Origin of the sequence: Aeromonas sp. FDAARGOS 1408, from assembly GCF_019048665.1 — a bacterium.
Lineage (GTDB): Bacteria > Pseudomonadota > Gammaproteobacteria > Enterobacterales > Aeromonadaceae > Aeromonas > Aeromonas dhakensis.
Genome location: NZ_CP077394.1, coordinates 1,648,934 through 1,879,619, shown reverse-complemented (window position 1 = coordinate 1,879,619; position 230,686 = coordinate 1,648,934). Strand labels below are relative to the sequence as shown.

Here is a 230,686-nt window from a genome sequence, read left to right as displayed (position 1 = left end):
CACCTACCAGTACAAGCTGGGGGACCACGACGTGCTGCGAGCCCTGGCCCGCCTCAAAGAGGTGGGGGCGCTTGCCGCCGTCCACCCCGAGAACGATGCCGCCATCGCGGCGCGCCGGGCTGCCCTGTTGGCCGCTGGCCACTGTGAGCCATGGTATCACCCGCAAAGCCGCCCGCTGGAGTGCGAGGCGGAGGCCATCGCCCGGATGATCAATCTGGCGGGGCTCGCGGGCAATGCCCCGCTCTATATCGTCCACCTCTCCAACGGCTTGGGGCTGGAGTATCTGAAACTGGCGCGCCGCCAGGGCCAGCCGGTCTGGGTGGAGACCTGCCCGCAATATCTGCTGCTCGATGAGCAGTGTTATTACCAGGAGAACGGGGTCGACTACTTGCTCAGCCCGCCGCTGCGCTCGCGCAGCGAGCAGGACAAGCTGTGGGTCGGCATCGCTGCTGGCGACATCGACGTGGTGGCGACCGATCACTGCAACTTCTCCCACGTCCAGCGCATGACCCTCTCCGGCGGCGATTTCAGCCGCTGCCCCAACGGCTTGCCTGGGGTCGAAAACCGGATGCTGCTGCTGTTTGCCCACGGAGTGCTCGGCGGGCGCATCTCGCCGTCGCGCTTCGTGGCCCTCACCAGCGCCAACCCGGCGCGCCTGTTTGGCCTCTGGCCGCGCAAGGGCAACCTGCAACTGGGGTCTGACGCCGATCTGGTGCTGATGGATCCCCGTGGCGAGACACTGATCCGTCACGCCGCGCTACACGACAACGGTGACTACAGCCCCTACGAGGGGATGCGCTGCCAGGGCCGGATCAGGCTGACCCTGAGCCGCGGCGAGATAGTGGCCCGCGACGGCGAGTTTCTGGGGCGACGTGGCCATGGCCGCTTTTTGGCCAGATCGCCCTTTGACCCTGCGTTGGCGCCGGATCGGCACTGGCCTTGCCCCACAGTGGCCGGTTGACAATCAGTTCGCATCCCGCAAAACCACGAGGTTTTTTGAACAACGAAAGGTAGGCCGGTATCGCGCCGGCTTGTCCCCTCACTGGAGATAACAAGATGAAACAGCGAATCGTACTGGCCCTTGGCGGCAATGCGCTGGGCAACAACCTGCCCGAGCAGATGAAGGCGGTGCAGAGCACGGCGGGCACCATTGCCGACCTGATTGCCCAGGGGCACGAGGTGGTGGTGACCCACGGCAACGGGCCGCAGGTGGGGATGATCCAGCAGGCGTTCGAGGTGGCGGCCCGCTACGATCCCAAGGCGCCCCATCTGCCCATGTCGGTCTGCGTAGCCCTGAGTCAGGGCTACATCGGTTATGACCTGCAAAATGCCCTGCGCGAGGCCCTGCTGGTGCGCGGTATTCACAAGCCGGTGGCCACCCTGGTGACCCAGGTGGAGGTGGATAAAAGCGATCCCGCCTTCCTCGATCCGAGCAAGCCCATCGGCGGCTTCTTCAGCAAGGAGGAGGCCGAGGCGCTGATGGCCAAGGGCGAGCGGCTCAAAGAGGACGCCGGCCGCGGCTATCGCCGGGTGGTGGCGTCCCCCAAACCCGTCGATATCATCGAGAAGGAGACCGTCTCTGCCATGCTGGCCGCCGGTCAGGTGGTGATCACCGTCGGTGGCGGCGGCATTCCGGTGCTGCGCGAGGGCAACCACCTGCGCGGTGCCAGCGCGGTGATCGACAAGGATTGGGCCAGTGCCAGGCTGGCGGAGCTCATCGATGCCGACATGCTGATCATCCTCACTGCAGTGGAGAAGGTCGCCATCAACTTCGGCAAGCCCGATGTGCAGTGGCTCGATCAGCTGAGCGTCGCCGATGCCAACAGCTTTATTGCACAGGGGCAGTTTGCCAAGGGATCCATGCTGCCCAAGGTGGAGGCGGCGCTCTCGTTTGCCACCTCCCTGCCGGGGCGCAAATCCCTGATCACCTTGCTGGAGAAGGCCGCCGACGGCATTGCCGGCAAGACGGGAACCCTTATCAGCCGCTAGACGTTCCAGCTCGGGTTGAGTGTGATTGCGGGGGCCGTCGGCCCCCTTGTTCATTTCGGGGCCCATGGTCAGCAGAGGATGGGCGGCGTAAGATGGCCGCCTTCAAGCGCGGGCAAGACGCCGAGAGCAGACCCGGCGCAATGAGTGACAAGAGGTGAGTAACAAGCAAATGAGCGGAAAGATCAATATGGCGGCGCTGGTGGGATTGATCCTGCTCACCGCCATCTGGAGTTACAGCTGGATCGTGATGAAGCAGGTGATGCTCTACGCGGGGGCGTTCGAGTTCACCGCCCTGCGCTGCTTGTGCGGCTCTTTGGTGTTGCTGCTGGTGCAATGCCTGCGTGGCCGCAAATACCTTAAACCCACTCCGTTTCGCTACACCCTGGCCATCGGGTTGTTCCAGACCTGCGGCATGGTGGGGCTGGCCCAGTGGGCCCTGATCAGCGGCGGGGCGGGTAAGGTGGCGATCCTGAGCTACACCATGCCGTTCTGGGTGGTGATCTTCGCGGCGCTCTTTCTGGGTGAACGGATGCGCAAGCTCCACTATCTGGCGGTCGGGGTGGCGGCCTGCGGCCTGCTGTTGGTGATCGAGCCCTGGCAGTTGCACCTGGATTCCATGAAGAGCGCGCTGCTGGGAATGGCCTCCGGCATCTGCTGGGGGATCAGCGCCATCATCGCCAAGCGGATGTATGCCCGCCACCCTGCGGTGGATCTCATGTCCCTCACCACCTGGCAGATGATCTACGCCACCCTGGTGATGGCATTGGTGGCGGCCCTGGTGCCGGAGCGACCCATCGACTGGCAGCCCTACGTGTTCGGTGCGCTCGCCTACAGCGCCATCTTCGCCACGGCGCTGGCCTGGAGCCTCTGGCTGTTCGTGCTGAAAAAGCTGCCGGCGGGGATCGCCAGCCTCAGTACCCTGGCGGTGCCGGTGAGCGGCGTGCTGCTCTCCTGGTGGTTGCTCGGTGAAAACCCGGGGCCGGTGGAGGGGAGCGGCATCGCCCTGATCGTGCTGGCGCTTATCGTCATCAGCCGCAAGGGCAAACGGTCCCTGGTGTCAGTGGCGGGGGAGACCCGCATCAAGCACGGCTAAGCCGATTAGAGGAACGAAAATGGAAAAGGGCCCGCCATCATGGTGGGCCCTTCTGGTTTTAAGAACACTCTCTTATCTGCGCTGGGCCAGATGCATCATGGCCTCCAGCACGGCGCCGCCGATCGCCCGCGCCTTGTCAGAGACGGTAGTGGGATCGGCCCGCTCGCCTCTGGGGTCGATGTCACCGATCTTGAAGCCGACGGTCACCTCGATGCCATCGCTGAGCAGCCCCCGCACCATGCCGGAGAGCGGCGCGATAATGGGGGCGTCCCCCACGTGGGCGATCACGTCCCCCTCCTGCACCAGATCGCCGAGCTTGATAATGCTCTTCATCACCCCGGCGACAGGGGCGCGCACCACCCGGCGGGCGGAGTGCCCCTCGATCACCCCGGGAATGCCGGTATTGGGCTGGGCGGGGCCCTGATAGATGACCCGGCCCAGATGGTGGCCACGGTTGGTCTCGATGACCGCATCGCAGTCGCGCCCCGCCTCAAAGCCCGGGCCAAGGGCCACCGTGATGGGGGCCATCTCCCTGTGGGTGCCGAGGTTCTGCTTGGCGAGGATGGCATCCACCAGATAGCGGGGCTTGAGTTCGGCAAGGGTGGCGCAGTCGGGGTCAACCAGTAGCGGAATGATGCCCCGATCCAGCTGCTCGAACGCCTGTTCGACACTCTCGGCCCGCTTGGCACGCACTCCCTCGACACTGGTTTCGCCGTCGAACATCCCCTGGGCGAAGGCGACGGTGCGGCGGATCACCGTTGGCTTGTCGAGATCCAGCATCACTACCTTGAAGCCGGCATGGTAGAGGCGCAGCGCCACCCCGGTGGCGATATCGCCGGAGCCGCGCATCACCACCAGCTGATCCCGCTTGAGGCGCACATCATCCTGCATCAGGCCGCCCGATTTACCGTTTTTCACCTGCAACAGCTCGGCGAGGATGCTGATGGCGATCTCCTCGGGGGTTTCGGCACCTATGTTGTAGCCGATGGGGGCGTGCAGCCGCTGCAGTTGCTCCTGGCTCACCCCTTGCTGGCGCAGGGCCTGGGTGAAGGTCTGCACCTTGCGCTTGCTGGCGAGCAGCCCCAGGTAGGCGAGGGGACGGCTGATGAGCCGCTCCAGCGCCTCCTTGTCCTGGTGGTTGGTGGCGATGATGACGAAGTTGGCGGACTCGATGGCAAGCGCCTCGATAACCGCGCTGATGGTGTCGGCCTGCTGCAGGTGGGTGCCGGCCGGAAAGCGATCTGGGCTGAGGCTCCCCTCGAAGCAATCCCCCACGTGGATGTCAAAGCCGAGCGGTGCCGCGGCATGGGCCAGTGCCCGGTTGACGTGGCCGGCGCCGATCAGTACCAGACGGGGGCGCAGGCCGTAGACGTCGATATAGACCGACATGGCGCCGCCGCAATCCGAGCCCACCGCATGTTCGCCGTTGCGGGTCATCCGGCCGTGGAAGATGCGCGGCTTGCGCTCGGCAATGGCGGCCACGGCTTCTTCGATCACCAGCCGCTCTATCATGCCGCCGCCGATGGTGCCGAGGATCCGGCCATCGGCCATCACCAGCATCTGGGCCTGATGGCGCGGGGTGGAGCCCCGGCTCTCGATGATCTGGGCCATGGCAAAGGGGGTGTTCTCCTGCTCCAGTCGGGCAGCGTGTGCAAACAGATTCATAAGGTACCTCGTATCATCCTTAACGGGTCAGCGACTGCGTGGCTTCGGGGGCAGGCCGACAGCAAACATGGTGGATGGCGCCGGGTTCACGCACGGCCCCCTGCCAGATGGCGTGGAGCTCGGGGTGGTGTTGCAGCAGGTTTATCAGGGCGGGCAGCCACTGCTGCTCATTTTGATAATCTCCATTGATAAACCAGACCCGGCGCGCCCCGGGCGGGGTGCCCTTGAACGCCCCCTCGGGGTGGGCGATGAGCCGGTCAAACAGGGCCCAGTCGAGCCGTTCACCGGCCGCAATCTCGCACAGGGCCTGGAACTCGGCCCAGCGGTGGATCTGCGCCGGGTCGGCGCTGGCGCCCACCATGGCGCCGCCCACCAGGGCGATCACCCAATCACTGTGCTGAGGAATGCAAGGTTCGTGCAAAGCGGGCGCTTTCAATAACTTGTGATGGGCGCCGTCCGCCTCCACCAGGATGATGTCGAAGCGTTGCTGTCCCTTGAGCAGATCAATCTGCTGGGGGCTCGGCCCCACCGCCTTGCCGCTGGCCCGATCGAGGTGGCTGAACAGCACCAGCTGCATCGGTTCATCGGGCAGCGCCTGACAGCGGGTCAGCTGCCGGATGGGGTCGGCCTCGATCAGCAGGGTGCGCCGAGAGGAGGGGGCGGGCAGAAACATCCGGGTGCTGGTGGTGAGCAGCACCTTCTTGCCCTGTTGATGGAAATAGTCGGCCAGCCAGAAGAGGGTGCTGGTTTTCCCCCCGGCGCCGCAAAGACTAATTAAAGTGGTACGCCCATCAATATTTTCGGTGAGCGGGTTTAATACACTCTCGATATTTGGCGAGGTGAGCAGAATGGGTGGTGAAATAGCCATGGCAACGACCGATGAAAATAGAGGCGCGGTCAGTGAGAAGCACTGGCATTCGCGCGAGCGGTGCGAATGCCTAATTACGGCGGCCGGGCTCTCATCACGAATGGGCGCGTGGAAATTGATGCTACCGTATCGCCAGAGCACGATTCTTGATGAGAGTCTCAAAAATGCCCTGGTGCTGTGTGACCGGGTCATTCTGGTGGTGGGGCATCGCGCCGATGAGCTGATCAGCCGCTACGCCAATCACCCCCGTATCCGGCTGGTACACAACCATGATTATGCACAAGGGCTTGGCAGCTCCATCCGCGCGGGGCTCGCCGCCTGTAGCAGCGATCACCTCTTTATAAGCCACGGCGATCTGCCCTGCATCCCCCCCGAGGTGTACCGCACGCTCTGGCAGGCGCGGGGGAACGAGACCCTCTTTCCCTCCTATCAGGGGGAGGCGGGCCACCCCGTGCTGTTGCCCAGAGCCCTTGCCACGGCGCTGGCGGCTGCGCCGGCACAGGGTTCGGTGCGCCGCTGGCTGCTGGCGCACCCCCATCGTTTCATCGAGGTGAAGAGCGCCACCATCCTGCAGGATGTGGACACCCCGGAGCGCTATCAGGCGCTGTTGGCAAATGAAGCATTCGAGCGCTGAACGGGTCGGCTGGCAGGGGCTTGCCCGGCCTTGCTTTGCATATTTATCCCCTTGTCTAACCCGTTATCAGGGGCAGACAGCGGCCGTTATCATCCTGGCCGGCCTGATAATGGCGCTGGCCTCGCTCTTTATCAAACTGATAGCGCGCCGCGCCAAAGTGAGATCACTTTTAGCCGTGAGGGCGGCGTTTCCATTATTTAAATTCGGTGTTGATAGCCACTCTCATTGTCGAAACTGGTATCGGCTTTCGATGTTTTATTAATTGGAGGTGCCTCACGTTTTTATAGCTGAAAAATAAAAAGATCCGGCGCTGGCCTGATTGTTGCTCTTGTCAGTTTCAAGGGGCTTTTTATGTGTGGTTGTGGATGGGCCCCATTTATTCATCCTGTCAATGAGCAGTGCCGCTGCAAGGAGATCAACATGGGCGATATTATGCGACCCGTTCCCTTCAAGAACCTTCTGGTCCGTATCTTCTCGGAATATAAAGTGAGTCAATCCATCTTCGGCATTCCCGCCGCGCAATTTTATCGCAAGCAGGACGAGCGCAAGATCAAGGTGTTCGGTGAAACCTGCGAGACTCCCATCGGCCCGGCAGCCGGCCCCCATACCCAGTTGGCCCAGAACATCGTCACCTCCTGGCTGACTGGCGGGCGCTTTATCGAGCTCAAGACGGTGCAGATCCTGGACCGTCTCGAACTGGAAAAGCCCTGCATCGATGCCGAGGATGAGTGCTTCAACACCGAGTGGTCTACAGAGTTCACCCTGCCCAAGGCGTTTGACGAGTATCTGAAAGCCTGGTTTGCCCTCTACCTGCTGGAGGAGGTGTTCGACCCGCGCCTCGACGGAGAGGCCAAGTCCTTCATCTTCAACATGAGCGTGGGTTACAACCTCGATGGCATCAAACAGCCGCCGATGCAGCAGTTCATCCACAGCCTGATGGATGCCAGCAGCAGTCCGAAATTTGCCGAGTACCAGCAGGTGGTACGTGACCTCGTGGCCGACGAGCAGTTTATCGCCGAGCTGGGACTGGGGGCGCGGCGCGCTCGCTTGCAACAGCTGGTGGATCGTATCCCGGCCAATCTGGTGCACGGCGTCACCCTCTCCACCATGCACGGCTGCCCGCCCAACGAGATTGAGGCCATCTGCCGCTACATGCTGGAAGAGAAGGGGCTCAACACCTTCGTCAAACTGAACCCGACCCTGCTGGGCTACCCGCGGGTGCGCGAGATCCTCGATACCTGCGGCTTTGATTACATTGGTCTGAGCGAAGAGTCATTCGATCACGACCTCAAGCTGGATCAGGCCAAGGCTATGCTGACTCGCTTGATGGCGCTGGGGGCCGAGAAGGGGCTCACCTTCGGGGTGAAACTCACCAATACCCTTGGCACCATCAACCGCAAAGGGGCACTGCCCGGCGATGAGATGTATATGTCCGGCCGTGCGCTGTTCCCGCTCTCCATCAACGTGGCCGCCGTGCTGTCCCGTGCCTTCGATGGCAAGCTGCCCATCTCCTACTCGGGCGGTGCCAGCAAGTTCAACATCGCCGAGATTTTCGAGACTGGTATTCGTCCCATCACCATGGCCACCGACCTGCTCAAACCGGGTGGCTATCTGCGCCAGATCGAGTGCCTCAAAGAGATAGATGCGTCGGACAGCTGGGGCATGAGTCAGTTGGATGTGGCCAAGCTGGAGGCGCTTGCCGCCAAGGCGCTCACCATGGATTACACCCAGAAGGAGTGGAAGTCCGAGGACCGCATCGAAGTGGGTGGTGGCCTGCCGCTGACCGACTGCTACGTGGCGCCCTGCGTCACCGCCTGCGCCGTGCATCAGGATATCCCCGAGTACATTCGTCTGATGGGCGAGGGAGAGTATGTGGCAGCCCTTGAGCTGATTTATCAGCGCAACGCCTTGCCCGCCATCACCAGCCATATCTGCGATCACCAGTGCCAGTACAACTGCACCCGTCTCGATTACGACAGTGCGCTCAATATCCGCGAGCTGAAAAAGGTGGCGCTGGAGCGCGGCTGGGAAGGGTACAAGGCCCGCTGGCACAAACCGGCTGGCAGCGGTGACAAGCATCCGGTTGCAGTTATTGGCGCCGGCCCAGCTGGTCTCTCCGCCGGTTACTTCCTGGCCCGTTCCGGTCACCCGGTCACCGTGTTCGAGCGCGAAGCGGATGCCGGTGGCGTGGTCAAGCACATCATCCCCGAGTTCCGCATTCCGGCTGAGCTTATCCAGCATGACATCGACTTTGTCGCCGCCCACGGGGTCAAGTTCGAGTTTGGCTGCGATCCGGCGCTCACCGTCGACAAGCTGCACGCCCAGGGCTTTAGCTATGTCTTCGTCGGCATCGGCGCTGACAAGAATGGCGGCATGCGCCTCGAAGGGGGACACGAGCGGATTTACAAATCCTTCCATTTCCTGCGTAGCTTCAATCAGGGCAAACCGCTGCCGCTGGGCCGCTATGTGGCGGTGATCGGTGCCGGCAACACCGCCATGGACTGTGCCCGCGCCGCCCTCAAGGTGCCCGGTGTCAGCGATGTAACCGTTATCTACCGCCGCAGCGAAAAAGAGATGCCCGCCTATCGCGAGGAGGTTCTGGAAGCGGTGGAGGATGGGGTGCGTTTCTGCTTCCTCACCAATCCGGAGCGCTTTGACAAAGATGGCAAGCTCACTGTGCGGATGATGGCGCTGGGGGATCCTGACGAGCAGGGCCGCCGCCGTCCGGTGCCTACCGAGCAGACCGAAGTGATGCAGATGGATGCCCTGATCACCGCCATCGGCGAGCAGCCTGACTGCGAGGTATTGAAAGCGATGGGCATTCCCCTTGGCAGCGATGGCTGGCCCGAGGTGGATGGCCAGACCGGCGAAACCAGCCGTCGCAACGTCTTCCTCATCGGTGACGTGCAGAGCGGCCCGTCCTCCATCGTCGGTGCCATCGGTGGTGCCCGCCGCGCCGCGGATCTGGTGCTCTCTCGCGAGCATATCGCCAGCCAGCAGAGTGAAGTGACCATCCAGCCGTCGGGCAAGGATGAGATCTACCGCCGCAAGGGGAGCATCGCCGTCACCCTGGTTGACAAGAGCGAACGCGATGCCTTCGTGGCGCAAGAGGCGCACCGCTGCCTCGAGTGCAACTACCTCTGCAGCAAGTGTGTGGATGTCTGCCCCAACCGGGCCAACGTCGCCATCGCGGTGCCGGGCTTCAAGGATCAGTTCCAGACCCTGCACCTGGATGCCTACTGCAACGAGTGCGGCAACTGCGCCCAGTTCTGCCCCTGGCAGGGCAAGCCCTATCAGGACAAGGTCACCATCTTCAGCCTGCCCGAGGACTTCGACAACAGCCGCACCCCAGGTTTCTATCTGGCCCAAACCGGCGAAGGGTGTGGTGAGCTGCGGGTGCGTCAGGGCGGCGAGACCTATCGCCTGACCATAGACGCCCAGAGCCGCATCAAGGAGGCGCCAGCGGCCCTTGGCGACATGTGCCGCATCATCAGCCATGTCCATGCCCATCACCACTACCTGCTGGGGGCCGTCGAGGCCTGAGCGAACCACGAATAAGCGAAGGAGCCAACCATGTTTATTCTGAAGAACGTCACCGCTGTCCAGCTGGAGCCGACCCTGGTGCTGGAAGGGGTGGATATCGCCATCGAAGGATCGCTTATCAAAGCGGTGGGGCCCAATCTGCGGGCCCTCTACCCACAGGCCACCTATCGGGAGATGGGCGGCAAGCTGGTGATGCCGGGCATCGTCTGTGCCCACAACCACTTCTACTCCGGCCTGTCGCGGGGGATCATGGCCAACATCGCCCCTTGCCCGGACTTTATCTCCACCCTGAAAAACCTCTGGTGGCGGCTCGATCGGGCGCTCGATGAGGAGTCCCTCTACTACAGCGGCCTCATCTGCTCGCTTGAGGCGATCAAGAGCGGCTGCAGCGCGGTGATCGACCACCACGCCTCACCCAACTTCATCAAGGGCTCCCTGAACGTGCTGCGCAAAGGGTTTATGGAGGCGGGTCTGCGCGGCATGACCTGCTTCGAGACCACGGATCGCAACAGCGGCCTCGCCGAGCTGCAGGCCGGGGTGGAGGAGAACATATTGTTCGCCCAACAGATCGATGCGGCCAAGGCCAAGGGGAACGAACCCTATCTGGTGGAAGCGCACATCGGTGCCCATGCCCCCTTCACGGTACCGGACGAGGGGCTCGCCATGCTGCGCGAAGCGGTGCAGGTCACCGGTCGCGGTCTGCATATCCATGTGGCGGAAGACCGCTACGACATGGCCCACGGCCACCACCACCATGGCAAGGAGCCCATCGCCCGGCTGGACGAGTTTGGCCTTGTCGACAGCAAGACCCTGATCGCCCACGGCATTTACCTGAGCCCGGCCGACATCGAGCTGCTCAACAGCCGCGATGCCTTCCTGGTGCACAACGCCCGCTCCAACATGAACAACCACGTGGGCTACAACCTGCACCTGCCACAGTTTCGCAATCTGGCGCTTGGCACCGACGGCATCGGCTCCGACATGTTCGAAGAGCTCAAGTTTGCCTACTTCAAACACAAGGATGCCGGCGGAGCACTCTGGCCCGACAGCTTTGCCCGCTTCCTCTGGAACGGCAACACCTTGCTGGAGCGCAACTTCGGCGCCAAATTTGGCCGCCTAGAGCCGGGTTACAAGGCTGACCTCACCATCTGTGATTACGCCGCACCGACCCCGCTGGCGCCGCGCAACCTCGGCGGCCATCTCGCCTTCGGCATGGGCTCATCCTCGGTCAACAGCGTGATGGTGGAGGGGCGCATGGTCTATCAGGATCGCGAGTTCGCCTTTGACGTCGAGCCCCTTTATGAGCAGGCCAGCAAGGTGGCGAGCCGCCTGTGGCAACGAATGGACGCGCTGGCCTAAGGCCACCCTCCGCACGTTTGGACTGGATTGCCCGCCCTGTGGATTTTCCCGGCGGCGGGCAGCAAGAGTAAGGACGACACATGATTGAGCAATTCTTCCGACCCGAGCAACTGGGTCAGGCTTTGGAACTCAAGGCCCGCTTTGGCAACGACGCCGTCTACATGGGGGGCGGCAGCAAGCTCAACGCCGCGCCGACCCGCACCGACAAGAAGGTCGCCATCTCGCTGGACAAGCTCGGACTTGGCCAGATTGAGCAGCAGCACGGTCAACTTCACATCGGCGCCAGCGTCACCCTGCAAACCCTCAAAGATGACCCCCGTACCCCGGCCGCCCTGTGCGAGGCGCTGGGGTTTGTCTACTCCCGCCATCTGCGCAATCAGGCCACCATTGGCGGCGAGCTTGCCTGCCAGCAGCAGGACTCCCCGCTGCTGCCGGTACTGCTGGTGTTCGAAGCCGTGGTGGTGCTGGAGAACAATCAGTTGCAACCCATCGATGCCTACCTGGCCGGCCAGCGCAAGGAGCTGGTGCTGGGGGTGGTGCTGCCGGAGCCCGAGCTGCGCTGCGCCACTCGCCGCATCAGCCGTAACGCCGATGGTCTGGCGGTGATGACTGCCGCCGTGGCCCTCGACGCCCTTGGCGAGATGCGGGTCGCCCTGGCGGGTGTCACGCCGCAACCGATGCGTCTGCGGGATGTGGAGCGTCATGAGCTGCGGGATGCGGCGCTCGAAGCGGCCGTGAGCGCGCTGATTGCGCCGCGCGCGGATCTCGGTGGCAGTGTGGCCTACAAGCGCTATATCAGCGGCGTGGTAGTGGCGGATCTGCTGGTGGAGTGCCAGCAGCAGGAGGTACAGGCATGATGGAACTCAACTTCACACTAAACGGTGCCCTGCGCACCGTCATCACCCCGGCTGGCGAGAATGCCCAGCGGGTGCTGTTCAACCAGTGCCGGATGCACTCGGTGCGTAACAGCGACGACGGCTTCGGCTTTGCCGGCTCCGACGCCATCCTGTTCAACGGCAAGGTGATCAACGCCTCCCTGCTGATCGCCGCCCAACTGGAGGGCGCGCAGGTGCGCACCGCAGAGTCGCTCGGCAGCTGGAACCAGCTCAGTCTGGTGCAGCAGGCCATGGTGGACGTGGGTGTGGTGCAGTCCGGCTACAACGATCCGGCTGCGGCGCTCATCGTCACCGACCTGCTTGATCGCCACCCCGAGCCCAGCCGTGATCAAATCGACGACGCCCTCTCGGGCCTCTTTCACCGGGACGGCGGCTACCAGCAGTTCTATCAGGCCATCGAGCTTGCCAGCTCGCGCCTCAAGGATCCCGATTACCTGTGCCAGATTGCCCCCGAGTTTCGTGACGACCTGCGCCACATCGGCAAGAGCTGCCCGAAAGTGGACGCCGCCAAGATGGTGCAGGCCAAGCCCTGCTACGTGGAGGACAGGGTCAGCGAGGATGCGCTGGTCATCAAGATGCTGCGAAGCCCTCATCCCCATGCGGTGATCACCAAACTCGACGTGAGCCGCGCCGAAGCCATGGCGGGGGTGGTGCACGTCATCACTCACCTCAACTGCCCGGATGTCTACTACACCCCGGGTGGCCAGAGCGCCCCCGAGCCGTCACCGCTCGATCGCCGCATGTTTGGCCGCAAGCTGCGCCACGTCGGTGATCGTGTTGCTGCCGTGGTGGCCGAGAGCGAAGCCATCGCATTGGCGGCGCTCAAGCTCATCGAAGTTGAGTATCAGGTGCTGCCGGCGGTCATGAACATAGACGAGGCGATGGCCCCTAATGCGCCGCTGGTGCACGACGAGCCCATCGTCTACATGGCCGGGGCGCCGGCGGATCTGGAGCAGCAGAACGCCTGCTCGGTGCGTCGCGGCGACGAGCACATGATCATCAACTTCCCCATCGGTTCCCGCCCGCATGAGAACCTGGCCGCCAGCGTCCATGGCCAGATTGGCGATGTGGCCAAGGGCTTTGCCGAGGCGGATGTGGTGCTGGAGCGCACCTACGAATCCACCCAGGCCCAGCAGTGCCCGACCGAGCCGCACATCTGCTTCACCTACATGGATGGTGATCGGCTGGTCATTCACGCCTCTACTCAGGTGCCGTGGCACGTGCGCCGTCAGGTGGCGCGCATCGTCGGCATGAAGCAGCACCAGGTGCACGTGATCAAGGAGCGGGTAGGGGGCGGCTTTGGCTCCAAGCAGGACATCCTGCTGGAAGAGGTGTGCGCCTGGGCGACCAGGGTCACCGGCCGTCCGGTCACCTTCCGTTACACCCGTGAAGAGGAGTTCATCAGCAACACCTCCCGCCATGTGGCCAAGGTGAAGGTGAAAGTGGGGGCCAAGAAAGATGGCACCATCACCGCCATCGAGATGGATTTTCGCGCCAACACCGGCCCTTACGGCAACCACTCATTGACGGTGCCGAGCAACGGCCCGGCGCTCTCCCTGCCGCTCTATCCGTGCGAGAACGTGCGCTTTACCGTCAACACCTACTACAGCAACATCTGCCCGACCGGCGCCTATCAGGGTTATGGCGCGCCCAAGGGCAACTTCGCGCTGACCATGGCGATTGCCGAACTGGCCGAGAAACTCGGCATCGATCAGCTCGACATGGTGGAGCACAACCGGGTGCATGAAGGGGACATCCTCAAGGTGCTGGGAGCCATCGGCGAGGGCAAGATGCCCACCTCGGTGCCCCATGCGGCCAGTTGCGCCCTCGAACCCATCCTCAAGCAGGGTCGTGAGCTGATTGCCTGGGATAGCACCAAACCCTCCGACGGGGATTGGCGTATCGGTCGTGGCGTCGCCATCATCATGCAAAAATCGGGGATCCCGGATATCGATCAGGCCAACTGCATGGTCAAGCTGGAATCGGACGGCACCTTTATCGTCCACTCCGGTGGCGCCGATATCGGCACCGGCCTCGATACCGTGGTGGCCAAGCTGACCGCCGAGGTGCTGCACTGCCCGCTCGGGGATGTGCACGTCATCTCGGGCGACACCGACCACGCCCTGTTCGACAAGGGGGCCTACGCCTCGTCTGGCACCTGCTTCTCCGGCAACGCGGCCAAGAAGGCGGCCGAGAACCTCAAGGAGAAGATCCTGCTGCACGGCGCCGCCATGCTGGGCGAGCCGGTAGCCGATGTTGAGCTGGCGTTCCCGGGCCTGGTGCGCGGCAAGCTGGGGGAGGTGAGCCTCGCCAAGCTGGCCCACAAGGCCGAGACGGGTACCGGCTTCGGCATCCTGGTGGGCACTGCCAGCTACATCACGTCGGAGCTGGCCTTCCCGTACGGCGCCAACTTCGCCGAGGTGGCGGTCAACGTCAGAACCGGCGAGATCCGGCTCGACAAGTTCTACGCCCTGCTCGACTGCGGCACCCCCATCAACCCGGAGCTGGCCCTCGGCCAGATCTACGGGGCGACCATGCGGGCCATCGGCCACTCCTTGACCGAGGAGATCTGCTACGACGGCAAGGGCATTCCGCTCACCCGGGATCTGAAGAGCTATGGCGCGCCCAAGATCGGCGACATTCCGCGCGATTTTCGGGCCTTCCTGGTACCGAGTGACGACAAGGTCGGCCCTTACGGCGCCAAGTCCATCTCGGAGATCGGGGTCAACGGCGCGGCGCCCGCCATCGCCACCGCCATCCACGACGCCTGCGGTGTCTGGCTGCGCAAGTGGCACTTCACACCGGAGCAGATCCTGCGGGGGCTCGGCAAGCTGGAGCAACAAGTGTCGGCATAACAAAAGAAAAGGTGAGGGGCGGGCGCAGGCTCGCCCCCAGCACCTGACAGCGGAATGAGTACTCCGCCCATATTCTGTGTGATGGGACAACCAAGATGTCTAAAACAACACGCAAGCACTCGGACCTGATTTACGCGCTCGAAGACAAACCTCCCTTTTACCAAACCCTGATGGGGGCCGTGACCCACCTGCTGGCCATCTTCGTGCCCATGGTGACGCCGGCCCTCATCGTGGGCGGGGCCCTTGGCCTCTCCACCGAGACTACCGCCTACCTGGTCTCCATGGCGATGATCGCCTCCGGCATCGGGACCTGGCTGCAGGTGAACCGCTACGGCCCCATCGGCTCGGGGCTGCTCTCCATCCAGTCGGTCAACTTCTCCTTCGTCACCGTGATGATTGCGCTGGGCAGCGCCATGAAAAAAGATGGCCTGCACGAGGAGCTGATCGTCTCGACCCTGCTCGGGGTCTCCTTCGTCGGGGCCTTCCTGGTGATGGGCTCCTCCTTCGTGCTCCCCTATCTCAAGCGGGTGATCACCCCCACCGTGAGCGGGGTAGTGGTGCTGATGATTGGCCTGAGCCTCATCAAGGTGGGGATCATCGACTTTGGCGGCGGTTTCTCCGCCATGAGCAGCGGCACCTTCGGCAAATACGAGAACATCGGCCTGGGGCTGCTGGTGCTCTGCGTCATCGTCGCCTTCAACTGCAGCAAGAGCCCTTTGCTGCGCATGAGCGGCATCGCCATCGGCCTGCTGGTGGGCTATGCGGTGGCCCTGATGCTCGGCATGGTGGATTTCTCCGCCCTTGAGAACCTGCCGCTCATCACTGTGCCCATCCCGTTCAAGTACGGTTTTTCTTTCGATCTGCACGCCTTCGTGCTGGCCGGCACCATCTATCTGTTGAGCGTGCTGGAGGCGGTGGGGGATATCACCGCCACCGCCATGGTCTCCCACCGGGATATTCAGGGCCACGAGTTCCAAAAGAGGCTCTCCGGCGGCGTGCTGGCGGACGGTCTGGTGTCGGTGATCGCCTCGGCGCTCGGCTCCCTGCCGCTCACCACCTTTGCCCAGAACAACGGCGTCATCCAGATGACTGGGGTGGCCTCGCGCCACGTGGGCAAGTTCATCGCCGTCATCCTGGTGCTGCTCGGCCTCTTCCCGGTGGTAGGGCGCTTCTTTACCACCATACCGTCGCCGGTGATGGGGGGCGCGATGGTCATCATGTTCTCCATGATCGCCATTGCCGGCGGACGCATCATCATCAGTCACGGCTTCGATCGGCGCGAGACCCTGATCGTCGCCACCTCGCTCGGGCTGGGGCTCGGGGTCTCCTACGACCCGAACGTGTTCAAGGTGCTGCCGGCGGGGATCTACATGCTGGTGGAGAACCCCATCTGCGCCGGCGGCATCACCGCCATCATCATGAACCTGGTGCTGCCGCAAAGCCGCAGACGCCAAGCGGCCGCCAATGCCGCCGAGGCGGTGGAGCTGATCCAGCTGAGCGACAAACCCGACACCCGTTTTGCCACCCGGCCCGCCTCGTCGGCCACCGCCCGCCAACAGGGGCTGGCGACGGACGAGACCCAGGTGCGCGCCCCGCAAGTGGATCGCGGCTAACGAACAACAAGAGGGAATTGAGAGATGAAAAACGACAACTCCGTCAAGGCGGTGCGCGGCAGCTTCTTTGACATCACCCGGGTGGTGGGCCAGCCCGAGGAGATAGAACCCAATGCCCGCCTCATCGAAGATGGCCTGCTGATCATCCGCAACGGCTGCATCGACTGGTTCGGCCAGTGGGAGGAGGGCCGTGATCGTATTCCGGCCCAGGTACGGGTGCGGGATTATCGCGGCAAGATGATAGTGCCGGGCTTTGTCGACACCCACATCCACTATCCGCAAAGCGAGATGGTGGGGGCCTATGGCGAGCAGCTGCTGGAGTGGCTCAACCGCCACACCTTCCCGGCCGAGCGGCGCTACAACGATCTCGAGTACGCCCGCGAGATGTCCACCTTCTTCATCAAGCAGCTGCTGCGAAACGGCACCACCACGGCGCTGGTGTTTGGCACCGTCCACCCCGAATCGGTGGATGCCCTGTTCGAGGCGGCCAGCCGCATCAACATGCGGATGATCGCCGGCAAGGTGATGATGGATCGCAATGCCCCAGATTATCTGCTCGATACTGCCGAGAGCAGCTATGCGCAGAGCAAGGCGCTCATCGAGCGCTGGCACGGCAACGGTCGCTTGCTCTACGCCATCACGCCGCGCTTCGCCCCCACCTCGACCCCGGCGCAGCTGGCGATGGCGAGACGACTGCGCGAAGAGTACCCGACCACCTATCTGCACACCCACCTGTGCGAGAACAAGGACGAGATAGCCTGGGTAAAATCCCTCTTCCCAGAGCATCAGGGCTATCTCGACGTCTATCACCAGCACGGGCTGACCGGCCACAACTGCGTGTTTGCCCACTGCGTCCATCTGGAAGAACAGGAGTGGGATTGCCTGAAAGAGACCGGCTCCACCATCGCGTTTTGTCCCACCTCCAATCTGTATCTCGGCAGTGGCCTCTTCAAGCTGCACAAGGCGTGGCACAAGCAGGTGAAGGTGGGGATGGGCACCGACATCGGCGCCGGCACCACCTTCAACATGCTGCAGACCCTCAACGAGGCCTACAAGGTGATGCAGTTGCAGGGCGAGCGCCTCTCGGCCTATCAGGCCTTCTACCTGGCGACCCTGGGCGGCGCCCATGCGCTGGGGCTGGACGAGCAGATCGGCAGCTTCGCGGTGGGCAAAGAGGCGGACTTCGTGGTGCTCGACCCGGTCGCCACCCCGCTGCAGCAGCTGCGCTACGACAACTCCACCACCTTGCGCGACAAGCTGTTCGTGCTGCTGACCCTGGGGGATGACAGATCCATCTACCGCACCTATGTGGATGGTCAGCTGGTGCACGAACGGGGCTGATCCGGTTTTCAAAGGAGTGGGGCGGGCATGCTCGCCCCGGGAACACGGCAGCAGGGGCCAGCGTGGTGCCTGCGCCGCACGACAGGCGAGGCGCTTGCCCCGCCACAGCAGGTGAAATGGCCCGGTTTTTTTTAGACGGCAAGTTAAACGTTTGCCTTGTCTGCCAACCCCATGATGCCGGCGACCGTGGCAGCAGAGATCCACGGCACCGACCGCCATTTCGACACGACACATTCAGGGATGCAGGAAGGAGTCGGCCATGAGCCAGACAAACAGGATAAACGAGATGGACGGGGCAGTTGCGGACAAGGGGGCGGCGGCGGGACGACAGCCCGCCGGCGGCGCACTAGATCGCTACTTCATGATCAGCGAGCGAGGCAGCAACGTGCGCCAGGAGGTGCTGGCGGGGCTCACCACCTTCCTCGCCATGGTCTATTCGGTGATCGTGGTGCCCAGCATGCTCGGCAAGGCGGGCTTTCCCCCCGGCGCCGTGTTCGTGGCCACCTGTCTGGTAGCGGGTTTTGGTTCGCTGCTGATGGGGCTCTGGGCCAAGCTGCCGATGGCCATCGGCTGCGCCATCTCGCTCACCGCCTTTACCGCCTTCAGCCTGGTGCTGGGGCAGCAGATCTCCATCCCGGTGGCGCTCGGCGCCGTCTTTCTGATGGGGGTGCTGTTTACCGCCATCTCGGTGACCGGGGTGCGCAGCTGGATCCTCGACAACCTGCCGATGGGGATCGCCCACGGCACCGGTATCGGCATCGGGCTCTTCCTGCTGCTGATCGCCGCCAACGGGGTGGGGCTGGTGATCAAGAACCCGCTGGAGGGGCTGCCGGTGGCGCTGGGGGCCTTTACCTCTATGCCGGTCATCATGTCTCTCATCGGGCTGGCGGTCATCGTCGGGCTGGAGAAGCTTAAAGTTCCGGGCGGGATCCTGCTGGTGATCATCGCCATCTCCATTTTCGGCCTCATCTTCGATCCGGCGGTCAAGTACCAGGGGCTGTTCGCCATGCCGAGCCTCGCCGACGAGCAGGGCAAGTCCCTCATCTTCAGCCTGGACATCATGGGGGCGCTCTCGCCGCTGGTGCTGCCAAGTGTGCTGGCGCTGGTGATGACGGCGGTGTTTGATGCCACCGGCACCATTCGCGCCGTGGCGGGGCAGGCCAACCTGCTGGACAAGGACGGCCACATCATCAACAGCGGCAAGGCGCTCAGCGCCGACTCCATCAGCAGCATCTTCTCCGGTCTGGTGGGGGCCGCGCCGGCCGCCGTCTACATCGAATCGGCGGCGGGCACGGCGGCAGGGGGCAAGACCGGCCTCACCGCCACCGTGGTGGGGGTCTTGTTCCTGCTGATGTTGTTCCTCTCGCCGCTCTCCTACCTGGTGCCGGCCTATGCCACCGCACCGGCGCTGATGTACGTGGGGCTGCTGATGCTGAGCAACGTCGCCAGACTCGACTTCGATGACTTTGTCGGGGCCATGTCCGGCCTGCTGTGCGCGGTCTTTATCGTGCTCACCTGCAACATCGTCACCGGCATCATGCTGGGCTTCAGCGCCCTGGTGATCGGCCGCATCTGCTCGAAGGAGTGGCGCAAGCTCAACGTCGGCACCGTCATCATCGCCCTGGCGCTGGTGCTCTTCTACGCCGGCGGCTGGGCCATCTAGTCCGCATCGCGTCCTTCTTTATCGCGGGGCCAGCCTCTCTTGGCCGGCCCCGCCCTGCAAATCGAACTCATACCATTTTGATAACGGGGCTTACCAGATTGATAACGCCGCCCGGCAATTGCGCTGCCGAGCCCTCCATGGACTGCTGCTGCGGGACTGGCCACGGCCATGACGGAGAGCCTGATGGGCGCCGGATGGGATCTTCTTCACACTTCTTCCCTTTGCTCGCCGCCTTTGCCCCCCGGTTGGCCCGAGGTGCCGGAAACGGGCGCATATCTTGCTGTTTTTTATACCGGTTCTGATTTTTCTGCCTGACAAAGGACTTGCATATGTCCATAGGATTACCGCTCAAGCGGGTGGATGCCGAGGCCAAGGTGACCGGTAGCGCCCGTTACACCGACGACAACATCATGCTCGGCATGCGCCACGCCAAATACGTGCGAAGCAACATCGCCCACGGCAAGGTGCTCACCATCGACGCCAGCGAGGCGCTGGCCCTGCACGGGGTCGAAGCCGTGTTCACCCATGAGGATGTGCCCACCACCTGTTTTCGCACCGCCGGTCACGCCTGGTCCCTCGATGAGACCAAGCGGGACGTGAAAGACCGGCGTCTGCTCACCGACCATGTACGTCACTTCGGCGATGGCGTCGCCATCGTGGTGGCCCGCGATCCGCTGGTCGCCGAGAAGGCCGCCGCCCTGGTCAAGGTGACCTACGAGCCGCTGCCGGTGATGACGGATGCGGCCAGTGCCCTGGCCGAGGGGGCTTATCCCATCCACCCGACCGGCAACCTGCTGCGCCAGAGCCAGATCCGGGCGGGTGAGCCGGAGCAGGCCATCGCCGCGGCCGACTTGCAGTTCAAGGGGCACTACCAGACGCCGGTGGTGCAGCACTGTCATCTGGAGACGGTGACCTGCTACGCCTACATGGATCAGCCGGACCACATCATCGTCGTCACCAGCACCCAGATCCCCCAGATTGTGCGCAGCCGGGTAGCCAAGTCCCTCGGCCTGCCCTGGTCGAGCGTGCGGGTGATCAAGCCCTACATGGGCGGCGGTTTTGGCAACAAGCAGGATGTGCTGGAAGAGCCGATGGCGGCGTTTCTGAGCTACCAGCTCGGCGGCGTGCCGGTCAAGGTGACCTTGAGCCGGGAGGAGTGTTTCTTTGCTTCTCGTACCCGCCATGGCTTTGCCATCGACGGCACCCTTGGCATCAGCCGGGATGGCACCCTCAAGGGGTATCAACTGGACGTGCTCTCCAACACCGGCGGCTATGCCTCCCACGGCCACTCCATCGCCAGCGCCGGCGCCAACAAGATAAGCTACCTCTATCCGCGCAGCGCCTTTGGCTATGACGCCAAAACCTTCTACAGCAACCTGCCCACCGCCGGTGCCATGCGCGGTTACGGCGCGCCACAGGTGGTGTTTGCCCTCGAATGCATGCTGGACGATGCCTGCGCCGAGCTGGGTCTGGATCCGCTTGCGGTGCGCATCGCCAACGTGGCCCGCGAGGGGGATGTCAATCAGGTCAACCAGAAGACCATCTACAGTGCGGGTTTGCCCGAGTGTCTGCGTCGGGGTGGCGAGCAGTTCCAGTGGGAACGGCTCAAGGCCGAGTGTCTGGCGCAGGATCCGGCGAGTCGGGTACGGCGCGGTATCGGGGTGGCCTGTTTCAGTTATGGATCCAACACCTATCCGGTGGGGGTCGAAATTGCCGGCGCCCGCATGCTGCTCAATCAGGATGGCACCGTCAATCTGCAGATCGGCGCCACCGAGATAGGGCAGGGATCGGACACCGTCTTTGCCCAGATGGCGGCCCAGACCTTAGGCATTCCGTTTGAGCAGATCCGGGTCATTTCGACCCAGGATACCGACATCACCGCCTACGATCCGGGCTCGTTCGCCTCGCGCCAGAGCTATGTGGCGGCCCCCGCCATCCATCAGGCTGCGCTGCAGCTGCGGGCCCGTATCCTTTCGCTGGCGGCCCAGCTCTGCCATCAGGATGTGGGATCGCTCACCCTGATCGACGGTTACGTGGTGCTGGCCGGCGCGCCGGACAAGGTGCTCATCAGCGTCGCCGAGGTGTCGGTCAACGCCTACTACCACCTCACCATCGGCGGCCAGATCACTTCCGAGGTTTCCCACAAGACCACTACCAACCCGCCGAGCTTTGGCTGCACCTTCGTCGATCTCAGCGTCGACATCGATCTCTGCAAGGTGACCATCAACCGCATCCTCAACCTGCACGATGCGGGCAAGATCCTCAACCCGCAGCTGGCACAGGGGCAGGTGCACGGCGGCATGGGGATGGGGATCGGCTGGTCCCTGTTCGAAGAGATGATCATCGACACCAAAACCGGCGTGGTGCGCAACCCCAACCTGCTCGACTACAAGTTCCCCACCATGCTGGACTTGCCCGATCTCGAATGCGATTTCGTGCAGACCTACGAGCCCCAGTCGGTCTATGGTCACAAATCCCTAGGGGAACCGCCCATCATCTCGCCGGGCCCGGCGATCCGTAACGCCATCCGCATGGCGACCGGGGTCGCCATCAACGAGCTGCCCATCACCCCCAAGACCCTGTTCCGGGAGTTTGTCGCGGCGGGTTTGATTGGCGAGGGATCAGGGGAGGAGCAACGCCATGTTTGATATTGCCCGTTACTACAAGGCCCACAGCGTGGCCGAGGCGGTCGCTCTGCGCCAGGCCGACCCCGAAGCGCGTCTCTTGGCCGGTGGCACCGATGTGATGATCCAGCTCCATCACCTCAACGCCGCCTATCGTCATATCGTCGATATTCACGACTTGCCGGAACTCAAGGGGGTGAGCGAGCTGGCCGACGGCGCTATTCGCATCGGCTCTGGCACCACCTTTACCGAGCTCATCGAAAACGAGCTGGTGCAGCGCCGCCTGCCGATGCTGGCGGAAGCGGCCGCCACCATTGCGGGTCCGCAGATCCGCAACGTCGCCACCTATGGCGGCAACATCTGCAACGGCGCCACCAGTGCCGACTCGGCGGCGCCCACCGTGGCGCTGGAAGCAGAGCTGGAGATCGCCGGCCCCGATGGCACGCGCCGCATCCCCATCGCCGGTTTTCACACCGGCCCGGGCAAGGTGGCGCTGCAACCGGCGGAAGTCCTGGTAGCGTTTCACTTTACCCCGGACGCGCACCCCCAGGTGGGCTCCCACTACTTCAAGTACGCCATGCGGGGCGCCATGGACATCGCCACCATAGGCTGCGCCGCCTACTGCCAGATTGAGGATGGTCACTTCAAGCGCCTGCGGCTGGCCTACGGGGTGGCGGCCCCGACGCCGGTGCGCACGCCCCACGCCGAAGCGGCGGCCGAGGGGCAACCGCTGACCCGGGCGACGCTGGCGGCCATTGCCGAGGCGGTGGTGGCCGATGTGGCGCCGCGCTCCTCCTGGCGGGCAGAAAAAGAGTTTCGCCTGCACCTGATCAAAACCCTGGCGCAGCGGGTGATCGCCTGCGCCGTCGAACGTGCCGGAGGCAAGATCCTATGATGCAACCGCAAAGCTGTCCCACTGTTGCGATCCAGTGTGAGATCAACGGCAAGCCTTACTCCTATGCTGTGCCGCCCACCATGTCGCTGCTTCACTTCCTGCGCGGGCAGGGGCTGATCAGCGTGAAAGAGGGGTGCAGCGTCGGCGAGTGCGGCGCCTGTACCGTGCGGGTGGATGGCACGGCTATCGATAGCTGCCTCTATCTGGCGGTGTGGGCCGATGGCAAATCCATTCGCACCGTGGAGGGGGAGCGGCAGGGCAATGAGCTCTCCGACGTGCAGCAGGCCTTTATCGACGAGGGGGCGGTGCAGTGCGGTTTTTGCACCCCGGGCCTCGTGATGGCAAGCGCCGCCCTGCTCGACAAGACAGATCGCCGACCCTTAACTGATGCGGAGATCCGCCGCGGCCTGTCGGGGAATCTGTGCCGCTGCACCGGTTACCAGAACGTGGTGCGGGCGGTGAAGAAGTGCTGCAAGGGGTGATGGGGTCGCCCCTCGATTAGCCTCGCAAACCGTCGTTCGGTGCTGATATGACAGCGCCTGAAATATGCCGGGAGGGTTATTTTCACCCCGCCGGTCAAACACGCATCCCGTTATTTCGGGCGGGCACTGGGGAACAAGCATACTGCACTGCCGGGCTGTCAGTACAAATAATAAGCAGCCTGGTCCGCGCAGCGGTCTGGAAATGGCAAGCGACTGTTTTTACGCACTATGTCAACTTGTGTCGCCATCTTGTGCGCCTCTTTTGCATATTGGCGGCAGCAAATACCGGTGGGCGGGAAATAACGGAAAATAACGGCAAGGGGGCTGAAAAAAAGCCCCTTTTTCGTCACGTGACCGCAACATTTTTCTGTAATTGTTAGCCAGCTCGCGGCGGCCCTGCGCCGAAACGGGCAGAGTAGGCGCCGTGGTTGGCCGAGGCCGCCATGATGCGCAATCAGAATCGTAACAAGGTGCTGCGGCCCGCCTGGCGGGGCGCAAAACATAACGTCAAAAAGAAAAGGAAACTGGCATGTCAGGAAGACACTCTCTGGTAGCGCTGGCCGTCGGGCTGGCGCTGGCGGGACCGGCACAGGCACAGCTGCTCATCAGCGAATACCTGGAAGGCTCGGGCAACAACAAGGCGGTGGAGCTGAGCAACCTCGGCAGCGACGCCGTCGATCTCTCCCAATACCGGTTGGCGCTCTACGCCAACGGCAAACCCATCAGCGAATCCCCCACCAACAGCCTGGCGCTGCAAGGCACCCTGGCCCCGGGGGCCACTTTGGTGCTGGCCAACCCCTCCGCCAGCAGCGAGATCCTGGCCAAGGCCAACCGCACCAGCGGCAACCTGGTGTTCAACGGTGACGATGCCTTGGTGCTCTACCGAGGCAGCGAGATAATCGACAGTTTCGGCCAGGTGGGGGTGGATCCGGGTACGGCCTGGGTGTCGGGCAACGTCTCGACCCTGGACATGACCCTGCGCCGCAAGGCCACCGTCACCACCGGCCGGACTGATGCAACCGCCCCCTTCGATCCGGCGCTCGAATACGTGGCCGCCCCGAAAGATGACGCCAGTGGCCTGGGTTGCAGCGGCGATGGTCCCTGCGATGGCTCCCAGCCGCCCGCCTTCGTCTGCCCGGTGGACAGCCTGGTGCCGGTGCCCGCCATTCAGGGCCCCGGCAACAGCAGCCCCCTGGTGCCGGCCGGCAAGTTTGAATCGGAGCAGGCCTATGCCACCCGCGGCGTGGTGACTCAGGTGGTGAGCGGCCTCTACAAGGGCTTCTTCATCCAGGATGAGCAGGGGGACGGCGATCCGGCCACCTCCGACGGCCTCTTCGTCTACAGCACTAAGGCCAACGCCGCCATCGTGCCGGGGGCCGAGGTGTGCGTCTCGGGCAAGGTGAAAGAGTATTTCAACCAGACCCAGATCAACGCCGACGAGCTGGTGGTGACTCGGCCGCAAGGGACTGTGCCGGCTGCGGTGGATCTGCTGCCGGTGGCGGGGGAGAGCCTGAACCAGCTGCTGGAGCGTCACGAGGGGATGCAGGTGCGGCTGGTGCCGGAATCCAGCCTGGTGGTGACCCGCAACTTCAGCTTCGATTACGACGGCAAGCGCAACAACCTGGTGCTCTCTTATGGCGCGCCGCTTATCAAGTCGACCCAGAAGTTTGCCGCCATGAGCGAGGAGGCGAGCAACTGGGCCCTTCGCAACCAGCAGAACCAGCTGGTGGTGGAGACCGACGCCAAGGCGCCGGACGGTGTGCTGCCCTGGTTCCCCGGCTTCAACGCCGAGGATGGTTACCTGCGCATCGGCGACAAGCTCAACGGGCTGGAGGGTGCGCTTGGCTACTCCTACAACCTGTTCAGGTTGGTGGCCAGCAACCGCATCGATGCAAGCCAGATAGATCACAGCGGCTGGGATCGGGTGGAAACCCCTGAGCTTGCCGAGGCGGGGGATCTGCGGGTCGCCAGCTTCAACGTGCTCAACTTCTTCACCACGGTCGTGGGGGGCGATGCCAACCCCACCGGCAGCAACCGGGGCGCCTTGACGGTGGCGGAATTCGAGTTGCAGCGCACCAAGATCGTCAGCGCCATCACCCGTCTCAACGCCGACGTGGTGGGGCTGATGGAGATAGAGAACAACGGCTACGGCGACAACTCCGCCATCGCCAACCTGGTGGCGGCCCTCAACGCGGCCCTGCCGGACGAGGCGGATCACTACCGCTGGATTGCCTCGCCGGATGGCAAGCCCATCGGCACCGATGCCATCACGGTGGGGCTTATCTACCGGCCCGCCAAGGTGACCCCGGAGGGGGCCGCCAGCCTTATCGCGCTGCCGGTGCAGCAGGCCGAGGCGGTGGACGCCAGCGGCAAGCCGGTGACCATCAATCAGGGGATGCGCGAGTCGCTGGTGCAGCGCTTCAGCTCGCCCAAGGGGGATGCGCCGCTGACCCTGGTGGTCAACCACCTCAAGTCCAAGGGCTCCGCCTGTTTCGAGGATTACCCCGACTACGCCACTGCCGATCCCCTCGATGGCCAGGGCCACTGCAACGCGCTGCGGGTCTCTGCCGCCAAGGTGCTGGGAGAGAGCCTCAAGGATCTGGCCGGGGATCTGCTGCTGATCGGCGACATGAACGCCTACGGCATGGAGGATCCCATCCGGGTGCTGACCGACTATGATCCGGCCGCCCAATCGCGCCAGATCATGAGCGCCTCCTTCACCACCTTGGCGGGCCAGCCCTTCGAGGAGAGCGGCAGCGCCCTTGGCAAGGGGTATGGCCTGGTGAACCTCAACACCCGCTTCCACGGCACCGACACCTACTCCTACAGCTACGAAGGGGAGCTCGGCAACCTGGATCACGCCCTAGCAAACCCGAGCCTCGCTGCCAAGGTGATCGGCATCGAGGATTGGCACATCAACTCCGCCGAGAGCAACTTCTTCGAGTACGGCAGCAAGTACAGCGGCCAGCTGGCGAAATCCGAAGGGCCCTTCAGCGCCTCGGATCACGATCCCGTGCTGGTGGCCATCCAGTATCCGCTGCCGCCCGCCGGGGTATTGAGCCTCGAGAGCGCTGCTGCGAACGTGGAGGAGGGCAACACCCTGACCCTGAGCGTGGCGCGCCGCGACGGCAGCTATGGGGAGGCCAGCGTGAGTTATCGCATTGCCTACGGCAGCGCGGACGCAAGCGACGTGGCGCCGCTCACCGGCACCCTGCACTGGGCCGCCGGGCAGAGCGACAGCCAGACCATCAGCATCCCGGTGAAGAGCGACACCCTGCACGAGGGGGACGAGACCTTTACCCTGGAGCTGTTTGATGCGAGCGGCGCGACCTTGGGCGATCAGCACCAGACCCTGGTGACCATCAAGGACAAGCTGGCGCCGTCCACCATCTCGCTGGCGCGTGCCAGCCTGACGGTGAACGAGGGGCAGTGGTTTGCCGAGATCCCGCTGGTGCGCAGCGGCGATCTGAGCAAGCCGGCCCGGGCCCGGGTGGCCCTTGACGGGGTCACGGCGCGCTGGGGGCTGGATTTCCTGCCCTGGTTCAGCCAGACCGTGAGCTGGGCCGCGGGCGAGGGGGGCAGCAAGTCGGTCAAGGTGCTGATCATCGATGACTGGTTTGTCGAGCCGACCGAGCAGTTCAAGGTGAGCCTGGCGGCGCTGCAGGGTGGCCAACCGGGCAACCTGCAGGAGACCCGGGTCGACATTCTGGACAACGACAAGTCCTGGTGGCCCTTCGGTCGCCACTGAGGATGATTGAGCAATAAGAAAGGGGCCTGCGGGCCCCTTTTTTTGTTTCTGTTGTCGGCCAAGAGCGGCAAAAACAGCGAGGCCCATCACCAGGATGGGCCTCTGAGCGGGACCAGCTGACGGGATCAGCTGCCGCTCTGGGGGCCGTCGATCACCAGCTTGCCATCCTTTACCGGGATGGTGGCGCCGGGGGCCTTGTTCATGCGGATCACCCCTTCCTGACCGGCGAGGCGGTAGGTGACGTCATAGCCCAGGGTGCGGGAGCTGCTCTCCTGCACCGTCTTGCAGCGCTGCTCTGTGGTGGTGTAAGTATCACCGGCCTGCATGTTGCCCTGCACCTGGTTGCCGGCATAACCGCCTGCCACGGCACCTGCGGCGGTCGCCACCTTCTTGCCGTTGCCGCCACCGAACTGGTTGCCGAGCACGCCGCCCAGCGCCGCGCCGACCACGGTACCCAGGATCTTGTGCTCGTCCTGCACCGGTTTGCGGTGGGTCACGGTGACGTTGCGACACTCCTGACGGGGGGTCTTGATGGTCTCGGTCACCGCTTTGCTGGCCAGCACTTCGGCGAACTGAGGCTGTGATGAAAACAGGGATCCGCTGGCGGCGGCTGACAAGGCCAGCGCAGAGGCCACACCGATCCCGACTCCTGCCAACATGGATTTGTTCATTTTCTCTTCTCCTCAAATGCATCACGGGATGCGTCTCTTGCTTGCGCTCATCTTGGCACAAGGGCAAGGAGGCACAAGGCAAAGCCCGTGCGGGCACGACAGCCCCTGACTGCACCGAAAAGTGCCTCGCCAAAAAGGTGTCGGGCTTTGGCGACAAAGGGCGAATGAAGGGAGAAAAAGCGATCTGCGAGTAGCATTTTGCGATTCAGCTGGGCCTATTTTCCCATTTTGCGTCAAGCTCCTGCCACCAGCCGGCTGGCGCAGTGGCAAACAAGGGGGGCCTTGCCGCCAACAAGGACCGGTCAGGGGGCGCCAATCGCTTGATAAATCACTGTTGCCGGGAGGATTGGCGGCCGATAACAGATCACGGCAAGCATTATGCTTGCTCTGTTGGCAGAGAGGATCAATCGCGTGTCTCTGGCGGCTCGCAGCAATGTGAGCCGGCAGGTCGCCACCCGCAGTCAGGCCAGATTCGGCTGCGGTCATCCGGTCAGCAAGGGGGTTCATATGTCGATGCTGCCAAGATGGATACAACCGGCCGTGCAGGCCGGCATCATCACCCGGGAACAAGCCCAGCGGCTGCTGGACTCCCTCTATCAACCCCTCTGTGAGACGGCGCAGGAGCTGCCCGCCGACATAGCCGACATCAGCCTCAAGCTCTTCTGTTTTCGCCAGCAGCACAGGGTGCGCCACTAGTTCCCCCAGATCTGCACCCTGGATAAGGCATGACCCCCGCCTAGGCGGGGGCCATGTGCCCTAGATTAGCATCACCTGCGCCACCAGCATCAGGGCGCCGAAGCCCAGCACGAAGCCCACCATGGGCAGCACGAACCTGACCCATTGGTTGAACTGGATGCCGAGCATCTGCAGGGTGACCAGCACCAGCCCGGTGGGGGCCAGGAACAGCATGGCGTATTGCCCCCAGTTGTAGGCCGACACCACTATGTAGCGCGGGATCATCACGGTATCCGCCAGCGGCGCCATGATGGGCATGGAGAGTACCGCCAGCCCCGAGGAGGAGGGCACCACCAACCCCAGCAGGGTGAACACCAGCATCTGGGCCACCGCAAACACGGCGCCGTGCATGCCGGCCACCAGACTGGAGGCATAGGCCAAAATGGTGTCCGAGATCATCCCCTGATCCAGCACCAGGTTGACCCCCCGCGCCAGCCCGATGATGAGCGACACTGCCACCAGCTCGGACGCCCCCTGGGTGAAGGCCTCGACAGCCTCTTTCTCCTTGAGGCCGGAGATAAGGATGATGACGATGGCGACGGCCAGGAAGGAGGCCGCCATCTGCGGGAACCACCAGCCAGCCATGGAAACGCCCCACACCATCAGGGGGAAGGCGAGGATGAACAGGGTCAGGATGATCTTGCGGCGCAGGGTGAAGGGGACCCCTTCATCGAGGGAGCCCTCTTTCAGGAAGCGGGCCCGAAAGCTCTCTCTGTCCTCATAGGTGTAGGAGAAGGCCGGGTTGGCCTTGATCTTCTTGCAATACCAGTAGAGATAACCGATCACCACCAGGGTGCCCACCAGACAGCCGGCGGCGCGAAAGCTCAGCCCCTCGGTAAAGGGGATGCCAGCGGCGTTGGAGGCGATCACCACCGAGAAGGGGTTGATGGTGGAGAAGGTGGTGCCCATGGAGGCGGCGAGGAAGATGGCCCCCACGCAGACGATGGCGTCATAGCCGAGCGCCAGAAAGATGGGCACCAGGATGGGATAGAAGGCGACGGCCTCCTCCTCCAGTCCGCAGGTGGTGCCCCCCAGCGCCATCACAAAGCAGACCAGCGCCACAAACAGGAACTCGTTGCCGCGGGTCTTGCGCGACAGCGCCACCAGTCCGGCATTGAAGGCGCCGGTCTTGTTGATGACGCCGATAAGGCCCCCCAGCACCAGGATGAAGACGATGATGTCGGCCCCCTCTATGGTGCCCTTGACCATGCTCACCGCCACGTCGGAGAGTCCCTTCGGCGCCTGGGCCAGCCGCTCATAGGTACCGGGGATGGCGATGGGTTTGCGGATGGTGCCGTTGACGAACTGCTCCACCCCGATATTGATATCGAGTCTGGTCAGCTCATCCTGAGTGGCGGGCACTCGCCGGGTTTCCCCTTGTGGCGTGTTGATGGTCAGCATATGGCTGGCGGCATTATAAGAGAGCTTGGCATAGGCGCCTGCCGGAATTATCCAGGTGAGGGCGATGGCCAACAACATGATCAAAAACAAGATGGTAAACGCGGTGGGAAATTGTCTGCTGGTCTGGGTATTCGGCTCGGCACACATAAAATGCTCCTCGATAAAGCAGGTTCGGGCTCGGCGGAATATCGGGTCGATAGGGTTCCTTCGTCATGCAGCGGGAGTGCGTAAACTCACTGGTTGTGGCGCATCGTATGGCGAGAAATCTGGCCTGATATTGAACATCCGGTAGATTGTTTCACCGAGAAACCATAACCCGCCGAGGGGAAGCATGAACAGCGCTGCGGGCCTGCTTTATGGAAGCCGTCACAAAATATATTTCATGAGAAGTTTGCCATTAATTTGTTGGCAATAAACCGATACGCTTGCTTATGCCATAAATATCCAGCTGGCATTGTTTGTAAATATATCGATATCGGCAAGCCTGCAACCAGCTATGGCCAGCTTGCATGCCAACATCAGCATATTCATTATTTGCCGGGTTTTATGCCGAGGATATTGGCCGTCGAGATTTGTCACTGAAAAAACAGGCACCGACATGCTGCTCGGTCAGATTGGCGTCGCCAGCACCGCGCCTCTAAGACGTTTTGCTAATACCTGTGGCCATCACCTCGCGCTAGGCTGTGATCCCCGATACGAGCACCCTCTGGCAGGACGCCAGAGGATGGTTGCCGGCGCTCCCGGGAGCGCACCGCTTTTGCTACCTGCGAGGAAGGAACCCGATGACAGAGCAGAACATCTATCAGCGCGATCTGGAAAAAAATCCCGCCAATTATGAGGCGCTGACCCCCATCAGCTTTCTGGGGCGGGCCGCCCGGGTCTACCCCGACTATCCGGCGCTGATCCACGGCCCCCTGCGCCAGAGCTGGGCCCAGACCGAGCGACGCTGCCGCCAGCTAGCCTCGGCCCTTCGTTTGCATGGCATCGGCGAGGGGGATACCGTCTCCATCGTTGCCCCCAATACCCCGGCCATGTTCGAGGCTCATTTCGGGGTGCCCATGAGCGGCGCCGTGCTCAACACCATCAACACCCGGCTCGATGCCGAGTCGATGGCCTTTATCTTCCAGCATGCCCAGAGCAAGGTGGTGCTGGTGGACCGGGAGTTTGGCGCCCTGGTGCAAAAGGCGTTGGCACTTGTCGAGAACCAGCCGCTGCTGATAGCCATCGACGATCCCCTCTATCAGCAAGGGGAGATGATAAGCGAGCTCACCTATGAGGGGTTTCTTGCCAAGGGCAATGGGGATGAGCCCGGCTGGCTGCCGCAAGATGAGTGGCAGGCGATTTCGCTTAACTACACCTCCGGCACTACCGGCAACCCCAAGGGGGTGGTCTATCACCACCGCGGCGCCCACCTCAATGCGGTCAACAACGTGCTCTCCTGGGAGCTGCCCAAGCACAGCGTCTATCTCTGGACTCTGCCGATGTTTCACTGCAACGGCTGGTGCTTCCCCTGGACCCTGGCGGCGACGGCCGGGGTGAGCGTCTGCCTGCGCCATGTGCAGGCGGCGGCCATCTATGAGGCGCTGCACGAGCACAAGGTGACTCATTTTTGCGCCGCCCCCATCGTACTCAACATGCTGAACAACGCCGATCCGGCCCTCAAACGCGGGCTAGACCACCCCATCAAGGCGATGACGGCAGGGGCGGCGCCCCCCGCCACCGTGATCGCCGGCATGGAGGCGATGGGGATCGCCGTGACCCACGTCTACGGTCTGACCGAAACCTATGGTCCCTGCGTGCTGTGCGAGCCGCAAAGAAGCTGGCAGGGGCAGGATGCCACCACACTGTCGCGTCTGAAAGCACGCCAGGGGGTAGCCTCACCGCTGCAGGGAGAGATGCGGGTCATCAATCCGGTCAGCGGCGAGCCGGTCCCCCAGGATGGCAAGACCATGGGCGAAATCGTGCTGCGCGGCAATGTGGTGATGAAGGGCTATCTCAAGAACCCCTCCGCCAGCGCCGAGGCGATGGCGGAGGGGTGGTTTCGCAGCGGCGATCTGGCGGTGTGGCACCCGGACGGTTATGTGGAGATCAAGGACAGATCCAAGGACATCATCATCTCCGGCGGGGAGAACATCTCCAGCCTGGAGGTGGAGGACGTGCTCTATCGCCATCCCGATGTAGACGAGGTGGCGGTGATCGCCATGCCGGACGAGAAGTGGGGGGAGGTGCCTTGCGCCTTCGTCAAGCTCAAGGAGGGGCGCGAACTCAGCCAGGCCGAGCTGATTGCGTTTTGCCGCGAGCAGATGGCCCATTTCAAGGCCCCCAAGCGCATCATCTTTACCCCGCTGCCGAAAACCTCCACCGGCAAGGTGCAGAAATTTATGCTGCGCCAGCAGCTGGGGTAGGAGCTAGCTACTCTTATCCCAAGTTTTAAGTTGGTGCCATTCTGCCTGGAGCAATATGGCGCCAAACTTCTATGTCCATCAAACTCTTTCGAGGCTCACTCTGGTAATATCCTGCTCAATATCGAGGCAGGGAAATATTATGACGCGTGCAGAATTTAATTGGGAAAACTCCATTGCATGGAGTGGCCCGGGTACCATTGAAGGAGTGCAGGATACTCTCGCAGGAGATCGACTGGATCGCGCTCGCTATGCCGAATTTCTGACCAATTATCTGGCGACAGAGGGCAAACAGCGCAACTATGTGTTGAACCTCAATGCCGAATGGGGGGCAGGCAAAACCTGGTTTATCAAGCGCTGGTATATGGAGCTGAAGCAGCACTATCCCACCGTCTATATCGATGCCTGGCAGCAGGACTTTTCTGATGACCCCTTGCTGACGGTGATCTCATCGATTATCGAACAACTGAGAGATGCTGCGGGAGATAAGCTTGCCGTACCTGATGGCATTAAATCAAAGCTTTTAGGATTGTTAAAAATTGGTGGGAAATTAGTACTCAAGTCAGCCATTAAAAAAGCTGGACTGGAAGATGGTGACTTTTCTATGGAAGGAGAAGACGCAGACAAGCTGGTTGATACGCTTTGCAGCAATCACAAGGAGCGTTATGAATCTATTCAGTATCTCAAAACAGAGATACGACAATGGGTCGAGGGGGCTGTGGGTTTAAGTGAGAAGAAACTCGATTATCCCGCATTTATCTTGATTGATGAGCTTGACCGTTGTCGCCCTTCCTATGCGGTAGAAATGCTGGAAACGATCAAGCATATATTCGAGATCCCTGGGGTGGTGTTTGTCCTAGCAACGGATACCGAGCAACTACAACATGCAGTGAAGTCTATCTATGGAGAAGGGTTTGACGGAAAGAAATACTTTGAACGATTTTTTGATAGCCAGAAAACCTTAAAAAGAAGTCCAAGAGAGCAAATGGCAAGCTCAAGGCTTGCTCTGTACGGAGATGATATTTGGCTGCCAACTGAGAGTGTTCTATATCCAAGACTCTCAAAAGAACAGATCGCCAAAATAATTGCTGAAATTTCGAGTGCTTTTGGAATGTCAGTAAGAGACATGAATAGAATGATATCCAATTTAGTTGCTATCATTTCTAACCTGAAGAAGAGTATTGATATTGTATTTTTGATTGTAATGTACTGTCTTTATATAAGAAAGAAGGATGTGTATAATTTAGCATTCATGGATGCTGAGTTAGTTCGGAATTCATTACCCCAGAGTAATAGTGCAAGTTTTTCTTGGTCAACATGGGTTAATGACTTTGATGTTGCTTTTCTGAAAAAAATACAAGTTACTTTGAATCTTTCTTTTTTAGACCAAAGGTGTCAAAGTATTGAGTCTTCAATTGATGTTTTTGATTATTTTGTGTGGGTCTATTCTACAGTGCTAAACGATAATCAAAATGCTGTTTTTCTTAGTGGTCAGCTTGAGTCTGAAGTAATGTTTCACGAAGCATCATATAATCTACAAAGAGCAGTAATCAAATTGGTTAATAAAACATCTTGCTGTGATTTGGCAGAGTATCATGATTTACTCACCTTGGGGATGAATGAATAAACGGGCTATCAGCCCGTTTATTTTTTTTGCTTATTTGTTGTGGCGCTCATAAAGCCGCTGTACCACATCCTTCAACGCCAGCCCTTCGTTTTGCAGCAAGACTGTCAGGTGGTAGAGCAGATCGGCGGATTCGTTGATAAGTTCCTCCCGATCCTTGGCCATGGCGGCCAGCGCCACTTCGACACCCTCTTCACCCACCTTCTGGGCGATGCGCTTGGTGCCCTTGCCATAGAGGCTGGCGGTGTAGCTGGTGGCCGGATCCGCGCCTTTGCGTGCTGCCAGGATCTGCTCGAGCTCGGCCAGGAAGCCAAGCGGCGGCACGGGGTGGCCGTCGAAGCAGGAGGGGTTGCCCAGATGGCAGGTGGGACCGACGGGGTTGGCGGCGATCAGCAGGGAGTCCTGATCGCAGTCGGTGGTGATGGCGACCAGCTGAAGCACATGGCCCGAGCTCTCCCCCTTGGTCCAGAGGCGCTGCTTGCTGCGGCTGAAGAAGGTGACCTGGCCGGTCGCCAGGGTTTTATCCAGGGCTTCCCGGGTCATAAAACCCTGCATCAGCACTTCGCCGCTGGCGGCATGCTGGACGATGGCGGGGATCATGCCGTCACATTTCGCCCAGTCCAGGCGCTCAGCCAGCGATACGTCGTTGTTTACAGCTTGATTATTCACGGATGGCGACTCCTTCGGTTTTCAGCCAGCGTTTCAGTTCGGGAATGGGGATAAGGCCTTTGTGGAACACGGAGGCGGCCAGCGCCCCGTCCACGTCGGCGAGGGTGAAGGCATCACGAAAGTGCTCCATGGCACCGGCGCCGCCGGAGGCAATCAGCGGCACCTTGCAGACGGCACGCACCAGCTTGAGCTGCTCGAGATCATAGCCCTGGCGCATGCCGTCCTGGTTCATCACGTTCAGCACGATTTCACCGGCGCCACGCTTTTGTGCCTCCTGCACCCAATCCAGGGTATGCCAGGCGGTGGTGCGGGTGCGGCTCTCGTCGCCGGTAAACTGCTTGACCTGATAGTGACCGCTCTGCGCATCAAAATAGGAGTCGATGCCCACCACCACGCACTGCACGCCGAAGCGCTCGGCCAGGCGGGTGATGAGGGTGGGATCGGCCAGTGCCGGCGAGTTGATGGAGACCTTGTCGGCCCCGAATTCCAGGATCTGGCGGGCATCCTCGACGCTCTTGATGCCACCGGCGACGCAGAAGGGGATATCGATGACCTCGGCAACCCGGCTCACCCAGCTCTTGTCCACCACCCGCTCATCGCTCGAGGCGGTGATGTCGTAAAACACCAGCTCGTCGGCCCCCTCGCTGGCGTAGCGGCGGGCCAGCTCGACGATGCCGCCCATCACCTCGTGATTACGAAACTGCACTCCCTTGACCACCACGCCATCTTTGACGTCGAGGCAGGGGATAATACGCTTTGACAACATGCTCGTTGCTCCATGTAAAGCACTGTTAAAACTAACGTTGTTGCCAACGGGCCTTGGGGCACGGTGGCGAGTGAAAAAATGTCAATGGCATGCTTTAACAGCGGGTTCCTGTACGGGAGAAAAGACCGGATCCGGACGGTGTTTTCACGCGGGGGAACACCACTATATGCACGACTTTATTCAGTGATTCAACCCTTTATCCGCCCTGTTGGCCCCCTGGGATCCCTTGCTGCCATCGGGCTGGCGTGCCAGGGGTTCCCCATGAGCATCATCCGTTGCCAGCAGTGCCCGCAGAGTGAGCAGAGCCCCATCAAAGTCGAACACCTTGAGCTGGCGTGCCAGCGTCTCGCCTTGGGCGCCCAGCGTGAGCATCAGGGGGGCGGCATACTGCTCGAACAGCGGCAGCACAGCGGTGTCGCTTTGCAGCAGCAAATCTTCCATCTGACGCAGCAGCGGTTGTTGCCACTGGCCGCCAAGGGGGGCCGAGGTGGCGGGGATCAGGCGCTCCTCCTCTCCCAGCAGGTTGAGCAATTCCGAGAGGTGGCGCTCGATGGGCATCATCAGCTCGGCCGGGGCCGGATTCCCTTTGGCAAGGGCCTGCTCCAGCTGCTGACAGAGCGCGGCCAGCTCGACCAGCCCCAGGGTGCTGGCCACCCCGCGCAGGGTGTGAACCAGCCGGGTGGCGGCGGGCTTGTCACCGGTTTGCAGCTGAGCGGCCAGCTGTTGCATGTCCAGACTGTGTTCGCTGGCGAAGTGGCGCAGCAGGGTCACGTACTTGTTCTGGTTGCCCTGCAACACCGCCAGCCCTTGCTGCAGGTCGAGCCCGGGCACCCCTTGCAGGCGGGCGAGGGGGCCGATCAGCAGATCGTTGGCCCGGCGTTGATAACCAGGTTTGGCGGCTGAGCTGTTGGGCAGCCACTGTTGCAGCGCCGCAAACAGGCGGGTCGGGGTGACCGGTTTGGCGATGAAGTCGTTCATGCCGGCGGACTCGCAGGCCCTTCTGTCCTCTTCGAAGGCGCTGGCGGTGAGCGCCAGAATGGGCACCTTATCCCAGCCCGGCAGCGCCCGGATGGCGCGGGTGGCGCTGTAGCCATCCATCAGCGGCATCTGTATGTCCATCAGGATGAGATCGAAGGGGTGCTGACTGACGCGTGCCAGCGCCTCCTGGCCGTTCACCGCCGTCTCTATGACCAGGCCGCTGTTGCCGAGCAGCTCCAGCACCACCTCGCGGTTGATGGCGTTGTCCTCCACCAGCAGCACCCTGGCATGGTTGGCGAAAAAGAGCGCCTGCTGCACCGTCTGCTCCAGCCGGGCGGGCTGTTGCGGCTCGCCCACTCCTGCCGAAAGGCGGGCGGTAAACCAGAAGCAGCTGCCCTTGCCAAGGGTGCTGCTGACCCCCACATCCCCGCCCATCAGGGTGGCAAGCCGGCTGGTGATGGCGAGCCCCAGCCCGGTGCCGCCATATTTGCGGGTGGTGGAGACGTCCGCCTGCTCGAAGGCCTGGAACAGCTTCTCGGCCTGTTCCGGACTGATGCCGATGCCGGTGTCTTCCACCTCGAAGCGCAGCAGATAGTCGCTGCCAAGCTGGCGCTCCGGTCGTACCCGCAGGGTGACCGAGCCCTGCTCGGTGAACTTGATGGCGTTGGCCGTGTAGTTGAGCAGCGCCTGACGCAGGCGGGTGATGTCGCCGTGCACCCAGGCCGGGGTGTCGCCGATGTCGACTATGATGGTGAGTCCCTTGGCGCGGGCCTGCTCGCTCATCAGGGCGCTGACGTTGTCCAGCATGGCGGTGAGGGAGAAGTCGCTTTGCTCCAGCGCCATCTTGCCGGCATCGATTTTGGAGAGATCCAGAATGTCGTTGATGATGGTGAGCAGGTGCTGGGCGGCGTTGTCGATCTTCTCCAGCCGCTCCTGCTGGGTGTGATCCGGCGTGTCGCGCTTGAGCAGATAGGTGAGTCCCAGAATGGCGTTCATGGGGGTGCGGATCTCGTGGCTCATGTTGGCCAGAAACGCACTCTTGGCGCGGTTGGCGCTCTCCGCCCGCTGATGGGCCTGGGCCAGTTGCAGGGTGCGCTCGTCAACCATCTCCTCCAGGTGATAGCGGTATTGATCCAGCTCCTCGCCGAGCTGCTTCTTCTCGGTGATGTCGGCCTGTACCGTCACGTAGTGGGTCACGATCCCATTCTCCTGGCGGATGGGGGAGACGGTGGCCAGCACATGATAGTGGGAGCCGTCCTTGCGTTTGTTGATGAACTCGCCGTGCCAGCGCTGGCCGTGCTTGATGGCGTCCCACAGGGCGATATAGGTGGCCCTGGGGGTGAGGCCGGAGCGCAGCAGGGTCGGGGTCTGGCCGATCACTTCGCTCTGCTGGTAGCCGCTGTTGGTCAGGAAGGCGACGTTGACATACTCGATGCGGGCCTGGGTATCGGTGATGAAGACGCCGTCCGGACTCTGCTCCAGCGCGAGCGACAGCTGGCGCAGCTGCTGCTCGGCCAGTTTGCGCTCTGTGATGTCCAGATGGATGCCGAGCAGGCGCAGCGGGCGCTGCTGGGCATCCCGATAGACGCTGCCCTTGCTGCTGAGCCAGCGCACCTCGCCATTGGGCAGCAGGATCCGGAACTCGAGTTCGACCGGCTTGCCGCCGGCGGGGAGGTCTGCCAGCAGCTTGTCGATGCGTGGCTTGTCGTCCGGGTGCAGGCAGCGCTGCCAGGTGTGGATCTCGCCGAGCTGCTCGGCGCTGCGGCCATAGAGGCGGGCGCACTCGGGGGAGAAGTAGAGGCGACCACTCTGGATGTTCCACTCCCAGATCCCGATGTGCGCCCCCTCCTGGGCCAGCAGCAACCGTTGTTCACTCTCGCGCAGGGCGCTGCTGGTGGTCTCGGCGCGGATGCGGGCGCTGATGGCGTCATCCATCAGATTGAGCGCCGCCAGTCGGGCGCGGCGCTGGGTATCGAGCGCTATCTGCTGGTTGTGCAGCAACTGCTGCTCTGCCAGTTTGCGCTCCGTGATGTCCTGTACCGTGCCATAAAGCTCGACTATGGTCCCCTCGCTGTCTCGAAGCGCCGCCCCCCGGGCGATGATCCAGGCTGGCTCACCCTGATCGTGGATCACCTCGGCGTCGCACTCGTAGGGTTGACCATCCTGCAGGCAACGTTCGACCGACTGGGCAATGGTTCGCCACCCCTCCTGGGTGAAATACTTCTTCACTTCGGGGTAGATGGCAGGGGGCAGGGAGGGATCGCGGCCATAAATGCGGTAGATCTCCGGCGACCAGAAGTGGCTGTCATCGGCGATGTGCCAGCGCCAGTTGCCGATCTTGGCCAGGTGCTGGGATTCACGCAGGATCCCCTCGTTGCGGCGCAGGGCCTCCTCCGCCTCCTTGCGCTGCTGGTTGTCCTCGATCACCGAGATGAAGTAGTCGGGCTCCCCCTTGAGGTTTTTGACCAGCGCCACCGTCAGGGTGATCCAGAGGATCTCTCCCCCCTTGCGCAGGTAGCGCTTCTCCAGGGTGTACTGCTGGCGTTCGCCGGCCAGCATCTGGGTCACATAGGTCTGGTCGATGAAGAGATCGTCCGGGTGGGTGATCTGCTGAAAGGTCATTCCCATCAGCTCGTCGGCCTGATAGCCCACCATGTCGCACAGCCGCTGGTTGACCCGCAGCCACTTGCCGTCGGGGGCGACCAGGGCAATGCCGACCGCCGCCTGTTCGAAGGTGGCCTGGAAGCGGGTTTCGCTCTGTTGCAGACGGGACTGGATGCTTGCCAGCTCTTGCCAACGCTGGGTCTCCCGGCTGCGGGAGTGGTGCACCGCGGCGCTCAGCAGGCTGATGAGGATGCCGTTGACCTCCAGAATGCCCCACTGCACCAGATCCTGGCCGGAGCCGATGCGCAGCTCGTGGACCGGGAGCAACACGAAGTAGGCCGTGAGCAGGCCGCTCATCAGGGTGCAGAGCAGACCGGGCAGCAGGCCCCCCAGCAGGGCACAGACGATGATGGGCAGCATGAACAGCACCAGCAGGGGGCGCTCGCCAAAGGCGATGGGCAGCTGGACCCGGATCTGCAGCATCAGGACGGGCAGCAGCAGTGCCAGCAGGCAGACGCCCCAGCGCTGTTTGGTGGGGCGAAGATGCCACAGCGAAGACCAGTTCATCATAGGGACTCTTCCGGCGGAGTGGGGGCCTGCGGATAGGGGGGCTGCTCTCCGAGCTGGAGCGACAACTCATTGATCTTGTGCTTGAGGGCCAGCATGGCGAGCTCCCTGTCCACCATCACCTTGTTGAACCGCTCCAGCTCGTTGTTTTGCTGGCGCAGTTCGCTCGCCTGACGGGTCAGGGCCTGTTCGACCTGCTCCCGCTCCGTGATGTCCAGCAAGAGGCCGAGCACGGCGGGCTGGCCACGGTAGTCGACACGCCGGCCGTACAGCTCCATCTCGATGTTCTGGTGATCGTGATGCAGGGCGGTGAAGCGGGTGTGGATCTCGCTGTCTTCCTGCTCGCAGCGCTGAAGCTGTTCGGCCACTCTGGCGCTGTCCTTGGCACTGGCCAGGGCTGGCAGGGAGCCAATCTTCAGCAGCGCCGCGGTCGAGCCGTAGCCGAACAGGCGGGCAAAACCTGGGTTGATGTAGCAGAGCTGACCCTGCTGAATGATGTAGATGCCGGCCAGGGATTGCTCCACCAGGGCGCGGAACAGCCCTTCACGTTCGCGCAGGCCCGCTTCGGCCCGCTTGAAATCCGTGATGTCGCGGGAGATGCCAAAGATACCGATCACCTCGCCATCGCTGCCCTGCAGCGGCCCCTTGGTGGCGAGAAACACCCGCTCGCCGCCTGGCAGGGTCAGAAACTCCTCCTGGGTCTGCACCCGGTTGCTGGCAATCACCTGGCGGCCAATCTCCATCAGCATGCGCGCCTGATCGGGGGGAAAGATGGCAGTGTCATCCTGGCCCAGCATCTCGCTGGCCGACTTGCCGACGAACTGGCTGGCTGCGCGGTTGAACAGGATGTACTTGCCCTCCAGATCCTTGGCGAAGATGGCGTCTTCCGAGCTGTCGGCGATGGCGGAGAGCAGTTGCAGCGCCTGCAGCCGGCCAGCCTGGGACTGGCGAACCTGCTCGGCCATCTGCAGTCGGGTGTGCTGGCGCAGCAGCACTATGCCCGCATTGGTAATAAAGAGGGCAAGCAGGCCGATGAGCCCGATCCAGATGCTCTCTTTCAATACCGCGCGGTTGAGCTCCGCCTCGTCTATCTTGGCCAGCAGATACCAGTCGGTGCCCAGCACCGGACGGGCGGTGCCAAACACCGGCACGTTGCGATAGTCCCGGCCAAAGAAGATCGCTTTGTCCTGGGCGTCGTGATCATGGCGCAGGTACTGGGCCGCCAGCAGCTCCTTGCTGCTGGCCGGCAACTGCAGGGTGAGGGCCGAGTCCGGACGATAGCGAACGTCATTGATGAACTGGATCTGCTCGCCGTTGCGGCGAAACAGCAGGGCCTCGCCGCTGCTGTCCGGTACCGGCCAGGTCTTGAGAATGCTGTTGAGGGGATCGCTGCTGCTGATCTGCAGCACGATCAGGGGGGGCTTGCCGTCGGTCACCGGCAGGGGGGCGATGAAATCGAGCCGGGCATGCCCTTGCTCGTCCAGGTAGGGGCCCACCCGGGTGATACGCCCGGCGCTGACACTGGTCAGGACATTGCGCAGCGCGCGGTTGAGGCCGCTGGCCCCCTGCGTCTGCCACAGCACCTCGCCACTCGGCGCCAGCACGGTGGCGGCGCTGAAACGGCGGATGGAGAGAAACTCATCGAGCCTGGCCATCAGGTCGGCCTGGCCGGCATGGCTGGTCTGGGCTTCGCGATAGAGGGCGCCATAGAGCGGGTTTTCCAGCAGGATATGGGCGTCGAATTCGCGGGAGTTGAGCCACTCGGTGATGCGCTTGCCTTTGAGGTCGGCGATGGTCTCGAGCCGGGTCGCCTCCTTGTCCTGGGTCAGATTGATGTTCTGGGCGATGGCCATGGCGGTCAGGGCGATGATGAGGCCATTGAACAGCACAAAGGGAAGCAGTTGGCGCCTCGATGGCGTGCTGCTGACGGTGGGCTGATCGATGCGCCGGCGCAGCATGGCGTAGAGCAGGGTGGCGGTGATGACAATGAACAGCCACCCCTTGATGGTACTGGCCAGTGCAAATTGCGCCGGGGTGCTGAACAGCCACTCCACCGCCTTGTCGGAGAGCAGGATCCACAGGCTCGCCACGGCGGCATAGGTGAGCACCACATTGAGTACATGGGCCCGGGTCAAGGGCGGCCGTTCAGCCATGAGGGACCTCGTTGTCGTCCTTGTAACGCTCGGCGATGGCGATGAACTCGTCGAAGTGGCTGTCAAAGGCGGTCACCACGTCCGGGTCGAAATGCTGGCCGCTGCCGGAGAGGATCAGGGCGCGCGCCTCGTCATAGGGCATGGCCGCCTTGTAGACCCGCACGTTGATGAGGGCGTCGAACACATCCGCCAATGCCATCAAGCGGGCCGAGAGTGGAATGGCGTCTCCCTTCAGACCGTCCGGATAGCCGCTGCCGTCCCACTTCTCGTGGTGCCAGTGGGCGATCTCCTTGGCCAGGGTGAGAAATACCAGTGGCTGATCGATGTCCCGTTCTGCCTCCTCGATGGCATCGCTGCCGAGCTTGGCGTGGGTGCGCATGATCTGCCACTCCTCGGGCGTCAGCTTGCCCGGTTTTAGCAGGATCTGATCCGGTATGCCCACCTTGCCGATGTCGTGCAGCGGGGCCGAGCGGCTCAGCAGGTCGATGTAGCGGGGGGTCAGGGTCTCGGCAAAGCGGGGATGGGTCGACAGCTCGCTGGCCAGTTGTTTGACATAGCCCTGGGTGCGCAGGATGTGATTGCCGGTTTCGGGATCGCGGATCTCCGCCAGATGGGCGAGGGCGCGGATGGAGACCTGCTGGGTCAGATCATTTTCCGCCATGCGCCGTGCCACTTCGGCTTCCAGCGCGGCATTCTGGTTCTGCAGACCGTCGCGGGCCTGCTTGGCCTCCAGCTGGGTGCGTACCCTGGCCTGGACGATGGCGGGTTTGATGGGTTTGGTGATGTAGTCGGCGGCTCCCAGCGACAGGCCGTACTCTTCGCTCTGGGGATCGGCGAGGGCGGTGAGCAGCACGACCGGGATGCGGCTGGTTTGCCCGTTGAGACGCAACTGCTTGAGCACCTCGTAGCCGTCCATGCCAGGCATCATCACATCCAGCAGGATGAGGTCCGGTGTGATCTTGCCGGTGGCGATGCGCAGGCACTTCTCTCCGCTCTGGGCCGCGAGCACCCGGTAGGTGGAGGAGAGCAGGTCGGTCAGCACCATCAGATTCTCGGGGGAATCGTCGACAATCAGGATGGTGGCGGAGTGAGATGTAAACATGGATCCTCCGTGACGTTGTCTCAGTGAGTTCGAGTATAGAGTCAATTGTTACCAAGTAATAAGGACTTACCCCGATTTACCCCTTGCTGGAGAGAGGCCCGCAGGCGGGCCTTCACCAGTCAACGTCAGGAGGTTGTCTGCTGTGGCGGGATCAGCCGGCGTTGCCGTGACTGCCCCAGCAGGCGATGGCGTCCCCCACCGAGAACTTGCCCTCCAGCAGGGCGCGACCGAGGATGATCCCCTTGACCCCGGAGCCCTTGAGCGCCTCGATATCCTCAATGCCGCCAATGCCGCCGGAGGCCTGGAAACCGACGCTCGGGTAGCGGGCGCAGAGATCCCGGTAGAGCTCGACGTTGGTGCCGGCCAGGGTACCGTCACGGCTGATGTCGGTGCAGAGCACGTGCTTGAGCCCAGCGGGCAGGAAGCGTTCGATCAACGCCTCTATGGTTACTCCGCTGTTCTCCTGCCAGCCGGCCACCGCGATATGGCGATTGCCCTGGGCGTCGATATTGACGTCCAGCGCCAACACGATGCGCTCGGGGCCGTATTTCTCCATCCAGCTGGCCACCAGATCCGGCGATTTGACGGCGGTGGAGCCGATCACCACCCGACTGGCGCCGGCGGCCAGCAGATCCGCCACATCCTGTTCGCTGCGCACGCCGCCCCCCACCTGCACCGGCGCCTCGGTCGCCGACAGCAGCTGGGCGATGAGGGGAAGCTGGCGCGCCTTGGCATCCTTGGCACCGTCCAGATCCACCAGGTGCAGCTGCACTGCCCCCTGGGAGACATATTCATCGAAGCGGGCCTGCGGGCTGTCGCTGTAGGCGGTCTTCTGGCCGTAGTCGCCCTGATAGAGCCTCACGACTTGGCCGTTAATCAGATCAATGGCTGGGATAATCATCCTTGTTAAAGCTCCAGAAAGTTTTGCAGTAGGCGGGCTCCGGCCGCGCCGGAGCGCTCCGGGTGGAATTGGGCGCCGAAGAAGTTGTCACGACCGACGATGGCGGTAAACGGCTGGCCGTAGTCGCAGGTGGCGATGGTGGCGTCGGTCACCTCCAGGGCGTAGGAGTGGACGAAGTAGAAGTAGCTGCCGCTTGGAATGCCCTTGAGCAGCGGGTGGCTCTCGTCGTGCTCCACCTGATTCCAGCCCATGTGAGGCAGGCGCAGGTTGCCCACCTCCATCAGCCGGATCTTGCCAGGGACTATGCCGAGGCAGTCGATCAGCCCGCCCTTGTCTTCGCCCTCACTCATGATCTCTTCGGAGTCCTCCGCCAGCATCTGCATGCCGAGGCAAAAGCCCAGCAGCGGCTGTTTGGCGGCGCGAATGAGCGGCACCAGATTGCGCTCGTTGAGGTTCTTCATGGCGGCCACGGCGGTGCCGACGCCGGGCAGGATCAGCTTGTCAGCCGCTTCGATGTCGGCCGCCTCGCGGGAGACCCGAGGCGCCGCGCCGAGGCGCTCGAATGCCATGCGCACCGAGGCCAGATTGGCACACCCCGTATCGATGATGACCAGCTTCTGTTTGTTCACTTCCATCACAGCACCCCCTTGCTGGAGGGGAGTTCGCTCCCTTCCACCCTAATGGCCTGGCGCAGGGCGCGGCCAAAGCCCTTGAACAGCGCCTCCACCTGGTGGTGGGTGTTGCCGCTGCCCACCTTCATCTGCAATGTGATGGCCATGGCATCAGAAAGTGAGCGGAAGAAGTGGGGCACCATCTCGGTGGCCATCTCGCCCACGCTGTCGCGGCCAAAACCGCTCGGGCAGTCGAACACGAAGTAGGGGCGACCGCTCAAATCCAGCGCGGTGGCCACCTCCTGCTCGGTGAGCGGGGTCTCTTCATCCGCACGCGGGCGGCCATCGATCACCGCCTGCACCTCGTCCATCGCCAGCACGAAGCCGAAACGGCCGATGCCGCGCTTGTTGCCAAGGGCCTGGCGCAGGGCTTGACCTAGCGCGAGGCCGACATCTTCCACCGTGTGGTGATCATCGATGTGCAGATCGCCGCTGACTTTGAGCTTGAGCCTGAAACCGGCGTGGGTCGCTATCTGATCCAGCATGTGATCAAAAAAGCCGATGCCGGTTTCAATCTGGTTGCCGCCGCTCTTGTCTAAATCAACCGCCACCTGGATGCGGGTCTCCTTGGTATAGCGCTCCACCTCGGCAACTCGTCCTTTGGAGAGCAGCTGATCACGGATGGCGAGCCAGTCGTGATCCTGCGGGTGGTAGCGAATACCGCTGATGCCCATGTTCTCGGCAAGCTGCAGATCGGTCTGTCTGTCACCAATCACGAAGGAGTTGGCAAAGTCGATGCGACCCGAGGCGAGATACTCCTTCACCAGGCCAAGGTAGGGCTTGCGACAACTGCAGCCGTCGGTGGGGAAGTGCGGGCAGATCAGCACCTTTTCCCAGCTCACTCCTTGCGATTCGAACAGGTGCATCATCAGATCGTGGGGCGGCTGGAAGTTCTCCAGCGGCAGGCTGGCGGTGCCCAGCCCATCCTGGTTGGTCACCATCACCAGCACGTAACCGGCGGCCTGCAGCTCGCGCAGTACCGGGATCACCATGGGTTCGAAGCGCAGCTTGGCGAGGCTGTCCACCTGCTTGTCGGTCACCGGCTCTTCAATCAGGGTGCCGTCGCGGTCGATAAACAAAAACGGGGTCTTCATCGCTACATCCTTGTCTTACAAAGTGGGAGAGGGCAGGTCACGCAACACTGCCAGCACGGCGTCCATCTCGCCCTGATAGCCGATGGTGACGCGAATGCTGTTATCAAGGCCTGGCTTGGTCGAGAAGTCCCGCAAGATGATGCCGGCGGCCTTCATGGCGGCAAACACGCTGGCGCCATCCACAAAGCGCACCAGCACAAAGTTGCCCTTGTCCTCGAACACTTCCTTCACGCAGGCAAACTTTGCCAGCTCTGCCTTGAAGGCGGCCTTTTGCTTGTTGAGCTCCACCACTCGCTCGCACATCAGCTCGAGCCCCATGGGGGAGAGGGCCTGCGCCGCTATTTGGGCGATGGGCTCGGGAATGGGATAGGGGGCGATCACCTTGGCCAGCATGGCGATCACCTCGGGGGTTGCCAGCGTAAAGCCGCAGCGGATCCCCGCCAGGGCGAAGGCCTTGGAGAGGGTGCGGGTCACCACCAGATTGGGGAAGCGAGCCAGCAGGTCCACCACGGAAGCCTCGGGGCAGAACTCGATATAGGCCTCGTCCACCACCACGATGGCGCGATCCTGCGCCTTCTCCAGCAGGGCGATGAGCCCGTCGCGACCCACCAGATCCCCGGTGGGGTTGTTGGGGGAGCAGAGGAACACCAGCTTCACGTCGCCGAGGCGATCGGCGATGGCGGGCCAGTCCGGCTGGCGGCTGGTGGTAAGCGGTTGCTCGACGATACCGACACCACAGGTCTCGGCGCTGATGGCGTACATACCGTAGGTGGGGGGGCAGATGAGGATCTGATCCTGTCCCGCCTCGCAGAAGGTGCGGATCAAGAGCTCGATGGCCTCGTCGGCACCGCGGCTCACCAGCACCTGATCGGGATTGACCCCAGCGTAGGCGGCATAACCGTTCACCACCTCGGCCGGCTGGCACTCGGGGTAGCGGTTGAGGCGGCTCCCCTCGATGGTGAAGGGATAGGCCAGCGGGGCCTCGTTGGCGTTGAGCCAGACGTGGCCCTTGCCGCCGATGCGGCGGGCGGATTGATAGGGGGTGAGGGCCCGCACCACGCGGCGCGCCAGATTGGCAATGCTCATGACAAATCCTTCTGCTGTGCTGTTTGTTGGGGCGCGGCGGCCAGGGCGTTCAACCTCAGGGTGACGGCATTCTTGTGACCATCAAGCCCCTCGGCCTGGGCGATGCGCTCGACGATGGGGCCAAGGCCCTGAATGCCGCGCTCGCTCAGCTCCTGCACCGTGTAGCGGCGCTGATAATCGGCGAGGCCAAGGCTCGAGCAGGTGCGGGCATAGCCGTAGGTGGGCAGAGTGTGGTTGGTGCCGCTGGCGTAATCGCCGACCGATTCCGGTGTCCATGCCCCGAGGAAGATGGAGCCGGCATTCTCAAGCCGGTCCAGCAGCTCGCGCGGGGCGCGGGTCTGCACGATCAGGTGCTCCGGCGCGTAGGCGTTGGAGATGGCGCACGCCTCGGCCAGATCGTCACAGAGGATCACCAGGCTTGAACCCAGCGCCTTGGCAGCGATGTCGCGCCGAGTCAGTTTGGCCAGCTGGCGCTTGATCTCGCCGTTGATGGCGTCGGCCAGCAGCGGCGAGGTGGTGACCAGCACCACCTGGCTGTCGGGGCCGTGCTCGGCCTGGGAGAGCAGATCCGCCGCCACGAAGGCCGGGTTGGCGCTCTCGTCGGCGATCACCAGCACCTCGGAGGGGCCGGCCGGCATGTCGATGGCGGCGCCGCGCCAGTCGCGCGACACCTGGCCCTTGGCTTCGGTCACATAGGCATTGCCCGGGCCGAAGATCTTGTCCACCTTGGGAATGCTTTCGGTGCCGTAAGCCATGGCCGCGATGGCCTGGGCACCGCCGATGGCGAACACCTTCTCGACCCCGCAGGCACGGGCGGCAAACAGGATCTCGTCGCTGGCCGGGGACGGGGTGCAGAGCACCACTTCACGGCAACCGGCGATCGCTGCCGGAATGGCCAGCATCATCACGGTGGAGGGGAGCGGGGCGCTGCCCCCCGGCACGTAGAGGCCGACCCGGCTGATGGGCTGGGTGCGCAGCTCGCACACCACCCCGGGCTGGGTTTCCACCCGCACCACGGGTTGCGCTTGCGCGGCGTGGAAGGTGCGAATGTTGGCGATGGCCGCCTCGATGGCGCCCTTGATCTCGTCATCGAGGCGCTCGCAGGCGGCCTCGATTTCGGCATTGCTTACCTGCAGTTGCTGGCGCGGGGCACGTTCGAAGCGCTGGCTCAGCTCGCGCAGGGCCTCATCACCCCGGCTGCGTACCGAGCCGATGATCTCCCGTACCACGGCGCCGATGTCGGCTTCGTCACTCAGGGCTGGCCGGGTCAGCACGTCGGCCTGCTGGGCGGGGGAGAGGGTCTTCCAGATCAGGGTCTGCATGATATCCCTTCCTTATTCCATCATCTTCTCGATGGGCAGCACCAGAATGGAGCTGGCACCCAGCGCCTTGAGCTGCTCCATGGTCTCCCAGAACAGGGTCTCGCTGGAGACGACGTGCAGCGCCACCTGATTGGTTTCGCCCGCCAGCTGCATGATGGTGGGACGTTCGGCGCCCGGCAGCAGATCGGTGATGGCGTCGAGCTTGTCCTTGGGGGCGTGCAGCATGATGTACTTGCTCTCGCGCGCCTGCTGCATCCCCTGAATGCGGGGCAGCAGGGTATCGATGATCTTCTGCTTGGCATCGGACAAGGGGTTGGGTGCCTGCACCAGTACCGCCTTGGAGCGGTAGATAACCTCCACCTCTTTGAGGCCGTTGGCCTCCAGGGTGGCACCGGTGGAGACCAGATCGCAGATAGCGTCGGCCAGGCCCGCGCGCGGCGCCACTTCCACCGACCCGCCCAGCATCACGCTCTTGAAGTCGAGCCCCTTCTCGTCGAAGAAGCGCTTGAGCAGGCCTGGGTAGGAGGTGGCGATGCGTTTGCCGGCGAGGCTCTCTGGCCCGGTGTAGTTGACGTCGTCCGGCACCGCCAGCGAGAGGCGGCAGCCGCCGAAGTCGAGCTGTTTGAGGGTCTTGACCGCAAAGGGCTGGCCCTGGGAGGCGCGGATGAGCTGCACCTCTTCCAGCACGTTCTCGCCGATGATGCCAAGGTCGACCACCCCTTCCATCACCAGCCCCGGGATGTCGTCATCGCGCACCCGCAGGATGTCGATGGGCATGTTCTCGACATGGGCGATGAGGCGCTGCTCGCGCAGGTTGATCTTGAGGCCGCAGCTCTTGAACAGGGCCTGGGAGTCCTGGCTCAGACGACCGGATTTTTGCATGGCGATGCGCAGACGTTGTGTTTCCATTGCTCGATTTCCTTCTAGTCAAAAACGAAAAAACCCTCGGAAGTGGGTGCTTCCGAGGGTTTATGAATCTTGCGGTCCTTTTGGAAGTCACCAGTTAAGTGTCTTCCAGCAGTCAACCTCCTGAAAGACTATTCGGGATGATGATGGTGGTGATGAGTCTTCAGGCTGGTGAACTGCATGTAATCAATCCTTTACAAATAAGATGTCGTAGTTGACGCCCGATTTAAACTACCTGCCTTGACGGAAAAAGCAACCGGAAAATGTGATTTGGTCGATTAAAGTTGAGAAAACGGTTTTATGGTCGATAACTAGACAAGGTGAGCCAGAGGAGGCGACATCATGCCCAGCCAGGACCTGTTATTCCCCATTCTGCCCAGGGCGCCGGCCGCGCCGAGCAGTGACGACATCAAGCGGGAAGTAACCCAGATCAGCCAGAAGCATCAGCTGCGCAAGACCAGCACCGACAACGGTGACTCCCAGCAGCGCCAGCAGCCTTACCCCTCGGCCAAGCGTGATCAGGAAAAGCCTGAAGAGGACGATCACAAGCCGGACCCCGATCACCAGATCGATCTCTTCGTCTAGGGGCAGAAGTCAGTCCCGCTTTTGCCACCTTTTTGGCATAATGCCCCCTTTTGTTGCAGCGGGACGCCCCTTTGACCATCCAGACCCTGTTCAAGCCAGACGGCCCTCTGGCCAGCCATATCGACGGTTTTGTCGCCCGCGCCCCGCAACTGGAGATGGCCGAAGCGGTGGCCAAAGCCATCAAGTCACACGGTCGCTTGCTGGTGGAGGCGGGCACAGGTACCGGCAAAACCTACGCCTATCTGGTGCCGGCGCTGGAATCCGGCAAGCGGGTGGTGATCAGCACCGGTTCCAAGAACCTGCAGGAGCAGCTCTTCTATCGAGACCTGCCGACCATCACCGGCGCGCTCGCCTATACCCCGCCGGTGGCTCTCCTTAAGGGGCGCAGCAACTATCTGTGCATCGAGCGGATGAACCGGCTGCTCAGCGAATCTCACCTGCAAAAGCCCGAAGTGCTCAACGATCTGGTCAAGGTGAAGTCCTGGTCCACCGCCACCGACAACGGTGACGTGGGGGACATTCCTGGATTGCAGGAGAACGCCGAGATCCTCGCCCACGTCACCAGCACCAATGAAAACTGCCTCGGCCGCGATTGCCCCTATTACGATGACTGCCATCTGGTGGTGGCCCGCCGCCGCGCCATGGATGCCCAGGTGGTGGTGATCAACCATCACCTCTTCTTCGCCGACATGGCGGTCAAAGACACAGGTTTCGGCGAGCTGGTGCCAGAAGCGCAGGTCTATGTGTTTGACGAAGCGCACCAGCTGCCCGAGATCGCCACCAACTACTTTGGCAAGTCGGTGGGCAGCCGCACCATCCAGGATCTGGCGCAGGATATCCAGCTTGCCTATCGGGCCGAGGCCCACGACATGGGTCAGCTTGGCAAGGCGGCAGACAGGCTCGCCATCGCGAGCCAGGACTTGCGGCTCGCCTTCGGGGTGGACGGCGGTCGTGGCAACACCCGCGACATGTTGCGCCAACCGCTCTGGGGCCAGGCGCTGGCCCGCCTCAACGATGCCCTCGGCCTGTGTTACGAGGTGCTGAAGCTGGCGCTGGGGCGAGGGGAGCAGCTTGACCACTGTTTCGAGCGCATCAGCGAGCTGCGCACTCGCCTTGGCGAGGTGCTGGCGGTCAACCAGACCGGTTTCTCCTACTGGTATGACTGCTCGCGGCTCCATTTCACCCTCAATCTGACCCCGCTGTCGGTGGCCGAGCGCTTCGGCGCCGAGGTGCTGCGCCCCGAGGTGGCCTGGGTGTTTACCTCGGCCACGCTGACGGTGGACATGCGCTTTGATCACTTCAAGGCGGAGTTGGGGCTGGCCGGCAGCGCCGAGCTTATTCTCGACAGCCCGTTCGACTATGGCGAGCAGGCGCGCCTGTGTGTGCCGCGCTTCCTGCCCGAGCCCAATGCCTTTGGTCGGGGCGAGCAGCTGGCCAACCTGATGATCCCGCTCATCAACAAGACGCCGGGGGGCTGTTTCTTCCTCTGTACCAGTCATCAGGTGATGCGCCAGGTGGCCGAGGTGCTGCGCCGGGAGATCGGTCGCACCGTGTTGCTGCAGGGGGAAGACAACAAGCAGCGGCTGCTCAAGGAGTTCGTCGAGAATGGCCGCGCCGTGCTGGTGGCGACCAGCAGCTTCTGGGAGGGGATCGACGTGCGTGGTGCCGCGCTCTCCTGTGTTATCATCGACAAGCTGCCGTTTGCCAGCCCCGACGATCCGCTGCTGAAGGCGCGGGTGGATGATTGCAAGCTCAGGGGCGGTGATCCCTTCGCCGATATCCAGCTGCCCAAGGCGGTAATTGCCTTGAAGCAGGGGGTGGGGCGACTCATTCGTGATCGCAGTGATCACGGCGTACTGGTCATCTGTGATCCCCGCATGGTCAACAAACCCTACGGCGCGACCTTCATCAAGAGCCTGCCCGCGATTCCTCGGACTCGAGAGCTGGCCACCCTGGGCGGGTTTTTCGATCGCAAGGGCTGAATCTACCGAAGATGCTGCGCACCCGTGCGATGGCGTGACGACCACGCTGCCGATAGGGGCCGAGGCGGCCCGCAATTCGCGCACCAGAATGTGAAAACTGCTGGCAGAGCCTGCTTGCAGATTATGTAATTGACTGATTTTATAGAGATTGGAAAGCATGAACGAGTTGAAGATCCTGGCCGTAGATACCGCCACCGAAGCCTGCTCCGCCGCCTTGCTGGTGGGGGAAAAGGTATTCTCCCGTTGGGAAGAGGCGCCGCGGGATCACACCCGTAAAATCCTGCCCATGGTTCAGGCTGTGTTGGACGAGGCCGGGGTAACCTTGGACGAGCTCGATGCCATCGCCTTCGGCCGTGGTCCCGGCTCCTTTACCGGGGTGCGGATCGGCATCGGCGTGGCGCAGGGGCTGGCGCTGGGCGCAGGTGTACCGCTGATCGGTATCTCCACCCTGGCCGCCATGGCGCAGGGGGCTCATCGGCTAGACGGCGCCGAGCGGGTGTTGACCGCCATCGATGCGCGCATGGACGAGGTCTACTTCGGCCATTATGAGCTCATCGATGGCCGCATCCAGCTGGTGGGCGAAGAGGTGGTGAGCGGCCCCGCCGCACTGGTGGCGTCCCGCGGCATGCTGCCGGGCAGCTTTACCCGCGTCGGTACCGGATTTGAGACCTATGGCGAGACCCTCGCTGCGCTGGCCGACGAGCTGGTGGCGAGCCAGGTACGCTTCCCGGCGGCAGAGGACATGCTGCCGCTTGCCCGTAGCGCCTGGCTGGCCGGCGAGGCGGTGGCGGTCGAGCAGGCGACCCCGGTATATTTGCGTGACAAGGTGACCTGGAAGAAGCTGCCGGGTCGCGAATAAGGGCAGGAGTGGCAGACTTGTCGCTCATGCCGGTCGACACAGGCCCCATGCGGGCGGTTGAGAGGTCGGGCCCAGCCCGACCCAAGGAGAGTGACATGTTGAAGCGTGCAATGGTGATGGGGGCCGCCGGCCTTCTGCTCGGTGCCTGCAGCTCGGTCCCGCAAGAGCTGGCCTATGAGCCCGCCAACCAGCTGGTGGCCTACCAGCCGGCGCTTGCCGGCCTGGAAGGCAAGCCGGCCCGCTGGAGCGGCGTCATCTCGTCGGTACACAACAAGGCGGATCAGAGCGTCATCGAGGTGGTCTATCTGCCGCTCAAGTCCAACGGGGTGCCGGAGCAGACCGAACAGAGCCCGGGCCGTTTTCTGGCCATCATGCAGGGTTTTGTCGACCCGACCCTCTATGCCAAGGGGCGCAGCCTGACGGTGCTCGGCACCATAGCCCAGCCGGTGGACAGCCAGATTGGTGAGCATAAATACCGCTTCTCGGTGCTCAAGGTGACGGGCAGCAAGCTGTGGCCGCCGGTCAAGGAGGTGGAGATCCGCTACATGGATCCCTACTTCTACGACCCCTTCTATGATCCCTACTGGCCGAGACGGCCGCTGCGCCGCTAGGAGCTGGGCATGAACACCTTGCTGCAAGAGCGCTTCCTGACCCTGGCCGACGGCCGCCGGGTTGCCTTGCTCGAGAGCCCGCCGGCGCAGGGAGAGCAGGGGGACAAACCGCTGCTGCTTGCCCTGCATGGCTGGCTCGACAACAGCGCAAGCTTTGTGCCCCTGGCCCCCTTTCTGACTCACTTTCACCTCGTCTGTGTCGATCTGCCGGGGCACGGTCACTCGGATCACAAGAACACACCCTATGTCTTTGTCGACTGGCTGGACGATCTCTATCAGATCACCCAGGCCGCCGGCTGGTCGCGCTTTGTGCTGCTGGGCCACTCCCTCGGGGCGCTGATTGCCTCCGCCTATGCCGGGGTCTTCCCCGAGCAGGTGGAGCGGCTCATTCTGCTGGAGGGGCTCGGACCCCTCAGTCAGCCGGACGACGCCGTGCCGGAGCAGCTGCGCCGGGCCATCCTCAACCGCAGCAGAACCCGCGAGCGAGCCTCCCAGGGCTTTGCCTCCATCGACGAAGCGGTGGCGGCGCGCTGCAAGGTGGCGGACATCACCCCGAGTGCGGCACGCCTTATCTGCGAGCGGCAGTTGGAAGCCCGGGCAGGGCGCTGGCACTGGCGCAGCGATCCCCGTCTGCGGGATCTCTCCCCCATGCGCATGAGCGAGGGGCAGGCTCAGGCGCTGATCCGGGCCATCCGTTGCCCGGTGCTGTTTATCGCCGGCGCAGAGGGATTTGCCAGCCTGCAGGTACAGTGGGGAGAGCGTCATGCCGCCTTTACACGCATTGAACGTGTCGTTTTGGCGGGAAACCACCATTTTCATATGGAAAATTCGGCAGAGACCGCGGTTTGTATCGAAAAATTTTGTCAAATTCGGTAGAATCGGCGGCTTTCAATAATTCCAGGTTTGTCTTCCCCCTCACATTTTTCTGTTGTTAATTCGCTGTTAATTGATGTTGCCCTATGTAAATATGGGCGACATTAGAGTATGAGCTTAAAACAACTGCTTGAAATGGATGTGAACAGGGACGGAGGCAACACAGTGAGCGCACAGGTGCTAGTTATGCAGGAGAAGTTCGTGGAAAAAGTCTGGCTGAAGCGTTATCCAGAAGGGGTGCCCGCCGAGATCAATCCAGACCAATACAGCTCCCTGGTCGAGATGTTTGAAGAGTCGGTGAACGAGTTTGCCGACCAGCCTGCCTTCGTCAACATGGGGCAGACCATTACCTATCGTCGTCTCGAGGAGCAGTCCCGCGCCTTTGCCGCCTACCTGCAAAACGAGCTCAAGCTGAGCCAGGGTGACCGGGTCGCCGTGATGATGCCCAACCTGCTGCAGTATCCCATCGCCGTGTTCGGCATCCTGCGTGCCGGCATGATAGTGGTCAACGTCAACCCGCTCTACACCCCGCGCGAGCTGGAGCACCAGCTCAAGGACTCCGGCGCCAAGGCCATCGTCATCGTCTCCAACTTTGCCCACACCCTGGAAAAAGTGGTCTACGACACCCCGGTCAAGCACGTGATCTTGACCCGGATGGGGGACAACCTGGGGCTGGCCAAGGGGACCCTGGTCAACTTCGTGGTGAAATACGTCAAGAAGCTGGTGCCCAAGTACAATCTGCCCCACGCCAGCACCATGCGTCAGGCATTGGCCAAGGGGCGCTATCTGCAGTACATCAAGCCCGAGATCAACAACGACGATCTCGCCTTCCTGCAATACACCGGCGGCACCACCGGCCTCTCCAAGGGGGCCATGCTGACCCACCGCAACATGATCGCCAACGTGGAGCAGTGCCTCGGTGTCTATGGCCCTGTGCTGGAGCGGGGCAAGGAGTTCGTGGTCACCGCGCTGCCGCTCTACCACGTCTTCGCGCTGACCGTGAACTGCCTGCTGTTCATGCGTCTGGGTGGCTACAACCTGCTGATCAGCAACCCGCGCGACATCCCGGGCTTTGTCAAAGAGATCAAGAAGTACCCCTTCACCTGCATCACCGGGGTCAACACCCTGTTCAACGCGCTGGTCAACAATGGCGAGTTCCAGAGCATGCCGTTTGACAAGCTCAAGCTCACCATCGGCGGCGGCATGGCGGTGCAGCGGGCGGTGGCCGAGCAGTGGAAGGCGTTGACCGACACTCCGCTGCTGGAAGGTTACGGCCTGACCGAGTGTTCACCCCTGGTGAGCGTCTGCCCCTATGATCTGGTGGACTACAACGGTTCCATCGGCCTGCCGGTCTGCTCCACCGACATCCGGCTGGTGGATGACAACGGTCAGGTGATCCACGAACTCGGCAAACCGGGGGAGATGCAGGTACGCGGCCCGCAGGTGATGAGCGGTTACTGGCAGCGGCCGGAAGCCACCGCCGAGGTGATGCAGGATGGCTGGCTCTGTACCGGCGATATCGCGGTGTGCGACGAGCAGGGCTTCTTCAAGATCGTCGATCGCAAGAAAGACATGATCCTGGTCTCCGGTTTCAACGTCTATCCGAACGAGATCGAAGACGTGGTGGCGCTCCACCCGAAAGTGCTGGAAGTGGCCGCCGTCGGCGTGCCGCACAAGGTCTCTGGCGAGCTGGTGAAGATCTTCGTGGTGAAGAAAGATCCAAAGCTGCTGGAAGACGAGATTATTGCGCACTGCCGCAAACATCTGACTGCCTATAAGGTCCCGAAACTGGTAGAATTTCGTGACGAACTTCCCAAGACCAATGTGGGCAAGATCCTGCGCCGCGTGCTGCGCGACGAGGAGATTGCCAAGCAGTAACCGGCGTGGCGCTGCCAAGCAGCATGCCGTCGTTATGCAAAACCGTGGGTCAGCCCACGGTTTTTTCTTTTGGCCCTGATCAACGCGCAGGCACAGATGCATTATCAACTCATTTCACAGCAAGCCGAACTGGATCAGTATCTCGCCTCCCTGGCCGACGTTCCCCTGGCCATCGATACTGAATTCGTCCGCACCCGTACCTATTACCCCCAGCTGGGCCTGTTCCAGATCTATGACGGCCACCAGCTGGCACTGCTGGATCCCTTGACGCTGGATCTCTCCTCCCTCTGGCAGCGACTCGGTCGGGCAGGGCAGATCGCCATTTTGCACGCCTCCGGCGAAGATCTGGAGCTTATCCAGCATCAGGCGGGTCATCTGCCCAACCAGATGCACGACACCCAGCTGGCGGCAGCCTTTCTGGGCCACGGGGTCTCGGTGGGCTTCGGCGCCCTGGTCAACGAGTTTCTCGGCGTGACCCTGGAAAAGGATCAGGCGCGCACCGACTGGCTGGCGCGTCCGCTCACCCCCCGTCAGCTCGAATATGCGGCGGCCGACGTCTTCTATCTGCTGCCTCTCTACGACAAGGTGATGGCGGCGCTGCGTGAAAGCGGCAAGTTCGCCTGGTTCGAGCAGGAGTGCCAGAACCACTCCGCCCGCAAGACCCAGAGCAGCGATCCCCGTCAGGCCTATCTCGACATCGTCAACGCCTGGCAGTTGGGGCGCCGCGAGCTGGCGATACTGCGCGAGCTGGCCGCCTGGCGTCAGCAGGAGGCGGTGCGCCGGGATCTGGCCCTCAACTTCGTGGTCAAGGAGCTGCACCTGTTCAAGGTGGCGGAGCGCAAGCCCACCTCCCTGCGGGATCTCAACGAGCTGGGGCTGGCCCCCATCGAGATCAAGATCCACGGCAAGCGGATGCTGGACATCGTGGCCGCCGCTCAGCAGAGCGATCCTGCCGGCTGGCCCGAGCCCATTCGCCGGCTGGTGGATTACCCCCAATACAAGGCCGAGCTCAAGCGCATCAAGGGGATGGTGGAAGAGAAGGCCAAGGCCAGCAATATTCCGCCCGAACTGGTAGCCAGCAAGAAGATCATTCACCAGTACTTCACCTGGAGCTGGCGCATGAGCGACGAAGAGCGGGCCCGAGCCGACAAGCCCATGCTGCTGCAGGGCTGGCGCTTTGAGCTGGTTGGCCATCTGTTGGCCCAATGAGCGAGTACACAAGAGAACGGGCCCACTGGGCCCGTTTTTTTTCATTTGATGGGCGGCAACTGATAACGATAGCGGGCCAGGATCTGGGTGTATTCCGGGCTGGTGAGCAGCGCCTGGATGGCCTCGTCCAGCCGGTGCAGCTGGGCTGGCGTGGTGGTGCGCCGACTCAGCATCAGATGCACCGGTGTGCGCTGGATATTGAGCAGGGGGGTGAGGTCATCAAGCGGGATACCGGCCAGGCTTATCTCCTGCAGCCCCATGGGATCGATGACCACCCCCTGAATGCGGCCGGCCAGCAGCAGCTTGAGCAAGGGCTCCATCCGCAGGCGGGCCAGCAGCCGATCCTGCATCTGGGGCGATTGCATGAAGGTGCGAAAATCGGTGCCGTAATCAAAATCACGCATCATCCCTATGGTGAAATCCTGCCGTGGCAGCAGGTCCGAGAGCTGGGTGATCCCTTGCCAGCGCGCCCTGTCCTGACGGCGCACCAGCAGCACTGTCTCTTCGTTGCGATAGGGCAGGCTGAAGCGGGCGTACCGCTCGCGCTCGGCGGTCTGGTTGGCGGACATGGTGAGCTGGATGGTGCCGAACTCCAGCTCGCGCAGTACGCGGGCCCAGGGCATCTCGCTGTAGCTGGCGCTAAAGCCGGCCCGGCTGAAGATGGCTTGCAGCAGGTCGATGTCCAGCCCCTGTAGCTGCTGCTGTTCGTCGCGAAAGCTGAACGGGTGCCAGCTGGCCCAGCCCACCTGCAGTGACTCCTGCGCCCAGGCGGCGGTGCACAAACACCATAACAACAAGACTCTGTACACGGAGCTATCCCTGTTCAGCGTGGTTGTTGTTGATTATTGAATAGAAATGTCGGGCTGACCAGCCCGGGGGAAAGGATGCACGAAGGTGCATCCCTCAGAGCTCGTGGGCGTGGAATCCCTTGCGATAGCGGGCTTCGCAGCGCGGGCAACGTTGCAGGGTCGGGTCCTGCTCCAGCGATTCGATGGCCAGCGGCTCCTCGCAGTCGGAGCAGAGGCCATAGAGGCCCAGATCCATCTGGCAAAGCGCCGCATCGATCCGCTTGAGCCGGGCCACGCTCTGCTCCACCTTGGGCAAGTCGAGGCGGCTGGTGAGATCGACCAGCTGATCCCGCTCGCAGTGATCCACCTGCTCCGCCCACTCGTCACGCCGACAGGCTTTGAGCTGACAGATCAGCTCTTCTCTTACTTGCGCCCAGTCAGTCAGCAGGCGATCACGCCACACGGCCAACTGAGCTTGCGTCATTTCACACACACTAGCCCCCAACGGACGAATAACAAATTGTGGGCAGTATAGGGAAGCGACAGGATTATCAAGATGATATGCGTCAAGTAAAGAACGGTTAGATCACAGTTTTCGCGGCCTGCAGCAGGGCGTCCCGAATGGGATGGGTCTCCTTGAGTACCCGGATTTCCTGAAACAGCTGGTCTGCCTCGGGATACTCCCGCTTGAGGTAGCTGAACCATTGCTTGATGCGACTCGGGTAGTAGTCGGCCTTCTCGCTCGTTAGGTCCTGTTCGGTGTAGTTCACCATCAACTGCAGCACCTCGGCCCAGCTCATGTGGGCACAGCCGCTCTTCATCACGTTGGCCAGGTTGGGCAACGAGATGGCGCCGCGGCCCACCATCAGGGCATCGCAGCCGGACACTTGGGCGCAGGCGAGGGCATCGGCATGGTTCCAGATCTCGCCGTTGGCGGTGACCGGGATGGGCAGGGCACGGCGAATGGCGTCCACATACTCCCAGTGAGCCGGCGCCTTGTAGCCTTCGCGCTTGGTGCGGGCGTGCACGGCCAGCTCGTTGGCCCCGGCCTGATGAACCGCCTGGGCGTTCTCCAGATAGAGATCCTTGTCATCGTAGCCGAGGCGGATCTTGGCGCTCACCGGCAGATGGGCCGGCACCGCTTCGCGCACTGCCTTGACGATGCGATAGATGGTCTCGGGCTCCTTGAGCAGCACGGCCCCTCCCTTGCTCTTGTTGACCGTGGGGGCGGGGCAGCCAAAGTTGAGATCGACGCCGGGGGAGCCAAGCTCGATGGCCCGCAGCGCGTTTTCGGCCAGCCATTCTGGGTGTTGGCCCAGCAGCTGTACCCGCACCGGCGTGCCGGCCCGGGTCTTGCCGTCCTGCTTGAGCTCGGGACAGAGGCGATGGAACACCTTGGCCGGCAGCAGCTGATCGACCACCCGGATGAATTCGCTGACACAGAGGTCGTAGTCGTTGACGGAGGTGAGCACCTCCCGCATCAAGTGATCCAGTACCCCCTGCATGGGGGCCAAAATAACGCGCATAACCGGTTCCGCAGGGCAAACAGAGAAAAAAGAGCGCAGATTGTAGTGGCAATGGCCGGGATTGTCAGCCGTTTGCCCACTCGATGAACCCAATCGACGGCCACCGCCTGGGCCAGGCTGTCAGCTTCCAGGCCAACTCTGTTAGGCTAAAGGCAGAGATACATTCAGAGGAGTACCCATGAAACGCTGGTGTCTGATGGCCCTGGGCTGGCTTGCCTTCGCCACCGGGATAGTCGGGATAGGCCTGCCCCTGCTGCCGACCACCCCCTTCATGCTGCTGGCGGCGGCGCTGTTTGCCCGCTCGTCTCCCCGCTTTCATCGCTGGCTGCTAAGCCATCCTTGGTTCGGGCCTCCCATTGCTGACTGGCAGCAGTATCGCGGCATTCGCCGCCATGCCAGGCGGCGCGCTATTTTCTTTATTCTGCTCTCCTTCTCGGTGTCGCTGGCGGTGGTGCCCCTGCTGTGGGTCAGGCTGCTGCTCATTGCCATAATGGTGATCCTGCTCACCTGGTTAATGCGGCTGCCGGTGCTGGAGCCAGTTGCAATGGAGAAGTGAAGTCCCTAAGCTATTGCGGCAATAATGCTATGGAGTCGGCCCGTCATTTTTGCGTGACGGGCCTTTTTATTTCCCGCTGGCGGGAAGCTGAGAGAAACGACCATCTGCGTCGAAAAACAAACGGTCAAACCATGAATCCGGAAACCCTGAAATTTATCGAAGCGAGCATCAAGACCATTCCCGACTATCCGAAGCCGGGCATTCTGTTTCGCGACATCACCAGCCTGATCGAGAATGCCGAGGCCTTCAAGGCCACCATTGATCTGCTGGCCAATCACTATCGTGATCAAGGGATCACCAAGATTGTCGGTACCGAAGCGCGCGGCTTCATCTTCGGCGCGCCGGTAGCCTTCGCCATGGGTCTGGGCTTCGTGCCGGTTCGCAAGCCGGGCAAGCTGCCCCGCGCCGTCATCGAGGAGTCCTACGCCCTCGAATATGGCACCGACACCCTGCAACTGCACACCGACGCCATCGTGCCCGGTGACAAGGTGCTGGTGGTAGACGATCTGCTGGCTACCGGCGGCACCGTCGATGCCACCGTCAAGCTGATCCGCCGCGCTGGCGGTGAAGTGGCCGATGCCGCCTTCATCATCTCCCTGCCGTCGCTGGGTGGTGATGCCCGCCTGACCGCCGCCGGCGTCAAGGTGGTCTCCCTGGTCGAACTGCCGGGCGAATAAGCCGCCAGTCCGATCACGCAGACGGGCCTCGTCAGTCCGTTGCCTGCGTCCAAACCGGTGCCCGAGCGGGCATCGGTTTGAAATTCAAGCGATCCCTCCCGCCTCGGCCGATAGCCGATACAGCCCGCCCCGCATTTGTGTTAGCATCCAGCCTCAATGCCTTGTCATCCCTGCATCGAGATCTATGAGCTATCAGGTTCTGGCGCGTAAATGGCGCCCCCATACGTTTGAACAAGTGGTAGGCCAGCATCATGTGCTGACCGCCTTGACCAACGCCCTGGATCAGGGACGGCTGCATCACGCCTATCTGCTGAGCGGTACTCGCGGAGTCGGCAAGACCACCATCGCGCGCATCCTGGCCAAGAGTCTCAACTGCGAGCAGGGGATCAGCAGTCATCCGTGCGGCGTGTGCGACACCTGCCGCGAGATCGATCAGGGCAACTTCGTCGATCTGCTGGAGATAGACGCGGCGTCGCGCACCAAGGTGGAAGATACCCGCGAGCTGCTCGACAACGTCCAGTACCGACCGGCCCGTGGCCGTTTCAAGGTCTATCTCATCGACGAAGTGCACATGTTGTCGCGCCACAGCTTCAACGCGCTGCTGAAAACCCTGGAAGAGCCGCCCCCCTATGTGAAGTTCCTGCTGGCCACCACGGATCCACAGAAGCTGCCCATCACCATTTTGTCGCGCTGCCTGCAGTTTCATCTGAAGAGCCTGGATCAGACCCAGATCGCCAAGCAGCTTGAATGGGTGCTGGATCAGGAGGGACAACCCTTCGAGCCGCGCGCATTGCTGGCCCTGGCCAAGGCGGCAGACGGTAGCATGCGCGATGCCCTGAGCCTGACCGATCAGGCGCTGGCCCACGGCAATGGCAGCGTGCGCACCGACAGCGTGCTGGCCATGCTGGGGACCCTGGATCACCGCCATCTGCATCAACTGCTGGAAGCTGTGCTGCGCCAGGATGCACCCGCCACCATGGCCAAGATCACCGAGATAGCGACCCTGGGGCCCGACTTTGATCAGCTCCATGCCGAGCTGGAAGGGCTGCTCCATCGCATCGCCATGGCGCAGCTGTTGCCCGCCACCGTGCAGGAGCAGGGGGCGGATGCCGATGCCCTGCTGCAACTGGCCCAGGCCATGAGCCCGGAAGAGGTGCAGCTCTGCTATCAGATCGTGCTGGGTGGCCGCAAGGATCTGCCCTGGGCCCCCGATGGCCGCACCGCACTGGAGATGACCTGCCTGCGGATGCTGGCCTTCTCGCCCCGGCGCGAGGTGTTGCACCCCGCCAGCCTGACGGCGCTGCCTCCGGCACTCGGTGGCCTGCCCGCCGCCGGTGCGAGGAGCCCAGCCCCCGCCTTGGGAAAGCCCGAGGGGGTTGAGCCACCCCTGGCCACCGGCATGATGCCGCAGGCTCCGTCAGCCGACGCCGCGATTTCGCCTGCGCCGGTTACTTCTTCTGCACCAGCCGAACACCAAGGGACGCAGGAGGCCGGACAGGCCGCCCAGCCTCACTCACAGTTGGCTGACATGGCGGAGCCGGAAGGCGGCGCCGCGCTGGATCCGCTCTTTGCCGAGCAGGCGGAGTTGCTGCGTGAAGCCGAGCAGATGGGCTATGAGGCTGCGCCCGAACCTATTGCGCCCACGGCTCAGCCTGCCGCAGCCGAGCCCGCGTCCTCCGTACAAGGCGCCGTACCAACGAATGTGGCTGACGAAGTGGCTGACAGCGGGGAGGGGAGTGTCTCTTCAACGGTGGCCAGCATGCAGAGCCTGCTGGGCAAGCGCAATCTGCTGCGAAGCCGCCTGCGCGGCGAGCCGAGCGGCAGTGCGGCGCCAGCCCGGGCGACACCGGTCAAGCCGATGGCGACCGCCAAACCGGCACCGGTGGCACCGGCTGCGGCCATGCCGCCCTCGGCGCCCCACTCCCCGAGTGCCCCCCGGGTGCAGGCACCTGCCCAGGCGGTCCAGTCAGGTTACGATGAGTTGCCGCCGCTCGATGCCTATGAAGAGAGCGGCAGCGACTACGAAGAGTATTTGAATCAGGGTTTCAACGATGCGTTCGCCAGTGCCCCCTTGCCGGAGCGAACCACCCAGGTGATGCAGCCAGCGCCTGCCGCGCGTCCCCAGGCGGATGATCTGCCGCCCTGGGATCTGGATGGCAGTGCCGGCCGGCAGACGGTTGCTGCACCGAGTGCCCCGGCCACCGTTGCAACGCCCCCTGAGGAGACCATCAGCGAGCCAGCCGCCTCGGTCATGGAAACCATCGACTGGAACGAGCTGGAGAGCGACAACCAGCCGCAGGGGAGTGAGGAGGCGGCCAGATTGATCCCCTCTTCGCTGCTGGCCAATTGCGGCGACCATTGGGCCGAACTGATTGCCCGCACCGGTGTGGGCGGCCGCCTGCGCCAGCTGGCCATCAATTCGGTGATGGAGCAGCAGGGCGACAAGGTGCTGCTGACTCTCAAACCCGAGCAGCGCCATCTGGTGAGCGACAGGGCGCGCGCCGATCTGGCCGAGATCATCGGCCCCGAACTGGGGCTTGCGGTACAGGTGAACGTCACCCTGGGCGTGGTGCCCGAGCGGGAAACCCCGCTCGAGATTGAGCACCGCCTCTACCTCGGGGTGCGGGAGCAGGTCACCCGGGATCTGGAGCAGGATCCCAACGTGCAATTCTTGCAACAGCGGTTTGGCGCCATGCTGCACCACGACAGCATAGAGCCGCTGAGCAACTGATCACACCATCCGGGCCTGGTGCCCGGTTGAAAAACGGTTTGGCCGTCCCCACTTAGGACGGGTAAACCCACGGCCCGGCGCTGGATGCCGGATTTCAAGACGAGAGACGACATATGTTTGGTAAAGGTGGAATGGGGAACCTGATGAAACAGGCCCAACAGATGCAAGAGCGCATGCAGAAGATGCAAGAGCAGCTTGCCCAGATGGAAGTAGTCGGTGAAGCCGGCGCTGGCATGGTCAAGGTCACCATGGCCGGCAGCCACAGTGTGCGTCGCATCGAAATCGACCCGAGCCTGATGGAAGATGACAAAGAGATGCTGGAAGATCTGGTGGCTGCGGCCGTCAACGATGCCGTGCGTCGCGTCGAAGAGCAGAACAAGGCCAAGATGGGCGAGCTGACCGGCGGCATGCAACTGCCTCCCGGCTTCAAGATGCCCTTTTAAGGACTCATTTCCAGTCGCAGCAATAGGCTGCGCGTGATGGTCTGCCCGTCGGTCGTGATGGGGCACTTGCCCCGACTTCCCGGTCAACTCTCTCCGGTAACGCTGGAGCGTCGTTGCCGACCCATGGGCCAGGATGGGGCAGGTGATTTCCTCCCGTTGTCAGCCAGTGGCTTGTGCAGCGATTCAAATGCCTTCACCATCCGGATGCATCGCGAGTAGTCATGACGCAGCTGACACTTTCCCCGTGTCAGCTGCGTTTTTATGAGTAGGGGTCCACGTCTGTCACGTCGCGCACCACATCGAATCGGTGCAAGGCCTGTATTCTCTGCTTGTATCCCTTCCGCCCCCTCTTGCTTCACTTGCCTGTACCTCGTTCGTGAGGGGGCTGATGCACCGCCGCTGGCGGCGCGTGCCGACAAAAAAGAACGCCAGCCTCGCGGCTGGCGTTATTTCTACGGACCTGGCGGATTATTTCAGGTCAAAGCGGTCGTTGTTCATCACCTTGACCCAGGCCTTGACGAAGTCGCGCACGAACTTCTCCTTGCCATCTTGCTGGGCATAGACCTCGGCGTAGGCACGCAGCACCGAGTTGGAGCCAAACACCAGGTCAACCCGGGTGGCGGTCCACTTCACTGCGCCGCTCTGACGATCCACGATCTGGTAGCTGTTGCGGCCAGTCGGCTGCCAGCTATAGGCCATGTCGGTCAGGTTGACGAAGAAGTCGTTGCTGAGCACCCCGACCCGGTCGGTAAAGACGCCATGGGCCGAGCCGCCATAGTTGGTGCCAAGCACCCGCATACCGCCGACCAGCACTGTCATCTCGCGGGCGGTGAGCCCCAGCAGCTGGGCGCGGTCGAGCAGCATCTCTTCCGGCTGCACCTTGTAGTGTCCCTTCTGCCAGTTGCGGAAACCATCGTGCACCGGCTCCAGGAAGGCAAACGACTCGGCATCGGTCTGATCGGCACTGGCATCGCCGCGGCCCGGTGCAAAGGGGACGACGATATCAACGCCGGCCAGCTTGGCCGCCTGCTCTACCGCTGCGCTGCCGCCCAGCACAATCAGGTCGGCGATGCTGACCGGCTTGTTCAGGGTGGCTTGCAGGGCAGTCAGGGCGTTGAGCACCTTCTCGAGGCGAGTCGGTTCGTTGCCTTCCCACTCCTTCATCGGCGCAAGACGAATACGAGCACCGTTGGCTCCGCCGCGATAATCGGAGCCGCGGAAGGTGCGGGCACTGTCCCAGGCGGTGGCGATCAAATCGGCTGGCGCCACGCCGCAGGCCAGCAGCTTGCCCTTGAGCTCGCTCACCTCCTGCTCGGAGAGCTGGTAATTCACCGCCGGCACCGGATCCTGCCACACCATGACTTCGCTCGGCACTTCTGGCCCCAGGTAGCGGCTGCGCGGCCCCATGTCACGGTGGGTCAGCTTGAACCAGGCGCGGGCAAAGGCGTCGGAGAAGAGGTCTTGATCCGCTGCGAAGCGCTCGGAGATCTCCCGGTAGACGGGGTCAAAGCGCAGTGCCATGTCTGCGTCCGTCATGATGGGGTTGCAGCGCAGGGAGGGGTCTTCCACGTCCACCGGGCGATCTTCCTCCTTGATGGCAACGGGCTCCCACTGCCAGGCGCCGGCCGGGCTCTTCTTGAGCCACCAGTCATGACCCAGCAGCATCTTGAAGTAGCCGTTGTCCCAGCGAGTCGGATTGCTGGTCCAGGCGCCCTCGATCCCGCTGGTGACCGTATCGCGACCGATGCCGCGGCTCTCGTGGTTGATCCAGCCAAGCCCCTGTTCATGCACATCCGCCCCTTCTGGGGCGGGCCCCAATTTGACAGCGCTGCCGTTACCGTGGGCCTTGCCGACGGTGTGGCCACCTGCGGTGAGGGCGACGGTCTCTTCGTCATTCATCCCCATGCGGGCAAAGGTGACGCGCATGTCGTGGGCGGTTTTCAAGGGATCAGGGTTGCCATCCACCCCTTCCGGGTTGACGTAAATAAGCCCCATCATCACCGCGGCCAGCGGGTTCTCCAAATCCCGTTCACCACTGTAACGGCTCCCTTCACTGCCGCTCGGCGCCAGCCACTCCTTCTCGGAGCCCCAGTAGACATCTTTTTCCGGATGCCAGATGTCCTCGCGGCCACCGGCAAAACCGAAGGTCTTGAGCCCCATGGATTCATAAGCGACGTTGCCGGCCAGGATCATCAGGTCGGCCCAGGAGATCTTGTTGCCGTATTTCTGTTTGATGGGCCACAGCAGGCGGCGCGCCTTGTCGAGGTTGCCGTTGTCTGGCCAGCTGTTGAGGGGGGCGAAGCGCTGGTTGCCGGTGTTGGCACCGCCACGGCCGTCGGTGGCACGATAGCTGCCTGCGGAGTGCCAGGCCATGCGGATCATCAGGCCGCCGTAGTGGCCCCAGTCGGCCGGCCACCAGGGCTGACTGTCGGTCATCAGAGCATGCAGATCGGCCTTGAGGGCATCGTAATCGAGGCTGCTGAAGGCATCAGCATAATTGAAAGACTCATCCATCGGATTGGTCTTGCGGTCATGTTGGTGCAGGATGTCGAGGTTGAGGGCATTGGGCCACCAAACTTGAGGCTCCTGGCCGGCGGAAGTATTGGCTCCGTGTGCAAAAGGGCACTGACCGGCCCCATGAGTGTGTTTGTCCATTCACTATGTCCTCTTATTAACGTTATGACGGTGAAACAGTGCTCTTCGTTCCTAAGATCAATCTAACTCTGAAATAGCGTTACTGAACATAAGGTTAAAACTCTGACATTCATCGGCAATGACGATTGAAGATCAGCTTTCATACGACAATTTCTGCTCGAACAACCCGTGATCTCCTTGCACACGAGAGCACCGGCGTACAGACATGCGCGCCATCTCTGGCTGCCTGTCAGTATGATCAAATCGTGGAGACATAGATGATAGTTGAGCGTCGAACCGGCGCCTTGCCTCAGCCTGGCCATGGATGAGTGGGGGAAGAGTCTGCGCCTTATCGCAGGCCATCTGATCACGACTCTTTATTGCATGCTCAATGTCTATAGCGTGAACCGAGGGCGCCTGATTGAATCGAATTGATGGCGGTGGGAGCTCTTCATTAAAAAGCCGGTCATGTTGATAGTCCGGGCAAGCAATCATGGCCGGGTTTTCGGCTGCGACTCTTATTTGAAGGACATTGGCAAGGGAATATCGTGCAGGCGCGTCATGTTGACAGGCGTTGAACACTGATAAGCGCGTAAAAAGTAAAGAAGCCAGGAGTGCGACAGTCCTGGCTTCTTTGCTTTATGCGGCCTGATCTGGTGATGCAGGAGCAGGCTGTTCAGCCGGCGTTGGCAAATTGACTGGCCACCTTGAGCCAGCGTCTATCTCAATGGCCTTTCTCCGATGGGGTCTATCCCCGTGCAATTCATCAATGGTCGCAGCGCCCCTTGACCCAGTAGATGGCGCGGGCATCTCTGTCCACTCTGGGGTGCCCCGTGGCCAGCAACCGGTAGGTATGCCCGGCCAGCAAGCTGGCCAACTGGAAGTTCTTGTCGTCCTGATTGATGAGCAGGCTGGTGAAGATGGGGTCACGGCAAGTCAAGATGTCATGAAGCCGCGCCGTGTCGACGTTTTTGATCTGCCAGTCGCCGTACACCGAAAAGAGTCCCCGCTCGGTTTCACCAAAGTTCCAGCCGGCAATCCGGGCACGCTGCTCGATGGGGATCTTCAGCAAGAAACGCTCCGTATCGCCTTTCATCGCTTTGGCGGCATCAATGGCGGGGTAGGCCAGGGTAAATGCCAGCAAGAACATGATGCCGGATGCACTGGCCAGCAGGGTGGCTCCCTCAATTTCACGCCAGCGCCATAACTGTTCAGCCGCGAAAATAAGCAATACCGCCGCCAGCACATGACGCCAGCCGAGGGTGCTGATGACGCCAAGGGTCTGGTCGGGGATCTCCACCGGCAACAGCGGCAGGTAGAAAGGGGCCATGAGCAGGGCCAAAGCGAACAGGAACATGAACAGAGTCCAGCCACGGCCATAGCCATTCAGCCAGCGAGGCCAGCTGAGGCTCAGTTGCCCGATCATCAGGGCAAAGACCGGCATCAGCGGAAAGAGGTAGAGGGTCCGCTTGGTGGAGGCCACGCTGAGCAGCAGCAGGGTGCCCACTGTCCAGATGAGCAGGAACAGGCGGGAGACGCTCCACTGTTTCTGCCTGATGGTTTGCCAGCCCCAATAGAGCACGAGGGGCAGCCAGGGCAGGGTGTATTCTGCGATTCCTACAAGGTAGAAGAAGTATTCGCCGGACTTGATGTGGCCCAGTTCGGCAGAGCTGCCTGTCAACCTGCCCACCTGATTTTGCCAGAACCACTGTTGCCAGAGTGCGTCTCCCTCGGGATGCTGCCACAGGGTCAGCAGCCATCCTGCAATGGGCATGACGAACAACAGGCTCATGCCGAGGTGCTGCATCACGAAACGGCCTCCCTCATTAGCGGCAAGATGACGCCTGAATGCCGGGATGAACAGTGCCAGCCAGCCAAAGAAGAGGGTGATGGGGCCGATGGGCCCCTTGACCAGAAAACAGAGGGAGAGACCGAACCCTGCGAACCAGAGCATCCGTGATCGACCACCCAGGTACCATTCGGCGAAAGCCCACATGGTGAAGGCGACGAAAAAGGCGAGGCTGGTGTCTACCCGGATCCAGTGGCTGTTCATGATGAAGCCCTCCATGGTTCCCAGTGCAATGACCGACCAGAGCGCCGCAGTGCCTGAACCCAATACCCGCTTGGCCAGCAGGCCGGTGAACAGCAGTGTGCCCAGGGCCCAGAGGGCCCCCACCAGGCGCAACGTCACCGTAATGCCCAAGGTATCGTGCAGCAGGGCCAGCAAGGGGATGGCAAGAATGTAATAGAGCGGGGGTTTTTCGATAAAGCTGCTGCCGGCCAGGGTCGGGATGGCCAGCTCACGGCTGTTGAACATCTCCCAGGCGATGGCGGCTTCGCGAGGTTCGTCTGGCGTCCATAGCTGGTGGCCAAACTGACCCATCAGCACGATGACGAAGACCATGATAAGCAAGGCACCGAGATGAGTCTCGACTGCGGGTCTAGTGGGCAGCATGGGACCCTCCTGACCGCATGAATTGCGGTTGCCTGTCGACCCTGTCGAAAAATGCATGGCGATGATGTGTCATGACAATATCCATATTTAATCTGTGTCACCAAAAATAAGAGATCGGCAGTCAACTGTAGTATCACAGCCATGGGGGAATGATAATGAGGAAGTTGTTACCAAATATTGCCTGTAAAAATAAAAATGGGGTACTGCTGTTCTGCTGTCAGGTTGGTTCGTCAACCTAAAAGACGGCTGCATTGAGGCCTGCTGCGGGGCTGACGTAGCTGTCACCGTGAGCTCGCGGGCGACATGACAGGCCTGATTCAAGACTTGCCTTGGTCACGCTCGCCATATTTTTTTAAATGGATTTCTATTGTTTATAAATTTTTCAAGCGGCCATCATGTGCCTGACCCATTGTTGTTCATTATTGGTGATGCTCAGACGGTATCAATTTGATGATCGTGAATGGGCTGGCCATGTATTATTTTCAGTGTTGGATAGGGGGTCGATAAATTAAATAAACAGGGAGGCTTGCCTCCCTGTTTAGTGTTTCAGCCAACGTACTGATGCGCGATCCTCTTCGAGTCTTCACGCCAGCCAGCCGAGTGCAATGGCAAGGCGACCGCAAAGCGCAGCCAGCACAATACCAAGTAGGGTACGCAGCAGCCAGATCACCACCAGTTGTCCCACACTCACCGGGATCCGGGTGGCTAGGATGCAGGGGATGGAGGCCGAGAAAAAGAGCACCGAGCTGACCGAGACCACGGCCGCGACATAGCGCACCAGCAAATCTGCATCCTTGAGCAGGATGGCCGGCAGGAACATCTCCGCCAGACCGGCCGAGAGCGCTTTGGCGGTAGCCAGCGGCTCTCCCAGATCGAGCAGCCAGGTGAGCGGCCAGAGCAGCCAGCCAATCAGATCGAACAGGGGGGTGTGCTGGGCCAGCAGCAGGCCCAGCAAGCCGACCGACAGTATGGTCGGCACCACGGCGGCAGCCATGTGAAGACCGTCCCTGAGGTTGTCCCGCAGTTGGCTCAGCAAGGGTTCGGCCTGGCTGGATTGGGTGAGCCCGGCAGCCATGGCCGCTTGCCAGCGGCGTTGGCCGGCAGGCAAGGGTTCGTCGGTGTCGCCTTCATGAGCCATGGTGGCGATGGGAGGCACGCGCGCCAGGATGGCGGTGATGATGAAGGTGATGATCAGGGTGGACCAGAAGTAGAAATTCCACTGCGCCATCAGGCCAAGGGTCTTGGCCACGATGATCATGAAGGCGGCCGACACGGTAGAGAAGCCGGTGGCGATGATGACGGCTTCGCGCACCGTGTACTTGCCTGTCAGGAAAACCCGGTTGGTAATGAGCAGACCCACCGAGTAGCTGCCGACGAACGAGGCCACGGCATCAATGGCGGAGTGGCCTGGCGTGCGCCAGAGGGGGCGCATCACGGGCTGCATCAATACGCCGATAAGCTCCAGCAGACCGAAGCCGAGCAAAAAGGTGAGGGCCATGGCGCCGATGGGCACGATGAGGCCCACCGACATGGCCAGCTTGTCGAACAGAAAAGGCAGTCGATCCGGGGTCATCAACCAGTTCGGCCCTATCCCGGTGACATAGATCAAGGCCACACCCAGCCCCAGCAGCTTGAACAGGCTCAATAGCCTGTCGATGGGGCGCGCACGCCAGCGGCCATCGAGCAAGGGCATCACGGCACCATACCCGATCAGCAACAGGATGAGGCCGGTCGCCAGGGGGCGTTGGGTCATCACCAGGCCGGCCAGATGATCCACCACTATGGTGCTGCGCCCCCCCAGCTCGACCGGAATGAAGAAGATGGCGATGCCCAGCAGGCTGGTCAGCAGCAGCTTGATGCCTGCGCCTGGCTTCATGGGGGTTAACAGTAGGTTGTCCGATTCCATACCTGCTCCTTGCGGTGGGTGTCAGTCCGTGTGTTGGGTTGTTATTTGTATATACATTAAATGTTTCAGGAGTGAATTAAACACAAAATTAACTAAAATGAAACACCTTGAGCGGCGACGACAGCGCGTAAGCGATGAGGTTGGCGGCAAAGGGAGTCGGTTGGATTTGAGAAATGATCAGGGGCGCAGGGAGCGGTCGGGCAGGGGGCCTGCATGGCCGAGGGCGAGAGGTGGCAGGCGCTTAGGCGAGGAGAGGCCCAAAATAACCAGGTCTGTGGAGTGACATAGTCGCGTTGATTGGCACCCCTGGGCAACTTGTCGCAGCAAATGGCACGAGAGGGCTGCTTTGTTGCACCATTGTCGCGTCGGCGGAGCCTGTTGTTTGCCACAGACAAGTACAACATCAGCGACAAAAATCATAAAAAACATTAACTTGGATTTAAGATTTTCGCTTTCGAGCGCTCTTATGTCGTTTCATCATTACTATTTATGGATCAGTTATAAAACCTTTGTTCATTTGACTACTTTTCGCGTTTCTCATTGCAGAGTAAGATGCCACTTCAATAAAAATAAGAAATTAGGAGTTCGGGTGTGAAGGCATTAGTAAAAGAAAGGGTATCGCCCTATATAAGCCAGTTATATGAGTGCGGTATTAATGATTCTGACATTAAGTTGGTGGTGGATCAGTTCCGCTCCGACGTGTCAGGCAGCTCGTCGCTGTTCTTGTTGCGGGATGACGACAAGAGCGACGGCATCAAGCTCTTTTCCAGTGGTTTGACCGAAGCCCAGCAGCAGTTCTATGTCCAGCACCATCGCCAGGATGTGTGGTTCAATCACTATCTGGACAAGGGCTGCCAGGGGATCGTCAGTGCCAAGAGCCTCTCCAATTCGGCGGGTTTGCTGGCCAGTTTCGGCGCCCAGTTTGCGGCCGGCGGTGTCTGCCGGGTGAAGGGGCGGGGGCTGAGCAGCCTGTCCACCTATCGTGCGGCGACGCAGGATGATTTCAGCGCGCAGGAAATTTCTTCCCTTGGCGAAGTTTATTCTGGCCTGGCGGCCTGGAGCCAACATTATTGGAACTTGCTGGCCCTGGAAACCCAGAACTATCAGCTGCAACAGCTGGTAAAAAACCATAATAAACCCAGCGCCATCGTCGATGACAAAGGGCATATCCATTATTCCAACGTGGCCTTCAATCGTATTGCCGACGAGAACGTGGAACTGCGAGCGGGCAATGGTATTTTCTCGCTGCAAAATAAGGAGCAGCAGCGCCAGTTCAAAGAGATATTGAATGGCTTCGCCTATCTGCTGCCCGGCGCCAGCGCCTATATGTCCATTCCTCGTCAGCCCAATCTGCGGCCGTTGCTGATCCAGTGCACCCTGATGAGCGGTCTCAATCGCTTCGAACGGTATGTGGAGGTGGTGCTGCGGGATCCCGAACACTCCTTCAACCCCGACATTGAAGCGCTGGCCAGCCTCTATCCGCTCACCATCGGCGAGAAAGAGCTGCTGGTGCTGATGAGCAAGGGCTACAGCAGCAACGACATCGCCGAGTTGCGTGGCGTCAAGGTGGAAACCGTGCGCTCGACCCTGAAAGGGGTGTTCAAGAAGACCGACTGCCACAGCCAGAACGAGCTGCTGCTGTTGCTGCAATCCATCTCCTGATCCATGCGAGCTATGCTTGGAGTGAGCCGGACATAGTGCCCGGCTCGCGCCTCCCGCCCGGGAGGCAGGTTGGGGGAACGCACGATGGAATCACTCAAGGCAAAGGATTACATGCAGACTCGTCCCATCACCTTCAGCGCGGAGATGATGGTGCAGGCGGCGGTGGAAAAGTTTCTCAACAGTCGCCAGCTTGGCGGCCCCGTGGTGGACGAACGGGGCCACCTGGTGGGTTGGGTCTCCGAGCAGGACTGTATCGCCGTCATGTTGAAAGAGGCCTATCACTGTGAACAGGTAGCCCAGGTCAGGGATGTGATGCGCAAGGAGGTGCTGGCCGTCGGCCCCGACACCAGCATCCTCGAGCTGGCCGAGATGATGATGGGACAAAAGCCCAAGATCTATCCGGTCGTGGAGGAGGGGCATCTGCTCGGGGTCATCAGCCGCCACGACGTGATGCAGGCCATCCACGCCCAGCTGGGGACCTGTTTCGTACACAAGGCTCGTGCCTGAGGACGCTGTTTTCACCTCGTCAGCACGTTGGCAGCACAGAGCAGGCACCATGCCTGCTCTTTTATTACCGCATGGGGAATGCCGATGCCCGCTGTGATACAGGCTTCATCCCCCTCGGCGCCGCTTTAAGGCTTGCACCGTCCAGCCTCGCTCTTTAGGATCTCCCCCAGCTATCGATATGGCCCTTGATGGGCACTCTTTTAAGGAATTCGTACCTTGTCTCTCTCTATCGAGGCGCTGCGCCGCCGTCTATCTGCCTGCATGAACCTCGACGCCCGCCGTCTCTCCAGCCGTCTGCACGGGGCCAAGAAGCTGCCGGAAGCCAAGCAGGCCGCCGTGCTCGAGACCATTGCCGCTGACCTGGATGTGGCCGAGGCGCGCTATCAATCCCGTCTGGCCGGGGTGCCCAGGGTCACCTATCCGGACAACCTGCCGGTCAGCCAGAAGCAGGCGGAGATCGCCAAAGCCATTGAAGAGCATCAAGTGGTGATCATCGCCGGCGAAACCGGCTCGGGCAAAACCACCCAGATCCCCAAGATCTGCCTGGCGCTGGGGCGCGGGGTGAAGGGCTTTATCGGCCACACCCAGCCGCGCCGTCTGGCGGCCCGTACCGTGGCGGCCCGTATCGCCGAGGAGATGGAGTCCGAGCTTGGCCACTACGTGGGTTACAAGGTGCGCTTTACCGATCAGGTGAGCGAGCAGACCCACATCAAGCTGATGACCGACGGTATCCTGCTGGCGGAGATCCAGAACGACCGGATGCTCACCCAGTACGACACCATCATCATCGATGAGGCCCACGAGCGCAGCCTCAACATCGACTTCATCCTGGGTTACTTGAAGCAACTGCTGCCGAGGCGCCCCGATCTGAAGGTCATCATCACCTCGGCCACCATAGACCCGCAGCGTTTCTCCCGCCACTTCAACAAGGCGCCGGTGATCGAGGTGTCTGGCCGCACCTACCCGGTGGAGGTGCGCTACCGCCCGCTGTTTGTTGATAAAAAAAGCAGTGACAAGAGCGAAGGGCTGGAGGAGCGCGACGAGCTGCAGGGGATCTTCGATGCGGTCGAAGAGCTGGCCCGCGAAGGGCTGGGAGATATCCTCATCTTCATGAACGGCGAGCGGGAGATCCGCGATACCGCCGATGCCCTGCGCAAACTCAACCTGCGGGATACCGAGGTGCTGCCGCTCTACGCCCGCCTCTCCAACGCCGAGCAGAACAAGGTGTTCCAGCCCCACGCCGGGCGGCGCATCGTGCTCGCCACCAACGTGGCGGAGACCTCGCTGACCGTGCCGGGCATTCGTTACGTGATCGATCCGGGCACGGCCCGTATCAGCCGCTACTCCTGGCGTACCAAGGTACAACGCCTGCCCATCGAGCCAGTCTCCCAGGCCAGCGCCAACCAGCGTAAAGGGCGCTGCGGCCGGGTGGCGGACGGTATCTGTATCCGCCTCTACTCCGAGGAGGATTTCAACGGCCGTCCGGCCTTTACCGACCCCGAGATCCTGCGCACCAACTTGGCTTCCGTCATCCTGCAGATGCTGGCGCTCGGCCTTGGCAACATGGAGGCGTTCCCCTTCGTCGAGCCGCCGGAGTCACGCCATATCAAGGATGGCCTGACCCTCTTAAAAGAGCTGGAGGCGGTGCGCGAGCTGCCCGCCACCGGCGATCGCGAAGCCAAGCTGCAGCTGACCGAAATTGGTCGCCAGCTTTCGCGCATCCCCCTTGATCCGCGCCTGGCGAAGATGGTGATCAGCGCCGCGCAGACCGGCTGTTTGAGCGAGGTGATGGTGATCACCGCCGCCCTCAGCATTCAGGATCCCCGCGAGCGGCCCATGGAGAAGAAGCAGGCCGCCGACGAGCAGCACAGACGCTTTGAAGACAAGGAGTCCGATTTCCTCGCCTTCGTGAACCTGTGGAACTACCTGAAAGAGCAGCAGGATGCCCTTGGTAGCAACCCGTTCCGGCGCATGTGCCAGAAGGAGTTTCTCTCCTACCTGCGGGTGCGCGAGTGGCAGGACATTCACTTCCAATTGCGTCAGACGGTCAAAGAGCTGGGTTTTAAAGCCAACCAGGAGCCGGCGGATTTCAAGACGGTGCACTGCGCCCTGCTGACCGGCCTCTTGAGTCACATTGGCAACAAGGATCTGGAGAAGCCGGAGTTTCTCGGGGCCCGCAACGGCCGTTTCCACCTGTTCCCGGCCTCGGGCCTGTTCAAGAAACCGCCCAAGTGGGTGATGGCCGCAGAATTGGTGGAGACCTCGCGTCTCTACGCCCGCATCAACGCCAGGATTGAACCCGAGTGGGTGGAGCCGCTGGCGGGCCACCTCATCAAGCTGCACCACAGCGACCCCCACTGGTCGAAGAAGAACGGCGCCGTCATGGCCAAGGAGAAGGTGACCCTCTATGGCCTGACCCTGGTTGCCGAGCGCACCATCAACTTCAGCCGCATCGATCCGGCCCTGTGCCGCGAGCTGTTTATCCGCCGCGCCCTGGTGGAGGGGGATTTCGAGACCCGCCACCGCTTCTTCAGCGATAACCGCAAGCTGCTGGCGGAGGTGGAGGCGCTGGAGCACAAGTCGCGCCGTCGCGACATCCTGGTGGATGACGAGGATCTGTTCCGCTTCTACGACGCCCGCCTACCGGAGGATGTGATCTCCGCCCGTCATTTCGACAAGTGGTGGAAGGAGGCGCAGAAGCAGGACGCCGAGCTGCTCAACTTCGAAAAAGAGATGCTGATGAAGGGGGATGCGGCCCACATCAGCGATCTCGACTACCCCAACTTCTGGCAGCAGGGACGCCTCAAGCTCAAACTGACTTACCAGTTCGAACCGGGGGAGGCCGCCGATGGCGTGACCCTGCACATCCCGCTGCCGCTCCTGAATCAGGTGGAGGTGAAAGGGTTCGAGTGGTTGATCCCGGGGCTGCGTCACGAGCTCTTGGTGGCCCTTATCAAGTCGATGCCAAAACCGATGCGCAAGAACTTCGTACCGGCCCCCAACTATGCCGATGCGCTGCTCGCCAGCATCAACCCCGAACAGGGGCCGCTGCTGGACGAGATGGAGCGCCAGCTGCGCCGCATGACCGGTGTGGCCGTGCCCCGCGAATCCTGGGACTGGGCTGCGGTGCCCGATCACCTGAAACTCACCTTCCGGGTGGTGGACGACAAACACAAGAAGGTGGCGGAAGGCAAAGACCTGGAGGCATTGAAAGAGTCCCTGCGCGGCAAGGTGCAGGAGACCTTGTCACAAGTGGCGGACGACGACATCGAGCAGTCCGGCCTCACCCTGTGGAGCTTTGGCGAGCTGCCGAAGGAGTACAGCCAAAAGCGCAGCGGCTTCGAGGTGAAGGCTTATCCGGCCCTGGTGGATCAGAAGGATTCGGTCGCCATCCAGCTGGTGGAGAGCCCGGTGGTGCAACAGCAGCTGATGTGGGCCGGTCAGCGCCGGCTGGTGCTGCTCAACGTGCCATCTCCCATCAAGTATCTGCAGGAGAAGCTGCCCAACAAGGCCAAGCTGGGGCTCTATTTCAATCCGTTTGGCAAGGTGGCGGAGCTGATCGATGACTGCATCGCCTGCGGCTGCGACAAGCTCATCGAGCAGCACGGCGGTATGGCCTGGGATGAGGCCGGCTTCGAGGCGCTCAAGGAGTATGTCCGCGCCGAGCTCAACGACGCCGTAGTGGAGGTAGCCAAACAGGTGGAAGCCGTGCTGACCCTCTCCCATGAGATCAAGAAGCGGCTCAAGGGAAAGATGCAGCTCGACACCGCCTTTGCCATGTCCGACATCCAGCAGCAGCTCAGCAACCTCATTCACAAGGGGTTCGTGACCGAGACCGGCTGGCAGCGGCTGCCGGATCTCTTGCGCTACCTGCGCGCCATCGAGCGGCGCCTGGAGAAGCTGGCCATCGACCCGAACCGGGATCGGGTCTACATGCTCAAGGTGCACAGCGTGGAATCGGAGTACAAGGCACTGCTGGCCAAGATCCCCAAATCCCAGCTGGTACCCACCGAGGTGGCCAACATCCGCTGGATGATCGAGGAGCTGCGGGTGTCGTTCTTTGCCCAGAATCTGGGGACCCCCTATCCGGTCTCCGATAAACGGGTGCTAAACGCCATCGCCCAGTGCTAATCTGCTGAGGAGAAAGGCCGCGGGTGCGCTACCGGCTGCCTGGACGCTAACGGAGGAGCAAGGATGCTTGGATTCTGGTTAGGGATGGCGATGGTCAACATCAGTGGCTATCAACCCATTGCCGAGCAAACCTGGGTACAGTTGAACCCGGAGTACTACCCGCTGCATCGCACCCCGCCCGCCATGTTCGTGGCCTGGCGGGGTAATCAATTTCCCACCCTCGAGCTCAAGAAGAAGAAGGGACGCTGGCAGGTGTTGTTTCCGGCCCGGCTGGTGCCTCCCTTCGATCTGTTCGAGGGGGAGGCCGAGCTTTCCAAAGCTTATCTGGCAAGATTGCAGCGCATCGACGAAGCGGCCTACGGGCTGGCACCCATTACCCCGGCGGCCTATCAACCTCATCCGACACAAGAGGTGGCGACCCTAGCCGTGCCCTTCATGGCGGAGTTTGCCGTGCCCCCATCACCGGGCCAACCCAAGGCAAATGAGCAAGGGGAACCCCTGCTGGCTGCCTTGTCACAGCAGGCCAGCTGGCAGACGCCAGCTACCCGGTTGGCGCAATTTGAGTCATCGCAGGGGGATGGGCAGGGGATGATGGTGCCTGTCAGCAGCACGCTGACGCTGGCAGCGCCGGCGGCTGGCGGCAAGCGGGTCTGTCATCAGGTCGCCGCAGGAGAGACCCTCTGGCGCATCGCTGCCATGCTGGCCCAGAACGGGACCGTGACCGGGGTAGCGGGGGATACCTACAGCTATTTGCTGGCCATAGTCGATGACAACCAGGCGCTGAGGGGTCAGGGCATCAAGGTGAAGGCGGGAGATACCCTCTACTGCCCGGCGCCGCAGACGCTGGCCCGTTTCGATGCCCTGAGTCCGGCCCAGCGATTGCAGCGTTTTGCCAGATTGGAACAGGGACGCTGAGGTCTCTTGTCACTGCTCGGGGCCCGTGATAGTATTCGCGCTCGTTTTGCGAGGTGCCGACCGGTCGCAGTCTGCACCATAAATTCATCTAAAAGAGATACATACTATGTCTTTCGTATTCCAAGCTGAAGTCCGTTCTGACCTGGGGAAAGGTGCGAGCCGCCGCCTGCGTCACGCTGACCAAGTTCCTGCCATCGTTTACGGTGCAGGTAAAGAAGCCGTGTCCATCACCGTTGACCACAAGAAATTCATCCTGGCCCAAGAAAAGCCGGAATTCTACGAGTCCGTACTGACTCTGGTTATCAACGGCGAAGAAGTTAACGTAAAAGTGAAAGCTATCCAGCGTCACCCGGTACGTTACAAGCTGCTGCACCTGGACTTCGTTCGCGTCTAATCGACCACGAACGTTCCTGTGAAGAGGCCACCCAATCGGGTGGCCTCTTTGTTTTTACGGAATTTTTTCCCGATAAAAATAAAATACTCAACTAGTGCTGTTAGTCTTTACTTGTAGGCATGATTGACAGCAGGACACCAATTGTGGTGCTCTGACATATATAAAGTATTCGAACAAGTCCAATCACGGGGTGGTGTTGACCGTCATGAAGGGAATCATACGGGGATATTTCCTACTGTTCTCACCCATTCTGGTGCTGGTCCTGGTGGGGGGATACCTGCTGGGGGACGCACTGGTCGAGCGCGAGCTCTATCGTGTTCGCAGTGATGAGAGCACCTTCCTGGCGCTCGCCAGCAGTCGTCTCGATGACGAGCTGGCGGTGCCGTTGCGCCATGTGCGCAGCATGTCGGAAGAGCCCATTCTGCTCGAGGCGGCGAGCCGCGGCGAGCGTGACACCATGGCTGCCCAGTTTACCATTCTGATGAACCGCAATCCCGACTATGCCCAGGTGCGCTGGTTGGCGCCGGACGGGATGGAGCGGGTGCGTATCGATCGTCAGGGTCAGCATCTGCAGCGTGTGGCCGACGACCAGCTGCAAAACAAAGGGGAGCGTTACTACTTTCGCGATGCCATGGCGTTGCCCTGGGAGCGGGTTTACGTTTCGCCGCTCGATCTCAACGTCGAACACGGGGTGATCGATCGCCCCTTCAATCCCATGATCCGCATCGCCAAGCGCATGCGTCTGGGGGGCCGCGATCTGGGCTTGCTGCTTATCAACGTGCAGGCCGCTCGCATGCTCAAGGAGTTCACCAACAGCAGTGGCAAGGCCGCCGATCACACCATGCTGCTCAACCAGGACGGTTATTGGCTGCGCAGCCCGGATCCGGCACAAGAGTGGGGGTTCATGCTCGAGCGCCCGGACCTCACCTTGAAGCAATCTTCTCCCCGGGCCTGGCAGGCATTCTGGGGCGCGTCGAGCGGCCAGGTTGAGCTGGCAGACGGGCTGTGGAGCTGGACCACCCTGTACCCGGCACTCAATCACGATCAGCTGATCTGGAAAGCCGCCTCCATGGTGCCACGCAGTGAGCTGCTGGCCATTCGCACTCACATCTGGGGGCTCATCTCGGCCAGCTGCGCCACCTTGCTGTTGCTGTTCGGTGCCGGAGTGGCCTCGCTGGTGCACAGTCGGCATCGAGAGCAGTTGGCACAGCAGGAGGCTGCCAGGCTCGCGCGGGTCAAAGGGGATTTCATCGCCAACATGAGCCACGAGATCCGTACCCCCATGAACGCCATCATGGGGTTGACCTACCTGCTCGAGCAGGGAGGGCTCGACGATGGCCAGCGGGCCCTGGTGCGCAAGATCCACCAGGCCGGGCAGGCACTGCTCGGGATCATCAACGACATCCTCGATTTCTCCAAGATTGAGTCGGGCCGGCTCGAGCTCGAGCAGGTGCCATTCAGTCTGGAAGAGGTACTCGATCACGTGGCAGCCATCATGTCCACCTGCGTGGGCGAAAAACACCTCGAGCTGGTGGTGAGCAGTGCCCCCGAGCGGGCCACTCACCTGGTTGGGGATGCCCTGCGCCTCGAACAGGTGTTGCTCAACCTGACCGGCAACGCCATCAAGTTCACCGAGTGCGGGGAGGTGGAGGTGAAGGTCGAGCTGGAAGCCGAGCAAGATGGCACCGCCACCTTGCTGTTTCGGGTGCGCGACACCGGGATCGGCATTCCGCCCGAGCAGCAGGCCAACATCTTCAATGCCTTCTCCCAGGCCGACTCCTCCACCAGCCGCCGGTTTGGCGGAACCGGGCTTGGCCTGACCATCAGCCGCCGTCTGGTGAGCCTGATGGGGGGCGACATCGGTGTCACCAGCGAACTGGGCAAGGGGAGCGAATTCTGGTTCCGTGTCCGGCTGGCTCAGGTAGAGCGACCCGAAGTCTTCCACGAACGGCTGCAGCACGTCTCGCTGCTTATCGCCGACGACAACCAGGTGACCCGCGATACCCTGTCGATGACGGTGGGCTCCCTCGGCTGGCAGTCACGGGTGGTGGAATCGGGCGAGCAGGCCTTGCACCATCTGCTGCGCCAGGGGGAGCGTTTCGACGTGATCCTGCTCGACTGGATGATGCCGGGCATGGACGGGCTCGAGACCTGCGTGGCCATTCGCCGTGCCTTCGAACAGCAGGATCGCTCGCCGATCATCATCATGGCGACCGCTTATTCCCAGGAAGAGTTGATGCGCCGCCCCGGTTCGGAGCAGGTGGATCTGGTGCTGCACAAACCGGTCACCGGCTCCAGTCTCTACAACGCGGTGGCGCGCCTCATTCACGAGAAGCGCGAACATGTGGAGCCGCTGGAAAGCGGTCAGCGCCATCAGCGCCTGCCGGACGTGCACATACTGCTGGTCGATGACAGCGACATCAACCTGGAGGTGGCAACCCGCTTGCTGCAGCGGGAGGGGGCCGTGGTGATCACCGCCATCGATGGGGAGCGGGCTCTGGCCTGCCTTGCCGACTCGGCGCAGCGCATCGATCTGGTGCTCATGGACGTGCAGATGCCGGTGATGGATGGTTACGAGGCGACCCGTCGTCTGCGCCAGCTGCCGGGACGGGAGGATATCCCCGTGCTGGCACTCACCGCTGGGGTGTTCAAGGATCAACGCGAAGCAGCGCTGGCCTCTGGCATGAACGACTTTATCGCCAAGCCGCTCGACGTGGAGCAGCTCATCGCAACCCTGCTGCGCTACCTGCCCGACAGTGTGGCACCTATCACGGTCAGCGACGCGCCGTCAGCCCAGGAGCCGGTGGCCGGCATCGACATCGATACCGGTCTTCGTAACTGGGGCGAGGCGTCGGTTTATCTCAAATACCTGCGGCGTTTTCGCGATGACTACATGACGGTCGGTACCGTGCTGCCGGGTTACATCGCCCAGCACGAGACGGACGCTGCCGCGAGCCTGACCCACAAGCTCAAGGGGGTGGCGGGCAGCCTGTCGCTCACCGATGTGGCGCGCATCAGTGCGGAATTGAACGAGGCCATCGAACAGGGGGGGGACACCAGTCAGCTCATCGCCCCCTTGCTCGAGGCGCTGGAGCGGGCGCAGCAGGCCATCGACATCTATGCCGGGCGCGAGCCAGGTGCCGTCAGCTCCCCGCTGGCGCAGGGGGAGGCGCAGGAGGTGTGCCTGCACGCCCTGCGTCAGGCCCTCATGAGCGAGGATCTGGAGCTGATCGAGCCTGCGCTGGGTCAGGCCAAGAGCTATTTGCCCACTGAGCTGGTGAGCGAGATCAGTGCGGCCCTGGAGCTGTTCGACATTCAGCTTGCCACCTGCAAGCTGGAGGATTATCTGGAGAATCGGGAGGCACCTGGATCATGAACCGACCGCGTGTGCTGATCATCGACGACGAGCCGAGCAACCTCGGGCTGCTGCGACAAATCCTCAAGGAGGAGTACAGCCTCTTCTTCGCCAAGGGAGGCGAGGAGGGGCTGGCCGCCGTGGCGCGCCACGAGCCCGCCCTGATCCTGCTTGACGTGCGTATGCCTGACATGGATGGCTACGAGGTGTGCCGCCGGCTCAAGGCCGATCCGGCCCACGCCGGGATCCCGGTGCTGTTTATCACGGCGAGCGATAACGCAGACAGCGAGAGCCAGGGGTTCGAGGCGGGCGGGGTGGATTATATCTACAAGCCGGTCTGCCCGAGCACGGTGCGCGCCCGGGTGCGCAACCACCTCTCTCTGGTGCGCCTCGATCAGCTCGAGCACAGCTACCGCACCGCCATCGTGATGCTGAGCGAAGCGGGTCACTACAACGACACCGACACCGGGGTACATATCTGGCGCATGGCCGCCTACGCCCGCGCGCTGGCCAGTGCGGCGGGCTGGAGTCCGGAGCAGTCGGAGCTGCTGGAGCTGGCGGCCCCCATGCACGACATGGGCAAGATTGGGATCCCCGATCACATCCTCAAGAAGCCCGGTCCTCTCACCGAAGAAGAGTGGGTCATCATGCGCACCCACCCGCGCATCGGCTACGAGATCTTGAGCCGCTCAGACGCCCCCATCTTTCGGATGGCGGCGGAGATTGCCTTGCATCACCACGAGAAGTGGGATGGTTCGGGTTACCCCGCAGGGGAGACCGGCGAAGGGATCCCCGAGGCGTCGCGGATCGTGGCCATCGCCGATGTGTTTGATGCTCTGAGCGTGCGTCGCCCTTACAAGGAGCCCTGGCCGTTGGAGCAGGTGCTGGCCACGCTGCGTGACGGTGCTGGCCAGCATTTCGATCCCCGGCTGCTCGCACGTTTTCTCGAGATCATGCCGGAGATCTTGCGTCTCAAGAGCCAGTGGGACACCCGCGAGGAGCGAGAGATCACCAGATAGGTTGCGTCAGGTAGGGATTGCTTGCCTTCTCGCGGCCAAACGTCGAGCTGGGGCCGTGCCCCGGAATGAAGATGATGTCGTCCCCCAGCGGCAGCAGGGTCTCGGTGATCGACTTGATCAGCGTCCCGTGATCCCCGCGCGGGAAGTCGGTCCGACCTATGCTGCCGGCAAACAGCACATCGCCCACCCAGGCGAGCCGCTCGGCCTGGCTGAGCAGCACCACATGGCCCGGAGTGTGACCCGGGCAGAAGTAGACCTCCAGCTCGCACTTGCCAACCTGCACCTTGTCACCCTGTTCGAGCCAGCTATCCGGTGTAAAGGCCGGAGTATGAGCAAAGCCGAACATCTGGCTCTGCTGGGGCAGCATGTCGAGCCAGAAGGCATCTTCCCTGTGGGGGCCTGTGATGGTGATGCCGGTTCTGTCGCGCAGCTCTGCGGCGGCACCCACGTGATCCAGATGACCGTGGGTCAGCAGGATGTGAGTGAGGGTCAACCCCCGTTTGGCGATGGCGGCCAGCAGCTTGTCCGCCTCTCCGCCCGGATCGATGAGGGCGGCCTGATGGGTCTCGTCGCACCAGATGAGGGAGCAGTTCTGGGCAAACTGGGTGACCGGGATCACCTCGAATTTCAACATATGGGGTCCTCTTGTACGGTGAAGATCAGGCACGCTGCTGGGCAAAGAAGTCGAGGCAGGCCTGCTTGTCGCCCTGGAAGATGACGCGCTCGCGCTTGTTGCCAAGCTGGTAGAGATACATGGGGTCGTAGTAGCGGGTCAGCAGCAGAGTGATCCAGGCCAGGTGCAGTTCGGTGTGGCCACTGCGGCCTTGCTCTTCGAGAGCCACTTGCATCAACTGATCCAGCTCGCGATGGGCCTGATCGCCGAGCCGGCGCTTGAGTCTGGCCAGGGCATCGGTGAGGTAGGCGGCAAACAGCGGCCAGCCCTCTTCGGCGCCGAAACGCTCCTCATAACGCAGCCAGAGATCGTGTACATAGTCTTGGCGGATCTGCTCGGCGCGCTCCTCTTGCGGCACCTCGACCACCACCAGCGGGGCCTGGCTCATGGTGTCAAACAGTGAATTGGGCAGGCAGCAGCGGCCGATGAGGCGGCTTTCGTCTTCCACCACGAAACGCTGCTCCCCCTGCTGACGGCGCTTGAGCAGCTCGATGGCCATGTTGTTTTCAAAGTTTATGTTGCTGGGCTGGCCGCCGGGTAGTTGGCCAAAGGACGATCCCCTGTGATGGGCATGGCCTTCCAGATCCAGCGCCTGGGCCACCTTGGCCAGCATGTGGGTCTTGCCGGAGCCGGTCATGCCGGTCAGCACGCTCCAGTGGCACTCGGCTGCCGCCCCGTCGAGCGTGTCGATGAGGAAGCGACGCAGATCCTTGTAGCCACCGGCCACCCGCGGGCGGGTGACTCCCGTCTCATGCAGCCACTGCTGTACCGTTTGCGAGCGCAGACCGCCGCGAAAACAGTAGATCACGGCATCCGGCTGCCGGCGCAGCTGGGCCAGCCAGCCTTCGAGGCGCTCGGCCCGCACCGCGCCACCGACCAGTTGATGGCCCAGTGCGATGGCGGCCGCCTGCCCCTGCTGCTTGAAGCAGGTACCGACCTGGGCCCGCTCGTCATCTGTCATCAATGGCAGATTGGTCGAGCAGGGGAAGGCCCCCTCCTTGAACTCGATGGGGGCGCGCAGGTCGATGAGCGGAACGTCATCCAGAAAAATCCGGGCGTAATCCGTGGCCAGTGGCAGAGCACTCATTGGACAACCTCGATGAACTGGTTGCCGGTTTGGGCCTGCAGTTGGCCGATGGGGGAAAGGGTCAGCCCTGCCTGTGCGGCAATGGCGAGGAGCTCGGCTTCGCTTTCTTTACCGACGGCTACCAGCAGGCCGCCGCTGGTCTGCGGATCGCACAGGATGTTGCGGGTGCGATCGTCCATGGCGTCCAGCTTGGCGCCATAGGAGTCGAAGTTGCGCAGGGTACCGCCCGGTACGCAGCCCTCGCTCAGGTAGTAATCCACCTCGTCCAGCAGCGGCAGCGCCTTGAAGTCCAGGCGGGCACTGACGCCGGAACCTTCGCACATCTCCAGCAGATGGCCGGCCAGACCAAAGCCGGTCACGTCGGTCATGGCGTGTACGCCGGGCAGTTCGGCAAAGCGCTGGCCAATCTTGTTGAGGGTGCACATGGCGTTGGGGGCCAACTGCTCGTGCTCGGGCTTGAGCTTGCCCTTTTTCTGGGCGGTGGTGAGGATGCCGATGCCAAGGGGCTTGGTCAGATAAAGGATGTCACCCACCTTGGCGGTGTCGTTCTGTTTGATGGCGTTGAGCGGCACGATACCGGTCACCGCGAGGCCGAAGATGGGCTCGGGGGCATCGATGCTGTGGCCGCCGGCCAGAGAAATACCGGCTTCGTGACACACCTGACGGCCACCGTCAATCACCTGCTGGGCCACTTCCGGCGCCAGGGTGTTGATGGGCCAGCCGAGGATGGCAATGGCGACAATGGGTTTGCCGCCCATGGCGTAGATGTCGCTGATGGCGTTGGTGGCGGCGATGCGGCCGAAGGTGAAGGGATCATCGACGATGGGCATGAAGAAGTCGGTGGTGGAGACGATACCCTGACCGTTGCCGATATCGACCACGGCCGCGTCATCCTTACTGCTGTTGCCGACCACCAGGGTCGGGTCGTCAAAGCCCGGGATCTGGCTCTTGAGAATGGTGTCGAGCACCTTGGGAGAGATTTTGCAGCCGCAGCCAGCGCCGTGGCTGTATTGGGTCAGACGAATGGAAGACATACTTTCCCCTTGTGTGTGCAAACTTGCGTGTACAAATAAGTGCAGCGGCTCTGTATAGCCGTCAAATGTGCGCGTATGCGCGCGAAATTCGGGTGGCCCAGGCTGGCTGTGAGCGCAGCGATGTCAGGCAGCCGTGCAAGGCAGTCTGGCAGGACGGGGGAGGAGAGGCGACAGATGCGCCGGCGCAGCCCCGCCAAGGGCCACAGGACGGGCCATTATGCCACAAATGGCCGCTCTGGTTCGAACTGGAATTCACACAAAGCGCAGGGAATTGGCGGCTTTAGAGGAAGGGGGCCGCCCTCGCCATGTCGCTGACAAGGCTCTCCCCAATGTAGCCCCGAAGGCAAGCCATGCTGCCATCGGGGCCATCTTTGGTGGGGAACTTAGCCGGCTTGCTCCATCACCGGCTGGCGAGCCTTGCCGAGCCGGCGCAAGCGCCGTTGCAGCGGCCGCTCCAGCAGGGTGTAGCTGAGGGACGAGAGCCCGATCAGCGCTGCCAGCATCAACAAGGTGGCCAGCACCCCCAGCAGGGGGGTGGTCTGGGCATACCACCACTCGGTGAGCCCCGGCGCCAGATAGTGGACAAGCTCGCAGCCGGTGAGCAGTACCAGGGCGTGCAGCAGGTAGATAGAGTAGGAGAGATCCCCCAGCCAGTTGGTGACGCGGTTATCCAGCAGGCGCAGCAGCGGGCTCTGGCGATCGCCCTGGCAGGCGGCAATCCAGATCAGCAACACGTAGGCGCTGATCAGCAGCAGGGTCAGCTGCGGCGTCATGGTGAACTGCATCAGCGCGAAGGGGAGCAGAAAGGCGAGCAGCAGCGGCAGATCTTGCTGCATCATGGGCCACTGGCGGGCAGCCTTGACCTTCGGCAGCAGCCAGAGGCCGAGCACGAATTCACTCACCCCGCGCCCGATGGCCAGTGCCCCGCTGGTGACATCCAGGGTACCCCGGCTGTGCACGATAAAGGCCAGCACAGTCAGGGCCAGCAAAGGGGCGAGGTTGCTCCAGCGGCTGTGGGTGACGGCGAGCGGAATGAGCAGCGGAAACAGCAGATAGCTAATCCACTCCACGCTCAGCGACCAGGCGGCGAAGTTCCAGGTCAATCCGTGATCGGTCACCACCTGCAGCAGCAACAGGCTGCTTGGCAGTGCCTCGGCCGGGGTAAAGGGGGAGCCGAAGGGGGGCATCCCTTCCCACTCCCACATCTTGAACAGGGGGCCGGCGTAGAAGCCAATCCCATGGTGGGCCTTGTAGAGCTCCCAGCCAACCAGCAGCAGCAGGGTCACCAGGTAGAGGGGATAAACCCGGGTCAGCCGCAGCCAGAGGAAGCGGCCATAACTTATGGTGCGGGGCGTGCGGGCGAAGTCTTCCCCATAGACGTGGGCCAGCACCAGCCCGCTCAAAATAAAGAAGAGATCGACCCAGAGGTAGCCGTTCTCGATGAGTTGGGTGTGGCCGGCGATCGACTCCATCCACTGGGGAAAGAGCAGCAAGCGGGCGTGAAACAGCACCACCATCAGGGCAGCGATGCCCCGCAGCGGTGTCAACAGTGGCAATGATTGATTCATGACGGGATCCTTGATGATGTTCAGCTTGGCCTGACATCGATTTTTGTTGTGGTGCCGCTCATCAATGAGTCGGCGGCCCCGGCTTGGCGGCCGCAGGCGGGATCACCCTACCTAAAAGAGAGCCATACGGGTGTGACTGTCGTCATGAATGCGCACTTATCATCCAAAAACCAGCAAGGGATGAGCGCGGCATCGGAAGTGGAGAAGGGATCTAGACTAGGTGAGTCATCCATCCGCGTGCCAGGAGCATCCCGATGAAACTCTATGCCCATCCTTTCTCGTCCTACAGCCAGAAGGTGCTGATCGCCATCTACGAGAATGCCACCCCGTTCGAGTACCGGAATCTCGAAGAGCCGGCGGCCAACGCAGAACTTGCCGCCCTCTGGCCGCTCAAGCGCTTCCCGGTGCTGCTGGATGACGGTCGCTGCATCCTCGAGAGCAGCACCATAGTCGCCCATCTGCAGGCGCACCACCCGGGCCCTGTCTGCCTGATCCCGCCTGGCGATGCGGGCTTGGAAGTGCATATGCTGGATCGCGTCTTCGACAACTATGTGATGACGCCGATGCAAAAAGTGGTGCTGGATATGCTGCGCCCGGCCGCTGAGCGTGACCGCTATGGCGTAGTGGAGGCCCGCGAGCTGCTCGATCAGATCTACCCCTGGCTCGATCAGCGGCTGGAAGGGCGCCACTGGATTGCCGGCGCAGACTTCACGCTGGCCGATTGCGCCGCCGCGCCCTCGCTCTTCTACGCCGACTGGGCCCACGAGATCCCCGCTGGTTATGGCCGCCTACGTGCCTATCGCGCCCGTCTGCTCAGCCATCCCTCCATTGTGCGGGTGGTGGACGAGGCCAGACCATTTCGGCACTACTTCCCGCTGGGCGCGCCGGCACGTGACTGAATGGAATGATGCATTCCTGCCGACCTGGTGCTTTGACGAGCCGGGAGAGGCAGGGTTGTGACCAACCACAGGGGAAAACAACAATATTCACTCAGGTGAGTGAATATGCGTTTATGGCCGATATTTCCCCGAGATATTTTTAATGTTGATGCGTAACATTTCATGTTTTTGCATAAAACAAATGCCGGGCAGTCCCTGCTGGCGGGCTGTGTATGCCATGCCAAGGGTGAAAGAGGCATGAGAAGCGGGCTAACGATGGGGCAATTCCATATTGAGGATGGCTGTAGTCAGTTGAAGAGGAGAGACAGGGGCACCCATCGCTGCTGGTGGCAACGTCGAGGGGAGGTTATCTCTTTGGCGGCCGCAAGAGCTGCATAAAAAAGCCCGCTTTGATCGCGGGCTTCTGGATGGCTTGCCGGACCCCGGCCCGGCTCTGGAGCCGGGGAGAAGGGGTGGCCAGCGCTGGTCTGCTCGGCTTAGCGGGCCCGCACCACCAGCCCTTTGAGGTAGAAGCCTTCCGGATAGGCGGTACCTATGGGGTGATCGGAGGCCTGGGACAAGAGCTCCAGGATCTGGGCGTCGCGGCCGGCATCGAGCGCTGCATCGGCGACGATCTTCTGGAACAGGCTCTGTTCCATCAGGCCGGAGCAGGAGTAGGTCAGCAGCACGCCACCCGGCGCCAGCAGCTGGAACGCCAGCATGTTGATGTCCTTGTAGCCGCGGCAGGCGCCCAGCAGCTGGGCCTTGCTCTCGGCAAACTTGGGCGGATCCAGCACGATGACGTCAAACTTCTCGCCCTTCTCGCGGTATTCACGCAGCAGCTTGAACACGTCGTGACGGACAAACTGGGTGTTGCTGGTATCCAGCCCGTTCAGCTCGGCGTTCTGGCGGGCGATGTCCAGCGCATTCTGGGAGAGATCCACGTTGACCACCTCCTTGGCGCCGCCCTTGAGGGCATAAACGCCAAAACCACCGGTGTAGCAGAAGCAGTTGAGCACCCGCTTGCCTTCGGTGTACTTGGCGGCGGCCTGACGGTTGTCACGCTGATCCAGATAGAAGCCGGTCTTGTGACCGTTGCGGATGTCCACCAGGATCTTGACGCCGCCATTCTCCTCGATCACCACCGGCTCGTTCGGGGTCTCACCATGGATGACGCCGGTGCGCTCTTTCAGCCCTTCCTTCTTGCGCACCGCCACGTCGGAGCGCTCATAGATGCTGCACTCGGGGTAGAGAGTGCGCAGCGCCTGGGTGATCAGCTCACGCTGGAACTCGGCGCCGGCGGAGAGAATTTGGCACACCAGAAAATCGGCGTAGCGGTCGATGGTCAAGCCCGGCAGACCGTCGGACTCGGCGGCGCACAGACGATAGCCGGTGAGGCCCTGACGCTTGATGAGTCCGTCACGGGACTCTTGGGCGTATTTGAGACGACGGATGAAGAAGTCGAGATCGACGGTCTCATCCTTGTCGAAGGTCCAGACCCGGGCGCGGATCTGGGAGCTGCCGGACCAGGCGCCACGGGCGAGCCACTTGCCGTCATGGGTGAGGATCTCGACGGTATCGCCGTCAATGGGGTTGCCCTGAACCCGCTCGATCCCCTTGGAGAAGATCCAGGGGTGGCGACGCAGCAGGGATTTTTCGCGGCCTTTGACGAGATAGATGGAAGCGCTCATGGGAGTTGCCAGATGGTCAAAAGAAAAGGGGCCACATTCTAAGGGCAATAGGGCTGCTAAGCCAGTCTTTGCTGGCATACGACGCATGACTGCTCTCTGCCCTTGAGCAGCGATCAGGTACCGGCTTCGCGTAATTTCATGAAACTCGGCGTTGGCGTATCTGGCTGCTCAGCTTATCAGTATTGGCCTTAAATGCTTGTTTTTTACTCAAACTCACTCTTTGAGTGCGCAAAATATATCCATATTGGTATTTTTATCTTTATTCTATGCAATTTCCTCTAAAGAGCCATTTGGTGATGTCGATAGTGTGGAGGCCATTTTGAATCTTTCCTTGTATCGAGCTGTCCATGTCACTCTCTATTGCGACCAATGTTTCCTCCCTCAATGCGTCTCGTCATCTTGGTCAGTCATCAAACACGCTGGATTCGGTCTATCGACGACTCTCATCCGGATTGCGCATCAACAGTGCTGCCGATGATGCTGCCGGCTTGCAGATTGGCAATCGTCTCACCAGTGAAGTAAACGGGACCAACACGGCGATCCGCAATGCCAATGATGGGATATCAGTTATCAATGTGGCTGATGGGGCACTCGATGAGTCGATGAACCTGATGCAGCGGATGCGCACTCTCGCGTTGCAGTCAGGGAGTGGTGCCAATACGACAGAGGATCGCATAGCCCTGAATGCTGAATTCAAGCAACTGCAGTTGGAAATGGACCGGATCGCCACAGGTACCCAGTTTGCCGGACAGGAACTGCTGGCGGGGAGTTATAAGGGGATCTTCTCGGTTGGAGCTTATGCAGGTCAGAATACCGTCATCACCGATCTCAATGCACAAACCAAAAATCTGGGGGAGATGGAGTGGCAAGCGCGCAGTCCGGCAGGCAGCAAGCCGGGGGCTTATGACATTGCTGATCTAAAACTTTCATCTCAACCCGTGACTCTCAATGGCGTGATCTTTGACAAGGATTATGCAACCCTGGAAGGGTTCGTAGCTGATATCAATGGCACTACCTTTCCCAATAATCAGGGGCCGGTAACAGCAAGGCAACTGCCATTTTCCGTGGCCTCTTCCGTCGATTTGTCCGCCTTGCCATCCTATATCGATGTGGCGGGCCACTCTGTGGACTTGACCAGCGGGATTGATATAACTGGATGGGATCCGGTCAATCCAACGCACGAAAACAACGATTTGATGAGGGAAGTGGTCAAGCGTATCAATAATACGGCTCAGTCAGCGGGTTTAGGGTTTTATGTAAGCGCGTCCAACAGCAACAATCCTGCCAGCAATACATTGACCGTTTATAGCTCACAGGGGAACAGTCTTGCGCTGGCTAATGGCACAACGCCCCCTCCGCAACCCGCACCACCGGCGCCGCCAGTGAGCAGCAATTCTTCTTTGAGCGCTCTTTTGCCAGATGTGTCCCCCACGACTTATATCGGCCAGATGGAATTGCACTCATCTGGTGACAAGTACTCCAACATCGACATGCAAGGGGCGAGCTTGCATGCACTGGGTTTCTATCAAGCAGACAAGAAGAAATATACCATTGATAATATTGATGTTCTTAATGATGACAATGCAAGCAGAGCGATCAAGACGCTGGATGTGGGCATGAAACAGCTAGGGGTTCAGCGTTCGCGGCTCGGGGCCCAGGCCAATGCACTGGACGCCCGGGTACGAAATCTGGCCAACGCCAATGAGAGCCTCAGTGCTGCCCGTTCACGGATCCGGGATGCCGACATAGCGAGTGAGTCGGCCCGCCTGGTGCGTACCCAGATATTGCAGCAGGCGAGCTCATCCATCTTAAGTCAGGCCAACAGCCGACCCAATATGGCTCTCAGCCTGCTGCAGTCATGATGATGGGGGACGCAGGCAGCACCGCGATCAAATGAGTGGAGCGTCATTGAACGCAAATAGTTCGGTGACGTTATTTCAAGCCCATGTTAATGCTGAAACGACAGAGGCCATCCCTGGGGATGGCCTCTGTCGTTATTGCGCGGCAAGTTAGATCTTCAGGCCTTTCAGGGCCTGGGTCAGCTCGGTAGCGGTGGCCTTGAGGCCGGCGGTGCCGGCCACCGAGGCACTGGCGGACGCTTCCACCTGGCCCGCTTCATGGCGCACCTGATCCAGATTGCGGGTGATCTCTTCTGCCACCGAGCTCTGCTGTTCGCTCGAGGTGGCGATCTGGGTGCTCATCTCCAGCACCGCATCGCTGTGGTTGCTGAGCTTGTCGATGTCGAGCCCCACCTCGCTGATGAGCTGCTGACTGCTGGCCGCTCGTTCCACCGTCTTCTCCATGATGTCGTTCAGTGCCCCGGTGCCGGCCTGCAGCTCTTCAATCATCTGCTGGATCTCTACCGTGGCCTGCTGGGTGCGGCTGGCCAGGGTGCGAACCTCGTCGGCCACCACCGCAAAGCCGCGACCCTGCTCGCCGGCGCGGGCCGCCTCGATGGCTGCGTTGAGGGCCAGCAGGTTGGTCTGCTGGGAGATGGCGTTGATGACGTTGACCACTTCGTTGATGCGATTGGCATTGTGGGTCAGCCGCTCCACCGCGCCGGAGGCGTTGCCAATCTCGTCGGCCAGGGTGCGAATGGCAGTGATGGTGCGCGATACCCGGGAGGCGCCGTTGGCCGCCTCTTCGCTAGATTGGCGGGTCTGCTGCAGGGTGTCGTTGGCGTTGCGGGCAACCTCGCGAATGGCGGCGGACATCTGCTCCATGGCGGCGGCCAGGGAGTCCATGTGCTGGCGCTGGGAGCGGGCCATGGTTTCGCCTTCGCTGGCATGATCGCGAAACTCGTCGGCGGCCATGGTCAGCGCCTCGGCGGACTCCTCCACCAGCTGTACTATCTTGTGCTGGCGGTCGGTGAAGCGGTCGATGCTGCCGGCCAGAATGGAGAACTCGTCGCGCACCGGGAAGAAGTTGAGGCGGAAGGTGAGATCGCCATCCGCCACGGTCTGCAGCGCCTTGTTGGTGGAGTAGAGCGCCCCCGACACAAAGGTCATCAGGTAGTGGGTCACCAGGGCCAGCAGGGCGGCCAGCACGGCTATGATGGTGAGGGTGGTTCCTTGACCATCCCACAGGGAGTAGCGGGAGGCATCCAGGGTACCGGTGACGACCCCGGCCTGGCCGGCGCTGGCGCCGTACCGATAGATGTCGCCCTGCTGGGTCAACCCTGTGCTGCCGGTCGGGCTCAGCGTGAGCTCGGCCGGCAGGGTCAGATCGGCGTGCTGGCTGGCCAGCTGGGCGCTCAGTTCGACCCGCTGCTTGAGCTGCTCCAGGCGCAGTTGCATCTCCTGCTGATGGCCGTCTGCCAGCAGATACCAGCTGATAAAGGCGATGAACAACAGCGGACACCAGAAGGTGATGAGAAATTTTTCGCTGATCGTGAGGTGAATGAGATAACGGTCAACCCACCGAAACTTTACTTCTTTCATAATGGTATTGCGTCCTGCAAGGGGATGAGAGTGTCGCGCTCATTATCGCCTTGAAGGGAAATTTCTTAAGGGGAAGGTGTGAGAAATGGGAGAGCAATCGTTTGTCGTGCGAGTGTGGGGCCTGGTACAGGGGGTGGGGTTTCGTTACTTCACCCGGGAGCGGGCGCTGCAACTGGGGCTGCGGGGCCATGCCTACAACCTAGAAGATGGCTCGGTGGAGATCCTCATCTGCGGGCCGGAGCAGAGCGTGCAAATGATGCTGGGCTGGCTGGAGCGCGGCCCGCGTACCGCCGAGGTGACCCGGATGGAATATGAGGTGGCACCACCGCCCAAGGGGAGCGGCTTTCATACCAATTGAGCGCCTTGCCACGCCAATGATGCCGAACAGCCATAAAGAACGGGAGCCACACAGGCTCCCGTTTGCATTGACGCTCTTTTGTCCGCAGGTCAGCCGGCCTGGGCGGCGTCGGCGATGGCCTGGGTCTTGGCCAGCACCGCCTGCAGGGCGGGGCGCTTGGCCAGACGATCCCGATAGGCCGCGAGTTTGGGCGGAATGGTCTGCTCGAAGCGGGTGGCCCACATCAGGGTATGGGCCAGCAGCAGATCCGCGATGGTTACCTGCTCACCCAGCAGGTAACCCTGCTCGGGCACCCAGGATTCGGCGATGGCCGCCGCCTTGTCAAACTCCCACTTGGCGGTGGGGAAGATGGCCGGCAGGCGCTGGGCCTCGGGCAGGGCGAAGCGGTGCTTGCCGATGGTCCACAGCGGCTGCTCCAGTTCACAGGTGATGAAGCTTACCCACTGGGCGTGCAGTGCCGAGGCCTGGGTCCCTCTGGCAGGCAGCCAGTTCGGGCCATACACCTCGGCCAGGTACTGCATGATGGCGGCGGACTCGGTCAACACGAACTCCCCGTCCTTGAGCACCGGCATCTTGCCGCTCGGGTTGAGGGTCAAAAACCAGTCGCTGCGATTCTCGCCCTTGGCGAAGTCGAGAAACTGGAACTGCCATGCCACGTCCAGCTCTTCCAGTAACCAGGATACGCGCAGGGCACGGCTGACGGGGGTGCCATATAAGGTGATCATGCTTGCTCCTTGCCTGATGAATGGGGCCATGGGCCCGAAGTGAATCGCCAGTCTAGGCAAATTGATCGGGAGCAACAAGCACTCAGGGGGGAGACAAGGCACAAAACGGCGCAATCAGCGGGAGAGGGGGAGGGGGAGGAGGAAAGAGAGAAAATAAAAGGGAGGCCCTAGGCCTCCCTTGTTGCTAACGGCTGCGGCAGCGCTTATTTGACGCGCATGCCAGGCTGGGCGCCTTCTTGCGGCTCCAGGATCCAGAGATCCTTGCCACCCGGGCCTGCGGCCAGCACCATGCCTTCAGACATGCCAAAGCGCATCTTGCGCGGGGCCAGGTTGGCCACCATCACGGTCAGCTTGCCTTCCAGATCTTCGGGGTTGTAGGCGGACTTGATGCCGGCAAACACCTGACGGGTCTCGCCACCGATGTCCAGTTGCAGCTTGAGCAGCTTGTCCGCTTCCGGCACCGCTTCGGCCTTGGTGATCAGCGCCACGCGCAGGTCCACCTTGGCGAAGTCGTCATAGGCGATGGTTTCGCTGATGGGGTCATCAACCAGCGGACCGGTGACTTTCGGTGCTTGCTCTTTGGCCAGATCCTCTTTGGAAGCCTCGATCATGGCTTCAATCTTGGCCGGCTCGATGCGGGAGAAGAGCGCCTTGAACGGGGCGACGGTGTGGTCGACCAGCGGGGTGGCGATACCATCCCAGCTGAGGGTCTCGGCCAAAAAGGCCTCGGCACGTTCGGCCAGGAGCGGCATGACGGGCTTGAGGTAGGCCATCAGCACGCGGAACAGGTTGATGCCGACGGAGCAGACTGCTTGCAGCTCGGCATCCGCCCCTTCCTGCTTGGCGATGACCCAGGGGGCCTTGTCGTCCACGTAGCGGTTGGCCTTGTCGGCCAACGCCATGATCTCGCGGATGGCGCGGCTGAACTCGCGGCTCTCGTAGGCCTCGGCGATCACGGTGCGGGCATTGGCAAACTCGGCGTAGAGCTCAGGCTCGGCGCAGGTGGCGGCCAGCTTGCCGTCGAAGCGCTTGGCGATGAAGCCGGCGTTGCGCGACGCCAGGTTGACCAGCTTGTTGACCACATCGGCGTTGACGCGTTGCACGAAGTCTTCGAGGTTCAAGTCCAGATCGTCGATGCGGCTGTTGAGCTTGGCGGCGTAGTAGTAACGCAGGCACTCCGGATCCAGGTGGTTCAGATAGGTGGAGGCCTTGATGAAGGTACCCTTGGACTTGGACATCTTGGCGCCGTTGACGGTCACGTAGCCGTGCACGTTGACCTTGGTCGGCTTGCGGAAGCCCGCGCCTTCCAGCATGGATGGCCAGAACAGGCAGTGGAAGTAGGCGATGTCCTTGCCGATGAAGTGGTAGAGCTCGGCCTCGGAGTCCGCTTTCCAGTAGCTGTCGAAATCGATGTTGCCGCGCTTGTTGCACAGGTTCTTGAACGACGCCATGTAACCGATGGGGGCATCCAGCCAGACGTAGAAGTACTTGCCCGGGGCGCCCGGAATTTCGAACCCGAAGTAGGGGGCGTCACGGGTGATGTCCCACTGCTGCAGGCCGCTTTCAAACCACTCCTGCATCTTGTTGGCCATCTCTTCCTGAATGGCGCCGGAGCCGCGTACCCAGTCGGCCAGCCAGGTTTCAAACTGCGGCAGGTCGAAGAAGAAGTGCTCGGAGTCCTTCATCACCGGGGTAGCGCCGGAGACGGCGGATTTCGGATCGATCAGTTCGGTCGGGCTGTAGGTAGCGCCGCAGCTGTCACAGTTGTCGCCATACTGCTCCGGGGACTTGCACTTGGGGCAGGTGCCCTTGACGAAACGATCCGGCAGGAACATGGATTTTTCCGGATCGAACAGCTGGGAGATGGTGCGGCTCTTGATCTTGCCGCCGGCCTGCAGACGGCCGTAGATAAGCCCGGCCAGCTCGCGGTTCTCGTCGCTGTGGGTGGAGTGATAGTTGTCAAAACTGATGTTGAACCCGGCGAAGTCGGCCTGGTGCTCCTGGGAGACGGCCGCGATCATCTCTTCCGGGGTGATCCCCAGCTGTTGGGCCTTGAGCATGATCGGGGTGCCGTGGGCATCGTCGGCACAGACAAAGTGCACCTGGTGACCGCGCATTCGCTGATAACGAACCCAGATATCGGCCTGGATGTGTTCCAGCATGTGGCCAAGATGGATGGAGCCATTGGCATAGGGAAGGGCGCAGGTTACCAGCATTGTACGAGGATCAGTTGCCATATAGTCGTTCTTGATGTGCTTGTTGGGATGATAGAGTGCCGTGCATGTTACCCGAATTGGGGGTAGCCTGCCTAGGGTTGTGGCTCGTCCTGCCCGCCGGCGCACGCCGGTCGGCAAGCAGGCAAGCCACTGATTTGTGTGCGGTAACCGTTCACCTCAAGATAATGACAAGATAATGAGGAGTTAATGGTGATTGATTCAGTAAAACAGATCCTGGCCGAATTTAAGCCGACAGGGTGGGGCAAGGATCTGGTGGCTGCCGGCTTTGTACGCAGCATCGACAAACAGGGTTCGGCGCTGACCATCAAGCTGGTGCTGCCCTTCGCCGGCCACTCCCTGTTCGAGCAGATCCAGCAGGACTTCGATGCCCGGCTGCGCAGCGTCACCGGCGCGACCCGTATCGACTGGGTGGGCGAAATCGAGGTGGCCAGCATGCCGCGGGCGCAGGGGCTGGCGGCGGTGCAGGGCATTCGCAACATCATCGTGGTCGCCTCCGGTAAGGGCGGGGTGGGCAAGTCTACCACCGCCGTCAACCTGGCGCTGGCACTGCAAAAGGAGGGGGCGCGGGTCGCCATTCTGGATGCGGACATCTACGGCCCCTCCATCCCGACCATGACCGGAACCCTCAAGGAGCGCCCCGTCAGCCATGACGGCAAGTTGATGGAGCCGGTGATGGCCTGCGGCCTCAAGAGTAACAGCATCGGCTATCTGGTCTCCGAGCAGGATGCCACCATCTGGCGCGGCCCCATGGCGAGCAAGGCGCTGGCCCAGATCCTCCACGAGACCCGCTGGGGCGAGGTGGACTACCTGGTGGTGGACATGCCGCCGGGCACCGGTGACATCCAGCTCACCCTGGCCCAACAGGTACCGACCACGGCAGCGGTGATCGTCACCACCCCTCAGGATGTGGCGCTGGCGGATGCCCGCAAGGGGGTAGCCATGTTCAACAAGGTCAATGTGCCCGTGCTCGGCATCGTCGAGAACATGAGTTATCACGTCTGCAGCGCCTGTGGTCATCATGAGGCGCTGTTCGGTACCGGCGGTGGCCAGAAGATGGCCGAGCAGTATCAGGTGGCCCTGCTGGGTCAGCTGCCACTGCACATCGACATCCGCAAACACATGGACGATGGCTGCCCGACCGTGTTCGGCGCACCGAAAGGGGAGCTGGCAGAGGCCTATCTGAAACTGGCTCGTCGGGTGGGGGCTGAACTCTATTTCAGCGGAAAACCGATTGCGACCCCCCTCTATGCCATGGCGCTGGATGAATAATCGGCGGTCGGCCGTTTGGGGTGGATTTGAGGGTGGGCAGGGCTCACCCTTTTTTATATAATGGATCGGTTTAAACAATCCCCACTGCTCTTCTCTTTAGGTATTTTTCAATGTCTGATACTCAACATTCGTGTGTGATCATCGGTATTGCTGGTGCATCCGCGTCCGGCAAAAGTCTTATAGCCCAAACCATCTATGAAGAGCTGGTGGCCGAGCTGGGAGCCGGTCAAATTGGCGTGATCACCGAGGATTGCTACTATCGCGATCAGACCCACCTGACCATGGAAGAGCGGGTCAAGACCAACTATGACCACCCCAACGCACTGGATCACGACCTGCTGGTACAACACCTGAGCCAGCTGGTGCAGGGGGATGCGGTCAATATTCCCCAGTACTCCTATACCGAACACACCCGCATGAGCGATGTGACCCCCTTTGCCCCGCGCCGGGTGATCATTCTGGAAGGGATCCTGCTGCTGACCGACAGCCGCTTGCGCGATCTGATGGATGCCTCCATCTTCATGGATACCCCGCTCGACATCTGCCTGCTGCGCCGCCTGGTGCGCGACGTGCAGGAGCGCGGCCGGACCATGGATTCCGTGCTCAAGCAGTACCAGAAAACGGTGCGTCCCATGTTCCTGCAGTTTATCGAGCCTTCCAAGCAGTACGCGGACGTGATCGTGCCTCGTGGCGGCAAGAACCGTATCGCCATCGACATGCTCAAGGCGCGGATCCGCCATATGTTGATTGGTTGATAGATATCAAGCCGGGTGATGCCCGGCTTTTTTAAATGAACAATTTGTCAGGAGAGTCGCCCAATGCGTCTTTGTGATACCGATATCGAACGTCATCTGGATGAAGGCAAGATCGTCATTGAGCCAAGACCCGGTATTGAACGGATCAGTGGCGTCAGCGTCGACGTGCTGCTGGGCAACGAGTTTCGGGTGTTTCGCGATCACACCGCCCCCTACATCGATTTGAGCGGGCCGAGCAGCGAGATGGCCGATGCCATCGATCGGGTGATGAGCGACGAAATTCACATTCCCGATGGGGAAGCCTTCTATCTGCACCCGGGTCAGCTGGCGCTGGCGGTCACTTATGAATCGGTCACCCTGCCGGCGGATATCGTCGGCTGGCTCGACGGCCGTTCCTCCCTGGCTCGCCTGGGCCTCATGGTACATGTGACCGCACACCGCATCGATCCGGGCTGGTCCGGCCGCATCGTGCTGGAGTTCTACAACGGCGGCAAGCTGCCGCTGGCGCTGCGCCCCAAGATGAAGATAGGTGCGTTGAACTTCGAGATGCTCTCCGGCACGGCTGCGCGTCCCTACAACAAGCGGGAAAACGCCAAGTACAAGAGCCAGCAGGGCGCCGTGGCCAGCCGCATCAACCAGGACTGATCTGGCCTGCGTGATCCTTGCCCGTCGACAAGAGACAATATGCTAAAGAAGGGCGCCCGCAACGGCGCCCTTATCCATGGTGGTGGCAACCTGCGTCGGCAGGGAAGTTGTCGGTTCCTTGTGCAATTTTCCCTTTTGGGCCGGTCCAGGATTGACGCAGCACGCACCTGTGAAGGGGGATTGAAGGGGCCAGAGACGATGAATTGTTCCCGTTTGGGGACTGTTTTTGTCAGGCAAGGTCTGTTTAATTAATCCAAGACAAGCCGCATGGTGACTGGCGCTAAGCTATTTTTTGGCTGAATGCTCTTTTTTTTTCTTACTGAAATATTTCACCAACGGGTATGGCGTTACCAGCCTTCTGGCATAATCCGCCGCAACTCATAAACAGGTTCGTTTTTTATGTTTGAAATGTTTAGTGGTTTGGGTTTGTGGTGGTCAATCGGTTTGATATTGGCCGTTTTTTTTGTGTTGGCCTATGAATTCATCAATGGCTTTCACGATACCGCCAACGCGGTAGCAACGGTCATCTATACCAAGGCGATGCCGGCACATACGGCCGTGGTGGCCTCCGGTCTGTTCAACTTTGCCGGGGTCATGATGGGCGGGTTGGGGGTGGCCTATGCCATTGTTCACCTGCTGCCCATCGATCTGCTGCTCGGAATGGACTCTACCCAGGGTCTGATCATGGTGTTCTCCCTGCTGTTTTCCGCCATCGTGTGGAACCTGGGCACCTGGTTCTTCGGGATCCCCGCATCCAGCTCGCACACGTTGATCGGCTCCATCCTGGGGGTAGGCGGCGCCTATGCCTGGATCAACCATCAACCGCTGCAGGAAGGCATCAACGTCGGCAAAGCGATCGATATCATGCTCTCCCTCATCATCTCGCCCACCGTCGGTTTCATCATTGCGGCCATACTGCTGTTTGCCATGAAACGTGTCTGGCAGGGCAGCAAGATCCACAAAACACCGGAAGAGCGCCTGCTGGTGGATGGCAAGAAGCATCCGCCGTTCTGGGCTCGCCTCACGCTGGTAGCTTCTGCCATGGGGGTCAGCTTCGTGCACGGCTCCAACGATGGCCAGAAGGGTATCGGTCTGGTGATGCTGGTGCTGATCTGCATGGCGCCGGCCTACTTCGCGCTGGATATGAACAGCCGCTCCTATGATCTGGATCGCACCCAGGATGCCAACCAGCGCATCATGGAGATCTATCAGCGCAACCATGAGCTGGTTTCCAAGGTGGTGGACTTCAAGGTGCCGGCCCAGGCCCAGGAAGAGCTGATGACCCACTGCGCCGCCTCCGGTGCACTGCAGGCCATGGCCACCCTGGACAATCGTCTTGCCCAGGTGCGCACCTATGAAGAGATGGACCTGACCGATCGCCGTGAAGTACGTCGCCTGCTGCTGTGCATCGACGATACCGCCCGCAAGGTTTCCAAGCTGCCGCTGCCGGCCAAGGAGCTGACCGATCTCGCCAAATGGCGCAAGGATCTGACCGCGACCGCCGAATACGCACCGACCTGGGTTATCGTCTCCATCGCCCTGGCGCTTGGCTGCGGTACCATGGTGGGCTGGCGTCGTATCGTCTACACAGTAGGCGAGAAGATCGGCTCCTCCGGCATGACCTATAGCCAGGGGATCGCAGCCCAGATCACGGCAGCTGCCTCCATCGGTATCGCCAGTCTGACCGGCATGCCGGTGTCCACCACCCATATTCTCTCCTCTGCGGTAGCGGGGACCATGGTGGCCAACAAGTCGGGCCTGCAGAGCCAGACCATCAAGACCATTCTGATGGCCTGGGTGCTGACGCTGCCGCTTACCATGCTGCTCTCCGGTGGTCTGTTCCTGATCAGCAACCATCTGTTCAGCTGAACCAGTTCCATCTGATTGTCAAAAGGGCCCCAAGGGCCCTTTTTTCATACCTTCAAAACTAAACGCTCTGCCATATCTTGGTAAGGTCGAGGACTCCAGTACCCCCATGATATGCCATCAAACTAAATATTTGAAAACAATGTAAAAGACTCGTCTCTGATCTCGCCCATATCACGGCCTTCAAAAAAACCAGTATACAAAGCGGGAGGATGTCACATCGACAACACCGTGGCCCGTTAGACCAATCACTCAAGTAGTGGGGAGGCCAATCGGCGCGAGCCGCAGAGTTCAGATGATGTAACGAGGCAAAGACAAAGAGTACAAATGTGCGTTGGTGAATATCCGATAGAGGAAATGGACAGTGTGCAACGGCATGAGCAATGTTCTGCTCCGCTATCACAGCGTCACTGCTTGGAAAGCCGGTTGGAGTGGGGGAGCAAGCCGTGTTAACCGCGGTTTCAACTGACCATGTCTGCTGTCGTAAAACGACCGGGGTTTCAGATCATATGGATGTATCAGAGGCGTGAAGCCTGGATAGTGGGGCAGGGGAGCATGACGGGTAACCATCAGCAGTGCGAGAAGCCAGGGTTAGGTTTGCACAGAGTGGCATAAAGAAGATGAGCTGACGGTAATGGAGCGGGTTGCAGGTGCTGCTGGAGCGATACGTGCTACATAGAGAGATAAAAAAAGAGCCACACAGTGTGTGGCTCTTTTATCAGGCTAGCGGGTCAATCAGGGACGACCGGCCGGGCTGGTTGCAACGTTGACGGCGGCAGTGCTGCCACCATGACGGCCGGAAGTGGCCACTTCGCTGCGCACCAAGGGTGCATACTCGACCGGCTTGCGTGCCGGCAGGGCAGGGGCGGCGGCCGGAGTTGCCATCGGGGCAGAGGCCTTGCGGGCACCAGCCAGCAGGCTGCCACCGCGCTTGACCTGCTTGGCAGCCGGGGCTGCGGTTGCGGGTTCAACCTTGGCAGTCTCTGCCGCGACAACAGGCTCGGCCACTGCGGCAACCGGCTCAACGGTCGGTACGGCAACAACGTCTGCAACTGCCGGGGCGGTTTCTACGGTCGCTTCCACAACCGGCTTGCTCTCGACAACCGGAGTCTCAACAGCCTGTACGGGCTCAACGACAGCCTCTGCCACGGTTTCCACTTCAACAGGCGCAGCTTCAACAGCAGCAATGACCGGTTCGGCCACCAGGGGGGCGGTTTCGACGACGGTTGCTACCGGTTCAGCGGCGACAACGGCTTCGGCCTGCTCGCGGGCTTCTTCGGCGACGGCCTCGGCAACCACGTGCTCGGTCAGGGCGGAGGAGGCCTGCAGGGCAGCAGCAACGGCTTCAGCGCTCGGGATGGTGATCACGGGCACGGCCGGCTCTTCCACTTTGACCTGGGCTGCATCGGCTTGCGCGGCGGCAGTCAGAGTCGGTGCAGCGACTTCGGCAGTCTGCTCTTCATCGTCACGCTGGCTGCGAGCTTCTTCGTTGATGCGCTTGCGGCGTTGGCCTTCGATACGCTGATTGCGCGGAGTACGGCGGGAACGACGCTGGCCTTCTGCCTGCTCATCCTGCTGTTCAGTCGCGTCAACGGCATCGACGGTGGCAACCGGCGCTACATCGGCAGCATGGGCAACAGCGGCGTCATCGGCAGGCGCATCGACGCGGATTTGCTTGCGCAGTTGGCGGCGTTCGCGGCGCTCGGCCACTTTCTGCTCTTTTTCCTGACGCTGTTCCACGTTGGTGGCAACGGCTTCTACGCTGTCCAGCGTGTCGACCACTACCTCGGCACGGGGTTCACGCGGAGCGCGGGGCTCACGAGCCTGACGTGGGGCACGGGGTTCGCGCTCCTGACGCGGCTCACGAGCCTCGCGAGGTTCACGTTCCATGCGCTGTTCGCGCACGTCACCACGGGCTTCACGTTCCTGACGCGGCTCACGCTCTTTGCGTGGGCGACGGTTGCGGCCTTCGCCGTTCTCGCGGCTGGCCACGCCTTCGCGCTTCTCGCCGGCATCGCCGTTGCGGCTGCTGCGGTTGTCGTCACGACGACCACGTTGACCACGGCTGCGGGATTCATCGCGCTGATGACGGTGACCGTCCTCTTTGCGAGCCTCGCGCGTTGCCGGTTTCTCGGCAGGCGCGGTGACCTCGGCGCTGTCAGCATTGCCGCCGAACAGGTTGGAGAGGCTCTTGAACAGCTTGCCGAACAGGCCCGGCTCTTCGGCAACCGGGGCTGCAACAGGGGCGGGGGCCGCCGGCGCAGCCGGTTGCGGTGCCTGGACGAAGCCTTGCAGCAGGGGCTGCTCGCGCTCGATGGTCTGGGCCTGTTTCGGCTGGTAGACCGGCTTGGCAATTTCGGTTTTCAGCTCGTAGCTGGCCGCTTCCGGGATCTCGTTCTGACGGATGCGGGTCACTTCGTAGTGCGGGGTTTCCAGGTGCTGGTTCGGAATGATGTAGACACGCACATCATTGCGTTGTTCCAGGCTGGCGATGGAGCTGCGCTTCTCGTTGAGCAGATAGGCGGCGACATCGACCGGCACCTGAGCATGCACCTGCTCGGTGTTGTCCTTCATCGCCTCTTCTTCGATGAGACGCAGGATGGACAGGGCCAGTGATTCGTTGTCACGGATCACGCCCTGACCCTGGCAACGGGGGCAGATATGGCTGCTGGACTCGTTGAGGGAGGGACGCAGACGCTGACGAGACATCTCCAGCAGACCGAAACGGGAGATCCGGCCGAGCTGGATGCGGGCACGGTCCTGATGCACGGCTTCACGCAGACGGTTTTCCACTTCGCGCTGATGGCGAACCGGCGTCATGTCGATGAAGTCGATGACAATCAGACCACCCAGGTCACGCAGACGCAATTGACGGGCAATCTCGTCGGCCGCTTCCAGGTTGGTCTGCAGCGCAGTCTCTTCGATATCGCCGCCCTTGGTGGCGCGGGAGGAGTTGATATCGATGGAGGTCAGCGCTTCGGTCGGATCGATCACGATGCTGCCGCCGGAGGGCAGGCGCACTTCACGCTGGAAGGCCGACTCGATCTGGCTCTCAATCTGGAAGTGGTTGAACAGGGCAACTTCACCCTTGTACAGCTTCACGCGGTTGAGGAAATCGGGACGTACCAGCTCGATGTGCGACTTGGCGCGTTCGAAAATGACCGGGTTGTCGATCAGGATCTCGCCCACATCGCGGCGCAGGTAATCACGGATGGCACGCACGATGACGTTGCTTTCCTGATGGATCAGCACCGGCGCGGAGCTGCTCTGTGACGCCTTGTGGATGGAGTCCCAGTGGTTGAGCAGAACGTTCAGATCCCACTCCAGCTCTTCCGGGGACTTGCCCACACCGGCGGTACGCACGATGAGGCCCATGCCGTCCGGCACGGTCAGGCCGCTCAGGGCTTCTTTCAGTTCAGTCCGTTCATCGCCCTCGATGCGACGGGAGATACCGCCGGCACGGGGGTTGTTCGGCATCAGCACCAGGTAGCTGCCGGCCAGACTGATGAAGGTGGTGAGAGCTGCACCCTTGGTGCCACGCTCTTCCTTGTCGATCTGGACGATGACTTCCTGGCCTTCGCGGACCACTTCTTTGATGTTGGGACGACCCTGATAGGAGTAACCGGAGGGGAAGTAATTGCGGGCGATTTCCTTTAACGGCAGGAAACCGTGGCGCTCGGCGCCATAGTCGACAAAAGCAGCTTCGAGACTGGGTTCTACGCGGGTGATTTTGCCCTTGTAAATGTTCGCTTTCTTCTGCTCGTGTCCCGGACTTTCAATATCCAGATCGTAGAGCTGTTGTCCGTCAACCAGCGCTACGCGCAACTCTTCTTCCTGAGTCGCGTTGATTAGCATTCTTTTCATTGAGTTCTCGTTATTTTGTCATTTTGATTTCCTCCACAGGATCCTGCCGGCGCCGGCCTCGGGTCTTCAGCATACTGGGGCAACCTCCCGGTTGGGGTATGCATGAGGCGCAAACTAAGGGCACTCTGGTTCAGCCTTCTCGAGAAGGCATGAAAAGGATACCGGTGTGGAGACAAATAGGCGGTTCTGTTTGCGTTCTCCATGCGCTGTACCTCGCACCCGGGAACCGTCATGTTCTTGTATACACGGTGTTTCGGGATTGGGTGGCATAATTTTTGGCCACTTAGTACAAGGCTTGAACACAATGACAAAACCTTGTTTATTATCCCATTTAAATCACTTTTATAGCAAGGCGCCATTTTTCAACAAAGCATGCAGCCAAGGGCCGTCGGCAGTGTTAAAATCCGCGCCATGACACAGATACAACAACAAGTGCAGCTGCTCACCATCGAAGCTGAGCATGACGGGCAGCGCATCGACAATTTTCTCAAGACTCAGCTAAAGGGCGTCCCCAAGAGCCTGATCTATCGCATCCTTCGCAAGGGGGAAGTGCGCGTCAACAAAAAGCGCATCAAACCGGAGTACAAACTCTGTACCGGTGACGAGGTACGGGTTCCCCCCGTGCGGGTCGCCGAAAAGAACGAATTGCCCTCGGCCAACCTTGGCAGCATCCAGCGTCTGGAGAGCCAGATCCTGTTTGAAGACGACGCCATGATCGTGCTCAACAAGCCGTCCGGCATGGCCGTTCACGGCGGCAGCGGGCTGAGCTTCGGGGTCATCGAAGGGCTGCGCGCCCTGCGCCCGGAAGCCCGTTTTCTCGAACTGGTGCATCGTCTCGATCGCGACACCTCCGGTGTGCTGCTGGTCGCCAAGAAGCGCAGCGCCCTGCGCAGTCTGCACGAGCAGCTGCGGGTCAAGACCATGCGCAAACAGTACCTGGCACTGGTGCGTGGCCAGTGGCAACCCCACGTCAAGGTGGTCAATGCGCCGCTGCGCAAGAATGATCTGCAATCCGGCGAGCGGGTCGTGCGGGTCAGCGCCGATGGCAAGCCGTCTGAAACCCGGTTTCGCATTGCCCGTCAATTCGCCGAGGCGACCCTGGTCGAGTGCAGCCCGATCACCGGCCGTACCCACCAGATCCGGGTGCACACCCTGCATGCCGGCCACCCCATCGCGTGTGACGACAAGTATGGAGAAGCGGCATTTGACGAGAAAATGCGCAGCCAAGGCCTGAAACGGCTCTTCTTGCATGCCTGGCGTCTGACCTTCACTCATCCGGCCGATGGTCGCGAGATGCAGGTCGAAGCGCCCCTGTCGCCCGAGCTCGAGACCTTCCTCAACGGATTGGCGCGCTGATGACACAGATCCGGCTCGCCATTTTCGACTGGGACGGTACCCTGATGGACTCGGTGGGCCGGATAGTGGCCTGCGTGGCTGCCGCGGCCCGTGACTGTGCCGAGGTGGTGCCCACCGCCACCGAGACTCATCAGATCATCGGCCTCAGTCTGGAGGTCGGCATCCCCCGGCTGTTTTCCCTGGAGCAGGGCGGTGAGCGAGCCAATGCCCTGATCGCCCGCTATCGCCACCACTATCTGCACGATGCTACTCCCAGCCCCCTGTTTGCTGGGGCGAGGGAGCTGCTGCACGGCTGGTACGAGCAGGGCATTGCGCTGGCGGTGGCGACTGGCAAGTCACGGCGGGGGTTGGACAGGGTACTGGATGAAACCGGGTTGCGGCCACTCTTTGCCGCCACGCGCGGAGCGGATGAGGCCAACTCCAAGCCTGATCCGCTGATGCTGACGCAAATTCTGGATGAGCTGGACATTGCCCCGCACCAGGCGGTGATGATCGGTGACTCCATCCACGACATGGCGATGGCCGAAGCGCTGGCCATGCCGCGCATCGGCGTAAGCTGGGGCGTGCACGACCGGGGGCGCCTGCAGGCTCACCATCCGCTGGCGGTGGCCGATACCATGGCGGAGCTGAGGGCGCTGCTGGGTTGATGACAAGCACCGGGATGCAATACAAAACGGAAGCCAAGGCTTCCGTTTTTTATTGCCAACATTCTGCCTTCATCAGGGCAGAGAGAGGCCGTGGCGCTCCAGCAGTTCGATCAGTCCGATCAGCGGCAAGCCGATCAGAGCATTGGGATCGCGTCCCTCCAGAGCCTTGAACAGCACGATACCCATGCCTTCACACTTGAAGCTGCCGGCGCAGTCGAGGGGACGTTCGGCCTCCACATAGCGGCGGATAGCCTCCTCATCCAGCTGGCGAAAATGGACGGTGAAAGGCTCAACCAGCTGCTCGACCAGGCCGGAAGCCGCATCCAGTACGCACAGGCCGGTATAAAAGGTGACGCTGCGCCCCTGGGCCGCTATCAGCTGGGCTACCGCTTGTTCGACCGTTCCCGGTTTCCCCAGGATCCGGCCATCACAGACGCACACCTGATCCGAGCCGATGATCAGTCCCTGATCACGCAGGCCGGCAATGGCGCTGGCCTTGGCATGGGCAAGGCGGGCCACCAGCGCCTGTGCCTCTTCACAGGGCAGCACAGATTCATCGACTTCGGGCGCGGCGCACTCAAAGGGGAGGCCCAGCTTTTCCAGCAAGGCTTTGCGGTAACGGGAGGTGGAGGCGAGGATCAGGGGGCGCGACATGGCAATCAGGTATCCAGGTTCAGAAACGGGCAGGCGCCGATGGTATCGCCATCGTGCGGCGCGGGCAAATATCGCCGCGCTCGCAAGCGGGTGATCCTGCTCGATGCGCTGGCCTTGCTCAGAACACAGTACGCGTCGGCTGCATCTGGCTGATGGAGTGACTTGGTTTTGCTCCCCCGTTCACTGCCTGTCTCTGCCCCGTCTGAAAACGGCTATAAGCATAAGAGCGGGGTAACGGGGGCGATGAGATGAACAAGCTGGGGGCATGGTTGTTGTGGCTGCTCTGTCTGCCCGTCTGGGGACAAGGCTGGCACCTGCAGGCAGGGGAGGAGGGCATACTGCTCTGGACCCGCCCTCATCCACCCGGCGCCTTTCTGGCCTTGCGACTGGAGATGTATGTGGCAGCGCCCCCTGCGGCGCTGCTCGCGGTGTTGCGTGATACCGGTCGACATCAGGAGTGGCTGCCCCAAAGCCTGGAGGTGAGGGTATTAGCCAAGCCCGCCCCCGATGAGGATATTGTCTATACCCGCCTCGCAGCCCCCTGGCCCGTACAGGACCGGGAGCTGATCACCCATTCCCGCCTGCAACGGCTGCCAGATTGCGGCCTGGTGCTGAGCGTCTGGGCGGCCCCCGATGCTTTGCCGCCTTATCCCGGTCGGGTGCGGATCCACACCAGTGAAGGACGCTGGGAAGCGCTGCCTCAGCTAAACGGCACGACGCTGGTGCGCCTCGAAACCTATACCAACCCGGGCGACACGCTGCCAGCCTGGCTCGTCAATCCCATGGCTACTGATGCTGCGCTGCAGAGTTTTCGAGCCATTCGCCGCCTGATGGAGGCCGCCCCGGTGGGGATCTGTGCCTGTCTTCATCAGCGACCTAGTGGAAAGCATGGTGCTTGTAACGCCACCCCTTGACTGCAGCAGGGTGGGGAAGGCAGGGCGAATTGGACAAGCAAGTCACGGCGGGACTACCTGACAACTGCCTGGGGCCTGACGCACCAGCAAATCCGGCCAGGATCCGGTGTCGGATCCGCAGGTTTGTGGCATAATCAGGCACCGGTGAGCGCAAGTTCCGCCATGTGCGGGGGTTGTGAGGTTAAAATCATCGGCGGTAAGGACTTTTTCCTTTGACTATCAGTTGTTGGACCTATAATATTCGCGCCCTATGCAAAAGGTGAAGTTGCCCGTAAAGGTTGATCCAGTCCGTAGTGCCTCGAAGCTGCTCGATTATGTCGGGATAGTGGAAAAGTCGCAGATGCCCAGGCTGGAGGAATCAACCGCAGGCTTGCGGAGTGATATCGATGTATCGCTGCACTTTGGCAAAGATGTCCAGAAGTTGACCGTTATGAAAGGCACTGCCCATGCCAAGGTTGACCTGGTTTGCCAGCGTTGTGGAGAGACATTCGAACATCTCTGTGAAGCTGAATTTATCTACACTCCGCTGTTCGAAAGAACAAACGAGGAAGAACTGCCGGAAGCTTATGAGCCCATTGAGTTGGACGAAAACGGCGAGATGGATCTTCATCAAATCCTGGAGGATGAACTCATCCTCTCGTTGCCGCAGGTGGCCATGCATCCCATGGATGCTTGCCCGCGCGGTAACATGGAGATGACCTGGGGTGAAATCGAACCTGCTGATGAGCGGCCGAATCCCTTTGCAGTTCTTGAAGAGCTTAAACGTAAGTGAATTTAGGAGTTAGCCTACAATGGCCGTACAACAGAACCGTAAAACCCGTGCCAAGCGTGGCATGCGTCGTTCCCACGATGCGCTGACCACCGCTGCCCTGACTGTTGATCAGACCAGTGGCGAAATTCATCGTCGTCACCACGTGACTGCCGATGGTTTCTACCGCGGTAAAAAGGTAATCGCTTAAGGATTGCCTTTGTCTACGCAAACTGTCGCGCTAGACATCATGGGGGGAGATATTGGCCCCTCGGAAACAGTGCCTGCCGCCGTGCAGGCACTGTCTCTTTTACCCCAGCTGAAATTGATCCTGGTCGGTGACCAGCACCAGACCACCCCCCTCCTGCAGCAACATGGCTTGCTCAATCACCCTCGTGTCCGTTTTGTACATGCCTCCCAGGTCGTTGGGATGGGCGACAAACCGATCGTGGCACTGCGCACCCTGAAAGACTCCTCCATGCGAGTCGTACTCAATCTGGTCAAGGGCGGCGAAGCCGATGCCTGCGTCAGCGCCGGCAACACAGGTGCACTGATGGCCATGGCCAAATGCGTGCTCAAATCCCTGCCCGGCGTCGACCGACCCGCCCTCATCAAGGCGCTGCCCACCCTGTCCGGCAAACGCACCGTGATGCTGGATCTCGGTGCCAACGTCAGCTGCGATGCCGACACCCTGCTGCAGTTTGCCGTGATGGGCTCAGTGGTGGCTGAAAAGGTGGAGGGGGTTGCCACTCCCAGGGTGGCCCTGCTCAACGTGGGGGAGGAGGAGATCAAGGGGAACGATCTGGTGCGCCACAGTGCCGAACTGCTGCGCCAGTGCCAGGCGCTCAACTTTGTCGGCTTTGTTGAAGGGGATCGAATTTTTAGCGGCGATTGCGACGTGATCGTCTGCGACGGTTTTGTCGGCAACGTCGCCCTCAAGACGGCGGAGGGGGTGGTGCGGATGATGGCCCAACTGGCCGGATATCCCCGCAAGAAACGCAGTTTTCTTGGCCGTATCGCCGGATTTATGTTCAAACGACGTTTTTCTTACCTGAACCCCGACCAGTATAACGGTGCAAGTCTGTTAGGATTGCGCGGCATTGTGGTAAAAAGCCATGGGCGGGCCGAACGGCGTGCCCTGTGTAACGCGATCCTGCTGGCCGCGCAAGAGGCCAAGCATCAACTTCCATTGCAAATCGCAGATCGCCTTGAATCTGTCTTTTCCGACAGGGATCTATAAGAACTCTATGCATAGCAAAATTTTGGGTACTGGCAGCTATCTGCCGCACTCGGTACGCACCAACGCCGACCTCGAACAGATGGTAGAGACCAGTGACGAGTGGATTGTGGAGCGTACCGGGATCCGTGAACGCCGCATTGCCGGTGCCGATGAAACCGTTGCAACCCTGTCTCACCAGGCAGCCCTGCGCGCACTGGAGGCCGCGGGCCTGACGGCCGCCGATCTCGACATGATAGTGCTGGCCACCACCAGCGCCGAAAACGCCTTTCCGGCCGCCGCCTGTGAACTGCAGGGGCTGCTCGGAGCGCAAGGGATCCCGGCCTTCGACGTGGCGGCCGCCTGCGCCGGCTTTACGTATGCGCTCTCCATTGCCGATCAGTTCGTCAAATCCGGTGCCGCCCGCCACGTGCTGGTCGTCGGCGCCGATGTGCTGTCGCGCATGTGCGATCCCGAGGATCGTGGCACCATCATCCTGTTTGGGGATGGGGCAGGGGCCGTGGTGATCGGTGCGAGCGACACCCCCGGCATCCTCTCCACCCATCTGCATGCGGATGGTCGTTATGGCGAGCTGCTCAAGCTGCCGCAGCCCCGTCGCGGCATGCCGGGGGCCGAGCTCGAAGCCTACATGTACATGAAGGGCAATGATGTCTTCAAAGTCGCGGTCACCCGTCTGAGCGAAATCGTCACCGAGACCCTGGCCGCCGCCGGCATCGAGCCGAGCGAGCTGGACTGGCTGGTGCCCCATCAGGCCAACTTCCGCATCATCAGCGCCACCGCCAAGAAGCTTGGCATGGGGCTGGACAAGGTGGTGCTGACCCTCGACAAACACGGCAACACCTCTGCCGCCTCCGTTCCCATCGCCTTCGATGAAGGGGTGCGCGACGGCCGGATCAAACCGGGCCAGCTGGTCTTGCTGGAAGCCTTCGGCGGCGGTTTTGCCTGGGGCTCGGCGCTGGTTCGCCTCTGATCGTCAGCGGGATGGGACGAGCGTCTCATCCTGCCGTTCTCATTTTTCTCTTATTTAAAGGAATCAATGATGACCCAATTTGCCATTGCCTTCCCGGGACAGGGCTCCCAAACCGTCGGCATGCTGGCCGAGCTGGCCGAACAACATGCCGTGATCAAGGAGACCTTCGCCGAGGCGAGCCAGGTGCTGGGTTATGACCTGTTTGCCTTGGTCATGGAAGGTCCGGTCGAAGAGCTGAACAAGACCTGGCGTACCCAGCCTGCACTGCTGACCGCTTCTGTCGCGCTGTGGCGCCTGTGGCAACAGCAGGGTGGGGCAACCCCCGCCGTGATGGCAGGCCACAGTCTGGGTGAGTATTCCGCCCTGGTCTGCAGCGGCGCGCTGACCTTTACCGATGCGGTCAAACTGGTTGAGCTGCGTGGTCTGGCCATGCAGGAAGCCGTGCCGGAAGGCACCGGTGCCATGGCCGCCATCATCGGCCTGGACAACGACGCCATCGCCGCCAACTGCGAGAAAGCGGCTGAAGGGCAGGTGGTTTCTCCGGTCAACTTCAACTCCCCTGGCCAGGTGGTCATCGCCGGTCACAAAGAGGCCGTCGAGCGCGCCAACGTGCTGATGAAAGAGTCCGGAGCCAAGCGTGCGCTGCCGCTGCCGGTCTCCGTGCCCTCCCATTGCGCGCTGATGAAACCTGCTGCCGAAAAACTGGCAGCTGCGCTGGACGGGATCGAGATCAAGGTTCCTGCCATCGCCGTCATCAATAATGTCGACGTATCCTGTGAGCAAGATCCGGCCGCCATCAAGCAGGCATTGGTGCGTCAGTTGTTCAGCCCGGTTCGTTGGACCGAGACTGTCGAGCGGATGGCCAATGAGGGGGTCACCCTCGAGATCGAAATGGGACCGGGCAAGGTACTGACCGGGCTCGCCAAGCGCATCGACAAGCGCGTGGAAGGTATTCATGCCAACGATGCCGCCTCTTTCGAGCAGGCGCTGGCCCAGATCAAGTAAACAGGAGCAATGAATGAGCTTTACCGATAAGGTTGTGTTGGTGACCGGTGCCAGTCGTGGCATCGGCCGTGCGATTGCTGAAACTTTTGCGGCCCGTGGCGCCAAGGTAGTCGGCACGGCGACCAGCGAGAGCGGCGCCGAGGCAATCAGCGCCTATCTGGGTGAACAGGGTTGCGGCATGGCGCTGAACGTGACCAGCCAGGAATCCATCGAAGCCGTCTTCGCCGCCATCAAAGCGCGTTTTGGCGACATCGACATCCTGATCAACAACGCAGGGATCACCCGTGACAACCTGCTGATGCGGATGAAGGATGATGAGTGGAACGAGATCATCGACACCAACCTCACCTCCCTGTACCGTCTGAGCAAGCCGGTGCTGCGCGCCATGATGAAGAAGCGCAATGGCCGCATCATCAGCATCGGTTCCGTGGTCGGCACCATGGGCAACGCCGGTCAGGTCAACTACGCGGCCGCCAAGGCGGGCCTGGTGGGGTTCACCAAGTCGCTGGCTCGTGAAGTGGCCTCCCGCGGCATTACCGTGAACGCGGTTGCCCCCGGTTTCATCGAGACCGATATGACCAAGGCGCTCAATGAAGAGCAGCGTGCCGGCATCATGAGCCAGGTACCTGCCGCTCGTCTGGGCGATCCAAAAGAAATTGCCGCTGCTGTGGTATTCTTGGCATCGGATGATGCCGCCTACATCACTGGCGAAACCCTGCATGTTAATGGCGGGATGTACATGGTGTAATCAATTTGTCGTGAGATCTGTTCAAATTTGCGATAGTACGCCGAAGTTTGGCGAATTTCGTGGTTTGACCAGCGGCAAGCTACTTGCAAACTCACGTCAATTGAATAAACTACCCCAACCAGACGCAATAGCGTATTTTTAAAGGAAAATTCAGGTCATGAGCAACATCGAAGAACGCGTAAAGAAAATCATCATCGAACAACTGGGTGTTAAAGAAGAAGACGTTAAGAACGCTGCCTCCTTCGTCGACGACCTGGGCGCTGACTCTTTGGATACCGTTGAACTGGTAATGGCGCTGGAAGAAGAATTCGATACCGAAATTCCTGATGAAGAAGCCGAGAAGATCACCACTGTTCAAGCGGCTATCGACTACATCACCGCTAATCAGGAATAAGTTCCTGTTCTGAAAGAAGCGGCCTAAGGGCCGCTTCTTTTATGTTTACTCCTTTTCAAAACACCTCTCGGAGACTACCTCAGTGTCAAAACGCAGAGTCGTGGTGACCGGCTTGGGGATGCTTTCCCCGGTAGGCAACACTGCCGAATCCAGCTGGCAAGCCCTGCTCAACGGGCAGAGCGGCATTTCTCCCATCGAACACTTTGACGCCAGCGAGTTTGCGACCCGCTTCGCAGGCCAGGTCAAGGATTTCGATCCCGAGCAGTACGGTATCAACCGCAAAGAAGCTCGCAAGATGGATCTCTTCATCCAGTATGGCATCGCCGCAGGCGTGCAGGCGCTGGATGATGCCGGTCTCGTCATCAACGAGGAGAATGCCGAGCGTGTCGGTGTGGCGATCGGTTCCGGCATCGGCGGTCTGGGTCTGATTGAGCAGAACCACAGCAGCCTGGTCAACGGCGGTCCCCGCAAGCTGAGCCCCTTCTTCGTACCGTCCACCATCATCAATATGGTGTCCGGTCATCTCTCCATCATGAGAGGCCTGCAGGGCCCCAACATCGCCGTGACCACCGCCTGTACCACAGGCACCCATGCCATCGGCATGGCCGGTCGCATGATCGCCTACGGCGATGCGGACGTGATGGTGGCCGGTGGTGCCGAGAAGGCATCCACCCCGATGGGGATGGGCGGTTTTGCCGCCGCCAAGGCGCTCTCCAACCGCAACGACGAGCCCACCAAGGCCAGCCGTCCGTGGGATAAAGATCGCGACGGTTTCGTACTGGGTGATGGCGCCGGGGTGCTGGTGCTGGAAGAGTACGAACACGCCAAGGCCCGTGGCGCCAAGATTTATGCCGAGCTGGTCGGCTTTGGCATGAGCGGTGATGCCTACCACATGACGGCCCCTCCCGCCGATGGCAACGGTGGCGCCCGCGCCATGCAAAATGCCATCAAGGATGCCGGTATCGCCCCCGAGCAGGTGGGTTACATCAATGCCCACGGCACCTCCACCCCGCTGGGTGACGTTGCCGAGCTGCGCGGCATGAAGGCCGTATTTGGCGAACATGCCAAATCCCTGATGGTCAGTTCCACCAAATCGATGACCGGACACCTGTTGGGTGCCGCCGGCGCCATCGAGGCGATCATCACGGTACTGGCGCTGCGCGATCAGATGGCGCCGCCCACCATCAACCTGGACAACCCGGATGATGAGTGCGATCTGGATCTGGTGCCTCATGTTGCCAAGGCCGGCAAGTTCGAATATGCCCTCTCCAATTCCTTCGGTTTTGGCGGCACCAATGGCTCACTGATCTTCAAACGCGTATAATTCGCCCTGGGCGGATAGTATGGGCCCGATACGTCAGTATCGGGCCTTTTTTATCGGAGGGATCCTTTTGCTGATCAATGGAATACCGACAGACAGCGTGTCCGCCATGGATCGTGGTCTGGCCTATGGGGATGGTCATTTCACCACCCTGTTGGTCAGGGATGGCCGGCCCGTCTGGTGGCCGGCACACCTGGCAAGGTTGCAGCAAGCGAGCGCCAGACTCGGCCTTGCCGAGCTGGACTGGCAACAACTCGGCGATGAAGTGGCCCAATTGGCCCGTGATCAAGCGCTGGCGGTGATCAAGGTGATGCTGACCCGCGGCAGCGGTGGCCGGGGCTATGATTGCACTGCCTGCCATGCGCCGACCCGGATCCTGTCGCTGGCTGCTTACCCGGCTCACTACCCGACATGGCAGCAAGATGGCATTCCACTCTTGGTATGCCGGCAGCGGTTGGGGGATGCCCCCATGCTGGCAGGCCTCAAGACCCTCAACCGGCTGGAGCAGGTGCTGCTGAAAAGCGAACTTGCGGCCCGTTCCGGGGTCGAAGGTATAGTCTTGAACAGTCGGGGATTTCTGGTAGAAGGGGTCAGTGCCAATCTGTTTTGGCGCCGTGGCAGAACGGTGTTTACGCCGGATCTCTCCCACTGCGGCATAGACGGCATCATGCGGCGCCATGTGATGGCGATGCTAAAACAGATGAGCATTGAACTGCGTGTCGTGGAGGCTCCGCTGGAGTCACTGTGGCAGGCCGAAGAGGTATGGCTGACCAATACCCTGATGGGCATAGTGCCGGTCACCGGCATCGGGGAGACCCAATATGCCAGTCAGGAATTGATCCGCCGTTTACAGGAGCGTTTGGTCATTGAAGTTTAATCGGCTTTACACCCTGCTCGCGGGCGCGGCGCTGACTGTCGCCGCTGCCGGGGGCTATGTACATTACAAGTGGCAACAGGTGGAGACGCTCACCAACAAGGGACCGACCCGTCTCTTTACCGTAGAGAAGGGAGCCCATGCGGCGCGTCTGATCGCCGAACTGGGGGAGGGGGAAACCAGCCCCTGGGCGGTGCGACTCTGGTTGCGCGGTCACCCCGAGCTGGTTGCCATCAAGTCCGGAACCTATGAGATCAAGGAAGGGGCACCGCTCAAGGATACCCTCTCCCTGTTTGCTTCCGGCAAGGAGTTTCACTTCAGCCTGACCTTCGTCGAAGGATCCCGTTTCGAGGATTGGTTGAAGCAGCTGGCCAGCGCCCCTTATCTGGAGCGGCTGACCGTCGAGTTGCCCGAGACCGATCTGGCTCAGGAGCTTGGCATTGAAAACGGCAAGCTGGAGGGCTGGTTCCTGCCGGAGACCTACGCCTATACCACTCATGCCAGCGATCTCTCCATTTTGCGCCGTGCCCATCAGGACATGGAAACCTTCCTGCAGCAGAGCTGGGAGAAGCGTCAGGCCAATCTGCCCTACAAGACTCCCTACGAGGCGCTGATCATGGCCTCGATCATCGAAAAAGAGACGGGGATGCCGGAAGAGCGGGCGCGGATCGCCTCGGTGTTTGTCAATCGTCTGCGCCTTGGCATGAAGCTGCAGACTGATCCCACCGTCATCTACGGGGTGAAGGACAGGTATGACGGCAATATCCGCCGCAGCGACCTGACCGACGTGAACCCCTATAACACCTATGTGATCGACGGCTTGCCGCCCACCCCCATCGCCATGCCGGGCAAGGCCTCCATCGAAGCGGCGCTCAATCCCCTGTCGACCGACTATCTCTATTTCGTCGCCAAGGGGGGCGGGGCCCACTATTTTTCCAAGACCCTCGATGAACACAATCGGGCGGTGCGTGAATACATTTTGAAGAAACCCTAATGTCTAAATTTATCGTGATTGAAGGACTGGAAGGTGCGGGGAAGAGCTCCGCGGTGCGCTACGTGACCGACTATCTGCATGCCCGCGGCGTGGCGCGGATCGAGTGTACCCGTGAGCCGGGCGGCACGCCGTTGGCGGAACGGATGCGGGCCATCGTCAAGGAGGTGCACGACGAGCGGCTCACCATCGAAGCCGAACTGCTGCTGATGTACGCTTCCCGGGTGCAACTGGTCGAGACACGCATCAAGCCGGCGCTGGCTGACGGCGTCTGGGTGGTGGGCGATCGCCACGATCTCTCCTCCCAGGCCTACCAGGGCGGTGGTCGTGGCATCGATGCCAACCTCATCGGCGCCATCAAGCGGGCCGTGCTCGGCGACTTCAAGCCGGATCTGACCCTCTATCTCGACATCGATCCCGCCATCGGCCTGCAACGGGCCCGTCACCGCGGTGAGCTGGACCGGATCGAGCTTGAGCAGCTCAGCTTCTTCGAGCGTACCCGCCAGCGTTATCTGGAACTGGCTGCCGCCGATGAGTCAATCAAGGTGATCGATGCCGGCCAAGCGCCGGAGCAGGTCAAGGCGGCCATCGAGGCTGCATTGTCCCACTACCTGAAAGACGAGCCCTCATGTATCCCTGGTTGATCCCGGACTGGCATGCCTTGAGTCAGACTGCCGCCGCCGGCCGGCTGGGGCACGCCTGGCTGCTGCTGGGTGATCCCGGTCTTGGCAAGGAGCAACTTGCACAGCAGCTGGCCCGCCTGCACCTGTGCCATCAGCCTGATCGGGGCGAGCCTTGTGGTCATTGCCACTCCTGCCAGCTGTTTGAAAAGGGTCATCACCCGGATCTGGGCTCCCTCACCACTGAGGGCAAGACCATAGGGGTCGAGGCCATCCGCGAGATCTGTGCGCGCCTGCAGAATTCGGCCCAGCTTGGCCGCGGCAAGGTGGTGATCATCCCCGATGCGGAGCGCATGACCGAATCGGCCGCCAACGCCCTGCTCAAAACCCTGGAGGAGCCGGCTGGTGACAGCTTGTTGCTGCTGATCGCCTCCCAGGTTTCCCGCCTGCTGCCCACCATTCTCAGCCGTTGCCACAAGCATGTCTGCCAGTTGCCGGCGGAAGGGGAGACCCTGGCCTGGCTCGCCGAGCAGGGTCATCAGGCCACCCAGGCTCAGGTGCGGATCTGCCAAGGGGCTCCGCTGCGAGTGCTGGATTACTTGACGCAGCAGCAGGACACGGATCGCCGTGATTTGCTTGAGAGTTTTCTCGCCCTCTCGCAAACACCCACCCGGACCAACCATGTGTGCAGCCTGCTGGCGAGCGATACCCAGGTCAGACTGCACTGGGTGCAGCTGTTCTTGTGCGATGCGCTCAAGACGCAGGCCGGTTGTGGCCCTCACCAGCTGGCCATGCCGGATCTGGCCGCGCTCAGTCAACAACTGGCGGAACGTCACTCCAGTGAAAAGCTGCTGGAGGCGGAGCAGCAGCTCGTTGGGCTCAAGGCGGCCTGCCAGCCCGGGCAGCTCTCCAACCCCACAATTCATTTGATGAACTGGCTCACTCGCTGGTTATAGATCCCAAAAGGTTTTGTATGTTACTCGTTGATTCCCATTGCCACCTCGATCGTCTGAGTTATGGCAGCAAGCAGACCGACATGGCCGATGTGCTGGCCAAGGCGGCCAGGCAGGACGTGGGATATTTTCTCTGTGTGAGCGTGACCCAGGCACAGTTCCCGACCATGCTGGAGGCGATAGCCCCTTACCCTCAGGTGTTTGCCTCCTGCGGCGTGCATCCCCTCAACCAGGAGCCTGGCGTCGATGCCGATTTGTTGTTGGCCCAGGCGGCGGATGAAAGGGTGGTAGCCATCGGCGAGACCGGGCTCGACTACTTCTATTCGCCGGAGAACAAGGAGGTACAGCAGGCTTCCTTCCGGGAGCATATCCGGGTGGCCCGCGCCCTGAACAAGCCCCTCATCATCCATACCCGCGATGCCCAGCAGGATACCCTGCAGATCATGCGTGAAGAGGGGGCAGATCAGGTAGGTGGGGTGCTGCACTGCTTCACCGAGTCACTCGAAATGGCAGAGGCGGCCATGGCGATGGGGTTTTATATCTCCATCTCCGGCATCGCCACTTTCAAGAATGCGGCTGCTCTGCAGGTGGTGGTCAAGGCGTTGCCACTGGAACGACTGCTGGTTGAAACCGACTCTCCCTATCTGGCGCCGGTTCCGCACCGGGGTAGGGAGAACGAGCCGGCCTTTGTTCGCGACGTGGCCCAGTTCATCGCGGATCTGCGGCAAATGCCGCTAGCCGAATTGGCGCAAGCGACCAGTGACAACTTCTTTGAATTGTTCAAGTTGGCAAAGCGATAACAAACAACGCCCCGCTATGCGGGGCGTTTTACTATGTTTTACTATGACAATCAGCACTATCATGGCCCATTCAAAAACGATCATAGTTGTTCGTTATCTCTCACCTCGTGTAGTGGATGCTGATGAGGCAAAGCCCTCAACCCTGATAAAACGAAGCAAGAAGAACAGTGTGCTGAGGAATAAATGAGGAGGGTGAAATGGGTTAAAAGCACTCTTCATAAGTATCGATAATATTCATTATCGATACTTGATAGATCTGCAAGATCCTGTAAGATCCAACGAAACTCCGCATTAAATCATAGAGTTAAGTGAACTACCCACGCATTTCAAACCCAGTTCAGCAGCCCTTGCAGAGCGTCTTCGATCCTCAGCTGAACAGCCGGGCCAGACGCTTCCTGCGCAGCGCCAAAGCCGACTCCACCCTCAATGCCTACCAGGCCGATACCCGTATCTTCGTGTTCTGGTGTCAGCTGCATGGGCTCGATCCGCTGCAGACTACCCATCATGACATCATGAACTTTCTGGCGGATCAGGCCGACGGCATCCTGGCCGATTGGGTCTGGCTGGACAAGGAAGAGGGGAAGGGGGAGCTGCGAAACGGCGATCCCCGCAAGCCAGCCACCCTGGTAAGACGGCTCGCCGGCATCCGTTATGCCTTCAAGCAGAAGGGGATCCACCCCATGCCGACCGAGCATGCGGAAATAAAGGAGATGATGCGGGGCATAGTGCGGCTCGGTGACAACCGCAAACGTAAAACGGGGGCGCTGACCCTGAAACCGCTGGCATGCGTGCTCGACGAAATCGACACCAGCAATCTGGCGGGACTGCGGGATTACACCCTGTTGTTGCTGATGTTCAGCGGTGCCTTGCGCCGCTCGGAGGCCGCAAGGATTGAGGTGGATGACCTCGACTTTGTGGGGCAGGGGATCCGCCTTCGGCTCAAGCCCAGCAAGCATCAGCTACATGAAACGGAGATCGCCCTGGTGCCCGGCAAACAATATTGCCCGGTGTCGGCACTGGCGCGCTGGCTCAAACAGAGCCGGATCCATGAGGGGGCCCTGTTTCGCCGCATGAATCGCTGGGGCCAGCTCATGCAGGAGCCGCTCGGCCCGCAAGGCATCAACCTGATGATCAAGCGGCGCACCGGTCAGGCCATCGACGATCTCCAGGTCAGCGGCCACAGTCTGCGCCGCGGCTTCATCACCTCGGCGGTCACTGCCGGCAAACCGATGAACAAGATCATCGAGGTCACCCGCCACAAGGACATCCGTACCTTGCAGGAGTATTTCGACGATGCTCACAAGTTCTCGGATCACGCCCTGGATGGCCTGCTGTAATATAACCGCGTCACTCACTTTTTTATGTTAAATGATATCTTGTTGATCCAATGATATATTTGCAGCGCACTGGACCTCACCCCATCAAGAAGGGGAGAGTCAGGCTCTTCGGTGTTGGTCAGCGAATATTGAAGACTTGGTGAGAGATAACGGGCTGTAAAAATCAAAGTTGCAAGGTGATATGAGCCAGGAAATAGAAGTGAGCGGGGCGCAAGACAACGCCGAGCGGCAGCGCCAGCACGTGAAACGCAAACAGGAAACTCACAGCCGGTTGCAATGCTGGATCAGCAATCGCCATGCCGAGCGGTTGGCCATGTTGGGGCAGTTGCTCGAAGATAGCCAGGCATCCCTCATCGAACAGGCCATCGATCTGCTCTATCAGCATGAGCAGAAACAGAAACAGGACAGGGCGCAGATCGATGCACAAGCACCGGCGGAGATGCTCGAGTAAACGCGCCGGCAATTGAGGCAAAGATCGAGAAACCGGGACATAAAAAAAGCCAGGTACGAATTCCTTGTACCTGGCATAGGGGAATTGGCTCCTTGCAGAGCCGTGCGCTAACTGGTGTTCGGATTGCCTTTAAGCTTAGACAAGGCTCAAGGCTTTTCAAGACCCGCGCAAAGGTTCAACCGGAGTGTGGGTTTTCCTGCTCCGGTACAACTTGTTACACGAACAGATTGTTGTCACGCACCAGCTCGCGGGGCAGGGCATTCTTGACCCGGCTGCCCACCCATTTCCCCATGCCCAGGGTATGACCCTGATAGCGGACGATCACCTCGCCAGTGCCGGCGGCTTGCTCCGGCCACACGTCCCGCCCCATCATGAACTCCCGCGCATTCGCTATATCGAGCTCGACGAATCCCTTGCTCGCACCGTCACCATAGGCCAGCGCCCACTCATGGGTCAGCCGATACCCTTTCTTGAAAGTCTCCGCCAGTTTCAGTCCGATGCGATCGAAACGCAGCTTGCCCTGTACCTGTTCGAACAGCTGGGGGAAGAGCCAGATCTCCTCGCTGCGGCCAAACAGATTTCCCTGCTGCGCCACCCCGAAGGCTGCTTCAATCTCGCGCAGCATGGGTTCGGACTCCTTGGCCGGCAGCGGCGAGAAGGGAAATTTGCCGAGCTTGCCCGGTTTGAACATGGTGTTGGGCACTGAGTGGTGCTTGCGCAATCTGGCGACGAAAAAGCCTTCACTGTCGAAGATCTGGGGCCAAACGTGCAGATATCCTTCCGGTGTACAGGCTTTCTCCGCAGCGGGGAAGAGATCGGCCAGCGAGTCAAAGCTGAAGGCATCGCCGAACTTGTCTTGCAGTGACTGACAGACGGCCTGGTTTTCCTGCAGGCTCAAGGTACAGGTGGAGTAGACCAGTACGCCCCCCGGTTTGAGAGCATGGAAGGCGCTCTCCAGCAACCCTTGCTGCACGGCGGCGATTTCGTCGATGCTCTCGATGCTCCAGTTGCGCAGGGCGTCTTCGTCCTTGCGCACCGTACCCTCACCGGAGCAGGGTGCGTCGAGCAGGATGGCATCGAAGGTTTCCGGCAACCACTGGCCGAAGACCTTGGCATCGAAATGGGTCATGCCCACGTTGGTCACGCCGCAGCGCTGCAGATTGGCGCTGAGCACCTTGAGCCGGCTGCTGGAATACTCGTTGGCAACCAGCATCCCCTGGTTGTCCATCAGGGCCGCAATCTGAGTGGTTTTGGAGCCGGGGGCCGCCGCCGCGTCCAGCAACATGCCATCACGCCGGGTCTGCTCACAGGCAAACAGGGCGGTGACCGGCAGCATGGAGCTCGCCTCCTGAATGTAGAAGAGGCCGCTCAAGTGCTCGGCGGTGTTGCCAAGGGGCACGCTCTCGTCTTCGCGACTGAGCCAGAAGCCGGTGTCGCACCAGGGCACGGGATCGAGCTGCCAACCGAGCGGTTGCATCCGCGCCACAAACGCCGCCACCGATATCTTCAGGGTGTTGACCCGGATACTGCGCCGCAGCGGTCGTCGACAACTGGCCACGAACTCATCCATGGAGAGGTGCGCCGGCATGATGGCTGCGATATGGCGCAAGAAGTGATCGGGAAGATAGGTGTTGTCGTGCACGGAGCCGTCTCGTTGACCGAAAATGAGGGGCGACATCTTATCACAAGGGCAGGAATATTCTGAAAGCGCAGCGGCTAAAAACAAGCCCGGCACAGTGCCGGGCTTGGGTGAGCGTGAGTGAGGGGAGAGATCAGGGCTGGATGCGGGGGCTCCACTCCTGCCACTCTTTCTCGGCCTTGGCATGCAGCGGGTAGCTGTGGCCGGCCTTGACGGTCGGCCCCATCTCTTTCTCCGGAGTGTTGAAGGCGATGCCGCCGGCGAGCAGGCTCTGCACCGTCTCCACCTCGATGGTACCACCGGTCAGGCCGATATCCGCCTTGACTCCGGAGACATTCCAGAAGCGGGTGTTGACCCGCACCAGATGGGCGTACTCCTGCTCCACGTTGACGTCGATCAGCACCTCGCTGCCATCGCGGGCCAGCGCCACCTTGGTCACGCTGCCCACCACCATCTTGCGAAACAGCAATGGACTGCCGACGCTCAAACCGTTGACCGACGCGCTCTTGAGGGTGAGCGCCAGGCCGGCCGGGCCACTCTGGCTAAGGGGGAAGCGCTCCTTGCCAGCTCCTTGGCCGGGCTGCGCCTCCACAAAGGCACCCTTGATCAGGGTATCGAGGTGGGCCACGCCACCCAGCCCCAGCTTGGCCTGAACCAGGGTGAAGCGGGCACCGGACTGCAGGAAGCGCGCGGCATACTGGCCATCCAGCTCGGCCTTGAAGATCACCTGGCCCAGGGCCGGCTCCAGCTCAATCTGTTCAATCTTGCCGATGTCGACCCCGCGGTAGCGGATCGGGCTGCCGACCCCGAGCCCCGGGTTGCTGTCAGCCACCAGGGAGAGGGTCCGTACCTTGGCCTTGGCCTGCTCCTTGCTGTCAAACAGCTGATGACTGCTGCGGCCTGTGCCGAGCCGATCGAACTCGATGGCGCCACGCAGCAGGGTGGCGAGGTTCCCCACCTTGACCTGCACGCCATCCACCCGCACCCGGGTATCCAGCGCCGGCTTTTTCCAGAATTGCGGCTGCTGCTCCAGCAGGGGGGCATAGACACCGGCGATCTCGAGTTCGATCTCCACCCCCTCCCTGGCGGCGCGCAGCGCGTTGACCTTACCGGCCTCGAGCCCCAGATAGAGCACCGGGGAGCCGATACCGATGCCATCGGCTTGTTCAGCCTTCAACATCCAGCGACGGGGCTTGGCATCCCGGGTACCGAGCAGGGCCAGCTCCTGGCTGGGATAGAGCCGGTTGACCCGCTCGCCAGAGGGAGCCTGCACCAGCTTGATGCCGCCGCCAATCCAGGCGCTGGCCGGGCTGGTTTCCACCTTGATACCGCTCAAGTCGGCATCGATCTGCAGCGGCGCCGCCCGATAGAAACGGGCCCGGTTGAGCAGATGCTGATACTGGCTCTGCACGACCAGAGCCACACTGGCGTTGCCACCGCCATCCAGGGTGAGCTGGCTGATCTGGCCCACCTGCAAGCCCTTGTACCAGAGCGGCGCCCCTTCGTTGAGGCCGGCCAGATCGTCGGCCTGCAGCACCAGCTTGATGCCGCCCGGTTGCTCCTTGCTGCTCAGGGTCATGGCCTTGACCCGCTCGCCCGCCACATAGTCGAGGCGAATGGCCGGGCCCGCCAGCAGGCGATCCGCATGCTTGATGCCGCCGGCGCCGAGGGAGACGCTCTCCCACACCAAGCGGCTGTTGCCGGTGATCCGAAACGCCTGCTCCGGGTTGATCAGCGCGCTCACCACCCGGCCCTTGTCGGTCAGGCGAATGGGGTCGATGCGGCCGATCTCGATGCCTTCAAACAGGATGGGCATCCCCTCCTTGATGGGCAGATCCCCCGCCTGGATGTCAATTCGCTCGCCGCGGGCCGCCTCGGCCAACCCTTTGTAGAGGGTGAAGACCTGGCCTTTCTCCGGCTCCGGGGAGTCCTTGGGAGAGTCGAAGGCGATGCCGCCGCTCAGGATGGAGGTGAGGCTGCCGGCCTCCACATTGACCCCGGCCAGGCTGAAGGAGCCCTTGATGCCGCTGATGTTCCAGAAGCGGGTGTCGGCCTTGATGAGGTGTTCAAAACGCGGCTCGATTACCAGATCCAGGATCACGTTCTGGTTCTCTTCGCCAAGGCGGGTGTTGATGACGCTGCCCACCTCGATGCCGCGAAAATAGAGCTTGGCGCCGATGCCGACCGAGCCGAGCGAATCGGCGGTCAGGTGCAGCATCCGCCCCTGGGCCTGATAACCGGGGGGAGGGCCGTCCAGCGCGTCGAACTCCTCCTGCAGCGGGTTGTTGTCCCGCCCGGGCTGCAGGTTGATGTAGTTGCCGGAGACCAGGGTATCGAGGCCGGAGATCTCGGTGAGCGACGCCTTGGGGCTCACCAGCCAGAAATCCGAGCCTTTGCGGATGAGCGGGCGAGCCCGGCTGTCAATCTTGGCCAGCACGGCTATCTTGCGGCCATCCTCGGCCAGCTCCAGCTCCTGCACCACCCCGATGGCGACCCCCTGGTAGCGCACCTGGGTCTTGCCCGGCAGGATGCCGTTGCCCTGGGCGAAGTTGATGCGAATAAGCTGGCCACTGCTGACAAACTGCTGGTAGATGAAGCCCCCCGCCAGCAACAGGGCGATAAAGGGCAGCAACCAGACGGGTGACAACCAGCGACGCTTCTCAATGACGGGTTCAGCCCCGATCATACCGACTCCTTAATTGGCTGAGATAAACAGCATTCAGATAGAAGAAAACAGGTTCAGATTACCGCGCCCTAGCGGGCCGCCTTGTCCCACAGCAGGCGCGTGTCCAGCATGCGGGCCGACATCATGGTCAACACCACCACACCGGCAAAGGCAGTGGCGCCGGGGCCGGCCCGCACGTTGAGCAGCACCCCGCGATCCACCAGGGCCACCATCAGCGAGATGACGAACAAGTCCAGCATGGACCAGCGCCCGATGAAATCGATGATGCGGTACATGATGAGCTGGCGTTTGCGCCGCACCGGCTTGCTGCGCTGCAGTTGCCAGCAGATCCAGCCCAGCCCCAGGATCTTGCCCACCGGCACTATGATGCTGGCGGTGAGGACTATGGTGGCAATCCCCGACATTTTGCTGCGATAGAGCATCATGATACCGCTGAAGATGGTGTCGGATTGCAACAACCCCTTGTTGTAGAAGTGGGTGATGGGCAGCAGGTTGGCGGGCAGCAGCATGAAGCTGGCCAGCGCCAGCAAGCCCCAGGACCAGGCCAGGGAGTGGGGTATGCGTACCTGCAGCCGGCTGTGGCAGCGGGGGCAGACGCTGCCCGCCTGATAGCGCACCAGCAGGCCACAGGTGTGGCAGCGGCAGAGCCCCAGTTCACGGGCGCTGGTCTGGGACATGGTCCGGCTCCTCCAGCGGTACCCGCTCCCAATAGGGGGCGGGGTCAAACAGGATCAGCAACGTCAGGTTGAGCAGCATCAGGATCCCAAGGCTGAGCAGGCCGCCGCCGAGGCGCACGTCGGCGATGTCGACCAGCTTGAACAGGGCGACCAGCAGGCTGACGATGTAGACCTCCAGCATGGCCCAGTGGCGAAACACCTCCACCGCCTGCAGGGTCGGCGCCAGTATGTGCCAGCGTTTGGCAAGGCCCGAGGCCAGCGCAAAGATCCCGAGCAGCAAGCCCACCGGCGCCAGCACGGCGCACCAGAACACCAGCCCCGCCACCCAGATCTCGTGTTCGAGCAGCAGCACCAGGATCCCCTTGAGCAAGTTGGCGTCCGAATTGACACCGGCCAGGCGCAGGTAGATCAGCGGTTCGAAGAAGGCGGACGGGAGCAACAGGAAACCGGTGATAGTCAGCGCCATCAGCTGGGAGGGGCGAAATGCGTATCGCCCGTACAAATGCTGATGACAGCGGGGGCAGTGGGCGTGGCGCCCAAGCGGCAATAACTTGCGTTCGATCAGCAAGTCGCAAGCCGGGCAGACGATCACGGGATTGGGATCCGACATTACGATTCAACCTGTTGAAGGAATTGGTGAAATTTACCCTAAAAGCCACGTCCTGTCTTGCCTGGCAGGGGTCTGCCACGAAAGTATGATTGACGTTAACGTAAACGTGATATTAGATAGTCAAACCAGACAAGTGAAAGGAGTCATGATGTCCAGCCTTACCCCCTCGGCAGGTCTGCGCTTTCGCACCGCCCTCGCCAATGAACGCCCCCTGCAGATCGTCGGCACCATCAATGCCTACATGGCGCTGATGGCGGAGCGCAGCGGCTTTCAGGCCATTTATCTCTCAGGTGCCGGCGTGGCCAACGCCTCCTATGGCCTGCCGGATCTTGGCATGACCAGCCTGAACGACGTCTTGACCGACGCCGAACGCATCACGGCGGCGACCCGTGTACCGCTTTTGGTCGACATCGACACCGGCTGGGGCGGGGCCTTCAACATAGCCCGCACCGTGCGCGCCTTCGAGCGAGCCGGAGTAGCGGCCGTGCACATGGAAGATCAGGTGGCCCAGAAGCGCTGTGGCCACCGTCCCAACAAGGCGGTGGTCTCGCAGGAGGAGATGTGCGATCGCATCAAGGCGGCGGTGGATGCCAGGGAGAACGACGAGTTCGTCATCATGGCGCGCACCGACGCGCTGGCGGTGGAGGGGATTGGCCCGGCGCTGGAGCGCGCCGCCGCCTATGTGGCCGCCGGGGCCGACATGATCTTCGCCGAGGCGGTGACCGAGCTCGGCCAGTATGACCTGTTCAAGCAGGCGGCCGGGGTGCCCATTCTCGCCAACATGACCGAGTTCGGCAAAACCGAGCTGTTCGACAAGGAGGCGCTCGCCGCCCACGGCGTCGACATGGTGCTCTATCCCTTGAGTGCCAGCCGGGCAGCCAACCAGGCGGCCCTCAACGTCTATCAACACCTTCGCCAGGATGGCCATCAGCGGGCCGTCGTCGACACCATGCAGACCCGGGAGTCGCTCTATGACTTCCTCGGTTATCACCACTACGAGCAGACGCTGGACCGTCTGTTTACATCCAAGGATTAGGAGGAAAAATGGGACAGCAAAAACCGTTGGGTGGCGCCGGCCTGCGTGGTCAGAGCGCGGGGGAGACCAGCATCTGCACCGTGGGCAAGAGCGGCACCGGGCTCACCTATCGCGGCTATGACATCCAGGAGCTGGCCGACGGCGCCCAGTTCGAAGAGGTCGCCTACCTGCTGCTTAAAGGCGAGCTGCCGGACGAGCAGCAGCTCGAGGATTACAAGCGGACCCTGCGCAGCCTGCGCACTCTGCCTGCCGCCTTGCTGGAAGTGCTCGAGCGCATTCCCGCCGACGCCCATCCCATGGATGTGCTGCGCACCGGCTGCTCCATGCTCGGCGATCTGGAGCCGGAGGACGGCTTCGAGCATGAGCATGAAGTGGCGGATCGGCTGCTGGCCGCCTTTCCGGGCATTCTCCTTTACTGGTACAAGTTCAGCCACGACGGGGTGCGCATCGCCCTCGACACCGACGAGGAGTGCATCGGCGGACACTTCCTGGCGCTGCTGCACCAGAAGGCGCCGAGCGAGCTGGAGCGCCGGGTGATGCACGTCTCCCTCATTCTCTACGCCGAGCATGAGTTCAATGCCTCCACCTTTGCGGCGCGGGTCTGCGCCTCGACGCTCTCCGACATGTTCTCCTGCGTCACCGCGGCCATCGGCACCCTGCGCGGCCCGCTGCACGGCGGCGCCAACGAGGCCGCCATGGCGATGATCGAACCCTGGCAGGATGAGGCCCAGGCGCGGCGCGAGCTGCAGGCCAAGCTCGCGGCCAAGGAGAAGATCATGGGCTTTGGCCACGCCGTCTATCGCACCTCGGATCCGCGCAACGTCATCATCAAGAACTGGTCGGCCAAGCTGGCCGAAGCGGTGGGCGATGACCGGCTCTATCGCGTCTCCTGCGAGGCGGAGAAGGTGATGTGGGAGGAGAAAGAGCTCTTCCCGAACGCCGACTTCTTCCACGCCAGCGCCTATCACTACATGGGGATCCCGACCAAGCTGTTCACCCCCATCTTCGTCTGCTCGCGGGTCACCGGCTGGTGCGCCCACGTGATGGAGCAGCGCGAACACAACCGGATCATCCGCCCGAGCGCCGATTACGTCGGCCCGGCGCCCCGGCATTTCGTCTCGCTGCAGCAGCGATAATCATGGGCGGCCCTGTCACCCCATTGCGTCACCCGACACCGGCAACAGCGGGGTCGATGAGCGCAGGCGGGCGGGCAGGGCGCCGTTTCATCACCCCGTTTCATTCACTACAACGATAAGGAAGTCACGATGTCCGCCAACGTCGACGTCAACCACAGACCAGACCCCGATCAGGTGCTGGTCGATATTGCCGATTACGTCTGCAATCACCCCATTACCAGCCAGGCCGCCCTCGATACCGCCCGTTACTGCCTGATGGATACCCTGGGCTGTGGCCTCTTGGCCCTGCGTTTTCCCGAGTGCACCAAGCACCTTGGTCCCATCGTGCCCGGTACCCAGGTACCCCATGGTGCCCGGGTACCAGGTACCCAGCTCTGCCTCGATCCGGTCAAGGCCGCCTGGGATATCGGTGCCATCATCCGCTGGCTCGATTACAACGACACCTGGCTGGCCGCCGAGTGGGGTCACCCTTCCGACAACCTGGGTGGCATCCTCGCCACCGCCGACTGGCTCTCCCGTACCCGCGTAGCCGAAGGCAAGGCCCCGCTCACCATGAGCGATGTGCTGATGGCCATGGTGAAGGCCCACGAGATTCAGGGGGTGTTGGCGCTGGAGAACTCCTTCAACCGGGTCGGTCTCGATCACGTGGTGCTGGTGAAGGTCGCCAGTACCGCCGTGGTGACCCACATGCTGGGCGGTAGCCGCGATCAGGTGATCGATGCGGTCTCCCAGGCCTGGGTCGATGGCCAGAGCCTGCGCACCTACCGTCATGCACCCAATGCGGGGTCGCGCAAGAGCTGGGCGGCGGGGGATGCTACCTCCCGCGCAGTGCGCCTCGCCCTTATCACCATGAGCGGCGAGATGGGCTATCCCGGCGCACTGACGGCTCCCAAGTGGGGCTTCTACGACGTGCTGTTCAAGGGCAACCAGTTCGCCCTGCATCAGAGCTACGGCAGCTATGTGATGGAGAACGTGCTGTTCAAGATCTCTTACCCTGCCGAGTTCCACGCCCAGACCGCGGTGGAGTGTGCCATGAAGCTGCACGAGCAGGTGAAGGGGCGGCTGGACGAGATCGACCGCATCGAGCTCACCACCCATGAGTCGGCCATTCGCATCATCAGCAAGGTGGGCGCCCTCAACAACCCGGCCGACCGGGATCACTGCCTGCAGTACATGGTGGCGGTGCCGCTCATCTTCGGGCGCCTCATCGCCGAGGATTACGAGGACGCCATGGCCGCCGATCCCCGCATCGATGGGCTGCGCGCCAAGATGGTGGTGCAGGAGGACAAGCGTTACAGCCGCGAGTATCTGGAAGCGGACAAGCGATCCATTGCCAACGCCATCCAGGTGTTCTTCAAGGACGGCACCCACACCGCCAAGGTGGAGGTGGAGTATCCGGTCGGCCACCGCCGCCGCCGCGAGGAGGGGATCCCGCTGCTGGTAGAGAAGTTCCGCCACAACCTGGCCACCCGTTTCCCGGCCAAACGGGCCGAGGCGATCCTGGCCCTCTGCCAGGATGGCAAGCAGCTGGCCGCCACCCCGGTGCACGCCTTCATGGATCTGCTGGTGATCTGACCACACTCCTGTCCAGCGATAAACGAAAAGCGGGCCACTCGGCCCGCTTTGTCATGTTTGACTGCATGTGTGCCTGCATGACTCTCAAGGTCAATCCAGCACTGTGTCATCGCCCGCCAGCAATGCCTGCATGATCGCCGTCTCGCGGCTAGCGATGGTCTCGAGAAACTCGCTGGCCCGCCCCATGTGGTGACAGACCCGGTAACCCCGCTCGACAAAGGAGAATAGCTCGCCCAACCCCGCCAGATGGGCCGGCCCAGATATCAGCTTCAAGGTCGCTCCGAGCAGCGGTTTTCTGGCCAGCCGATCCAGGGTCATCCCCAGCTCGTTGACCAGTTGCAACTGATGACGGCGGCGCGCTTCTTCACCCACCTCCTGATAGGCGAGGGCATAGGCCTTGGCGTTCAGCCGCGCCATGCTGCCACTGCGACGCAGCGCCACCACCATCAGGTAGTCGAGCTCCTCGGAGAGGGCGTCGAGTTCAATGGCCTGCGCCAGCACCTTGAGGCCGGATTCCGGCAACAGCCGCTCGGCAGTCGGCATCACCCGCATCACGTCTGCATCGCGGCGGGCACAATCCCCCGGCCCGTAGAGGTCGGTCAGGAAAAACTGCGCGGCCGGGCCGTAGCGCTTGCTCTCCAGCAGATCGCGGTGGGTACGCCCCAGCCGATCGGCCTGCCATTGGCGCAATGCGTCCCTGTCTTGCTGATCCTGCGGATGGGTGCGCATCTGCTCGCGCAAGGCGGCCACCTGGTTGAGCTGACGGTAGAGTCGCCCCAGGGTGCTCTCTTCATCCATGTGGTGGTCATCGGATGGTTGTTTCTCTTGGGTCATCTGCTGCTCTCTTGACCTGTGTTCTCTGGTGTATCCCATGGCCTGTGACGGATAAAACGGGCGGCCGGCGAGGGGCGGGAGTCACTCGTCACGAGCCGTCAGCCCAGTGTAACGCGGCGGCAACCCAGGCGGAATCGATGGAGCTTTTACTCGACAGCCTTTGTTAAGTGAGTCCCAAATATGTTGCAAATCACTTTCACTTGTTTGATTCATGTGTTTAATATCAGTAAATGTCGTCACCGCTCAGAGAGTTAGCATGTTTCTATACGATCCCCTTGCCGGCAGCAACCTGTCGACCATCCAGGTCAGCCGTCAACACCCGCTCGGCCTCGCCGGCGCTCGGCTTGCCGCCGAAGCCATCGCCCAGGACATGAGCGAAGAGTACGAGCTCGACTGCGAGTGGGAAGACGAGGAGGAGACCCGCTTGCTGTTTCGCGGCGCCGGGGTCAATGGCTCCCTCTGCCTCACCGAGAATACCCTGTCGCTGGAAGTGCGCCTCGGCCTGATGCTGTTACCGGTACGCAGCGTCCTGGAGCAGGAGATCCTCGAATATGTCGATCAGCGTCTGCCTTGTCCCGCGCGGCGATAACCAATCCAATAAAGACTGATCCAGCGCAATAAATAATGGTGAAATAGCGCGCCTTATATTCTTTTGACGAAATGGCCGACCTGGAGATTATTATTCAGGCGGCATATGACAAGTCTGATTTTTAATTTTCACGGGACAACAAGAGCCTCTGCCTTTGTCATGGATGGCTGGCGTGAATTAATCGCCGTGCAGTTTCACAAACATAAGAAAACATTGTTTGTTGCTTCCGTTCTGGTCGCCGACGTCCAGAACGAAATGTGGCACAAATAATGCGAAACAATAGGGATAATACATGTCTGTGTGTGAACTCATCTCCTGTGTCGATACCGCCTGGCTGCGGATGGACAGGCCCAACAACTTGATGCAGATCGTCGGCGTGCTGATGTTCGACGGTCAGCTGGATGAAACCAGATTGCGCGAGAGCCTGCTGCACACCGTACGGGTACAGCCGCGCTTCGCGCAGAAAGCCTGCCTGGAAGGGGGAGAGTACTACTGGCGTACCGACCCCGACTTCGATCTCGACCTGCACCTCAAGCGGGTGATCCTGCCAGGCAAGGCCGGCAAGGCCGAGCTGGAGCGGCTGGTGGCCGACTTTGCCTCCACCCCCCTCAACCACCAGCGTCCGCTCTGGGAGATGCACCTGGTAGACACCTCCCTCGGCGGCCAGGCGCTGGTGGTGCGCTTTCATCACGCCATGGGGGACGGCTTCTCCCTGGTGCGGGCCATGCTCACCATGATGGACGAGAGCCCGGTTGCCGCTCCCAGACCGCAGCCAGAGCCGGTCGCCAACGACGACGGCGACGAAGAGCACGATCAGCAGGGCAGTCGCCTGCTGCGGGCCGGCCTCAAGCTGACCGGCACCCTCTGGTCCAAATACGTCGAGGTGCTGACCCACCCCACCAAGGCGATGGACTACCTCAAGACCAGCCGGGACGTGACCGCCGAGCTCTACACCATCGCCACCCTCTCCGATGATGCCGATACCCGGCTCAGGGGAGAGACCGGCTGCACCAAGCGGGTTGCCTGGTCAGAACAGATCCCGTTGCCGGACGTGAAGGCGGTGGGGCGGGTGCTCGGCTGCTCGGTCAACGACCTGCTGATCGCCGCCACCGCCGGGGCCTTTCGCCACTATCTGTTGGAGAAGGGCGACGAAGCCGACGTCGACATCCGGGCCCTGGTGCCGGTCAACATGCGCGCCCCGGACGACAAGGGGGCCCTTGGCAACCGCTTCGGGCTGGTGGCCCTGGATCTGCCCCTCAACATCGAACATCCGCTGCAACGCCTCTATGCGGTGCGGGATCGGATGCAGGCGCTCAAATCTTCCCTGCAGCCAGCGGTGGTGCTCAACCTGCTGGAAGTGATGGGCATGGCCCCCAAGGCGGTGCAGCAACAGGCCATCGACATCCTCTCCGCCAAGGCCAGCGCCGTCATCACCAACGTGCCTGGCCCGCAGCAGACCCTCTATCTGGCCGGCGCCAGGTTGCGTCAGCCGCTGTTCTGGGTGCCCCAGGCCGGCGATATCGCAGTCGGCGTCTCCATCCTCTCCTATGACAACAAGGTGCAGGTGGGCCTGATCACCGACAAGAAGCGGGTGCCAGACCCCGACCTCATCGTCGAGCGCTTCGCGGTGGAGTTTGAGCAGTTGCTGCTGCTGGTACTGATGGAGCCGGATCTACTCTACGACCCCGCCATGCTGGATCAACTGCTGCACGGCTGATCCGCCGCGCTTCAAACGCAAGAGGCCAACCCGGGGGTTGGCCTCTTGTTTTATGAGTCTGGCGAATTACTCCTCCTCCAGCTCCTCACGGGCGGCTTCCACGTCGAGCCGCTCCATGGCATCCAGCGCCTCGCACTCGGCAGCCTCGCCATAGAGTGCCTCGGCCGCCGCCATCTTGCTCTTGCCGTGCATCATCACCATGGCGTTGGCGTACTCCATGCGGGCGATGGCGGAGTGGGGGATGATGGCCAGCGCCGCCTTGAAGTGACGCTCGGACTCATCCTTCTTGGCGCCGTAGGTGATGCCGCCGATCATGGCGCCCAGCTTGTCGATGATCTCCGCATGCCAGGCACCGAAGGCGATATGGGCTTCCCCATGGTCAGGCTCAAGCGCCAGCGCCTGCTCCAGGCTGCTCTTGATCTTGTCACCTATGCCGATGGAGAGTGCCTTGGAGACCGAGATCACCTGGCTGTAGCGACCCAGCGCCAGGGCGTGGAAGTACCAGGCGTTGACGTTGTCTGGCTGACGTTTTTGCAGCTTCTCGGCGTTGCTGGCGGCCAGCTCGAACGCCTCGCGCTTGGCATACTTGTCATCCAGCAGGTAGCTGGCGTGGATCACCAACGCCTTGTTCGCCACGTTGAGGCCATCCTCGCCGGCGGCCAGCCCCAGGCTGACGGCCCGGGCAAAATCACCGGCGTGATAGGCCCGCCAGGCTTCCTGTACCTGTTCATCTTCGGGCCAGGGCTCGGCATCCCCCTGGTGCAGCCGCTCCCAGTGCTGCTCAAGGCGCTCCCCGGCATAGTCATAGGTGGCCTCCGGCCAGGGGAAGGGGGTGAAATCGAAGTTGGGCTGTGCAGTGGTCATATGATTCTCCCTGTTAAAAACACAATCAAAAAACACGGTTCGGTCAACCCGCCACGGCGGCGGGACGATAATGGCTGGCGATGGCATCGAGCGCGGCGCGGGCATCGGCTCGCAGCCTGGGGGACACCAGCTCCATCACCTGAAAAACGCCGAGGGCGATGTCGGCATCGGCCCGCGGATGCAGCGCTCGCTGATATGAGATCCAGAAGGTCCCCACCAGTGCAATATTGGCGGCCAGCGCCGTCACCTGTGCTTCGTCGCCTTCTAGCAGACCGCTGCGCCAGAGGTGGTGACAGATGGCGGCGGCGGTCAGCTCCTTGCGCCGCAGCAGGGCCGAAAAGCGCAGCTCCACCTTGTGGTTGCCGTTCATCAGGGTGCTGATGTCGTAATAGAAAAAGCGGTACTTCCAGATGAGTTCGAACATCAGGTGCAAGAAGAACCAGATGTCCTCCGCCTCGTTCAACGGCGGGGTAATGGTGTCGAGCAGGTGGGCCATCTCCTGTTCGAACTCGCCGAACAGGGCGTTGACTATCTCCTCCTTGTTGTGAAAGTGGTAATAGAGGTTGCCCGGGCTCATCTCCAGCTCGGCCGCGATGGCGGTGGTGGTGACGGTCGGCTCGCCCAGCAGGTTGAACTGGGCGAGGGCGGTGGCCAGGATGCGATCCCTGGTACGCCGCTTGGGTTTGCGATCCATGCTACTCCTTCGGTTGACGCCGGCCCTTGTCGCCATAGCGACGGGTCAGCCAGTGCTGCAACTGGGTCAGTGAGGCATCCAGCGCCGCCACCGCGCCGATGCCCGGGGTCAGCAGGGAGCGCTGCTCATCGGCCAGCGCGTCAAGATCCAGCTCCAGCCCGTGTCTGGCGAGGATGGGACCAAGCTCGGCCCGCCGCTGCCACAGATCCCGGCGGGTATGCTGGAAGGCGTGCTCGCACAGATGGCGCCGGTCCCGATAACTGAACACATTGGTGAAGAACATCTCGCCATCGGCCGGGGAGGGCTCGAACAGCAGGGCATCCGCCTCTGGGTACTGGTGTTTGTAGCGATCCATCCCCACGTGCATGCGCGAGTGGATGATGGCGCGAAACGTCTGGGCCAGCACCACCGGCAGACCGCTATCCACCAGCTTGGCGGGGCGCTCGCTGGCCAGGCCCGCATCAAAGGGCACCAGCGGATTGATGCAGAACACCAGATCGGCCCCCTCCTGCAGCGCCACCGAGGCGTGCAGCGTCTTGATGAGCGCGCCATCCACGTAGTAGCGGCCATCGATGAGGGAGGGCGGGAACAGACCGGGCAAGGCGGCGGAGGCCTGCACCGCGGCGGAGATGGGCACCTGGTCGAGCCCCGGACTGCCGAAGGCCACCGCCCGACCGGTGTCGAGTTCGGTGGCGATGACGAACAGCCGGCTGGCCAGCTCGCGAAAATCGTTGCTGCGACCTGGGCGCGAGAAGAACTGGGTCAGGATGCGATCAACCCCACGGCTGTCGAACATGCCGGTGGGGATCGCCTTGGACAGCCCCTGCAGTGAGCCAAGCAGGCTCTTGTTCCAGGGGGAGGAGAGGTAGTCGGCCAGACACGCCAGCGCCAGGGGCGGCAGCGAGGTGAGCCGCTCAACATACTCCCCGAAGGCGGGGCGCAGCAGGGTAGAGGGGTCGAAGAACTCGCCACTGTCGTCGCTCAGCAGGATCCGCACCAGCTTGTCGGGGGAGATGCCGTTGGCCAGCGCCGAGGCGATCACCGCCCCCGAACTCACCCCCACATAAATATCAGCCTGCTCGAAACGCACTCCCTTGATGCTGTCGGCCAGGGCGGCGCAGGCACCGATCTCGTAGATCCCTCCCAGAGGACCTCCCCCGGCGAGGGCAACCGCAATCGTGCTCATGATTTGCCTCCCTTATCACGCAAAACCGGCCCAGCAGAGGGCATGGGCCGGTGGATCATCAGTCAGAACAAGCCGGTCAGGATCAGAAGAGTGCGGTTTCACCCTTCTCCTTGATCTCCTTGGCCACGTTTTCTACTTCCGTTGCCAGCTCCTTGACCTCTTCCTTCACCTTGGCGACGGGTGCGGATGCGGCGGCGGCTTTCTTGACCGGCGGCTTCTTGGCAACAACCGGCTTCTTGGCCGCTGCCGCAGCAGGCTTGGCCTCGTCAGCCGGGGCAGTGTCGTCCTGGGCATCGATCAGCTGCTGCACCACTTCGGTCAGTTCAGCCATCCGCTTGGAGAGCTTGTCGATGTCCTTGCGGGTCGGGATGCCGAGGCTGGCGACGGCGCGGGCTACGCGATCCTCGAATACCTGCTCCAGACGGCCCCAGGTACCGGCAGTCTTGTCGGTCATGGCCGCGATCTTTTCATCGGCGCTCTGACGGGTACGGGTTTGCAGGGCTTCCCCTTCCTGAACCAGGGCTTCAAAGATCTTGCCGCCTTCCTCTTGCGCCTTGGCATAGGCACCCAGGCCAGCCAGCCAGATCTGCTGGGTGGACTCTTTGATGGTGGAAGTGAGGTGGTTGTCGGTCACCGAACTTGCCAGTGCTTTCAATTTTTTGGCCATGACAGTCTCCTTACTCGTGATATAGATGATGGTAATGACAACAACCTTGGTATATTCGTTGTGGCATTACTTAACTTTCATCCTCAGTCTAGGGAGAAAAAATAGAGGGTTCTACCTAATAACGGAACAGGCAACCCTGGTAATTTTGGACTGGGTCACGAAGAATGATATTCGAATGAATATTTTCAGTAAAAGCGTGATATATCTAACAACAACTAACAGCCCAATCAGTAAGGGATATAAATACCATGGATTATTTCATCACAGGTGGCAGCGGCTTCATCGGCCGCCGGCTGATTAAAAAATTGCTGCAGCGTCCAAATAGTCGGGTGCATTTCCTGATGCGGGCAGCCCATCTCGAGCGGGTACCCGACCTGCTGGCCTACTGGGGCGTTGGTGAGGATCGCGCCATTGCCGTAGTGGGCGACATGACCCACCCCTTGCTCGGCGTCGGCAACGGCGAACTGGAGCCCCTAATCGGCAAGGTCGATCATTTTCTGCATCTCGCCGCCATCTATGATCTCAACGCCAAGGCGGGCATTCAGCAGCAGGTCAATGCCGAGGGCACCCGTCAGGCCCTGCTACTGGCCGAGCGGCTCAAGGTGCGCTGCTTCCATCACTGCAGCTCCATCGCGGTGGCCGGCCTGTTTGACGGCCTGTTCCGGGAAGACATGTTCGATGAGGCCGAACACCTCGACATGCCCTATTTCCAGACCAAGCACGAGGCCGAAGGGATAGTGCGCAAGGAGAGCACCATCCCCTGGCGCATCTATCGACCCGGCATAGTAGTCGGCGACGCCAACACCGGCGAGATGGACAAGGTGGACGGCCCCTATTACTTCTTCAAGACCATCCAGAAGCTGCGCCGCATGCTGCCGCCCTGGATGCCCGCCATCGGGGTCGAGGGGGGACGCATCAACCTGGTGCCGGTCAACTTCGTGGTAGATGCCATCGATCACATCGCCCACCTGGAGGGGGAGGACAACAAGGCGTTCCACCTGACCGACTCTCACCCCATGCGGGTCGGCGACATGTTGAGCACTTTCTCCCGGGCGGCCCATGCCCCCGAGCCGGCCATTCGCATCAATGCCGCCCTGTTCAGCTTTATTCCCCGCCATCTGATGACCATGCTGATGGCGCTGACCCCGGTGCGGCGTATTCGCGATGCAGCCATCGCCGATCTCGGCCTGCCCAAGGACATCTTCCGGCTCATCAACTATCCGACCCGCTTTGACAACCGCGAGGCCCAGCGGGTGCTGAAGGGGACCGGCATCGAAGTGCCGCCGCTGCACAGCTACGCCTGGCGCCTGTGGGATTACTGGGAGCGTCGCCTCGACCCGGACCTGTTCATCGACCGCACCCTGCGCGGCCGGGTCGAGGGCAAGGTGGTGCTGATCACCGGTGCCACCTCCGGCATCGGCAAGGCCACCGCGAAGAAGTTGGCAGAGGCGGGGGCCAGGGTGCTGACCATCGCCCGGGACGAGCACAAGATTGCCGAAACCCAGGCCGAGTTTGCCGAGCTGGGCCTGACCCTGCAGGTCTATCAGGGTGATCTCGCCGACCTGGCGCAGGGGGAGGCGATCACTCGGCAGATCGTGGCCGAGCATGGCGGCGTGGACATTCTGGTCAACAACGCCGGTCGCTCCATCCGCCGCGCCATCGAGGACTCCTTCGACCGTTTCCACGATCTGGAGCGCACCATGCAGCTCAACTACTTCGGCACCCTCAAGGTGATCATGGGGGTACTGCCCACCATGATCGAGAAGAAGAAGGGGCACATCATCAACATCTCCTCCATCGGAGTGCTGACCAATGCGCCGCGTTTCTCCGCCTACGTCGCCTCCAAGTCGGCGCTGGATGCCTGGGTGCGCACCGCGGCCTCCGAGTTTGCCGACAAGGGGGTCAACTTCTCCATCATCAACATGCCGCTGGTGAAAACTCCCATGGTGGCCCCCACCAAGGTATATGAACAGGTGCCCATGATGACGCCGGAAGAGGCCGCCGATCTGGTGTGCGACACCATCATCAACAAGCACGTGCGCCTCGCCACCCGGCTCGGGGTGTTCGGCCAGGTGATCCATGCCCTGGCACCGCGGGTGGCCCAGGTGATCATGAACACCAGCTTCCGCACCTTCTCCGACCCCAAGGAGGGCAACGAGTCCAAGGCGTCGGCGGATCAGATGGCAGTCTCCACCCTGATCAAGGGGATCCACTTCTAGTGGTGACCACAACGAGCTGATGTAGCAAAAACGGAAAGGGCCTGAACAATCAGGCCCTTTTCATTTGCGGTTGCGGGCGGGAGAGCAGAGTCAGCAGCAGGGCCGTGGTGCGGCGGGAGTAGAGCAAGGAGAGGTGGCCAAGGGCGGCAAGCTCCACGTCCTCCATGCCATCGAGACGCTGGCGGGACTGGGGCAGCACGAAGTTGTCGTGACTGGTGCGCACCGAGACGCCGGGTACGCAGAGCGGCACGGCGGCAAAGCGCTGCAACCAGCCGGAGCCTGGCTCCATCTCGCGGGCATTGTCGCCCAGTCCCAGGGTGGCGAGCTGGCTGCCCTGATGAGGGGTGGCCAGGGTGATGAGCTGCGCCACCTTGTCACCCCCCGCCACCGCCAGATAGTCGCGGCACACCAGTCCGCCCATGCTGTGGCCGATCAACACCAGCTGCGATGCGCCGGTGGCGGCCAACACCTCGTCGATACGCCTGGCCAACAGCGGCACCATGTCGTCGAGATGGCCAAAGGGAGGAGTCAGGGTGACGGTTGCCACCGTGTGACCGGCGGCCTCCAGCCGTGCCCGCTGCACCCGCCAGATGCCGCGACTGCAGCCATAACCGTGGATCAGCAGCAGGGGCAGGGGGGAGGGGGTCAACTTGTCAGGCGGCATTAACCAGCGCTCGAACGGCAGCAGCCAGGTGAAGGTCAGCAGGTAGGCGGCTATCTCCCGCCCCACCATGGGCAGCCAGGCTCGCCAGCCGATGGCTGGCACCGGGTAGAAGCGGGAAAAGCCCCAGGTCAGCAATACCACCAAGGTGCGCAGCCCCAGCAGGGCTACCACCACAAACAAGATGGAGGGCACCCAAGAGAGGTCGATGGCAAGGTGGGCGATGCTCCCAAGGAGCGTCACCTCAACCAGCAGCAGGATCAGTAATTGCTTTGTTATCGTCATGACTCAATCATCCGACCAGTTTGGCGTGGAAGTCAAATGACCCTTTCATCAATGTGACGGCCAACCAGCTCTCGGTCAGTCTCGGCTCAAACCTACCTGCCTGCGGCTATTTGCAATACTGTATATCCATACATATACTTGTATTCACCATCAGAAGGAGGACGCCACTATGGCCGTTGAGATCAAATATGTTGTGGTTCGTGGGGGAGTGGAGAAGATGACCTTTACCAGCAAGAAAGAGGCTGACGCCTATGACAAGCTGCTGGACACTGCCGATGAGTTGATGACGTTGCTGGCCGCGGCTCCCATTGCACTCGCGCCGGAACAGCAGGAGAGCCTGGCCTTCTATCTGGCCGAACAGCGGGACGCACTGCAGAGCGTATTGCGTGGTGGAAAGGGGCAGGGGAGCAACAAGACAGAGAGCCAGGAAACCCAGAGTGAAGCAACCGACCCCAAAGGCAAGTCACTCAAGCGGGTTGCGTAGCAAGGCGTCTGGATAACAGGGTGAGGAAGGACAGGGAAAAGGGGCGAGCCATCACGGCCAAACACTTTCTTATTCAAAAAGATAGTATTAACAGTCAACTTTCAGACTATTTACCCCGAGAATTTTCTGACAAGAGTGCATATTCATTGAATGGGATAAGAATGTGTTCGCAGTGATTCCACGTGGTGACTGCATCCATGTTTCCTGACAATGTTCCCACCACCGATGATGCCGATAACCCCATTTATCGGCATTACCCTTGAGCAGGCCGCAAGCCAGAACCATTTCAAGCAAGACCATGACCACAACCATACTTCCACCCGCCATGCCGCTGTTCGATGGCTTGGTATACCTGGAGGCGGGCAACCCCCAGGTCAATCAGTACCTGGCCAACCTCAGCCTCACCGACGTACCCGATGCCGGGATCGTCTACGAACTCGCCGTCGACTGGCTGCTGGAGCAGCGCAACAACGAGAACAACTACAAGACCTATCGCAGTGAGCTGACCACGTTCTTGCACTGGTGCTTTGGCGAGATGCGCATCAGCCCAAAGGATCTGACCCGGCGCATCATGATGCGCTACCTCGATTATTGCCAGTCACCGCCAGCGGCCCTGATTGCCTATCGCAATGTGGCGCAGTTCGTGCTCGACAAGGAGTGGGGAGAGCGCCTGCCCAATCCCCAATGGCGACCCTTCCTTGGCAAACGGGAGCTGGGCCGTGAACTGCCGTACCGCCTCAGCGAGCAAGCCATGAAGACCAAGCTCGCCATTCTGTCGGCCTTTTTCCAGTTTTTGATCCAGGAAGAGTACATGGACCGCAACCCGGCGCTCCTGCTGCAACGGGTGAAACGCACCGTCCAGCAGGAGCCGGATGATCAGGGCCAGGCCTTCAGCGAGCTGCAGTGGTCCTATGTGATGCAGGCGGCCGATCGGCTGGCCACCGAATCACCGGAGCAGCATGAGCGCAGCCGCTTTCTGATAAGCCTGATGTATGCCTGCTACCTGCGCATCTCCGAGGTGGCGGCAAGACCGGGTTTTACCCCCGTCATGGGCCAGTTTCGCCGCGACGGGAAAACCGGCGTCTGGGGCTACTACATTCCCCGCAGCAAGGGCGGCAAGCGCCGCACAGTGGCGGTCTCCCATGCCTTGCTGGAGGCCCTCAAACGCTACCGGACGTTTCTCGGTCTCTCGCCACTGCCGATACCCGATGAACAGACGCCACTGTTTGTGCGTCACAAGGCCGCAGCCCACGGCCGTGAACAAGGTGAGCTCAATGCCAACCTCGGCATCCGTCAGCTGCGCGAGCTGGTGATGGCCGTCATTCAGGCGGCCGCTACGCTGGCAGAACAGGATGGCTTTGCCCAGGATGCCGCAGAGATGCGCAACTTGACACCGCACTCCATTCGTCATACCGGCATCACTCACGACATCAATCTCAACGGCCGGCCCTTGTCCCATGTGCAAGCCGATGCCGGCCACGACAGCATCGACACCACCTCCAAATACCTGCACACCGGCAACAGCGAACGTCACGAGAGTGCCAATCACAAACCACTGGATCGGCTACATGATTAAGTTCAACAGTGAGAGATAACAGAAAGGGAAAAATTCGTTCATGGCAAACCAACCCAGTGTTGTTGAACCAATCCAGGACACTAAATTGCTCCACATTCTCAACCGCGCATAATGCCGTGTTTAGTTAAATGCCCATCTGAAACCTGCCGATAAGCCAACCCACGCAATTTTGCTGGTTTATCAGGTATTTACTTGGATGGAACGAGAGTTGACCAAAAACTTCATTTTTCGTTGGTTTGAATGCGGTTTATCGAAAGAGGAGACGGCAAATCTATGTTTCGTTTCTGTGAGACAGGTCACATATTGGGATAAGGGTACAGAGATCCCTCCTGTCTATAAACGGCTTATGCGGATGGCATCGGGTAGGGAGTTACCCACTATCTGGAAGCACTGGGAAGGCTGGAGAATGATGAATGATTGCCTTGTGTCACCCACCGGAGTGAGGTTCGACAGACGCAGGATAGAGGCACTTGCCATCATCCAGGTGGAGAGATCCGAACAGCAGATAGCTGCTTTCTACTGGAGGAAAAAGCTCGGGATAGGTTAATCACATGGGGGAGCACTCCCCCTTTTTTATGGCAAAAAATACCCAATCAGACCTATTTGCAAACCACTCCGTGTAGAGCGAGAATCAAGATACATCTTCTTGCCATCGGAGGTCATATGCCACTGAGATTCGAACATGGTGAGTTCGCAATAAAACCAATAACCCATCACCTGATCTCGTGCGAAATGAGCGGGACCTTCAACAAAGAGGGCATGAAAGCATGGGTTAATGGAATGAAATCCATGATTGAGCCCATCAAAAATGAACCTTTTGGACTGTTGATAGATGCCAGAGGCTACACAGGTGGCACTGGCGAAGCCCTTGAGATAGCAGAAGGCTTTCACCAATGGCTAAGACATACCAAGCTGGTAGCTCAAGGGCATGTCATATCCTCTCCAACCCTGTATTCGATATCATTAAGCCGAATCCCTTCACTGAAGCATCACGTTGTCAAAGACTTCCTTAGAATGGATGAAGCGCATGCTTGGATTACTGACAAGCTAGCAAGCTGAAGGTTGGTTCAACCGTTCCCCCGAGTGGGCCTAAGCCGAAAGCCTCAACCATCAAGAGCGGCCAAAAGGCAGAAGGTGTAGACGGCAGAGGTAGAATTCCCCCCGTATTACTATACGGGGGGTGGGAGGGAGCGCCCAACCTCGAAAATCAGAGAGCCATATTGATGAATACATATTACAAATACACTAAGTTTTACGGCCTAGATTATTTAAAAGACATTACAGTTAGACTTTCTTCGCCCAGCTCATTAAATGACCCATTCGAAAAGTATTTCACCAAAGAGGTGAGGACAGAATTATTAAATAGAGCTAGTGAGATTTTTATTGATGAAAATAAAACAGGGAAAACAAAAAGCGCGCCCTATATCAACTATAAGATTATTAGCTCTATATGGGCATACGGAATTGTTTCATTGAGCGAAACACATAGGAATTTATTAATGTGGTCTCATTATGCAGATGAACATAGAGGGATTTGCATTGGCTTTAATGAAGATTTCATGGAATCGGAAAAAGAACGTCCTATTGATAAGTACAATATATCCCATTATAAACCGGTGAAGGTAAATTACGACTCAATAAGGCCTGAGCATTATATCCACACTAATAATCAAAACGATGAAATAAGAATAAACTTATTGAATCAGCTCACAACAAAAAGTGATGTCTGGATATATGAAAAAGAACACCGATGCATTGTTCCAATGCCATTTGCTGACCAAGTAAAGATATTAAATAAAAATGAAGTTGATGAATTTGCGCTAGATGTTTTAGATGCCATTAAGAGTGATTATTGCATTGATAACATGGGTAATTACACCCTAAACAATGGAAAGAACTTTTGCGCAGCGTTTTCAAATGAAAAAAATTTTGCTTTTCTAAAAAAGATAAACCCTAAAAATATAAAGTCAATTCATCTTGGATGCAGGATCAACAAATTAATACAAGAGGCAATTTTAGCCGATATATCAAATCCTTCCCACCCACTTCATCATATAGAGATATATCAGTATGAGGCAAGCGATGAACGATTTGAACTCATCGCAAAAAAATGCCACCCGTTATGACCTACCTTTAGAGCAGCTTGTCTTCGACAGGGGACTAAGGTTATTACTACCCGCGCCCCATAGCCTTCGGCTGGTCGCTCTGACAGGAGCATTAAAGAACGGTTTAGCAGGGAAGGGGGTGATCCAGTCTCGGGGCTATATCTGCGTGTTCCGCCGCGAGACAACAGTGGCCAAATCAGCATGAAGGGGCGGCTTGTAGGGGCTTACGCCCCTGGGGCTCAGTGGCCAACCTGGAGAAAGGCGGCCACCGGCAGGAGAGGGGAGTTATGTCCGGTCATCAGTATTTGCTGGCTTGTTATTGCCACCCGCAAAGAGGGTGGCATTGTATTTCCGGCGCAGGGCGTCCCCCTCGGGGTCACAGTACACGTCCACAGGCTGCCCCTGGTACTTTACCACCGCATGGCATGCACTCATGGGATCCACCCTGGCAAGTTCCTCCGGCCAATCGTCCCTGTCGAGCGGTTGCACGTCATCACCTTTGCGCAGCGAGAAGCAATACTCAACCCGATACTCGCCCAAGTGATCCTTTATCAGGACGTGACAGCTGATAATGAGCTGATGGCCGGCAAACGGCCCTACAGCAAGGACGCCAGCAGCAGACGCAGCAGGAGCGCCACCAGGACGTACATCAGCAACGGGCGAAGCACCCACCGCCCCAGCAGCCGGAACAGCGGCAGAAGCGGTTTCATCGGCCTTAGCAGGAGTATCAATATATTCAGGCTTGATGAAGCCAAAGAATACGCAGAGTCCCCAAATCGCCAGAATAAACAGAATTTTAGGGTCTCGTAATATCGAGCTGCCCGCGATTGTATCCGAGACCTTACCGGTAGTAGTCGAGTCATAAAGCTTGAAAACATACTTGGGCACCTTATTAAATGGCTTGGCTTGCAGTACGTCATTCATGGACGTACCGGAGTTATCAGAGAGGTGGAGCACCGTCTTATATCGACCACCGATCCCCAATATCGCCATATTGGTATGACGAATGGCCGTTTCGGCAGCAGCCCGGATTACCTGGTGCACCTTTTTGATGTTCGGGGTCGTAAATACAAAGTCCCAGTTATGATGACGGTGCATATCAAAGGCCACGTCAATCGTCTCTGGCCGGCCATCGGCTTTGGCCACATCCGGCCCACCTGGATAATTCAGCCGGTCTAAATCGCTCTGCCGCCAGGAAGGCGGAAATATCCGTTGCACTTCATCGACCAGGAAGAAAACCCCTTTGGGTGCCCAGTGATAAAAGCGGGCGAGGTGATCGCGTCCTTCCTGGGATTCAGTCTCGATATAGGTAACCTGGAACTCGTCAGGCACTTCCTTGCCTAATACCTCTTTGCACCGCTCCGCGGTAAAGCCGCGCACGTTGGTAACGATATGACGGCCCGCCTTGATGGCCGGTATCACATCGGTATGAATCGCTCCTGACGATTTATAGGAGCCTGGGGCGCCGTGGTGGATCTTGATAGACATGGCTTACCATCCCAACATGTTCAGCAAAAAGCGGGTCACAAAGGCTTGCGTCAATATCGACAGCCCTTTATCAACGTGCAAATAGAGCAAGATCCCCCTCATTTGAGAGGGCAGGTTATTAAAAGAGGCGGAGATCAGGTCGCTGAATTGCAGGTTAATCAGTATCTGCTTGGCAACGTCCCAGGAAAAAGTGAGCAGGAATATTTTGAACTCGACCCACTGAATCGCCAATTTAACTGTTATCCAGGCTGCAAACTGCACCGCCAGTTGATATATATCGTTGAAAAATCCGTTAAAGAAATCACTCATCCATTCCATATATCACCTCTTAGCCACAATCATCAGCGCCAGAAAATAGAAGATGAACATCATGATGGCCGCTATCATCTCCCAATATCCTTCCACCTCGGGACAGACGGAATAAGAGCGACCAAACATCGAGAACATATCAAAACACTTGGGCACCGCCGCCGACCCGCTCAGGCTATATCGGAACATATCGACCATATCTTCTTTAATACCGTTATGGGTATTCTTGAGTTGTTCCTTATGCTCCTGGAACTGCTTATTAATGGTTTCCAGGTCAAAGAAACAGTGCGCACCACCTTTACAGAGCTGGGATGTATATTCAGACCCTGTTACATGCAGCGGATTTTCTGCAGAGCCAGGCATTTGTGAGTAATCAATGCCTGGGCCATTATTGCCATTACCATTGCTGCCGTTACCTGTGCCGCCGGTGCCATCACCACCATTTGTACCGCCATTTTGCAGGGCCTCAGCAATGGCCTTAATATTGCGGTTCATTTCAATGCTATTATTTCGCATATCTTGCATGGTGTAGGAATAAAGGTTGTGCATGTCGCTGGCGGATTCATGCACTCGGCCTTTCATCGACTCGATATCATACTGCATTGTCCGCATAAGCCCATACATGGTGTTACCACCATAATTCTGAGCAAAATCAGGCCCAAAGAAATTATCCCGCAACTCTTTCAAAACACGATACTCACCCGTGCTTTGACCAAAGCCGTCTTGCGGATTAATCATGGCATTCTTTAATCCAAGGAACTCGTCATAGAACTTATGACCTAACGCCGTCTGCTCCCGAATACTGTTCTCCATGCCAACCTGACCATTATTAGTGGCCTTCATATAACGAAGAACATCTACCATTTTGCCATCAATATTTTGAGCTGATCGACTCGCACCCGCAGAGCTCGACATCAAGCTAGTAAAACCTGTTATCAAGGTATTATTCACCTGACGCAAGGCGTCCGTGGTCATTTCCTGCTTATCACCACCGACACGAATCCCGTTGGGCGGCAGATTGGGAATTACATCGCCATTATTGCCGTTATTGCCATTGCTACCGTTACCATCGCCATCCGAGCCGCCATCCCCATCGGATCCACCGCCCACCGAGCACTCCTGGCCGGTACTCTCAATCGGCCCCATGGTGCCGGCATCTGGGAACTGCAGACAGATACCTGGACACCCAACAAAGCAGCCTCCCTGGGAGGAACTTTCCCATTTCACGCAGAACGGCAGCACAGTAGAAATCGGCACGTTAGAAAGGCGGAGCCCGACAGGACAACCCGCCGAAGCCCCCAGCGGAAACAGCAATAAAAGCCAAGCGATGCGCACAGTACCCCCAATAAAAAAGGCGACCGGAGCCGCCTTTGTGTCATATCGAAAACGATGACCTGTAGCCTTCAACAAAGAACAGGAACCACAGCGTTCCGATGAGCAAAGACATGCTTAGGCTTTGCGCATCAGGCTGATCAGGATGCCCACGCCCACACAGGTGGCCACGACCAGCATGACCTTGGGAGAGGTTGCGGTCACGTCCGACTGCGTGGCGTCCAGGGCCTTGGCAGCGGCATCAGCAGCGGCTGTACCTTCGGCAAAGGCCGCACCGGTAGACAGGGAGCACACAGCAGCGATACAGCCATTACGGAAATAGTTTTTCATACTCGTTTATCCTCTTTTTGCACTTACGATGACACGGGCAATTGCGCCCAGTTTGAGGCCAGTGATCCAGATTAATAATCCGAAGCCAAAGGCCATCGACACAGTGGATACATCAAATTCAAACCAGCTCGATATATCCGTTAATTTGGCGTGCTCCTGGACAGTCAAGAGCACGTAATTACACGAATCCCCCTCAGCTAAGCGGGCATATCCTTCAGAGGTAATATCTAGACAAAGCATTATCGCGCCCTCGTCGTCGCTCGCTGCGCGCTCTCGCTCCTCCTCCTCGCGGCGCGGTGGTTATACCGGCTGCTTTTTGGTGGGTTGGAAGCCAACAACCACGTTGCGGGTCGGATTCTGGGGATCCGCTTCCAGGACAAGATCCACTGCCACCAATTTCGGGCAGTCGGCCAGCTCTTTAATAGTGGCCGCATCGTTACGCAGGGCTAATTGGCGCACTTCATAGCCCCAGGAGGTTATATTGCACTCGGGCTTGTTCACGTTATTAGCCACTGCCAGGTATTCCACCTGGGCAAAGTCATAGGGAACCGGCGAGCCAGATTTACGGGAGACGCCATAACCATGAGTAACGCGGGTAACCAAAATACCAGTCAGCAGAGACATATTATTTATCCTTTGAAGAACCATTGTTAGGTCGAAAATAATGGCAGTTCGTCCAGGTCAGGAGGAACTGGCATTCTTAACCGCGCAGGAATATCGGTTTCTTCCAGGTGCGCTGTTAATTGGTTAACAATCTTCTCAGGGGATAGCCCCTCGATGTTTGCTAACCAATTGACAAGGCGACCGGCCATTCTGGACATATTAAATACGGCGTTGTCCCTGGACGTTTTGAATTTATTCTTAAAGGTGGTCACACGTACCGGTGTTATTTCTTCCTGGCAAACCGCATCCAGCCATTTGGCAAATTGCGGATACATCCCCGCAAAATAAGGGTCAGGGTTTACCAGGACATCTAGCGGAATGACTCTATCCTTATTGTGTAATTCGCCTTCGGCGCGTACCCAGTTTGGGAACTCGGCCGATTGCATCTGTTTGCCTTTCTCATATATCCGCGCACACTTGCCGTTGATACGGCTGCCCACGTAGAAAGAGCAACCCTTGCTCGGCACCATGCCGAAACGCTTGGCGATGCCCTTGGCCACCTCGGTGATCACGAACTCGCCCGACTCAATCTTCATCCAGGAAGGCGCACGGCCACGCTGCGGGTGAAACTCGCCGGCTTCGGCGCCGGCTATCGCGCCCTGGTAAGTGATGTGTTTGCCGCTGTAGTCATCCAGGGCAAGGTCGACCCGAGTGATGCGCAGACCTGGCACGTGAGAGATAACGGAGTGCAAAGCCTGGAAATCGAGGGCCGCACAACCCACACCGGAAAAACTCACCATACAGCCATGGTTAGCCGCACCCCAACCAATCAGCCCGCAGGGCATCCCGTCACACAGCAGGTCAGCCGAGTTGGCGTAACCGTGCAGACCGGAGCGGCGAGGGCGCATGGTAAAGCGCGGCTCGGGGATAGGGACACCGATGCGGGTATTGAGTTCTTCCAGCCACAGCTCGATCTCGTTGCAGCAGAGGGCATCCAGGAACTGGACGCCGTAGCAGTCGATAAGGTCATTATAGGCTTCCCAATACTTGGCACCCTCGACCACCTCGAACTGGGAGAACTTGAGCAGGTCAGCGCAGACGGCTTTGAGCTCCTGGCGCATGTCGGCGCGGGACTGGTAGCCGGAGTGCAGGGCACGTTCCATCATGTCGGTCATGGAAGGCGTCAGCACCGGGGCAGGGGCCTTGGCCACACCCTTGAGACTCAACCGCTCAGTGGCCTTGTCAAAGACCCGTGCAGGGGCAGGGGAGGCGGCAGACTGCTGGCGCTCGGCTTTGTCATAGAGGCGCTCAGTCACCTTGTCGAAGCGGGTGAGGGGAGCGAACCCGACAGGGCGCTTCCACAGATAGCGCAGGCCCTCGACCGGCTGGGCGGCAAAGGCAGCCTGAATGGCCTTGCTCTGGGTCTCGAAGCGCGGGATGGCCTTGAGCAAAGCGCCTTGCTTGGCCAGCTCGGTCATCTGGCGCAGTTCGGTCGGCGCCCAGGTAAACGACAGATAGTCGATCAGGGTTTTGTTGCCGATAACGCTATTTATCGGCATCACGGCGCTATGACCAGTCATCGAAAAACACTCCCTGGTCATAGAAGCCTTGCCATGTATCCTCGGTCACCTCGACCAGCTCAAAGGCGGTGTCGGGGTACGTCATGGACAGATAGACCCGCATCTCGTGCAGGTCGCGGAACATCTCGACCTGACCGGCCACACAGGCGGAAACATCGCCGGTGGGCTCTGCTTGCCAGTAGACCTTGCGCTCGGTGAGCGCCGGCAGATCCTGGTTTTGTGGGCTACAGTAGGTCATAAGTTATGTATTCAAGTAGTTACTTAAGTAGATTCAATCATGTAATTACCTAAATAGAAACGAGGCGATTTTCGCCAAAATGGGTATGATGGGCCGATTGTCGAACTACTCAGGAGACAGAAACATGGACTCGAAAACACTGATTGAGGCCTACATGAGGGCCAAAAAGTACAGCCAGTTTCAGGAAGTCGCCGCAGACCTGGGATTTACCAGTTCTTACATCTCTGCAATCAAGCATGGTAAATCGCAACTGACTGATGCCACTGCAAAAAAGCTGGCTGAGGAAATTGGCCTGGATGCCAAAGAAGTGCTGTTAAGTCTGGCAGCCGTCAGAGAGACAGATCCTGAGATTAAAAAGGCCTGGTACGACATCCTGGCGAAGTACACCAAAGGAGCCGGCACGGCTGTAGCCCTTGCGGCAGCGGTGTTTCTGGCCCCTAGCCACGGGCATGATCTAACCGCGCATAATGTGGCCCGGTGGTTATGTTGAGGGTTTGCCCCCTGCCACAATGAACCGGGGCAGGGGGCCGCGACTAGGCCGCTACGTGGGCCCGCCTGCGGGCATCGTCGCAACGACCGAGCGCCTGTAACATAACCCCGTTTTATGCGCGACCAGGCTGATTGCATACACATATGAAAAACCCCACTGCCGTGGGGTTTTTTTATTGTCCGCGCCGTATCCCGGCAGCCTTGATTCTCTCGATGAAGTCCTTCGTTACCTCTTCAGTGTACTCATCGATCATGTAGTTCACGATATCTGTCCACTTGATGACCTCTCCGCTTTTCTTCGCTATGTCTAGCACGGCCTGCTGAAGGATCTGCTTCCGCTCTAGGGTCACTGCCATGGTGGTGCGACGCTCTTTCATTTCTAACCTCCCATATGTTCAACCCCATTATATTGCATACACTCACACGATTATGACGTTACACTTGCGTACTCGTATGCATATGATGTATCTTCCGGCCAATTGCATGACTGTATACACTTGTATCAACCGGAGGGGGTAGGGAGCTTTATGAGTAATCTGCCATTAGCATTTAGACCTGAACGAAACGTTTACTGGCAGGATGAGCCAACTGGCGACATCTCCGCTTGCGTGGCTGGTCAGGTTGAGTTCTTCCGTGACCTCGCCGAACTGGGCCGTTATCTCTCACTGACTTACCCCGATTTTGACTTTGTGCCGGTCGAAGTGACCGAAGAAACATGGCGCGGGTTCTATGACCAAGGAGTCTTTTTCGATGACTGGTCATAACCCGAAAACCAAAATCGACTTTCTGTCGTTTACCTTCACTCCCGAGCCGCTCAAACGTATCACCGAGCTGGCAAAGCAGGGCGCTTTGCTCAAGGCCATTCCGCGCTTTGATATTAAGTCCTCTGTTTTGGCTGCTGCCATGCCTGCGCCTGCTGCCAATGGCCTGATTTATCGCCGGCCGGCACCGGTAGAGCCGGCACCGCAAACTCGAGCCCAAGCAACCGAGCAACGGTTACGGGCTGCGGCCTATCCAGAGCCGCTTTATGTCGAAGTTGAGCCGGATGCGCCTGCCGTGGTCACGCCCTCCATGACTCAAGCCATGGAGACGGTATTGGCCTCTAAGTACACCGCTCGCGCCGATATCCATCGCGAACTCAAGGCCGTCTGTGCCCGCTTGCTTGATTTCTCTGAATTTGAGGTCAACCCGGAAGGCAAGTATTGGGACGCCTACAACGACTTGATCCACAGCTACGGGGTGCAGTTTCTCGATGCCCTTTGCTGTGGCGAACTGGAGATTTTCTTTGAAGAGCTCAATTACCAGATTGGTGTACCGATCCCTGCTCCTCGCTTTACCGTCCGCCATCGTCGCGGGGGTTTGCACGGCTATAGCTATAGTGGTGACATTCTTATCGATGGAGTTGCTTGTGGCCTTGTGGCTTGGGGAGCTGCCAACCACGGCTGTATGGTTTCCTTCACTGGAGCCGGATGTGATGGACTGGATTTTGACGCTCTTCACCGTGTCATTTCTATGGTGCCTGGGCTTCGTATTACTCGAGTTGACCTCGCGCTGGATGATTACTCAGGCTCGGTTATATCGTATCTGCGAGCGGTCGAAGCGGCGGAATTAGGCCATTTCCATCCGGCTCGCGGTATGGCTCCCAAGTGGATGGCCATTCAAGCCGGGGAGTTTATTCCAGAGGTTCACAACGCCATGGCCAAGCGCTTTGGCATGATCGCGTCCTCTGGCTGCTCTTTCTATATCGGCTCTCGCATTAATGGTAAGTGTGCCCGCATCTATGAAAAGGGTAAGCAGATGGAGTCTGCCGAATATCCCAACTGGGTGCGCGCCGAAGGCGAGCTACACAGTAAAGACCGTGTTATCCCGCTGGATGTACTGGTAAATCCAGACCCTTATTTCGCGGGCATGTATCCGCAATTTGCCAAGTGGCTGGATGAACTGGCTGAACAAATCACCAAGCCGGTACGGATAACCACGTTTAAGAACAAGTTCAAGACCTGCCGCGATAATGCTGTGACCAATATGTCCAGAATGGCGGGTCGTCTGGTCAACTATCTAAAGAATGTCGAAGGATTGGCGAGCGATTCCATTGTGCGTCAATTAATTGGGCATCTTGGCCCTGATGATGTACCGGTGCGGCTGCTGATGCCGCTGCCACCAGAGTTAGACGAAATACCGAATTTTGAGCCCAACTGAACGGGCATTAATAACCCAAGTGGAGAGTGAAGATATGTCGAAAATTACTGGCGTAATGGTGCTGTGTGTTACTCACGGTGTTGGTATTTCCCGCAAGGGGACAACTCCCCAGCCTTATGACTTTGCCAGCCTGAAATACTTGGCGGCTTCCACCAGTATTGACCGGCCGGAATGCAAAATCACCAACTGGGGTTTTGAGGTCAAAGAAATGCGCCTCAAAAATGATCCCGTTGTCCTGGCTAAAGTGGCTGATTGCCCCAAGCTGCAAGCCATTACCCTGTTGCTGGAAGCTGACCCGCAAAACCCGGCTCAAAATATCGTGGCTGGTTTCGAAATTGAAGGCGGGGCCAAACAAGACGAATTCGGCCCTCTCCACAAAAAACCGTAATAACCCGGTGCCTGAGGAGGAGGAGCGAAGACGTGCAGCGAGCGACGACGAGGGCACCAAATAAATGATCTGCGTTGATTTAACTTCCGAAGGGTACGTAAAACAGGCCCCGCCGGAAACATGCTCTTACGTGCTCTTGACCTCTCAGGAGCACATTAAACTCACCGATATATCCAACTGGTTTCAGTTCGATATATCGATTGTGGGAATTGCCTTTAGCTCTGGGATTGTATTGTGGGCTTTGGGTTTAAAAGTGGGCGCTATTGCCCGGTTAATTGTTGGTGCAAAAAGAGGATAAACGAAAATGCCTAATTTCTTCCGTAATGGTTGTATTGCTCTGGTTGGTTCTGTCGCTGCTATGGGTGCCGCCCATGCCGAGGGTGGTATCGCTGAGGCGGCTTCTAAGGCCCTGGACTCTGCCCAGTCAGACGTCACTATCACCGCGCCTAAGGTCATGATGGTGGTGGCGACTGTGGTCGGTGTCGGCATCCTGATCAACATGATGCGCAAAGCCTAAGCCATGTCTTTGCTCATCGGGACGCTGTGGTTCCTGTTCTTTGTTGAAGGTTACAGGGCATCGTTTTCGATATGACATAAAGGCGGCTTCGGTCGCCTTTTTTTATTTAGGGGGTAGTGTGCGCATTGGCTTGTTTTTACTGCTGTTTCCTTCTTGGGCTTTTGCCATTGCTGGGTGTCCAGTTGGGGTGCAGTTGGGCAACGTGACGATGTCGACTCCCTTGCCTGTTTGCTTGAAGTTCGAAGGCTCCGAGCTGGGCGGCTGCAAAGTGGATTGCAAGGGGGTTTGTGTTGAGCTTCCCATGGCGAATACCAAGGGGCCTGTTGAGACAACCGGCACAGCCTGTAATTACGCTGATTCTAATGGTAGTGGGAGCGGTGATGCTGATGGCAGTGGTGATACGCCAGCAGAAGGAAGTGGCGGTGGTGTGGTGGATGGTTGGGATTTCTTTCAGCCGGTCATTGGTGACGCGACAGGTACGTCTGTTTCTGGTGCTGTTGCCAAGCTAAATAAAAACCTTGGTGCTGCTCTTCGTCAGGTTATAGACAGTACTAAGCGGGATTCAAATAATATTAATTCTATTACTCATAGTGCTGAGTCGTTTTCTCGCGATATGAAAACAAGCCTCTTTCATTTGGATAGAATGGCCAGTGACATTTATCATTCTAAAAATACTACGGATGCAATTTTGGGTAGTATTAATGCGTCCAATAATTTATTGGAGTCGATAAATTCAAAGATGGGCTCTTCTGGTTCTGGTTCTGATTCGTCTGGTGTTGGTGATTCGGCTCAAGCTGAAAAGATATATAACGAATTAAAGCAGATTAACGCTAATACATTTGGCTCTGATTTTGCGCAAACACATGTAGGCGGAAACCTTTATGAATTGGTCGGGGGGTATCAATATGACGTTAATAGTATTAAGGAAAGCACTCACAGCCTGAATAGCACCTTTAATAACTTTTATTGGAATACGGCTCAAGACTTGTTAGGTAATAGCATAGAAATGAATCGTAATGTTAAGGCTATTGCTGAGGCAATAAAAAATAGTGGTATAGGTGGTGGCGATGGTTCTGGCGGTACGGGTGATGGTGGGCAAGGGGAGGGGATTGATTATTCTAAAATGCCCGGCTCCAGTCAAAACCCGCTTCATGTTGCTGAGGCTGAATATAGTTCTGGCCTTTGTAAGGGTGGGGCAGAGTGCTTTTTTGATTTGGCAACCGTCAATAAGAAATATGATGAAACAAAAGAGCAACTAACTAATACTTATGGTGGAGTAAAAACGGAAATGGCCGATATTTTCCGTTATAACTTTAGTGGCTCTGCGGCTGTTCCTAAGTGTTTTGATATGTTCTCAATGTTCGGTAGTGCTTATTCTGTTTGTCCGGATGCTGGCGGCTATTGGGAGATGTTGGCGGCCATCTTGATGTTTATCTTTTACTTTATCGCGTTGATGATAGTGGCTAAGAGGTGATATATGGAATGGTTGGGTGATTTGTTCAATGGATTTTTCAGTGACATATATCAACTTGCGGTGCAGTTTGCGGCGTGGATAAGTATTAAGCTGGCTATTCAGTGGGTGGAGTTTAAAATATTCCTGCTCACTTTTTCATGGGATGTTGCCAAACAGATTTTAATTAATTTGCAATTTAGCGATTTGATATCGGCTTCATTTAATAACCTGCCTGCGGAAATGAAAGGAATTTTGTTATATCTGCGCCTTGATAAGGGGATTTCGATAATAACGCAGGCTTTTATCGCTCGCTTTTTGCTGAATATGTTTGGGTGGTGATCCATGTCTATTAAAATCCATCACGGTGCGCCGGGCTCTTACAAGTCGTCAGGGGCTATTCATACCGATGTGCTGCCAGCCATCAAGGCGGGCCGCCACATCATCACCAACGTTCGCGGCTTCACGGCAGAGCGTTGCAAAGAGGTGCTGGGCAAGGAGGTGCCTGACGAATTTTCAGTGACCTATATCGAGACGGAGTCCCAAGAGGGGCGCGATAAGTTGGCCCGCTTTTACCACTGGGCACCCAAGGGCGCTTTCTTCCTGGTCGATGAAGTGCAGCGGGTGTTCCCGCCAGCGTGGCGCCAGAGTGATTTAGATCGACTCGATTATCCCGGTGGGCCGGATGTGGCCAAGGAAGATGGCAGGCCGGAAACCATTGATGTGGCCTTCGATATGCACCGGCACCATAACTGGGATTTCGTGTTTACCACGCCAAATATCAAAAAGGTTCATCAGGTTATTCGGGCCGCTGCAGAAACGGCCATCCGCCATACCAATATGGCGATATTGGGGATAGGTGGCCGGTATAAGACCGTGCTTCACCTGTCAGATAACTCCGGCTCATCCATGTCCGATGTGCTGCAAGCCAAGCCGTTCAATAAGGTGCCCAAGTATGTTTTCAAGCTTTATGACTCGACTACAACCGGTAAGGTCTCGGATACAATCGCGGGTAGCTCGGTATTACGAGACCCTAAAGTATTGTTTTTTCTGGCGGTGTGGGGACTCTGTTTATTTTTTGGTTTCATCAAGCCTGAGTATATTGATGCTCCCGCTAAGGCCGCTGAGACCACTTCTGCCGCTGCTCCGGCTGCTGGGGAGGTGGGTAGTTCGGCCCCTTCTGATGTACGTTCTAGTGGCGCTCCTGCTGCGTCTGCTGCTGGTGTCCTTGCTATAGGGCCGTTTGCGGGCCACAAGTTGATTATCAGCTGTCATGTGCTGATAAAGGATCACTTGGGCGAGTATCGGGTTGAGTATTGTTTCTCGCTGCGCAAAGGGGATAACGTGCAGCCGCTCGATAGGGACGATTGGCCGGATGAACTGGCTAGGGTGGATCCAATGAGTGCATGCCATGCGGTGGTAAAGTATCAGGGGCAGCCTGTGGACGTATATTGTGACCCTGAGGGTGATGCGTTGCGCCGGAAATACAATGCGGGGCTTTTTGCTGCGGTCAAGAATACAGGGAAACCCAGTGATGACCAGTCATAGAAATGATACCCGGACATAAATACATGCGACCGCGTGATGCGAATGTTTATGTTAAATACAGCTCCAATTGCGCCAGTGAACAGGGGCGGTAGCCCCTATAAGCCGCTCCCGTCCGTTGATTTGACCTCCTGACGTCTCCCGGCGAAACACGCCCATCTGGCCCCGAGCCCGGAACACCCCCTTTCCTGCAAAACCGGTCTTTACTGCCCCAGTTCCAGTGCCCAGCCGAAGGCTATAGGGCACGGTTAGCGCCTTCTTTGGCCTCCTGTCGTAGACAAGCTGCTCTCACAGCGTCCTCTTGTTTGTGGCTTTCTGTGTGGCTTTGGGGTTGCTTGGCTGCCAAGCCCCCCGGGTAGTAATACGGGGGGAATTCTTCCACCTTAGCCAAACCCTGGGCACGGCCCATTGAAAACCCAGCCCGAAGGGCTGTTATCTCTTTCATGGGGTGATTGACTCCTGGGATCGGTGATGATTGAATCCGCTGATCTGATGCTGTTGAGGGGTTCCTGATGCAAGTATTCGTTCCTGTATTCATGCTCGCTATGCTGTATGGATTCGTTCGTCTGATCCTTAGCGGGGATCTTTCCGATGATATGCTGATGGTCTGCTATCTGGCTGTGGTGACCATAACCGCTCCGGTTTGGTTTGGCGGTCTGCTGATGGTGATTGCTTGGGTTGCAGACTGGTCAGAGCAACGGGCCCGAGCTAAGCGCATTGCTCGACGCAAGGCGGCCAAGGCTGCTAGGGAAGCTACTGCCGGTTGATGCCGATAAAGCTAGTTATCGGCATCAGGACACCAAGGGGCCTATCGGCCCCTTTGTCATGCCCCAAGCCTGACCGCGCATAATGTGGCCCGGTGGTTATGTTGAGGGTTTGCCCCCTGCCACAATGAACCGGGGCAGGGGGCCGCGACTAGGCCGCTACGTGGGCCCGCCTGCGGGCATCGTCGCAACGACCGAGCGCCTGTAACATAACCCCGTTTTATGCGCGACCAGGCTGATTGCATACACATATGAAAAACCCCACTGCCGTGGGGTTTTTTTATTGTCCGCGCCGTATCCCGGCAGCCTTGATTCTCTCGATGAAGTCCTTCGTTACCTCTTCAGTGTACTCATCGATCATGTAGTTCACGATATCTGTCCACTTGATGACCTCTCCGCTTTTCTTCGCTATGTCTAGCACGGCCTGCTGAAGGATCTGCTTCCGCTCTAGGGTCACTGCCATGGTGGTGCGACGCTCTTTCATTTCTAACCTCCCATATGTTCAACCCCATTATATTGCATACACTCACACGATTATGACGTTACACTTGCGTACTCGTATGCATATGATGTATCTTCCGGCCAATTGCATGACTGTATACACTTGTATCAACCGGAGGGGGTAGGGAGCTTTATGAGTAATCTGCCATTAGCATTTAGACCTGAACGAAACGTTTACTGGCAGGATGAGCCAACTGGCGACATCTCCGCTTGCGTGGCTGGTCAGGTTGAGTTCTTCCGTGACCTCGCCGAACTGGGCCGTTATCTCTCACTGACTTACCCCGATTTTGACTTTGTGCCGGTCGAAGTGACCGAAGAAACATGGCGCGGGTTCTATGACCAAGGAGTCTTTTTCGATGACTGGTCATAACCCGAAAACCAAAATCGACTTTCTGTCGTTTACCTTCACTCCCGAGCCGCTCAAACGTATCACCGAGCTGGCAAAGCAGGGCGCTTTGCTCAAGGCCATTCCGCGCTTTGATATTAAGTCCTCTGTTTTGGCTGCTGCCATGCCTGCGCCTGCTGCCAATGGCCTGATTTATCGCCGGCCGGCACCGGTAGAGCCGGCACCGCAAACTCGAGCCCAAGCAACCGAGCAACGGTTACGGGCTGCGGCCTATCCAGAGCCGCTTTATGTCGAAGTTGAGCCGGATGCGCCTGCCGTGGTCACGCCCTCCATGACTCAAGCCATGGAGACGGTATTGGCCTCTAAGTACACCGCTCGCGCCGATATCCATCGCGAACTCAAGGCCGTCTGTGCCCGCTTGCTTGATTTCTCTGAATTTGAGGTCAACCCGGAAGGCAAGTATTGGGACGCCTACAACGACTTGATCCACAGCTACGGGGTGCAGTTTCTCGATGCCCTTTGCTGTGGCGAACTGGAGATTTTCTTTGAAGAGCTCAATTACCAGATTGGTGTACCGATCCCTGCTCCTCGCTTTACCGTCCGCCATCGTCGCGGGGGTTTGCACGGCTATAGCTATAGTGGTGACATTCTTATCGATGGAGTTGCTTGTGGCCTTGTGGCTTGGGGAGCTGCCAACCACGGCTGTATGGTTTCCTTCACTGGAGCCGGATGTGATGGACTGGATTTTGACGCTCTTCACCGTGTCATTTCTATGGTGCCTGGGCTTCGTATTACTCGAGTTGACCTCGCGCTGGATGATTACTCAGGCTCGGTTATATCGTATCTGCGAGCGGTCGAAGCGGCGGAATTAGGCCATTTCCATCCGGCTCGCGGTATGGCTCCCAAGTGGATGGCCATTCAAGCCGGGGAGTTTATTCCAGAGGTTCACAACGCCATGGCCAAGCGCTTTGGCATGATCGCGTCCTCTGGCTGCTCTTTCTATATCGGCTCTCGCATTAATGGTAAGTGTGCCCGCATCTATGAAAAGGGTAAGCAGATGGAGTCTGCCGAATATCCCAACTGGGTGCGCGCCGAAGGCGAGCTACACAGTAAAGACCGTGTTATCCCGCTGGATGTACTGGTAAATCCAGACCCTTATTTCGCGGGCATGTATCCGCAATTTGCCAAGTGGCTGGATGAACTGGCTGAACAAATCACCAAGCCGGTACGGATAACCACGTTTAAGAACAAGTTCAAGACCTGCCGCGATAATGCTGTGACCAATATGTCCAGAATGGCGGGTCGTCTGGTCAACTATCTAAAGAATGTCGAAGGATTGGCGAGCGATTCCATTGTGCGTCAATTAATTGGGCATCTTGGCCCTGATGATGTACCGGTGCGGCTGCTGATGCCGCTGCCACCAGAGTTAGACGAAATACCGAATTTTGAGCCCAACTGAACGGGCATTAATAACCCAAGTGGAGAGTGAAGATATGTCGAAAATTACTGGCGTAATGGTGCTGTGTGTTACTCACGGTGTTGGTATTTCCCGCAAGGGGACAACTCCCCAGCCTTATGACTTTGCCAGCCTGAAATACTTGGCGGCTTCCACCAGTATTGACCGGCCGGAATGCAAAATCACCAACTGGGGTTTTGAGGTCAAAGAAATGCGCCTCAAAAATGATCCCGTTGTCCTGGCTAAAGTGGCTGATTGCCCCAAGCTGCAAGCCATTACCCTGTTGCTGGAAGCTGACCCGCAAAACCCGGCTCAAAATATCGTGGCTGGTTTCGAAATTGAAGGCGGGGCCAAACAAGACGAATTCGGCCCTCTCCACAAAAAACCGTAATAACCCGGTGCCTGAGGAGGAGGAGCGAAGACGTGCAGCGAGCGACGACGAGGGCACCAAATAAATGATCTGCGTTGATTTAACTTCCGAAGGGTACGTAAAACAGGCCCCGCCGGAAACATGCTCTTACGTGCTCTTGACCTCTCAGGAGCACATTAAACTCACCGATATATCCAACTGGTTTCAGTTCGATATATCGATTGTGGGAATTGCCTTTAGCTCTGGGATTGTATTGTGGGCTTTGGGTTTAAAAGTGGGCGCTATTGCCCGGTTAATTGTTGGTGCAAAAAGAGGATAAACGAAAATGCCTAATTTCTTCCGTAATGGTTGTATTGCTCTGGTTGGTTCTGTCGCTGCTATGGGTGCCGCCCATGCCGAGGGTGGTATCGCTGAGGCGGCTTCTAAGGCCCTGGACTCTGCCCAGTCAGACGTCACTATCACCGCGCCTAAGGTCATGATGGTGGTGGCGACTGTGGTCGGTGTCGGCATCCTGATCAACATGATGCGCAAAGCCTAAGCCATGTCTTTGCTCATCGGGACGCTGTGGTTCCTGTTCTTTGTTGAAGGTTACAGGGCATCGTTTTCGATATGACATAAAGGCGGCTTCGGTCGCCTTTTTTTATTTAGGGGGTAGTGTGCGCATTGGCTTGTTTTTACTGCTGTTTCCTTCTTGGGCTTTTGCCATTGCTGGGTGTCCAGTTGGGGTGCAGTTGGGCAACGTGACGATGTCGACTCCCTTGCCTGTTTGCTTGAAGTTCGAAGGCTCCGAGCTGGGCGGCTGCAAAGTGGATTGCAAGGGGGTTTGTGTTGAGCTTCCCATGGCGAATACCAAGGGGCCTGTTGAGACAACCGGCACAGCCTGTAATTACGCTGATTCTAATGGTAGTGGGAGCGGTGATGCTGATGGCAGTGGTGATACGCCAGCAGAAGGAAGTGGCGGTGGTGTGGTGGATGGTTGGGATTTCTTTCAGCCGGTCATTGGTGACGCGACAGGTACGTCTGTTTCTGGTGCTGTTGCCAAGCTAAATAAAAACCTTGGTGCTGCTCTTCGTCAGGTTATAGACAGTACTAAGCGGGATTCAAATAATATTAATTCTATTACTCATAGTGCTGAGTCGTTTTCTCGCGATATGAAAACAAGCCTCTTTCATTTGGATAGAATGGCCAGTGACATTTATCATTCTAAAAATACTACGGATGCAATTTTGGGTAGTATTAATGCGTCCAATAATTTATTGGAGTCGATAAATTCAAAGATGGGCTCTTCTGGTTCTGGTTCTGATTCGTCTGGTGTTGGTGATTCGGCTCAAGCTGAAAAGATATATAACGAATTAAAGCAGATTAACGCTAATACATTTGGCTCTGATTTTGCGCAAACACATGTAGGCGGAAACCTTTATGAATTGGTCGGGGGGTATCAATATGACGTTAATAGTATTAAGGAAAGCACTCACAGCCTGAATAGCACCTTTAATAACTTTTATTGGAATACGGCTCAAGACTTGTTAGGTAATAGCATAGAAATGAATCGTAATGTTAAGGCTATTGCTGAGGCAATAAAAAATAGTGGTATAGGTGGTGGCGATGGTTCTGGCGGTACGGGTGATGGTGGGCAAGGGGAGGGGATTGATTATTCTAAAATGCCCGGCTCCAGTCAAAACCCGCTTCATGTTGCTGAGGCTGAATATAGTTCTGGCCTTTGTAAGGGTGGGGCAGAGTGCTTTTTTGATTTGGCAACCGTCAATAAGAAATATGATGAAACAAAAGAGCAACTAACTAATACTTATGGTGGAGTAAAAACGGAAATGGCCGATATTTTCCGTTATAACTTTAGTGGCTCTGCGGCTGTTCCTAAGTGTTTTGATATGTTCTCAATGTTCGGTAGTGCTTATTCTGTTTGTCCGGATGCTGGCGGCTATTGGGAGATGTTGGCGGCCATCTTGATGTTTATCTTTTACTTTATCGCGTTGATGATAGTGGCTAAGAGGTGATATATGGAATGGTTGGGTGATTTGTTCAATGGATTTTTCAGTGACATATATCAACTTGCGGTGCAGTTTGCGGCGTGGATAAGTATTAAGCTGGCTATTCAGTGGGTGGAGTTTAAAATATTCCTGCTCACTTTTTCATGGGATGTTGCCAAACAGATTTTAATTAATTTGCAATTTAGCGATTTGATATCGGCTTCATTTAATAACCTGCCTGCGGAAATGAAAGGAATTTTGTTATATCTGCGCCTTGATAAGGGGATTTCGATAATAACGCAGGCTTTTATCGCTCGCTTTTTGCTGAATATGTTTGGGTGGTGATCCATGTCTATTAAAATCCATCACGGTGCGCCGGGCTCTTACAAGTCGTCAGGGGCTATTCATACCGATGTGCTGCCAGCCATCAAGGCGGGCCGCCACATCATCACCAACGTTCGCGGCTTCACGGCAGAGCGTTGCAAAGAGGTGCTGGGCAAGGAGGTGCCTGACGAATTTTCAGTGACCTATATCGAGACGGAGTCCCAAGAGGGGCGCGATAAGTTGGCCCGCTTTTACCACTGGGCACCCAAGGGCGCTTTCTTCCTGGTCGATGAAGTGCAGCGGGTGTTCCCGCCAGCGTGGCGCCAGAGTGATTTAGATCGACTCGATTATCCCGGTGGGCCGGATGTGGCCAAGGAAGATGGCAGGCCGGAAACCATTGATGTGGCCTTCGATATGCACCGGCACCATAACTGGGATTTCGTGTTTACCACGCCAAATATCAAAAAGGTTCATCAGGTTATTCGGGCCGCTGCAGAAACGGCCATCCGCCATACCAATATGGCGATATTGGGGATAGGTGGCCGGTATAAGACCGTGCTTCACCTGTCAGATAACTCCGGCTCATCCATGTCCGATGTGCTGCAAGCCAAGCCGTTCAATAAGGTGCCCAAGTATGTTTTCAAGCTTTATGACTCGACTACAACCGGTAAGGTCTCGGATACAATCGCGGGTAGCTCGGTATTACGAGACCCTAAAGTATTGTTTTTTCTGGCGGTGTGGGGACTCTGTTTATTTTTTGGTTTCATCAAGCCTGAGTATATTGATGCTCCCGCTAAGGCCGCTGAGACCACTTCTGCCGCTGCTCCGGCTGCTGGGGAGGTGGGTAGTTCGGCCCCTTCTGATGTACGTTCTAGTGGCGCTCCTGCTGCGTCTGCTGCTGGTGTCCTTGCTATAGGGCCGTTTGCGGGCCACAAGTTGATTATCAGCTGTCATGTGCTGATAAAGGATCACTTGGGCGAGTATCGGGTTGAGTATTGTTTCTCGCTGCGCAAAGGGGATAACGTGCAGCCGCTCGATAGGGACGATTGGCCGGATGAACTGGCTAGGGTGGATCCAATGAGTGCATGCCATGCGGTGGTAAAGTATCAGGGGCAGCCTGTGGACGTATATTGTGACCCTGAGGGTGATGCGTTGCGCCGGAAATACAATGCGGGGCTTTTTGCTGCGGTCAAGAATACAGGGAAACCCAGTGATGACCAGTCATAGAAATGATACCCGGACATAAATACATGCGACCGCGTGATGCGAATGTTTATGTTAAATACAGCTCCAATTGCGCCAGTGAACAGGGGCGGTAGCCCCTATAAGCCGCTCCCGTCCGTTGATTTGACCTCCTGACGTCTCCCGGCGAAACACGCCCATCTGGCCCCGAGCCCGGAACACCCCCTTTCCTGCAAAACCGGTCTTTACTGCCCCAGTTCCAGTGCCCAGCCGAAGGCTATAGGGCACGGTTAGCGCCTTCTTTGGCCTCCTGTCGTAGACAAGCTGCTCTCACAGCGTCCTCTTGTTTGTGGCTTTCTGTGTGGCTTTGGGGTTGCTTGGCTGCCAAGCCCCCCGGGTAGTAATACGGGGGGAATTCTTCCACCTTAGCCAAACCCTGGGCACGGCCCATTGAAAACCCAGCCCGAAGGGCTGTTATCTCTTTCATGGGGTGATTGACTCCTGGGATCGGTGATGATTGAATCCGCTGATCTGATGCTGTTGAGGGGTTCCTGATGCAAGTATTCGTTCCTGTATTCATGCTCGCTATGCTGTATGGATTCGTTCGTCTGATCCTTAGCGGGGATCTTTCCGATGATATGCTGATGGTCTGCTATCTGGCTGTGGTGACCATAACCGCTCCGGTTTGGTTTGGCGGTCTGCTGATGGTGATTGCTTGGGTTGCAGACTGGTCAGAGCAACGGGCCCGAGCTAAGCGCATTGCTCGACGCAAGGCGGCCAAGGCTGCTAGGGAAGCTACTGCCGGTTGATGCCGATAAAGCTAGTTATCGGCATCAGGACACCAAGGGGCCTATCGGCCCCTTTGTCATGCCCCAAGCCTGACCGCGCATAATGCGACGTTTTGTTAAATGCCCATCCGGAACCCGCCGATAAGCCAATCCACGCAATTTTGCTGGTTTATCAGGTATTTACTTGGATGGAACGAGAGTTGACCAAAAACTTCATTTTTCGATGGTTTGAGTGCGGTTTATCAATTGAAGAAACGGCCAATCTTTGTTTTGTTTCTGTGAGACAGGTCACATATTGGGATAAAGGCAAAGAGATCCCACCTGTCTATAAACGGCTAATGCGCATGGCTTCAGGGAGAGAACTGCCGACAATTTGGAAAGACTGGGAAGGTTGGCGAATGATGAATGATTGCCTTGTATCACCAACAGGTGTGAGATTCGACAGACGCAGGATAGAGGCGATTGCCATCATCCAGGTGGAGCGATCCGAACGGCAAATGGCTGCTTTCTATTGGAGAAAGAAACTTGGCTTAATGTGAGCTTGGGGGCTACGGCCCCCATTTATTTATCATCCGCCGAAGCGCAATAAGCAATGTAATTCGTTGCTGCGTGACAGTGACGACATCGAATGAACCAAGACCCGCCCGATGCTCCATAAGCCTCCAAAAGATCTTCACCCTCTAACACCTTCGAACACTGATGCGCACCATCCACATCTTCATAACCAGAACACTTAACGGATAGAAAGGGTTTAAGAATCAATTTCTGCTCTACAGATAGACTATCAAAGCCAAACCGAATTGCACGATGAGCCAAGGCAACAACCATCGGGCTAGCATTATTGAGAAGGTCAAAACTAAACAAATGACATAGTATTTTTAAGGTTGTACCCATAGGAGTCCCATTTGTTATCAATGGCTTTACCACAACCAGAAACTATACTGTCAACTGTGTCAATTATAATCAACAATTATCATTAAGATGGGTTGATAGAAAAAACATATGTCGGCGCGTAGCGCCGCAAAAGCTGGAGGCTGCACCCCCCGCGCTTTAGTAAGAACGCCCCTGCACTAAACACTCGCCCGAGTAAGCCTTAGCCGAGTGGTTGCCCGTATGGCCCTACCATCGAGTGGTCAAGGGCAGAACGGGAAGGGGCGGGGGTAGACGGTAGGGGTAGAGGGAAGGGGTAGTATTCCCCCCGTATTACTACACGGGGGGCCCGTAACTCAAAAAAGCACCAGGCTTTCCTGATGAATTCGCATGATTTTTTCTATCATATGATCATAGCTTTTACGGGAATTAAAACTGTATGGAATTAAAGAATACTGACGTGAACCTACACCCAAATAAATAACGTCAACACCTGTTTTATTGTGAAACGCTAAAGCCAGATGCTTCAAATCATCACTAGCATTAGCCCCTATATATACGCATTCAAGCAAATCAGATTCAACATGACGCACGTAAATGTCATTACCAAAACAATCTTTCTTACCGGTATTCAAACAATCATCTAAATGCCTTGGAAATCTAACCTCACGCTCATAAGCCCATGCGTCAGACTTAAAAAACCAATCACCAATAGAAATTTCAGCGTTTTCAAAAAAGATCTTTGCATTTATTATTGGCCTTGATTTCACATAGTGAACCTCGTGAGACTCAGAAACAAACTGACAAGTTTTTTTAAACTTCAACGCAATTCCAGAATGGGACTCACCATAATGAGCCCACATAAGAGAGTTTTTAGGGAATATATGATGATCTCTAGTTAAACACAAAACACCAAGCTTAGTATTAAACTGCTCTATTTGATATTTAACATCAACCATTAAACTTCCTTTAGAAAAATTATCTTCAGGGACAAGATATTTTTTTACGACAGACTCACGTCCAGTAAGAAAATATTTTGTTGGGAAATTCATTCCCAACTTAGCATCGGATTCTTCACAGTATATTTCAGGACTCAGCTCAAAGGGATCATTTAGTGCCCTTGGTTGAGAAAAGCGTATTGTTGAATCCTTCAAAAAACATTCCGATGAAATACGCCCCATATATTTATAATAATTCATTAGCTCACACACCTATAACGATTAATACTTGCCATCATCCTATACATTAAAGCATTAACGCAACATCAAAGGGTGCTATTGCATTTACATCCCTCAGAGCCGGAGAGCCTTAAAAGCCGGTTTTGCAGGGAAGGGGGTGTCCAGTCTCGGGGCAATATGGGCGTGTTCCGCCGCGAGGCTTTTAGAGGCCAAATGGACAGCAGAGGGCGGCTTGTAGGGGCTCACGCCCCTGGGGTTCAGTGGCCGACCTGGAGAAAGGCGGCCACTGGCAGGAGAAAGGAGTTATGACCGGTCATCAGTATTTGCTTGCTTGTTGTTTCCACCCGCAAAGAGGGTGGCATTGTATTTCCGGCGCAGGGCGTCCCCCTCGGGGTCACAGTACACGTCCACAGGCTGCCCCTGGTACTTGACCACCGCATGGCATGCACTCATGGGATCCACCCTGGCGAGCTCGTCCGGCCAATCGTCCCTGTCGAGCGGCTGCACGTCATCGCCCTTGCGCAGCGAGAAGCAATACTCGACCCGATACTCGCCCAGGTGATCCTTTATCAGGACGTGACAGCTGATAATGAGCTGATGGCCAGCAAACGGCCCTACAGCAAGGACGCCAGCAGCAGACGCAGCAGGAGCGCCACCAGGACGTACATCAGCAACGGGCGAAGCACCCACCGCACCAGCAGCCGGAACAGCGGCAGAAGCGGTTTCATCGGCCTTAGCAGGAGCATCAATATATTCAGGCTTGATGAAGCCAAAGAATACGCAGAGTCCCCAAATCGCCAGAATAAACAGAATTTTAGGGTCTCGTAATATCGAGCTGCCCGCGATTGTATCCGAGACCTTACCGGTAGTAGTCGAGTCATAAAGCTTGAAAACATACTTGGGCACCTTATTAAATGGCTTGGCTTGCAGTACGTCATTCATGGACGTACCGGAGTTATCAGAGAGGTGAAGCACCGTCTTATATCGACCACCAATCCCCAATATCGCCATATTGGTATGACGAATGGCCGTTTCGGCAGCAGCCCGGATTACCTGGTGCACCTTTTTGATGTTCGGAGTCGTAAATACAAAGTCCCAGTTATGATGACGGTGCATATCAAAGGCCACATCAATTGTCTCTGGCCGGCCATCGGCTTTGGCCACATCCGGCCCGCCAGGATAATCGAGCCGGTCTAAATCACTCTGGCGCCAGGAAGGCGGAAATATTCTTTGCACTTCATCGACCAGGAAGAACACTCCCTTAGGTGCCCAATGATAAAAGCGGGCGAGGTGATCACGTCCTTCCTGGGATTCTGTCTCGATATAGGTGACCTGGAACTCGTCAGGCACTTCCTTGCCCAATACCTCTTTGCACCGCTCCGCGGTAAAGCCGCGCACGTTGGTAACGATATGACGGCCAGCCTTGATGGCCGGTATCACATCGGTATGAATCGCTCCTGACGATTTATAGGAGCCTGGGGCGCCGTGGTGGATCTTGATAGACATGGCTTACCACCCCAACATATTCAGCAAAAAGCGGGTCACAAAGGCTTGCGTCAATATCGACAGCCCTTTATCAACGTGCAAATAGAGCAAGATCCCCCTCATTTGAGAGGGCAGGTTATTAAAGGAGGCGGAGATCAGGTCGCTGAATTGCAGGTTAATCAGTATCTGCTTGGCAACGTCCCAGGAAAAAGTGAGCAGGAATATTTTGAACTCGACCCACTGAATAGCCAATTTAACCGTTATCCAGGCTGCAAACTGCACCGCCAGTTGATATATATCGTTGAAAAATCCGTTAAAGAAATCACTCACCCATTCCATATATCACCTCTTAGCCACAATCATCAGCGCCAGAAAATAGAAGATGAACATCATGATGGCCGCTATCATTTCCCAATATCCTTCCACCTCGGGACAGACGGAATAAGAGCGACCAAACATCGAGAACATATCAAAACACTTGGGCACCGCCGCCGACCCGCTCAGGCTATACCGGAACATATCGACCATATCTTCTTTAATACCGTTATGGGTATTCTTGAGTTGCTCCTTATGCTCCTGGAACTGCTTATTAATGGTTTCCAGGTCAAAGAAACAGTGCGCACCACCTTTACAGAGCTGGGATGTATATTCAGACCCTGTTACATGCAGCGGATTTTCTGCAGAGCCAGGCATTTGTGAGTAATCAATGCCTGGGCCATTATTGCCATTACCATTGCTGCCATTACCTGTGCCGCCGGTGCCATCACCACCATTTGTACCGCCATTTTGCAGGGCCTCAGCAATGGCCTTAATATTGCGGTTCATTTCAATGCTATTATTTCGCATATCTTGCATGGTGTAGGAATAAAGGTTGTGCATGTCGCTGGCGGATTCATGCACTCGGCCTTTCATCGACTCGATGTCATACTGCATTGTCCGCATAAGCCCATACATGGTGTTACCACCATAATTCTGAGCAAAATCAGGCCCAAAGAAATTATCCCGCAACTCTTTCAAAACACGATACTCACCCGTGCTTTGACCAAATCCGTCTTGCGGATTAATCATGGCATTCTTTAATCCAAGGAACTCGTCATAGAACTTATGACCTAACGCCGTCTGCTCCCGAATACTGTTCTCCATGCCAACCTGACCATTATTAGTGGCCTTCATATAACGAAGAACATCTACCATTTTGCCATCAATATTTTGAGCTGATCGACTCGCACCCGCAGAGCTCGACATCAAGCTAGTAAAACCCGTTATCAGGGTATTATTCACCTGACGCAAGGCGTCCGTGGTCATTTCCTGCTTATCACCACCGACACGGATCCCGTTGGGCGGCAGATTGGGAATTACATCGCCATTATTGCCGTTATTGCCATTGCTACCGTTACCATCGCCATCCGAGCCGCCATCCCCATCGGATCCACCGCCCACCGAGCACTCCTGGCCGGTACTCTCAATCGGCCCCATAGTGCCGGCATCTGGGAACTGCAGGCAGATACCTGGACACCCGACAAAGCAGCCTCCCTGGGAGGAACTTTCCCATTTCACGCAGAACGGCAGCGCAGTAGAAATCGGCACGTTAGACAGGCGGAGCCCGACAGGACAACCCGCCCAAGCCCCCAGCGGAAACAGCAATAAAAGCCAAGCGATGCGCACAGTACCCCCAATAAAAAAGGCGACCGGAGCCGCCTTTGTGTCATATCGAAAACGATGACCTGTAGCCTTCAACAAAGAACAGGAACCACAGCGTTCCGATGAGCAAAGACATGCTTAGGCTTTGCGCATCAGGCTGATCAGGATGCCCACGCCCACACAGGTGGCCACGACCAGCATGACCTTGGGAGAGGTTGCGGTCACGTCCGACTGGGTGGCGTCCAGGGCCTTGGCAGCGGCATCAGCAGCGGCTGTACCTTCGGCAAAGGCCGCACCGGTAGACAGGGAGCACACAGCAGCGATACAGCCATTACGGAAATAGTTTTTCATACTCGTTTATCCTCTTTTTGCACTTACGATGACACGGGCAATTGCGCCCAGTTTGAGGCCAGTGATCCAGATTAATAATCCGAAGCCAAAGGCCATTGACACAGTGGATACATCAAATTCAAACCAGCTCGATATATCCGTTAATTTGGCGTGCTCCTGGACAGTCAAGAGCACGTAATTACACGAATCCCCCTCAGCTAAGCGGGCATATCCTTCAGAGGTAATATCTAGACAAAGCATTATCGCGCCCTCGTCGTCGCTCGCTGCGCGCTCTCGCTCCTCCTCCTCGCGGCGCGGTGGTTATACCGGCTGCTTTTTGGTGGGTTGGAAGCCAACAACCACGTTGCGGGTCGGATTCTGGGGATCCGCTTCCAGGACAAGATCCACTGCCACCAATTTCGGGCAGTCGGCCAGCTCTTTAATGGTGGCCGCATCGTTGCGCAGGGCTAATTGGCGCACTTCATAGCCCCAGGAGGTGATATTGCACTCGGGCTTGTTCACGTTATTAGCAACTGCCAGGTATTCCACCTGGGCAAAGTCATAGGGAACCGGCGAGCCAGATTTACGGGAGACGCCATAGCCGTGAGTAACGCGGGTAACCAAAATACCAGTCAGCAGAGACATATTATTTATCCTTTGAAGAACCATTGTTAGGTCGAAAATAATGGCAGCTCGTCCAGGTCAGGAGGAACTGGCATTCTTAACCGCGCTGGAATATCGGTTTCTTCCAGGTGCGCTGTTAATTGGTTAACAATCTTCTCAGGGGATAGCCCCTCGATGTTTGCTAACCAATTGACAAGGCGACCGGCCATTCTGGACATATTAAATACGGCGTTGTCCCTGGACGTTTTGAATTTATTCTTAAAGGTGGTCACACGTACCGGTGTTATTTCTTCCTGGCAAACCGCATCCAGCCATTTGGCAAATTGCGGATACATCCCCGCGAAATAAGGGTCAGGGTTTACCAGGACATCCAGCGGAATGACTCTATCCTTATTGTGTAATTCGCCTTCGGCGCGTACCCAGTTTGGGAACTCGGCCGATTGCATCTGTTTGCCTTTCTCATATATCCGCGCACACTTGCCGTTGATACGGCTGCCCACGTAGAAAGAGCAACCCTTGCTCGGCACCATGCCAAAACGCTTGGCGATGCCCTTGGCCACCTCGGTGATCACGAACTCGCCCGATTCAATCTTCATCCAGGAAGGCGCACGGCCACGCTGCGGGTGAAACTCGCCGGCTTCGGCGCCGGCTATCGCGCCCTGGTAAGTGATGTGCTTGCCGCTGTAGTCATCCAGGGCAAGATCCACCCGAGTGATCCGCAGACCTGGCACGTGAGAGATAACGGAGTGCAAAGCCTGGAAATCGAGGGCCGCACAACCCACACCGGAAAAACTCACCATACAGCCATGGTTAGCCGCACCCCAGCCAATCAGCCCGCAGGGCATTCCGTCACACAGCAGGTCAGCCGAGTTGGCGTAACCGTGCAGACCGGAGCGGCGAGGGCGCATGGTAAAGCGCGGCTCGGGGATAGGGACACCGATGCGGGTATTGAGTTCTTCCAGCCACAGCTCGATCTCGTTACAGCAGAGGGCATCCAGGAACTGGACGCCGTAGCAGTCGATAAGGTCGTTATAGGCCTCCCAATACTTGGCACCCTCGACCACCTCGAACTGGGAGAACTTGAGCAGGTCAGCGCAGACGGCTTTGAGCTCCTGGCGCATGTCGGCGCGGGACTGGTAGCCGGAGTGCAGGGCACGTTCCATCATGTCGGTCATGGAAGGCGTCAGCACCGGGGCAGGGGGCTTGGCTACCCCCTTGAGACTCAACCGCTCAGTGGCCTTGTCAAAGACCCGTGCAGGGGCAGGGGAGGCGGCAGGCTGCTGGCGCTCGGCTTTGTCATAGAGGCGCTCAGTCACCTTGTCGAAGCGGGTGAGGGGAGCGAACCCGACAGGGCGCTTCCACAGATAGCGCAGGCCCTCGACCGGCTGGGCGGCAAAGGCGGCCTGAATGGCCTTGCTCTGGGTCTCGAAGCGCGGGATGGCCTTGAGCAAAGCGCCTTGCTTGGCCAGCTCGGTCATCTGGCGCAGTTCGGTCGGCGCCCAGGTAAACGACAGATAGTCGATCAGGGTTTTGTTGCCGATAACGCTATTTATCGGCATCACGGCACTATGACCAGTCATCGAAAAACACTCCCTGGTCATAGAAGCCTTGCCATGTGTCCTCGGTCACCTCGACCAGCTCAAAGGCGGTGTCGGGGTACGTCATGGACAGATAGATCCGCATCTCGTGCAGGTCGCGGAACATCTCGACCTGACCGGCCACACAGGCGGAGACATCGCCGGTAGGCTCTGCTTGCCAGTAGACCTTGCGCTCGGTGAGCGCCGGCAAATCCTGGTTTTGTGGGCTACAGTGGGTCATAGGTCGGTCAGATTTATTATGAACTGACTGGATTGAATCAGAACTAAATCTAACTAACAACGGGTGACTTTTAGCCCCAATAGGTGTGTTATATGCCCACTCGAAAAAGTCAGGAGACAGTCAAATGGACTCTAAAGCACTGATTCAGGCCTACATGAGAGCCAAAAACTTTAGCCAGTACCAGCAAGTCGCCGCAGAGCTAGGTTTTACCAAGTCGCACATCTCCAGCTTGACCACTGGCAAGGTGCAACTTACTGATGCCACTGCAAAAAGACTGGCCCAAGAAATCGGCCTGGACGTGCAGGAAGTCCTGTTAAGCCTGGCTGCTGTCAGAGAGACGGATCCCGAGCTGAAAAAGGCCTGGTACGACATCCTGGCGAAGTACACCAAAGGAGCCGGCACGGCTGTAGCCCTTGCGGCAGCGGTGTTTCTGGCCCCTAGCCACGGGCATGACTTAACCGCGCATAATGTATATTATGTTAAATACAATATCTTGTTTCCTGTTACCACTTATTGAACTGTGTATAATGGCAACAATTGATCCTATCTCCGACCGGATGTCTTAAGTGGCTGAATTAACATCAGAACAATTAAAACCTGCTTTTGCGATTGAACAGTTTCCTGCCCTCAGCGAGCTCGAACCCATTCCGTTTGCCGCGCTGCAACCCAGGGCCATCTCCGGCATCAAGCGTCTCGCCAGTTTTGATGGCGACTGCCCGGTCATGCTGCTCAACGGTTTCCCCGGGGTCGACTATGAAGATGTCTGCCAGACGCTGATCGCCGCCTCTAATGGCAAGGATGGCGACCTGTTCGATCTCTGCTACACCGAAAACCTGAACAATCCGTTCAAACCCATCTGGCTGCGCCTGCAACCCGGTACCGGCATCGAGTTTTGTGAAATGGTCGGTGAACTGCTCAAGCTGATGAGCCACCATCTGGATGCCGAGCGTCTGGTCACCCGCATCATGCGCAAGCAGAACAATGATCCAAAGATCGATGACTTCCTCTCCGATCTGGCCGCCCATGTGGCACAGGGGCTCGAATTTCAGCACCCGGTCCTCATCAACCTGCTGATCCATCATGAGGAGCAGGAAGCCCCCGTGGTGTATGGCCGCGATCTCAACTGGGATACCCTGTTCGGCTCCATCAACTACCAGACCGAGCAAGGCTCCGTCTATGCCAACCAGCACCTGCTGGAACCGGGCCTGCTGCGTCAGGCCAACGGTGGCTACCTGATCCTGCAGCTGGATGAGCTGCTGGATCAGCCCCACCTCTGGTTCAAGCTCAAAAACGCGATGCAAAAAGGCGAGCTGGACTGGAACGCCTATCAGGAAGGCAAGACCCTCACCCCCTTCTTCACGCCGGAAGCCACCCCCATCAAGCTCAAGCTGATCCTGGTCGGTGACCGGCTCGATGTGGCCGAGTTCCAGATGCTGGACAGAGACATGTCGGAGCGCATCTTCCTGCGCGCGGACTTGGTCTCAGAGGTGAACATCGAAGAGGAGCTGCCTGACTATCTGCAATATCTGGCCTGGCTGCGCGAGCGCTGGAACCTGCTGGACTTCACGCCGGCCGCCCTCGCCGCCCTCTGCCGCCATGCCAGCCGGCTCTGTGATCATCAGGAGTGGCTCTCCCTCTCCGAGGTGCAGCTCTCAGCCATCATGCGCATGGCCGACAGCCTGGCACGTGAGCTGGAAGCGGACGTCGTCACCGACGAGCACATCCGCGGAGCACTGGAAGAGCAAGATTATCGGCTCAACTACCTGGTCGAGCAGTCCGATCAGGGGGTCATCGACGGCCAGATCCTGCTGCAGACCGATGGTGAGGAAGTGGGTCAGATCAACGGTCTCTCCGTCATTCAGGTCTCAGGGCACCCCTATGATTTCGGCGAGCCAGTGCGCCTCACCGCCACCGTGCATCTGGGGGATGGTGACGTGGCGGACATCGAACGCAAGGCGGAGCTGGCAGGTCATATCCACGCCAAGGCGATGATGATCATTCACGGTTATCTCTCCAACAAATTTGGTGCCGAAAACCCCTCCCCGCTGTCGGCCAACCTGGTGTTCGAGCAGTCCTACCATGAGATCGATGGTGACAGCGCGTCTCTGACCGGTCTGTGTGCCCTGCTCTCCGCCCTCGCCCGCCAGCCTATCTACCAGCACTTTGCGGTTACCGGCGCGGTCGACCAGTTTGGCAACGTGCAGGCCGTCGGCGGCGTCAACGAGAAGATCGAGGGCTTCTTCCGGGTGTGCAAGATCCACGGCCTCACCGGCAAACAGGGGATCCTGCTGCCCGGTACCAACGCCCAGCAGCTCAACCTCTCTGATGAAGTGATCGCGGCAGTAGAGGCCGGCCAGTTCCATATCCACCCGGTGGATCATGTGGAAGAGGCCATCGAGCTGCTGACTGGTTGTGTTGCAGGTGAGCCGGACATGCCGGATACCCTGTTTGGCCGCATCCAGCAGCGCCTGGATGAGCTCAACGGCACCGAGGCCGTCAAGGGGGGCGTGCTGCGCCGCCTGTTTGGCAGGCTGTTCGGGGTATAAACGAAGTGATCGGAGTTGTTTAGCGAACATCTGTACGCTAAATTGGCCCGGCTTTGACCCATTTTAAGGATAACCAGCGTGACCGTAGACAATTCCACCATTGATGCCCGCCTTTCACTGTGTGAACAAGGCAAAGACTCGTTTACCCGTGAAGAGCTGCTCGCCTGCAGCCGTGGCGAGCTGTTTGGTGAGGGCAACAGCCAGCTGCCCGCCCCCAACATGTTGATGATGGATCGCATCGTCAAGATCAATGACCATGGTGGTGAGCACGGTAAAGGTGAGATCCTGGCAGAACTCGACATCACGCCGGATCTCTGGTTCTTCGATTGCCACTTCCCGGGTGATCCCGTCATGCCTGGCTGTCTCGGTCTGGATGCCATGTGGCAGCTGGTTGGTTTTTTCCTCGGCTGGAAAGGTGGCCCAGGCAAGGGTCGTGCGCTGGGGGTTGGCGAGGTGAAATTCACCGGTCAGATCCTGCCGACTGCCAAGAAAGTAACCTACAAGATTACCTTCAAGCGCGTCATCAATCGCAAGTTGGTGATGGGAATTGCCGATGGCGTGGTGGAAGTGGATGGTCGCCCCATCTACAGCGCCACCGACCTGAAAGTGGGCCTGTTCAAGGACACCACCGCATTCTGATGAGCTGACTGGCCACCTGGTCAGACCGCACAACGTAAAGGGGCCGCCATGGCCCCTTTCCTTTTTGCAATGTGTGATGAAGTACCGACTACTTCATGAAGAGGCCTGAGCCCCGCCCTTCCATGGCATCACGCCAACCACCAAGCCAGTGCCCACGTGCATCCAGGCATTGATACGGACACGCTTCTTTCTGTTTGCCGACCACGCCAGCCTGATAACCACGAGCACGAGCTCTTTCCAGACGGTCCCGTTTTTGTCTCTTCATCATCTACGACCCTCTTCCGTGGAACAAAAAAAGCGACCAATTTTTCATCGGTCGCTTTCATCTTTACCCCAGGGGGTTGGCAGGGTCAAACAAAAAATTTCATGCTATCCGCTCATTGTGACACAAGACACTGAACCGCATTAATTTTTAGTGACACAACTTTTTAGCGCTGGAAACGGCGCAGCCAGGCGAATGGCAGGGCCAGCAGAGTCAACCAGAACAGGCTGCCACCACCGCTGCCGCCATCCTGACCGGTCTGGTTGTTGACCGGTGCGTTGGCGACCACATAACCGGCCGGATCGTTGTTCTTGTAGTCGGTCACGACCGGTGCCAGCTTGACGCTGACCACGGTAGCGTTGGTGCGGTTGTTCAGATCGCTTTCGCTGTTGTAGCGATAGGCGGTCGCGGCCACAGTCCCATTCTCGCTGATGCCGCTGGCATAGGCGATGTGGTAGTAGTAACCGTTTTGGGCACACTGTTTGGCACCCGCATCATCCAGACCGCAGATGAGATCGTTCAGGTACCAGTTGTTGCCGGTCGCCGCGTTGAGCAGGAAGCCTTCCTGCATGCGGTTGGTGCCGTTGACCACGGGTTGGGTCTGATGACGGGAATCACGCCAGCCAACCACCATGTTGTGGTTGTTGATGGCGGCCGCTTCCGAGCCGGAGCCGCTGAGCGGCTTGTCCTGCAGGGAAACCACGGCGTTGGTGGTCGGCGTGTTCAGGTTGAACACGAACATCTCGACCGGGCGGTTCTGGCCCTTGTTGATGCGATAGAGCTGGTTGCCGACCACATAACCGTTGTCGTTGACCCCCACGGCCCAGCTGTGTTGCAGCTTGGCGTCATCTTTACCGGGCTCGCCTTCTGCCAGCGGGATGATCTGGGTGGTGCCCACCTTGCTGCCATCCAGATCCAGTGTCCAGTAGGCGGCCAGGTTGCGGCCATCCAGGTAGTTGGTGCCGATCTCGCCGGTGGAGGAGTACCCTACCCCATACAGCGTGCCGTTGAATTTGCCCACGCCGAGCGCGGAAGCGGTCTGTACCACTTCGTTGCGGCCCCGGGCATACTCGTTGGCCTGCAGCAGCTTGTTGAAGGTACCGGTACTGTTGACCAGCCAGAAGCTCGCCTGGGTGTTGAGGCCCGGGCAGTAGCGGTAGTCACCGTACTGGCCGTCGTTGCCGGCAAAGCACCAGTTGTAGGTTTCGGAGTTGACGGCGATGTTCTTGCCGGTGGCGGCGGTACCGGTCACCAGATACTGGCCGTTGTCCAGCTTCTTGATGCTGGTCGGCACGCTCAGGCTGTGAGTGCCGGCGCCATCCTTCAGCTCGACGGGGTTGCCCTCCTCGACCACGGCAAAGGCGGTACGCACCTTGCCACTCATCTTGTAGCCCGCCCGGGTGCCGGGTACGTCACCCAGCGCGGTCACCAGACCGTCGGTCTCGCCCAGCTGCACGTAACCTACGTTGTTGCGCTGGTCGACACCATCGAGGAAGTCACGACGCCACTGGTAGGCGAAGTTGCTGTTGTCGTTCCAGAAGGAGTTGCAGACCGAGTTGGAGAGCATGCAGCCCTGCTCGAAGCGGAAGCGGTCAACCAGGAAGTCGGCGAAGCGCACGGTCGAGAAGTGCTCGGCCATGTTGTTCTTGGTGTTGATCCCGATGAGCCCGTTGCCGTCGCCGCTGATACCGCTGGCGTAACCCTTGTCGGACGCATCGACAATGGTGAAAAAGGGACTTTGTGCCGCCTGGGCATTCAGGCTGGCGCTGACCAGAATGGCCAGCATGGATAATTGCTTTTTCATCTACTTCCTTAGTCCTGATGTTTCAACGCTTCCAACTCCTCCCAGCGGGAGAAGGCTTGTTCCAATGCCGCCTCTGCGGCATTCAGGGCATCCAGTTTGGTCTGGGTTTGTTCCGCAGGCAGGGAGAAGAAACCGGGGTGGTTGATCTCCGTCTGCAGGGCATCCAGCTCCGCCTCCAGCTGTTCCAACCGGGCTGGCAGATTATCCAGCTCCAGCTGCAACTTGTAAGAGAGTTTCTTCTGTTTTGCCGCGACCGGCGCCTGCGTCACGACAGGCTCTGGCGCCTTGCTCTGGGGCTGCTTCGCCGCCTGCTGTGCGGCCAGCTGAGACTGCTGCTGGGCACGGGTGGCCATCATGTCGGCATAGCCCCCCACATAATCACTGATCCGCCCATCCCCTTCAAACAACCAGCAACCGGTCACGGTATTGTCGATGAAACGACGATCGTGGCTCACCAGCAGCAGGGTACCGGGATAGTCCGCCAGCAGCTCTTCCAGCAGTTCCAGCGTTTCGACATCCAGGTCGTTGGTTGGTTCATCGAGGATCAGTAAATTACTGGGCTTCAAGAACAATTTGGCCAACAGTAAACGGTTTTTTTCGCCCCCTGACAAGGCTTTCACCGGGGTGCGTGCCCGTTTTGGCTCAAACAGGAAGTCCTGCAGGTAGCCGAGGATGTGACGGGAGCGGCCGCGCACCATCACCTCCTGCTTGCCTTCGCCCACGTTGTCCACCACCGTCTTCTCGGGGTCGAGCTGTTCGCGGTACTGATCGAAATAGGCCACTTCCAGGTTGGTGCCCTGACGCACCGAGCCGCGGGTTGCCTCGAGCTGGCCGAGCAGCAGCTTGATCAGGGTCGACTTGCCACAGCCGTTGGGGCCGACCAGCGCAATCTTGTCGCCACGCAACACCTGCAGATCCAGCCCCTGAAACAGGGTGCGATCGCCAAAGTCGAGACCCAAGCCTTCACTTTCAAATACCAGCTTGCCCGAGCGGCCCGCCTCGTCCAGCTGCAGCTTGGCCTTGCCCTGCAGCTCACGACGCTGGGTCCGCTCCATCCGCATCGCCTTGAGGGCACGCACTCGTCCCTCGTTGCGGGTACGGCGGGCCTTGATCCCCTGGCGCACCCACACCTCTTCCTGGGCCAGCTTGCGATCGAACTCGGCATTTTTCAGCTCCTCGACCCGCAGCCACTCCTCCTTGCCCTGCAGGTACTCGTCGTAATTGCCGGGCCAGGAGGTGATCACGCCGCGATCCAGATCGATGATCCGGGTCGCCAGCTTGTGGATGAACTCCCGGTCGTGGGAGATGAAGACGATGGCGCCGCGAAAATCCTTGAGAAACTCTTCCAGCCAGTTGATGGCATCGATGTCCAGGTGGTTGGTCGGCTCGTCCAGCAGCAGCAGATCCGGATCGCAGGCCAGCGCGCGGGCCAGGGCCACCTTGCGCAGCCAGCCACCGGAGAGACTGTCGAGGGTCACGTCGGGATCCAGACCGAGCAGGGTCAGCACCTGGTTGATGCGGGTCTCGAACTGCCAGCCATTCTGGTAGTCGAGCTGCTCCTGCAGCTGGCTCATCTTGCGAATGTTGGCATCGGAGGCATCGTGTGCCAGCTCCATGGAGATATGGTGATACTGCTTGAGCAGCTCCCCTACCCCGGCCAGCCCTTCGGCGGCGTAGTCAAACACGGTGAGCTCGCTCGAGGCGGGGGGATCCTGCTCGAGGCGGGTCACTTTCAAGTCTTGCTGCAGCACCAGACGGCCGTCGTCCAGCGGCAGTTCGCCGGCGATCACCTTCATCAGGGTGGACTTGCCCGCCCCGTTGCGCCCCACCAGACAGAGGCGCTCGCCCCGCTCGATGGTGAGCTCGGCCTGGTCGAGCAGCGGAAAATCACTGAACGACAGGGAAGCGCCGTGCAATGTCAAAAGAGCCATTCTTGTTCCTTCTTGCTAATGAAAAAACGGGCGGCAGACTGAGTCTCCCCCCGTTTCATCGTCAAATCGCCCACTACTCCCGGGCGGCAAGCCACGCTTGCAGCTCCGCCAAGGTAAAGGGCCAACCCAGTTCACGCCCGGCCTCGTCGCGCACGACCGGAATGCGCACCCGGTAGGCCTCGAGCCAGTCGGCGTCATCCAGGATGTCGCAGCGGCGGGTCCTGCCGGCAAGGCCGGCCTGCTCCACCAGCACCCAGGCCTGTTCACACAGGTGGCAGCCGTCGGTGTGAAACAGGGTCAGCATCAGCCCTGGGCCTCGGCATGGGTGATGATCCAGCAGTTGTGGATATGCTGGTTGCGCTCGAAATCCTTCGGCCGGGTCTTGCCGGTGATGTTCTGGGCCTTGAGACCGATGGCCTCAAGACCGGCCAGATCCATCTTGAAGTGGCGCTTGTTGTTGGAGAAGACCAGGGTGCCACCCGCAGCCAGCAGACGCTTGAGGTGCTGCATCAGCAACAGGTGATCGCGCTGCACGTCGAAGCTCTCGTCCATCCGCTTGGAGTTGGAGAAGGTGGGCGGATCGATGAAGATGAGGTCGTACTGCTCGTCCGCCTCGGAGAGCCACTTCAGGCAGTCTGCCTGCACGAACTTGTGTTCGCGGCCCACCAGCGAGTTGAGGCGCATGTTGTCCTGTGCCCAGTTCAGGTAGGTGCGCGACATGTCAACCGTGGTGGTTTCGCTGGCACCGCCCAGACCCGCGTGCACGGTGGCACTGCCGGTGTAGGCAAAGAGATTCAGGAAGCGCTTGCCACGGGCCATCTCGCCCAGCATGCGGCGGGTCTGACGGTGGTCGAGGAACAGGCCGGTGTCGAGATAGTCGTAGAGGTTGACCCACAGACGGGCACCGTACTCCTGCACCTCCATCCGGTGCTGCTCTTCGGAGAGCTTCTGGTACTGCTGTTTGCCTTCCTGACGCTCGCGCACCTTCAGGATCACCTTCTCGCCATCCATGCCGGTCACCTTGATGGCGGCCTGTACCATGTCGAGCAGGCGCTGACGGGTCTTCTGGGCGGGGATATCCTTGGGCGCCGCGTACTCCTGCACCACCAGGTAGTCCTGATAGCGGTCGATGGCGGCGTTGTACTCCGGCAGATCGGCGTCGTAGAGACGGTAGCAGTCGAGGTTCTCTTTCTTCGCCCACTTCTCGAGGGCCTTCAGATTCTTGCGCAGACGGTTGGCAAAGTCCTGCGCCACCTCTTTTTGGGAGGCCACGGAGTCCAGCGCGATCTGGTAGTTGCGCAGCTGACACTCGAGCGCCCCGTTGAACAGGCGATATTGCTTGTCGGCGCGCAGGCGCAGACAGCTGAGCAGCTCGGGGGAGGCAGAAAGGATCGAGACTTTCCACCCCTGGAAGCTGCGACGCAGGGCATCGCCAAGGGCCTGGTGCACTTCCAGCAGCGCCGGGAACTCGCCGAGACGCTCGCCATAGGGCGGGTTGGAAATGAGCATGCCGACCTGACGGGTCTCCCCTTCCGCCGCCATGGGCAGCGGGTTTTCCAAGGCGGTCGCATCGGCCTGTTTGAAGGTGATGAGATGGGCCACGCCGGCGGCTTTGGCGTTGTCACGTGCTTTGAGCAGCACGCGGGCGTCGGCATCACAACCGAACAGCTTCACCTCGCAGCGCTGCATGCCGCGTTTGGCGCGCACTTGCGCCTCCATCATCAGGCTCTGCCACAGTTCGCTGTCATGTTGCAGCCAGCGATCGAAACCGAAGCGCTCGCGGCGCAGGGCCGGCGCCATATCGGCGGCGATAAAGGCCGCTTCAATCAGCAGGGTACCGGAACCGCACATGGGGTCCATCATGGGCTCGCCGGCCCAGCCGCTACGGGCGATCATGGCCGCCGCCAGGTTCTCTTTGAGCGGTGCCTCACCGGCGCCCTGACGATAGAAGCGCTGGTGCAGCGCAGGGCCTGACAAGTCCAGCGTGATATTGGCCTTGCCCTTGCCCAGATGGGCCATGATGCGAATGTCCGGGGATTTCTTGTCCACGTCCGGGCGCACATGACCACGCTTGGTGAAGCGATCGACGATGGCGTCCTTGATCTTGAGCGCGCCGTACTGGGTGTTGCGAATGGAGGCGTTGGTACCGGTGAAATCCACCGCTATGGTGGCGGTGCCGGAGAAGTGCTCTTCCCAGGGAATGGTATGGGCGCCCAGATAGAGGTCCAGATCGTCGTTCATCTGGAACTCGGAGAGCACCAGCACGATGCGGGAGGCAAAACGGCTCCACAGACAGGCCTTGTAACCGATGGCCAGCTCGCCGCAGAAATGGACGCCGGCCACGGTCTCGCGGACCTGCTCTGCACCCAGATTGGTCAGCTCGACGGCCAACAGGTTTTCCAGCCCCTTGGGGCAGGTTGCAAAAAATTCTTTCATCACGCTCACGGGGAAGCCATAAAAATAGTGCCGCATTATACCTTAAGCGACGATCCGGAGCAGCAAAAGCTTGGGCATGTCTGCATAAAGAGCGCGCAGTTGACCCTGAGGCTGTGGTTGCGCCTGCACGGGATGAAGGCCGGTAATGGTGACATTGATGACAAGCGAGTGACTCCGTAACGACAGCACACGCAACGCCAATGCGAATGATGGCACAAAAAGCAGTTTTGTATATTTTTCGAGCAAACATTGATCCGTTATCCGGATATATATTCCCCCTCGCCCTCTTCTAAATTGCCACATCTGACAGGAGTCAAACAAAGCTTAAATCGTTATTATTCTTCACGACAGAGCAAGTCCTTTCTGTAAACCCCGTGCTTTGCCCTCCCGTTATCGTCCGTAAACGGGAGGGCTATTTTTTACATCCCCTCCCCGCTTATGCCGACATTGCCCTGCCTGTCATATCTATCAGGTTTCAAGAGAAACTACAGGTTTTAGAATAGTCCCGTGTTGTTGATACAACAGCTTATTCCTCCTGTAGTGTGTGTTTGTCGCCCTCGCCTCGAATTGACGTGAGGGCATTTTTTCATATGAGCAGATAACGCGAAGAGAATAATGGGGCTGGTCAGGATGAGGCAGGATTAACAAGGGAGATACGTGATAGCGAGCCATTACAGGGTAAAAAACCAGTGCACCTCGCCAAGTTAACGATCAACCGACTTGGCGATATTGCGCCTGAGCCGCGGGTCTTGGGCTCATGCGATTGTTCATCACCTTGATGACGCCAAACCGGGGCAGTGTCTTGCTGGTGGTCAATATCAGATCGTCGGTCAGGTTCAAACAGACGCTGGCCTGATCGCCGGCTTCAATCACCAGAAACTCCCCCTTGCCATGAGGCGTCCCCATGCACACCAGTGCACCGGTTTCCGGAGTGATAACCGGATGGGTTTCGCCAAAGAACCAGCTTTGTGGCATCAAGGGTTTGTAAAAGCGGCTGACGGCGATGGCATTGAGGACCAGCTGCACCTGATGGGGCACGCTCCACTCCAGTTCTGCCACCCTGTCCATCAGTTGATAATAGAGCGCGGCATCATCCACACAAAACGGCTGGGTGGTGAAGGAGCTAGGCACCAATTGCCGCCCTTTATATTCGGTGGCAAATATCATGCGATCGGATAAATCCAGCATCAGACGATCGTCATGAGCATCATAATGCCACTGCCAATTGTCATTGGGTTGGATACACATGGAGGTGCCCTTACTGGAAGTCGTTACTCGACTTTATTCCATGTCGAGAATTTCAGCAACTTTAAATAAAGGGCACCGATTTATTTCTTATATATGGGTCACAATCTCTTTGACCAGATCCGGGCCTTTATAAATAAAACCACTATAAATCTGGACCAGACTGGCACCCGCTGCCAGCTTCTCGCGGGCCGCCATGGCGCTGTCGATGCCGCCGACCCCGATAATGGGCAGCGCACCATCCAGCGCCTTGGCCAGCTGGCGGATCACCTCGGTACTCTTGTGCTGCAGAGGACGACCGCTGAGTCCCCCCGCTTCACCGGCATGAGGCATGTCATAAATCATGTCGCGCTCGAGGGTAGTATTGGTGGCAATCACGCCATCGATGCCATTTTTTATCAAGGATGCGGCGACTTGATTAATTTCATCCGGGGTCAAGTCCGGGGCTATTTTAACGGCCAGCGGCACGTATTTCTTATATTGTGCGGCCAGCTCCTGCTGACGAACCTTGAGGGCGGCCAACAGTTCATCCAGTGCCTCGCCATATTGCAGCGAACGCAGCCCAGGGGTATTGGGGGAAGAGATATTGACGGCAATATAACCGGCGTGGTCATACACCTTGTCCATGCAGTTCAGATAATCATCCTTGCCCTGCTCGATGGGGGTGTCCTTGTTCTTGCCGATATTGATGCCGATCACCCCCTGATATTTGGCCTGCTTGACCTGAGCGACCAGGTGGTCGACCCCTTTGTTGTTGAAGCCCATCCGGTTGATGATCCCCTCGGCCGGAATGACCCGGAACAGACGGGGTTTGTCATTGCCGCTCTGGGGTCTGGGGGTGACAGTACCGACCTCGATAAAACCGAATCCCATGGCCCCGAAGGCATCGATGCACTCACCGTCCTTGTCGAGCCCGGCCGCCAGACCCACCGGATTGGCAAAAGAAAGCCCCATGACGGTGACGGGGCGTTTGGGCAGGGAGTGGCGGAAGAAACAATCGAGCGGTGTACCGAGAAGGCGGGGCAAATATTTGATGGAGAGATCGTGCGCCTGTTCCGGATTGAGCTTGAACAGGAAATGCCTGGCGAGAGGGTACAGCATGTTTGCTCCTTAAAAAAAGCCCCGGCAACTGGCCGGGGCTTTTGGGGTTATGCCGAGGTTCGGCAATTCAACTGGAGCAGGTTCAACTCCCGCAAGGCCACCGAGAACTTGGCGAACTCGTGAGTGCTGGTGGTCTTGAAGTCGGCCAACATGTGGGTCCAACGGGACAAGAGTTGCTCATGCTCCGAAATCCAGTCGGCCAGTATGGTAGCGCATTCTCCCTGATCTTTGCACCCTTCCAGTACCACGGAAGTGAGACTGCGTTGCTGCCAGTCCAGATCTTCGCGGAAGGAAGCCCGCGCCATCGCCTGCCAGTGGTTGCCCACCGGTTGATGATTGATCTGGTCGAGGAACCAGTGCAGATCCAGCTTGGCGCCGAGGCGATAGTAGACGTTGGCGGCGCGCAGGATGTCGGTCTTGTGCTCCGCGGCAATCTGCGCCAGATCCAGGCTGGAGAAGAGGCTGCTCATGTGGGCCACCTGACGGGCGATGGCTTGTGGCACCTGCTTGGCCACCAGGGCGGCGACCGCCTGCTGGTGCTCGGCCACTTCACTCTCGTCCATCACCTCGTAGAGGTGCTGACCCAGCGTCTCGAAGGCCGGACGGAAGAAGGCGATGTTCTCGCTGATGCTCCAGCTGCGGTTGCGGGCGCGCAGGAACCAGCGGGTGGCACGGCGCACGATGCGACGGCTGTAGAACATCAGTTCGAGCTGGGTCTGGGCGTCCACCAGGTTGTCACACCCTTCGATGTCGCGCCACAGCTGGTTGAGGCCAAATACCTCGCGCGCCATGGCGAAGCAGCAGGCCACTTCCGCCACCGAAGCACCGGTCTCGTCCTTCATCCGGCTGGCGAAGTTGAGCCCCATGTCGTTGACCAGCATGTTGGCCACCCGGGTCGCGATGATCTCGCCGCGCAGCGGATGCTGGGCCAACGCCGCCCCGAACTGCTGCTGCAGTTTGGCCGGGAAGCTGGTCACCAACATGTTGGCGAGGAAGGGCTCGTCGGTCACTTCCGGGCAATTGAGCTGCTCTTTGAGCACCATCTTGCCGTAGGCCACCAGCACCGCCAGCTCGGGTCGGGTCAGCCCCTGCCCTGCCGCCATCCGCTCGGAGAGCTCTTCGTCGGAGGGGAGGAACTCGAGGCCGCGGTCCAGCTTGCCTTCGCGCTCCAGCCCCTGGATGAAGCGCTGCTGCTCCTTGAGCTGCTCGGCGCCGCGGAAACTGGTCACCGAGATGGACTGGGACTGGCGATAGGCGTTGGTGATGACAATCTGCGCCACGTCGTCGGTCATCTCGTAGAGCATCTGGTTGCGCTGCTTGAGAGTCAGGTCCCCTGCTGCCACCAGCTGGTTCAGCAGGATCTTGATGTTCACCTCGTTGTCGGAGCAATCCACCCCGCCCACGTTGTCGGTGAAGTCGGTGTTGATGCGACCACCCTGGCTGGCGTACTCCACCCGGCCGAGCTGGGTGAAGCCCAGGTTGCCACCCTCGCCCACGATGCGGGCCCGCAGATCGCGGCCGTTGACCCGCAGCACATCGTTGCTGCGATCGCCCACTTCGGCATCGCTCTCGCGGGCACTCTTCACATAGGTACCGATGCCGCCGTTCCACAGCAGATCGACGTTCAGGCAGAGCAGCGCCTTGATCAGCTCGTTCGGGGCCATGCTGGCTTTGTCGGTGCCGAGCAGGGTCTGCATTTCGGGGCTCAGCTTGATGGACTTGGCCGAGCGCAGGAAGATGCCGCCCCCTGCCGAGATCAGTTCCCGGTTGTAGTCATCCCAGCTTGAGCCTGGCAGCTCGAACAGGCGCTTGCGCTCGACGAAGCTCTTGGCTGCATTGGGGGTCGGATCGACGAAGATGTGCATGTGGTTGAAGGCACCCACCAGCTGGGTGTGCTCGGAGAGCAGCATGCCGTTGCCAAACACGTCGCCGGCCATGTCGCCAATCCCCACGCAGGTGAAGTCGGTAGTCTGGCAGTTGACGCCAATCTCACGGAAGTGGCGCTTGACCGACTCCCAGGCGCCACGGGCGGTGATGCCCATCTTCTTGTGGTCATAGCCGACCGAACCGCCGGAGGCAAAGGCGTCGCCCAGCCAGTGACCGTATTCGAGGCTTATCTCGTTGGCGATGTCGGAGAAGGTCGCGGTGCCCTTGTCGGCGGCCACCACCAGGTAGTAGTCATCCTCGTCGTGACGCACCACGGATTTGGGCGGGATCACCTCGCCACCGATGATGTTGTCGGTCACGTCCAGCAGGCCGCGGATGAACAGGCGATAGCAGGCCTTTCCCTCTTCCTGGATCACGGCACGGGGCGCCCCCGCCGGCATCTGCTTGCAGTAGAAGCCGCCCTTGGCTCCCACCGGCACGATGACGGTGTTCTTCACCTGCTGGGCTTTTACCAGACCCAGCACTTCGGTACGGAAGTCCTCCTTGCGATCGGACCAGCGCAGACCGCCACGGGCCACCTTGCCCCAACGCAGGTGCACCCCTTCCACCCGCGGCGAGTAAACGAAGATCTCGAACTTCGGCAGCGGCAGCGGCATGTCGGTGATGCTGGAGGGGGCCAGCTTGAAGGAGACGTAGGGCTTGATGTTGCCCGCCTTGTCCAGCTGGTAGTAGTTGGTGCGCAGGGTGGCGTCGATCATCTCCACATAGCGGCGGATGATGCGATCGTCGTCCAGGTTGGCAACCTGATCGAGCTTGGCGGCGAGCTGCTCGTGCAGCTTGGCCTGTACCTTGGCGTCCTGCTTGCCGGCCGGATCCAGGCGCTGTTCGAACAGGGTGAACAGCAGCTGGGCGATATCCGGGTAGCGGGTCAGGGTCTCTTCGATATAGGACTGGCTGAAGGAGACGCCGGTCTGACGCATGTATTTGGCATAGGCGCGCAGCACCGAGACCTGACGACCGGTGAGGCCGGCGCCCAGCACCAGTCGGTTGAAGCCGTCATCTTCCAGTTGCTTGTTCCAGATGGCCGCGAAGGCTTGCTGGAAGCGCTGCTGGCTCTGCTCCAGATCGAACGGCTGCTCCCCATGCAGTAGCATGGAGAAGTCGAGGATCCAGAAGATGTCGCCCGCCGGGGTGCGCACCTGATACGGGGTCTCACCGATGACCCGCAGCCCCATGTTTTCCAGCATGGGCAGCACATCGGAGAGGTGGATGGGTTCGGTACGGTGGAACAGCTTGAGGCGTACCCGGCGATCGTTCTCCTCCTCCTGGGCACGGTAGAACAGCATGCCGAGCGGATTGGCCTCGCTCAGGTTGTCCAGCTCCATGATGTCGGCCACGGCGGAGCCCGGCAGCACGTCTTCCTTGTAGGCGCGGGGGAAGGCGGTGCTGAAACGGCGGCGCAGTTCGTTGCCACGGGCTTCACCGTAGTGAGAGAGCAGCACGGAGTCCAGACGGTCATCCCAGCTGCGGGCCGCTTCAATCAGGTTGTTCTGTACTTCGTTCACATCCACATCCACGTTGTTGTTGTTGACCCGCACTATGTAGTGGGTCCGTGCCAGCACGCCCTCGGTGAAGTAGACGTTGAACTCCACCTCTTCGCTGCTGCCGAAATACTTCTGCAGGATCTGCTGGGTCTTGACCCGCAGCGCCGTGTTGTAGCGCTCCTTGGTGACATAGACCATGCAGGAGAAAAAGCGGCCGTAGACGTCGCGGCGCACGAACAGGCGCAGCATGTCGCGCTCCTGCATCTCCAGCACCCCGAGACCGGTGGCCAGCAGCTCCTCTTCGCGAGCCTGGATCAGCTCATCGCGCGGGTAGGTTTCCAGTACGTTCAGCAGCGCCTTGTAGGCATGGGAACCCTTCTCGTGACCGGAGGCGGCCATGATGCGCTCGAGGCGGTGGCTGATGAGCGGGATCTGGGTCGCGCTGGTGTTGTAGATGGAGGAGGCATACAGACCGATGAAGCGATCTTCGCCGATCACTTTGCCGTGCTCGTCGAAGCGCTTGATGCCGATGTAGTCCACATAGGCCGGGCGATGCACCCGTGATTTGCTGTTGGACTTGGTGAGGATCAGCAGGGAGGAGCTCAGGGCCGCGTGACGGGCACTGGCCGGCATGGTGCCCAGGCGCTGCCCCTCATCCTTGATGGAGTTTTTCATCAGACCCAGGCTCGAATCCGGCTGCGGCAGGATCTCGTGATCCCCCTCCACCGCCTTGACGTCGTAGCGACGATAGCCCATCAGGGTGAAGTTGTGAGCGGCCACCCATTTGAGGAAGGCGACGCAGGAGTCTACCTCGGCCTTGCTGACCGGGTGTTTGCGTTTGGGCAGCTCGTCGATGATCTCGTTCAGGCGTGCCAGCATGGGCTGCCAGTCACCTACCGCCAGGGCCACTTCACCGGCGACGGAGTTGAGCTCGGCGGTCAGCCCTTCCATCTGCTCCTCACTGGTGAGGTGATCGATTTCGATGAGGAAGGCGGTCTCGACGGAGGTCTGTTCGGCCGTGTTGTCCAGATCCAGAATGGCGCTGATCTTGCCTTCACTGCCGCGAATGAGGTGCAGCGGCTGGTGCAGCATCATGTGCGCCGTGATGCCCCGGCGCTTGAGCGCCATGCGGATGGAATCCACCAGGAAGGGGGAGTCCTGCAGAATGATTTCGACGATGGTATGGGGAGACTGCCAGCCGTGGCGGGTCAGCTCGGGATTGTAGACCCGGATATAGGGCTCTGTGCTGGTGCGCTGGTTGAGCGCATTCCACAGGCTGAGCGCGGCGCCATAGAGATCGCTGTCATTGCGATCGTGCAGATCGGTGCTCGCCATGTTGCCGTAGAACTTGGCGACGAAGCACTCGACCAGGGAGGCACTCTTCTTGGGCAACTTCTGATGGATCAGGCTGAGAACGTTTTCGAGCAGAACTGAGGTAGGGGCGTCTTTCAATGCCATTTCTATATTCCTTATCGGACGACATTAACCACCGACACAGAGACATCCACCCTGGATGCCCACCGGTACAGAGTTGCTGCGAAGTGTAATGTCTTGGATCAAGGAAGGCGAGCAAAGGTGATAATGAGTTGTTAAAAACAAGGGGCAGATCACGCCTTAAGCTGTGAAAAATTTTGCCGTTCTGGCAAAAAACAGAAAATCCCACTGGATGGTTACGGATTTACCGGATAGATAGTGACTGAAAGCAGTGAATTACGCGGAAATATGTTCGAGTTTTGTTAATTTATGCGTTCGAGGCTGATAAAGCGATAATCGTCCTGGGTTTTGAGGCGAAAGTAGCCATGTACCCCGCTGATGGCGACGAAGGGCCGTATTTTTTCTATGCCCAGTTCCAGGGTCAGCCCCTGCTCGCTGCGCACCACCAGCCGTTTGGCATGGCCCTGGTACATCAGCATGACCTCGTCATGGCTAAGTGAAAGGCGAAAGGTAAACTGCTTCACGATGACTCCTCTGGTCGTGGTTGAAGACTCACGGTAAAAGGGCGGGAGATGACTCCCCCGCCCGCTCGTGCTTACTGCTGCAGCGCCTTGCTCACCTTCTCGAACAGATCCCGCGCCAGCCCCTCGAGGTTGGCCAGACGGGTCAGCTCGGTGCGGATCAGAGCCTTGCGCCCCTCATCGAGCCGCTTGAACTGGATGAGCGGAGTGATGAGGCGGGAGGCCACCTGCGGATTGACCTCGTTGAGCTCGATCAGCAGATCGGTCAGGAAGCGGTAGCCGCGACCATCGCGCGCATGGAACTGCACCTGGTTGTTCATGGCAAAGCTGCCCACCAGCGCCCGCAGCCGGTTCGGGTTGCGAATGCTGAAGGTGGGATGCGCCATCGCCTGCTTCACCTCTTCCAGCACGTCTTCCGCCGGCTTGGCACCCACCAGCCGCAGCCAGTTGTCCAGCACCAGTCCGTCCTTGGCCCACTTGCCTTCGAAATCGGCCAAGAGCTCGGCGCGGCACGGCAGCAGATGGCTGTTGGCCACCTGCAGCGCCGCCAGGGTGTCGGTCATGTTGTCGGCAGCCGCATATTGCTGGCGCACCAGCAGATCGGCGCTGCCGGCATCGAGGGCCGCCAGATAGCCCAGCACGACCCCCTTGAGCGCCCGCTTGGCCATGTCGGCGTGCACCACCTGATAAGCCGGCAGGCGCAGACTCACGTAGCAGGCCACCAGACGGGCTCCGAAGGCCTGGGCCAGCGAGGTCTGGATCTCGTTGCGCACCTGATGGATGGCATCGATGTCGGCCACCTCGAACAGCTCGGCCAGGGTCGCCTCGCCCGGCAGCGCCAGGATCTCCGCCTTGAGGGCGGGGTCGAGCTCCTCGTCGTCGAGGATGGCGACAAAGGCCGCCAGCAGGGTCCGGGAGACATCAACCCCCTGCCCTTGCTGAGTCCGGGCCACGCCGTCGATGACCGCCTTGTTGATCAGCATCTGCGCCGCATCCCAGCGAGCAAACTCGTTGCGGGCATGGCGCATCAGGAAGGCCAATGCCTCGTCGCTGTAGTCAAAATGCAGTTTGACCGGCGCCGAGAAGTCCCGCAGCAGGGAGGGCACCGGCTTGACCGATACCTTGTCGAACACGAAGGTCTGCTCCGCTTCCAACACGTCGAGCACGTTGCCGATGGCCTTGCCCTGGTACTGCAGCGGGATGATGGCCCCCTGCTCGTCATAGAGTTCGATGTCGAGGGGGATATGCAGCGGCAGTTTCTGCGGCTGATCCTGGGTCGGCGGGGTGTGCTGGCTCACGTGCAGGCGATAGACGCCGCTGTCGCCATCGTACTCGTCGGTCACGGTGAGCTCGGGAGTGCCGGACTGGCTGTACCAGCGGCGGAAGCGGCCGAGATCCACACCGGAGGCATCTTCCATCGCCTGCACGAAGTCATCACAGGTGACCGCCTGACCGTCAAAGCGCTCGAAATAGAGGCGCATGCCCGCCTGGAAGGCATCCTCACCCAGCAGGGTGTGCAGCATGCGGATCACTTCCGAGCCCTTCTCGTAAACGGTCAGGGTGTAGAAGTTGTTCATCTCGATCACCACATCCGGGCGGATGGGGTGGGCCATGGGGCCGGCATCTTCGGCAAACTGCGGGCCGCGCACGGTGCGCACGTTGTTGATGCGGTTGACCCCACGCGAGCCCAGATCGGAGGAGAACTCCTGATCCCGGAACACCGTCAGCCCCTCTTTCAGGCTGAGCTGGAACCAGTCGCGGCAAGTGACGCGGTTGCCGGTCCAGTTGTGGAAGTATTCGTGGCCGATCACCCGCTCAATGCCGTGGTAGTCACTGTCAGTGGCGGTAGCCGGGTTGGCCAGCACGAACTTGGAGTTGAAGATGTTGAGCCCCTTGTTCTCCATGGCGCCCATGTTGAAGAAGTCCACCGCCACGATCATGTAGATGTCGAGGTCGTACTCGAGGCCGAAGCGCTGCTCGTCCCAGCGCATGGAGTTGATGAGGCTCTCCATGGCGAAACCGGCTCTGTCCAGGTTGCCCTTGTCGACGAAGATCTCGAGGGCAACCTGGCGGCCACTCTTGGTGGTGTAGTGGCTGCGCTCCACGTCGAAGTCCCCGGCCACCAGCGCAAACAGGTAACTCGGTTTGGGGAAGGGATCCTGCCACTGCACGAAGTGGCGGCCGTCACCCAGATCGCCGCTGTCGACCTTGTTGCCGTTGGAGAGCAGGAAAGGATACTTGGCCTTGTCGGCGGTGATGCGGGTGCTGTAGCGGGCCAGGATGTCGGGCCTGTCCATGTAATAGGTGATGCGTCGGAACCCTTCCGCCTCGCACTGGGTGCAGTAGGCATCGCCGGATTTGTAGAGCCCTTCCAGCGCGGTGTTGGCGGCCGGGTTGATGTCGGTGACTATGGTCAGCACGCACTCTGCCGGCAGGTTGAACAGGGTCAGGCTGCTCTCACCCTGCTCGTACTGGGTAAAGGCAACCCCGTCCACGCTGATGGCGTGCAGGACCAGCCCTTCGCCATCCAGCACCAGCGGCTCCTTGTGGTCGCCGTTGCGACGCAGCCGCGAGATGGCGGTGACCCGGGTCTGCGGCTCCTGCAGCTGAAAATCGAGGTCGATGCTGTCGCACCAGTAGAGCGGAGCCTGGTAATCCTGGCGATATTTGGCCGTCATGGCCTGGGAGTGATCGGTCATTATTGTTTGCTTCCACGCTTGTTATTGACGTGTCAGAGGCTGTCATAACCGGTTGGCAGGGTCAAATAGTTTGCATTCAGGCAAAGGAAAGGGCGACCGAAGTCGCCCTTGTTGATTAATTGGCTGTCCCTGTTCAGCCGCGTTTGCTGAGCTTGGCCAGATCCGCCGTGATGTTGGCAGCCTCGACCAGATACTCGTCGGGTGCCTCAAAATCGGCAGGCAGATCGTCCAGGCTCTTCACCGTCGGCTTGCCCAGGCGAGTCAGGCGTTCGTTGGCGCGCTTGAGAGCCTTCTCGTCCTGCTTGGCCTGATCCGCCAGACGCTCCGCCTCGTTGAGGGAGACCGACTTCTTGTCTTTCTCCTCCTTGTAGTCGGCAATGTCCTGCATCACGTAGGCAAACTCCGGATCCTTGTTGATCCGTGCCTCGTGGGCAGACTGCAGCTTGGGCAGCAGGCTGGCGAAGTTGCCGAGCTTGTCGTACTTGGCCGATGCAATCTTGTCCCACGGCAAGGCGTTGAACTCACGGCTCTCGCCCGTCTCTTCCGGCGCCACCGCAGTCGGGAAGCTGATGTCCGGGGCGACGCCCTTGTTCTGGGTGCTGCCACCGTTGATCCGGTAGAACTTGGCGATGGTGTACTGCACGTGACCCAGCGGCTGCTCGTAGAAGTCATAGACCTTGGCGAGGCTGCGATGCTGTTGCACCGTGCCCTTGCCGAACGAGTTCTCGCCGAGGATCAGGGCACGGCCGTAATCCTGCATGGCGGCAGCGAAGATCTCGGAGGCCGAGGCGCTGTAGCGGTCGATCATCACCGACATGGGGCCGCCGTAGTAGACGTTGCCGTCGTCATCACCGTTGACGGTGATGCGGCCCATGTGATCCCGGATCTGCACCACTGGGCCGCTCGCGAAGAACAAGCCGCTCAGGGCAGAGGCCTCGGTCAGCGCACCGCCGCCGTTGCCGCGCAGATCGACGATCAGACCCTCGATCTTCTGCTTGTTGAGGCTGGAGAGCTCCTTGATCACGTCGTCGTGCAGGTTGACGTAGAAGCTCGGGATCTCGAGCACGCCGATCTTCTTGCCCTCGGCGGTGATCACCTTGGACTTGGCGGCCCTGTCTTCCAGACGCACCTTGTCACGTACCAGCTCGATCTGCTCGGTCTTGGCGCTGGCGCCCTTGCCGCGCTGGATCTCCAGCTTCACCTTGCTGCCCTTGGGCCCCTTGATGAGCTCGACCACGTCATCGAGACGCCAGCCGATCACGTCGACAATCTTGCCGTCGTCCTGCCCTACCCCGACGATCTTGTCGTCCGGTTTCAGGTGGTTGGACTTGGCAGCAGGGCCGCCGGGCACCAGGGAGCGAATGACGGTGAAGTCATCTTCGGCCTGCAGCACGGCCCCAATCCCCTCCAGCGAGAGGTTCATCTCGGTGTTGAAACGATCGGCGCTGCGCGGAGACAGATAGCTGGTGTGCGGCTCGATGGCGCGAGCGAAGGAGTTCATGAAGAGCTGGAATACATCCTCGCTCTCGGTCTGGGACATCCGCTTGATGGCGTTGTTGTAACGCTTGCCGAGCAGCTCCTTGATCTCGGGCCACTCCTTGCCGCTGAGCTTGAGGCTCAGGGCATCGAACTTGACCCGCTGGCGCCACAACTCGTTGAGTTCGGCCTCGTCTTTCGGCCAGGCCGCCCCTTCCCGATCAAACACGTAGTTGTCGGGCTGGGTAAAATCGAAAGGAGTATCGAGCAGTTTGAGGGCGTATTCGAACCGCTCATAACGCCGCTGCTGACTCAGGTTGAACATCTCGTAGGCCGGTGCCAGCCGCCCTCTTTCGAGGTCGGTGTCAAAGCCGGTACGGTACTTTTCAAAACGGCTGATGTCAGAGGCCAGAAACAGGTTGCGGCTGTAATCCAGATTCTCCAGATACTTGTCAAAGATCACGGAGGAAAAGGCATCGTCCAGCTTGAACTGCTTGTAATGCGAGCGGGTAAACAGATTGGCAATTCGCTTGCTAGCCGTAGCATGTTGGCTCTCCTGAGCCAACACAGGCAAATCACTTTCCTTGAGCACCGGCTCGATGGCCTGTGCAAGCCCGGCAAGCGCCAGGCTACAGGCAACGAGGGAAAAACGAATTACGCCATGCTTCAACATTTGTCTCCTTAGAGAACCAGGTGCTCGAATTTGACCCGCAGCATCATGCCGGTCTGCAATTGAACCTGAACGTCATCCTTGGTCACTTCCTTGATGGTGGCCGGTACCGGCGACTTGCCCAGCACCACGCGCACACCCTGCTCTACTTTCAGGGTAGCGGCATCCACCTTGACCAGCGGGGCCTCGTCAGCAACCGGAGCAGCCTTGGGAGCGGCTTTCGGCTTGCTGGACTTGGCGGCGGCATCGGCCTTGCGCGGGGCAGGACGACGCGGCTGCTTGGCCTTCTCTTCTTTATTGTTGGTACGACGGCTGGCAAAGACACGCTCTTTGCTCTCCTTCAGGGCTTGCTTGGCGTGCTCGATGTGCTCTTCGGTGAGCAGCTCGCCCGGGTTGCCGTCCAGATCGACACGGGCCTGGCCGGCCTTGAGGCCATGCAGGTAACGCCAGCTGGAGGTGTATTGACGCAGAGCGGAGCGCAGCATGGTCTTGGAGACTCTGGCGTCGTCAGCAAGACGCTCGGCCAAATCCTGGAAGATGCCAATCTTGAGCGGCTTGGCCTCTCCTTCAGCGATGAAGCAGGCCGGGAATTTCTCGACCAGGTAGGCAACGATCTCTTTACTGTTCTTCAGCTTCTCAGTGTTTTCCATGTATAACCTTGGCTTTCATATAAACGCGCGGGCACGCCCGAGCACAACAAAGGCCCCATTATAGAGAGCTTGGGGCCTTTTGCGAACCATCAAGCAATGACTTAGAGCATGCTTTCCAAAATTTGCACCGTTTCTTCGAGGCCAATCCGGTCCTGCTCGTCAAAGCGGTTAAAGATTGGACTATCGATATCCAGTACGCCAATGATCTCGCCACGCCGGCGCAGCGGGATCACGATTTCGGCATTGCTGGCACCGTCGCAGGCGATATGCCCCTCAAACTGGTGCACGTCGTCGATGAGCTGGGTCTTGCCCTCGGCCACCGCCGTGCCGCATACCCCGCGCCCGACCGGAATGCGTACGCAGGCCGGCTTGCCCTGGAACGGGCCGAGCACCAGGGTCTCCCCCTGCAACAGGTAAAAGCCGACCCAGTTGATGTCGGCCAGCTCCTGATTGAGCAGGGCGGACAGGTTGGCCAGGTTGGCGATGAGATCCGGCTCTCCCTCCAGCAATGCCTGAGCCTGCTGGTTGAGCGTGCGATAAAATGCTTGTTTTTCAATCATGATTAAATGAACTTCACTCCCTGACAATCAGTGCAAGGTAACGCCCTGCCTGAAAAATTCAAATCAATTTTCACCTTGCCCCCTCCTTTTGCACCTCAGGAAGAGGCCCTCAGCGGGCGACGGAGAGCGCCAGTTGCTGGCGCTGGCCATTGCTCCACTCGATATTGAGCAGCCAGACCATCATCGGCGAGGTGCAGGATCCCACCAGGGTCGTCCCTTGCCAGCCCTGGGCTGTGGCCTCAAAAGTGACCGGAATGGTCCCCATGAACATGTCCCGCCCCTCCAGCCACGCCTTCACCGGCGTGACGGCCGGATCGCCGCCCTGAAGCTGTATCACGAAGTCACGTTCGGCCTGTACCGGCAGCGAGGCGATGCGGGCGGTCAGCGGCTTATTCCCCGCCTGCAGAGGGCATGAGCTGTGGGACAGATCACAAATCTGATCTTTTTCCGAGCTTGCCATCGCCGTCTGCGCGCCATCGAACCAGGTTCGATAGGCAACCAAACCGAGCAAAATAGTCAACACGATCGCCAAATGGATAATTTTGCGTGAAGTGAGTCTCTCTTTCATGAAAAAACAACCTTGTAAGATGTCTGAAAAATGACATTTTCGTGATCTCGCGCAAGGTAAATAATTGAACAGGCGAGACCCAACGGAGCCAAATATATCACTGTTTATACTGTTATTTTACCTGTCAGTTCAGTATCATTCCCATTGAATTTTCATTTAGCTACTTTTTGCTTTTCCTTTTATTAACAGTTGTTAACAAGAGAAAAGGCAGTAGCCAATGAAGTCGGTCCACCTCACTGGACACAAAATCAAACAACAGCAGCATCGGAAGCGGAATACAACGATGAGCCATACAACTAACCATCCTGAGTACAACTACACCGTTGTTCGCCAGTTCACCGTCATGACGATTGTCTGGGGAATTGTCGGCATGTCGGTTGGCGTACTGATTGCAGCCCAGTTGATCTGGCCTGCCCTCAACTTTGATACTCCCTGGCTGACTTACAGTCGCCTTCGCCCTCTGCACACCAACGCGGTCATCTTCGCATTTGGCTGTAGCGCCCTGATGGCGACCTCCTTCTATGTGGTACAACGCACCTGTCAAACCCGACTGTTTGGTGGCCCGCTGGCGACCTTCGTGTTCTGGGGCTGGCAGGCCATCATCCTTTCTGCCGCCATTTCGCTGCCGCTGGGATACACCACCTCCAAGGAGTACGCAGAGCTGGAATGGCCGATTGATATCGCCATCACCATCGTCTGGGTCGCCTATGCCGTGGTCTTCTTCGGCACCCTGGTCAAGCGCACCACCTCCCACATCTATGTGGCGAACTGGTTCTTCGGTGCCTTCATCATCACGGTGGCCGTGCTGCACATCGTCAACAACATGGAAGTGCCGCTCTCGGGCATGAAGTCCTACTCCATGTACTCCGGCGCCATGGATGCCATGGTGCAGTGGTGGTATGGCCACAACGCGGTAGGCTTCCTGCTGACTGCCGGCTTCCTCGGCATGATGTACTACTTCGTACCGAAACAGGCGGGTCGTCCGGTCTACTCCTACCGTCTCTCCATCGTTCACTTCTGGGCGCTGATCTCCCTCTACATCTGGGCCGGTCCGCACCACCTGCACTATACCGCCCTGCCTGACTGGGCACAGTCCCTCGGCATGGTGATGTCGCTGATCCTGTTCGTCCCCTCCTGGGGCGGCATGATCAACGGCATCATGACCCTCTCCGGTGCCTGGCACAAACTGCGTTACGACCCCATCCTGCGCTTCCTGATCGTGTCCCTGTCGTTCTACGGCATGTCCACCTTCGAAGGCCCCATGATGGCGATCAAGACCGTCAACGCCCTCTCCCACTACACCGACTGGACAATCGGTCACGTCCACTCCGGCGCGCTGGGCTGGGTTGCCATGGTCTCTATCGGTGCCGTGTATCACCTGATCCCGAACCTGTTCGGCCAGGGCCGCATGTACAGCATCAAGCTCATCAACGTCCACTTCTGGCTGGCAACCGTGGGTACCGTGCTCTACATCGTCGCCATGTGGATTTCCGGGGTGATGCAGGGTCTGATGTGGCGTGCGGTCAACGACGACGGCACCCTGACCTACAGCTTCGTAGAAGCGCTGCAGGCCTCTTATCCCTTCTACTTCGTGCGCTTCCTGGGTGGCTGCTTCTTTGTCACCGGCATGTTGCTGATGGCCTACAACGCCTATCGCACCATCACTGCGCCCAAAGGTTCCCTGGAACCTGTCGCACAGCCAGCATGATTGAAGAGGTCAAAGCATGAGCAACAATAACCGTCACGAGATCTTTGAAAAGAGCGTTCCCATGCTGGTGGTCGGCATCATTTTTGCCATCAGCCTGGGGGGCCTGGTGGAAATCACCCCGCTGTTCTTCCAGAAGCAGACCACTGAGCCGGTCGAGGGCCTCAAGCCCTACACCGCCCTGCAGATGGAAGGGCGCGACATCTTCATCCGCGAAGGCTGCACCGTCTGCCACAGCCAGATGATCCGTCCGTTCCGCGCCGAAACCGAGCGTTACGGCCACTACTCGGTCGCCGGTGAGAGCGTGTGGGAGCACCCCTTCCTGTGGGGCTCCAAGCGTACCGGTCCGGATCTGGCCCGGGTTGGCGGTCGTTATTCCGACGACTGGCACCGTGCCCACCTGATCAACCCGCGCGACGTGGTGCCCGAGTCCAACATGCCCGCCTTCCCCTGGCTCGACACCAACGTGTTGACCGGTGAGCTGACCGGCAAGAAGCTGGCCCTGTTCCGCGATCACTTCGGCGTACCCTACACGGATGCCGACATTCAGGGTGCCGGCGAGGCCGTGAAAGGCAAGACCGAGCTGGATGCGCTGGTAGCCTATCTGCAATCACTGGGTCATGCCCTGAAATAAAGGAGTCAGGATATGGATTACGGCACTTTTCGCGGCCTGTATACCCTGCTGTTGATGGCCATCATGATCGGCATCATCGTCTGGGCCTACAGCAAACGCCGCAAGACCTCCTTCGACGAGGCGGCCAATCTGGTATTTGCCGACGACGAGCAACCCAGTGCTGATAACAAGAACGCAGGAGCGAAACAATAATGAGCACTTTGTTTAGCATTTTTGTGACCGTCATCAGTCTGGGGACCATCCTCGGCTGCTTCTTGCTGCTGGTATGGTGCCTGCGCGACAAGATGGGCGTGGAAGAAGGCAAGTCCATGGGACACGCCTTCGACGGTATCGAAGAGATCAACAACCCGCTGCCGAAGTGGTGGACCTACATGTTCCTCTTCTTCATCGTCACCGGTCTGGTCTATCTGATCGCCTTCCCGGGCCTTGGCAACTTCAAGGGCGTGCTGGGCTGGCAGAGCTCCAACCAGGACGTACGCTCGCTGGCCGAGTCTAAGGCAGCGGCAGCCTCCGCCAAGGCTGAAGGCCGTGCGGTGGAATACGATCGCGAGCTCGTCAAGGCTGACGAGATCTACGGCGCCAAGTTCCGTGAGCTGGCCTATCAGGCCGATGGCAAGACCTATCGCGCCATCGAGGAGATCGCCGCCGATCCGGAAGCCCGCAAGGTGGGTCAGCGTCTGTTCCTGCAGAACTGCTCCCAGTGCCACGGCTCCGATGCCCGCGGCGGTCGCGGTTTCCCGAACCTGACCGACAGCGAATGGCAGTGGGGCGGCGCGCCCGACCAGATCAAGACCACCATCATGGGCGGTCGTCAGGGCGTGATGGCCGCCTGGGGCGAGATCCTCGGCAAGGACGGAGTCCGCGAAGTGGCCTCCTACGTGCTGAGCCTCTCCGGTCGCAAGGTGGACATGGTGGAAGCCAAGAAGGGTGAAGCACGCTTCACCATCTGCGCCGCCTGTCACGGTCCGGACGCCAAGGGCGGCATCGCCTTCGGGGCACCGGATCTCACCAACAACACCTGGCTCTACGGCGGTTCCCGTCAGGTGGTCGAGCAGACCATCACCCACGGTCGTCACGGCGTGATGCCGGCCTGGAAGGATATTCTGGGTGAAGACAAGGTGCACCTGCTCGCCTCCTACGTTTACAGCTTGTCCCACAACGACCAGCAAAATAAGCAGTAACATGTGATAAACACGTGATTACTCAGCAAAAAGCCTCGACTCTTCGAGGCTTTTTGTTATCTTGTGTTGACTGAAATTCCTCTGTTTCGTTAACCACTGGTTTCACGGTAGTAGCACTATGTCCCAACCCTGGTATCGCCAATTCTGGCCCTGGTTCATCATCGCCCTCCCGACCGCCGCCGTGATCGGCAGCATCAGCACGGCGATCATCGCCAGCAAGGATGGCGTCAATCTGGTGGCCGAAGACTATTACAAGCAAGGCAAAGAGATTAATCAGGATCTCAGCAAGTTTGATCGCGCCGAAGCCCTCAACATCCACATCGCGCTGGAGGTCAACGGCAACGAGCTGACCCTCAAACCGCTGTCAGGGGATATCCCGGCCGGCCAGGCGCTCTACCTCTCCCTGTTTCACCCCACCCTCGCCGGCATGGACAGCGAGCACATGGTGACCGCCGACGGCAACGGCGTCTATCGCCTGCTGCTCGACAAGGCCCTCACCGGCAAGTGGCACGTGCGGGTGGATGCCTTCAACCACGAATGGCGCTTGCAAGAGACAGTCCAGCTCCCCACCAAGGCCCCCGTCGAACTCGATCCCAAAGGGCGCTGAGTCATGAGCCGTCCTGTTTACCATGACACGCCGGCAGCAACCGGCGCTTCACTGTTTCTGCCGACAGGCCGGGTAGCCTGCGGCCAGCTGTCATGAGCGGCTGCTTTCACTGTGGTGAGCCGGTCCCCGCTGGCAGCCGCTATGCCCTCGAGATAAAGGGCATAGTCCAACCCATGTGCTGCCCCGGTTGTCAGGCGGTGGCGGAAACCATTCTCGAATGCGGCCTGGCCAGCTACTACGAGCACCGCACCGCCCCCGGCACCAAGGGCGAGCTGGTGCCCGAGGAGCTCGCCGCCCTCACCCACTACGATCTGGCCGAAGTGCAGCAGGACTTTGTCACCGACAGCGCCACCGGCAGCCACAAGGTGCGCGAGATCCAGCTGACGGTGGAAGGGCTGACCTGCGCCGCCTGTGCCTGGCTCATCGAACGCCATCTGGGCAACCTTGCCGGGCTGCACTACATCAACGTCAACACCACCACCCACAGAGCCCGCATCAAGTGGGACCCTGACCGGCTCTCGTTGAGCGACATACTCAAGGGCTTTGCCAAAATTGGCTATCGCGCCTACCCCTTCCAGACTCACCAGCAGGAAGCGCTCTACGCCAAAGAGGTGCGCAGCTACATGTTCCGGCTGGCACTGGCGGGGCTCGGCTCCATGCAGGTGATGATGTGCGCGGTGGCGCTCTACATGGACCTCTTCATCAGTGTCGAAGAGGAGTTCATGGTCTACTTCAAGTGGATAAGTCTGCTGCTCTCCACCCCCATCATGATCTACTCGGCCCAGCCCTTCTACGTGGGCGCCTGGCGCAGCCTCAGGCAGGGGCACCTCTCCATGGACGTGTCGGTGTCGCTGGCGCTGATCGGTGCCTTCGTCGCCTCCATGTGGGCCACCGTGTTCAATACCGGTGAGGTCTATTACGACTCCATCACCATGTTCGTCTTCTTCCTGCTGCTGGGGCGCTTCCTCGAGCTGCGGGCCAGACGCAAGGCATCCGAGTCGAGCTCCAACCTGGCGCGGCTGGTGCCCATCATGGCCACCCGGCTCGATGAGGATGGCGAACACGAGGTGGCGGCCAAGACGCTGCAGGTTGGCGATCGGGTGCGAGTGCTGGCGGGGGCCACCCTACCGGCGGACGGCATCATACTGCTTGGGCAGGCCAGTCTCAACGAATCCATGCTGACCGGCGAACAGCTGCCACTGCTCAAGCAGGCGGGAGATGCCGTCTACGCCGGCACCATCAACACCGACGCCCCATTGGAGATCCGGGTCAGTCATCGTATCGAAGAGTCGCGCCTGGCCCAGATCATGCGGCTGCAGGATCATGCGCTGGACGACAAACCGGCCATCGCCCAGATGGCGGACGTGCTCTCCCGCCACTTCATTCTGGTGCTGCTGTTCATCGCCGCCGGGGTATGGACCTTCTGGCACTTCCATCAGCCGGAGCAGGCCTTCTGGGTCACTTTGGCGGTGCTGGTGGCGACCTGCCCCTGCGCCCTGTCGCTGGCCACTCCCACCGCGCTCACCTCGGCCACTGCCCGCCTGACCCGTGCCGGCATACTGCTGCGCCGCGGCCACGTGCTGGACGTGCTGACCCGGGCCAACCGCATCGTGATGGACAAGACCGGCACCCTGACCACGGGCAACATCAGCCTGACCAGCACGGAGGCCCTGGGCAATCTCGACGAGGCGCGCTGCCTTGCCATCGCCCGCGCCCTGGAGGCCTATTCCGAACACCCCATCGCTCGCGCCTTTCGCAGCAACGCCGCAGACGACGCCGTGCTGCTGGCGGCCAGCAAGGTGACCCCCGTCATCGGACACGGTATCGAAGGGGTGATCGAGGGTTGTCACTATCGACTCGGCAGTGCCCGCTGGCTCGGCATCAGCGATGCCCACGAAAAGCAAGCGGACGGGCTGGTCATCTATCTGGCCGACGAGGGTCGGGCGCTCGCCCGTTTCCTGCTGACCGACACCCTGCGCCCCGATGCAAAGGCGCTGATCCAGGCCTTCAAGGCGGCCGGCCTCAAGACCACCATCCTCACCGGCGACAGCTCGGCCCAGGCCGACGAGGTGGCCCGCGAGCTGGGGGTCGACGAGCTGGTCAAGGGGGTCACCCCGGATGGCAAGCTGGCCTACCTCAAGGAGCACGAAGCCCACGGCGACATCAGCATCATGGTAGGTGATGGCATCAACGACGCCCCTGTGCTGGCCGGCGCCCACGCCTCCTTCGCCATGGCCGGCGGCACCGATCTTGCCAAGAACAGCGCCGACGCCATTTTGCTGGCCGACGATCTCTCCCGCCTGCTGGATGCCCGCGCCCTGGCGCTGCGCACCCGCAAGATCATCAAGGAGAACTTCGCCTGGTCCATCGGCTACAACCTGCTGGTGCTGCCGCTGGCGGCGAGCGGCTGGCTGCCCCCCTATGTGGCGGCGGCGGGCATGTCGCTGAGCTCCCTCATCGTGGTCACCAACTCCATGCGGCTCAACCGCTGAGCCGTGACCACAGGGACAGACAGGGTGAAGGGAGCGAGCCTTGCTCCCTTCACCATCAAATCGACGGGCCTGCGGCCACCAACGGGTGTACCATGACCCCTCTTATTGCAAGGTTTGCTGCATGAACATCATCTTCGTCCTCATCCCCATCGCCATCCTCTTCGTCATCATCGCCGGCGCCGTCTTCTTCTGGGCCATTCGCTCCGAGCAGTTTGAAGATCTCGACCGCCAGGGCTCCAACATCCTGTTCGATGAAGAGCAACCCGCCCCCAAACACGCCGAGCACGAGCACAAAGATGACGGCCACCCTTGATCTGTTGGGCGCCCTGCTGGTGGGACTGGCCGGCGCCGGCCACTGCATCGGCATGTGCGGCGGCGTCTCCGCCGCCCTCTCCATGGCCATTCCTGCCGAGAAGCAGCACTTCTGGGGCCGGCTCGGTTACCTGCTCAACTACAACCTCGGCCGGATCCTGAGCTATGTGATCGCCGGCGCCCTGGTCGGGGGCTTGCTCGCCACCACCAGCGAGCTCGGTGCGGGCAAGCACGCCATCGCCGGCCTGCGGCTGGTGGCGGCCTTCCTGATGATTGCCCTCGGGCTCTATCTCGCCGGCTGGTGGCAGGGGGTGTTGCTGCTCGAGCGCATGGGCGCCAGATTGTGGCCCCACCTCAAGCCACTGGCGGGCAGGTTCATCCCCTTCACCTCGGCCTGGCAGGCACTGCCGTTTGGCATGGTGTGGGGCTGGCTCCCCTGCGGGCTGGTCTACTCCATGCTGACCTGGAGCGCAGCGGCGGGATCGGCCGCTGGCGGCGCGCTGATCATGCTCTTTTTCGGCCTCGGCACCCTGCCGACCCTGTTTGCGCTGGGGGGGCTGGCGGATCGACTGCGCTACTGGCTGACCCTGCGCAGTTTGCGCCTTGGCGGGGCCCTGCTGCTCATCGCATACGGTCTGCATACTCTCTGGATCGGGATTGCATCCTTTTGAAACCCTATCCAAAACGGATGAGTTGATGGTAAACTTGTTTGATATAAATCAATTATTCGTATGAGCCTATGATCCCGGAAAAGAAACCTGGCAGACGTATTCAGAGCGGTGGCTGTGCAATTCATTGCCAGGATTGCAGCATCAGCCAGCTCTGCATTCCCTTCACTCTGAACGACAACGAGCTCGATCAGCTGGACAGCATCATCGAGCGCAAGAAGCCGATCCAGAAGGGTGAAGAGTTGTTCAAGGCCGGCGACGAGCTCAAATCGCTCTATGCCATCCGTTCCGGGACCATCAAGTCATACACCATCACCGAACAGGGTGACGAGCAGATCACCGCCTTCCACCTGGCTGGCGATCTGGTCGGCTTTGACGCCATCCACAAGCAGACGCACCCCTCCTTCGCCCAGGCACTGGAAACCGCCATGGTGTGCGAGATCCCGTTCGACGTGCTCGACGATCTTTCCGGCAAGATGCCCAAGCTGCGCCAGCAGATCATGCGGCTGATGAGCAACGAGATCATGGGCGACCAGGAGATGATCCTGCTGCTCTCCAAGAAGAATGCCGAAGAGCGCCTTGCCGCCTTCCTGCACAACCTGTCGGTGCGCTTCTCCGAGCGTGGTTTCTCCGCCAAGGAGTTCCGCCTCTCCATGACCCGCGGCGACATCGGCAACTACCTCGGCCTCACCGTCGAAACCATCAGCCGTCTGCTGGGCCGTTTCCAGAAGTCAGGCCTCATCAGCGTCAAGGGCAAGTACATTACCGTGCTGGATCACGTCGCCCTCGGCGTCATGGCCGGTGCGACCCGCCCCCCCTGCGGCTAAGCCTCCTCTCTCTGGTGCCGGATCGGTTTACCCCGAAATTTGATCCGGCACACGTCCCCCCTTCTCCTCCTGAGCTAAGCTGTAATGGCTAAAGGTCTGCCATCATTGGTATTTTTGCCAAGGAGGAGGAGAACATGGTCAAGTACCGAAAAATCCTGGTGGTCATCAACCCGGAAGAAGAGCGGCAAATCGCCCTCGAACGTGCGGTCAAGGTCGCCGAGCTGGACGAAGGGGCGCAGCTGACCCTGTTACTCACCATTTACGACTTCTCGTATGAAATGACCGCCATGCTGTCGGTGGACGAGCGAGAAGAGATGCGCCACGGGGTCATTTCCCAGCGCCGTGAGTGGCTCGACGACATACTCAAACCCTACCGTGCCCGTGGGCTGGACTGCGAGATCAAGGTGGTCTGGCACAACCGTCCCTTCGAATGCATCATTCAGGAAGTGCTGGAGCAGCGCCACGATCTGGTGGTCAAGGCCACCCACCACCACTCCTTCCTGCAAACCTTCATCTTCACCCCCACCGATTGGCATCTGCTGCGCAAGTGCCCCTGCCCCGTGCTGCTGGTGAAAGAGGGGCATTGGCAGCGGGGCGGCAACATCATCGCCGCCATCAATTGCTCCAGCGACGATCAGGATCAGAAACTGCTCAACGAGCGGATCACCGAAGAGGGGATCGCCATCGCCGAGCTGCTCGGCTCCAACCTCTATCTGGTCAACACCTATCCGGGCACCCCGGTCAACGTGGCTATCGAGCTGCCGGAGTTTGACCCCAACGCCTACAACGACGCCATTCGCAAACACCACGAGAGCCTGCTGCTGAGCCACGCCGACAAATACGGCATCGGCCATCTCTGGACCCGGGTGGCGGAAGGCCTGCCCGAAGAGGTGCTGCCCGATCTCGCCGGCGAGCTGCAGGCCACCCTGATGATCATGGGGTGCGTCGGTCGCACCGGGCTCTCCGCCGCCCTGCTTGGTAACACAGCCGAACACGTGGTGGATCGCCTCGCCTGCGACATGCTGATCCTCAAGCCTGCCGACTACAGCTGCCCGGTCGATAGCCGCCGTCCAGCATAAGCCTTTCTTGCCCTCCCCCGGGACATGGCTATAATAAGCCGCTTATTTTTGTCCCGGGTTTCAGGTCATGCTAGAAGAGCTTAACGCCAAAGAAAAATACAGTTTCAACAAACTGCAGAAGCGCCTGCGGCGCAACGTAGGTCAGGCCATTGCCGACTTCAACATGATTGAAGAGGGTGACAAGGTCATGGTGTGCCTGTCCGGCGGCAAGGACAGCTTCGCCATGCTCGACATCCTGATGAGCCTGAAGGCCAGCGCCCCCATCCACTTCGATCTGGTGGCGGTCAACCTGGATCAGAAGCAGCCCGGCTTCCCCGAGCACGTGCTGCCCGAATACCTGAGCACCCTTGGCATCGACTTCAAGATCGTCGAAGAGGATACCTACGCCATCGTCAAGGAGAAGGTGCCGGAGGGCAAGACCACCTGCGCCCTCTGCTCCCGCCTGCGCCGCGGCATTCTCTACCGCACCGCCCAGGAGCTGGGTTGCACCAAGATTGCCCTGGGTCACCACCGCGATGACATCCTCGAGACCCTGTTCCTCAACATGTTCTACGGCGGCAAGCTCAAGTCCATGCCGCCCAAGCTGGTGAGTGACGATGGCAAGAACGTGGTGATCCGCCCGCTCGCCTACTGCAAGGAGAAGGACTTGGTGCGCTATGCCGAGGTCAAGGCCTTCCCCATCATCCCGTGCAACCTGTGCGGCTCCCAGGAGAACCTGCAGCGCCAGGCCATCAAGCAGATGATGCAGGAGTGGGATCGCCGCTTCCCGGGTCGTCTCGAGACCATGTTCACCGCCATTCAGGACGTGATCCCGAGCCACCTGCTCGATCACAAGCTGTTTGACTTCAAGAGCATCAACCGCGACTCCGGCATCATCGACGGCGGCGACAAGGCGTTTGATCCGCCCGAGCTGCCCAAGGCACCGCTGCTGGACATCGACGAGATGGACATGCTGGACGTGATTGAGGTGCGCTAAGCCCTCACCATCACCAATGAAAAAAGGAGCGCCAGGCGCTCCTTTTTTATTTTTATGCCGGCCAGCTGGCGGCCCGGGACCCATCAGCCCTTGTGCAGCCAGGGCGTCAACCGCAGGATCTCTCCCTGCAGCTGCAGCTTGCCCTCTGCAAACTCCGCCAACTGGGCGTTGTTCAGCAGCAGTTCTCCCTCCTGCCAGGGCAGCGGCAGCTGGCGAGCACCGTCGATGAGGTAGGCGGTGCCGCTTGGCTGCACCAGGCTGACCCTCACCCCCGTCATCTCGGGCAGGAAATACTTGCCGACCACGCCGGCCAGCTTCTCCAGCAGGCTCTGCATGTCGTGCTGACGGCCCGTCAGCTCGCTCACCTTGAGCTCCCACCGACTGTCTGCCGGCGGCGGCACATCCGCCATCACCTGCACCGACAGATCGCAAGCTGCATGAGGCTCGGTGAGCCCCACTACCACGCTTGCCTTGTCGAGATTCAGATCGTCGTCATAGGGCAGTCGCAATTCGCTGTCGATGGTCACCTCGGCCGCCACGTCCCGATCCAGAGTCGAGACCCGGGCCGAGGTGAGTTGGCAGCGCCGGCCATTTTGCTGATCGGTCAGATAAAAACCCAGCCTGGCGTGGCCAAACTCCCCTTTGGCGAAGGTCTTCATCTGGCTGTAGAAGGTGCCGTACTGCAGCTCGAGGGAGGGCTGCGCCACTGCCAGCATGGGCGCCATCAGCAGCGCGGCCGCCATCCCGTATCGATTGTTCATATGCCATCCTTTTGCATCACGCATCTACACGCGCCGCTATCTGTTGCTGTTGTCTGACGCCCTGCATGCCCGTCAGGCGTTGAAATGATCGGGGCCCTGGCTCACGTCGGTTACTTCGACCGCCACCCCGCACAGATCCCGGTAGAGGATCCCCTTGCAGTTGAAATAGAGCGGTGCCACCCAGATAAGCCCCAGCCCCATGGGGATCAGCGCCAGGAAGAAGAGCGCCATCATGACCCCGTGCAGCAGCACTATGCTGGGCCAGCCACGGGCAAACAGCTTGAGGGAGACCAGAATGGCCTGCGCCGGCGACAGGCCGCGCTCCAGCACCAGCGGCACGGTAAACACCAGCCCCATGCCGATCAGGGCCGACGGAATGAAGGCCAGCATCACCGGCAGACCCACCAGCTCGAACAGCGGGCCGAACAGGCTGGTGATGAGGCTGCCGAGTAGGCTCAGGCTGCCAAGGCGCAGGAAGTGGCGAAAGAAGTCGAACACCTGGCTCGGCCGGGCACGCACCCCCACCGACTGCTGCAACCCCAGCATGTCGAGGGAAGAGGTCATGGGCGACATGATGACGGTGATGAGCAGGCTCAGCACCAGGGCCACGTCCATCCCCCCTTCCTGATTGACATAGGGGGCGAGCAGGGTGTTGCTCAACAGTATCCAGATGGCCGTTACCCCGACGATGGCCAGCAGCAGGCCGAACCCGGTGCGCCGCGTCTGTTGCCAGCTCTCCTGCAATACCCCCTTGAGGTCGAGACGATATCCCTGGCTCAGGGACTGCTCGAGGGAACCACCTATCCGCATTTTGTTACTCAATTGACTATCCAACATCCGAAAGACCGCTATTCAGGGAGCACATTATAGCGATTTGACCCGGCATGCGTAGCCGTTTTTCCCGCGCGTCTGCGCTCAAAAAGCCTTTGATTTCATCAGCCCTCCTTGTCCTGGCCGGGATCCCGCCCTTGGCCGACGGCCACCAGGGGCGTAGGATGCCAGGCGACAGTGCGGATTTTTTTGCGCGCCCCGCCCCACCCGGGATCACAGGGGACACGCGCTTCACAAGGAGATGTTCATGTCTGATTTGACCCTCTATCTCGCGCCCGGTACCTGCGCCATGGCCGTGCGTATCGCCCTCACCGAAGCCGGTGCCCCTCACGTTGTCAAACGGCTGGATCTGGCGGCCGGCGAGCAGCGCTCTGCCGCCTATCTGGCCATCAACCCCAAGGGACGGGTCCCGGCTCTTGTCACCGAACACGGTGTGCTCACCGAAACCCCGGCCTTGCTGCTCTATGTGGCGCAGCGTTTTCCCCATGCCGGGCTGGCACCGCTGGACGACCCCTTCCTGCTGGCCCGCATGCAGGAGGTGCACAGCTTCCTCGCCGCCACCGTGCACGTCGCCCATGCCCACGGCCGCCGGGCCAGCCGCTGGGCCGATGACCCGCAGGCCATCGCCGCCATGCAGGCCAAGGTGCCGCACAACATGCGCGAGGGCTTTGCCGAGATAGAGCGCCACTATCTGGCCGGCCCCTGGGTACTGGGGGAGCGCTTCAGCCTGGCCGATATCTACCTGTTCGTGGTGGCGAGCTGGCTCGAGGGCGACGGGGTGGCCATCAGCGACTTTCCCAAGGTCGCGGATCACTATCGGCGCATGCTGGCACGCCCCGGCGTGCAACAAGGGCTCGCCCTCTAATTCCTCTCGTTGCGGGTGCCAGTGCTCTTCTGGCACCTTTTTCCCCGCTTTCCCCTCGCCATTGAGATCGTTTTCACATTTCTGCCATCTCCTGGTGGATCCAGAACGCCTGAACGCCTATCTTCCACTTCATGACGCAACCGGTTGCGTAACCGGTTGCCTAGCTAACATCAGATACGCGGGCATAGCCTGCCGAGGTGCTGTATGAAACGAGGCGTACTGCTCAATGCTCCCCTGAGTGCCCTGGTGGCACAGATGGGCCACACCGACGAGATCACCGTCTGCGATGCGGGCCTGCCCATTCCGGCGGGCCCCGAGCGCATCGATCTGGCGTTGATGGCGGGGACGCCGAACCTTGGCACCGTGCTGACCGCCCTGCTCACCGACCTGGTGGTGGAGAAGGTGATCATGGCAAGCGAGATCAAGCAGATCAGCCCCGCCGCCCATCAGGCGCTGGTGGATCAGCTGGAGGCGCACGCCGCTGCCCAAGGCAAGCCCATCACCATCGAATACTGCCTGCACGAAGCGTTCAAGGCTCGCTCCCACCAAAGCAAGGCCATCGTGCGCAGCGGCGAGGTGACCCCCTACGCCAACCTCATTCTCTGCGCCGGCGTGGCGTTTTAAGCCTTTTCAAGGAATCAGCCATGAGTACAACCCCTTCGCCCATTCTGTCGCTCACCGGGATCGTCAAGACCTTCCCCGGCGTGCGGGCGCTCGATGAGGCAGGCCTCAAGGTCTACCCGGGTCAGGTAATGGCCCTGCTCGGCGAAAACGGCGCTGGCAAATCCACCCTGATGAAGGTACTGACCGGCATCTATCAGGCCGACAGTGGCAGCATCAGTTATCGCGGTGAGCCGGTTCACTTCAAAGGGCCCCGCGACTCCCAGGATCAGGGGATCAGCATCATCCACCAGGAGCTGAACCTGCTGCCGGAGCTCTCCATTGCCGCCAACATCTTCCTCGGCCGCGAACCGCGCACCCGCTTTGGCAGCATCGATCACAAGCAGCTGCGCGAACGGGCAAGCACCCTGCTGGCACGACTTGGCGTCAAACACGGCCCGGATACCCGGCTCGGGAGTCTCTCCATCGGTGAACAGCAGATGGTGGAGATCGCCAAGGCGCTGTCGTTTGATGCCAGCGTCATCATCATGGACGAGCCCACCGATGCGCTGACCGACACCGAGACCGAGCAGCTGTTCAAGGTTATCCGCGAGCTGCGTGAGCAGGGCTGCGGCATCGTCTACATCTCCCACCGCTTGAAGGAGATCTTCGAGATCTGCGATCGGGTCACCGTGCTGCGCGATGGCAAGTGGATCGGCGAGCAGGCGGTGAGCGAGCTCGACGAAGACAGGATCATCGAGATGATGGTAGGCCGCCGACTGGAAGAGCAGTACCCGCGTCTGGTGCGCGAGCTCGGCCCGGTCAGCCTGCAGGTCAAGGATCTGGCCGGCCCCGGCGTGCGCGGGGTGAGCTTCTCCCTGCGTCAGGGGGAAATTCTGGGCTTCAGCGGCCTGATGGGCTCCGGCCGCACCGAGCTGATGAAGCTTATCTACGGTGCCAGCCCCATCAGCGCCGGCCAGGTGACCGTGGATGGTCACGCGCTGGCCCCCAGAAGCCCGGCCGATGGCCTGGCCGCCGGCATCGCCTACATCTCCGAGGATCGCAAGGGCGATGGCCTGGTGCTGGAGCTGTCGGTGCGCGAAAACATGAGCCTGTGCGCCCTCGGCGAGTTCATCCGTGGTGGCAAGATTGACGGCCAGGCCGAACGCCAGGCGGTGGGCGACTATGTGCGCCTGTTCAACATCAAGACCCCCAGTCAAGATCAGCTGATAAAACTGCTCTCCGGCGGCAACCAGCAGAAGGTGGCCATCGCCAAGGGGCTGCTGACCCGGCCCAAGGTACTGATCCTGGACGAGCCGACCCGCGGCGTCGATGTCGGCGCCAAGAAGGAGATCTATCAGCTCATCAACCAGTTCAAGAAGGAGGGGATGAGCATCATCCTGGTCTCCTCCGAGATGCCGGAAGTGCTCGGCATGAGTGATCGCATCCTGGTGATGCACGAAGGGCGCATCAGCGCAGAGTTCAATACCCGCGACGCCAATCAGGAAAAACTGATGGCCGCGGCAGTCGGCAAACAGTGGCAAGCAGAGCAAGAGGCAGCACAATGACAACCCAAACCCTTTCCCGCCGCGGCATCATGAGCAAGGAGTGGTGGATCGAGAACAAATCGCTGGTGGCCCTGCTGGTGCTGATCGGCGTGGTCTCCTTCCTGAGCCCCAACTTCTTCACCGCCGACAACCTGCTCAACATCCTGCGCCAGACCTCGGTCAACGCCATCATGGCGGTCGGCATGACCCTGGTCATCCTCACCGCCGGCATCGATCTGTCGGTCGGCTCGGTACTGGCCCTGTGCGGCGCCCTGGCCGCCACCATGGTCGCCATGGAGCTGCCCATCATGCTGGTGATCCCCCTCACCCTGGGGGCCGGTGCCCTGCTTGGCGGCATCAGCGGCCTCATCATTGCCAAGGGCAAGGTGCAGGCCTTCATCGCCACCCTGGTCACCATGACCGCCCTGCGCGGCGTCACCATGGTCTATACCGAGGGGCGCCCCATCTCCACCGGTTTCAGTGACGGTGCCGATCACTTCGCCTGGCTGGGTACCGGTTACCTGTTCGGTCTGCCGGTGCCCATCTGGTTGATGGCCATCGTCTTCCTGCTGGCCTGGTTCATGCTCAACCACACTCGCCTGGGTCGCTACATCTATGCCCTCGGCGGCAACGAATCGGCCACCCGCCTCTCCGGCATCAATGTGGACCGGGTGAAGCTCGCGGTGTATGGTCTGTGCGGCATGCTGTCGGCTCTGGCCGGGCTCATCGTCACTTCCCGCCTCTCCTCCGCCCAGCCGACCGCCGGTATGGGTTACGAGCTGGATGCCATCGCCGCCGTGGTGCTGGGGGGCACCAGCCTGATGGGGGGCAAGGGCCGCATCATGGGTACCCTGATCGGGGCGCTCATCATCGGCTTCCTCAACAATGCCCTCAACCTGCTCGACGTCTCGTCCTATTACCAGATGATCGCCAAGGCCAGCGTGATTTTGCTCGCCGTGATGATCGATAACAAAAGCAAGTAAGCACACACAAGGAATGAAATGATGAAAAAGCTCAATACCCTGCTCGCTGCCGCCATCATGTCCGTGCTGGGCACCGCCCAGGCCGCCGATCACACCCTGGCCATGGTGGTCTCCACCCTCAACAACCCCTTCTTCGTCACCATGAAGGAAGGGGCCGAAGCCAAGGCCAAGGAGCTTGGCTACGAGCTGGTGGTGCTGGATTCCCAGAATGACCCGGCCAAGGAGCTCTCCAACATGGAAGATCTCACCGTGCGCAAGGTCAACGCCATCCTGATCAACCCGACCGACTCCGAAGCGGTGGGCAACGCCATTCGCCTCGCCAACAAGGCCAACATCCCGGTACTGACCCTGGACCGCGGCGCGGCGCAGGGTGACGTCAAGGCCCACATCGCCTCCGACAACGTGGCGGGTGGCAAACTGGCCGGCGATTTCATCACCCAGAAGCTGGGTGCCGGTGCCAAGGTGATCCAGCTGGAAGGGATCGCCGGTACCTCCGCCGCCCGTGACCGCGGCGAAGGCTTTGCCCTGGCCGTGGCCGCCAACAAGCTGGAAGTGCTGGCCTCCCAGCCCGCCGACTTTGACCGCACCAAGGGTCTGAACGTCATGGAGAACCTGCTGGCCGCTCACCCGAGCGTGCAGGCGGTGTTCGCCCAGAACGACGAGATGGCGCTGGGTGCCATACGCGCCGTGCAGGCCGCCGGCAAAGAGGTGATGATCGTCGGCTTCGATGGCACCGACGATGGCAAGGCCGCCGTGGCCAAGGGTAAACTGGCTGCCACCGTAGCCCAGCAGCCCGCCCTGATCGGCGCCATCGGCGTGGAAACCGCCGACAAGGTGCTCAAGGGCCAGCCGGTGGAAAAATCCATCCCGGTTCCGCTGCAAGTGGTCAGCAAGTAAGTTGACGGGGGGGAGGTTCGCCTCCCCCTTTTCACTCAAGGTTTACGGTGCCTCCCGGCCTGGATCCGGCTTTCGTGTCCATGCCAAGATGCATCAGGAGTACTCAACATGAATCGTCTCGTCGTTCTGGGCAGTGTCAATGCAGACCACGTGCTGCGCGTTCCCCACTTTCCTCGCCCGGGTGAAACCCTGACCGGCCACAGCTATCAAGTGGTGCCCGGTGGCAAGGGCGCCAACCAGGCGGTGGCCGCCGCCCGGTTAGGTGCACAAGTCTCCTTTATCGCCCGCATCGGCGATGACGCCATCGGCCACCAGATGAAGACCGGTTTTGCTAAAGACGGTATCGACGTGAGCGCCGTCGAGCTCGACCCCAAGCTCCCCACCGGGATCGCCATCATCTATGTGAGCGATGAGGGGGAGAACAGCATCGGCATCTCCGCCGAAGCCAACGGCGCCCTCACCCCATCCGTGGTGAAAGGCCATGAAGCGATGATCTCAGCCGCCCACACCCTGCTGCTGCAGCTGGAAGTGCCGCTGGAGAGCGTGCAGGAAGCCGCCCGGCTGGCCCGTGCCCACGGCACCCGGGTGGTGCTCAACCCAGCCCCCGCTCGCCCGCTCTCGAGCGAACTGCTGGCACTGGTCGACCTCATCACCCCCAACCAGACCGAAGCCGAGCTGCTGACCGGCGTCAAGGTCACCGACGAGGCGAGCGCGGCAAAGGCTGCCGCCCGTTTCCACCAGATGGGCATCGAAGAGGTGATGATCACCCTGGGGTCGCAAGGGGTCTATTGCAGCAAGGGGCAGCAACAAGCGCTCATTCCGGGTTTTAGGGTGAAAGCAGTAGATACCACTGCGGCCGGCGATACCTTCAACGGCGCCCTCTTGGCGGCCGAGCTCGCCGGCGCCGACTTTGACGCGGCCGTGCGCTTTGCCCACGGCGCCGCGGCGCTCTCCGTCACCCGGTTTGGTGCCCAGAGCTCCATCCCGAGCAAGCAGGAGGTCGACGCCTTCCTGCTTGAGCAGATTGCGCAGGGGCACTGATGGCCAATATCAAGGAGGTGGCGGCGCTGGCGGGGGTGTCGACCACCACCGTCTCCCACGTCATCAACGAGACCCGTTTCGTCGCCGAGGAGACCCGCGAGCGGGTCTTCGCCGCCATGCGCGATCTCAACTACGCCCCAAGCCTGGTGGCCCGCAGCCTCAAGGTGAAGGAGACCAACAGTATCGGCATGCTGGTCACCACCTCCAGCAACCCCTTCTTCGCCGAGGTGGTACGCGGGGTGGAGCGCTACTGCTTCGAGCAGGGCTACAACCTGATGCTGGGCAACACCGAGGGGCAGGCCGAGACCGCCCTCTCCTACCTCAAGATGATGCTGCGCAAGCGGGTCGACGGTCTGCTCATCATGTGCAGCGAGGGACAGCAGGAGGTGTTCAACCAGCTCGACTGGCTCAAGAGCCTGCCGGTGGTGGTGATGGACTGGGGGATGGAGAGTGCCGACGTGGATCTCATCGCCGACAACTCCCATCGCGGCGGCTACCTGGCGACCCGCCACCTGCTGGGGCTGGGTCACACCGCCATCGGCTGCATCACCGGCCCCCACAGCCGCGCCCCCGCCAACCAGCGTCAGGCAGGCTTCGAGCAGGCGATGCTGGAGGCCGGTCTCACCGTCAATCCGGACTGGGTCCAGGAGGGTGACTTTGACTGCGCCAGCGGCCATCAGGCGATGCGCCGTCTGCTGGCGCTGCCCGAACGCCCCAGCGCGCTGTTCGTCTGTAACGATATGATGGCGATGGGGGCCATCAGCGCCGCGCATCAGGCAGGGCTGGTGATCCCGCGGGATCTCTCCATCGTCGGCTATGACAACGTGGCGCTGGCCGAATTCATGTCGCCGCCGCTCACCACGGTCAATCAGCCGAAAGAGGAGCTGGGCCGCCTCGCCGTCACCCGGCTGCTGGCGCGCATCAACGGCGAGGCGCTGGCGGACCACCTGATCACCGTCGATCCCGACCTGGTGATCAGAGATTCCTGCGCCCCTCACCCCTGACATTCACCTGCAATAAAAGCGCAAGGCGACCCTGGGGTCGCCTTGCTGCGTTTTGTCTCTGGCAGGTTCAATACCGCCCTTTGTGCTCAGGCCAGCTGCCTTGCCTCACTGCCCGCCAGCACCTGCAGTTGCACCAGCCCCAGTCGCCGGGCCAGCGGCTGCAACAACTCGCCATGTTCATCATCCTGCGGCAACCAGTAGCGCACGGGCCAGCCGGCTGCCAGCTGCGCCGGGGTGGCGCTGCCAATGTCTCTGAGCGCCAGGGTGCAACCCTGCTGCCGCAATCCCGCCAGCAAGGCAGTATCCGGTTGCAGTACCGGCACCAGCAGCACCAGCGGCGTGCGGGATGCCCCCGGCAGACAGGCCAGCACCTGGGCCAGCTGAGCCTGATTGTCGAGCGGGACCAACAAGGCACGACCATCGCCACGCAGCGTCTCATGCGCCCGCAGCAGCCGGGCCAGCACGGGCCCCAGCACGCCGCACTCCTGCAGCCAGCGCATAGGACAGGGCGTGCCCTGCTCTTGCCAGTAGAGCGCCAGTTGCCACAGGCCGTTGCCCTGTTCATCCGTCATCGCCTGCAGTGCCACCCGCAGCGGCGCCGGCTCGCGTCCGGCCAGCCAGTCGCGCAGCTGATGCAGCTGGTGCTGGGTCAACTGCAGCTGCTGCAGCATGGCCGGCGCAAACCAGCTGATGTCCCCCTCCTGGCTGCGCTTGGCCTGATTGAGGGCCAGGATGGCCTGATCCAGCAGCCGGCCGGCATCCTGCTGCTGCGCCCTGGCCACCCCGAGCCGGCAGGCCAGCTCGAAGCTGCACTCCCGGGTCACGAACTCGAAGTGGAGCAGGTTCATCAGCTGGTGGATGCGCGCTTCCAGCGTCCCGTCCGCCGTGGTCAGCACCACGGCGAACTCGTCGCCGCCGAGCCGGTAGGCGTGACTGCCGTGGGCCTGCTGCAGCTTGTCGGCCACCGTCTGCAACAGCCGATCACCGACCTGATAGCCGAGCAGATCATTGACCTGCTTGAAGCGCTTGAGGTCGAGCACTACCAGGGCACTCGCCTCGCCGGCATGCAGGGCGCGAGAGAGCTGCTCCTGCAGGGCGCGGCGGTTGCCAAGCCGGGTCAGGGGGTCGAGCAGGGCGAGCCGGCGGTTCGCCAGATTGGCACGAATGAGGGCGGCCACCAGGGCACCGCCGGTCAGCAGCAGGATCAGCTGCCAGATCTGCAGCCAGAACAGGCTGCTGCGGATCTGGCTCACCGAACGTTCCCGCTCCTGGCCGGAGAGGATTTGGTTGCCTATCTGCTCGATGAGCCGGGTCTGGCTGGCGATCGCCTCCTGCAGGCGGGCGAGTTGGGCCCCTTCCCGCAGTTCCCCTGCCGCCATCTGGGGCTCGAGCCGCTTGATCTGCTCGAACAGTCCGGCCAGCGCCTTGCCAAGGCCGTGCCGCTCACGCGCCTCGGCGGTTTCACTGCTGATGAGAAAGATGTCGAGCCGGTTCCACAGCAGATCGTAATCGAGGCTCAGGGTCTCCATCTCCACTTGGCCGACCCGATAGAGCCGCAGATCGGCGAGGAAACGCTGGGATTCGAGCATCACCTGGCTGATGTTCCAGTGGATGTTGCGGTAGAAGGTGTCGACCAGCTGCTCCTGGCGATGCTGCAGATAGAGGCTGCTGCCCGACGAGAGCAGAAACAGCAGCGAGACTGCCACCAGCAGCAGCTTGTGGCGGGATAGCCCCATCAATCGACGATCTCGATGCGGGTCACCTGCCACACCATGCAGTTGTGGATGGCGGGTACGTCCAGCTTGGGATAAGTGGTAAACGGGATGAGCAACCAGAGCGGCCCCTTGTTGCGCCGGGTCAGCGGCTTGCCGTCCTCCGCACGCACCAGGGTCAGCGGCACGCCGTCGAACAGGGCCAGATCCACCACCTGTTGATAACCGTTGAGGGCCGAGACGGCGATCTTGCGGGCATTCTGGATCCCTTGCGCCGCCAGCACGGTCGCCAGGGTCGGCCCGCGATAGTGGTGGGAACCCTGGGTCCAGGGGGTGGTGGTGGTGAACTCGGTCTGTGGCAGGGCGGAGAGGGCCGCCTCATCGAGGGCCACCTGCTGGCCGTCTGGCAACACCAGGGTCATCAGGGAGGCCTGTGCCGATGCGCCGGCACAGGCCAGCATCAGGAGGGAAAAAGCGATCCATTGCTTGAGAGTGATCATGTAAGTTGCGCCAACTGCGTCCCATTTTTTGGCTGCCAGTGTGGCGATTTCACCGGTTCATTGCAACTGCGCTGATGCACAATAGCTAGGGGCCGCGCATCTCCATCCAGTTGTGCCCCTCGATCTGCGCCGGCTGGTGTACGCCGCAGCGTTGCAGCAGCTCATCCACATAGGCCGGCACCAGCAGGGAAGCCGGACCGTAGCGCTTCTCGTCAAACTGGCTACCCACTTCGCTCGGCTCCAGGTTGAGCTCTATGGTGTGGGCTCCGTTCAATCCCGCTTCGTGCACGAAACCGGCCGCCGGATAGACGGCGCCAGAGGTGCCGATGGAGATGAAGAGATCACACTGGGCCAGCGCGCCGTAGATGCGATCCAGCCCGAGCGGCATCTCGCCGAACCAGACCACGTGCGGGCGCAGCGGCTGGGGAAACTGGCAGCAGGTGCACAGCTCTTCCTGATGGAGATCGCCGCGCCACTCGATCACCTGGCCCGAGCCTGGGCAGCGCGCCTTGAGCAGCTCACCGTGCATGTGAATGAGATTCTTGCTGCCGGCGATCTCGTGCAGGTTGTCGATGTTCTGGGTCACCAGGGTGACGCAGTCCGGCAGCAGGCGCTCGAGCCGGGCCAGCGCATAGTGGGCCGGATTGGGGTGAATGTGGGGTTGCTGCAGCTGATGACGGCGAGAGTTGTAAAAGCCCTGCACCAGCTCAGGATCCCGGGCATAGCCCTCCGGCGTCGCCACGTCCTCCACCCTGTGCTCCTCCCACAGACCGTCACAGGCGCGAAAGGTCTTGATGCCCGACTCGGCCGAGATCCCGGCACCGGTAAGAATGACGATGTGTTTCGCTGACTGCACCATGACTGACTCCCTCTGGCTAGCTCTCTGGCTGACCTTAGCACAGGGTGAAAAACCGGCCTATTCGCCCTTGGTCTTATGATGCGGTTACAGGGTGTCGAGCACGCTCAGATCGAGTCGCACGAACACCAGCTCCCGCCCCGTCACCAGGGTGAGCGGCAGGCCCAGCCCGCGCAGCAGCGCCAGCATGGGGCGATTCTGGGGCAGCACCTCCGCCGTCCATTCGCGGATCCCCTCGCCGCGCGCCAGCAAGGCCAGCGCCAGCAGGATGCGCCGCCCCGCCCCTCTGTGCTGGAAGTGATCGGCGACGATGCAGGAGAACTCGGCCCGATCCGGATGCAGCCGCCGCCGGATGGACTGGGCCTGGGCCAGCGGCCGTCCCTGACCGTCGGTCAGCAGCAGGCCGATCTGATGTTCCCTGGGGTAATCGAGGAAGAAGGCGAGCTGCTCGTCGCTCAACCTCTGCTTGGCGCGCATGAAACGCAGGTAGACGCTCTGCTCACCGAGTTCGTCATAAGCCGCTCGGATGCGGGCGGGATCGGCCCCCGCCAGCTCCTGCAAGCGGCAGGGAACGCCCCCGACCTCCATCATCAGCGGCAGGTCAGCGCGGGTACGGGGATGAAGCCAGCCGGCCAGGGAGCGGCGCAACCGGGCTTCGTCCGGCGGCCAGCAGAGGTAGCGGGCCACCCTCTACCAGCGCCCCGCCATGCCGCGATCGCGCCACAGGTTGTGGTCCAGCAGGTTGAAGGGATCGTCCAGATAGAGGGCGATGCCAAGCTCTCTGGCTCGGTTGATGAAGCGCCCCAGCAGGGAGTCCGGGGTCATGGCCTCCAGGCTCGGCAGCAGGCTCTGCCCTAGCAGCAGATGCTGCAGCGGCATCCGCTCCAGCAAGTCGAACGGAATGTGCTGATCGTTGTCCAGCAGCAGGGCGAGCCGTGCCCCCGCCAGACTGGCCTGCAGCACCAGGGCAAAACGCTCCGCCTGGCTCAACAGGTGGTCGCGCCGGTGGATCAGCAGGGTGAGCTCGCCAGGCTCCCTGCCCCGCTGGACGAGCCATTCGCGCACCAGCTCCCAGCGCGGCGGCAAACCGGTCACCGCCAGCCAGATGGGCAAGGGAGACGGGGGATCGGACAAGAGTCCGAGCAACCCCTTCTCCTCCCCCTGCCAGGTGCGGATGGTACGGCGCAGTCCGCTCAGGCGGCGCTGACGCTGCGGCCCCAGATAAAGCCCCTTGAGCAGGCTCAGCAGATCGTCGGCCAGCAGCGGCTTGGCCAGGGCCGCCAGCACGTTGAACCCGGCATCGTGCAGCAGGCGGCGGGCGCCGTCGATCAGGGTCTGGTCGTGGGCGGAGAGCAGCACGATGGGCAGGCCGCTGTGCTGGTATTGGGGCTGGCTCATCAGCAGGCTGATGGCATCCTGATCCACCAGGCTGAGATCGCTCACCAGCAGCTTGATCTCGCCACCGGCCAGCGCCTTGATGCAGGCATTGCCATCCTGCACCCACTGACAGGGCAATCCCAGTCCCCTGATCTCCTGCTGGATGTGGGCCCCCTGAAACGGGTGATCCTCCAGCAGCAACACCTGGGTCTGGGCCAGCCACTCCTGCCACGCCAGATAGCGGCCATTGACCCCCGCCAGCCAGTCATCGGTGAGGCGATAGATCCCCTCCGCCTGCGCCGTCAATTGCGGCAGGTAGTCGGCACCGGCGTGGGAGTCGGGATCGAACAGGGCGATGGCACCGGCGGCAAACAGCCCTTCCCACTGCCAGCAGGCATCGGGCCGGGTGCGGCGCAAGGTGGCAAATTCCGGCAGTTTGACGGCTTTTGCCGCCCGATAGGCAACCCCGTCCAAGGCATAGATGGTCACGGGGTGGAACAGGCGCTCATCCGTCTCTTCCGAGTTCAGCAACGCCAGTAACTCTTCATCTGTGATGATCATGTCAGAGCCTCTCACGTAGTCGCCGGCACACCTCGTCCAGAGCTTGCCGCAGCGGGGGTAGCAGGGGTTGCCGTGGATCCCGTTTCCACTGTTCAATCACCTGGACGAGCGGGGTCGCGCCCACCATTTTGGCGGCCCCCTTCATCTTGTGTAAAGCGGCTTCCAGTGCCATCTCGTCTGCTTGTGTGACACAGCGCTCAATGTCGGCCAGATCCTGGCCGGTCGCCTCCAGATAGAGGGAGATAAGCTCGGGGGTGAGCAGCGGCATCTGGGCTTCTGACCAGGGCGCCGGTGCTGCCACCTTCTGCTCCGGGTTCGGCTCGGGTGCAGGGTCCCCCAGGGTGCGTAGCAGATTGGCGAGATCCTTGAGCAGCAGCGGCTTGTCCAGATGACCACGACAACCGCAGCTGGCCAACTGCGCCGCCGCCGGCTCGCTGAGATCGGCGGTGATCACGTAGGTGGGCAGATGTTGCCAGCGCGGGGTGTCTCGCAGTCGGCGGCAGAGCTCGGCTCCGTCCATCACCGGCATCTGCAGATCGGTCAGCACCAGATCGACCGTCTCGTGCTGCAGCATGTCGAGCGCCAGCTGGCCGTTGGCCGCGCTGATCACCTGGGCCCCCAGCTGGGTCAGCTGCATGCTGATCAATACCCGGTTCACCTCGTGATCTTCAACCAACAGCACCCGCATCCCCTGCCCCGGCAACGTGATCATGCCCTGGGCGGAGGGCACCAGCCGCGGCTGCATCAAGCTGACCACCGAGCCCGGCACCCAGGGTTCGCCCTGCCAGTCCCAGTAGCGCAGCCCCTGTTCATCCTGGCGGGCGCTCAGCACCGGGCCGGCCGGATCGTCCGGCAGATCGAGCTCGCCGAGCCAGGGCAGCAGATAGTCCCGCTCCGCCCCGTCGAGTGCCACATGGACGCTGCTCACCCGCGGGCGCCAGCGCGGCATCTCCTGCAGCAACACCAGCGGCAATGCACAGGTGAAGCGGCTGCCGCCAGTTGTGCGCGGCTCGACCCGGATCTCTCCCCCCATCTGCTCCATCAGCTGGCGACAGATGGCAAGCCCGAGCCCGGTCCCCTGGGCCCGCGGCTGCCCCTCCTCCCCACCCTGTTCAAAGGGCAGGAACAGGCGCGGCAGCAGCTCGGCACTGATGCCGGGCCCCTCGTCATCCACCCCGCACAGCAGCTGGGTGCCGTCCCGGCGGGCCCACAGCACCACCTCGCCACGGCTGCTGAACTTGATGGCATTGGCCAGCAGGTTGTGCAGCACTTGCTGCACCCGATGGGGATCCAGCTCCACCTGAGCGGGCAGTCGGTGATCCAGATCCAGCCGCAGTTGCAGCCGCTTGGAGCGGGCCTTGGACCAGTGCACGGCAGCCACATGCTCACACAAATCCACCAGATCGGTAGGCTGGGGCGAGAGCGCCAGCTGCCGGTTCTCGTTGCGGCTGAAATCGAGCACGTCGTTGAGCAGGCCCAGCAGCTCGTCCCCTGCCTGCCTGACATGGGAGAGCGCAGAGTGCTGCTCGGCATTGAGGGGGGTGTGGCTGAGCCATTCCAGCAGCCCCAGGATGGCGTTCATGGGGGTGCGGATCTCGTGGCTCACCGCCGCGAGGAAGCGGCCCTTGGCCAGCACGGCCTGCTCGGCCCGCTCATGGGAGGCCTGCAGCGCCTGCTCCTGCTCGACCCGCACCGTCACATCCTGCACCACCCCGTATACCCGCCACCCCTGCTCGGGCAGGCTGCGCCCCCGGCCGTAGAACTGCAGCCAGCGGGTACCCTTGAGCGGATGCTGGTAGCGCAGGGCATAGGAGAAGGGCTGGCCGGCCTGCAGCATCTCGCGCATGGGCTGCTGCATCTCGACCTTGTCCTGCGGTGCCAGCCGTCCCAGCGCCTCGCCCGGATTGCGGCGGATCTGCTGGCTGGCCAGCCCCAGCAACTCATAGCTGCCGCGACTGATGAACTCCACCTGGCGGATCCCCTCCTCGTGCAGCAGGAACTGGATCACCACGCCGGGCACCGTGTTGGTCAACGCCCGCAGGCGCCGCTCGGCCTGGCGCAACAAGCGGGTGCGCTCGCGCAGGGCACTGATGTTGGAGAGCGCGATGAGATCCCCCGCCGGCGACTGCTTGCCGAGCTGGAGTGGGATCTGGGCGTAGGAGTAGACCTGATCGCCCAGCGCCATCTCCCCCTCGCTCTCTTGCAACTGGGCCTGCGGCAGGTGCAATTCCGCCAGGTAGCGGGCCTCCAGCCGCTTGGCCTGCTTGTTGCGCTTGATGATCTCGCCCTGATTGTCCCGCAGGAACACCGGCACCGGCAGCGCCTGGAACAGGGACTCCCGGAACTGGCTCTCCAGCGCCAGGGTCTGCTCCATCGCCTGGCGCTGGCTCACCTCCCGGGCCAGCTGCTGGCGCGAGCGCCAGATCAGCCAGATGACACCGGCACTGATCAGCAGCGCCAGCAACACCGAACCCAGCCAGATCCCGTAGCTGACCCCGGCCTGCTGGGTCAGTACCAGCCGGTGCCAGCGCAGTTTGAGATCGTCATTCTGCTTGCCGGTGAGGGTCATCAGACTCTGTTCCATCACCCCGGCAAGCCTGGGGCTGTGCCGATTGATGGCAAACCCCAACCCGAAACGCTGCGGCAACTCCCGCACCTCCAGCCCGTCCAGCTGGTTGTTGCGAAGCGGGTATTGCAGCTGATAGAGCTCGGCCAGCATGGCGTCGGCCGCGCCGCTCTGTACTGCCGCGATCCCCGCTGCCAGGGTGTCGCTCTTGCGCCAGTGATGCGTACCCTCCAGGCGGGTCAGCATCTCTTCGTCATAGAGGGTGGCGGGCACCACTATCCTGCCCTTCACCGCCGCCATCGTCTCGAACGGCTGGGTCTTGCGGCTCACCAGGGCATAACGGCTGACCGCCATGATCCGGGTGAAGTCGAAGGCATCGGTCAGCGCCGGCGTCTCCAGCAGGCCGACCATCATGTCCGCCTCGCCGCTTTGCAGCTTGGCCAGCGCCTCTTCCCGGCTGGTAGTGGGGATCACGTGGAAGTTGAGCCCGGTCTGCTGGCTCACCAGCTTCAGCACGTCCGCGCTCCACCCCTTGAGATCGCCCTGCTCGTCGAGGCCGCTGTAGGGCATCAGATCCGGGTTGACCACCAGCTTGATGGCGCTGGAGGCGCCGACCAGCCAGGCCTGCTCCTTGTCGGTGAAGTGGAGCGGGTTGATGTCCTGCTCCCCCTGCGCCAGGTAGCGGTCGAGATCCTGATAGAGGGAGCCCGGCGGCAGGTAGCGGATGGCGGTGTCGATCAGTTCGCGCAGTGCCGGTTTGTCCCGCATCATCAGCCGGTAGCTCACCACCAGCTCATCGCTGCGCAGGCGGCGCAGCCGCAGCCCGGTGTCCGGGTATTCGCGCATCAGGTAACGCAGCTGCAGGTAGTCGCCGAGGTAGGCCGTCCCCTTGCCCGCCGCCAGGGCCGCGTACCAGTTGTCCGCCTCGGTCAGAGGCTGCTGGGTTGAATGGGGATAGAGGGCACGCAGCACCTCGTTCGCCTGCCAGATGGGCGAGACCAGAAACCTGGCCTGCCCCAACTCGCCGCGATAGAGGATGGCGGACTCGGCCTCCAGCATGGCACGACTGAGCGCCATCCCGGGCAGGGCCTCCAGAGAGGGGCCCACGTTGGGAATGAGATCGCAGCGCCCCTCCAGCAATCCGCTGCGCACGGCAGACCAGTTGGGCAGCTTCTGATAGATGAGCGGAAAGGGGAGCTGTTCGGCCAGTCGCTCCATCTGATCGACCAGCAGCCCTCCCGACTCATCGAGATAAGGCGGCCTGATGAGCGCCGGATAACAGATGGTCAGCGACTTGGTGGCATCGGCAAATGCCTTGGCGGTCGTGGAGAGAGGCAGATCCATCGCCTGCAGTGGCGTGGCCAGCAGCAGACCTAGCAAAAGACTGGTTTTTATCATGAAAAAGTAAAAGCCAGGCGGTTGCCTGGCTTTTTGTCACTCGTTGGGTTCAACATTTTCGACCCTGGCCTTGAGTTTCTGACCAGGGCGGAAGGTGACCACCCGCCGGGCGCTGATGGGAATATCTTCGCCGGTTTTCGGGTTACGTCCTGGACGCTGGTTCTTCTCACGAAGATCAAAGTTACCGAAGCCTGAAATCTTGACTTGTTCACCACGCTCAAGCGCTTGTCTGATCTCTTCAAAGAAGGCTTCCACCATATCTTTGGCTTCACGCTTGCTCATCCCGAGCTGGGTGAACAGGTGCTCTGCAATGTCGGCTTTGGTAAGCGCCATAGATCAATCCCTCAAGGATGCATTCAACTCTTCACCAAGGGCCCGCACGACATTGTCTACGGTCTCGGCAATCTCTTTCTCCTCCAGAGTGCGCTGGGTGTCTTGCAGAACAAGACTGATGGCCAGGCTCTTCTTGTCCTCGGCCATACCAGCACCCTGGTATACGTCAAACAAGTTTATTCCAACTACCTGATTTCCGCCAACTTTTTTAATTACTGCCAGCACATCGCCAGCCAGAACCGCAACATCAACCACCACGGCGATGTCTCGACGGTTGGCCGGGAAGCGGGAAACTTCGGCTGCAACCGGCACCTTGGCCGGGGTCAGCTTGTCCAGCTCCAGCTCGAACATCACGGCGCGGCTCTTGAGGCCCAGCTTCTTCTCGAGGCTCGGATGGATCACGCCGATGTGGCCGATGACCTCGCCATTGCGCAGGATCGCCGCGCTCTGGCCCGGGTGCAGGGCACTGTGCTCGGCACGCTCGAAGGTGAAGGTGGCGCCTTCGGCGGTCAAGTCCAGCACCGCTTCCAGATCCCCTTTCAGATCAAAGAAGTCGGCAGCGCGGCTCTTGATGTCCCAGTGCTCGTCGCTCTGGTTGCCGGTGATGATGCCGGCCAGCATGAGCTCCTGACGGATGCCGTTCTCGGCATTTTCGTCCTTGATGAAGCGCAGGCCCTGCTCGAACAGGCGCACACGCGGCTGCTGACGGTTCTGGTTGTAGACCACCGCCTGTACCAGACCCGGGAACAGAGAGACGCGCATGGCGGACATCTCGACCGAGATCGGGTTCGGCAGCACGATGGCATCGCTCTGCGGGAACAGGGTCTGCTGAGCCTTGGGATCGACGAAGCTATAGGTGATCGCTTCCTGGAAGCCGCGATCGACCAGCAGGTCGCGCACCCGCTTGAGGGTCACCTGCCCTTCCGCCTGCTCTACCATCGCGAGCGATGCGGCGGGTTTGAGGTTCGGGATGTTGTTGTAGCCGTAGATGCGGGCCACTTCCTCGATGAGGTCTTCCTCGATGGCGATGTCGAAACGCCAGGAGGGGGCCAGCGCGGTCCAGCCGTCGACATCCACGGTCACCTGCATGCCCAGACGAGTCAGGATCTCGACCACCTGCGCATCCGCCACGCTGATGCCGATCACCTTGTCGAGCTTGCTACGACGCAGCTTGATGGGGGCTGCCTTGGGCAGATGATCACCGGATTTGACCTCGATGACCGGACCCGCTTCACCACCGCAGATATCCAGCAGCAGACGGGTGGCACGGTCCATCACCTTGGCCTGCAGCTCAGGGTCGACCCCGCGTTCGAAGCGGTGGGAAGAGTCGGTGTGCAGACCGTAGGCACGGGCACGGCCGGTGATGGAGAGCGGCGCGAAGAAGGCGCACTCCAGCAGGATGTCGGTGGTGGTCTCGGAGACACCGGTGCGATTGCCGCCGAAGATGCCGGCCATGCAGGCAGGGCCCTGACTATCTGCGATAACGAGCGTGGTCTCTTTGAGCTTCACTTCGTTGCCATCGAGCAGAGTCATCGGCTCGTCGGCCTTGGCGCGGCGCACCACCAGTTCCCCTTCAAGCGTCGCCAAATCGAAGGCGTGCATCGGCTGACCGTATTCCAGCAGCAGGTAGTTGGTGATGTCGACGATGGCGTCGATGGAGCGGATACCACCACGGCGCAGCTTCTCCTGCATCCAGAGCGGGCTCTGGGCGTGCAGGTTCAGCCCCTTGATGACACGGCCCAGATAACGGGGGCAATCGGCCGGCGCTTCAACCCGGATCGGGAAGGTAGCGTCGATGGTGGCAGCAGCAGGGGTCCAGGTCGGCTCGACCACGTCAACGCTGTTGAGCACGCCGATTTCACGGGCCAGACCGGCGATGCCGAGGCAGTCGGCGCGGTTCGGGGTCAGATCCACGTCGATGCTGACGTCGTTGAGCGCCAGGTAGTCGCGGATATCGGTGCCGATGGGGGCGTCAAGCGGAAGCTCGATGATGCCATCGGCCTCGACGTCGATACCCAGCTCGCTGAAGGAGCAGAGCATGCCGTGGGACGGCTGGCCGCGCAGTTTGGCTTTCTTGATGGTGAAATCACCCGGCAGGGTCGCCCCGACCTTGGCCACGCAGACTTTGAGGCCGGCACGGCAGTTCGGTGCACCGCAGACGATGTCCAGCAGCTCTTCTTCGCCCACGTTGACCTTGGTCACCCGCAGCTTGTCGGCGTCCGGGTGCTGGGCGCACTCGACCACTTCACCCACCACCACGTTGTTGAACTGGCCAGCCACCGCTTCCACGGCGTCCACTTCCAGACCAGCCATGGTGATCTGCTCGGCCAGTGCGTTGTCACTCAACTCGGTGCGGACCCACTCCATCACCCAGGATTTACTGAATTTCATGTTCTCTCGCCCTTACTTGAACTGCTTGAGGAAGCGCAGGTCGTTTTCGAAGAAGGCACGCAGGTCGTTGACCCCGTAACGCAGCATGGTCAGGCGCTCAACGCCCATGCCGAAGGCAAAACCGGAGTATTTTTCCGGATCGATGCCGACCGAACGCAGCACGTTCGGGTGCACCATGCCGCAGCCCAGCACTTCCAGCCACTTGCCGTTCTTGCCCATCACGTCCACTTCGGCGCTCGGCTCGGTGAACGGGAAGTAGGAAGGACGGAAGCGAATGGTCAAGTCTTCCTCGAAGTAGTTGCGCAGGAAGTCATGCAGGATGCCCTTGAGCTCGGTGAAGCTGGCATGCTCGTCAACCAGCAGGCCTTCGACCTGGTGGAACATCGGGGTGTGGGTCATGTCGTAGTCGTTACGATAGACGCGGCCCGGCGCTATGATGCGGATCGGCGGCTGCTGATGCTCCATGGTGCGGATCTGCACGCCCGAGGTGTGGGTGCGCAGCATCAGATCAGGATTGAAGTAGAAGGTATCGTGATCGGTACGAGCCGGATGGTGCGCCGGGATATTCAGCGCATCGAAGTTGTGGAAGCCATCTTCAATCTCGGGACCACGGGCAACCTTGAAGCCCATCTCGCCAAATAGGCGCTCGATGCGCTCGATGGTGCGGGTCACCGGGTGCAGACCACCATTCTCGATGCGGCGGCCCGGCAGGCTGACGTCGATGGTCTCGGCGGCCAGCTTCTGGTTCAGCACGGCAACTTCGAGGGCTTCACGACGCCCGTTCAGGGCATCCTGAACCTGCTGTTTGGCCTGGTTGATCACGGCGCCCGCGGCGGGACGCTCTTCAGCGGACAGGGCGCCCAGGCCCTTCATCTGCTCGGTAAAAAAGCCCTTTTTACCCAGATATTTGACCCGGATTTCGTCGAGGGCGGCGATATCGCTTACACCCTCAATTTCGGCCCTGGCTTGGCCGACTACTTCTTCAAGCTGTTGCATGTCTTCCTCGTCACCACTCCCGGTACAGGAGCCTTTAGGCTAAATAAGGTCAAGAGGGGAATAATACAAAAAAAGCCCCTTCACTGACCATAGTTAAGGTGCCCTTTTCTCCCTAGAAATCATTTTGTTATCAAGTAGGGCTTCGAGCCGGACCTGCTTCTTCTTTGCGATTGGGTACACAATTTCAGTTTGATGGCATATGAAGCCATATGTATAGCTATCATGATGGTAGAGTCATCGCCGCCTGCAAGCGACAAATGACAGACAACAAAAAAGGAGGCCTAGGCCGCCTTAATATACCCAATAAAAACAATGACTTAGATTAAAATCAATGAGTTAGGGACTACAAGGGGTGACGCTTAGTCACCCCAGATGACCCTGTTTGGGGCAATTTGTGGACACTTTGTCATATGGTGGGCAACGGATTTTCCAGCGGATTGAACCGCACAGCATCGCTCAGGTAATCCGGTGCGAAGTGGGCATAGGTCATGGTCTGCTGAATGTTGTGATGGCCCAAAATTTTTTGCAGCGCGAGGATGTTTCCCCCCGACATCATAAAATGTGATGCAAAAGTGTGCCGAAACACATGTACCGCCTGCCCTGCTGGCAGATCCGGTGCCACTGACTTGATCATCTCACGCACCAGCATATAGTCGAGGTCACGGAACAGCAGGCCCCGATTCACACCATTTGTTATCTCTTTCGTCAGCTCAGCAGAGATCGGCACGGTGCGGTTCTTGCCATTCTTGGTATTGATGTAGGTTACCCGATGGGCCCGCACCTCCTCGCGGCGCAGATTGGCCGCCTCACTCCAACGTGCCCCTGTGGCCAGGCAGAGTTTGACCACCTTCAGGTTATCCCCCGATAACGCGGCCAAGACTTCGTTGATCTCTTCCTGGGTCAGGTAGCCCATCGATCGCTCAACCAGTTTGACCTTCTTCATTTCTTTGAGCGGATGTTCATGGTGGTAATGGCCGAGATCAATGAGTACCGAGAACACCCCACCCAGCATCTCTTGCTCACGGTTGACCGTCTTGGGCTGACGGCCAGCGTTCAGTCGCTGTGCCCGATACTCGGAGAACAGCGCCCGGGTCAATTGCCTTGCCAGCGGATGGCGCAAAGCTGCATCTATATTGTGGAGTTTCTTGCGTACCGCCTCCCCTGCTTTCAGGGTCTGTCCATGGTAACGCCACCAGAGCTCGATAAGTTCAGAGAGCGGCCGGTTATCTGTCGGGCGATCCACCCACTCTTTATTATGTTCGGTAGCGATCATCCAACGCTCGAACTGCTGAGCCTCGGACTTGGTCTTGAAGCGCTTGCGGATCCGCTTGCCTTCCCTCCCTTGCGGACGGATATCGACTAGGTACCCCTCGGGGGTGGACTTGATGCTCATCGCCCCTCCTTATCTAGGAAAGCGATCCCCCATACCTGAGGCCCACACATAGGCACAGCACACAACCATTGCAATCTCATTGTTATCACTCCTCGATCAAAACACTGTTGTTTTATACAGCATTCGCTAATAATAAGCAGTGTTTAACTGAGAGGGTTACATACATGAAGCTGCTAGTAAGTTGACCACCGAAAAGATGCTCTAATGGCTTCTCAACTATTCTCCTTGGCTGTAAATTGCTTACAGACCAAGGAGGGAGGTTGAAATAAATAGTCTAAGTCAATTAATTCCAGATTAAATGCTCTGATTATGAGTCACTTAAAGTATTTAAATGCATCTCCAGTATGCATACATTTTATATCTGAAAGTTTATTTATTTCCCTCAATCAACACGCCATACCTTGACTGCTGTACCTGCCATCCACCTTTGTAGGTCATTTACAGATTCTTGATTCCACATTTCGTACTCAGCGACTTTATTTGCGATTTTAAATCTAGATGAAGCATAAGTTTTCTTTTTTTCAACAAAGGTGGCCCTTTTGAGATCATCTTTATCTAAGATTAACATGTTTCCTAAACGATCTTTTACATCACCAATTCCTTCACCAAAGTATGTGTACCAAGCTTGCTCTGGGTTGTAAGGACAGATGTGTTCTAAGGTTGTTTTATCGTAATCGCATGGGTTACCAAGATGCTCTTCAATCTCAGCGATTAAAAATCTAATCTTTTTCGCTGTTTGTCTGCTTGGCATTTTATGGAATTCAAACGCATTGTAAAATGTATTATCATCTGGATATAAACGCTTAAATTCATCGGAATTTTTTACATGACTTGCTCTATTATAGGTTCCATCAGAAATCTTTATAGCAATCTGATTGTACGTTGACTCTTGATCACTAGGTAATAAATGACAGACGACATTATACCTTATTGACATTACATATAGATACTTGGTCAGCTTAACAAACTCTTCAGGGCTAAATTTTTTAAATGCAGCAAGAAGAATAGTTAACGGCTGCTTTATGTTAAACAATCTAAATCCATTCAGATTATGAATTGCCTCTCTATATTTAACATCTTGCTCCCCCCACCAAGATTCTTCTGGATTGATTAATGATGTGTAAATGGGTGAGGATTCAATTAGTGATGTAAGATATTGATAAGCATCTTCTGGTTTTTGCACAACCTTTTTCATTGCGGAGAAGAGTTCTTTCTTTGTCACCATCTTTCTCTGTGAATTATGATGATAGCGGACAAAATCAGATATGTTATTTTCGCCTAGATCATATATTATTTCAGACCATTGCTCATCTAGTTCATCAAGCTCACTATCATCAATGTGATTGTCTTTTGTGACAATAGAGAAAAGATAGTTTTTTAGAAGGTCTGGTGTGGATAGCTGGACGCCTCTTGCATTCAGTGTTTCAAATACTTTATATGCATTTAGGTCATCTTGAACGATGATTTTCGTAAAAACCATTGATGATGAAAAGTTGATAATAAACTCTGCGATCTCTGCCCCAG

Annotated in this window: 196 protein-coding genes, 1 pseudogene and 1 other annotated feature (2 of these 198 cut by a window edge); of the genes and pseudogenes, 111 read left to right on the top strand and 86 right to left on the bottom strand. The window is 59.9% G+C overall.

Going from position 1 to position 230,686, the window contains the following annotated elements:
- From hydA to I6L38_RS08765, 3 genes are all read left to right on the top strand, one after another.
- Nucleotides 1-961 carry the 3' portion of a dihydropyrimidinase gene (gene hydA / locus I6L38_RS08775; RefSeq protein ID WP_216989418.1) on the top strand. Its footprint begins 464 nt before the window's first position, so only the last 961 of its 1,425 coding nucleotides appear in the window; the start codon falls outside the window, past its left edge; its stop codon occupies nucleotides 959-961.
- Nucleotides 962-1,056: 95 nt separating this feature from the next.
- Nucleotides 1,057-1,989: a carbamate kinase gene (gene arcC / locus I6L38_RS08770; RefSeq protein WP_216989417.1), complete on the top strand. Its 933-nt coding sequence runs from the start codon at nucleotides 1,057-1,059 to the stop codon at nucleotides 1,987-1,989.
- A 169-nt stretch (nucleotides 1,990-2,158) separates the two neighbouring features.
- On the top strand, nucleotides 2,159-3,082 hold the full coding sequence (locus I6L38_RS08765) for a DMT family transporter (protein WP_216989416.1): 924 nt from the start codon (nucleotides 2,159-2,161) through the stop codon (nucleotides 3,080-3,082).
- Between the two features lie 72 nt (nucleotides 3,083-3,154).
- On the opposite strand, the gene yqeB is transcribed toward I6L38_RS08765, so the two are convergent.
- The gene (yqeB, locus tag I6L38_RS08760; protein ID WP_216989415.1) at nucleotides 3,155-4,747 is read right to left on the bottom strand and encodes a selenium-dependent molybdenum cofactor biosynthesis protein YqeB; all 1,593 of its coding nucleotides are present in this window, start codon (nucleotides 4,745-4,747) and stop codon (nucleotides 3,155-3,157) included.
- 19 nt (nucleotides 4,748-4,766) lie between these two features.
- Nucleotides 4,767-5,615, bottom strand: coding sequence for a selenium cofactor biosynthesis protein YqeC (gene yqeC / locus I6L38_RS08755; RefSeq protein WP_216989414.1), 849 nt, complete (start codon nucleotides 5,613-5,615; stop codon nucleotides 4,767-4,769).
- Here yqeC and mocA point away from each other — a divergent pair.
- The 12 genes from mocA (at nucleotide 5,596) to I6L38_RS08695 (ending at nucleotide 27,268) form a co-directional block, all read left to right on the top strand.
- Entirely contained in the window at nucleotides 5,596-6,249 is a 654-nt protein-coding gene (gene mocA / locus I6L38_RS08750) for a molybdenum cofactor cytidylyltransferase (protein ID WP_216989413.1), read from the top strand. The genes yqeC and mocA overlap by 20 nt on opposite strands.
- Nucleotides 6,250-6,669: 420 nt before the next feature.
- Nucleotides 6,670-9,792, top strand: coding sequence for a putative selenate reductase subunit YgfK (gene ygfK, locus I6L38_RS08745; protein WP_216989412.1), 3,123 nt, complete (start codon nucleotides 6,670-6,672; stop codon nucleotides 9,790-9,792).
- A 30-nt stretch (nucleotides 9,793-9,822) separates the two neighbouring features.
- On the top strand, nucleotides 9,823-11,151 hold the full coding sequence (gene ssnA, locus I6L38_RS08740; protein ID WP_216989411.1) for a putative aminohydrolase SsnA: 1,329 nt from the start codon (nucleotides 9,823-9,825) through the stop codon (nucleotides 11,149-11,151).
- 80 nt (nucleotides 11,152-11,231) lie between these two features.
- Nucleotides 11,232-12,008, top strand: a complete 777-nt coding sequence (gene ygfM / locus I6L38_RS08735; protein ID WP_216989410.1) for a molybdopterin-dependent oxidoreductase FAD-binding subunit — start codon at nucleotides 11,232-11,234, stop codon at nucleotides 12,006-12,008.
- Complete coding sequence (locus I6L38_RS08730) at nucleotides 12,005-14,902, top strand: molybdopterin-dependent oxidoreductase Mo/Fe-S-binding subunit (protein ID WP_216989409.1); 2,898 nt, start codon at nucleotides 12,005-12,007, stop codon at nucleotides 14,900-14,902. The genes ygfM and I6L38_RS08730 overlap by 4 nt, the downstream gene beginning before the upstream one ends.
- 95 nt (nucleotides 14,903-14,997) lie before the next feature.
- Nucleotides 14,998-16,515, top strand: coding sequence for a nucleobase:cation symporter-2 family protein (locus I6L38_RS08725; protein WP_216989408.1), 1,518 nt, complete (start codon nucleotides 14,998-15,000; stop codon nucleotides 16,513-16,515).
- A 24-nt stretch (nucleotides 16,516-16,539) separates the two neighbouring features.
- The gene (gene guaD / locus I6L38_RS08720; protein ID WP_216989407.1) at nucleotides 16,540-17,856 is read left to right on the top strand and encodes a guanine deaminase; all 1,317 of its coding nucleotides are present in this window, start codon (nucleotides 16,540-16,542) and stop codon (nucleotides 17,854-17,856) included.
- Nucleotides 17,857-18,142: 286 nt separating this feature from the next.
- The gene (locus I6L38_RS08715; protein WP_011706033.1) at nucleotides 18,143-19,519 is read left to right on the top strand and encodes an NCS2 family permease; all 1,377 of its coding nucleotides are present in this window, start codon (nucleotides 18,143-18,145) and stop codon (nucleotides 19,517-19,519) included.
- Between the two features lie 329 nt (nucleotides 19,520-19,848).
- On the top strand, nucleotides 19,849-22,167 hold the full coding sequence (xdhA, locus tag I6L38_RS08710) for a xanthine dehydrogenase molybdenum-binding subunit XdhA (protein WP_216989406.1): 2,319 nt from the start codon (nucleotides 19,849-19,851) through the stop codon (nucleotides 22,165-22,167).
- On the top strand, nucleotides 22,160-23,038 hold the full coding sequence (gene xdhB / locus I6L38_RS08705) for a xanthine dehydrogenase FAD-binding subunit XdhB (RefSeq protein ID WP_201880649.1): 879 nt from the start codon (nucleotides 22,160-22,162) through the stop codon (nucleotides 23,036-23,038). Before xdhA ends, xdhB begins: the two co-directional genes overlap by 8 nt.
- Complete coding sequence (xdhC, locus tag I6L38_RS08700) at nucleotides 23,035-23,520, top strand: xanthine dehydrogenase iron sulfur-binding subunit XdhC (RefSeq protein WP_065017101.1); 486 nt, start codon at nucleotides 23,035-23,037, stop codon at nucleotides 23,518-23,520. The genes xdhB and xdhC overlap by 4 nt, the downstream gene beginning before the upstream one ends.
- A gap of 529 nt (nucleotides 23,521-24,049) precedes the next feature.
- Complete coding sequence (locus tag I6L38_RS08695) at nucleotides 24,050-27,268, top strand: ExeM/NucH family extracellular endonuclease (RefSeq protein WP_254204197.1); 3,219 nt, start codon at nucleotides 24,050-24,052, stop codon at nucleotides 27,266-27,268.
- 125 nt (nucleotides 27,269-27,393) lie between these two features.
- Here the strand turns inward: I6L38_RS08695 and I6L38_RS08690 are convergent, their stop codons facing one another.
- Nucleotides 27,394-27,939, bottom strand: coding sequence for a glycine zipper 2TM domain-containing protein (locus I6L38_RS08690; protein WP_216989405.1), 546 nt, complete (start codon nucleotides 27,937-27,939; stop codon nucleotides 27,394-27,396).
- Nucleotides 27,940-28,446: 507 nt separating this feature from the next.
- Between I6L38_RS08690 and I6L38_RS08685 the strand changes: the two genes are divergently transcribed.
- Nucleotides 28,447-28,635 carry a hypothetical protein gene (locus I6L38_RS08685; protein ID WP_005301113.1) on the top strand — a complete coding sequence of 63 codons (189 nt, stop codon included), beginning with the start codon at nucleotides 28,447-28,449 and terminating at the stop codon, nucleotides 28,633-28,635.
- A 60-nt stretch (nucleotides 28,636-28,695) separates the two neighbouring features.
- Here the strand turns inward: I6L38_RS08685 and I6L38_RS08680 are convergent, their stop codons facing one another.
- Nucleotides 28,696-30,222 (bottom strand): YfcC family protein, encoded by a 1,527-nt coding sequence (locus I6L38_RS08680; RefSeq protein WP_216989404.1) that lies wholly within the window; start codon nucleotides 30,220-30,222, stop codon nucleotides 28,696-28,698.
- Between the two features lie 635 nt (nucleotides 30,223-30,857).
- On the opposite strand from I6L38_RS08680, the gene I6L38_RS08675 reads away from it, so the two are divergent.
- Nucleotides 30,858-32,480 (top strand): acyl-CoA synthetase, encoded by a 1,623-nt coding sequence (locus I6L38_RS08675; protein ID WP_216989403.1) that lies wholly within the window; start codon nucleotides 30,858-30,860, stop codon nucleotides 32,478-32,480.
- Nucleotides 32,481-32,619: 139 nt separating this feature from the next.
- The gene (locus I6L38_RS08670) at nucleotides 32,620-34,104 is read left to right on the top strand and encodes a P-loop NTPase fold protein (RefSeq protein ID WP_080760985.1); all 1,485 of its coding nucleotides are present in this window, start codon (nucleotides 32,620-32,622) and stop codon (nucleotides 34,102-34,104) included.
- Nucleotides 34,105-34,134: 30 nt separating this feature from the next.
- Here the strand turns inward: I6L38_RS08670 and hisIE are convergent, their stop codons facing one another.
- From hisIE to hisG, 11 genes are all read right to left on the bottom strand, one after another.
- Nucleotides 34,135-34,770: a bifunctional phosphoribosyl-AMP cyclohydrolase/phosphoribosyl-ATP diphosphatase HisIE gene (hisIE, locus tag I6L38_RS08665; RefSeq protein WP_043171379.1), complete on the bottom strand. Its 636-nt coding sequence runs from the start codon at nucleotides 34,768-34,770 to the stop codon at nucleotides 34,135-34,137.
- The gene (hisF, locus tag I6L38_RS08660; protein WP_010633929.1) at nucleotides 34,763-35,536 is read right to left on the bottom strand and encodes an imidazole glycerol phosphate synthase subunit HisF; all 774 of its coding nucleotides are present in this window, start codon (nucleotides 35,534-35,536) and stop codon (nucleotides 34,763-34,765) included. The genes hisIE and hisF overlap by 8 nt, the downstream gene beginning before the upstream one ends.
- 180 nt (nucleotides 35,537-35,716) lie before the next feature.
- Nucleotides 35,717-39,688 (bottom strand): PAS domain S-box protein, encoded by a 3,972-nt coding sequence (locus tag I6L38_RS08655; protein WP_216989402.1) that lies wholly within the window; start codon nucleotides 39,686-39,688, stop codon nucleotides 35,717-35,719.
- Nucleotides 39,685-41,838 (bottom strand): PAS domain S-box protein, encoded by a 2,154-nt coding sequence (locus I6L38_RS08650; protein ID WP_216989401.1) that lies wholly within the window; start codon nucleotides 41,836-41,838, stop codon nucleotides 39,685-39,687. The genes I6L38_RS08655 and I6L38_RS08650 overlap by 4 nt, the downstream gene beginning before the upstream one ends.
- Nucleotides 41,831-42,940, bottom strand: coding sequence for a two-component system response regulator (locus I6L38_RS08645; protein ID WP_043171376.1), 1,110 nt, complete (start codon nucleotides 42,938-42,940; stop codon nucleotides 41,831-41,833). The genes I6L38_RS08650 and I6L38_RS08645 overlap by 8 nt, the downstream gene beginning before the upstream one ends.
- 151 nt (nucleotides 42,941-43,091) lie before the next feature.
- On the bottom strand, nucleotides 43,092-43,841 hold the full coding sequence (gene hisA / locus I6L38_RS08640) for a 1-(5-phosphoribosyl)-5-[(5-phosphoribosylamino)methylideneamino]imidazole-4-carboxamide isomerase (RefSeq protein WP_017784288.1): 750 nt from the start codon (nucleotides 43,839-43,841) through the stop codon (nucleotides 43,092-43,094).
- A 5-nt stretch (nucleotides 43,842-43,846) separates the two neighbouring features.
- Nucleotides 43,847-44,476, bottom strand: coding sequence for an imidazole glycerol phosphate synthase subunit HisH (gene hisH, locus I6L38_RS08635; RefSeq protein WP_216989400.1), 630 nt, complete (start codon nucleotides 44,474-44,476; stop codon nucleotides 43,847-43,849).
- Complete coding sequence (gene hisB / locus I6L38_RS08630) at nucleotides 44,476-45,606, bottom strand: bifunctional histidinol-phosphatase/imidazoleglycerol-phosphate dehydratase HisB (RefSeq protein ID WP_216989399.1); 1,131 nt, start codon at nucleotides 45,604-45,606, stop codon at nucleotides 44,476-44,478. The genes hisH and hisB overlap by 1 nt, the downstream gene beginning before the upstream one ends.
- Nucleotides 45,607-45,621: 15 nt before the next feature.
- On the bottom strand, nucleotides 45,622-46,692 hold the full coding sequence (gene hisC / locus I6L38_RS08625) for a histidinol-phosphate transaminase (protein ID WP_216989398.1): 1,071 nt from the start codon (nucleotides 46,690-46,692) through the stop codon (nucleotides 45,622-45,624).
- On the bottom strand, nucleotides 46,689-48,014 hold the full coding sequence (gene hisD / locus I6L38_RS08620; RefSeq protein ID WP_216989397.1) for a histidinol dehydrogenase: 1,326 nt from the start codon (nucleotides 48,012-48,014) through the stop codon (nucleotides 46,689-46,691). The genes hisC and hisD overlap by 4 nt, the downstream gene beginning before the upstream one ends.
- A 12-nt stretch (nucleotides 48,015-48,026) precedes the next feature.
- Nucleotides 48,027-48,923: an ATP phosphoribosyltransferase gene (hisG, locus tag I6L38_RS08615; RefSeq protein WP_216989396.1), complete on the bottom strand. Its 897-nt coding sequence runs from the start codon at nucleotides 48,921-48,923 to the stop codon at nucleotides 48,027-48,029.
- Nucleotides 48,924-48,951: 28 nt separating this feature from the next.
- Nucleotides 48,952-49,076 (bottom strand) — a sequence feature (His leader region).
- A gap of 186 nt (nucleotides 49,077-49,262) precedes the next feature.
- Here hisG and I6L38_RS08610 point away from each other — a divergent pair.
- The 7 genes from I6L38_RS08610 to rnd all read left to right on the top strand — a co-directional run bounded on the left by I6L38_RS08610 (nucleotide 49,263) and on the right by rnd (nucleotide 56,917).
- Nucleotides 49,263-49,505 (top strand): hypothetical protein, encoded by a 243-nt coding sequence (locus tag I6L38_RS08610; RefSeq protein ID WP_005301068.1) that lies wholly within the window; start codon nucleotides 49,263-49,265, stop codon nucleotides 49,503-49,505.
- A 71-nt stretch (nucleotides 49,506-49,576) separates the two neighbouring features.
- Nucleotides 49,577-51,487: an ATP-dependent DNA helicase gene (locus I6L38_RS08605; RefSeq protein ID WP_216989395.1), complete on the top strand. Its 1,911-nt coding sequence runs from the start codon at nucleotides 49,577-49,579 to the stop codon at nucleotides 51,485-51,487.
- 157 nt (nucleotides 51,488-51,644) lie between these two features.
- Nucleotides 51,645-52,346, top strand: a complete 702-nt coding sequence (gene tsaB / locus I6L38_RS08600; RefSeq protein ID WP_017788102.1) for a tRNA (adenosine(37)-N6)-threonylcarbamoyltransferase complex dimerization subunit type 1 TsaB — start codon at nucleotides 51,645-51,647, stop codon at nucleotides 52,344-52,346.
- Between the two features lie 95 nt (nucleotides 52,347-52,441).
- Complete coding sequence (locus I6L38_RS08595) at nucleotides 52,442-52,957, top strand: Slp family lipoprotein (protein WP_065017116.1); 516 nt, start codon at nucleotides 52,442-52,444, stop codon at nucleotides 52,955-52,957.
- Nucleotides 52,958-52,966: 9 nt separating this feature from the next.
- The gene (locus I6L38_RS08590) at nucleotides 52,967-53,833 is read left to right on the top strand and encodes an alpha/beta fold hydrolase (RefSeq protein ID WP_201880616.1); all 867 of its coding nucleotides are present in this window, start codon (nucleotides 52,967-52,969) and stop codon (nucleotides 53,831-53,833) included.
- A gap of 198 nt (nucleotides 53,834-54,031) precedes the next feature.
- Nucleotides 54,032-55,708, top strand: coding sequence for a long-chain-fatty-acid--CoA ligase FadD (gene fadD, locus I6L38_RS08585; protein WP_010633942.1), 1,677 nt, complete (start codon nucleotides 54,032-54,034; stop codon nucleotides 55,706-55,708).
- A gap of 96 nt (nucleotides 55,709-55,804) precedes the next feature.
- Nucleotides 55,805-56,917, top strand: a complete 1,113-nt coding sequence (gene rnd / locus I6L38_RS08580; RefSeq protein WP_181969393.1) for a ribonuclease D — start codon at nucleotides 55,805-55,807, stop codon at nucleotides 56,915-56,917.
- A 41-nt stretch (nucleotides 56,918-56,958) separates the two neighbouring features.
- On the opposite strand, the gene I6L38_RS08575 is transcribed toward rnd, so the two are convergent.
- From I6L38_RS08575 to dusC, 3 genes are all read right to left on the bottom strand, one after another.
- Nucleotides 56,959-57,726 carry an ABC transporter substrate-binding protein gene (locus tag I6L38_RS08575; protein ID WP_043171371.1) on the bottom strand — a complete coding sequence of 256 codons (768 nt, stop codon included), beginning with the start codon at nucleotides 57,724-57,726 and terminating at the stop codon, nucleotides 56,959-56,961.
- Between the two features lie 94 nt (nucleotides 57,727-57,820).
- The gene (locus tag I6L38_RS08570; RefSeq protein WP_043171370.1) at nucleotides 57,821-58,189 is read right to left on the bottom strand and encodes an RNA polymerase-binding protein DksA; all 369 of its coding nucleotides are present in this window, start codon (nucleotides 58,187-58,189) and stop codon (nucleotides 57,821-57,823) included.
- A 97-nt stretch (nucleotides 58,190-58,286) separates the two neighbouring features.
- The gene (gene dusC, locus I6L38_RS08565; protein ID WP_201880613.1) at nucleotides 58,287-59,231 is read right to left on the bottom strand and encodes a tRNA dihydrouridine(16) synthase DusC; all 945 of its coding nucleotides are present in this window, start codon (nucleotides 59,229-59,231) and stop codon (nucleotides 58,287-58,289) included.
- A 178-nt stretch (nucleotides 59,232-59,409) separates the two neighbouring features.
- Here dusC and I6L38_RS08560 point away from each other — a divergent pair, with 178 nt between their 5' ends.
- The 4 genes from I6L38_RS08560 (at nucleotide 59,410) to I6L38_RS08545 (ending at nucleotide 63,638) form a co-directional block, all read left to right on the top strand.
- Nucleotides 59,410-59,787, top strand: a complete 378-nt coding sequence (locus tag I6L38_RS08560; RefSeq protein ID WP_043171367.1) for a YbaN family protein — start codon at nucleotides 59,410-59,412, stop codon at nucleotides 59,785-59,787.
- A 131-nt stretch (nucleotides 59,788-59,918) separates the two neighbouring features.
- Entirely contained in the window at nucleotides 59,919-60,464 is a 546-nt protein-coding gene (gene apt, locus I6L38_RS08555; protein WP_005301034.1) for an adenine phosphoribosyltransferase, read from the top strand.
- Nucleotides 60,465-60,648: 184 nt separating this feature from the next.
- Nucleotides 60,649-63,195: a DNA polymerase III subunit gamma/tau gene (gene dnaX / locus I6L38_RS08550; protein WP_201880610.1), complete on the top strand. Its 2,547-nt coding sequence runs from the start codon at nucleotides 60,649-60,651 to the stop codon at nucleotides 63,193-63,195.
- A gap of 113 nt (nucleotides 63,196-63,308) precedes the next feature.
- Nucleotides 63,309-63,638, top strand: coding sequence for a YbaB/EbfC family nucleoid-associated protein (locus I6L38_RS08545; RefSeq protein WP_005301028.1), 330 nt, complete (start codon nucleotides 63,309-63,311; stop codon nucleotides 63,636-63,638).
- A 468-nt stretch (nucleotides 63,639-64,106) separates the two neighbouring features.
- Here I6L38_RS08545 and katG read toward each other — a convergent pair whose 3' ends face one another.
- The 3 genes from katG to I6L38_RS08530 all read right to left on the bottom strand — a co-directional run bounded on the left by katG (nucleotide 64,107) and on the right by I6L38_RS08530 (nucleotide 70,633).
- Entirely contained in the window at nucleotides 64,107-66,293 is a 2,187-nt protein-coding gene (gene katG, locus I6L38_RS08540) for a catalase/peroxidase HPI (protein ID WP_043171363.1), read from the bottom strand.
- Nucleotides 66,294-67,038: 745 nt separating this feature from the next.
- The gene (locus tag I6L38_RS08535) at nucleotides 67,039-68,727 is read right to left on the bottom strand and encodes a glycosyltransferase family 39 protein (RefSeq protein WP_043171361.1); all 1,689 of its coding nucleotides are present in this window, start codon (nucleotides 68,725-68,727) and stop codon (nucleotides 67,039-67,041) included.
- Nucleotides 68,728-69,310: 583 nt separating this feature from the next.
- The gene (locus tag I6L38_RS08530) at nucleotides 69,311-70,633 is read right to left on the bottom strand and encodes a YjiH family protein (RefSeq protein WP_043171360.1); all 1,323 of its coding nucleotides are present in this window, start codon (nucleotides 70,631-70,633) and stop codon (nucleotides 69,311-69,313) included.
- Between the two features lie 591 nt (nucleotides 70,634-71,224).
- On the opposite strand from I6L38_RS08530, the gene I6L38_RS08525 reads away from it, so the two are divergent.
- From I6L38_RS08525 to I6L38_RS08495, 7 genes are all read left to right on the top strand, one after another.
- Complete coding sequence (locus tag I6L38_RS08525; RefSeq protein ID WP_043171359.1) at nucleotides 71,225-72,295, top strand: transcriptional regulator; 1,071 nt, start codon at nucleotides 71,225-71,227, stop codon at nucleotides 72,293-72,295.
- An 84-nt stretch (nucleotides 72,296-72,379) separates the two neighbouring features.
- Complete coding sequence (locus tag I6L38_RS08520) at nucleotides 72,380-72,802, top strand: CBS domain-containing protein (protein WP_005301012.1); 423 nt, start codon at nucleotides 72,380-72,382, stop codon at nucleotides 72,800-72,802.
- 216 nt (nucleotides 72,803-73,018) lie between these two features.
- The gene (hrpA, locus tag I6L38_RS08515) at nucleotides 73,019-76,933 is read left to right on the top strand and encodes an ATP-dependent RNA helicase HrpA (RefSeq protein ID WP_201880608.1); all 3,915 of its coding nucleotides are present in this window, start codon (nucleotides 73,019-73,021) and stop codon (nucleotides 76,931-76,933) included.
- Between the two features lie 63 nt (nucleotides 76,934-76,996).
- Nucleotides 76,997-77,848 carry a hypothetical protein gene (locus tag I6L38_RS08510; protein WP_201880605.1) on the top strand — a complete coding sequence of 284 codons (852 nt, stop codon included), beginning with the start codon at nucleotides 76,997-76,999 and terminating at the stop codon, nucleotides 77,846-77,848.
- Nucleotides 77,849-77,954: 106 nt separating this feature from the next.
- Nucleotides 77,955-78,242, top strand: coding sequence for a 50S ribosomal protein L25 (gene rplY, locus I6L38_RS08505; protein WP_005301003.1), 288 nt, complete (start codon nucleotides 77,955-77,957; stop codon nucleotides 78,240-78,242).
- 205 nt (nucleotides 78,243-78,447) lie between these two features.
- Nucleotides 78,448-81,618 (top strand): hybrid sensor histidine kinase/response regulator, encoded by a 3,171-nt coding sequence (locus I6L38_RS08500; protein WP_201889261.1) that lies wholly within the window; start codon nucleotides 78,448-78,450, stop codon nucleotides 81,616-81,618.
- Nucleotides 81,615-82,616 carry an HD domain-containing phosphohydrolase gene (locus I6L38_RS08495; protein WP_010633956.1) on the top strand — a complete coding sequence of 334 codons (1,002 nt, stop codon included), beginning with the start codon at nucleotides 81,615-81,617 and terminating at the stop codon, nucleotides 82,614-82,616. Before I6L38_RS08500 ends, I6L38_RS08495 begins: the two co-directional genes overlap by 4 nt.
- On the opposite strand, the gene I6L38_RS08490 is transcribed toward I6L38_RS08495, so the two are convergent.
- The 4 genes from I6L38_RS08490 to I6L38_RS08475 form a co-directional block, all read right to left on the bottom strand.
- Entirely contained in the window at nucleotides 82,606-83,250 is a 645-nt protein-coding gene (locus I6L38_RS08490; RefSeq protein WP_043171356.1) for an MBL fold metallo-hydrolase, read from the bottom strand. The genes I6L38_RS08495 and I6L38_RS08490 overlap by 11 nt on opposite strands.
- 25 nt (nucleotides 83,251-83,275) lie before the next feature.
- On the bottom strand, nucleotides 83,276-84,376 hold the full coding sequence (gene mnmH / locus I6L38_RS08485) for a tRNA 2-selenouridine(34) synthase MnmH (RefSeq protein ID WP_043171354.1): 1,101 nt from the start codon (nucleotides 84,374-84,376) through the stop codon (nucleotides 83,276-83,278).
- Entirely contained in the window at nucleotides 84,373-85,410 is a 1,038-nt protein-coding gene (gene selD / locus I6L38_RS08480; protein ID WP_043171353.1) for a selenide, water dikinase SelD, read from the bottom strand. The genes mnmH and selD overlap by 4 nt, the downstream gene beginning before the upstream one ends.
- Before the next feature lie 383 nt (nucleotides 85,411-85,793).
- The gene (locus I6L38_RS08475; RefSeq protein ID WP_043171352.1) at nucleotides 85,794-86,978 is read right to left on the bottom strand and encodes an acyltransferase; all 1,185 of its coding nucleotides are present in this window, start codon (nucleotides 86,976-86,978) and stop codon (nucleotides 85,794-85,796) included.
- 254 nt (nucleotides 86,979-87,232) lie between these two features.
- On the opposite strand from I6L38_RS08475, the gene I6L38_RS08470 reads away from it, so the two are divergent.
- The gene (locus I6L38_RS08470; RefSeq protein ID WP_043171351.1) at nucleotides 87,233-87,877 is read left to right on the top strand and encodes a glutathione S-transferase family protein; all 645 of its coding nucleotides are present in this window, start codon (nucleotides 87,233-87,235) and stop codon (nucleotides 87,875-87,877) included.
- A gap of 476 nt (nucleotides 87,878-88,353) precedes the next feature.
- Here I6L38_RS08470 and I6L38_RS08465 read toward each other — a convergent pair whose 3' ends face one another.
- Nucleotides 88,354-89,547, bottom strand: a complete 1,194-nt coding sequence (locus I6L38_RS08465; RefSeq protein ID WP_005300980.1) for a class I SAM-dependent methyltransferase — start codon at nucleotides 89,545-89,547, stop codon at nucleotides 88,354-88,356.
- 347 nt (nucleotides 89,548-89,894) lie between these two features.
- Here I6L38_RS08465 and I6L38_RS22710 point away from each other — a divergent pair, with 347 nt between their 5' ends.
- Entirely contained in the window at nucleotides 89,895-91,409 is a 1,515-nt protein-coding gene (locus I6L38_RS22710) for a flagellin (protein WP_043171350.1), read from the top strand.
- Nucleotides 91,410-91,556: 147 nt separating this feature from the next.
- Here I6L38_RS22710 and I6L38_RS08455 read toward each other — a convergent pair whose 3' ends face one another.
- Nucleotides 91,557-92,987 (bottom strand): methyl-accepting chemotaxis protein, encoded by a 1,431-nt coding sequence (locus I6L38_RS08455; RefSeq protein WP_201880595.1) that lies wholly within the window; start codon nucleotides 92,985-92,987, stop codon nucleotides 91,557-91,559.
- 85 nt (nucleotides 92,988-93,072) lie between these two features.
- Here I6L38_RS08455 and I6L38_RS08450 point away from each other — a divergent pair, with 85 nt between their 5' ends.
- Complete coding sequence (locus I6L38_RS08450) at nucleotides 93,073-93,345, top strand: acylphosphatase (protein WP_005300975.1); 273 nt, start codon at nucleotides 93,073-93,075, stop codon at nucleotides 93,343-93,345.
- Between the two features lie 89 nt (nucleotides 93,346-93,434).
- Here I6L38_RS08450 and I6L38_RS08445 read toward each other — a convergent pair whose 3' ends face one another.
- The gene (locus tag I6L38_RS08445; protein WP_010633965.1) at nucleotides 93,435-94,070 is read right to left on the bottom strand and encodes a glutathione S-transferase family protein; all 636 of its coding nucleotides are present in this window, start codon (nucleotides 94,068-94,070) and stop codon (nucleotides 93,435-93,437) included.
- Between the two features lie 203 nt (nucleotides 94,071-94,273).
- On the bottom strand, nucleotides 94,274-96,307 hold the full coding sequence (metG, locus tag I6L38_RS08440) for a methionine--tRNA ligase (RefSeq protein WP_216989394.1): 2,034 nt from the start codon (nucleotides 96,305-96,307) through the stop codon (nucleotides 94,274-94,276).
- A 186-nt stretch (nucleotides 96,308-96,493) separates the two neighbouring features.
- Here metG and apbC point away from each other — a divergent pair, with 186 nt between their 5' ends.
- The 4 genes from apbC to I6L38_RS08420 all read left to right on the top strand — a co-directional run bounded on the left by apbC (nucleotide 96,494) and on the right by I6L38_RS08420 (nucleotide 100,845).
- Nucleotides 96,494-97,576 carry an iron-sulfur cluster carrier protein ApbC gene (gene apbC, locus I6L38_RS08435; RefSeq protein ID WP_017764477.1) on the top strand — a complete coding sequence of 361 codons (1,083 nt, stop codon included), beginning with the start codon at nucleotides 96,494-96,496 and terminating at the stop codon, nucleotides 97,574-97,576.
- Nucleotides 97,577-97,686: 110 nt separating this feature from the next.
- Nucleotides 97,687-98,331 carry a uridine kinase gene (gene udk / locus I6L38_RS08430; protein ID WP_005300963.1) on the top strand — a complete coding sequence of 215 codons (645 nt, stop codon included), beginning with the start codon at nucleotides 97,687-97,689 and terminating at the stop codon, nucleotides 98,329-98,331.
- A gap of 63 nt (nucleotides 98,332-98,394) precedes the next feature.
- Complete coding sequence (gene dcd, locus I6L38_RS08425) at nucleotides 98,395-98,976, top strand: dCTP deaminase (RefSeq protein ID WP_094696478.1); 582 nt, start codon at nucleotides 98,395-98,397, stop codon at nucleotides 98,974-98,976.
- A 399-nt stretch (nucleotides 98,977-99,375) separates the two neighbouring features.
- Nucleotides 99,376-100,845 carry an inorganic phosphate transporter gene (locus I6L38_RS08420; protein ID WP_216989393.1) on the top strand — a complete coding sequence of 490 codons (1,470 nt, stop codon included), beginning with the start codon at nucleotides 99,376-99,378 and terminating at the stop codon, nucleotides 100,843-100,845.
- Nucleotides 100,846-101,577: 732 nt separating this feature from the next.
- Here the strand turns inward: I6L38_RS08420 and rne are convergent.
- A complete protein-coding gene (rne, locus tag I6L38_RS08415) occupies nucleotides 101,578-104,706 on the bottom strand; it encodes a ribonuclease E (RefSeq protein WP_216989392.1) in 3,129 nt (1,042 codons plus the stop codon).
- Nucleotides 104,707-105,117: 411 nt separating this feature from the next.
- Here rne and rluC point away from each other — a divergent pair, with 411 nt between their 5' ends.
- Together rluC and I6L38_RS08405 are read left to right on the top strand one after the other, a co-directional pair.
- A complete protein-coding gene (rluC, locus tag I6L38_RS08410) occupies nucleotides 105,118-106,062 on the top strand; it encodes a 23S rRNA pseudouridine(955/2504/2580) synthase RluC (protein ID WP_201880576.1) in 945 nt (314 codons plus the stop codon).
- Nucleotides 106,062-106,709, top strand: coding sequence for an HAD family hydrolase (locus I6L38_RS08405; RefSeq protein WP_043170165.1), 648 nt, complete (start codon nucleotides 106,062-106,064; stop codon nucleotides 106,707-106,709). Before rluC ends, I6L38_RS08405 begins: the two co-directional genes overlap by 1 nt.
- A 72-nt stretch (nucleotides 106,710-106,781) precedes the next feature.
- Here the strand turns inward: I6L38_RS08405 and I6L38_RS08400 are convergent, their stop codons facing one another.
- A complete protein-coding gene (locus I6L38_RS08400; protein ID WP_216989391.1) occupies nucleotides 106,782-107,363 on the bottom strand; it encodes a nucleoside triphosphate pyrophosphatase in 582 nt (193 codons plus the stop codon).
- 248 nt (nucleotides 107,364-107,611) lie between these two features.
- Here I6L38_RS08400 and I6L38_RS08395 point away from each other — a divergent pair, with 248 nt between their 5' ends.
- The 16 genes from I6L38_RS08395 (at nucleotide 107,612) to I6L38_RS08320 (ending at nucleotide 120,726) form a co-directional block, all read left to right on the top strand.
- The gene (locus tag I6L38_RS08395; RefSeq protein WP_043170170.1) at nucleotides 107,612-108,277 is read left to right on the top strand and encodes an START domain-containing protein; all 666 of its coding nucleotides are present in this window, start codon (nucleotides 107,612-107,614) and stop codon (nucleotides 108,275-108,277) included.
- 250 nt (nucleotides 108,278-108,527) lie between these two features.
- Nucleotides 108,528-109,049 carry a 23S rRNA accumulation protein YceD gene (gene yceD / locus I6L38_RS08390; protein WP_010633974.1) on the top strand — a complete coding sequence of 174 codons (522 nt, stop codon included), beginning with the start codon at nucleotides 108,528-108,530 and terminating at the stop codon, nucleotides 109,047-109,049.
- A gap of 19 nt (nucleotides 109,050-109,068) precedes the next feature.
- Nucleotides 109,069-109,236, top strand: a complete 168-nt coding sequence (rpmF, locus tag I6L38_RS08385) for a 50S ribosomal protein L32 (protein WP_005300935.1) — start codon at nucleotides 109,069-109,071, stop codon at nucleotides 109,234-109,236.
- A 9-nt stretch (nucleotides 109,237-109,245) separates the two neighbouring features.
- Nucleotides 109,246-110,265, top strand: coding sequence for a phosphate acyltransferase PlsX (plsX, locus tag I6L38_RS08380; RefSeq protein ID WP_017779016.1), 1,020 nt, complete (start codon nucleotides 109,246-109,248; stop codon nucleotides 110,263-110,265).
- A gap of 7 nt (nucleotides 110,266-110,272) precedes the next feature.
- Nucleotides 110,273-111,232, top strand: coding sequence for a beta-ketoacyl-ACP synthase III (locus I6L38_RS08375; protein ID WP_139430868.1), 960 nt, complete (start codon nucleotides 110,273-110,275; stop codon nucleotides 111,230-111,232).
- A gap of 69 nt (nucleotides 111,233-111,301) precedes the next feature.
- Entirely contained in the window at nucleotides 111,302-112,237 is a 936-nt protein-coding gene (fabD, locus tag I6L38_RS08370; protein ID WP_201880573.1) for an ACP S-malonyltransferase, read from the top strand.
- A gap of 13 nt (nucleotides 112,238-112,250) precedes the next feature.
- Nucleotides 112,251-112,985 (top strand): 3-oxoacyl-ACP reductase FabG, encoded by a 735-nt coding sequence (gene fabG, locus I6L38_RS08365; protein WP_005300916.1) that lies wholly within the window; start codon nucleotides 112,251-112,253, stop codon nucleotides 112,983-112,985.
- 157 nt (nucleotides 112,986-113,142) lie between these two features.
- Nucleotides 113,143-113,379, top strand: coding sequence for an acyl carrier protein (gene acpP / locus I6L38_RS08360; RefSeq protein WP_005300909.1), 237 nt, complete (start codon nucleotides 113,143-113,145; stop codon nucleotides 113,377-113,379).
- A gap of 82 nt (nucleotides 113,380-113,461) precedes the next feature.
- On the top strand, nucleotides 113,462-114,703 hold the full coding sequence (gene fabF / locus I6L38_RS08355) for a beta-ketoacyl-ACP synthase II (protein ID WP_201880570.1): 1,242 nt from the start codon (nucleotides 113,462-113,464) through the stop codon (nucleotides 114,701-114,703).
- 19 nt (nucleotides 114,704-114,722) lie between these two features.
- Nucleotides 114,723-115,577: an aminodeoxychorismate lyase gene (gene pabC / locus I6L38_RS08350; protein ID WP_201880568.1), complete on the top strand. Its 855-nt coding sequence runs from the start codon at nucleotides 114,723-114,725 to the stop codon at nucleotides 115,575-115,577.
- Entirely contained in the window at nucleotides 115,567-116,568 is a 1,002-nt protein-coding gene (gene mltG / locus I6L38_RS08345; protein ID WP_005300892.1) for an endolytic transglycosylase MltG, read from the top strand. The genes pabC and mltG overlap by 11 nt, the downstream gene beginning before the upstream one ends.
- On the top strand, nucleotides 116,568-117,209 hold the full coding sequence (gene tmk / locus I6L38_RS08340) for a dTMP kinase (RefSeq protein WP_201880566.1): 642 nt from the start codon (nucleotides 116,568-116,570) through the stop codon (nucleotides 117,207-117,209). Before mltG ends, tmk begins: the two co-directional genes overlap by 1 nt.
- Nucleotides 117,194-118,141 (top strand): DNA polymerase III subunit delta', encoded by a 948-nt coding sequence (holB, locus tag I6L38_RS08335; protein ID WP_201880565.1) that lies wholly within the window; start codon nucleotides 117,194-117,196, stop codon nucleotides 118,139-118,141. Before tmk ends, holB begins: the two co-directional genes overlap by 16 nt.
- Before the next feature lie 17 nt (nucleotides 118,142-118,158).
- Nucleotides 118,159-118,938 (top strand): TatD family hydrolase, encoded by a 780-nt coding sequence (locus I6L38_RS08330; RefSeq protein WP_139430864.1) that lies wholly within the window; start codon nucleotides 118,159-118,161, stop codon nucleotides 118,936-118,938.
- Between the two features lie 308 nt (nucleotides 118,939-119,246).
- Complete coding sequence (locus I6L38_RS08325) at nucleotides 119,247-120,275, top strand: site-specific integrase (RefSeq protein ID WP_024941785.1); 1,029 nt, start codon at nucleotides 119,247-119,249, stop codon at nucleotides 120,273-120,275.
- A gap of 181 nt (nucleotides 120,276-120,456) precedes the next feature.
- Nucleotides 120,457-120,726 carry a RepB family protein gene (locus tag I6L38_RS08320; protein ID WP_024941786.1) on the top strand — a complete coding sequence of 90 codons (270 nt, stop codon included), beginning with the start codon at nucleotides 120,457-120,459 and terminating at the stop codon, nucleotides 120,724-120,726.
- Between the two features lie 214 nt (nucleotides 120,727-120,940).
- Here I6L38_RS08320 and rsmF read toward each other — a convergent pair whose 3' ends face one another.
- The 4 genes from rsmF to I6L38_RS08300 form a co-directional block, all read right to left on the bottom strand.
- Nucleotides 120,941-122,368 (bottom strand): 16S rRNA (cytosine(1407)-C(5))-methyltransferase RsmF, encoded by a 1,428-nt coding sequence (gene rsmF / locus I6L38_RS08315; protein ID WP_024941787.1) that lies wholly within the window; start codon nucleotides 122,366-122,368, stop codon nucleotides 120,941-120,943.
- A gap of 130 nt (nucleotides 122,369-122,498) precedes the next feature.
- Entirely contained in the window at nucleotides 122,499-125,051 is a 2,553-nt protein-coding gene (locus I6L38_RS08310; protein ID WP_024941788.1) for an MlaD family protein, read from the bottom strand.
- 68 nt (nucleotides 125,052-125,119) lie between these two features.
- Nucleotides 125,120-125,728: a paraquat-inducible protein A gene (locus tag I6L38_RS08305; protein WP_010633988.1), complete on the bottom strand. Its 609-nt coding sequence runs from the start codon at nucleotides 125,726-125,728 to the stop codon at nucleotides 125,120-125,122.
- On the bottom strand, nucleotides 125,706-126,338 hold the full coding sequence (locus I6L38_RS08300; protein WP_010633989.1) for a paraquat-inducible protein A: 633 nt from the start codon (nucleotides 126,336-126,338) through the stop codon (nucleotides 125,706-125,708). Before I6L38_RS08300 ends, I6L38_RS08305 begins: the two co-directional genes overlap by 23 nt.
- 148 nt (nucleotides 126,339-126,486) lie before the next feature.
- On the opposite strand from I6L38_RS08300, the gene prpB reads away from it, so the two are divergent.
- The 3 genes from prpB to I6L38_RS08285 all read left to right on the top strand — a co-directional run bounded on the left by prpB (nucleotide 126,487) and on the right by I6L38_RS08285 (nucleotide 130,085).
- Nucleotides 126,487-127,374, top strand: coding sequence for a methylisocitrate lyase (gene prpB / locus I6L38_RS08295; protein ID WP_024941789.1), 888 nt, complete (start codon nucleotides 126,487-126,489; stop codon nucleotides 127,372-127,374).
- An 8-nt stretch (nucleotides 127,375-127,382) separates the two neighbouring features.
- Nucleotides 127,383-128,510, top strand: coding sequence for a 2-methylcitrate synthase (gene prpC, locus I6L38_RS08290; protein ID WP_010633991.1), 1,128 nt, complete (start codon nucleotides 127,383-127,385; stop codon nucleotides 128,508-128,510).
- A gap of 129 nt (nucleotides 128,511-128,639) precedes the next feature.
- Nucleotides 128,640-130,085 carry a bifunctional 2-methylcitrate dehydratase/aconitate hydratase gene (locus I6L38_RS08285; protein ID WP_024941790.1) on the top strand — a complete coding sequence of 482 codons (1,446 nt, stop codon included), beginning with the start codon at nucleotides 128,640-128,642 and terminating at the stop codon, nucleotides 130,083-130,085.
- Nucleotides 130,086-130,175: 90 nt separating this feature from the next.
- Here the strand turns inward: I6L38_RS08285 and I6L38_RS08280 are convergent, their stop codons facing one another.
- Nucleotides 130,176-130,919, bottom strand: coding sequence for a hypothetical protein (locus I6L38_RS08280; protein ID WP_024941791.1), 744 nt, complete (start codon nucleotides 130,917-130,919; stop codon nucleotides 130,176-130,178).
- A 211-nt stretch (nucleotides 130,920-131,130) separates the two neighbouring features.
- On the opposite strand from I6L38_RS08280, the gene I6L38_RS08275 reads away from it, so the two are divergent.
- Together I6L38_RS08275 and I6L38_RS08270 are read left to right on the top strand one after the other, a co-directional pair.
- Complete coding sequence (locus tag I6L38_RS08275; protein WP_080689441.1) at nucleotides 131,131-131,508, top strand: polyhydroxyalkanoic acid system family protein; 378 nt, start codon at nucleotides 131,131-131,133, stop codon at nucleotides 131,506-131,508.
- A gap of 292 nt (nucleotides 131,509-131,800) precedes the next feature.
- Nucleotides 131,801-133,225: a wax ester/triacylglycerol synthase family O-acyltransferase gene (locus tag I6L38_RS08270; RefSeq protein WP_201889265.1), complete on the top strand. Its 1,425-nt coding sequence runs from the start codon at nucleotides 131,801-131,803 to the stop codon at nucleotides 133,223-133,225.
- A gap of 66 nt (nucleotides 133,226-133,291) precedes the next feature.
- Here I6L38_RS08270 and I6L38_RS08265 read toward each other — a convergent pair whose 3' ends face one another.
- The 4 genes from I6L38_RS08265 to I6L38_RS08250 form a co-directional block, all read right to left on the bottom strand.
- On the bottom strand, nucleotides 133,292-134,089 hold the full coding sequence (locus I6L38_RS08265) for a hypothetical protein (protein ID WP_005300853.1): 798 nt from the start codon (nucleotides 134,087-134,089) through the stop codon (nucleotides 133,292-133,294).
- A gap of 43 nt (nucleotides 134,090-134,132) precedes the next feature.
- On the bottom strand, nucleotides 134,133-134,783 hold the full coding sequence (locus I6L38_RS08260; RefSeq protein ID WP_117403709.1) for a TetR/AcrR family transcriptional regulator: 651 nt from the start codon (nucleotides 134,781-134,783) through the stop codon (nucleotides 134,133-134,135).
- A 1-nt stretch (nucleotide 134,784) separates the two neighbouring features.
- The gene (locus I6L38_RS08255) at nucleotides 134,785-135,969 is read right to left on the bottom strand and encodes a patatin-like phospholipase family protein (RefSeq protein WP_017764508.1); all 1,185 of its coding nucleotides are present in this window, start codon (nucleotides 135,967-135,969) and stop codon (nucleotides 134,785-134,787) included.
- An 82-nt stretch (nucleotides 135,970-136,051) separates the two neighbouring features.
- Complete coding sequence (locus I6L38_RS08250; protein ID WP_139752357.1) at nucleotides 136,052-136,636, bottom strand: phasin family protein; 585 nt, start codon at nucleotides 136,634-136,636, stop codon at nucleotides 136,052-136,054.
- A gap of 248 nt (nucleotides 136,637-136,884) precedes the next feature.
- Here I6L38_RS08250 and I6L38_RS08245 point away from each other — a divergent pair, with 248 nt between their 5' ends.
- Nucleotides 136,885-138,855: an SDR family oxidoreductase gene (locus I6L38_RS08245; protein ID WP_216989390.1), complete on the top strand. Its 1,971-nt coding sequence runs from the start codon at nucleotides 136,885-136,887 to the stop codon at nucleotides 138,853-138,855.
- Between the two features lie 49 nt (nucleotides 138,856-138,904).
- Here the strand turns inward: I6L38_RS08245 and I6L38_RS08240 are convergent, their stop codons facing one another.
- Nucleotides 138,905-139,801, bottom strand: coding sequence for a triacylglycerol lipase (locus I6L38_RS08240; RefSeq protein WP_024941797.1), 897 nt, complete (start codon nucleotides 139,799-139,801; stop codon nucleotides 138,905-138,907).
- Between the two features lie 169 nt (nucleotides 139,802-139,970).
- On the opposite strand from I6L38_RS08240, the gene I6L38_RS08235 reads away from it, so the two are divergent.
- The 5 genes from I6L38_RS08235 (at nucleotide 139,971) to I6L38_RS08215 (ending at nucleotide 143,987) form a co-directional block, all read left to right on the top strand.
- Nucleotides 139,971-140,285 carry a YebG family protein gene (locus I6L38_RS08235; RefSeq protein WP_024941798.1) on the top strand — a complete coding sequence of 105 codons (315 nt, stop codon included), beginning with the start codon at nucleotides 139,971-139,973 and terminating at the stop codon, nucleotides 140,283-140,285.
- 298 nt (nucleotides 140,286-140,583) lie between these two features.
- Nucleotides 140,584-141,861 (top strand): site-specific integrase, encoded by a 1,278-nt coding sequence (locus tag I6L38_RS08230; protein WP_041204660.1) that lies wholly within the window; start codon nucleotides 140,584-140,586, stop codon nucleotides 141,859-141,861.
- 196 nt (nucleotides 141,862-142,057) lie between these two features.
- On the top strand, nucleotides 142,058-142,408 hold the full coding sequence (locus I6L38_RS22780) for a DUF3653 domain-containing protein (RefSeq protein ID WP_139392273.1): 351 nt from the start codon (nucleotides 142,058-142,060) through the stop codon (nucleotides 142,406-142,408).
- Between the two features lie 212 nt (nucleotides 142,409-142,620).
- A complete protein-coding gene (locus I6L38_RS08220) occupies nucleotides 142,621-142,920 on the top strand; it encodes a hypothetical protein (RefSeq protein ID WP_139392274.1) in 300 nt (99 codons plus the stop codon).
- Nucleotides 142,921-143,084: 164 nt separating this feature from the next.
- Entirely contained in the window at nucleotides 143,085-143,987 is a 903-nt protein-coding gene (locus I6L38_RS08215; protein WP_216989389.1) for a DUF2971 domain-containing protein, read from the top strand.
- A 264-nt stretch (nucleotides 143,988-144,251) separates the two neighbouring features.
- On the opposite strand, the gene I6L38_RS08210 is transcribed toward I6L38_RS08215, so the two are convergent.
- The 7 genes from I6L38_RS08210 to I6L38_RS08180 all read right to left on the bottom strand — a co-directional run bounded on the left by I6L38_RS08210 (nucleotide 144,252) and on the right by I6L38_RS08180 (nucleotide 149,846).
- Complete coding sequence (locus I6L38_RS08210) at nucleotides 144,252-145,454, bottom strand: zonular occludens toxin family protein (protein ID WP_216989388.1); 1,203 nt, start codon at nucleotides 145,452-145,454, stop codon at nucleotides 144,252-144,254.
- Between the two features lie 3 nt (nucleotides 145,455-145,457).
- Entirely contained in the window at nucleotides 145,458-145,772 is a 315-nt protein-coding gene (locus I6L38_RS08205; protein ID WP_010634000.1) for a DUF2523 family protein, read from the bottom strand.
- 3 nt (nucleotides 145,773-145,775) lie between these two features.
- Nucleotides 145,776-147,173, bottom strand: coding sequence for a hypothetical protein (locus tag I6L38_RS08200; protein ID WP_226014497.1), 1,398 nt, complete (start codon nucleotides 147,171-147,173; stop codon nucleotides 145,776-145,778).
- 39 nt (nucleotides 147,174-147,212) lie between these two features.
- Entirely contained in the window at nucleotides 147,213-147,425 is a 213-nt protein-coding gene (locus I6L38_RS08195) for a major coat protein (RefSeq protein WP_010634002.1), read from the bottom strand.
- A 300-nt stretch (nucleotides 147,426-147,725) separates the two neighbouring features.
- Nucleotides 147,726-148,049, bottom strand: a complete 324-nt coding sequence (locus I6L38_RS08190) for a hypothetical protein (protein WP_010634003.1) — start codon at nucleotides 148,047-148,049, stop codon at nucleotides 147,726-147,728.
- Between the two features lie 26 nt (nucleotides 148,050-148,075).
- Nucleotides 148,076-149,608, bottom strand: a complete 1,533-nt coding sequence (locus I6L38_RS08185; protein ID WP_139430849.1) for a replication initiation factor domain-containing protein — start codon at nucleotides 149,606-149,608, stop codon at nucleotides 148,076-148,078.
- Entirely contained in the window at nucleotides 149,595-149,846 is a 252-nt protein-coding gene (locus I6L38_RS08180) for a hypothetical protein (RefSeq protein WP_017785335.1), read from the bottom strand. Before I6L38_RS08180 ends, I6L38_RS08185 begins: the two co-directional genes overlap by 14 nt.
- Before the next feature lie 124 nt (nucleotides 149,847-149,970).
- On the opposite strand from I6L38_RS08180, the gene I6L38_RS08175 reads away from it, so the two are divergent.
- Nucleotides 149,971-150,336 carry a helix-turn-helix domain-containing protein gene (locus I6L38_RS08175; protein ID WP_216989387.1) on the top strand — a complete coding sequence of 122 codons (366 nt, stop codon included), beginning with the start codon at nucleotides 149,971-149,973 and terminating at the stop codon, nucleotides 150,334-150,336.
- A gap of 172 nt (nucleotides 150,337-150,508) precedes the next feature.
- Here the strand turns inward: I6L38_RS08175 and I6L38_RS08170 are convergent, their stop codons facing one another.
- Nucleotides 150,509-150,712 carry a hypothetical protein gene (locus tag I6L38_RS08170; protein WP_155730724.1) on the bottom strand — a complete coding sequence of 68 codons (204 nt, stop codon included), beginning with the start codon at nucleotides 150,710-150,712 and terminating at the stop codon, nucleotides 150,509-150,511.
- A 150-nt stretch (nucleotides 150,713-150,862) separates the two neighbouring features.
- Between I6L38_RS08170 and I6L38_RS08165 the strand changes: the two genes are divergently transcribed.
- The 8 genes from I6L38_RS08165 (at nucleotide 150,863) to I6L38_RS08130 (ending at nucleotide 157,201) form a co-directional block, all read left to right on the top strand.
- A complete protein-coding gene (locus tag I6L38_RS08165; RefSeq protein ID WP_062607256.1) occupies nucleotides 150,863-151,099 on the top strand; it encodes a hypothetical protein in 237 nt (78 codons plus the stop codon).
- A complete protein-coding gene (locus I6L38_RS08160) occupies nucleotides 151,086-152,534 on the top strand; it encodes a replication initiation factor domain-containing protein (RefSeq protein ID WP_216989386.1) in 1,449 nt (482 codons plus the stop codon). Before I6L38_RS08165 ends, I6L38_RS08160 begins: the two co-directional genes overlap by 14 nt.
- 34 nt (nucleotides 152,535-152,568) lie before the next feature.
- Nucleotides 152,569-152,922: a hypothetical protein gene (locus I6L38_RS08155; protein WP_216989385.1), complete on the top strand. Its 354-nt coding sequence runs from the start codon at nucleotides 152,569-152,571 to the stop codon at nucleotides 152,920-152,922.
- Between the two features lie 304 nt (nucleotides 152,923-153,226).
- Nucleotides 153,227-153,439, top strand: a complete 213-nt coding sequence (gene aerA / locus I6L38_RS08150) for a flexible pilin (RefSeq protein ID WP_139397654.1) — start codon at nucleotides 153,227-153,229, stop codon at nucleotides 153,437-153,439.
- Between the two features lie 40 nt (nucleotides 153,440-153,479).
- Complete coding sequence (locus I6L38_RS08145; protein ID WP_216989384.1) at nucleotides 153,480-154,913, top strand: hypothetical protein; 1,434 nt, start codon at nucleotides 153,480-153,482, stop codon at nucleotides 154,911-154,913.
- A gap of 3 nt (nucleotides 154,914-154,916) precedes the next feature.
- Complete coding sequence (locus I6L38_RS08140) at nucleotides 154,917-155,231, top strand: DUF2523 family protein (protein ID WP_139397650.1); 315 nt, start codon at nucleotides 154,917-154,919, stop codon at nucleotides 155,229-155,231.
- Between the two features lie 3 nt (nucleotides 155,232-155,234).
- A complete protein-coding gene (locus tag I6L38_RS08135) occupies nucleotides 155,235-156,437 on the top strand; it encodes a zonular occludens toxin family protein (RefSeq protein ID WP_216989383.1) in 1,203 nt (400 codons plus the stop codon).
- Nucleotides 156,438-156,946: 509 nt separating this feature from the next.
- On the top strand, nucleotides 156,947-157,201 hold the full coding sequence (locus I6L38_RS08130; protein WP_216989382.1) for a hypothetical protein: 255 nt from the start codon (nucleotides 156,947-156,949) through the stop codon (nucleotides 157,199-157,201).
- Nucleotides 157,202-157,478: 277 nt separating this feature from the next.
- Here the strand turns inward: I6L38_RS08130 and I6L38_RS08125 are convergent, their stop codons facing one another.
- Nucleotides 157,479-157,682, bottom strand: a complete 204-nt coding sequence (locus I6L38_RS08125; RefSeq protein WP_155730724.1) for a hypothetical protein — start codon at nucleotides 157,680-157,682, stop codon at nucleotides 157,479-157,481.
- 150 nt (nucleotides 157,683-157,832) lie between these two features.
- Here I6L38_RS08125 and I6L38_RS08120 point away from each other — a divergent pair, with 150 nt between their 5' ends.
- From I6L38_RS08120 to I6L38_RS08080, 9 genes are all read left to right on the top strand, one after another.
- Nucleotides 157,833-158,069, top strand: a complete 237-nt coding sequence (locus I6L38_RS08120; RefSeq protein ID WP_062607256.1) for a hypothetical protein — start codon at nucleotides 157,833-157,835, stop codon at nucleotides 158,067-158,069.
- On the top strand, nucleotides 158,056-159,504 hold the full coding sequence (locus I6L38_RS08115; protein WP_216989386.1) for a replication initiation factor domain-containing protein: 1,449 nt from the start codon (nucleotides 158,056-158,058) through the stop codon (nucleotides 159,502-159,504). Before I6L38_RS08120 ends, I6L38_RS08115 begins: the two co-directional genes overlap by 14 nt.
- Nucleotides 159,505-159,538: 34 nt before the next feature.
- Nucleotides 159,539-159,892 carry a hypothetical protein gene (locus tag I6L38_RS08110; RefSeq protein WP_216989385.1) on the top strand — a complete coding sequence of 118 codons (354 nt, stop codon included), beginning with the start codon at nucleotides 159,539-159,541 and terminating at the stop codon, nucleotides 159,890-159,892.
- A 304-nt stretch (nucleotides 159,893-160,196) separates the two neighbouring features.
- Nucleotides 160,197-160,409 carry a flexible pilin gene (aerA, locus tag I6L38_RS08105; protein WP_139397654.1) on the top strand — a complete coding sequence of 71 codons (213 nt, stop codon included), beginning with the start codon at nucleotides 160,197-160,199 and terminating at the stop codon, nucleotides 160,407-160,409.
- A 40-nt stretch (nucleotides 160,410-160,449) separates the two neighbouring features.
- Nucleotides 160,450-161,883 (top strand): hypothetical protein, encoded by a 1,434-nt coding sequence (locus I6L38_RS08100; RefSeq protein ID WP_216989384.1) that lies wholly within the window; start codon nucleotides 160,450-160,452, stop codon nucleotides 161,881-161,883.
- A gap of 3 nt (nucleotides 161,884-161,886) precedes the next feature.
- Nucleotides 161,887-162,201, top strand: coding sequence for a DUF2523 family protein (locus I6L38_RS08095; protein ID WP_139397650.1), 315 nt, complete (start codon nucleotides 161,887-161,889; stop codon nucleotides 162,199-162,201).
- A gap of 3 nt (nucleotides 162,202-162,204) precedes the next feature.
- Nucleotides 162,205-163,407 (top strand): zonular occludens toxin family protein, encoded by a 1,203-nt coding sequence (locus I6L38_RS08090; protein WP_216989383.1) that lies wholly within the window; start codon nucleotides 162,205-162,207, stop codon nucleotides 163,405-163,407.
- A 509-nt stretch (nucleotides 163,408-163,916) separates the two neighbouring features.
- Entirely contained in the window at nucleotides 163,917-164,171 is a 255-nt protein-coding gene (locus tag I6L38_RS08085) for a hypothetical protein (RefSeq protein WP_216989382.1), read from the top strand.
- 167 nt (nucleotides 164,172-164,338) lie between these two features.
- The gene (locus I6L38_RS08080; protein ID WP_042889051.1) at nucleotides 164,339-164,689 is read left to right on the top strand and encodes a DUF3653 domain-containing protein; all 351 of its coding nucleotides are present in this window, start codon (nucleotides 164,339-164,341) and stop codon (nucleotides 164,687-164,689) included.
- A 22-nt stretch (nucleotides 164,690-164,711) separates the two neighbouring features.
- Here the strand turns inward: I6L38_RS08080 and I6L38_RS08075 are convergent, their stop codons facing one another.
- The 9 genes from I6L38_RS08075 to I6L38_RS08035 all read right to left on the bottom strand — a co-directional run bounded on the left by I6L38_RS08075 (nucleotide 164,712) and on the right by I6L38_RS08035 (nucleotide 172,096).
- Nucleotides 164,712-165,044 (bottom strand): hypothetical protein, encoded by a 333-nt coding sequence (locus I6L38_RS08075; protein ID WP_144050649.1) that lies wholly within the window; start codon nucleotides 165,042-165,044, stop codon nucleotides 164,712-164,714.
- 332 nt (nucleotides 165,045-165,376) lie between these two features.
- Entirely contained in the window at nucleotides 165,377-166,219 is an 843-nt protein-coding gene (locus I6L38_RS08070) for a DUF2971 domain-containing protein (RefSeq protein WP_081588814.1), read from the bottom strand.
- A gap of 282 nt (nucleotides 166,220-166,501) precedes the next feature.
- Nucleotides 166,502-167,704, bottom strand: coding sequence for a zonular occludens toxin family protein (locus I6L38_RS08065; RefSeq protein WP_081588815.1), 1,203 nt, complete (start codon nucleotides 167,702-167,704; stop codon nucleotides 166,502-166,504).
- Between the two features lie 3 nt (nucleotides 167,705-167,707).
- Entirely contained in the window at nucleotides 167,708-168,022 is a 315-nt protein-coding gene (locus tag I6L38_RS08060; protein ID WP_216989381.1) for a DUF2523 family protein, read from the bottom strand.
- A gap of 3 nt (nucleotides 168,023-168,025) precedes the next feature.
- Nucleotides 168,026-169,423, bottom strand: coding sequence for a hypothetical protein (locus I6L38_RS08055; protein WP_237740090.1), 1,398 nt, complete (start codon nucleotides 169,421-169,423; stop codon nucleotides 168,026-168,028).
- A gap of 39 nt (nucleotides 169,424-169,462) precedes the next feature.
- A complete protein-coding gene (locus tag I6L38_RS08050; RefSeq protein ID WP_010634002.1) occupies nucleotides 169,463-169,675 on the bottom strand; it encodes a major coat protein in 213 nt (70 codons plus the stop codon).
- A 300-nt stretch (nucleotides 169,676-169,975) separates the two neighbouring features.
- On the bottom strand, nucleotides 169,976-170,299 hold the full coding sequence (locus I6L38_RS08045; RefSeq protein WP_010634003.1) for a hypothetical protein: 324 nt from the start codon (nucleotides 170,297-170,299) through the stop codon (nucleotides 169,976-169,978).
- Nucleotides 170,300-170,325: 26 nt separating this feature from the next.
- Nucleotides 170,326-171,858 (bottom strand): replication initiation factor domain-containing protein, encoded by a 1,533-nt coding sequence (locus I6L38_RS08040; protein WP_010634004.1) that lies wholly within the window; start codon nucleotides 171,856-171,858, stop codon nucleotides 170,326-170,328.
- A complete protein-coding gene (locus I6L38_RS08035) occupies nucleotides 171,845-172,096 on the bottom strand; it encodes a hypothetical protein (RefSeq protein WP_042889029.1) in 252 nt (83 codons plus the stop codon). Before I6L38_RS08035 ends, I6L38_RS08040 begins: the two co-directional genes overlap by 14 nt.
- A gap of 124 nt (nucleotides 172,097-172,220) precedes the next feature.
- Here I6L38_RS08035 and I6L38_RS08030 point away from each other — a divergent pair, with 124 nt between their 5' ends.
- The 3 genes from I6L38_RS08030 (at nucleotide 172,221) to fabA (ending at nucleotide 175,281) form a co-directional block, all read left to right on the top strand.
- On the top strand, nucleotides 172,221-172,613 hold the full coding sequence (locus tag I6L38_RS08030; protein ID WP_216989380.1) for a helix-turn-helix domain-containing protein: 393 nt from the start codon (nucleotides 172,221-172,223) through the stop codon (nucleotides 172,611-172,613).
- Between the two features lie 49 nt (nucleotides 172,614-172,662).
- Nucleotides 172,663-174,642: a Lon protease family protein gene (locus tag I6L38_RS08025; protein WP_005300832.1), complete on the top strand. Its 1,980-nt coding sequence runs from the start codon at nucleotides 172,663-172,665 to the stop codon at nucleotides 174,640-174,642.
- A gap of 78 nt (nucleotides 174,643-174,720) precedes the next feature.
- A complete protein-coding gene (gene fabA / locus I6L38_RS08020) occupies nucleotides 174,721-175,281 on the top strand; it encodes a 3-hydroxyacyl-[acyl-carrier-protein] dehydratase FabA (RefSeq protein ID WP_005300828.1) in 561 nt (186 codons plus the stop codon).
- A gap of 88 nt (nucleotides 175,282-175,369) precedes the next feature.
- Here fabA and rmf read toward each other — a convergent pair whose 3' ends face one another.
- From rmf to I6L38_RS07950, 14 genes are all read right to left on the bottom strand, one after another.
- The gene (gene rmf, locus I6L38_RS08015) at nucleotides 175,370-175,546 is read right to left on the bottom strand and encodes a ribosome modulation factor (protein ID WP_010674759.1); all 177 of its coding nucleotides are present in this window, start codon (nucleotides 175,544-175,546) and stop codon (nucleotides 175,370-175,372) included.
- A 163-nt stretch (nucleotides 175,547-175,709) separates the two neighbouring features.
- Nucleotides 175,710-177,347, bottom strand: a complete 1,638-nt coding sequence (locus I6L38_RS08010) for a DUF3466 family protein (protein ID WP_017788056.1) — start codon at nucleotides 177,345-177,347, stop codon at nucleotides 175,710-175,712.
- Nucleotides 177,348-177,355: 8 nt separating this feature from the next.
- Entirely contained in the window at nucleotides 177,356-179,278 is a 1,923-nt protein-coding gene (locus I6L38_RS08005; protein ID WP_124249445.1) for an ABC transporter ATP-binding protein, read from the bottom strand.
- A gap of 73 nt (nucleotides 179,279-179,351) precedes the next feature.
- Entirely contained in the window at nucleotides 179,352-179,582 is a 231-nt protein-coding gene (locus I6L38_RS08000) for a glutaredoxin family protein (RefSeq protein WP_017788054.1), read from the bottom strand.
- Nucleotides 179,582-181,750, bottom strand: a complete 2,169-nt coding sequence (rlmKL, locus tag I6L38_RS07995; protein WP_216989379.1) for a bifunctional 23S rRNA (guanine(2069)-N(7))-methyltransferase RlmK/23S rRNA (guanine(2445)-N(2))-methyltransferase RlmL — start codon at nucleotides 181,748-181,750, stop codon at nucleotides 179,582-179,584. The genes I6L38_RS08000 and rlmKL overlap by 1 nt, the downstream gene beginning before the upstream one ends.
- 675 nt (nucleotides 181,751-182,425) lie before the next feature.
- Nucleotides 182,426-182,962 carry a cell division protein ZapC gene (locus I6L38_RS07990; RefSeq protein ID WP_010634013.1) on the bottom strand — a complete coding sequence of 179 codons (537 nt, stop codon included), beginning with the start codon at nucleotides 182,960-182,962 and terminating at the stop codon, nucleotides 182,426-182,428.
- A gap of 87 nt (nucleotides 182,963-183,049) precedes the next feature.
- Nucleotides 183,050-184,060 carry a quinone-dependent dihydroorotate dehydrogenase gene (gene pyrD / locus I6L38_RS07985; RefSeq protein WP_216989378.1) on the bottom strand — a complete coding sequence of 337 codons (1,011 nt, stop codon included), beginning with the start codon at nucleotides 184,058-184,060 and terminating at the stop codon, nucleotides 183,050-183,052.
- A gap of 47 nt (nucleotides 184,061-184,107) precedes the next feature.
- Nucleotides 184,108-188,949, bottom strand: a complete 4,842-nt coding sequence (locus I6L38_RS07980; protein ID WP_216989377.1) for an NAD-glutamate dehydrogenase — start codon at nucleotides 188,947-188,949, stop codon at nucleotides 184,108-184,110.
- A 278-nt stretch (nucleotides 188,950-189,227) separates the two neighbouring features.
- Nucleotides 189,228-189,449 carry a DUF2835 domain-containing protein gene (locus tag I6L38_RS07975; protein WP_005300804.1) on the bottom strand — a complete coding sequence of 74 codons (222 nt, stop codon included), beginning with the start codon at nucleotides 189,447-189,449 and terminating at the stop codon, nucleotides 189,228-189,230.
- Nucleotides 189,450-189,520: 71 nt separating this feature from the next.
- A complete protein-coding gene (gene pepN, locus I6L38_RS07970; protein ID WP_216989376.1) occupies nucleotides 189,521-192,145 on the bottom strand; it encodes an aminopeptidase N in 2,625 nt (874 codons plus the stop codon).
- A 133-nt stretch (nucleotides 192,146-192,278) separates the two neighbouring features.
- Nucleotides 192,279-194,294 carry a carboxy terminal-processing peptidase gene (gene prc, locus I6L38_RS07965; RefSeq protein ID WP_216989375.1) on the bottom strand — a complete coding sequence of 672 codons (2,016 nt, stop codon included), beginning with the start codon at nucleotides 194,292-194,294 and terminating at the stop codon, nucleotides 192,279-192,281.
- Nucleotides 194,295-194,302: 8 nt separating this feature from the next.
- On the bottom strand, nucleotides 194,303-194,941 hold the full coding sequence (gene proQ / locus I6L38_RS07960; protein WP_005300795.1) for an RNA chaperone ProQ: 639 nt from the start codon (nucleotides 194,939-194,941) through the stop codon (nucleotides 194,303-194,305).
- Nucleotides 194,942-195,042: 101 nt separating this feature from the next.
- Entirely contained in the window at nucleotides 195,043-195,501 is a 459-nt protein-coding gene (locus I6L38_RS07955) for a GAF domain-containing protein (protein WP_017764526.1), read from the bottom strand.
- A 109-nt stretch (nucleotides 195,502-195,610) separates the two neighbouring features.
- On the bottom strand, nucleotides 195,611-196,069 hold the full coding sequence (locus I6L38_RS07950; protein WP_010634019.1) for a hypothetical protein: 459 nt from the start codon (nucleotides 196,067-196,069) through the stop codon (nucleotides 195,611-195,613).
- A 283-nt stretch (nucleotides 196,070-196,352) separates the two neighbouring features.
- Between I6L38_RS07950 and ccoN the strand changes: the two genes are divergently transcribed.
- The 11 genes from ccoN (at nucleotide 196,353) to ttcA (ending at nucleotide 206,550) form a co-directional block, all read left to right on the top strand.
- Nucleotides 196,353-197,777, top strand: a complete 1,425-nt coding sequence (ccoN, locus tag I6L38_RS07945) for a cytochrome-c oxidase, cbb3-type subunit I (RefSeq protein WP_005300785.1) — start codon at nucleotides 196,353-196,355, stop codon at nucleotides 197,775-197,777.
- A gap of 16 nt (nucleotides 197,778-197,793) precedes the next feature.
- Entirely contained in the window at nucleotides 197,794-198,408 is a 615-nt protein-coding gene (ccoO, locus tag I6L38_RS07940; RefSeq protein WP_005300783.1) for a cytochrome-c oxidase, cbb3-type subunit II, read from the top strand.
- A 12-nt stretch (nucleotides 198,409-198,420) separates the two neighbouring features.
- The gene (locus I6L38_RS07935; RefSeq protein ID WP_005300779.1) at nucleotides 198,421-198,600 is read left to right on the top strand and encodes a CcoQ/FixQ family Cbb3-type cytochrome c oxidase assembly chaperone; all 180 of its coding nucleotides are present in this window, start codon (nucleotides 198,421-198,423) and stop codon (nucleotides 198,598-198,600) included.
- On the top strand, nucleotides 198,600-199,589 hold the full coding sequence (gene ccoP / locus I6L38_RS07930) for a cytochrome-c oxidase, cbb3-type subunit III (protein WP_005300777.1): 990 nt from the start codon (nucleotides 198,600-198,602) through the stop codon (nucleotides 199,587-199,589). Before I6L38_RS07935 ends, ccoP begins: the two co-directional genes overlap by 1 nt.
- A 118-nt stretch (nucleotides 199,590-199,707) precedes the next feature.
- Nucleotides 199,708-200,196 carry a FixH family protein gene (locus I6L38_RS07925; protein ID WP_005300775.1) on the top strand — a complete coding sequence of 163 codons (489 nt, stop codon included), beginning with the start codon at nucleotides 199,708-199,710 and terminating at the stop codon, nucleotides 200,194-200,196.
- Between the two features lie 92 nt (nucleotides 200,197-200,288).
- On the top strand, nucleotides 200,289-202,688 hold the full coding sequence (locus tag I6L38_RS07920; protein ID WP_216989374.1) for a heavy metal translocating P-type ATPase: 2,400 nt from the start codon (nucleotides 200,289-200,291) through the stop codon (nucleotides 202,686-202,688).
- A 121-nt stretch (nucleotides 202,689-202,809) separates the two neighbouring features.
- Nucleotides 202,810-203,001, top strand: coding sequence for a cbb3-type cytochrome oxidase assembly protein CcoS (gene ccoS / locus I6L38_RS07915; RefSeq protein WP_005300771.1), 192 nt, complete (start codon nucleotides 202,810-202,812; stop codon nucleotides 202,999-203,001).
- Nucleotides 202,985-203,671 (top strand): sulfite exporter TauE/SafE family protein, encoded by a 687-nt coding sequence (locus tag I6L38_RS07910; protein ID WP_024941810.1) that lies wholly within the window; start codon nucleotides 202,985-202,987, stop codon nucleotides 203,669-203,671. Before ccoS ends, I6L38_RS07910 begins: the two co-directional genes overlap by 17 nt.
- Before the next feature lie 68 nt (nucleotides 203,672-203,739).
- Nucleotides 203,740-204,495: an FNR family transcription factor gene (locus I6L38_RS07905; protein ID WP_024941811.1), complete on the top strand. Its 756-nt coding sequence runs from the start codon at nucleotides 203,740-203,742 to the stop codon at nucleotides 204,493-204,495.
- A gap of 134 nt (nucleotides 204,496-204,629) precedes the next feature.
- Nucleotides 204,630-205,574: a universal stress protein UspE gene (gene uspE / locus I6L38_RS07900; protein ID WP_017764530.1), complete on the top strand. Its 945-nt coding sequence runs from the start codon at nucleotides 204,630-204,632 to the stop codon at nucleotides 205,572-205,574.
- Between the two features lie 67 nt (nucleotides 205,575-205,641).
- Entirely contained in the window at nucleotides 205,642-206,550 is a 909-nt protein-coding gene (gene ttcA, locus I6L38_RS07895; RefSeq protein ID WP_005300763.1) for a tRNA 2-thiocytidine(32) synthetase TtcA, read from the top strand.
- A gap of 83 nt (nucleotides 206,551-206,633) precedes the next feature.
- Here ttcA and I6L38_RS07890 read toward each other — a convergent pair whose 3' ends face one another.
- Together I6L38_RS07890 and I6L38_RS07885 are read right to left on the bottom strand one after the other, a co-directional pair.
- Nucleotides 206,634-207,311, bottom strand: a complete 678-nt coding sequence (locus tag I6L38_RS07890; RefSeq protein WP_024941812.1) for a DUF2987 domain-containing protein — start codon at nucleotides 207,309-207,311, stop codon at nucleotides 206,634-206,636.
- 72 nt (nucleotides 207,312-207,383) lie between these two features.
- Nucleotides 207,384-208,121: a hypothetical protein gene (locus I6L38_RS07885; RefSeq protein WP_005300757.1), complete on the bottom strand. Its 738-nt coding sequence runs from the start codon at nucleotides 208,119-208,121 to the stop codon at nucleotides 207,384-207,386.
- A gap of 268 nt (nucleotides 208,122-208,389) precedes the next feature.
- Here I6L38_RS07885 and I6L38_RS07880 point away from each other — a divergent pair, with 268 nt between their 5' ends.
- The 7 genes from I6L38_RS07880 (at nucleotide 208,390) to I6L38_RS07850 (ending at nucleotide 215,079) form a co-directional block, all read left to right on the top strand.
- Nucleotides 208,390-209,007 carry a glutathione S-transferase family protein gene (locus I6L38_RS07880; protein ID WP_216989373.1) on the top strand — a complete coding sequence of 206 codons (618 nt, stop codon included), beginning with the start codon at nucleotides 208,390-208,392 and terminating at the stop codon, nucleotides 209,005-209,007.
- A gap of 204 nt (nucleotides 209,008-209,211) precedes the next feature.
- Nucleotides 209,212-209,631, top strand: coding sequence for a D-ribose pyranase (gene rbsD / locus I6L38_RS07875; protein ID WP_024941814.1), 420 nt, complete (start codon nucleotides 209,212-209,214; stop codon nucleotides 209,629-209,631).
- Between the two features lie 20 nt (nucleotides 209,632-209,651).
- Complete coding sequence (gene rbsA, locus I6L38_RS07870) at nucleotides 209,652-211,175, top strand: ribose ABC transporter ATP-binding protein RbsA (protein ID WP_024941815.1); 1,524 nt, start codon at nucleotides 209,652-209,654, stop codon at nucleotides 211,173-211,175.
- A complete protein-coding gene (rbsC, locus tag I6L38_RS07865) occupies nucleotides 211,172-212,137 on the top strand; it encodes a ribose ABC transporter permease (protein ID WP_005300744.1) in 966 nt (321 codons plus the stop codon). The genes rbsA and rbsC overlap by 4 nt, the downstream gene beginning before the upstream one ends.
- 21 nt (nucleotides 212,138-212,158) lie before the next feature.
- Nucleotides 212,159-213,034, top strand: a complete 876-nt coding sequence (rbsB, locus tag I6L38_RS07860; protein ID WP_010634030.1) for a ribose ABC transporter substrate-binding protein RbsB — start codon at nucleotides 212,159-212,161, stop codon at nucleotides 213,032-213,034.
- A gap of 108 nt (nucleotides 213,035-213,142) precedes the next feature.
- Nucleotides 213,143-214,075: a ribokinase gene (gene rbsK, locus I6L38_RS07855; RefSeq protein ID WP_024941816.1), complete on the top strand. Its 933-nt coding sequence runs from the start codon at nucleotides 213,143-213,145 to the stop codon at nucleotides 214,073-214,075.
- Entirely contained in the window at nucleotides 214,075-215,079 is a 1,005-nt protein-coding gene (locus I6L38_RS07850) for a substrate-binding domain-containing protein (RefSeq protein ID WP_024941817.1), read from the top strand. Before rbsK ends, I6L38_RS07850 begins: the two co-directional genes overlap by 1 nt.
- A gap of 86 nt (nucleotides 215,080-215,165) precedes the next feature.
- Here the strand turns inward: I6L38_RS07850 and I6L38_RS07845 are convergent, their stop codons facing one another.
- From I6L38_RS07845 to I6L38_RS07795, 11 genes and pseudogenes are all read right to left on the bottom strand, one after another.
- Entirely contained in the window at nucleotides 215,166-216,815 is a 1,650-nt protein-coding gene (locus I6L38_RS07845; RefSeq protein ID WP_185450452.1) for a diguanylate cyclase, read from the bottom strand.
- Nucleotides 216,815-217,291: a hypothetical protein gene (locus tag I6L38_RS07840; RefSeq protein WP_024941819.1), complete on the bottom strand. Its 477-nt coding sequence runs from the start codon at nucleotides 217,289-217,291 to the stop codon at nucleotides 216,815-216,817. Before I6L38_RS07840 ends, I6L38_RS07845 begins: the two co-directional genes overlap by 1 nt.
- A gap of 85 nt (nucleotides 217,292-217,376) precedes the next feature.
- Nucleotides 217,377-218,168: pseudogene (gene cobB / locus I6L38_RS07835) on the bottom strand (Sir2 family NAD+-dependent deacetylase); the annotation flags it as partial.
- A gap of 66 nt (nucleotides 218,169-218,234) precedes the next feature.
- A complete protein-coding gene (locus I6L38_RS07830) occupies nucleotides 218,235-218,834 on the bottom strand; it encodes a GNAT family N-acetyltransferase (RefSeq protein ID WP_017782894.1) in 600 nt (199 codons plus the stop codon).
- Nucleotides 218,835-218,837: 3 nt separating this feature from the next.
- Nucleotides 218,838-220,085, bottom strand: a complete 1,248-nt coding sequence (locus I6L38_RS07825) for a response regulator (RefSeq protein WP_201889271.1) — start codon at nucleotides 220,083-220,085, stop codon at nucleotides 218,838-218,840.
- A 1-nt stretch (nucleotide 220,086) separates the two neighbouring features.
- Complete coding sequence (locus I6L38_RS07820; protein ID WP_216989577.1) at nucleotides 220,087-224,031, bottom strand: transporter substrate-binding domain-containing protein; 3,945 nt, start codon at nucleotides 224,029-224,031, stop codon at nucleotides 220,087-220,089.
- A gap of 54 nt (nucleotides 224,032-224,085) precedes the next feature.
- Entirely contained in the window at nucleotides 224,086-224,382 is a 297-nt protein-coding gene (gene ihfA, locus I6L38_RS07815) for an integration host factor subunit alpha (RefSeq protein WP_005300715.1), read from the bottom strand.
- A gap of 3 nt (nucleotides 224,383-224,385) precedes the next feature.
- Nucleotides 224,386-226,773, bottom strand: a complete 2,388-nt coding sequence (pheT, locus tag I6L38_RS07810; RefSeq protein WP_216989372.1) for a phenylalanine--tRNA ligase subunit beta — start codon at nucleotides 226,771-226,773, stop codon at nucleotides 224,386-224,388.
- Nucleotides 226,774-226,785: 12 nt separating this feature from the next.
- Entirely contained in the window at nucleotides 226,786-227,769 is a 984-nt protein-coding gene (pheS, locus tag I6L38_RS07805; RefSeq protein WP_005300689.1) for a phenylalanine--tRNA ligase subunit alpha, read from the bottom strand.
- Between the two features lie 406 nt (nucleotides 227,770-228,175).
- Nucleotides 228,176-229,162 (bottom strand): tyrosine-type recombinase/integrase, encoded by a 987-nt coding sequence (locus I6L38_RS07800; protein WP_216989371.1) that lies wholly within the window; start codon nucleotides 229,160-229,162, stop codon nucleotides 228,176-228,178.
- Between the two features lie 382 nt (nucleotides 229,163-229,544).
- A protein-coding gene (locus I6L38_RS07795) for a DUF262 domain-containing protein (RefSeq protein WP_216989370.1) crosses the window boundary here: on the bottom strand, nucleotides 229,545-230,686 show its 3' portion. Its footprint extends 541 nt past the window's final position; the window shows 1,142 of its 1,683 coding nt (coding positions 542-1,683); the start codon falls outside the window, past its right edge; the stop codon is at nucleotides 229,545-229,547.

What these genes read in the sequence shown, in the direction of transcription:
- arcC (WP_216989417.1), top strand. Translation starts at nt 1,057, where the DNA reads ATGAAACAGCGAATCGTACTGGCCCTTGGCGGCAATGCGCTGGGCAAC.
- I6L38_RS08765 (WP_216989416.1), top strand. Translation starts at nt 2,159, where the DNA reads ATGAGCGGAAAGATCAATATGGCGGCGCTGGTGGGATTGATCCTGCTC.
- yqeB (WP_216989415.1), bottom strand. Translation starts at nt 4,747, where the DNA reads ATGAATCTGTTTGCACACGCTGCCCGACTGGAGCAGGAGAACACCCCC.
- mocA (WP_216989413.1), top strand. Translation starts at nt 5,596, where the DNA reads ATGGGTGGTGAAATAGCCATGGCAACGACCGATGAAAATAGAGGCGCG.
- yqeC (WP_216989414.1), bottom strand. Translation starts at nt 5,615, where the DNA reads ATGGCTATTTCACCACCCATTCTGCTCACCTCGCCAAATATCGAGAGT.
- ygfK (WP_216989412.1), top strand. Translation starts at nt 6,670, where the DNA reads ATGGGCGATATTATGCGACCCGTTCCCTTCAAGAACCTTCTGGTCCGT.
- ssnA (WP_216989411.1), top strand. Translation starts at nt 9,823, where the DNA reads ATGTTTATTCTGAAGAACGTCACCGCTGTCCAGCTGGAGCCGACCCTG.
- ygfM (WP_216989410.1), top strand. Translation starts at nt 11,232, where the DNA reads ATGATTGAGCAATTCTTCCGACCCGAGCAACTGGGTCAGGCTTTGGAA.
- I6L38_RS08730 (WP_216989409.1), top strand. Translation starts at nt 12,005, where the DNA reads ATGATGGAACTCAACTTCACACTAAACGGTGCCCTGCGCACCGTCATC.
- I6L38_RS08725 (WP_216989408.1), top strand. Translation starts at nt 14,998, where the DNA reads ATGTCTAAAACAACACGCAAGCACTCGGACCTGATTTACGCGCTCGAA.
- guaD (WP_216989407.1), top strand. Translation starts at nt 16,540, where the DNA reads ATGAAAAACGACAACTCCGTCAAGGCGGTGCGCGGCAGCTTCTTTGAC.
- I6L38_RS08715 (WP_011706033.1), top strand. Translation starts at nt 18,143, where the DNA reads ATGGACGGGGCAGTTGCGGACAAGGGGGCGGCGGCGGGACGACAGCCC.
- xdhA (WP_216989406.1), top strand. Translation starts at nt 19,849, where the DNA reads ATGTCCATAGGATTACCGCTCAAGCGGGTGGATGCCGAGGCCAAGGTG.
- xdhB (WP_201880649.1), top strand. Translation starts at nt 22,160, where the DNA reads ATGTTTGATATTGCCCGTTACTACAAGGCCCACAGCGTGGCCGAGGCG.
- xdhC (WP_065017101.1), top strand. Translation starts at nt 23,035, where the DNA reads ATGATGCAACCGCAAAGCTGTCCCACTGTTGCGATCCAGTGTGAGATC.
- I6L38_RS08695 (WP_254204197.1), top strand. Translation starts at nt 24,050, where the DNA reads ATGTCAGGAAGACACTCTCTGGTAGCGCTGGCCGTCGGGCTGGCGCTG.
- I6L38_RS08690 (WP_216989405.1), bottom strand. Translation starts at nt 27,939, where the DNA reads ATGAACAAATCCATGTTGGCAGGAGTCGGGATCGGTGTGGCCTCTGCG.
- I6L38_RS08685 (WP_005301113.1), top strand. Translation starts at nt 28,447, where the DNA reads ATGTCGATGCTGCCAAGATGGATACAACCGGCCGTGCAGGCCGGCATC.
- I6L38_RS08680 (WP_216989404.1), bottom strand. Translation starts at nt 30,222, where the DNA reads ATGTGTGCCGAGCCGAATACCCAGACCAGCAGACAATTTCCCACCGCG.
- I6L38_RS08675 (WP_216989403.1), top strand. Translation starts at nt 30,858, where the DNA reads ATGACAGAGCAGAACATCTATCAGCGCGATCTGGAAAAAAATCCCGCC.
- I6L38_RS08670 (WP_080760985.1), top strand. Translation starts at nt 32,620, where the DNA reads ATGACGCGTGCAGAATTTAATTGGGAAAACTCCATTGCATGGAGTGGC.
- hisF (WP_010633929.1), bottom strand. Translation starts at nt 35,536, where the DNA reads ATGTTGTCAAAGCGTATTATCCCCTGCCTCGACGTCAAAGATGGCGTG.
- I6L38_RS08655 (WP_216989402.1), bottom strand. Translation starts at nt 39,688, where the DNA reads ATGATGAACTGGTCTTCGCTGTGGCATCTTCGCCCCACCAAACAGCGC.
- I6L38_RS08650 (WP_216989401.1), bottom strand. Translation starts at nt 41,838, where the DNA reads ATGGCTGAACGGCCGCCCTTGACCCGGGCCCATGTACTCAATGTGGTG.
- I6L38_RS08645 (WP_043171376.1), bottom strand. Translation starts at nt 42,940, where the DNA reads ATGTTTACATCTCACTCCGCCACCATCCTGATTGTCGACGATTCCCCC.
- hisA (WP_017784288.1), bottom strand. Translation starts at nt 43,841, where the DNA reads ATGATTATCCCAGCCATTGATCTGATTAACGGCCAAGTCGTGAGGCTC.
- hisH (WP_216989400.1), bottom strand. Translation starts at nt 44,476, where the DNA reads ATGGAAGTGAACAAACAGAAGCTGGTCATCATCGATACGGGGTGTGCC.
- hisB (WP_216989399.1), bottom strand. Translation starts at nt 45,606, where the DNA reads ATGAAGACCCCGTTTTTGTTTATCGACCGCGACGGCACCCTGATTGAA.
- hisC (WP_216989398.1), bottom strand. Translation starts at nt 46,692, where the DNA reads ATGAGCATTGCCAATCTGGCGCGCCGCGTGGTGCGGGCCCTCACCCCC.
- hisD (WP_216989397.1), bottom strand. Translation starts at nt 48,014, where the DNA reads ATGCAGACCCTGATCTGGAAGACCCTCTCCCCCGCCCAGCAGGCCGAC.
- hisG (WP_216989396.1), bottom strand. Translation starts at nt 48,923, where the DNA reads ATGGAAACACAACGTCTGCGCATCGCCATGCAAAAATCCGGTCGTCTG.
- I6L38_RS08610 (WP_005301068.1), top strand. Translation starts at nt 49,263, where the DNA reads ATGCCCAGCCAGGACCTGTTATTCCCCATTCTGCCCAGGGCGCCGGCC.
- tsaB (WP_017788102.1), top strand. Translation starts at nt 51,645, where the DNA reads ATGAACGAGTTGAAGATCCTGGCCGTAGATACCGCCACCGAAGCCTGC.
- I6L38_RS08595 (WP_065017116.1), top strand. Translation starts at nt 52,442, where the DNA reads ATGTTGAAGCGTGCAATGGTGATGGGGGCCGCCGGCCTTCTGCTCGGT.
- I6L38_RS08590 (WP_201880616.1), top strand. Translation starts at nt 52,967, where the DNA reads ATGAACACCTTGCTGCAAGAGCGCTTCCTGACCCTGGCCGACGGCCGC.
- rnd (WP_181969393.1), top strand. Translation starts at nt 55,805, where the DNA reads ATGCATTATCAACTCATTTCACAGCAAGCCGAACTGGATCAGTATCTC.
- I6L38_RS08570 (WP_043171370.1), bottom strand. Translation starts at nt 58,189, where the DNA reads ATGACGCAAGCTCAGTTGGCCGTGTGGCGTGATCGCCTGCTGACTGAC.
- dusC (WP_201880613.1), bottom strand. Translation starts at nt 59,231, where the DNA reads ATGCGCGTTATTTTGGCCCCCATGCAGGGGGTACTGGATCACTTGATG.
- I6L38_RS08560 (WP_043171367.1), top strand. Translation starts at nt 59,410, where the DNA reads ATGAAACGCTGGTGTCTGATGGCCCTGGGCTGGCTTGCCTTCGCCACC.
- apt (WP_005301034.1), top strand. Translation starts at nt 59,919, where the DNA reads ATGAATCCGGAAACCCTGAAATTTATCGAAGCGAGCATCAAGACCATT.
- dnaX (WP_201880610.1), top strand. Translation starts at nt 60,649, where the DNA reads ATGAGCTATCAGGTTCTGGCGCGTAAATGGCGCCCCCATACGTTTGAA.
- I6L38_RS08545 (WP_005301028.1), top strand. Translation starts at nt 63,309, where the DNA reads ATGTTTGGTAAAGGTGGAATGGGGAACCTGATGAAACAGGCCCAACAG.
- katG (WP_043171363.1), bottom strand. Translation starts at nt 66,293, where the DNA reads ATGGACAAACACACTCATGGGGCCGGTCAGTGCCCTTTTGCACACGGA.
- I6L38_RS08535 (WP_043171361.1), bottom strand. Translation starts at nt 68,727, where the DNA reads ATGCTGCCCACTAGACCCGCAGTCGAGACTCATCTCGGTGCCTTGCTT.
- I6L38_RS08530 (WP_043171360.1), bottom strand. Translation starts at nt 70,633, where the DNA reads ATGGAATCGGACAACCTACTGTTAACCCCCATGAAGCCAGGCGCAGGC.
- I6L38_RS08520 (WP_005301012.1), top strand. Translation starts at nt 72,380, where the DNA reads ATGGAATCACTCAAGGCAAAGGATTACATGCAGACTCGTCCCATCACC.
- I6L38_RS08510 (WP_201880605.1), top strand. Translation starts at nt 76,997, where the DNA reads ATGCTTGGATTCTGGTTAGGGATGGCGATGGTCAACATCAGTGGCTAT.
- rplY (WP_005301003.1), top strand. Translation starts at nt 77,955, where the DNA reads ATGTCTTTCGTATTCCAAGCTGAAGTCCGTTCTGACCTGGGGAAAGGT.
- I6L38_RS08500 (WP_201889261.1), top strand. Translation starts at nt 78,448, where the DNA reads ATGAAGGGAATCATACGGGGATATTTCCTACTGTTCTCACCCATTCTG.
- I6L38_RS08495 (WP_010633956.1), top strand. Translation starts at nt 81,615, where the DNA reads ATGAACCGACCGCGTGTGCTGATCATCGACGACGAGCCGAGCAACCTC.
- I6L38_RS08490 (WP_043171356.1), bottom strand. Translation starts at nt 83,250, where the DNA reads ATGTTGAAATTCGAGGTGATCCCGGTCACCCAGTTTGCCCAGAACTGC.
- mnmH (WP_043171354.1), bottom strand. Translation starts at nt 84,376, where the DNA reads ATGAGTGCTCTGCCACTGGCCACGGATTACGCCCGGATTTTTCTGGAT.
- selD (WP_043171353.1), bottom strand. Translation starts at nt 85,410, where the DNA reads ATGTCTTCCATTCGTCTGACCCAATACAGCCACGGCGCTGGCTGCGGC.
- I6L38_RS08475 (WP_043171352.1), bottom strand. Translation starts at nt 86,978, where the DNA reads ATGAATCAATCATTGCCACTGTTGACACCGCTGCGGGGCATCGCTGCC.
- I6L38_RS08470 (WP_043171351.1), top strand. Translation starts at nt 87,233, where the DNA reads ATGAAACTCTATGCCCATCCTTTCTCGTCCTACAGCCAGAAGGTGCTG.
- I6L38_RS08465 (WP_005300980.1), bottom strand. Translation starts at nt 89,547, where the DNA reads ATGAGCGCTTCCATCTATCTCGTCAAAGGCCGCGAAAAATCCCTGCTG.
- I6L38_RS22710 (WP_043171350.1), top strand. Translation starts at nt 89,895, where the DNA reads ATGTCACTCTCTATTGCGACCAATGTTTCCTCCCTCAATGCGTCTCGT.
- I6L38_RS08455 (WP_201880595.1), bottom strand. Translation starts at nt 92,987, where the DNA reads ATGAAAGAAGTAAAGTTTCGGTGGGTTGACCGTTATCTCATTCACCTC.
- I6L38_RS08450 (WP_005300975.1), top strand. Translation starts at nt 93,073, where the DNA reads ATGGGAGAGCAATCGTTTGTCGTGCGAGTGTGGGGCCTGGTACAGGGG.
- I6L38_RS08445 (WP_010633965.1), bottom strand. Translation starts at nt 94,070, where the DNA reads ATGATCACCTTATATGGCACCCCCGTCAGCCGTGCCCTGCGCGTATCC.
- metG (WP_216989394.1), bottom strand. Translation starts at nt 96,307, where the DNA reads ATGGCAACTGATCCTCGTACAATGCTGGTAACCTGCGCCCTTCCCTAT.
- apbC (WP_017764477.1), top strand. Translation starts at nt 96,494, where the DNA reads ATGGTGATTGATTCAGTAAAACAGATCCTGGCCGAATTTAAGCCGACA.
- udk (WP_005300963.1), top strand. Translation starts at nt 97,687, where the DNA reads ATGTCTGATACTCAACATTCGTGTGTGATCATCGGTATTGCTGGTGCA.
- dcd (WP_094696478.1), top strand. Translation starts at nt 98,395, where the DNA reads ATGCGTCTTTGTGATACCGATATCGAACGTCATCTGGATGAAGGCAAG.
- I6L38_RS08420 (WP_216989393.1), top strand. Translation starts at nt 99,376, where the DNA reads ATGTTTGAAATGTTTAGTGGTTTGGGTTTGTGGTGGTCAATCGGTTTG.
- rne (WP_216989392.1), bottom strand. Translation starts at nt 104,706, where the DNA reads ATGAAAAGAATGCTAATCAACGCGACTCAGGAAGAAGAGTTGCGCGTA.
- rluC (WP_201880576.1), top strand. Translation starts at nt 105,118, where the DNA reads ATGACACAGATACAACAACAAGTGCAGCTGCTCACCATCGAAGCTGAG.
- I6L38_RS08405 (WP_043170165.1), top strand. Translation starts at nt 106,062, where the DNA reads ATGACACAGATCCGGCTCGCCATTTTCGACTGGGACGGTACCCTGATG.
- I6L38_RS08400 (WP_216989391.1), bottom strand. Translation starts at nt 107,363, where the DNA reads ATGTCGCGCCCCCTGATCCTCGCCTCCACCTCCCGTTACCGCAAAGCC.
- I6L38_RS08395 (WP_043170170.1), top strand. Translation starts at nt 107,612, where the DNA reads ATGAACAAGCTGGGGGCATGGTTGTTGTGGCTGCTCTGTCTGCCCGTC.
- yceD (WP_010633974.1), top strand. Translation starts at nt 108,528, where the DNA reads ATGCAAAAGGTGAAGTTGCCCGTAAAGGTTGATCCAGTCCGTAGTGCC.
- rpmF (WP_005300935.1), top strand. Translation starts at nt 109,069, where the DNA reads ATGGCCGTACAACAGAACCGTAAAACCCGTGCCAAGCGTGGCATGCGT.
- I6L38_RS08375 (WP_139430868.1), top strand. Translation starts at nt 110,273, where the DNA reads ATGCATAGCAAAATTTTGGGTACTGGCAGCTATCTGCCGCACTCGGTA.
- fabD (WP_201880573.1), top strand. Translation starts at nt 111,302, where the DNA reads ATGACCCAATTTGCCATTGCCTTCCCGGGACAGGGCTCCCAAACCGTC.
- fabG (WP_005300916.1), top strand. Translation starts at nt 112,251, where the DNA reads ATGAGCTTTACCGATAAGGTTGTGTTGGTGACCGGTGCCAGTCGTGGC.
- acpP (WP_005300909.1), top strand. Translation starts at nt 113,143, where the DNA reads ATGAGCAACATCGAAGAACGCGTAAAGAAAATCATCATCGAACAACTG.
- pabC (WP_201880568.1), top strand. Translation starts at nt 114,723, where the DNA reads ATGGGCCCGATACGTCAGTATCGGGCCTTTTTTATCGGAGGGATCCTT.
- tmk (WP_201880566.1), top strand. Translation starts at nt 116,568, where the DNA reads ATGTCTAAATTTATCGTGATTGAAGGACTGGAAGGTGCGGGGAAGAGC.
- holB (WP_201880565.1), top strand. Translation starts at nt 117,194, where the DNA reads ATGTATCCCTGGTTGATCCCGGACTGGCATGCCTTGAGTCAGACTGCC.
- I6L38_RS08330 (WP_139430864.1), top strand. Translation starts at nt 118,159, where the DNA reads ATGTTACTCGTTGATTCCCATTGCCACCTCGATCGTCTGAGTTATGGC.
- I6L38_RS08320 (WP_024941786.1), top strand. Translation starts at nt 120,457, where the DNA reads ATGAGCCAGGAAATAGAAGTGAGCGGGGCGCAAGACAACGCCGAGCGG.
- I6L38_RS08310 (WP_024941788.1), bottom strand. Translation starts at nt 125,051, where the DNA reads ATGATCGGGGCTGAACCCGTCATTGAGAAGCGTCGCTGGTTGTCACCC.
- I6L38_RS08305 (WP_010633988.1), bottom strand. Translation starts at nt 125,728, where the DNA reads ATGTCCCAGACCAGCGCCCGTGAACTGGGGCTCTGCCGCTGCCACACC.
- I6L38_RS08300 (WP_010633989.1), bottom strand. Translation starts at nt 126,338, where the DNA reads ATGTCGGATCCCAATCCCGTGATCGTCTGCCCGGCTTGCGACTTGCTG.
- prpB (WP_024941789.1), top strand. Translation starts at nt 126,487, where the DNA reads ATGTCCAGCCTTACCCCCTCGGCAGGTCTGCGCTTTCGCACCGCCCTC.
- prpC (WP_010633991.1), top strand. Translation starts at nt 127,383, where the DNA reads ATGGGACAGCAAAAACCGTTGGGTGGCGCCGGCCTGCGTGGTCAGAGC.
- I6L38_RS08285 (WP_024941790.1), top strand. Translation starts at nt 128,640, where the DNA reads ATGTCCGCCAACGTCGACGTCAACCACAGACCAGACCCCGATCAGGTG.
- I6L38_RS08280 (WP_024941791.1), bottom strand. Translation starts at nt 130,919, where the DNA reads ATGACCCAAGAGAAACAACCATCCGATGACCACCACATGGATGAAGAG.
- I6L38_RS08275 (WP_080689441.1), top strand. Translation starts at nt 131,131, where the DNA reads ATGTGTTTAATATCAGTAAATGTCGTCACCGCTCAGAGAGTTAGCATG.
- I6L38_RS08270 (WP_201889265.1), top strand. Translation starts at nt 131,801, where the DNA reads ATGTCTGTGTGTGAACTCATCTCCTGTGTCGATACCGCCTGGCTGCGG.
- I6L38_RS08265 (WP_005300853.1), bottom strand. Translation starts at nt 134,089, where the DNA reads ATGACCACTGCACAGCCCAACTTCGATTTCACCCCCTTCCCCTGGCCG.
- I6L38_RS08260 (WP_117403709.1), bottom strand. Translation starts at nt 134,783, where the DNA reads ATGGATCGCAAACCCAAGCGGCGTACCAGGGATCGCATCCTGGCCACC.
- I6L38_RS08255 (WP_017764508.1), bottom strand. Translation starts at nt 135,969, where the DNA reads ATGAGCACGATTGCGGTTGCCCTCGCCGGGGGAGGTCCTCTGGGAGGG.
- I6L38_RS08250 (WP_139752357.1), bottom strand. Translation starts at nt 136,636, where the DNA reads ATGGCCAAAAAATTGAAAGCACTGGCAAGTTCGGTGACCGACAACCAC.
- I6L38_RS08245 (WP_216989390.1), top strand. Translation starts at nt 136,885, where the DNA reads ATGGATTATTTCATCACAGGTGGCAGCGGCTTCATCGGCCGCCGGCTG.
- I6L38_RS08240 (WP_024941797.1), bottom strand. Translation starts at nt 139,801, where the DNA reads ATGACGATAACAAAGCAATTACTGATCCTGCTGCTGGTTGAGGTGACG.
- I6L38_RS08235 (WP_024941798.1), top strand. Translation starts at nt 139,971, where the DNA reads ATGGCCGTTGAGATCAAATATGTTGTGGTTCGTGGGGGAGTGGAGAAG.
- I6L38_RS08230 (WP_041204660.1), top strand. Translation starts at nt 140,584, where the DNA reads ATGACCACAACCATACTTCCACCCGCCATGCCGCTGTTCGATGGCTTG.
- I6L38_RS22780 (WP_139392273.1), top strand. Translation starts at nt 142,058, where the DNA reads ATGGAACGAGAGTTGACCAAAAACTTCATTTTTCGTTGGTTTGAATGC.
- I6L38_RS08220 (WP_139392274.1), top strand. Translation starts at nt 142,621, where the DNA reads ATGAAAGCATGGGTTAATGGAATGAAATCCATGATTGAGCCCATCAAA.
- I6L38_RS08215 (WP_216989389.1), top strand. Translation starts at nt 143,085, where the DNA reads ATGAATACATATTACAAATACACTAAGTTTTACGGCCTAGATTATTTA.
- I6L38_RS08210 (WP_216989388.1), bottom strand. Translation starts at nt 145,454, where the DNA reads ATGTCTATCAAGATCCACCACGGCGCCCCAGGCTCCTATAAATCGTCA.
- I6L38_RS08205 (WP_010634000.1), bottom strand. Translation starts at nt 145,772, where the DNA reads ATGGAATGGATGAGTGATTTCTTTAACGGATTTTTCAACGATATATAT.
- I6L38_RS08195 (WP_010634002.1), bottom strand. Translation starts at nt 147,425, where the DNA reads ATGAAAAACTATTTCCGTAATGGCTGTATCGCTGCTGTGTGCTCCCTG.
- I6L38_RS08190 (WP_010634003.1), bottom strand. Translation starts at nt 148,049, where the DNA reads ATGTCTCTGCTGACTGGTATTTTGGTTACCCGCGTTACTCATGGTTAT.
- I6L38_RS08185 (WP_139430849.1), bottom strand. Translation starts at nt 149,608, where the DNA reads ATGACTGGTCATAGCGCCGTGATGCCGATAAATAGCGTTATCGGCAAC.
- I6L38_RS08180 (WP_017785335.1), bottom strand. Translation starts at nt 149,846, where the DNA reads ATGACCTACTGTAGCCCACAAAACCAGGATCTGCCGGCGCTCACCGAG.
- I6L38_RS08175 (WP_216989387.1), top strand. Translation starts at nt 149,971, where the DNA reads ATGGACTCGAAAACACTGATTGAGGCCTACATGAGGGCCAAAAAGTAC.
- I6L38_RS08170 (WP_155730724.1), bottom strand. Translation starts at nt 150,712, where the DNA reads ATGAAAGAGCGTCGCACCACCATGGCAGTGACCCTAGAGCGGAAGCAG.
- I6L38_RS08165 (WP_062607256.1), top strand. Translation starts at nt 150,863, where the DNA reads ATGAGTAATCTGCCATTAGCATTTAGACCTGAACGAAACGTTTACTGG.
- I6L38_RS08160 (WP_216989386.1), top strand. Translation starts at nt 151,086, where the DNA reads ATGACTGGTCATAACCCGAAAACCAAAATCGACTTTCTGTCGTTTACC.
- I6L38_RS08155 (WP_216989385.1), top strand. Translation starts at nt 152,569, where the DNA reads ATGTCGAAAATTACTGGCGTAATGGTGCTGTGTGTTACTCACGGTGTT.
- aerA (WP_139397654.1), top strand. Translation starts at nt 153,227, where the DNA reads ATGCCTAATTTCTTCCGTAATGGTTGTATTGCTCTGGTTGGTTCTGTC.
- I6L38_RS08140 (WP_139397650.1), top strand. Translation starts at nt 154,917, where the DNA reads ATGGAATGGTTGGGTGATTTGTTCAATGGATTTTTCAGTGACATATAT.
- I6L38_RS08135 (WP_216989383.1), top strand. Translation starts at nt 155,235, where the DNA reads ATGTCTATTAAAATCCATCACGGTGCGCCGGGCTCTTACAAGTCGTCA.
- I6L38_RS08130 (WP_216989382.1), top strand. Translation starts at nt 156,947, where the DNA reads ATGCAAGTATTCGTTCCTGTATTCATGCTCGCTATGCTGTATGGATTC.
- I6L38_RS08125 (WP_155730724.1), bottom strand. Translation starts at nt 157,682, where the DNA reads ATGAAAGAGCGTCGCACCACCATGGCAGTGACCCTAGAGCGGAAGCAG.
- I6L38_RS08120 (WP_062607256.1), top strand. Translation starts at nt 157,833, where the DNA reads ATGAGTAATCTGCCATTAGCATTTAGACCTGAACGAAACGTTTACTGG.
- I6L38_RS08115 (WP_216989386.1), top strand. Translation starts at nt 158,056, where the DNA reads ATGACTGGTCATAACCCGAAAACCAAAATCGACTTTCTGTCGTTTACC.
- I6L38_RS08110 (WP_216989385.1), top strand. Translation starts at nt 159,539, where the DNA reads ATGTCGAAAATTACTGGCGTAATGGTGCTGTGTGTTACTCACGGTGTT.
- aerA (WP_139397654.1), top strand. Translation starts at nt 160,197, where the DNA reads ATGCCTAATTTCTTCCGTAATGGTTGTATTGCTCTGGTTGGTTCTGTC.
- I6L38_RS08095 (WP_139397650.1), top strand. Translation starts at nt 161,887, where the DNA reads ATGGAATGGTTGGGTGATTTGTTCAATGGATTTTTCAGTGACATATAT.
- I6L38_RS08090 (WP_216989383.1), top strand. Translation starts at nt 162,205, where the DNA reads ATGTCTATTAAAATCCATCACGGTGCGCCGGGCTCTTACAAGTCGTCA.
- I6L38_RS08085 (WP_216989382.1), top strand. Translation starts at nt 163,917, where the DNA reads ATGCAAGTATTCGTTCCTGTATTCATGCTCGCTATGCTGTATGGATTC.
- I6L38_RS08080 (WP_042889051.1), top strand. Translation starts at nt 164,339, where the DNA reads ATGGAACGAGAGTTGACCAAAAACTTCATTTTTCGATGGTTTGAGTGC.
- I6L38_RS08075 (WP_144050649.1), bottom strand. Translation starts at nt 165,044, where the DNA reads ATGGGTACAACCTTAAAAATACTATGTCATTTGTTTAGTTTTGACCTT.
- I6L38_RS08070 (WP_081588814.1), bottom strand. Translation starts at nt 166,219, where the DNA reads ATGAATTATTATAAATATATGGGGCGTATTTCATCGGAATGTTTTTTG.
- I6L38_RS08065 (WP_081588815.1), bottom strand. Translation starts at nt 167,704, where the DNA reads ATGTCTATCAAGATCCACCACGGCGCCCCAGGCTCCTATAAATCGTCA.
- I6L38_RS08060 (WP_216989381.1), bottom strand. Translation starts at nt 168,022, where the DNA reads ATGGAATGGGTGAGTGATTTCTTTAACGGATTTTTCAACGATATATAT.
- I6L38_RS08050 (WP_010634002.1), bottom strand. Translation starts at nt 169,675, where the DNA reads ATGAAAAACTATTTCCGTAATGGCTGTATCGCTGCTGTGTGCTCCCTG.
- I6L38_RS08045 (WP_010634003.1), bottom strand. Translation starts at nt 170,299, where the DNA reads ATGTCTCTGCTGACTGGTATTTTGGTTACCCGCGTTACTCACGGCTAT.
- I6L38_RS08040 (WP_010634004.1), bottom strand. Translation starts at nt 171,858, where the DNA reads ATGACTGGTCATAGTGCCGTGATGCCGATAAATAGCGTTATCGGCAAC.
- I6L38_RS08035 (WP_042889029.1), bottom strand. Translation starts at nt 172,096, where the DNA reads ATGACCCACTGTAGCCCACAAAACCAGGATTTGCCGGCGCTCACCGAG.
- I6L38_RS08030 (WP_216989380.1), top strand. Translation starts at nt 172,221, where the DNA reads ATGGACTCTAAAGCACTGATTCAGGCCTACATGAGAGCCAAAAACTTT.
- rmf (WP_010674759.1), bottom strand. Translation starts at nt 175,546, where the DNA reads ATGAAGAGACAAAAACGGGACCGTCTGGAAAGAGCTCGTGCTCGTGGT.
- I6L38_RS08010 (WP_017788056.1), bottom strand. Translation starts at nt 177,347, where the DNA reads ATGAAAAAGCAATTATCCATGCTGGCCATTCTGGTCAGCGCCAGCCTG.
- I6L38_RS08005 (WP_124249445.1), bottom strand. Translation starts at nt 179,278, where the DNA reads ATGGCTCTTTTGACATTGCACGGCGCTTCCCTGTCGTTCAGTGATTTT.
- I6L38_RS08000 (WP_017788054.1), bottom strand. Translation starts at nt 179,582, where the DNA reads ATGCTGACCCTGTTTCACACCGACGGCTGCCACCTGTGTGAACAGGCC.
- rlmKL (WP_216989379.1), bottom strand. Translation starts at nt 181,750, where the DNA reads ATGCGGCACTATTTTTATGGCTTCCCCGTGAGCGTGATGAAAGAATTT.
- I6L38_RS07990 (WP_010634013.1), bottom strand. Translation starts at nt 182,962, where the DNA reads ATGTGTATCCAACCCAATGACAATTGGCAGTGGCATTATGATGCTCAT.
- pyrD (WP_216989378.1), bottom strand. Translation starts at nt 184,060, where the DNA reads ATGCTGTACCCTCTCGCCAGGCATTTCCTGTTCAAGCTCAATCCGGAA.
- I6L38_RS07980 (WP_216989377.1), bottom strand. Translation starts at nt 188,949, where the DNA reads ATGGCATTGAAAGACGCCCCTACCTCAGTTCTGCTCGAAAACGTTCTC.
- pepN (WP_216989376.1), bottom strand. Translation starts at nt 192,145, where the DNA reads ATGACCGATCACTCCCAGGCCATGACGGCCAAATATCGCCAGGATTAC.
- prc (WP_216989375.1), bottom strand. Translation starts at nt 194,294, where the DNA reads ATGTTGAAGCATGGCGTAATTCGTTTTTCCCTCGTTGCCTGTAGCCTG.
- proQ (WP_005300795.1), bottom strand. Translation starts at nt 194,941, where the DNA reads ATGGAAAACACTGAGAAGCTGAAGAACAGTAAAGAGATCGTTGCCTAC.
- I6L38_RS07955 (WP_017764526.1), bottom strand. Translation starts at nt 195,501, where the DNA reads ATGATTGAAAAACAAGCATTTTATCGCACGCTCAACCAGCAGGCTCAG.
- I6L38_RS07950 (WP_010634019.1), bottom strand. Translation starts at nt 196,069, where the DNA reads ATGAAAGAGAGACTCACTTCACGCAAAATTATCCATTTGGCGATCGTG.
- ccoN (WP_005300785.1), top strand. Translation starts at nt 196,353, where the DNA reads ATGAGCCATACAACTAACCATCCTGAGTACAACTACACCGTTGTTCGC.
- ccoO (WP_005300783.1), top strand. Translation starts at nt 197,794, where the DNA reads ATGAGCAACAATAACCGTCACGAGATCTTTGAAAAGAGCGTTCCCATG.
- I6L38_RS07935 (WP_005300779.1), top strand. Translation starts at nt 198,421, where the DNA reads ATGGATTACGGCACTTTTCGCGGCCTGTATACCCTGCTGTTGATGGCC.
- ccoP (WP_005300777.1), top strand. Translation starts at nt 198,600, where the DNA reads ATGAGCACTTTGTTTAGCATTTTTGTGACCGTCATCAGTCTGGGGACC.
- I6L38_RS07925 (WP_005300775.1), top strand. Translation starts at nt 199,708, where the DNA reads ATGTCCCAACCCTGGTATCGCCAATTCTGGCCCTGGTTCATCATCGCC.
- I6L38_RS07920 (WP_216989374.1), top strand. Translation starts at nt 200,289, where the DNA reads ATGAGCGGCTGCTTTCACTGTGGTGAGCCGGTCCCCGCTGGCAGCCGC.
- ccoS (WP_005300771.1), top strand. Translation starts at nt 202,810, where the DNA reads ATGAACATCATCTTCGTCCTCATCCCCATCGCCATCCTCTTCGTCATC.
- I6L38_RS07910 (WP_024941810.1), top strand. Translation starts at nt 202,985, where the DNA reads ATGACGGCCACCCTTGATCTGTTGGGCGCCCTGCTGGTGGGACTGGCC.
- I6L38_RS07905 (WP_024941811.1), top strand. Translation starts at nt 203,740, where the DNA reads ATGATCCCGGAAAAGAAACCTGGCAGACGTATTCAGAGCGGTGGCTGT.
- uspE (WP_017764530.1), top strand. Translation starts at nt 204,630, where the DNA reads ATGGTCAAGTACCGAAAAATCCTGGTGGTCATCAACCCGGAAGAAGAG.
- ttcA (WP_005300763.1), top strand. Translation starts at nt 205,642, where the DNA reads ATGCTAGAAGAGCTTAACGCCAAAGAAAAATACAGTTTCAACAAACTG.
- I6L38_RS07890 (WP_024941812.1), bottom strand. Translation starts at nt 207,311, where the DNA reads ATGAACAATCGATACGGGATGGCGGCCGCGCTGCTGATGGCGCCCATG.
- I6L38_RS07885 (WP_005300757.1), bottom strand. Translation starts at nt 208,121, where the DNA reads ATGCGGATAGGTGGTTCCCTCGAGCAGTCCCTGAGCCAGGGATATCGT.
- I6L38_RS07880 (WP_216989373.1), top strand. Translation starts at nt 208,390, where the DNA reads ATGTCTGATTTGACCCTCTATCTCGCGCCCGGTACCTGCGCCATGGCC.
- rbsD (WP_024941814.1), top strand. Translation starts at nt 209,212, where the DNA reads ATGAAACGAGGCGTACTGCTCAATGCTCCCCTGAGTGCCCTGGTGGCA.
- rbsA (WP_024941815.1), top strand. Translation starts at nt 209,652, where the DNA reads ATGAGTACAACCCCTTCGCCCATTCTGTCGCTCACCGGGATCGTCAAG.
- rbsC (WP_005300744.1), top strand. Translation starts at nt 211,172, where the DNA reads ATGACAACCCAAACCCTTTCCCGCCGCGGCATCATGAGCAAGGAGTGG.
- rbsB (WP_010634030.1), top strand. Translation starts at nt 212,159, where the DNA reads ATGAAAAAGCTCAATACCCTGCTCGCTGCCGCCATCATGTCCGTGCTG.
- rbsK (WP_024941816.1), top strand. Translation starts at nt 213,143, where the DNA reads ATGAATCGTCTCGTCGTTCTGGGCAGTGTCAATGCAGACCACGTGCTG.
- I6L38_RS07850 (WP_024941817.1), top strand. Translation starts at nt 214,075, where the DNA reads ATGGCCAATATCAAGGAGGTGGCGGCGCTGGCGGGGGTGTCGACCACC.
- I6L38_RS07845 (WP_185450452.1), bottom strand. Translation starts at nt 216,815, where the DNA reads ATGGGGCTATCCCGCCACAAGCTGCTGCTGGTGGCAGTCTCGCTGCTG.
- I6L38_RS07840 (WP_024941819.1), bottom strand. Translation starts at nt 217,291, where the DNA reads ATGATCACTCTCAAGCAATGGATCGCTTTTTCCCTCCTGATGCTGGCC.
- I6L38_RS07825 (WP_201889271.1), bottom strand. Translation starts at nt 220,085, where the DNA reads ATGATCATCACAGATGAAGAGTTACTGGCGTTGCTGAACTCGGAAGAG.
- ihfA (WP_005300715.1), bottom strand. Translation starts at nt 224,382, where the DNA reads ATGGCGCTTACCAAAGCCGACATTGCAGAGCACCTGTTCACCCAGCTC.
- pheT (WP_216989372.1), bottom strand. Translation starts at nt 226,773, where the DNA reads ATGAAATTCAGTAAATCCTGGGTGATGGAGTGGGTCCGCACCGAGTTG.
- pheS (WP_005300689.1), bottom strand. Translation starts at nt 227,769, where the DNA reads ATGCAACAGCTTGAAGAAGTAGTCGGCCAAGCCAGGGCCGAAATTGAG.
- I6L38_RS07800 (WP_216989371.1), bottom strand. Translation starts at nt 229,162, where the DNA reads ATGAGCATCAAGTCCACCCCCGAGGGGTACCTAGTCGATATCCGTCCG.